We start from the raw sequence: 229,541 nt of genomic DNA on the forward strand, positions 1-229,541 counted from the left end.
CCCCGGCCGGCTCCCGCGCCTGCTCGAGCGCACCGCGTACCTCGGCAACGCCCTGCCCGGCATCGTCGTCGCCCTGGCACTGGTCATCGTCGCGATCCGGCTGGTGCCCGGGCTGTACCAGACGACGCCGCTGCTGATCACCGCGTACGCGATCCTGTTCATGCCCCTCGCGCTGGTGAACCTCCGTGCGGCGCTGGTGCGCCTGCCGCCGGAGCTCGAGGACGTCGCCCACGGGCTGGGCTCGCCGCCCGCCGCCGTGCTCGTCCGGGTCACCGCGCCGCTGCTCGCGCGCGGGGCCGGCGCGGCTGCGGCGCTGGTGTTCCTCGCCGTCTCCACCGAGCTCACCGCCACCCTGCTCCTCGCGCCCACCGGCACGACGACGCTCGCCACGGCGTTCTGGGGCAAGGCCACGGCGCTGGCCTATGGCGCCGCGGCGCCCTACGCGGCGACCATGGTGCTCATCTCCGTGCCCGCCGCCTTCCTGCTCACCCGTCACGTCCACGCCGGGGTGCGGACGTGACCGGGGTGGTGGTCGAGGACGTCACCAAGTCCTTCGGCGCGACCCCGGTGCTGCGCGGCGTCACGCTCACCGCCCCGCCGGGCACGCTGACGGCCGTCCTGGGCCGGTCGGGGTGCGGCAAGACGACCCTGCTGCGCATCGTCGCGGGCTTCGACCACCCCGACGCGGGCACGGTGGCGCTGCACGGGCGGACCGTCGCCGGCCCCGGACGCACGCTGCCCCCGGAGCGGCGCGGCATCGGCTACCTGACCCAGGAGGGTTCGCTCTTCCCGCACCTCACCGTCGCCGCGAACGTGCTGTTCGGCCTGCCGCGGCGCGAGCGCCGGCAGGGCGGCGCCCGGGTCGCGGCGCTGCTCGAGACCGTCGACCTCGCCCCGGAGCTGGCCGACCGCCACCCCCACGAGCTCTCGGGCGGCCAGCAGCAGCGCGTCGCCCTCGCCCGCGCCCTCGCCCCGGAGCCCGCGGTCATCCTGCTCGACGAGCCCTTCTCCTCGCTCGACGCCGGGCTGCGCGCCGACACCCAGCGGGCCGTGGCCAAGGCCCTCGCCGCCGCCGGGGCCACCGCGTTGCTCGTCACCCACGACCGGGCGGAGGCGCTCGCCCTGGCCGACCAGGTGGCGGTGATGCGGGACGGGGTGATCGCCCAGGTGGACGCCCCGGGCGCCATCTACCGCGACCCGGTCGACCCCGGCGTGGCGGCGCTCGTCGGCGACGCGGTCCTGCTCGACGGCCGGCGGGAGGGCGCCGGCCGCGTCGCCTGCGCGCTCGGGGTGCTGCCCCTGCGCAGCGACGTGCCCGACGCCGGGGCGGTGCGGGTGCTGGTCCGCCCCGAGCAGCTGGTGGTGGGTCGCGACGGGCCGGGCGTGCCGGCACGGGTCCGGACCCGGGAGTTCCGCGGGCCGGACCTCACGGTCGAGCTGGCCCTCGGGGGCGGGGTCGGCGACGGGGTCGACGGGGTCGACGGTGCCGTGGTCGTCGCGGCCCGGCTGCCCGGCGACGCCGACGTCGTGCCCGGCGACGACGTCACCGTGAGCGTGCGCGGTGCCGTCACGGCCTACCGGGTCTGACGGGACCGGTGGGCCCGGCGGCGACGCCCGGCCGGTCGTGACCGGTCGGGCCGTTCCACCAGCAACGACCGCGAGACGAGGCCCGGGACGACGACCGATCCGTACCGCCCGGCGATGCGCACGTCGTCCGCCCGGCGGTCGGCGCGGACGACCTCCACGGTCTCGCCGGGCAGGGCGCCGGCGTCCTCCAGCGCGGTGAGGAGCTCGCGGTCGGTCTGCAGGCGCTCGGGCACCCGGCGCAGCGTCACCCGCGCGGCCTCGTCGCCGGCCGCGTCGACGAGGGGGACCAGGGGCGGCCCGTCGTCGCCGGGGTGCTCGTGACCGGTGGCGCCCACCGGCGGGATCGGGGTGCCGAACGGCGTCCAGACCGGGTTCCCCAGCCGGACGGCGATCTTGCGCTCCGCGTCGGCGCCGATGACGTGCTGCCACCGCGACGCCTCGACGTGCGCGAGGTCCCACGGCAGCCCCACCACCTCGACGAGGAAGGCCTCCGCGAGCCGGTGCTTGCGGATCACCGCCGCCGCGTCCGCGCGACCCCGCGGGGTCAGGACGAGGTGCTTCTCCGGGGTCACCTCGACGAGCCCGTCGAGCACCAGCCGGTCGACCTGCTGCCACACGGTCGGCCGGCTCGCCCCGAGCCGTCGCCACAGCTCCTGGTGGCGGGCGGGCACGCCCTCCTCCTCGAGCTCGAAGAGGATGCGCAGGTACATCCGCCCGGCGTCGAGGAACATCCGACGCCGGTCGTGGTGGGACGGCTCCGGGGGGACCGTCCGCAGGCGCGCCGCGGTCGCCATCGCAGGACTCCGTCCCGGTCGTGACCGGCCACGGCGCCACCGGGACGGCGGCACCGGAGGGCGGCCCCAGGCGAGGCTAGCCTCATGACGACGGGCCGCGTCTCCCTACAATGAGGGGGTGCGCAGGGCGGAGCCGGATGCGCTCGCGGCCCGTCCGGCGGCCGCGAGGAGCGTCCTCGTGGTGGACGACCACCGCGTCTTCACCGACGCCCTCCGGCTCGGCCTCGAGCGCCAGGAGGACGTGCGGTCGGTGACGGTCGCCCATTCCGCGGGCGAGGCCCTGGCGCACGCACGGCGCGCCGACTTCGACGCCGCCATCGTCGACCTCGACCTGCCCGACGCGTCGGGGCTGGACGTGGTCGCCGCGCTGGCGGAGATCCGGCCCGGCGCACGGGTCGTCGTGCTGACGGCCCACGGCCGGCCCGACCTCGTCGAGCGCGCCGCCGCCGCGGGCGCGGACGCGTTCCTGACCAAGGAGGGCACGCTCGACCGGGTCATGCAGGCCCTCCGCGCGCCGGGCACGACGCGGCCGCCGGTCGACGCCGGGCACGCCGGGCGGGTCGAGCTGACCCACCGGGAGCAGGACGTCCTGCGGCTGCTCGGGCAGGGCCACGACCCCGCGGGCATCGCGGCGGAGCTGGGGATCTCGCTGCACACCGTCCGCGGGCACGTCAAGGCCGTGATGGCCAAGCTGGGCGCGCGCAGCCAGCTCGGCGCCGTGGTCGCCGCGCACCGCCGGGGACTCATCACCGTCGGCGCGAGGTACTGAGGTGGCGGGCGAGCGCGGGGTCCTCCGGTCGGCGCTGGTCCGCCACGCGGTCATCACGCTCGTCGTCGTCCTGGTCGCCGGCGTGGCCGTCACGTCCGGCGTCGCCCTGTTCGCCCGCGAGGACGCCTACCGGGAGGCCGAGGTCTCGGCGCGCCGGGTCGTCGCGGCGGTCGGCGGTGCGGTGTCCCGCCACGACCTGACGCGGCCCGTCGACGCCGAGACCCGCCAGGAGCTCGACGACGCCCTGCGGCCGTTCTTCGCGAGCGGGATGATGTCGCGCGCCAAGATCTGGTCCCTGCGCGACGGCACGGCGCGGATCGTCTACTCGGACGAGCCGCGGGTGGAGGGCGTCACCGTGCCGCTGGCGCAGTTCCACGACGGCGCCTCGCTCGTGCAGCCGGTGCCGGACGACCCCGAGCACCGGTTCGAGAGCTCCCGGACGCACGCGCTGCTCGAGGTCTTCACGTCCTTCCGCGACGCGACCGGCACCGAGGCGTCGCTCGAGCTCTACGTCACCGTCGACGAGGAGGCCGCGGTCTGGGAGGCCGCCCGGCCCGTGGTGGCGGTGACCGTCGCCGCCCTGCTCGTGCTGGCCCTGGCCACGCTGCCCGTCACGCTGGCGTCCGCCCGGCGGGCCGCGCGGCGGCGCGCCGACGAGCAGGCGGCCCGGGACTACGCGCTCGCCGCCGCCGAGACGGCGCGCCGCGAGATCGCCCAGCGCCTGCACGAGGGCGTCATCCCCGACCTCGCCGGCGTCGGCCTGCTCCTCGAGATCGCGCGGGCCGAGGACGGCGAGCCCCGCGAGCGGTCGTCGGTGATCGGGCACGCGCACGAGCTGCTCGCCGACGAGGTGGTGCGCCTGCGCGCGCTGCTCGACGACCTCGCCCGGCCCACGGTCGCGGCGCACGGGCTCGTCGCCTCGCTGCGCGAGCTCGCCACGGAGCTGTCCACCCCGGACTCCGCCGTCATCACCGTCGACGGGCCGGACGACCCCGGGCTGCCCGAGGACGTCGCGGTCGTGCTGTACCGGGTGGCCCACGAGCTGGTGCGCAACGCCGTCCGGCACGCCGGGGCGTCGCAGATCGCGGTCACGGTCGACGTCACGCCCGGCGAGGGGATCGCGCTGTCGGTGGTCGACGACGGCGAGGGGTTCGACGTCGCGTCCCCGGCCGGCCCGGGCCACGTCGGACTGCTGCTCGTGCGCGGCGTCCTCGCCGACCGCGGGGGCGAGCTGGAGCTCACCAGCGCGCCGGGCCGGGGGACGTCGGCCGTCGCGCGGCTGCCGCGGGCCGGCGCGCCCCGGCGCCCGCGGCGTCGGCTCGCCGGCGCCGCCGGGTCCTGACTCAGGCCGCCAGGCGGAACGTCCGCGCGAAGCGGCCGAGGAGCTCGCCGCGCCCGCGCAGCACCTCGACCGCGCCGGTCGCGATCGCGCGCTCGGGGGCGAGCTCGCCGGACAGGAGCCGGTGGATGCCCGGGCCCGCCGTGAAGGCGAGGTCGACGGGCCCGTCGCCACGGCTGACGTCCAGGCTGGGGCCGTCGACGCGGATGAGCAGCTCGTCGGCGTCGACGCGCGCGGCGTAGGCGGTCGCGGGCTGGGTCGCCGCGACCTGGGGTCGGAAGGCGGTGCGCAGCGCGATGGTCACCGAGTCGGGGGTGACGATCTGCCCGTCCCGCGGCTCGCCCATGGCCTTCGCGCCCCAGGCGCCCAGCGCGAGCACGAGGGGCTCGAGCTCGCGGCCGTAGTCGGTCAGCTCGTAGACGATCACGCGCGACCGCGGCGCCCGGCGCAGGATGCCGGCCTCCTGCAGCTCCTTGAGCCGCGCGGCGAGGATGTTGCTCGGGATGCGGGGCAGGCCCGCGGCGAGCTCGCCGTAGCGGCGGGGCCCGACGAGCAGGTCGCGGACGATGAGCAGCGCCCAGCGCTCGCCGACGAGCTCCAGGGCCCGCGTGACGCCGTCGTACTGCCCGTACTCCCGGGCGGGCACCGCGTCAGGCCTGCTGGCCCGCGACGGCCTCGGGGCCCTGCGAGGCGGCCTGCGGGTCCATCCACCCGAACTCCAGGTGGTTGCCGTCGGGGTCGGTGATCCCGCGCTGGTACATGAAGCCGTAGTCCGCGGCCGCACGTGGCTCCGACCCGCCCGCGGCCAGGCCGTTCTGGTCGGTGAAGAGCGGATTGATGGTGAACCCGAGCGCGGTGTAGAAGGCCTTCGCCCGCTCCAGGTCGGTCACCGGCAGGTTGACGAACATCATGGTCATCGGGGTCTCCCGCCCGTCGCTGTGGACGGCGCCACGCTTGCGAAAACAAGTGCGCCGTCAAGCCCGGGTCAGCACCTCCGGGCCGTGCTCGGTGACGGCGACGGTGTGCTCGGCGTGCGTGGTGCGCGACCCGTCGGCCGAGCGGATGGTCCAGCCGTCGGGGTCGTAGACGATCTTCCCGGTGGTGCGGGCGAACCACGGCTCGAGCGCGAGCGTCAGGCCCGGCCGCAGCGTCAGCCCCCGTCCGGCGCGCCCGTCGTTGGGGACGTGCGGGTCCTCGTGCATCGTGCGTCCCAGCCCGTGGCCGCCGAACTCGAGGTTGACCGGGTAGCCGTGCCGCGCGGCGACGGCCCCGATCGCGGCGGAGATGTCCCCGAGCCGGCCGCCGGGCTGCGCGGCGGCGATCGCGGCCTCGAGCGCCTCCTCGCCGGCGCGCACGAGGAGCCGGTCCTCCTCGGCGGCCTCACCGACGATGACCGTGCGCGCGGAGTCGGCGACCCAGCCGTCGATCCCCAGGGCGAGGTCCATGCTCAGCACGTCGCCGTCGCGCAGGACGTAGCGGTGCGGCAGTCCGTGCAGGACGGCGTCGTTGACCGACAGGCAGACGACGTTGCGGAAGGGGCCGCGGCCGAACGAGGGCGCGTAGTCCCAGTAGCACGACTCGGCGCCCCGCTCCCGGATCATCGTGCGGGCGTGCTGCTCCAGGTCGAGCAGGTCGACGCCCACCTGGGCGCGCTCGGCGAGCTCCGTGAGCACCTGGGCCACGAACCGTCCGGCGACCCGCATCCGCTCGATCTCGGCGGGGGTCTTGAGTTCGATCATCGGAGCACTCCTGGTCGGGATAGTTATACCGGTATTACTATCACGCTCATGGTGCGTGTGCCGCTGACCCCGGAGGAGCGCGAGCGCGGGCAGCGCCTCGGCGAGGTCCTGCGGGAGGCCCGGGGGCCGCGGAGCATGGCGTCGGTCGCGGCGGCGGCCGGGATGTCGGTGGAGACGCTGCGCAAGATCGAGTCCGGACGGGTCCCGACACCGGCCTTCTTCACCGTCGCCGCGCTGGCCGACGAGCTGGCCCTCCCGCTCGCCGAGCTCGCCGCGGCGTGCGTGCCCGCGAGCGCGGACGACCACCCGCGCACCGCCTGAGCGCCCTACAGCGGCGAGGAGCGGTCCGGCTCACCCAGCCGGCCCACGAGCCAGTCCGTGTGCGGCGCGATCCCGAGCCGGTCGAGCACCCGCCACGCCCCGCCCGGCCCCTCGCCCTGCAGCAGCAGGACGAGCAGGCGCCGGCGCACGAGGCTGCGTCCGCGGGGATCGGTGCTGCGGTCGGGCCGGACCCAGGTGGCGAGGGCCGGGTCGTCGCCCACCCGGGCGCGCAGGCGTTCGAGGGCCCGCGTCGCGCCGTCGCTGAGGGCCATCTCCTCGGGGCGGGGCAGCAGGCCCGCCGGCGCGCCGATGCCGGCGTGCACGGGCCGGCCGATCTCGGCCTGGACGACCCCGAAGTCGACGCCGGCCTCCGCGACCAGCCGCCGGGCCACGGGGTCGAGGAGGCTCGCCACCAGCAGGTGCTCGCTGCCGACCCGCCAGGACCCGACGCGCTCGGCCTCCTGCAGGGCGCCGACGCCGCGTGCCCAGGACGTGGGGTCGCCGCCGTCCGGCGCCCCGCCGCCGGTGACGCCGGGCGCGCCGGACGACACGTTCCCGGGCCCCGACAGCACGTGCTCAGCGTGCCATCGTCGATCCGCTCCGTACACGGCCGTGCAGGGAGCACCTCGACGCCACACCATTGAGTTGTGCACAATGGAATCTGATGGGACCTCAGGACGACGCGGTCGAGGCCGCTCGGGACGCGCTGCGGATGCTGGCCGTGGGTGATCACCCGGTCTGCGGGTCACGTGAGCTCCGGCCGGGCGAGGTCGCGGACCTCCTCGACGCCCTCGCGCTCGCCCTCGGCCACCTCGGCCGCGCGGCCGCGTTCGCCGCCCGCACCCCGCCCGGCCCGCGGCGGCCCGACGACCGGCCGCCGTCCGCCGACTGAGCCCTCCCCGTCGCCCCGCCGGGGCTCTACCGTGCAGCGATGGAGGTGCCCCGCCGGAGCGCGACCGAGCCGTCGGTGCCCGCGGTCCCGTGCTCGTGCTGCACCCCGGCGCCCGCCGACGCCGTCGACTCCGCCGACGACGCCCGGCGCGCGGTCCTCACCCGCCGGGTCCGGCTCCTCGTCGCCGCCACGATCACCTACAACGTCGTCGAGGCCGTCGTCGCGATCGCGGCCGGGACCGTCGCCTCGTCCGCCGCGCTCGTCGGCTTCGGGCTGGATTCGACGATCGAGGTGGCCTCGGCCACGGCCGTCGCCTGGCAGTTCTCCGCCCGCGACCCCGAGGCGCGGGAGCGGGTGACGCTGCGGATCATCGCCGTCTCGTTCTTCGCCCTGGCCGCCTACGTGACGGTCGAGGCGGTGCGCACGCTCCTGGGTGCGGGCGAGGCCGAGCCCTCGACCGTCGGGATCGTGCTCGCCGCCCTGAGCCTCGCGATCATGCCTGTGCTCTCGACGGCGCAGCGCCGCGCCGGTCGCGAGCTCGGGTCGAGCACGGCGGTCGCCGACTCGAAGCAGACGCTGCTGTGCACCTACCTCTCCGGCGTGCTGCTGCTCGGGCTCGTGCTCAACGCGCTGTTCGGGTGGAGCTGGGCGGACCCGGTGGTCGCGCTCGTCATCGCCGCGGTGGCGGTGAAGGAGGGCCGCACGGCCTGGCGCGGGGAGCACTGCTGCTGATCATCGACGTCACCGCAGGGCCGGCGCCGCGGCGACCGTCCAGGCCCCGTCGCGGAACGTGGACCGCTCGGTGACCACGGCGCTGAGCAGCTCCGCGGGCGTGACGTCGAAGGCCGGGTTGTAGACGGGCGTCCCGGCCGGCGCGGTCGGCGTGCCCGCGATCGTGCGGACCTCGTCGGCGGCGCGCTCCTCGATGGTGATGTCGGCGCCCGTGGGCGTGGCGTGGTCGACGGTCGACTCGGGCGCGACGACGACCACCGGCACGCCGTGGCGGATCGCGGCGCACGCGTGCGCGTAGGTGCCGATCTTGTTGGCGGCGTCGCCGTTGGCCGCGATGCGGTCGGCCCCGACCACCACGGCGTCCACGAGCCCTCGCGCGATCGCCGACGGGCCCGCCGCATCGACGCACAGGCGGTGGGCGACCCCCATCTCGCGCAGCTCCCACACGGTCAGGCGGGCGCCCTGGAGCAGGGGCCGGGTCTCGCAGGCGAGGACCTCCGCGACGCGCCCCCGCTCGGCGAGCTCGCGGACCGCGCCCAGCCCCGTGCCCCACGCGACGGTGGCCAGGGCGCCGCTGTTGCAGTGGGTCAGCAGGCGCAGCGGGCGGTCGCCGCAGAGCTCGGTGAGCAGGTCCGCGGTGCGTGCGGACAGGCGGCGGTTGGTGGCCTCGTCCTCGTCGAGCACGGCGCACGCCTCGGCGAGCACCGCGTCGGCGCCGTCGTCGAGACGCGCGAGCGCCCGCTCCACCCCGCGGCGCAGGTTCACCGCCGTGGGCCGGACGGCGGCGACGCGCTCGGCCTCCGCGCGCACGCGGCCCGGGTCGCGGGGGTGCCGGCGGGCGGCGAGCGCGACGCCGAGCGCGCCCGCGGCCCCGAGGGCCGGCGCGCCGCGGATCGTGAGGTCGCCGATGGCCGCGACCACCGCGTCGACCGTCGCGAGGCGCCGGATCCGGTACTCCGCCGGGAGCGCCCGCTGGTCGATCGCCGCGATCGCGTCGCCGTCCCAGTCCACGGTGCGCGCCACGACCACCACCTTCGCCGGGAGCCCGGCCCGGCGCCAGGCCCGTGTGGGGTGGACGGCGCTCGCTGATGTCCGGATCACCCGCTTCCTGCCAGGGTGGTGGCGGGCACAGCGCGGCGCCGGTGGCCGCGCGCGACGAGAGGACGGCGTGATGGCTGAGGTCAAGGTCGAGCACGAGGTGACGCTGTCGCGCGAGGAGGTCGCCGACTGGCTCGCCGACCTCGCCGACGCCATCCGCGAGGGCGGTTCGGCGGAGCTGTCGCTGTCCGGGCCGGTGCTCACGCTGCCCCTCGCCGACGACATCGAGGTCGAGATCGAGGTGGAGATCGACGGCGACGAGGTCGAGCTGGAGCTCGAGCTGTCCTGGTCGACCGGCCGGCGGGGCGGCAAGGGTTCGGCCGAGGACGCCGAGGACACCGAGGACACCGAGGACAGCGACGACCAGGGCGACGACGAGGGCGACGACGAGGGCGACGACGAGGGCGGCAGCGACGAGGAGAGCGGCGGCGACACGGGCGGCGCCGACACGAGCGCGGCGGCGACCTCGAGCGGTGCCGGCGCATCCTCGACGAGCCCGTCGTCCGGGACCTCCGAGGCGTCGTCCGGCTCGTCCGGCTCGTCGACCGGCTCGTCCGGAGGTGCCGACCCGGGCTCGCGCACCGCACCCGGGCGCTCGGTCGCGAAGGGCCCGGTGAAGGACACCTCGGCGACGCCGGCGAAGGCGCGGGTCAAGAGCGCGCCGAAGGCCGCCGCCAAGGGCAAGGGCACCTCGACCTCGTCCTCCGCGTCCGCCTCCGGGAACGGCGGGGCCAGCTAGCTCCTCTGCTCCGCGGCGGAGATGTTCACGAGCCAGCGCACGCCGAAGCGGTCGGTGCAGTCGCCGTAGAGGTCGCCCCACATCTGCTTCTCCAGCGGGGTGCCGACCGTCCCGCTCGCGGACAGCTGCTCGTACCACCCGCGCAGCGTCGGCTCGTCGTCACCGGACAGCGAGAGGGTGACGTCGTTGCCGCGCTCGCGGGTGGACCCGGGCGGCAGGTCGGAGAGCATCAAGGTGATGCCGTGCTCGGTCTCGAGCTGACCGTGCATGATCTTCTGCGCGTCCGGGCCCTCCATGCCCATCTGCCCGAAGGTCATGACGTCGGTGGTCGCGCCGAAGACGTCGGCGTAGAAGGCGACGGCGTCGGCCGCCTCGCCGTCGAAGTGCAGGTACGGGTTGAGGTGGACGCCCACGATGTGCTCCGGTGATCGACGAGTCGGGCCCCGACGGGAGCGGAAGCTAGACCCACCGTGGGGCGCGGGGAAGCCTCGTCAGCCGATCGCCGGGGCGCAGTCCTGCGGATGCGCCTCGCAGTGCGGCGTGGTGCCCGGGAAGGCGCCGCGGTGGTCGGCCACCCAGCGGTAGGCCCACTCCTGCACGCCGCCGGTGACCCGGTAGAGCAGCGACGGCAGCGGGGTCCCGGTGATCTCGGACAGCACGGCGTTGACGGCGTCCGCGCCGCTGCGCCGCACGCCGTCGTGGCCCCGCCACTGCACCGCCTCGCCGCACTGCTCCACCGTCGCGCCGACCGACGCCGGCACGCCCGCAGCCTGGTAGGGCTGCACGTCGACGCGCCCGTGCCGGTCGAGCAGGCGCAGCCAGTCGACGCAGCGCGTGCAGAAGCCGCACCGGCCGTCGAAGACGAGGCGGCCGGTCGTCGTGTCGGCGGGGCCCATGCACCCCACCCTGCCAGCGCAGCGCCGTCGGGACCGCGTCAGGAGCCGCCCGGGCGGTAGGTGCCGAAGCTCCACACGTTGTCCTCGCCGTCGACCGCGGCGTACTCGCGGGAGCCGTAGGGCTGGTCGGTGAGTCCCATGACCACGGTCGCGCCGGCGGCGACCGCCCGGTCGTGGTGGCCGTCGACGTCGTCGACCACGACGTAGACGACCGCGCGGCCGGTGGCGAACGCGTCGCCCTCGCGGCGGGGGCCGAGGAGGACCGCGCCCCCGCCGTGGGTGAGCTCGGCGTGCTCCACGGTGCCGGCCTCGCCGCGGTGCTCGGCGGCGACGGTGAAGCCGAAGGCGTCGCGCAGCAGCGCGATGGCCGCGTCGGGGTCCCGGTAGCGCAGGGTCGGGTGGATGCTCATGGCGACGACGCTAGGAGTCGACCGCCGCCGCGTCTTGGACGTCGGGGAACCCCGCCCGCCACTCCAGCACGTAGCGGCTGGGCGTGCAGCCGGCGAGGTCGCGGAACTCGCGGACGAGGTGGGAGTGGTCGGCGAACCCGCACGCGGCGGCGACGTCGGCGATGCGCGCGGCGGTCGGCCCGCGGGTGCCCGTCGGCCCGGGCACGAGCAGGCGCGCGGCCTCCCGGAAGCGCAGCACGCGCCCCGCCGTCGTCGGCGTGAGGCCGATCTGGTCGCGGAAGCGCGTGAGCAGGTGACGCCGGCTCCAGCCCGTCTCGCCGGCGAGCGTCGACACCGCGACCCGACCGCGCGCGCCGGCCAGCCGCGCCCAGGCGTGGGCCACCTCCGGGTCCGGGCGGGAACGTGACCGGTCGAGCAGCCCGCGCAGCACGGAGTCGACGACGGCGAGGCACTCCGCCGGCGGCGTGTGGGCGAGGCGCTCGGGCAGCCCGGCGAGCGCCGGCTGGGCGAGGGCGTCGAGCGGGACGACCCGGTTGGTCAGCGCGGACGTCGGCCGGTCGAGCAGGCGCAGGACGCCGAGCGGGGTGAGGTCGACCTGGACGCCCTGCTGGTGCCCGGCGAACGCGGTGACGACCGCGCCGTCGTGCATGCCCGCGAGGAACGCCGCGTGGCGGGCGCGGCCGCCGGGTCCGGCGAGCTCCAGTGGGTCGGCCCAGGCGAGGATCAGCGTGTACGCGCCGTGGGGCGCCTCGCGCCGCCGCAGCGGCGACGACGTCGCGACCTCGTCGTAGGGCGCGTAGCGCCGCACGACGCCGGCGAGCGCCGGGTGCGGACGTCGCCCGGTCGAGGTCACGTTGGCAGCCTGCCAGGAGCGGCGCGGAACGGATACCGTCCGGCCCCGTGACGGGACGCAACGGGACAGGGCGGGAGGCCTCGACGCGGGTCGTGGTCGTGGGCGCGGGCTTCGGCGGCATCGCGGCGGCGATCGAGCTGCGCGAGCACGGGATCACCGACGTGGTGATCCTCGACAGCGCCCCCGAGATCGGCGGGACCTGGTACTACAACAGCTACCCGGGCGCGGCCTGCGACGTGCCCAGCCACCTGTACTCGTTCTCGTTCGCCCAGCGCAGCGACTGGTCGCGGCTCTGCTCGCCCCAGCCGGAGATCCTCGAGTACCTCCAGGGCGTCGCCAAGGAGTACGGCCTCGGCGAGGTGTTCGTGCCGGACGTACGCGTGGACGCCGTCCGGCTCGACGAGGCGTCGATGACCTGGACCGTCGAGGCGCAGGACGGCCGGCGCTGGGAGGCCGACGCCGTCGTGCTGGCCACGGGCCAGCTCAACACCCCGGCCATCCCGCCCATCCCCGGCGCCGCCGACTTCGCCGGCCCGGCCATGCACTCCGCCCGCTGGGACCACGACGTCGACCTGCGGGGAAAGCGCGTCGCCGTCGTGGGCACGGGCGCGAGCGCGGTGCAGTTCGTGCCGGCCATCGCGCCCGAGGTCGGGTCGATGACCGTCTTCCAGCGCAGCGGCAACTGGTTCTTCCCGCGCAAGAACCGCCACTACCCGCCGGCGATGCGCCGGCTCTTCCGCCGCGTGCCGGGGATCATGCGCACGCGCCGGTTCCTGCTCAAGGGCTACCTCGAGTTCCTGACGATCATGATCCGGCACCCGAGCACGGTCGGGCGGCTCGGGCGCGTCTACTCGACGCTGTTCATGCGCCGCCAGCTGCGCGACCCGGAGGTGCGCCGCAAGGCCTGGCCGGACTACACGTTCGGGTGCAAGCGGATCCTCTTCAGCTCGCACTACCTGCCCGCGCTCGAGCGCGACAACGTCGAGCTCGTCACCGACCGGGTCACCGAGATCGTCCCCGACGGCGTGCGCACCGAGGACGGGCGTCACCACCCCGCCGACGTGCTCATCTGGGGCACGGGCTTCAAGAGCACCGACTTCATGTTCCCGATGGAGATCGTCGGACGCGGCGGGCGGACCCTGCAGGAGGAGTGGTCGCAGGGGGCGCACGCGCACCTGGGGATGACCGTGCCGGGCTTCCCGTCGCTGTTCGTGCTCTACGGGCCGAACACCAACACCTCGGGCGGCTCGATCATCGTGTTCCTCGAGGCGCAGGTCGCCTACGTGCGCCAGGCGCTCGAGGAGACCGAGCGCCGCCGCGCCGCCGCGCTCGAGGTGCGCCGCGACGTCGAGCAGGCCTTCGACGAGCGCCTGCAGGCCGAGTTCGAGGGCACGGCGTGGACGCAGTGCGACTCCTGGTACCGCGACGAGTCGGGGCGCATCGTCGCCAACTGGCCGCGCTACATGGAGGAGTACGTCCGGGCGGTGGCGAAGCTCGACCCGACCGACTACGAGTTCATCCCCCGCTGACGGTCCCGCCGCCGAGTTGTCCACAGGCGGTGTCCACACTGGGGACGAATGACAGCCGTGTCATTCCGGCCCCGGATCCGGGCCCTGTCTAGGGTCGGGGCATGTTGCGGCGTGCCGAGATCGAGCTGAAGACCTCCGGTGAGGTCGACGCCATGCGCGAGGCCGGTCGCGTCGTCGCCCGCTGCCTCGACGCGGTGCGCGCGGCGGCCGTGCCCGGCGTGACGCTGCAGGAGCTCGACCGCGTCGCCCACGACGTCATGGACGACGCCGGCGCCGTGCCCGCCTTCCTCGACTACCACCCGCGCTTCGCGCCGAGCCCGTTTCCCGGCGTCATCTGCGCGAGCGTCAACGACGCGGTCGTGCACGCCATCCCCGGCGCCCACCGGCTGGCCGACGGCGACCTGCTCAGCATCGACTGCGGTGCCTTCCTCGACGGCTGGTGCGGCGACGCCGCCTTCAGCACGGTCGTGGGCGCCGACGCCGACCCCGCGGACCTCGAGCTCATCGCCACCACCGAGCGCGCGCTGCAGGCCGGCATCGCCGCGGCGCGGCCGGGCGGGCGCCTCGGTGACATCGGCGCCGCGGTCAGCGCCGTCGCCCGCGAGGCCGGCTACGGGATGCTCGCCGACCACGGCGGGCACGGCATCGGGCGCGCGATGCACGAGTCGCCGCACGTCCCCAACGAGGGCCGCGCCGGGCGCGGGATGCGCCTGCGGCCCGGGCTCGTCATCGCCATCGAGCCGATGCTGCACGCGGGCGGCGAGGACGACTACGTCCACGACGACGACGGCTGGACCCTGCGCACCGCCGACGGCAGCCGTGCCGCGCACGCCGAGCACACGGTCGCGATCACCGCCGACGGTCCGCGCATCCTCACGCTGCCGTAGGGCCTACGACCGGCTGGCCGCCCGGTCCCCGTGGTGGTCGTCCTGCGGGGAGTCGCCCCGCGACGCCCCCTCGCGCGGCGCGTCCGCGCGCTCGCGGTGCGCCTGCTCCCAGGCGGAGTCGTCGCGCGCGGCGTCCTGCCCGCCGTCCTGCCCGTCCCGGGACGGCTTGCGGCGCACGGACCGGCGGTCGAGGCGGTGCAGCTGCCCGTTGCTGTCGCGGCCCCAGTGCGTGCCGTGCGAGTCGGTGAACCGCATCTCGGGCACGGCCGGCGCGGAGTACAGCTCGTCGCGGCTGACCTCGTCGGCGCCGAAGGGGAGGGACCGGATCTCGTCGCTCGCCGGCGGCAGCAGGGCCATCGACACGCTGTGCTGCTCGTCGCTCGACGGCAGGCTGAACAGGCAGCGGACCTGGAACACCGGGGACTCGCCGCCGTTGTGGACGACGATCACGTAGTCCTCGTCGCGATCGTGCCGCTTCCCCTCGTCGAGCCAGGCGGTGACGCCCTGGGCCTGCTGCTCCTGGCGGACCTCGACCTGGTCCTTGCGATTCAGCAGCATGATCCACACGTAGGCGGCGAACCCGAGCAGGGAGCCGGCGCTGCCGATCGCCGACACCCACTGCGCGGCGAGCTGGGACGTGCTCATCGACGGAGGTCACCTCGGGAGACGGAGCGGGTCGTGTGCGCACAGGTGCCCGCGCGCGAAGCCGTCTACGCTCCTGCTCGTGATCGCCCCGTGAGTGCCGAGCCCACGTCGTCGCCGCCCGCGGGCCGCCGGCCCGCGCCGGACCCGCCGCGCCCCACCCCGCCCGCCGGCGGGACGCCCGGCGCGCTCGTGCGGTGGTGCCTCGACGTGATCAACAGCCACGACGCCGCGTCGCTGCGCCAGGCCTACGCGCCCGGGGTCCGCGCGCGGTTCCCGATGCGCACCGTCCGCGGCGCCGACGAGCTCGTCGCCTGGTGGGCGAGCGTGTTCGCCGCCGTCCCCGACCTCACGATGACGATCGAGGGGATGGCCGAGCAGGGCGAGGGGCGCAGCGGCGAGGTCTTCCTGCGCTGGCGCCTGACCGGGCACCACACCGGCGGCGACTGGGAGGGCATCGCGCCCTCGGGTGCCCGGCTCGACCTCGACGGCATGGACCACTTCGTCGTCGAGGACGGCCACGTGGCCAGCAACTTCGTGGTCTTCGACCAGATGCAGTTCGCGCGCCAGATCGGCCTGCTGCCCGCGGACGGCTCACGCCTCGACGTCGGCCTCCGGACGGCGTTCAACGCGCTGACGCGCCGCCGGACGCGTCGGGGCTAGCTCGCGGACCTGGCGGTGCTCGCCGCGCCGTCCTTGCGACTGCGGCCCTGGGTGCCGCCGCGACCGCGGAACTCCACGCCGGCGTCGACGAGCAGGCGGCGGACCCGACCGATGCTGTAGCCGGTCTCGGCGCAGATCTCACGGATGCTGGCGCCCTTCTGGTACCGCTTGAGCAGCTCGTTGCCCAGTTTGGTGCGCTCCGTCCCCGTCACCCGCTGGTTGCGCGCCAGCTCCGGTGTCTTCGCCATGCGGGGAAGTATCACAGCGCGTGGCCGAATGTCGCCACTACCGGGGATTACCCCTGAGTCAAGCGGTCGGGGGCGTACTGCGAACGAGATCAAGGTCCGTCCGACGGCCGAGTGCCGTGACGGGCGGTGATCGAATCTGTTCGGCCGTGTACTACCTGTAGGCGGGGTACTGACGACCGCGCGGCGCGACGTCCTCGCCGGACTCGGCGCCCCAGCTCGTCCACCCCGGGCGGGCGTAGCGGGCGAACATCTCGAGGTAGGGCCCGGGCGAGCACGCCTCGATGAGGTCGTAGGCCTCGTCGGGCTTGCGGGAGTGCTCGCGCTTGCGGGTCTCGATCATGTTGACCTGCCGCCGGCCGGGCTCGAGCGTGCGTAGCGAGCCCCGCACGCCGAACAGGATCAGCTCGGTGACGTTGCGGAAGTAGAACCCCACACCACGCCCGTCGGGCCCGCCGTCCTTGCGCCGCTTGGCCCAGACGAGGTTGCTGACGTAGCGGAAGCCCCAGCCCTGCATCACCGCGAGGCCCTCGGGCAGCAGTGCGTTCGGCACCCACAGGTAGAGGTGCGCGTTCGCCGAGATGACGTCCGCCACCGGCAGCGCCGCGATCTCCGCCGCGGACATGGTGTCGTAGCGGTCGAGCCGCCGGTGCTCGGGCGCGACCTTGCCGGTGCGGTTGGTGAACCGCCACGGCGGGTCGGCGTAGACGCAGGACCAGCCGCCGGCCGTGCGGGGGAGCGCGACGCTCTCCAGCGGCGTCGCGTCCACGCGCAGGGGCGCCGCGCGGCGGGCGCGCGGGGACTCGGCCGCGGGCTCGTCGGTGGGGCCGGGCTCGCCGGGGCTGGCCTCTGCGTCGATCTCTGTCCTGATCTCCGGGCTGCCGGCGTCCGCCGCCAGGGTCATCGTCTCGGGCCTCCTCGCCGGGGTCGGGGCGGGCGGGACGCTAGCGCCGGGGTCCGACAGTGATCGGTCGTGCGCCGGGTCCGGGCTGCTCACCAGCTCACCCCGTCGGTGAGCATCCACGGCGTCTCGGCCTCGGGGCGCGCCGGCTCGCCGTCGGCGGGCACCCAGCAGCGCCGGGAGATGGCGACGGCGAGCAGGGGGCAGCCGCCGGCGTCGCCGCGCGTCATCCGCGACTCGAGCTTGCCGAGGTGGGTCGTCGTCGACGTCGAGAGGCGGCTGCGGACCTCGTCGTCGCTACGCCCCGCCGCGCGGGCCAGCTCGCGGGCGAGGTCGCGCAGGTCGTCGTGGGTGCGGGTGAGCAGGACCGCGCCGTCGATGAGGCCGGCGTCGTAGAGGGCGCGGTAGGCGGAGATGTCGCGGTCGAGGTTGCCGTCCTTGGCGTTCCACTCGACGTCGAGCGCCACCCGGCCCTTGACGTTGTCGACCTTGTAGCCCTCGTTGACGACCTCGCTCTCGCGCACGGTCACGCCGACCTCGCCTGCGGGCGCCCACGGCTGCACCTGCAGGCGCGAGGTGACGACGGTGTCGACGCGCCCCTCGCGCCACCCGCGCGCCCGGAAGGCGGTGTTGAGGCGGGCGGCCAGGCGGGACTCGTTGCCACCCGCCTCGACGAGGTCGGCGGTGGTCAGGGCGAAGTCGGCGAGCACGGCGCAGATCTCGGCGAACTCGTCCGGGCTCGTGGCCGCGAGGACGGCGGCGGCGTTGCGCGTCTCGCGGAGCTCGTAGCGATCCGCGATCCCCGGCGGCAGCGCGCCCGACCAACCCCGCGTGAGCTCCATCGCCGGACAGTCTGCCCTCCGTGCCCGGCCGCCCGTGCTCCGGCACGGCGCTGCGTGGGCGCCGGGCCACCGGCTACTCGTCCTCGCGGAGGACGACCTCGGGCAGGTAGCCGTGCTGGTAGAGCCGCTTCTCCCGGACCATCGGGGAGAACAGCGTGGCCATGAACAGCGTCGAGACCAGGACGAACAGCGGCAGGGCGACGCGCAGCCACGCCGGCCCGGGCAGCAGCGCCAGCAGCGCGGCCGGCGTGGCCTGCACCGCGGACCGGCCGAGGTGGCGCAGGAACCACGTCCGGCAGGTCAGGTCGTGCAGCACCCAGGGGGCGTACCGCACCGGCAGCCGCGCCCCGAACGCGTACCCGAGCCAGCGCAGCACGCCCGGCCTCATGAGCCCTTCGCGCCGGTGACCGCCTGCTCCCGCCTCAGGCCCAGCGCCGTCGCGGCGAGCTGGGCCAGGTGTACCGGCTCGTGGCCCGCGTTCTCGAGCTGGCGGATCTGGGTGCGGCACGAGAACCCGTCGGCGAGCACCGCGGTGTCCGGGTCGGCGGCGCGCACCGCCGGCATGAGGCCCCGCTCGGCGCACGCCGTCGAGACCTCGTAGTGCCCGTCCTCGAACCCGAAGTTGCCGGCGAGCCCGCAGCAGCCCTCGTCGAGCACCTGCGTGTCGATCCCCAGGGCGCCCAGCACCGCGCGGTCGGCGTCGAAGCCCATCGCCGCGTACTGGTGGCAGTGGATCTGGGCCACGGCCTTCTGGCCCGTGGCGACGACGCCGGCGCGCAGCTCGTCGACGTGGGCGGCGAGGACCTCGGCGAGCGTGCGCGTCGAGGCCTTGAGCCGGACCGCGTCCTCGTCGTCCTCGCCGAGCAGCTCCACGACGTCCTGGCGCAGCGCCGCCGTGCACGACGGCTCGAGCCCGACGACCGGCACGCCGTCGTCGAGCCACGGCTTGACGACGTCGAGGCTGCGCCGCACGACCTTGCGCGCCGTGCCGAGCTGGCCGGTGGTGTGCCAGGTCAGCCCGCAGCACACCCCGCGGTCGGGGAGCTCGACGCGGTAGCCGAGGTGCTCGAGCACGGCGATCGCGTCGAGCGCGAGGTCCGGGTCGAACGCCGAGGTGAACGTGTCGGGCCACAGCAGCACGCGCGGCCGCGGGCTGTCGTGCCGCGCCGGGTGCGGCCCGGCGAGGCGGCGCAGGGGCGTGGGCGCGAGCGTCGGGATGTCGCGCTGCGGGGCGATCCCGCCGAGGCGCTTGGCGATCGTCGCGAGCGCGGGGCGGCGGGCGAGCGCGTTGGCCAGCCGCGGCAGGCCCGGGACGGCGGTGGCGAGGCGCAGCCAGCGGGGCAGGTGGCCCATCGACCAGTGGCTGCGCGGGCGCTCCCGCGCGCGGCCCGCGTAGTGCTGGGCGAGGAACTCGGCCTTGTAGGTGGCCATGTCGACGCCGACGGGGCAGTCGCGCTGGCACGCCTTGCAGCTCAGGCACAGGTCGAGGGCGTCGCGGACCTCGGTGGAGCGCCAGCCGTCCGGCACGAGCTGGCCCGACGCCATCTCGAAGAGCATCCGCGCGCGCCCGCGCGTCGAGTGCATCTCCTCGCCGGTGACGCGGTAGCTCGGGCACATGTAGCCGCCCGAGTCGGTGATGCACTTGGCGACGCCGATGCAGCGCCGGCTCGCGCGGGTGAAGCTGCCGCGGTCGTCGGTGTAGTGCAGCTCGGTGCGCGGGCCGATGGTGGGCACGCCGACGAAGACCTTGAGGTCGTCGTCCATCCTGCGCGGCTCGACGACGCGACCGGGGTTCATGCGGCCCTCGGGGTCGAAGACGCCCTTGAACGCCCCGAACGCCTCGATGAGCTGCGGGGAGTAGGTCCGCTCGAGCAGCTCGGCGCGGGCCTGGCCGTCGCCGTGCTCTCCGGACACCGATCCGCCGTGCTCGGCGACGAGGTCGGCGGCGTCGAGCAGGAAGGCGCGGAAGTTGGCGAGGCCGGGGCGCGTGAGCAGGTCGAAGTCGATGCGCACGTGCAGGCAGCCGTCACCGAAGTGGCCGTAGTAGGCGCCCTGGCGCCCGTGGCGGCGCAGCAGGGCGTCGAACTCGCGCAGGTAGGCGCCCATCCGCGCCGGCGGGACCGCCGCGTCCTCCCACCCCGGCCACGCCTCGCCGCCGTCGGGGGAGCGGGTGACGATGCCTGACCCGTCCTCGCGGACCTTCCACAGCGCGCGCATCTGCTTCGGCTCGGAGACGACCTTGACGCTGGCCCCGTACCGGGCCATCTCCTTGCCGATGGCCGTCGCCTTCGCCTCGGCCTCGGCGCGGTCGGCGCCGCCGGTCTCGACGTAGAGCCAGCCCTTGCCCTCGGGCAGCTGCTCGTGGGTGCGGTCGTCGGGACGGCTCGCGCGCAGCGCGCCGATGACGCCGACGTCGACGCCCTCGATCGTGAGCGGGGCGTGCTCGCGGATCGGCATGACGTGGTCGGCGGCGGTGTAGGCGTCGGGGAACCCGAGCACGCACAGCGCCCGGACGGGCGGGGCCTCGACCAGCTCGACGGTGGCCTCGAGGATCGTCGCGCACGTGCCCTCGGTGCCGACCAGCGCGCGGGCGAGGTCGACGCCGGCGTCGTCGAGGAGCTGGTCGAGGTTGTAGCCGCTGACGCGCCGGGTCAGGCCGTCGACGACGAGCTCGTCGCGGATCGTCTTCTCGTAGCGGTCGCGCAGGCGCGTGAGCTCGCGGTAGACATCGCCCTCGCGGCCGGGCCGCTGCTGGGCCGCCGCGAGGTCGGGGGTGCGGCCGACGCTCATCCGCGTCCCGTCGGCGAGCAGCACGTCGAGCTCGCGGACGTTGTCGACGGTCTTGCCCCACGCCACCGAGTGCGACCCGCACGCGTTGTTGGCGATCATCCCGCCGAGCGTGCAGCGGTTGTGCGTCGACGGGTCGGGGCCGAACGTCAGGCCGTACGGGCGCGCGGCCTCGCGCAGGTCGTCGAGGACGACGCCGGGCTGGACGCGGGCGGTGCGCGTCGCGGGGTCGATCTCGAGCACGCGGTCGAGGTGGCGCGAGAAGTCGAGGATCAGCGCCTCGTTGACCGCCATCCCGCCGATGCTCGTGCTCGCGCCGCGCGGCAGGACCGGGACCTCGTGGCGGCGGGCGATGTCGACGGCCGCCTCGACGTCGTCGAGGTCGACGGGCTGCACGACACCGAGCGGCACGTGGCGGTAGTTCGAGGCGTCCGCGGACCACATGGCCCGGCTCGCGGTGTCGAAGCGCACCCGCCCCCGCACCGCCGAGCGCAGGTCCTCGGCCAGCAGGGACTCGGCGGACGATCGGCGCATGGTGGTCATCGGGAATCAGTCTGCGCCGGTGTCAACGCGGGCGCCGCTCGGGGTGTCGCAGCGAACGCGCTGTTCGCTGCCTCTAGGCGCGCGTAGTCCCCGTTCGCGCCGGCTCGAGGTCCGCGACGTGCGTGCGGGGCGCGCGGTCGAGCAGGCCGGTGGCGACGTCCGGGGCGTCGAGCAGGACGAGGTCGGCCCGCGCGCCCGGCACGACGTCGTGCGCGTCGTCACCCATCAGCGCCGCGGCGTCGCCGGTGACCATGTCGAGCAGGGTGTCGAGCTCCAGGCCCTGCATGTGGCCGAGGGTGAGGGCGGCGTCGAGCGGGTCGCCGGTGCCGAACGGGGTGAAGGCGTTGCGGACGTTGTTCGACGAGCACGCGACGCGCACGCCGGCGTCGCGCAGCTCCCGGACCGGGGCGGAAGCCCCGACGAGGTAGAGGTCGGTGGGCGGGAGGACCGCCACCCCGACGCCCGCGGCGGCCAGCGCGTCGGCCGTGCGGCGCCGACGGTCGGGGTCGAGGCCGGCGAGGGTCGTCACGTGGCCGAGGACGATGCGGCCGCCGAGCCCCGCCGCGTCCGTCATCGCCGCGATCTCGGCGGCGAGGTCGTGGCGCGGGTCGGGGACACCCCCACCCGCCCCGGCGGCGAAGTCGGCGTGGACGTCGACGGGGACCCCGTGCTGCTGGGCGAGGTCGAGGACGTCGCGGACGTGCTCGCGGCAGGCGTCGACGTCGTCCTCGGCGTAGCTGCAGGCCCCGAGGACGTCGGCGCCGCGGGCGAGGGCCTCGAGGAGCAGGTCGCGGGTGCCGGGACGGGCGGCGATGCCCTCCTGCGGGAAGGCGACGACCTGGAGCTCGACCGTCCCGCGCCACGCGTCGCGGAGCTCGAGGAGCACGTCGAGGCCGGTCAGACCGACGGTGGGGTCGACGTCGACGGGGGTGCGGACCCGGGTGACGCCGGCCGCGTGGGCGCGGGTGAGCAGGTCGGTGGCGCGGGTGCGGACGTCGTCGGCGGTGAAGGTCTGCTTGCGCTCGGTGGTGCGGGCGACGGCGTCGTCGAGCGAGCCGACGACCTCCGCGCCGAGCATCGCCTTGTCGAGGTGCAGGTGCGGCTCGACGAGCCCCGGCAGGACGATCTTCCCGCCGCCGTCGAGGACGTCCCGGCCGTCGTGCTCCAGCGCCGGGCCGACGGCGGCGATCCGGCCGTCGGTGACCGCGACGTCGACCGGTCGGTCGTGGCGACGGGTGCGGACGTCGGTCAGGAGGTAGGTGTCGCGAGCAGCCACGACAGGTCCGTACCCGCGGCGAGCTCCACCGGCTCGTGACCGCGGCGGAAGAGGCGGGCGGTGTGGCCGTCGAGGGTGAGGGCGTCCCGCTCTCGATGGTCCGGCTCCGCTTCGCTCCGTGTCCGGCGGAGGAGCCACGCGCCCTCGCGCAGACCGACGACGGCGACGGCGTTCTCCTGGTGGAACTCGCGGATGCGCTCCTCGCGGGTCTCGCCGCGGTGGGTGGAGTGCGGATCGGGGTCGAGGTAGTGGGGGTTGATCTGGACAGGGATCCGGCCGACGGCGTCGAGGCCCCCGGGACCGACGATCGGCATGTCGTTGGTGGTCATGATCGTGGGGCAGGCGAGGTTGGAGCCGGCGCTGGCGCCCGCGTAGCGCAGGTCGTCGCGCTCGCGCAGGGCGGCCAGGACGCCGTTGTCGCCGGTGCGCCGGCGCAGGCGGAAGGTGTTGCCGCCGCCGACGAAGACGGTCTCGCGGTCGGGGTCGGCGTCGCGGATGGTGGCCGCCGGGTCGGGCTCGCGGTGCAGGCCGCGGACGTCGACCGGCCCGAGGACGTTCGCCAGCGCGTCGGCGACCAGGCGCGTGTAGCCGTCGAGGTCGTCGCCGGCCCACGCCGCGAACCACAGGGTCCGGTCACCGAGGTGCGCGCGCAGCGGCTCGGCGGCGTGCGCGAACGGCACGTCGGCCCCGGGCGGGCGGGAGTTGGAGAACAGCAGCGCGTCGGCGGGCACGCCGCGATCCTGACCGTCTCGTGCGGGTGGCCGACGCACGGGGTGGTGTCAGCCTGGCGTCCATGCTGACACTGGACGTCAGTTTCTCCACCAGCTCGACCAGACAGTGATCGTGGGGACTTTCCTGACGTTGAGTGTCAGCGTGGACGCCACGCTGAGACACCCCGTGCCTCAGCCGCCGGCGACGGGGGTGCGGGGCGGGACGGTGGGGGTGCCGAGGGGGACCAGGCGCAGGGCGCCGGGGGCGTCGGCCGGGACGACCGGGGACCGGGGCGCCACGGGCTCCACCCGGCGGTACGCCGACCCGAGCGGCGGGCGGGGGTCCGCCTCGCCCTTGTTCGGCCAGAACGCCATGGCCCGCTCGGCCTGCGCGGTGATCGTCAGCGACGGGTTCACGCCCAGGTTCGCCGAGAGCGCCGAGCCGTCGACGACGTGCAGGCCGGGGTGCCCGTAGAGCCGCTGGTAGCCGTCGACCACGCCGGTCTCCGGGGACGCGCCGATCGGGCAGCCGCCGATGAAGTGCGCGGTCATCGGCATGTTCACCGCCTCGCCCCAGGTCCCGCCCGGATCGCCGTCGATCATCTCGGCCATCCGCCGGGTGGTCTCGTTCGCCGCCGGGATCCAGGTCGGGTTGGGCGTGCCGTGGCCCTGCCGGGACACGAGCCGCCCGAAGCGCCGGCGCACCGTGATCGAGTTGTCCAGCGACTGCATCACCAGCGCGATCACCGTGCGCTCCGACCAGCGCCGCTTGTCCAGCGAGCGGGCGAACGTGCGCGGGTGGCGGGCGATCGCGCCGAGCAGCTTGAGCACGCGCGGCACCCGCCCGCCGCCGTCGGTCATCAGCGTCGTCAGCAGGCCCATCGCGTTCGAGCCGTAGCCATAGCGGCAGGGCTCGATGTGGGTGTTCTCGTCCGGGTGCCACGACGACGTGATCGCGACGCCGCGGGTGAAGTCGCGGGGGCCGCCGCGCTCCGGCGCGCGGTGGGCCGTCGCGCCGACCAGCGCCTCGGAGTTGGTGCGGGTGAGCTCGCCGAGGCGTCGGGAGACGCGGGGGAGCACGCCGGTGTCGCGCAGCCGGTGCAGCAGCGACTGCGTGCCCCACGTGCCCGCGGCGAGCACGACCTGCTCGGCGGTGTAGATGGTCCGCCCCCGTCCGCGCGTGGCCCGCGTCTCGACCACGTACCCGTCCGCGGACGGCCGGACCGTGCGCACCGTCGTCTCCGGGTGCACGACCGCGCCCGCCCGCTCGGCGAGCGCCAGGTAGTTGGTCTCGAGGGTGTTCTTGGCGCCGTGGCGGCAGCCGGTCATGCACTCGCCGCACTCGAGGCAGCCCGTGCGCGCCGGCCCGGCGCCGCCGAAGAACGGGTCCGGCGACGTCACGCCCGGCCCCTCGCCGAAGTACACGCCGACCTGGGTCGGGGTGACGGTGTCGCCGCGCCCGCGCTCCTCGGCGACCTGCCGCATGACGACGTCCGACGGCGTCACCGACGGCTGCGTGACCACCCCGAGCATGCGGGTGGCCTGGTCGTAGAACGGGTCGAGCTCGTCGCGCCAGTCGGTGATCGACGCCCACTGCGGGTCGCGGTAGAAGGCGTCGTTCTTCGGGCGGTAGAGCGTGTTCGCGTAGTTCAGCGACCCGCCGCCCACGCCCGCGCCGGCGAGCACCACGACGTCGCGCAGCACGTGGATGCGCTGGATGCCGTAGCAGCCCAGCCGGGGCGCCCACAGGAAGTTCCGCAGGTCCCACGACGTCGACGGCAGCGTCTCGGGCGTGAACCGGCGCCCGGCCTCGAGGACCCCGACGCGGTAGCCCTTCTCCGCGAGCCGCAGCGCCGTGACGCTGCCCCCGAACCCGGATCCGACGACGAGCACGTCGTAGTGGCGTGGTGGCACCGCAGGAACCTAACCCGTGAGTAGCTGTGACGGAAGGTCACAGGTAGACGACGACACCCCCCGTGCGTGACGGGGAGCCGGCGCGGCGCGAGCAGCTCGTGGCGGCGGCCTTCGGGCTCGTGGCGGAGGTGGGCCGCTCGACGGTCGACGGTCCGCCACCACGTGGCGACGAAGACCGAGCTGGTCGAGGCGCTCGCCGAGCACGCCGCGGCCTGCTCGCCGACGGGTGAGCCCTCAGAGCACCACTCAGGGCACGACCACGACCTTGCCCACCGCCCCGTTCTCCACGGCCTCGTGCGCGGCGACGATGTCGTCGAGCGCGTAGCGGGTGACCGGAAGCGGCGAGAGCGCCCCGGCCGCGGTGGCGTCGGCGACCCAGGCCGTCGCCGCGGCCAGCTCGTCGGCCGGCACGCCGTAGAGCAGCACGTAGCTGATCGTGGTGTTGGCGACCATGAGGCGGCGGGTCGGGATCACCGGGTCGTCCGGCTCGTTGGCGTACACCGCGATCACCGTCCCGGCGCCGGCGACCGCGAGGTCCAGCTCGAGGTTCGCGCCGAGCGCCACCTCGACGACGCGGTCGGCCCGCGGGGCGAACTCGCGGATCCGGTCGAGGGCGCCGTCCTCGCGGTAGTTGACGACGAGGTCCGCGCCCGCCGACCGCGCGAGCTCGGCCTTCTCCTCCGAGCTCACGGTGGTGACGACCCGCGCGCCCGCGTGCTTGGCCAGCTCGATCGCGTAGTGCCCGACCGCCCCGGCGCCGCCCGCGACCAGCACGGTGCGGTCGCGCAGCGCGTCGAGGCCGTCCCCGCGCACCAGCAGGCAGTGCGCCGCGGTCACGGCCGGCACGCCGAGGCAGGCGCCGAGCTCGTCGGGCGCGTCGCCGGGCAGGGGCGTCACCCGCCCGACCGGCACGACCGCGTACTCGGCGGCCGTCCCGTAGCGGTTGCCGAACGCGGCGAGCTGGAGCCACACCCGCTGACCCGACAGCGCCGCGTCGACCCCGTCGCCGACCGTGTCGACCACCCCGACGCCGTCCTGGTGCGGGATCTGGAAGCCCTCGGGGTCCTGGCCGGTCAGCCCCGCGCGGGTCTTCCAGTCCGTGGGATTGACCCCGGACCCGGTGATGCGCACGCGGACCTGGCCGGGTCCGGGCTCGGGGGTCTCGACGTCCTCGACCGACAGGACCTCGGAGGCCGGACCGGTACGGCGGTAGAGCGCAGCCTTCATGGCGGCCCTGTGCCCGCGATCGGCCGTTCTCTATCCGGTCGCCTCCCGCAGCTCCCGGAACGCCGCCGCGAGCGTCGCCGGCGTCTGGTGGGCGTTGAGGCCGCTGGGGTTCGGCAGCACCCAGAGCCCGGTGTCCCCGAGCGTGCGCTCCTGGCGGCCGGCGGCGGCGCGGCGGTCGGCGAACGCCACGCGGTACGCCCCGATCCCGACGACGGCGAGCCACGCCGGGCGGACCTCGGCGACCAGCTCCCGCAGCCGCTCCCCACCCGCGACCAGCTCGGCGTCGTCGAGCTCGTCGGCCCGCGCGGTGGCCCGGGGGGCGACGTTGGTGATACCGAGGCCCAGCGACGGCAGGAGGTCCTGCTCGGCCGGGGAGAAGCGGCGCGGCGTGAACCCCGACGCGTGCAGGGCGGGCCAGAAGCGGTTCCCGGGCCGGGCGAAGTGGTGGCCGGTCAGCGCGGACACCAGGCCCGGGTTGATGCCGCAGAACAGCACGCGCAGCGGGGGGTCGTCGGGGCCGGGCAGGACGTCGGGCAGCAGGCGCGAGCGGGCGGCCTCGAGCTCCGCGGGCGTGGGCGTGGTGCGGACGGTCCTGCGGTCGGGGGACGGCACGCGCGCGAGTATCGCCGTCCCCAGGACGGCGGGCGCCGTCCCGATCCGCCGTTCGCGTCCCCAGCCCGGACGGGACCCGGGATCCGGGCCGGGTCGCGCCACGTCGAACGAGGTGTGGACGATCAGGACGGGCTCGGGGTGCGGCCCGCGGAGCTGCAGGCAGCGGGTGCGGTGTGCGTCGCCGCGGCCGAGGAGGCGTCGGCCGCGGGGCCGGCGGAGGCGGTGCGCGAGGTGGCGGTCCTGCCCGCGGGGCGGGCGGCGTCGGCGGCCGCGGCGCTGGCCGACCGGTGGGAGGCGGCGGTCGGTCGGTGGTGCGACGACCTCGCCGTGCACGGCGAGGCGCTCGACCTCGCCGCGGCCACCTACCGCGCCGGGGACGACGACGCGGCCGGCGTGCTCGGGGGCGGGACGCCGTGACCCCGGCCGTCGCCGCCGTCCGCCTGCTCGCGGCACGGGCCTCCCTGGCGCGGGCGGGGGAGGTCCTCGCCGGCGAGGTGCCGGGCTGGCGCGGCGCCGCGGCCCGGGATGCGCAGGAGGCGCGCGCGGCCCTGCGCCGGCGGCACGAGGACCTGCTCGCCGACCTCGACGGGGTGCTCGCCGCCCTCGGGGCCGCGACACTGGCGCTGGCCGGGGGCACCCCGCCGCCCGCGGTCGACGCGGCACTGGCGCTCGCCCTGGACGCCGCCGGCCGCGACGTCGACGCCGCGCCGCCGACCACCCCGACCGGCGCCCTCGACCCCGGCGGCGTGGCCCGGTGGTGGGCGGGCCTCGACCCCGGGGCGCGGGCGGCGCTCGAACGTGACCGCCCGGCCCTGGTCGGCGGCCTCGACGGCCTGCCCGCCACCGTCCGCGACCGCGCCAACCGCCGGCTCCTCGCCGTCGAGCAGGGCCGGGCGCTCGAGGAGGAGCGCGCCGTGCGCGAGCGTCTGGCCCGGGTGCGCGACCCCCTCGGGCTGGTGACCACCGCCTGGCGTCTGCGCGAGGTCCGGGCCCGCCTCGCCCGGTTGGGCGCGGTCGCCGCGGCCGTCGACCGGCCGGGACGCGCCCTGCTGGACCTCGAGGTCGACCCGCACCCGGAGGACGGCGAGGGCGTGCGCGCCGCCGTGGCGCAGGGTGACGTCGACACCGCCGCGCACGTCGGTGTGTTCACGCCCGGCTTCACCACCGGCGTCGACGAGCTCCCGCGACGCCTCGAGGAGCTCGACGCCCTCGCCGCCTCCGCCGGGCCGGGCACGGCGACGGTCGCCTGGTACGGCTACGACGCGCCCCAGGTGGACGAGGTGGCCGAGCCCGACCGGTCGGTGCTCGGCCGCGGCCCCGCGGAGGAGGGCGGGCGGCGGCTGGCGTCGTTCCTCGACGGGCTGGACGCCGCGCGCCCCGAGGGTCGGCCCGACGCGCACGTCACCGCGGTCGGGCACTCCTACGGCTCGGTGGTCACCGCGGCGGCGCTCGCTCCGGGCGGCGCGACGGGGGTCGACGACGTCATCCACCTCGGCAGCCCGGGCGTCGGGGCGGCGCCGGGGCGTCCCCCGGGCCACGCGTGGGTGGTCGAGGCGGCCGGCGACCCGGTGGCCGACACCGGCTGGTTCGGTCCGGACCCCAACCGGATGCCCGGCGTCACCGGGCTCTCGGCGCGCGAGGTCGCGTTGCCCGACGGGCGGGTGCTCGCCGCGTCCCGCGGCCACGTCGGCTACCTGACACCGGGGAGCACGAGCGCGACCAACGTCGGGGCGGTCGTCGGCGGGCGCCCGCAGGACACGGTGCTCGACCGGGGCGTCGGCGCCGGCGACCGGCTGCGCCGGGTCTTCGGACGATGAAGCGGCGACCGAGCGCCGACAGAGCGGTCGCCGGACGCGAACGGCCCGCTCCCGGTCCGTGGACCGGGAGCGGGCCGTGCCGACGAGGGTGGCGGGAGCGGACCTACTCCTTGCCGCCGGTGGCGGGCTTGTCGGAGGAGACCGCGCCGTTCGGGCTGGTGCCGGACACCGCGTCGGTGGACGTGCGGGTCGGGATCTCCTGGCTGCTGGCCTGGCCCGGCGCCACCGGGGCCTCGGTGGTCACCGGGCGCGGACGCGGCGCGGGCGGCGGCGGGGGCGGGAGCTCCGGCTCGCGCCGGGTGGCCACGACGGCGATGCCCGCCCCGAGCACCGCGAGCACCACGAGCCAGAGGCCCCAGCGGCGACGCTTCTTGGGCTCCTCGGGCTCGATGCGGGCCGCGAGGTCCTTGCGCACCGAGGTCAGCCCCTCCTCGAGCTGGCCGCGCACGGTCTCGCCGAGGTCGCGGAACTCGTCGGCGCTGGTGGGGACGGCCGACTGCTCGAGGCGCTTGCGGGCGTCCTTGGCGTACGCCTTGGCCTGCTTGCGGGCCTCCTTGGCGGCCTTGTTGGCGCGCTTGCGGGTCTCCTCGCGAGCCTCCTGGGCGCGCTTGCGGGCCTCGGCCTGCGCCTCCTCGGCGCGCTGCCGGGCCTCCGCGCGGGCGTCGAGGACGCGCTGGCGGGCCTCGTCGGCCGCCCTGCGGACGTCCTTGCGCACCTCGGCACGCTTCTTCTGGCCCTGCTTGCGGGCCTTGTCGCGCTCCTTGCGGGCCTGGTCGGCGGCCTTCTGCGCACGCTTCTCGGCCTGCTTGCGGGCCTTCTGGCCCTCCTTGCGCAGATCGTCCAGGTCCTCCCTGGCGCCGATCAGAGTCTTGCTGCTCAACGACTTCACCTCACTCGTCGGTGGGCGGCCATGATGCCCCCGGCCACTGGGGTGCAAGTGCCCGACCCGCCGGGACGCCACACCCGAGGGCGAGCGAAGCGACGGGGAATGTGACCGCTACTCCATTCGAAGGTCGTGTCGTGAGGGGTGGCACGATGGGCGGGTGACCACCGCCGACACGCCGACCGCCACGCTCCACACCTCCCAGGGGGACATCACCGTCCGGCTGTACCCCAACGAGGCGCCCAAGACCGTCGCGAACTTCGTCGGTCTGGCCACCGGAGAGCAGTCGTACAGCGAGCCGAACGCCAAGGGCGGCAGCAGCGGGCCGTTCTACGACGGCACGATCTTCCACCGCGTCATCGCGGGCTTCATGCTGCAGACCGGCGACCCGACGGGCACCGGCCGCGGCGGCCCCGGCTACCGGTTCGCCGACGAGTTCCACCCCGACCTGCGCTTCGACCGGCCCTACCTGCTCGCCATGGCCAACGCCGGGCCCGGCACCAACGGCTCGCAGTTCTTCATCACGGTCGCGCCGACCACCTGGCTCAACCGCAAGCACACGATCTTCGGTGAGGTCGCGGACCAGAGCTCCCGCGACGTCGTCGACGCCATCGCGGCCACCGCGACCGGCCCGGGCGACCGTCCGGTCCAGGACATCGTGATCAACTCCGTCGAGGTCTCCTCCTGAGGAGCGGCTCCACCATGAGGACGGCGTGACGGCCCCCGGACCCGGCCCGGTGGCGGGTCCGGACGCGGCCCCGTACTGCGTGCGGCACCCCGACCGGCCCACCGCGCTCGCCTGCACCCGCTGCGGGCGTCCCGCGTGCCCCGACTGCCTGCGCCCGGCCCCCGTCGGCGCGCACTGCGTCGACTGCATCGCCGAGGCCAACCGCGCCGGCGGGAACGTCCGCCGACCCCGGGCCGCGACCGGCGGCCGCCCGGGCGAGCGACCGGTCGTGACGACGACGCTGGTCGTGGTCAACGTCGTCGTCTTCCTGCTCACGGCCGTCTCGGCCGGCAGCGTCTGGGACAACGTCGCCTCCCCGCTCGCGCAGGCCACGTGGCTCGTGCCCGCCGACGTCGCGGCCGGCCAGTGGTGGCGGCTCGTCACCTCCGGGTTCCTGCACATCGGCCCGCTGCACATCGCGGTCAACATGTTCGCGCTGTGGGTGCTGGGCCGGGACCTCGAGCTCGTCCTCGGCCAGCTGCGGTTCGCGCTGCTCTACGCGGTGTCGCTGCTCGGCGGCTCGGCGGCCGTGGTGCTCCTCGGCGAGCCCCATCGGCCCGTCGCCGGCGCGTCGGGGGCCGTGTTCGGCCTGATGGGCGCTCTGCTCGTCGTGCTGCGCCGCCTGCAGCTCAACCAGGGCCCGGCGCTGCTGACCATCGGCATCAACGTCGTCCTGAGCTTCACCATCCCGGGCCTGTCGCTGCTCGGGCACCTCGGCGGCCTCGTCACCGGCGTGCTCGTCGCGACGGTCCTGGTGCACGGACCGGCGCGGTCACGCCCGAGCGCCGGGCTCCTCGCCGTCGGCGGGATCGCCGTCGTCCTGCTCGTCCTCGTCGCGGTCCGGGCCCTGACCCTCACCGGTTAGCCGCCGCCCCGCCCGCGCCCGGTGCTGCTGGAGGGCGTCGGCGACCTCGACCGGGTCGGCGCCGAGCTCGAGGCGCCCGAGCACGAGCAGCCGTCCGGGGTCGGGGCCCTCGTCGCGGACGTCCACCTCGAGGTACGACGCGGGCAGGCCCATCCGGCGCATCCGCACCGACCGCACCGCGTCGACGCGCGTCCACGGCCAGGCGTGCCGCCCGCCCACCCCGCGCAGCGCGAGCCCGTCGTCGTCGGCCCGCAGCCGCGGCCGGGCCAGCGCGCCGAACACCGCCGAGCCGGCCAGCGCGAGCGCGGCGAGGCCGGTGAGCAGGCGCCCCGGCGGGTCGGTGGCGGCCACCGCCCAGGCCCCGAGCCCGAGGGCGCCGACCAGCCCGAGGACGACCGCCGGCCAGGGCGCGGCCCACGCGGTCGGACGGTCCCCGCTCACCTGTCCACAGGGTTCATCCACAGCGGTGGACGAATGACATCGGTGTGGTTCAGCGCCACCGCATGGTCATCAGCAGCGAGACCACGATGAGCCCGAAGCCGATGAGGAAGTTCCACGCGCCGAGGTCCTGCATGAACGGGATCGACTCGGAGGCGAGGTAGTTGACCACCAGCCACGCGAGCCCGAGGAGCCCGACGCCGAGCATGATCCCGACGTAGAGGGGGTGCGACGGCCCGGCGGGCGCGGGCCCGGCCTTCGGGGGCGGGGTGTAGGCCGGCTTGCGGCGGACCTTGGACTTCGGCACGTCGGCTCCGATCGGCGAGGCTCTCGGCCGCAGTCTAGTGGACCCCGAACGATCACCGTCCCCGTACGCTGGACGGATGCGCGTCCTGGTCGTCGACAACTACGACAGCTTCGTCTACAACCTCGTCCAGTACCTCGCGCAGCTCGGTGCCGACCCGGTCGTGCGCCGCAACGACGTCGACGGCGTGGTCGACCTCGTCGACGAGGTCGACGGCGTGCTCGTCAGCCCGGGCCCGGGGACGCCCGAGGGCGCCGGCGCGAGCACGGAGGTCATCCGCCGCTGTGCCGCCGTCGGCCGCCCGATGCTCGGCGTGTGCCTCGGCCACCAGGCCCTCGGCGCCGCGTACGGCGGGGTCGTCGAGCGCGCGCCGGAGCTGCGTCACGGCAAGACCTCGCTGGTGCACCACGAGGGCGCCGGCGTGCTGGCCGGGCTGCGCACCCCGTTCACGGCGACCCGCTACCACTCGCTGACGGTGCTGCCCGACACGCTGCCCGCCGAGCTCGAGCCCACCGGATGGACCGACGACGGCGTGCTCATGGCCATGCGCCACCGCGAGCTGCCGCTGCACGGCGTCCAGTTCCACCCCGAGTCGGTGCTCACCGAGGACGGCCACCGGCTCCTCGCGACGTGGATGGACCTCAGCGGCCACCCGGTCGACGACGGCGTGGTCCGCGACCTCACCGAGGGCCTGCGGGCGCTGGCCGTCGCCGCCGCCCCGCCGGCCTGACGGTCAGTTCCCGCCGGGGAACAGCCCGCCGCCGTCGTCGCCCCCGGGCTGGTAGCGGCCGACGACGACCGCCACGCTCGACCCGGGATCGGCGGTCGAGCCGGCGGACGGGTTCTGGCTGAGGATCTTCCCGTCCTGGGACGGATCGTTGACCGCCTGCGAGGTCCGCTGCAGGTTCCCACCGCGGAATCCGGCGTTGACCAGCGTCTGCACCGCCTCGGAGGGCAGCTGCCCGACCAGCGACGGCACCTGCACCTGGCCCTCGCCGCCCCGCGACACCCGCAGCGTCACCGTCGAGTTGCGCGGGACGGTGGATCCGGAGCCCGGGTCGGACGCGACGACGGTGCCCGCGGCCCCGCTCCCGTCGACCTCGGTGACCTCGACCTGCAGCCCCACGCCCTCGAGGGTCGTCGTCGCGGTCTGGCGGTCCTGGCCGACGACGTCGGGCACGCGCAGCGTCTCGCGCTCGCGCCCGATCGTCAGCTGCACCGGCGTGCCCGGCGCCAGGAACTGGCCCGGCGCCGGCTCCTGGGCGAGCACGCGGCCGATCTGGCGCGAGTCGTCGACCTCGCGCTGCTGGGGGACCGGTGCCAGGGTCAGGCCGAGGCGCTGCACGCTCGCCTGCGCCTCGTTGGCCGTCTGCCCGGTGAGGTCGGGGACCTGGACGCGGTCGGGACCGCGCCCGACCCGCAGCTCGACGACGCTGCCCGGCGGCACCTCGAGCCCGCCGCTCGGGTTGGTCGTGACGACCTGGCCCACCTGCTCGGGCGTCGACGCCACGGGCACGACCGTCGGGCGCAGGCCCGCGGTCGACAGGGTCTGCAGCGCCGCGGCCTGCTGCTGGCCGACGACGGTCGGCACCGCGACGGTGTTGGCCCCCGGCGAGAACAGAAAGTACGCCCCGACCAGTGCCGCGAGCAGGACGAGCACGCCGACGAACCCGAACGCCCGCCGGCGGCCGCGCCGGCGGCGCGCCTCGGACTGCTCGGCCTGCCACGCGGTGAAGTCGTCGACCTCGTCGACGGGACCGGTGGCGCGGGCGACCGGCTGGCTGCCGGTCATGTACTCGGTGCGCTCCTGCTCGGTCATCACCATCGGCGCGCCCACCCGCTCGCCGGACAGGACGCGGTAGAAGTCCTCGCGCATCTCGTCGGCGGTCTGGTACCGGTTCGACGGGTTCTTGGCCAGCGACTTCAGCGTGATCGCGTCGAGCTCCGGGGGCACCCGCGGGTTGATCTCCGACGGCGCGGGCGGGTCCTCCCGCACGTGCTGGTAGGCGATCGCGACGGGCGAGTCCCCGGTGAAGGGCGGCCGCCCGGTGAGCAGCTCGAAGAGCACGCAGCCGGTGGCGTAGACGTCCGAGCGCGCGTCCACGGACTCACCGCGGGCCTGCTCGGGCGACAGGTACTGGGCGGTGCCGATCACCGCGGCGGTCTGGGTGACCGCGGGCTGGGCGTCGGACAGCGCGCGGGCGATGCCGAAGTCCATCACCTTCACCGCGCCGGCCGGCGTGATCATGATGTTGGCCGGCTTCACGTCGCGGTGGATGATCCCGTGACGGTGCGAGAAGTCGAGCGCCGCGCAGACGTCGGCGAGGACCTCGCAGACCCGGAAGGGCTCCATCGGCCCCTCGGTCTTGACGATGTCGCGCAGCGTCCGCCCCGCCACGTACTCCATGACGATGTAGGGCAGCGGCACGTCGTCGCTGGGCGCCTCGCCCGTGTCGTAGACGGCCACGATCGCGGGGTGGTTCAGCGCGGCGGCGTTCTGGGCCTCGCGGCGGAACCGGATCTGGAACTGCGGGTCGCGGGCCAGGTCGGCGCGCAGGACCTTGATGGCCACGTCCCGGCCGAGCCGGACGTCGCGGCCGCCGTGCACCTCGGACATCCCGCCGTAGCCGAGCGCGGGCCCGAGCTCGTAGCGGTCGGACAGGAGCCGTGGGGTCGTCATCCTCAGAACTCCTGACAGGTGACGGTCACGGTCTCCCCGCGCGGGACCTCGCCGGTCGGCGAGAGGTAGAGCACCCGGCAGCGCGACGGGTCCGACGGCTCGCCGCCGAGGATCGTCGCCACCTCGGGGTCGAGACCCGACTCGCGCAGGGCGGCCGAGGCCACCGAGGCGGGGCGCCCGACGTAGTCCACCGGGTTGACCGACACCCCGTTCGCAGCGGACGAGGACGTCGTCGTGCGTGAGCTCCGCGTGGTCGTCGGGCTCGGTGTCGTGGTGGTCGACGACGCCGTGGTGCTCGCGGCCGGGGGCGGCGGGCTCGACGTCTCGACCGAGTTCATCACCCAGATCACGCCGGCGATCAGCAGCAGCGCGACCAGGGCGAGCGCGGCGACCGTGCCCCACGGCCCGCGGCGCCGGGGCTCCTCGGGCCGCGACGCCCAGCGGTCGGGACGCTCGGCCCCGCGCGGCGGCGACGGCTCGCGCGACATGGCGGGCGCGACGCGCGTGGCCGGGTTGACGCGCTCGGTGGGCGCGTTGCCGCTGCCGGGCAGCGGGAGCGGCTCGCCCCGGCGGACCGCGCCGACGGCGTGCGCGAACTCGCCGCCGGTGGCGTAGCGCTGGCGCGGGTCCTTGGCGAGCGTCGCCTCGATGAGCTGGCGGACCACCGGCGGGACGTCGTTCGGCAGCGGGGGCAGCGGGTCGCGGATGTGCATCATCGCGACCGTGACGGCGTTCTCCGACAGGTACGGGCGCCGCCCCGCGAGGCACTCGTAGCCGACGACGCCCAGCGAGTAGACGTCGGACGCGGGACCCGCGTCGCCGCCGCCGGCCTGTTCCGGCGCGATGTAGTGCGCCGTGCCCATGACCATGCCCGAGCGCGTCACCGGCGCCGCGTCCACGGCCTTGGCGATGCCGAAGTCGGTGATCTTCACCTGGCCCGTCGGCATCACGAGGATGTTGCCGGGCTTGACGTCGCGGTGGACCAGCCCGCGCTCGTGCGCCGCCTCGAGCGCCCACCCGGACTGCTCGAGGATGTCGAGCGTGTAGTCGACGCCCAGGCGCCCGTGGACGGCCAGGATCTGGGCCAGCGGCTCGCCGCGCACCAGCTCCATGACGAGGTACGCGGTGGGCACCTGCACGGTGCCGTTGGCCGTCTGCCACTCCGTGGTGGTCTCGCCGTAGTCGTGCACCGCGGTGATGCCCGCGTTGTTCAGCGAGCCGGCGGTGCGGGCCTCGGTGCGGAAGCGGTGCAGGAACTCGGGGTCGCCGGTGAGCTCCGCCTTGAGGATCTTCACGGCGACGGTGCGCCCGAGCCGCGAGTCCTCGGCCTCCCAGACCTCGCCCATGCCGCCGACCGCGATGCGCCGGCCGAGCCGGTAGCGGTCGCCGATGAGCGAGCCGGTGGTGGGCGCCATCAGCCGTCGCCCCTCAGCGCCGCGGCGATGACCGCGCGGCCGATCGGCGAGGCCACCGAGCCACCGGTGGCCTCCTCACCCCGGTTGCCGCCCCGCTCGACGATCACCGAGACGGCGATCTGCGGGTTGGGCACCGGGCCGAAGGCGTCGTACCAGGTGTGCGGCGGGTTGGTCTTCGGGTTCGCGCCCCACTCGGCCGTGCCGGTCTTGGACGCGATCTGCACGCCGGGGATGCGGCCCTGGCCGGAGCCGTTGTTCTCCGACCCGATCATCAGCTGGGTCAACGTGTCCGCAGTGGCCCGGGAGAACGCGCGGCCCGTGCTGTCGGGCTCGGTCTGCTCCACCGTCGAGAGGTCCTGGCCCTGGATCTGGGCGACGGTGTGCGGGGCCGTCGTGACGCCGCCGTTCGCCACCGTCGCGGTGATCATCGCGTTCTGCAGCGGTGTCAGGCGCACGTCGCGCTGCCCGATGCCGGACTGGGCGAGGGAGGCGCCGTCGTCGAGGTCGCCGACCTCCGAGGCCTGGACCGGCATCGGGACCGTCAGCCCGGGGTTGCCGAAGCCGAGCGACGTCGCCATCTGCCGCAGGCGGTCGGCGCCCACCTGCACCGCGAGGTTCGCGAACGGCCCGTTGCAGGACTTCGCGAACGCCGTGGCGAACGGCACGGTGGCCCCGGGGCCGCACGGCTTGCCGTCGTAGTTCTCCAGCGTCGTCGTGCTGTCCGGCAGCGTGATCCGCGGCGCCGCGGTCACCGGGGCGTCGGGGGTGATGAGCCCGGCCTCGAGCGCGGCCGCCGTGTTGACGATCTTGAAGGTCGACCCGGGCGGGTAGGTCTCGCTGATCGCGCGGTTGGTCAGCGTCGGCGGGTCGTCCTCGGTGAGCTCGTTCCAGGCGTTCTGCTGCGTCGTGCCCGAGTGGCTGGCCAGCGGGTTCGGGTCGTACGACGGCGTCGACACCATCGCGACGATCTCGCCGGTCTGCGGCCGGATCGCGACGACCGAGCCCTGGTAGCCGCGGGAGGTCATCGCCTCGTACGCGGCGCGCTGCACGCGCGGATCGATCGAGAGCACCACGTTGCCGCCCGCCGGGTCGCGCCCGGTGACGGCGTCCGAGATGCGGCGCACGAACAGGCGGTCGTCGGTGCCGTTGAGCACCGGGTCCATCGCCCGCTCCATGCCGCCCGCGCCGTAGATCTGCGAGTAGTAGCCGGTCACCGGCGCGTAGAGCGGCCCGTCGGTGTACTGGCGCAGGTAGCGCAGCCGGTCACCCGGGTCGGGGCTCTGGACGCTCTGGGCGAGCACCTCGCCGCCGGCCGAGATCTGGCCGCGCTGGCGGGCGTACTCGTCCAGCAGGACGCGGGCGTTCCGGGGGTCCGCGCGGTACTCGTCGGCCTTGACGACCTGGATCCAGGTGGCCTGACCCAGCAGCAGCAGGATCAGCACCATGACCGCGAGGGAGACCCGTCGCAGCGGGGTGTTCACTCTCCTCGGGTCCTTCCTCGCGGGGCCGGGCCATGGGGGGTGGCGCCGTGGTGGCCGCCCGGTCCGGGACCGGCGTGACCGGCGTGACCGTGGCCGGCGTGACCGGGGGGTCCTGCCGCTCCGCCCTGTCCTGCCGCTCCGCCCTGTCCTGCGGGTCCTGCCGGGCCGGCGGTGGCCTCCTGGTGGCGCACGCCCTGTGGCGGGGTGCGCACCTGGTCGCGCGAGACCATCTCGGTGCTCGCCTCGGCCAGCGGCGCGAGCGGGCTCTGGGGGCCCGCCGGGGTGCCGGGGCGCTTCTCCTGCGCGGGCTGGCGCGCCGCGTTCGACACCCGCAGGACCAGCGCGACGAGAGCGTAGTTGGCGACGAGCGACGACCCGCCGTAGGACACGAACGGCGCCGTGATGCCGGTGTTCGGGATGAGGTTGATGACGCCGCCGACGACGACGAACACCTGCCAGGCGATCGCCCAGCCGAGGCCCGCGGCGAGCAGCTTGCCGAACGTGTCGCGCACGGCCAGCGCGCTGCGCATCGCCCGCGTGGCCAGCACGCAGTAGATGACCAGCAGGGCCGCGAGCCCGACGAGCCCGATCTCCTCGCCGAGCGAGGTGAAGATGAAGTCGGTGCTCGAGAAGGGCACGAGCTCGGGGCGCCCGGCGCCGAGCCCGGTGCCGCCCATCCCGCCCGTGGCCAGCCCGAACAGGCCCTGGCTGACCTGGAAGCCGCGGCCGTTGTAGTCGGCGAACGGGTCGAGCCACACCGAGACGCGGACCTGGACGCGCGAGACGAACGTCCACGCGGCGAAGGCGCCGGCGCCGAAGATCGTGAGGCCGATGATCACCCAGGAGATGCGCTCGGTCGCCACGTACAGCATCACGAGCACGATGCCGAAGAACATCAACGACGTGCCGAGGTCGGACTCGAAGACGAGGACGGCCATCGCGACGCCCCAGGCCACGAGCAGCGGCCCGAGGTCGCGGGGCCGGGGGAACGTCATCCCGAGGAAGTGCTTGCCGGCGCTGGTGAACAGGTCGCGCTTGACCACCAGGAACGACGCGAAGAAGACGACGAACAGGATCTTCGCGAACTCACCGGGCTGGATGCTCGCCGGGCCGACCCGGATCCAGATGCGCGCGCCGTTGACCTCGGAGAGCGAGGCGGGCAGCACCGCGGGCAGGGCCAGCAGGACCAGCCCGACGAAGCCCGCCGTGTAGCCGTAGCGGGCGAGCGTGCGGTGGTCGGGCACGAGCCAGAGCACGCCGACGAAGAAGACGAGCCCGATCGCGGTCCAGCCGACCTGGCGCACCGCCTCCTGGGCGGGCTCCTCGTTGCCGAGGCTCGCCGCGCGGGCGATCCGGGCCAGGTCGATCCGGTGGATCATCACCAGCCCGATGCCGTTGAGCAGCGCGGCCAGGGGCAGGACCAGCGGGTCGGCGTAGGGCGCGAACTTGCGCACGGCGAGGTGCGCCAGCGCGAGCAGCGCCAGGTACGCCGCGCCGAGGTAGAGCAGCGCCCAGGTGAGCTCCTGCTCCTGGTTGGCCTCGACGAGGACCAGCGCGCCGGTGGTGATGACGGCGGCGAACGCGAGCAGCGCGAGCTCGACCCCGCGGCGCGTGGAGACGGCGGCCGCGACGGCCGGCCGCATCGCCGTGCGGTCGGCCGGGCGCTCGATGCCGGGCACCCCGGGCGCGCCGGCACCGGGAGCGGTGGGGCGCGTCATCACGGGACCCGGCAGTCCCGGCCCGGGACCTGCGGCTCGGTCGGCGCGGGCGACGCGACGGGCGCCTGGCCGGCGGCACCCGGCGTGCCGGGCACGGCCGTCGGCGCGGCACCGGCGGCGGGGGGCACGGCACCCGGGACGGCGCCGGGCACCGGCGCGGGGACCACGGGCTCGCACGGCGGGAGCATCTGCTCGGTCCGCAGCCGGTCGACCGTCTGCTGGGCGCCCGGGAGGTCCTCGACGCGGATGCCGTCGCCGGCGAGCTGCTGGCGCGCGACGGGCGTCAGGTCGGCGACGCGCACGCCGGAGTCCTGGGCGACGCTCTGCAGCGAGACGCCGAGGAACGAGCCGGGCACGCCCTGGTAGATGACGACGGTGTCGTCGTCGCCGGCGACGTAGTACTGGCTCGAGACGTAGATGGTCGCGGCGAGCACGGCGATGCCGGCGAGCGCGACGACGGCCAGCGCGGCGAGGGCCAGGCGCAGGCGTGCGCGGCCGGGCCGGCGGCGCGGGGACTCGGAGGCGACGGGCGCGGGGCGCGGCTCGGGCTCGCTGCGGGTCAGCGTCGCCGCCGACGCGCGCGCGGCCGCGGAGTCGCCGGGCGGCGGGTCGGCGCGGCCGTCGCCGGCGGCGCCGCCGTAGATGGGGTCGTGCTCGCCGTAGTCGACGTCGACGACGTCGGCGACGATGCAGGTGACGTTGTCCGGGCCGCCGCCCTTGAGTGCGAGCTCGATGAGGCGGTCCGAGCAGTCCTGCGGGTCGGGGATCGTCAGCGCGTCGGCGAGCGTCTCGGCGCTGACCACGCCGGACAGGCCGTCGGAGCACAGCAGGTAGCGGTCGCCGGCGCGGGCCTCGCGCACGGTCAGGGCGGGCTCGACGTCGTGGCCGGTGAGCGCGCGCAGCAGCAGGGAGCGCTGGGGGTGGCTCGCGGCCTCGTCCTCGGTGATCCGGCCCTCGTCGATCAGCGACTGCACGAACGTGTCGTCGCGCGTGATCTGCGTGAGCACGCCGTCGCGGAAGAGGTAGGCCCGCGAGTCGCCGACGTGGACCATGCCCAGCCGGGTGCCGGCGAAGAGCACCGCGGTCAGCGTCGTGCCCATGCCGTCGAGGTCCGGCTCCTCGGCGACGAGCTCGGTGATGGCGTCGTTGCCCTGGGCGGTGGCCTCGGCGAGCTCGCCCAGGAGGTCGTCGCCGGGCTCGTCGTCGTCGAGCGGCACGAGCGCGGCGATGACCAGTTTCGAGGCCACCTCGCCGGCCGCGTGTCCGCCCATGCCGTCGGCGAGGGCGAGCAGGCGCGGGCCCGCGTAGACCGAGTCCTGGTTGTTCTGCCGCACCAGGCCCCGGTCACTGCGAGCGGAGTAGCGCAGCACCAGGGTCACGGGTCGATCCTGCACGGGAGGGGACAGGGCGTCGTCACCCGGGTCCGGATGGGGGGCCGACGGTGCGGCGAGCTGGTCATGAGCGGAGCTCGATGACCGTCTTGCCGATCCTGATCGGGGTGCCCGCGGGGACCCGGGTGGGTCCGGAGACCTTGTTGCGGTCGAGGTACGTGCCGTTGGTCGACCCGAGGTCCTCGACGTACCAGTCGTCGCCCGACTGGGAGATACGGGCGTGGCGGGTCGACGCGTAGTCGTCGTCGAGCACCAGCGTCGAGTCGTCCGCCCGCCCGATCATGATCGGACGGCCGTCCAGGGCGATGCGGGTGCCCGCGAGGGCGCCGGCGGTGACGATCAGGGCACGGGGCCCCGAGCGACCGCCGCCGCGGGCCGGCTTGGACGTTCCCCCACGTGTCGAGGGACGTCGGCCGCCGGGCGCCGCGGCCCGCAGACCCGAGGCCGCGTACAGGTCGCTGCGGACGACCCGCAACGCGGCGAGGACGAACAGCCACAACAGGGCCAGGAATCCGGCCCGCGTGATCTGGAGGACGAGTTCGGGCACGCCGACGGGCCTTCGGGCCTCAGCCCTGCGCGCGGAACAGCAGCGCGGAGTGCCCGACCCGGATGGTGTCGCCGTCGGCGAGCTGCCAGGTCTGCACCGGCGTGCCGTTGACCGTCGTGCCGTTGGTCGACCCGAGGTCGGACAGGGTGGCCTGCTGGCCGTCCCAGTTGATCTCGAGGTGGCGACGCGAGACACCCGTGTCGGCGAGGCGGAACTGGGCGTCCTGGCCGCGGCCGATGACGTTCGAGCCGTTGACCAGCTGGTAGGAGCGGTTCGAGCCGTCGTCGAGCGTCAGCGACGCGGTCATCTGGCGGGTCTGCACACCGCCGTAGCCGCCGCCCTGCTGGCCGTACTGGTCGTAGCCGCCCTGCTGGCCGTACGGGTCGTACCCGCCCTGGCCGTACTGGCCGCCGTAGCCGCCCTGCTGGCCGTAGGGGTCGTAGCCACCCTGCTGCGGGTAGCCGCCCTGCTGCGGGTAGCCCTGCGGCTGGCCGTACTGGTCGTAGCCGGGCTGGCCGTACCCCTGCTGCTGGTAGGGGTCGTAGCCGGGCTGCTGGCCGTAGCCCTGGGGCTGGCCGTACTGGTCGTAGCCCTGCTGGCCGTAGCCCTGCTGCCCGTACTGGTCGTAGCCCTGCTGGCCGTAACCCTGCTGGGGGTAACCGCCCTGCTGGCCGTAGGGGTCGTAGCCGCCCTGCTGCGGGTAGCCGCCCTGCTGGGGGTAGCCCTGCGGCTGGCCGTACTGGTCGTACCCGCCCTGCTGGCCGTAGCCCTGCTGCGGGTAGCCCCCCTGCTGCTGCGGGTAGCCGCCCTGCTGGCCGTAGGGGTCCTGCGGGTAGTTGCCGTCGCGACCCTGCTGGTCGTCCGGGTAGCGGCCGGGTGCCTGACTCATGGGCTGTTCTCCTGCGGATCGGGGGCTCGCGGCCCGTCGCCGCGACGCGTCGGGGTCAACGGACGACCTGGTGCGGAACTGTCCCGTGTGCAGCGCGTCGGAACGCTCCAGAGAGACTACGACCTCACCGTATGTCTCCCACCCGCCCTCTGTGAGGTGCTCCTCCACGACCTCGATGAGCGAGTGGGTGATGGTCTCCTCGTCGCCGGCCAAACGTTCGTGGTCTGCGGGACTGAGCACCACCGTGTACTGATTGGGCGCCAGGCGACGCCCACCTGCCAACTCTCGCACGCCGTCCTCCGCCTCGCGGCGAAGGCCCTGTGCGATCTCCTGCGGGACGACCTTGCCACCGAACACGCGTGCGAAGGCGTCACCCACCAGTCCTTCGAGCTTGCGCTCGAAGCGCTGTGCGCGCCCCACCGCGATCCCTCCTCGTCCGACGCTCGCGCGGTCGTCCCGTCCCTGCTGCCCCATCCGGAGTGTCGCCACACCGGCCTGGAGGCCTCGATGGTATCGGTCGCCTCCTCGCCGGTGCCGACCTCCTTCCGAGCGCGTCGGAGGGCCCGTGCTAGCGTCGTCGCCAGATCACTCCGGGCGAGTGGCGGAATGGCAGACGCGCACGGTTCAGGTCCGTGTATCCGGAAGGATGTGGGGGTTCAACTCCCCCCTCGCCCACCAGCACGCAGGGCCCCGGTCGTGACCCACGGCCGGGGCCCTTCGTCATCCCGGGCCCCGACACGCCGCCACCCGGAGAGGACCGACGCGATGCACGACGCACGCCTCCTGCTCGAGCTCGGTGACGAGGCGGTGCGCCGCCTCGATCGCCGGGGCTACAAGCTCGACCTCGCGGGGCTGGAGGCGATGTCGTCGCGGCGCGCGAGCGCGATCGGCAGGGTCGACGAGCTGCGCGCCGAGTCCAAGCGGGCGGCCGCCGAGGTCGGGAAGGCGGCGAAGTCCGGCGCGTCGTCCGAGGAGGTCGACGCGCTCAAGGAGCGGGCCCGCGAGCTCAAGGAGCGCATCCGCGAGGCCGAGGACGAGGTCGAGGCCGCCGAGGCGGCACTGCGCGACCTGCTGCTCGTCATCCCGAACCTGCCGGCCGACGACGCCCCCGACGGCGACTCCGAGGACGACGCCGTCGAGGTGCGCCGCGTCGGCGAGCCCCCGGCGTTCGGGTTCACCCCGCGCGACCACGTCGACCTCGGCGAGGCCATGGGCATCCTCGACTTCGGGCGGGCGGCGAAGCTGTCCGGCGCCCGGTTCTCGATCGCCCGCGGGCCGGGCGCGGCGCTGGAACGCGCGATCGCGTCCTTCTTCCTCGCCCTGCACACCGGGCGGCACGGCTACACCGAGTTCTCGCCGCCGTACCTCGTCACCGGGCAGACCATGACCGGCACCGGTCAGCTGCCCAAGTTCGAGGAGGACCTGTTCCGCACCGGCACGGGCGACCGGGACCTCTACCTCATCCCCACCGCCGAGGTGCCGCTGACGGCGCTGCACGCCGACGAGATCCTCCCGGCCGAGACGCTGCCGCTCGCCTACACGTCCTGGACGCCGTGCTTCCGCTCCGAGGCCGGCTCCTACGGCCGCGACACCCGCGGCATCCTGCGGCTGCACCAGTTCTCCAAGGTCGAGCTGGTGCGCATCTGCGCCGCGGAGGAGTCCCGCCGGGAGCTCGAGGTGATGCTCGGCCACGCCGAGACGTGCCTGCAGGAGCTGGGCCTGGCCTACCGCGTCATCCGCCTCGCCGCGGGCGACATGGGCTTCAACGCCCAGCTCACCTACGACATCGAGGTGTGGCTGCCCAGCCAGGACACCTACCGCGAGATCTCGTCCTGCTCGGACTGCGGCACGTTCCAGGCCCGACGCTCGGGCATCCGCAGCAAGGACGCCCACGGCGGGCGAGGCCAGGTGGCGACGCTCAACGGCTCGGGCCTGCCGATCGGGCGCACGATGGCCGCGATCCTCGAGCAGTGCCAGGAGCAGGACGGCTCGGTGACGCTGCCCGAGGTGCTCGCGCCGTACGCGGGCTTCCGGCGGATCCTCGCCGACGGCACCACGGAGTAGCGCTCCTACCGCCGGATCGCCGCCAGCTGGTGGGCGTGGCCGACCAGCCGTCCGGCGGGGTCCCAGACGCGGCACGACTCGTGCATGCGGTCGGCGCCGGCGTGCTCCACCCACTGCGTGACCCGCAGCGGGCCCGGCGCGGGATCGGCGACCACGTGCGCCGAGAGCGACATCGTCGGCGACCAGCCCAGCACGCCCATGTCGAACGTGGCCGGCGGCAGGACGTCGAGCACCACCAGCAGGCCCTCCGTCGTCCAGGGCTCGCCGGAGTCGAGCGCGGCCCAGCCCGAGATGCGGCCCTCGCCCGACGGCGCGCCCCGCAGGAAACCGGTGGTGCGCGGGTCGAGGCGGGTGTCGACGACGTCCATGATCGGCAGCGAGCCGCGGCCGTCGTCGGTGCTCGACGGGCTGCGCGGGCAGTCGTCGAACGGCGTGAGCTCGGGCGGCGCGGGCTCGACGTCGTGCGGTGACGGCGTCGCGGCCGGCCCGAGCACGCACGCGGCCTCGACGGCCGGCCCGCCCTGGTCGAGGCGCACACGCAGCTGCGAGGCCCCGCGCCCGAGCCGCAGCACCGTGACCTCGAGGGACGCCGGGCCCGGTTCGGGGGCCTGCAGGAACGTGCCGGTCACCGCCTGCGGGCAGGTGTGCTCCGGGCGCTGCACGGCGACGGCGTCGCGCGCGGCCCGGGCCAGCACGGCGAGCAGGTAGCCCCCGTGCAGCTTCGGGCCGATGCTCCACTGCTCGTCGAGGAGGACGGTGTAGCGCCCCGGCTCCTCGGTGGGCTCGGGACGGGTGGCCTTCTCGAACTCAGCCACGCGCGGCCCCGGTGGGTGTCGCCGGCCTCACGACTGCGGCGGGCGCGGCCAGTCGGCGGCTCCGCCGTCGGGGTCGCGCGGCGGGTGGGTGGGGCGGCCCGGGTCGGTCGGGGTGTCCGAGGGCGGGGGCCCGGAGCGTCCGGAGGTGGGCGGGCCGACGGGGCCCGTGGGCGGGTCGCCGACGCCGCCGGGGCCGGCCGTCGAGGCGCCCGGGCCGGCGGGCGCGCCCTCGGCGTGCGGCGGGGTCGGGTCGCCGGCGCCCGCGTCCGGCGCGCTGGGGGTCTGGGTGCCGGGCGGCTGGTTGCCCGAGGGCCGCGAGCCGGGGGTGCCGGCGGTGCCCGTCGGGCCGGCCGTGCCGGGGGTGCCGGGCGTCCCGGGCGTGCCGGAGGCCCCGTGCTCGGTGCCGTCGCCGGCCGCCGCGCCGGGGGCCTGCGGCTCGCCCGTGCCCTGCTTGGCCGCCCAGCCGACGCCCTCGCCGACCTTCGCCTCGGCCCGGCCGATCTGCTCGGAGTACTTCCCGCCGGTCTTCTGGTCGACCCAGCGTGCGGCCTTGCCGACGGCGCCGAGGATGCTCTGCTCGTTGTCGGCGACCTTCTTGCTGGCCGTCTCGCGCAGGTCGTTGGCGAACTGCTTGCCCTGCTGCACGTAGTCGTCGCGGCTCATCGGTCCTCCACGGGTCCGGTGGGGCTCTGGATCGGCACGGTACCCGCGGGATCGCCCACCCCACACCCTCGTGAGGGGGCCCGCGGCGGGGGCGGAGGTATCGCGGCGGGAGGGCGGTACGGCAGGGTGGCCGTCGGTCGCGGCGAGCGGCCAGGCACGATGGGTGGGTGGACCCGGAGGAACCGGGCCCCTGTGACTGACGACGAGCCGGCACGCCGCCGGGTGCAGGGAACGAGGAGGCGCGCGGGCGTGAGTTCGACGGAGGCGGGTCCGCCGCCCACCGTGGGCGGCGGCCGCTACACCCTCGGCGACCTCATCGGGCGCGGTGGTGCGGCCGAGGTGTTCCGCGCCCGCGACGAGCTGCTCGGGCGCGACGTCGCCGTCAAGCTCTTCCCCGCCGGGGTCGGCGAGGCCGACGAGTCCCGGCGCCAGCGCGAGGTCCAGACGCTCGCGGGGATGAACCACCCCGGCCTGGTGACGATCTACGACGTCGGCCAGGAGCGCGACCGCGCGTACTTCGTGATGCAGCTCATCGAGGGCGAGTCGCTCGCCGACCGCATCCGCGGCGGCCCGCTCGCGCTCGGCGACGTCGTCGCCCTCGGCGCGGCCCTCGGCGACGCGCTCACCTACGTGCACCGCCACGGCGTGGTCCACCGCGACATCAAGCCCGGCAACGTGCTGCTCGACATGGACGGGCGCCCGCACCTGTCGGACTTCGGCATCGCGGTGCTCGCCGACGCCACGAACATCACCGCCACCGGCATGGTCATCGGCACGGCGTCCTACCTGTCGCCGGAGCAGGTGCGCGGCCAGCAGGTGGGACCCGCGTCCGACGTCTATGCGCTGGGCCTCGTGCTGCTCGAGTGCATCACCGCCCGCCGCGAGTACCCGGGCAACGCGCTCGAGGCGGCCGTCGCCCGCCTGCACCGCGCGCCCGAGATCCCGCCGGACCTGCCGGCGCCGCTCGGCAACCTGCTCGCGGCGATGACCCTCGACGAGCCCATGGAGCGCCCCACCACCGAGCAGGTGGTCGGCGAGCTGCGCATGATGGCCCGCGAGGCCGGGATGGACGCCCAGACCGTGCTGGCCCCGGCGCCGGTCACCGGCAGCGGCGCCATGCGCACCACCGCCATGGGCCCGGGCACCGGCGCGACCGGCGCGACCGCGTACGCCCCGATGGGCGGGACCGCGAGCGGGCCGACCCGTGCCATGGGTACCCCGCCCGGCGGCTACGGCCCGGCCGGGGCCGCGGCGGGGGCCTACGGGGCCTACGGGGCCACCGGCGCCTACGGCGCGGCCGACCCGACCGCCCTCGTCGGCCCCGACGACCCGCGCACCGGCGGGGCCGCCGCCGCGCCGCGCCGTGGCCGGCGGGCCGCGGTCGTCGCGCTGCTGGCGCTGCTGCTCGCCGGCGGGGTCGGGGGCTACTTCCTGCTCTCGAACCAGGAGGAGGCGGCGCCGCCGGCGCTGCCCGTGCCCCCGCCCGTGCTGACCACGAGCAGCACGACCACCACCGAGCAGGAGACCACCACCCGCTCGCGGCGCACGACCACCCCGCCGCCGACCACGACGGTCGCGCCGCCGCCGGTGACCACCCGCCCGACCACCACCACGACCGCGCCCCAGGGTGGCGGGGGCGGCGGCGCGGGTGGCGGCGGTGGCGGTGGTGGCACCGACGGCACTCCCGGGACGGACGGCACCCCGGGCGGGACCGACGACACCACCGTCGACGGCGTCCCGCCGGTCGGCGGCTAGTTCACGACAAGCCGCCGAATTCCCCGGCGAGCACGCCGCGCCGGAACGCCACCCACTCGTCGTCGCGGAAGTGCAGCACCGCACCCGAGGCGGTCTCGTGCACGACGCGCGCGTCGTCCTCCCCGACCGTCACCTCGACGGCGCCGTTGGCCGAGGGAGCGTCGCGGGCGACCTCGTCGAGGAACGCCGACCACGCCCGGCGGTCGAGGTGCAGCACGGCACCCTCGCCGTGCTCCTTGGTGTCGCGGAGGTAGGTGTCGCCGTCGGCCTCGAGGACCTCGACGCAGCTCGCGCCGTTGGAGCTGAAGCTGGAGGTCCGCCATCCGCGGGTCATGGGCATGTCTCCTTACACGGGGGGAGCGAGGCGGCCGCGGTGCCGGTCCCGCCGCTCAGGGGGCCAGCGCCGCCCGCCGGGCGCGGATCACCTCGAGCGAGGCGTCCTCCGGCAGCGCCGCGGAGCGGAGTCTGGCAGCGGCCGTGCGGTACCCGCCAATCCGGTCGGGATCCTGGACGTAGACCGCCCCGTCCTGGAACTCGACGTAACCGATCGATCGCGCTGCGTCGAAGTCGAGGAGCGTGAACTCGCCGTCCAGCCCGTCGTGCACCGCGACGGCGAGCGGCATCACCCGGATGACCACGTTGTCCTGCTCCGAGAGGCGCAGGAGGTGGTCGAGCTGGTCGGCCATCACCGCCGGACCGCCGACGAGGCGGTCGAGGATGGTCTCCTCGATGACCGCCTCGTAGTGCAGCGGCCGGCCCCGGTCGTGCAGCCGCTGCTGGCGGGCGAGGCGCAGGCCCACCACGCGCTCGACGTCGACGACGGGCACGCGCAGCGCGTCCTCGAGCAGCGCGGTGGCGTACGCGCGGGTCTGCAGCAGGCCGTGGAGCAGCAGGGGCTCGTAGGCGAACGCGGCCGTGGCCAGGCCCTCGAGCCCGACGAAGGTGCGCAGCCAGTCGGGCACGACGTCGGCGAACGGCGCCCACCACGTGCCACGGTCGGCGTTCGAGGCCAGCGAGGCGAGCCGGCCGATGTCGCTCGTGGCCGCACCGTAGGACTGCAGGAGCCGCACCACCTCGTCGGGCCGCTGCTGGTTCTTCCCCTGCTCGAGGTAGTTGATCTTCGCGTGCGTGCAGTCGAGGACCCGCGCCGCGGCGGTCTGCGTGTGCCCCGCCTGCTCCCGCGCCGCGCGGAGCTCGTGGCCGATGAGCCAGCGCAGGGCGCTGGGGTCCGACCGGTCCGGCCCCCGCGGCGTGTCACCGCTGCTGGGTCCAGCTCCGCTGCGCTGCGTGTCCCGGTCGACGGGTCCAGCTCCGCTGCGCTGCGTGTCCCGGTCCACGGGTCCAGCTCCGCTGCGCTGCGTGTCCCGGTCCACGGGTCCAGCTCCGCTGCGCTGCGTGTCCCGGTCCACGGGTCCAGCTCCGCTGCGCTGCGTGTCCCCCTGCACGCGCCGAGTCCTCCCCAGCCCCCGTTCGGCGCCGCCGGTCGGCGCCGGTCGCCCGGAAGGGTAGCCATCTCCCACGACACGAACCGGTGAACTACTCTTCCCGCTACATGTAACAGCACCGGTTGCGCGTCGTGGAGGTCTCCGTGTCCGACCCGTCCGCTGCGCCCCGCGTGCCCCCGACGGCCCCCCCGACGGTTCCCGCCACGCCCGGCGAGGCGACCTGGATCCTCCCGGCCGAGCCCGCCTGCGGCACGACGACCACCACCGCCACGGGGCACCGCGCCACGCTGACCCACTGCCGCTGCGGGCTCCCGGTCGGCGGCGACGGCTACGACGTGTCCGTCGACCCCGAGCCCCCCGACGTCGTGTCGGTGACCGTGCTCGGCCAGGTCCCGGGCGTCGCCCGCTGGGACCGCGGCACCGACGGCCTCTGGTACCCGGCGCGCTCGCGCTACCAGGCGCCGACGCCGCCGGTGCCCTGGCGCGCGCTCGGAGTCTGCGCCGCGCGCCGGCGGCACCGCATCGTCCCGGTGCGCCGGGTGGGCTGACCGTCGGGATCGCCCTACGAGTGGCGGCGGAAGAGCGGCGCGCGTCCGGGCGGCTGCTCGACCTCGCCGACCGCCGGCGGGGGCGGCACGTCGAGGGTCACCGGCTCGTCGGTCGACACCGTGAACTCCTCGCCGTGGTGGGCGAGGTCGAGCTCGTCGCCCTTCTCGAGCGAGTAGGTCGCCCGCGAGCCCTCGATCGCCACGTGCACCGAGCGTCCCCGCCACTGGATGCGGAAGCGCAGGCCGGACAGCGCCGCGGGCAGGCGCGGCGCGAAGGTCAGCCGCCCGTCGTGGGTGCGCATCCCGCCGAGGCCCATGACGATCGAGGTCCACGCGCTGCCCAGCGCCGCGAGGTGGACGCCGTCGCGCACGTTGTGCTCGAGGTCGGCGAGGTCCATCTGCGCCGATTCGCACAGGTAGTCGTAGGCCAGGTCCATGTGGCCGGTCTCGGCGGCCATCACCGCGAGCGTGCCGGGGGACAGCGACGAGTCCCGGACGGTGATCCGCTCGTAGTAGACGAAGTTGTCGTACTTCTGCTGCGGGGTGAAGGCGTCCGGGCACTGGACCATCGCCAGCACCAGGTCGGGCTGCTTGACGACCTGCTTGCGGTACAGGTCGAAGTACGGGTAGTTGAGCAGCAGCGGGTAGTGGTCCTCCGGCGTGTGCTCGAAGTCCCACACGGCGTGGCGGGTGAAGCCCTCGCTCTGCTGGTGCACGCCCAGCGCCTCGTCGAACGGGATCACCATGGCGGTCGCGGCGGCCCGCCAGCTCGCGACCTCCTCCGGGCTGACGTGCAGCCGCTCGGCCTCGCGCGGCCAGCGCACCGCCACGTCGGCCGCCCCGCGCAGGTTCTTCTGCGCCATGAGGTTGGTGTAGACGTTGTTGTCGGCCACCGCGGAGTACTCGTCGGGGCCGGTGACGCCGTCGATGCGGAAGGCGCTGTCGCTGTCGTGGTGGCCCAGGGAGCGCCACAGCCGCGCGGTGGCCACGAGCAGGTCGACGCCGACGGTGCGCTCGAACTCGCGGTCGTCGGTGGCCGCGACGTAGCGCATGACGGCGTCGGCGATGTCGGCGTTGACGTGGAACGCCGCGGTGCCCGCCGGCCAGTAGCCCGAGCACTCCTCACCGTTGATCGTCCGCCAGGCGAACGCGGCGCCGTCGAGCCCGAGGTGGGCGGCGTGGGCGTAGGCGATGTCGAGCGTCGAGTGCCGCCAGCGCAGGGCGTCGGCGGCCGCTCGCGGCTGGGTGTACATGAACACCGGCAGGACGAACGTCTCGCCGTCCCAGAAGCTGTGGCCGTCGTACCCCTGGCCGGTCAGGCCCTTGGCGCCGATCGCCCGGTGCTCGGCCCGCGCCCCGGCCTGCAGCACCTGGAACAGGCAGAACCGCAGCGCCTGCTGCAGGCGCGGGTCGCCGTCGATCTCGAGGTCGGCCTTCTCCCAGAACGCGTCGAGGTACTCGCGCTGCGCCGCGAGCAGGCCGTCCCAGCCGGTGTAGACCGAGGCGTCGAGCGCGGCCTCGACCTGGTCGACGATCGCGGGCTGCGAGCGCTGGCTCGACCACCCGTAGGCCATGTACTTGACGACCCGCAGCGTCTGCCCGGGCTTCAGGCGGGTGATGACCGTCGTGCGTCCGACGTTGTTCGAGCAGGAGCTCGTCACCTGCGCGTCGTCCGGGCCGAAGACCTGGTGCTCCATGGCCGCGCCGACGCGCAGCTCGGACCGCCGGGTCTGGTGGGTCATACGCGCGCCGTGGCTGGAGTTCGAGTGGTGCTCGGGCACGAGCACGTCCTGCAGTGCAGCCGCCACGCGCGGGTCGCCCTCGATGACCGGCATCTGCTCGTTGGCGAAGAGCTCGGACTGGACGACGAGCAGCGCCTCCGAGCCCGCGTCCTCGGGGACCCCGACCTCGTAGGAGATCGCCGCGACCGCGCGCTGGGAGAAGGACACCAGGCGTGTCGAGGTCACCGTGACCCGCTGCCCGTTGGGCGAGGTCCAGTCGACGTGGCGGGTCAGGGTGCCGGCGCGCATGTCGAGGGTGCGGTGGTGCGCGTGCAGCTCCCCGTAGCGCACGTCGAGGGGCTCGTCGTCGACGAGCACCCGGATGAGCTTGCCGTTGGGGACGTTGACGAGAGTCTGCCCCTCGTCGGGGAAGCCGAAGCCGCCCTCGGCGTGCGGCAGCGGGCGGGACTCGAAGAACGAGTTGAGGTAGGTGCCGGGCATCGCGTGCGGCTCCCCCTCGTCGAGGTTGCCGCGCATCCCGACGTGCCCGTTGGCCAGCGCGAACAGCGACTCGGTCTGCGGGAGCGCGTCGAGGTCGACGCGCGGCTCGTGCACCGTCCACGGGTCGACCCGGAAGGCGTTGGTGATCACGGGAGCTCCTCGTCAACTCCGGACGCGCGCACCGCGCCCCTGGGCCCGCCGGAGGTCCTCTCCTCTCCCGCGGAGGTCGGCGGGAGCGTAGCCGCCGGTTGTTTCGTCCCTCGGGCCTACGGTGTCGGCATGGTGTCCCGCGTCCGCATCCCCCGCACCGACCTCGAGGTCCACCCGCTCTGCCTGGGCGGCAACGTGTTCGGGTGGACCGCCGACGCCGACACCTCCGCCGCCGTCCTCGACGCCTACCTCGACGCCGGCGGCGACTTCGTCGACACCGCCGACTCCTACACCTGGCGCGTCGAGGGCAACTCCGGCGGCGACTCCGAGCGGGTGCTCGGCGGCTGGATGGCGGCGCGCGGGGTCCGCGACCGCGTGGTCGTCGCGACCAAGGTGGGGTCGTGGCCCGAGCGCCCGGGCCTCTCGCCGGCGAACGTGCGCGCCGCGTGCGACGACTCGCTGCGCCGGCTCGGCACCGACCACATCGACCTCTACTACGCCCACCGCGACGACCCGGACACCCCGCTCGAGGACGCGCTGGGCGGGTTCGACGAGCTCGTGCGGGCCGGCAAGGTCCGCCACGTCGGGCTGTCGAACTTCTCGGCCGAGCGCGTGACCTCGGCGCTGACGATCGCCGACCGACACGGGCTCGCCCGGCCGGTCGCGCTGCAGCCGCACTACAACCTGGTGGAGCGGGCGGTCTACGAGGACGAGCTCGCCGACGTCGCCGCCTCCGCCGACCTCGGCGTCATGCCCTACTTCGCGCTGGCCAAGGGTTTCCTCACCGGGAAGTACCGCCCGGGTTCCCCGGCAGCGACGGCACCGGACACCAGTGGCCCGATGGCCTCGGCGCGCGCCGGCGGCGCGGTGGAGTACCTCGACGAGCGGGGCGTGCGGGTGCTCGGCGTGCTGGAGGAGGTCGCGGGCGCGCACGGAGTGCCGATGGCGTCGGTGGCGCTGGCGTGGCTGGCGGCCCAGCCGACCGTCACCGCCCCCATCGCGTCGGCCCGTACCGTCGACCAGCTGCGCACGATCCTGCCGATGGCCGACCTCGAGCTCGCCGACGACGAGGTCGCCGCCCTCACCGCGGCGTCGGAGGACACCCGCCTGGACGCCTGAGCCGCTCTCCGGTGGCAGGGCACGCGCCGCTCGGGTTCGCTGTGGTCCTGTGAGCGCGCTCTCCTCGGTGCACCGCGCCCTCCAGGTGCTGGAGGTCGTCGCGGCGGCGGGGGACGGCATCACGGCGAAGGCGGTGGCGCGTCGCCTCGAGTACAACCTGTCGACGACCTACCACCTGCTCGACAGCCTCGTCTCCGACGGCTACCTCGTGCGGCTGGAGGCCTCGCGCGGCTTCGGACTGGGGCCGAAGCTGCCGGCGCTTCACGACCGGCTCGTCGCCCAGCTGCCCGTGCCCCGCGGGCTCGGCGGGATCCTCGGCGAGGTGCACGGCACCGCCGGCGCGGGCGCGCTGTACGCGGCGTTCCGCGACGACGACGTGGTGGTGGTCGCGCACGACGACTGCGCCGAGCACCCGGTGCCCGTCATCTCGACGTGGCGCGGCGCGCTGCACGCGACGGCGGTCGGGAAGCTGTGGCTCGCCGAGTGCGGCGCGGCCGAGCGGCGCGCGGTGCTCGACCGCGACGGCCTGCCCGCCCACGCCTACCGCACGATGACCGACCCCGCCGAGCTCGAGCGCGAGCTCGACGCCGTGCGCCGCCGCGACCTCGCCGTGGACCGCGGTGAGCTGCGCGAACGCCTGGCGTGCATGGCGGCGCCGGTGCGCGTGCCGGGGGCCGACGGGCCGGTGCTCGTGGGCGCGGTGGCGGTGGCCGTGCCGGTCGTGCCCGCGGGCGGTCCGGGCAGCATCGCCGACCGCCGCGACCGTCTCGAGCGCGCGGTCCGGGAGGGCGCGCGCCGGCTGGCGGTGGCCCTGCAGGATCCCGTTTCCACTGGGTGGGACGACGGCGGGCCGGGCGCCGTGCGCCGCGGATAACCTCCTGCGCATGAGTGCCCGGACCAGCGCCCCGTTCCGCGCCGACCACGTCGGGAGCCTCCTGCGCCCGCCCGCCCTCAAGCAGGCCCGCGACGACCACGCCGCCGGCCGCATCGACGCCGACGCCCTGCGCGCCGCCGAGGACGAGGCGATCCGCGACGTCGTGAAGCTCCAGGAGGACGCCGGCCTGCAGGCCGCCACCGACGGCGAGCTGCGCCGCACGTCGTGGCACATGGACTTCCTCTACCAGCTCGACGGCGTCTCCTCGTCGAAGGACAGCTCGGTCGAGGTGGCGTTCCGCAACGCCTCGGGCGACATCACGTTCGCGGCCATGTCGCTGGTGATCGACCAGCGCATCGGGCTCTCGTCGACGATCTTCGGCGACGCCTTCTCGATGCTCGCCTCGACCGTGACGACGGCCGTGCCGAAGCTGACGATCCCCTCGCCGTCGATGCTGCACTACCGGCTCGGCGGCGCCCCGGTGCACGAGGGCTCGCCGTACACCGACGCGGACACGTTCTGGGCCGACCTCGCCGCGGCGTACCGCGAGGAGGTCTCGCGCCTCTACGACCTCGGCGTGCGCTACCTGCAGCTCGACGACACCTCGCTGGCCTACCTCAACGACCCGGCCCAGCGGGAGTCGATGGCCGCGCGCGGCGAGGACGCCGACCACATGCACGTGCGCTACGTCGACACGATCAACGAGGTGCTCCGCGACCGGCCGTCGGACCTGCGCGTCACCACGCACATGTGCCGCGGCAACTACCGCTCCTCCTGGGCGGCCGAGGGCGGCTACGACCACGTCGCCGAGACCGTCTTCGGCGGGCTGGACGTGGACGGCTTCTTCTGCGAGTACGACGACGCCCGCTCCGGCGACTTCTCGCCCCTGCGCTTCCTGCCCCGCGGCGACCAGCAGGTGGTCCTCGGCCTCGTGACCACCAAGACCGGCGAGCTCGAGGACCCCGACACGCTCAAGCGCCGCATCGAGGAGGCGACGAAGTACGTGCCGCTCGAGCAGCTCTGCCTCTCCCCGCAGTGCGGCTTCTCCTCGACGGTGGAGGGCAACGACCTCACCGCCGACCAGCAGCGCGCGAAGCTCGACCTCGTCGTGTCCGTGGCCCGCGACGTCTGGGGCTGACCCCCGCCGGCACACACGGCGGGGCGCGCCGGTCCGGGTCTGTGGCAGCGAACGCGCTGTTCGCTGCTTCTAGGCGCGCGAAGTCCCCGTTCGCGCGCTGACTCGGGTCGGCACACTCGCCCGCTGTGGCAACGAACGCGCTGTTCGCTGCTTCTACGCGCGGCGAACTCCACGTTCATGGACGGCCGGCCGCTGCTGCACGCGGCCGTCCCCATCGTCCGATGGCCTCCACAGGGTCGGAGGGCGTCGCTACCGCCGTCGGGTGCGGCGAGGTGACCCTCGACGCATGCCTCGTCGTTCCCGGGTCGATCCCGTCGCGATCGCCGCCGTCGGCCTCCACGGAGTCGCCGCGGTCGCGGACCTGACGGCGCTGGGCATGCCGTCGTCGACGATCGCGCGGCGGGTGCACGCAGGGCACGCGCGGCGGTTGCTGCGGGGCGTCGTGAAGGAGGGGCCGGACGAACCGACCGACGACCAGCGCGCAGCGGCTGCCCTCCTGTACGCGGGTGCGGGGTCCGTGATCAGCGGCGGTGAGGCGTTGCGTCGGCACGGTCTCACCGACCCGAACCCCGGACGGCGAATCCTGGTCCTCGTCGAGGCACAGAGGCAGCGCACCTCGTCGGCGTTCGTGGAGATCGAGCGGACGGAGCGCCTGCCGACCGCCACGATCACCGACGACCTGGCGATCGCTCCGCTCGACCGAACAGTGATCGACACCGCCCGGCGACAGGACCGGATCGACGTCGTGCGCGCCGTGCTCACCGAGGCGGTCCAGAAGGGCCGGACGACCGTGGCGCGACTCGCCGCCGAGCTGGCCGCGGGCTCGCAGCGTGGTTCGGCGCTCCCGCGTCGGGTGCTGCACGACGAGCTCGGGGCCGGCGTGCGGTCGGTCGCGGAGGCGTGGGCGCGCGAGCTCCACGCCGAGAGCGACCTGCCACGCGTCCTGTGGAATCCGCGCCTCTACGACCCCGCCGGCACCTACATCGCGCAGGCCGACGCCTTCTTCCCGGACGTCGGACTGGCGTGGGAGATCGACTCGGTCCGGCACCACTTCCTGCTGCCCGACTGGGACAAGACCCTGCGCCGACGTGCTCGGATGCAGGCCTTCGGCCTCGTCGTCGCCCACACCCGACCGAGTCGGACCCGTGCCGATCGGGCCGCGGTCATCGAGGAGCTGTGGGGCTCCTACCGCCTCGCGGCGTCGCGCCCGTGCCCGGACCTGCGCGTCGTCGTCGCGTCCTGACCCTCACGGCCCGCCGGCCGTGGTCGACGAGGGGGGACTTCGCACGCCGAGAAGCAGCGAACAGCGCGTTCGCGGCCGAAGGCGACCCCTCGCCGGCCCCGTGCCCGGAGCGAACGCGGAGTTCGTCCGCCTAGAAGCAACGAACAGCGCGTTCGCTCCGGGACAAGAAGCCCGCCGCGGACCTGCTCAGACCCCGTAGCGTGCCGCGAGCTGGCCGCGGCAGATGCTCGTGTTGGCGTCCACGCCCACCTGGTACGAGCGGGCCTTGCGCAGGTGCAGCGGCAGGGCCTCGACGCCGACGGTGGCGCCGGTGGGGTCGACGACGAGCGGGTCGCCGTCGTCCGCCGGGATACCGAGCTCGCGGCGGCGTTCCCGCAGCCGCCGGAGGTCGTCGGTCGCCGGGGCGTCGCCGAGCGTCATGGCCGCCACGTCCTCCGGCGTCGCACCGGCCCGCATGATCGGGCGGACGACGAGGTCCGTGCCCGCCATGAGCGCGCGCTCGGTGAACGTGCGCCGCAGGTCGTCGAGCTCGGAGACCGCCTCGCCGACCTCGGTGCCCGCCATCGACGAGACGAAGCCCGCCCGGGCGGCGACGCCGGCGTTGATGGCGTCGGACGCGAAGTGGTCGGCGAGGACGACGTCGGCCCGGGTCACCCCGGGCGCCGCCGACACCGCGTCGTGGGCGTCGGCGACCATGAGGAACGCGAAGTTCGGGGCGCAGAAGTAGGTGGGCAGGCGCAGCGACACGTGCGCGACCCCGTCGTCGGACACCGAGCACGACCCGACGAAGTCCAGCGAGACGACGTCGGTGTCGAGCTCGGGGTCGCGGACGGTCCGCAGCGCCTCCCACACCCGCGCCGTCGTGCCGGTCGCGGCGGCGGCCTCGGCCGCGTTCACCCCGCCCGAGCCGGCGACGGGGGTGGAGGAGGGCCCGTCCACGGAGCGCAGCGGAGCTGGACCCGTGGAGACCGTCATGCCTGGGCCACCGCCCCGTCGTCGACGAGCTCGGCGTCGTCGGCCGAGGCCGGCGCGCTGGTGTCCGAGGACAGCTGGCACTCGGCGGGCACCGGGATGTCGTAGAGCCGCGCGGCGTTGAGGCCGAGGATCTTCTTCTTGCCGTCGACGCCGAGGCGCGGGTAGTCGTCGTACTCGGCGCTCTCCGGGAAGTCCCAGTCGACCAGGCCCTCGACCTGCCACTTCGGCTCCCAGATGTTGTAGTCCGAGCCGAAGGTCATCTTGTCCTCGCCGACCCAGAACAGCAGCTCGCCCATCACCTTGGCGAAGAAGCGCGGGCGGGCGTGCATGAGGCCGCCGAGCACGACCGAGAGGCCGGCGTAGACGTTCGGCTCCTGGGTGGCCATGAAGCAGAAGTCCTCGATGCGCGGCAGACCCACGTGCTCGACGATGAAGTTCAGGCCCTGGAAGTCCGTGGCGGCGTGGTCGACGTCCGAGACGTCGAAGGCGTCCTTGTCCAGCGGCCAGATCGTCGGGCCCTTGTGGACGTGGATGTTCTTGATGCCCAACTCCTGGGCGCGCTCGAGGAAGCGGTAGCACTCGGGGTCGGAGAGCTTGAAGCCGCGCGAGTCGCCGTTCCACTCCGCGGTGTAGAGCTTGGCGCCGAGCGGCTGGTACTTCTCGACGTTCTTCTCGAACTCGCGCATGCCGGCGTCGCCGTCGCGCGGGTCGAAGCGCGTGTTGACCCGGAACTTCTCCGGGTGCTTCATCGCGAGCTCACCGTTGCGCTCGCTGGTGTTGAAGCCGTCCTTGTACCACTCGCGCAGGTAGGTCGACTGGAAGATGGCCACGTCGACGTGGCCCTCCTCGAAGACCTCGCGCATCAGCTGGTCCTCGGAGACCTTCTGGAACTCCTCGATCGGCTGGTGCGTCTCGGCCGGGCCGAGGGACTGGTAGGCGTGGAAGCACTCGATCCAGCCCTTGGCGTACTGCTCCGCACCCTGCACCCAGTTCTCGGGCGACGCGTCCCAGTAGTGCATGTGGGAGTCGACGACGAAGTACTTCTCACCGTTCTTCTCGTACACGGCGTTGGCCTCCCGGTGCGCGCGACGCCGCGCGCGGTCGTGGTGGTGGGTGGAGGGTTCGGACGGCCTCCGGGCGCCGGCGTGGTGGTGCGGACGCGGCCCACATCACACGTCGTCGTCGGCGCGTGGGCAAGACCACGGTTTCCACGGATCGCCGAAACGGACGAATCGGACATCGACGAGGTGGCCCGCGTACGGTCGGGCCCATGCGCATCGTCATCGCCGGCGGACACGGGAAGATCGCGCTGCGGCTGGAGCGGCAGGCCGCCGCGCAGGGTGACGCCACCGTCGCCCTGATCCGCGACCCCGCACAGGCCGACGACGTCCGCGAGGCCGGCGCGGAGCCGGTCGTCGCCGACCTCGAGGAGATCGGTTCCGGGGAGCTCGCCGCGCACCTGACCGGCGCCGACGCCGTCGTGTTCGCCGCCGGCGCGGGCCCGGGCAGCACGGCCGAGCGCAAGGGCACCGTCGACCGGGACGCCGCGCTGCTGCTCGCCGACGCCGCCGCGGCCGCCGGGGTGCGGCGCTACCTGCTCGTCTCGGCGATGAACATCGACAGCCCGCCCGCCCCCGAGGACGACGACTCGATCTGGGCGCACTACCTGCGCGCCAAGAAGGCCGCCGAGGACGCGCTGCGCGCCCGGCAGGACCTCGACCTCACGATCCTGCGTCCGGGACGCCTCACCGACGACCCGGGCACCGGGCTCGTGCGGCTCGGGGTCGTCGGCGGGCAGCCCCCGGTCGGCTACGGGGAGGTGACCCGCGACGACGTCGCCGCGGTCCTGCTCGCCCTGCTCCGCGCCCCCGAGACGACGGGTGCGGTGCTCGACCTGGTCGGCGGCACCGTGCCCCCGGCCCAGGCCGTGGCCGCGCTCGGCGGCGCCAACGCCCCCCGCTGACGCGGGTGGCTCCGCCTCGTGAGCAGAGAGGAGTGCTGGAGCACTCGGTTCTGCTCACCTGCGCATCAGGGCCAGCACGCCGATAGGGCACCTAGCCGATCAGCCCCTGCTCGCGCAGGAACGAGCGCGCGACCTCGTTGGGGTCGCGCCCGCCCGCGGAGACGCGCTCGTTGAGCTGGCGCATGACGGGCTCGGTGAGCGTCGGCGCGAGCATCCGGCCCACCAGCGCCAGGCGCGGCGCGCGGCTCACGACCTCGGTGCGGACGGTCAGCGCGGCGTTGTAGGGCAGGAAGTAGCCGCGGTCGTCGACGAGCGTGGACAGGCGCAGCGGGTTGAGCCGGCCGTCGGTGGCGAACACCTCGCCGAACGTGCAGGGGGTCGCCGCCGCGAGGGCGTCGTAGATCTGGTCGATGCCGCGGGTGTCGAGCGAGCGATCGTCGAGGGTCATCTCGTAGGTCGCGAGCAGGCCCTGCAGCCCGTCCTCGCGCCCGGTGAACTCCTGGTCGACGCACAGCGTCCCCTCCGGTGCGCCCGCCCGGACCAGCGCGGCGAAGTCGGAGATCGTGCGCACCCGCAGGCGCTGGGCGATGTCGGTGCGGACGCCGATGGCGTAGGTGTTGTTGAACGGGGTGGGGTCGAACCAGGTGACCTCGTTGCCGGCGTCGGCGGTGCGCACCGCGTCGAAGAGCACGCGGGGATCGGCGATCGTCGACTCCTGCGCGAGGTAGAGCCGCCAGGCCGTGCCGGTGTACTCCCAGTACATGTCGATCTGGCCGCTGGTCAGCGCGGCGCGCACGTTGGACGAGCCCTTGGTGTCACAGCGGTCGATGACGTTCGCGCCGGTCGACTGGAGCACGGCGATGGTCATCTTGCAGAGCACGAGCTGCTCGGCGAACTCCTTGCCGCCGACCGTCAGCGTCTGCCCGGTGAGGTCGACCTCGGCGGCGACGCTGCCCGGCGGGGTGAGCCGCGGGCTGTCCGAGCACGCCGCGAGGACCGTGGCGAGCGCGGTCACGGCGGCGACGAGCACGAGGATCGGGACCGGGGAGCGCCGGGATCGGGGCACGGGCGTGCTGCCTTCGTGTCGGATCGGTTGTGGACGTCTCGTCGCCGGGGACGACGACGGCCGGCCGGGATCCGAGGACCCCGACCGGCCGCCGCCGTCGTCATGCCGTCAGGACATCACCGCCCGGCTCACTGGCCGCCGATGAGTCCCTGCTGCTGCAGCCAGCGGGTCGCGACCTGCTGCGGGTCCTGGCCCTGCGAGGACACCTGCCCGTTCAGGTCCAGCATCACCTCGTTGGTCAGGCGCGGGGTGATCTCGTCGAACACGCGCTGGACGCTCGGGTTGCGGTCGAAGACCTCCTTGCGGATGGTCGGCGACGCGTTGTACTGCGGGAAGTAGTTCTTGTCGTCCTGCAGCGTCACCAGGTTCAGGCCGGGGATGCGGCCGTCGGTGGTGAAGACCTCGCCGAAGTTGCACGGGTTGCCGTTGGCGGTGGCCTGGTAGATGGCGCCCGTGTCCAGCGTGTTCAGCCCGGGCGGGCCGGCCGGCGGGTTGGTGACCCCGTAGGTCCGGAACAGCCCGGCGAGGCCGTCGTCACGACCGGCGAACTCGGCCTCGACGCAGAGCGTGGCGGCCGGGTTGCCGCTGTTGGTGAAGTTGCCCCAGTCGGTCAGCGTGCGCAGGTTGTTCTGCTCCGCGAACGGACGGGTCACCGCGAGGCCGTAGGTGTTGTTGAACGGCGACGGCGGGAGCCAGACGATGTTGTTCTGCGCCAGGTCGGCGTCCCGCGTCGCGATGTACTGCTGCTCGGAGCCCGGGATCGGCGAGGCGTTCTTGAGGTGGGTGATCCAGCCGGTGCCGGTGTACTCCCAGTACATGTCGATCTGGCCGCCGGTGAGGGCGGCGCGGGTCGACGCGGTACCGGTGATGTTGCAGCGGTCGTTGGCCGTGGCGCCCACCGACTGCAGGGCCGCGATGGTCATCTTGCAGAGCACGAGCTGCTCGTCGAACTCCTTGCCGCCGACCGTGTAGGTCTGCCCGGCGAGGTTGATGCCGCTCGCGGCCAGGCTGCCACCCTGGGCCTGCGGCTGGCCGCTGCCCGACAGGCCGCCGCAGCCGGCGGCCAGCAGCGCCGTGGCGGCGAGCGTGACCGCGCCCGCCCGCCAGCCGGAACGACGACCGGAGCGGCCGCCGCGGAAATTCCACCGCACAGTGTTCTCCTTATCTCCGGGGTTGGCCGGGCCTCGCGGGCGGGGCGGTCGGCCAGAGAAATCCTGGGGGCTCGGCGATCAGCCGGACCGGGCGACGACGACGCGCTCGGCCACGCCCGCGAGCCAGTCGATGAGCAGGGCGAGGGCGGCGATGACGCCGCCGGCGACCAGCAGCACGTTGATGCGGTTGAGGCGCAGGGCCTGCTGCACGAGCTCGCCGAGCCCGCCCGCACCGATGTAGCTGGCCAGCGTGGCCGTGCCGACGTTGAGGACGAGCGCGACGCGCAGGCCCGCGACGATGACCGGTACCGCGAGCGGGATCTCGACGCGGAACAGCGTCTGCCGGGACGTCATGCCCATGCCCCGCGCCGCCTCGATGAGCGACTGGTCGACCTGCTGCAGACCGACCACCGTGTTGCGGAGGACGGGCAGCAGGGCGGCCAGCGTCAGGCCGATGACGGCGGTCCAGAAGCCGAAGTTGAGCCAGAACGCCATGAGCAGCAGGACGCCGAAGGGGGGCAGGGCCTGGGCGAAGCCGCCGATCGCGAGCACCGGGCCCTGGGCGCGCCGCGCCCCGCGCCGGCTCAGCACGATGCCCAGGGGCACCGCGATGACGAGCACGAGGACGGTGGAGATCGCGGCGAGCCAGATGTGCTGCACGAGCAGGCCGCCGACGTTGTCGGCCGCGAGGACGCGCTCCTCGATTGTGTCGAGGTCCCGGCTCCCCACGTAGAGGAGCAGCAGCCCGAGGACGAGGACGATGATGAGCGGCAGGATGACCAGGTCGTAGTGCTGCATCCAGAGCGCGGCGAGCCGGCTCTGCTGCTTGCCCTCGACCTCCTCGACGGAGGCCTCGGCCTGGGTGTTGACCGTGCCCTGGGTCGCGGTGCTCATGCGTGGCCCTTCCGGGTGCGCAGCCCGCCGACGAGGTCGTTCCAGTGCAGCACGCCCTGGGCGCGCCCCTCCTCGTCGACGACGGCCACGAGCGACGCGCAGCCGTCGAGCATGACGTCGACGGCGTCGTAGACCGTGCCCGAGATGGGCACGGTGACCATGGCGGTGCCCGCGGCGTCCCCACCGGGGAGGTGGCGCCACGACACCGGCTTGCCCGACCCGTCGACCTCGACGACCGGGGTGCCGTTGCGGCTGCCCGCGGCCTTCTCGTCGGTCTCCACGGGGTGCAGCTCGAGGTGGGCGAGCTCGAGCAGGCTCAGGCGCCGGACCGCGGCCCCGCCGCCGACGAAGTCGGACACGAAGTCGTTCGCCGGCTGGGTGAGGACGGTGTCCGGGCTGTCGTACTGCTCCAGCCGACCGGTCGCGAACACGGCGATCTTGTCGCCGAGCTTCACGGCCTCCTGCAGGTCGTGGGTGACGAAGGCGATCGTCTTGCCGACCGTGCGCTGGATGTCGAGGAACTCGTCCTGGAGGCGGTCGCGGGTGATCGGGTCGATGGCGCCGAACGGCTCGTCCATGAGCATGACCGGCGGGTCCGCGGCGAGGGCGCGGGCGACACCGACGCGCTGCTGCTGGCCGCCGGAGAGCTGGCGCGGGTAGCGGTCGCGGAACGTCGAGGGCTCGAGGCCGACGAGGTGGAGCAGCTCGTCGGCGCGCTGCCGGATCCGCTGCTTGTCCCAGCCGAGCATCTTCGGGACCACGCCGATGTTGTCGGCGATGGAGAAGTGCGGGAAGAGGCCGCCCTGCTGGATGACGTAGCCGATCTCGCGGCGGAGCTGGTCGCCGTTGACGTGGGTGACGTCCTTGCCGTCGAGCAGGATGCGACCCGCGGTCGGTTCGATCAGCCGGTTGATCATCTTGAGCGTCGTCGTCTTGCCGCAGCCCGAGGGGCCGATGAGCATGACGATCTCGCCCTGCGGGATGGCCATGTCGAGCTGGCTCACCGCGGGCTGGGTGCTGCCCGGGTAGATCTTCTCGACGCCCTCCAGGACGATCATGTCGGGCTTGCCGGCGCCCTCTGGCGTCTCGACGACGGTCTGGTCTGTGGTCTCAGACACGGATCCCCCTGGGGATGGTCAGGCGCTGGACGATGGCGAAGAAGATCTCGAAGACGGCGGCGACGACCAGGCACAGCAGCGTGCCCGCGAGGACCTGGTAGAAGGAGTTCGCCGCGCCGATGCGGGAGATCCCGTTGAGGAGCAGGATGCCGAGGCCGGGCCCCTGGACGACGGCGCCGACCACGGCGATCGAGATCGAGATCAGCGTGGTGACGCGGATGCCGTTGAGGATGACCGGCCACGCGAGCGGCAACTGGATGGTGAGCAGGCGGCGCAGCCGGCCGTACCCGAGGCCGCGGGCGGATTCGAGGACCGCCCGGTCGACCGTCGTGAGGCCGGCGACGGTGTTCCGCAGCACCGTGTAGAGCGTGTAGATCGTCAGCACGACGACGGCCGTGGTGACACCGAGCCCGGTGAACGGCAGGAACAGCGCGAAGAGCGCCAGCGAGGGCACGGTGAGCAGCGCGGCGGTGAACACCAGGCCGCCCTCGCGGATGCCGGTCGCGAACCAGTCCCAGGAGAAGCGCCGTGGGTCGGGCTCGCCGGACGAGACCGCCAGTCCCAGCACGACGCTGATCGCCGAACCGATGCCGACGGCGATGAGCACCACCAGGAAGTGGGCCTGGGTCAGGAACAGGATCTGCTGGGAGTTGGTGACGAGGTAGTCCAGGAAGTTCACGACGCTCCTCTCTCGGGAGCAGGGGGGGTGGACAGGGCGGACACGTCGGTGCTCGGGGCGGGCGGTCCGGCGCGGGCGGTGGCACGGCCCGGCGAGCTCGCCGCCACCTCCGCCCCCAGGGACCGGGACAGGTCGGAGGCCGCCCGCAGCACCGCGGCGCGGACCTCGTCGAGGACGGGGTCGACGCGGGACTCGGGCCCGCTCACCCCGAGGGCGGCGACCACGGCGCCGCTGCTGTCGCGCACGGGGGCGCCGAGGGAGAGCAGGCCGCGGTCGGTCTCGTGACGGGCGAGCGCCCACCCCCGGCGGCGCTCGTCGGTGACCCGCGAGACGAGCTCGTCGAGCGAGCGCGGCGCGGCCGGGCCGGCCGGACCGAGGCCCTCGGGGACGATGATGCGCGCGATCGCGGCCGTGTCGAGGTCGAACAGGAGCGCACGACCGGTGGCGGTGCACGACAACGGCATCGTCCGGCCGACCCACCCGGCGGCGCGCAGCTCGCTGTCCGGCGCGGCCGTGCTGATGGTCATGACGGAGCCGCCGCTGCGGATGCCGACGTCGATCCGCTCGCCGAGCAGGACGGCCTCCCGCGCGACGGTGGCGTCGGCCTCGTCGCGCAGGCGGCGGTCGACGGCCGTCGCGCCGATCGCGAACAGGCGGGTGCCGATGCGGTAGCGCAACGACCCGGGCTCGCGGTCGACGTACCCGGCGTCGGCGAGGAGCTTGAGCAGGCGCGAGACCTGCGACTTGTCCCGTCCGAGCTGGCGCGCGATCTCGACGACGCCGAGCGAGGACGGCCCGCCGGGGGCACCGAGGAGGTCGAGCACGTCGAGCGCCCGGTGCACGGGGCCGCCGGCCTCGTCGCGGCTGCGGCGACCGCGCGGCGTCGGGGCGGTCGCCTCGGTGGTCCCGAGTGCGGCGGCGGGGGAGCGGGGTGCGGGCGTCTCGGGGCCACCGGTGCGCGCACGAGGGCTCACAGCCCGCCCTCCCCTCCGGTCTCCCCTCGCCCCGGATATTCCGCGGTGGGCGTCTGGGGCAACGGGCGTTGTCCCTGCGACAACGGCTGACGGGACAGTAGGCGGGTGACGCGAGGTTGTCATCCCGTTGGTCCGACATTCGAGCGATGTTCACCGCGCACAACCGATCGCGCTCGGTGGCCAAACGCGCTCCGTCAGGTCGGACAAGGAGGATCCGCGCAGCTCCGGGCCGCCGACGTGAGCCTGGTCACGTCCGGATGAGCGTCCTGGGTCACGGTTCGTGACGAGGAGCCCGTATCGAGATCGTGATGTGTGGGGAACACCCCGGTCGCCCGTTCGGGCCAACCGTCACGGGGAGCCGGGACGGATCAGGTCGGGTTGGCCGCGTCCCGGGAATCGATCGCGGTGCGCTGGCCGCCACCGAGACCCCACAGGCCGAGCAGGCGGTCCTCGATCCGCTCGAGCTCGCCCGCGATCGCGACGTGGGCACTGCGGCGGCGGCTCGACGGCATCTGGTCGGCCGCGCGGATCGCGGACTCCATGTCGGTGAGCCGCTGCTCGGCGTCCTCGACGAACGACCGGATCTCGCGCCCGCGGTCGTCGTTGCCGGTGCCGTGACGGTCGCGCAGGTCGTGCGCGGAGAGGGCGAGGTTGTGCACGCGGGCGTACAGGTGCGCGCCCCGTCCGGTGAACTCGGAGAGCTCGTCGGGGGCGATGCCGAGCTGGCGCGCGCGGTGGGCGTCCCAGCGGTCCCGCGCCACACCGACGGCCTGGTAGACGATCGGGGCCACGACCGGCACGACGACCCGCGCGATCCCGATGTAGCGCTTGACCTTCGCGCCGGTCCAGGGGTCGGCGGCGGTGCCCTCGAGGCCGTCGTCCGCCTCGAGCTCGGACTCGTCGGCCTTCCGCCGCTTCTTCGCGGCCTTGATGGCCTTCTTGTCGCCGAGGAGGGTCGCCTCCTGGGTCTCCGCGAGGTGGCGCGCGGCCAGTGCGGCCCGGCGCCGCTCCTTCTGTGCCTTGACGGCGAGGTCCGCGGCCTTGCGGCTGACGACGTAGACGTCCTCGCCGACCTGGGTCGCGTCCGCCTCCGTCGCGGGCCGTCCGCGGTGGCGCCGCAGCAGTCCCATGGACCCTCCCGTCGTCGTGCCCGTGGCGCGGCGCCCCGGACGGATCGCCCGCACCCTAGTGGCCCGGCGGACGCGCCGGACCGTGATCGTCCCGGCGCGCCGCCGCGCCCGGCGGTCACGGCCGGTCGGGGGCCGTATGCCCGGGTCCTCCCCGCGCCACACCCCGCCCCTGCCCGGACGGGGCCCGGGACGGCCGGAGCCCGTGACCAGCGGCCCTGTCGGGGTGCCGTGGGAAACTCGGTCCATGAGCACGACCACCGCGTACGAGGCCGGCGACGGGTGTCCGCCCGCCGCGCCCGCCCCGTCGCCGCGGCCGGTCCTGCTCGACGCCGCCGCGACCACGCGGTGCCGCCGCCGGGTCCACCTCGAGCACGTGCCGCCGGAGGACCTCGGTCCCGGGGGCGTGCCGGCCGGCGACGACGCCGATCCCGGGGTCGCGATGCGCCGCGCCGACGCGGCGGCGCACCGGGCCGTGCTGGCCGGGCGGTGGGCGGAGCTGCTGGGCTCGCGCTGGGCGGCGGTGCCGCCGGCGCCGACGGCCGCGGCCCGCGTCGTCGCGACGCGCGAGCTGCTGGCCGACGACGAGCGCCGCCCCGACGTCGTGGGCAACGCCGAGCTCCCGGCGGCCGAGGGACGCCGCGGCGGGGCGGAGGCGCTGGTGCGCGCGGTGCCCGGCGACCCGGCCTCGGGCTGGTGGCCGCTGATCGTCGTGCGTCACCGCGTGACCGACCCGGGGGAGGGCGCGCTCACCTCGCCGCTCGGGCAGCCCCACCCCGAGGCGGCGACCTGGGACGAGACGCGGCGGGTCCGCACGGTCACGCGCGACGTGCTGCGGCTGGCCCACCTGCACCGCATGCTGCGCGCGGCCGGCCTCGCGCCGCCCGAGGAGCCGGACGCGCCGGTGTGGGGCGGGGTCGTCGGCATGGACGCCGACGCCGTGGTGTGGATCGACCTCGCCGACGCCGGCGCCGGCGGGCGCAGCGCGCTCGAGACCTACGACCGGCGCCACGGCGACCGGCTGGCCGTCGCCGAGGCCGCCCGTTCGCGGGGGCCCGCGCTCGCGGAGCCGTCGCGGATCACCGAGTGCCGCCGCTGTCCCTGGTGGCCGACGTGCGAGGCGGCGCTGCGTGCGGTCGACGACGTCAGCCTCGTGGTGCGGGGTGACGCCGCGCTGCGCCTGCGCGGCCGGGGGGTCACGACGGTGCGCGAGCTCGCCGCGCTCGACCCGGCGGCGGGCCTGCCCGGGCCGGAGCCGGACCCGGAGGTGCCCGAGGCCGGCGAGGTGCCCGACCTCGTCGAGGCCGTCGCGCTCGCCCGTGCCTGGAGCCGCGACGTCCCGCTCGTGCGCCGCGTCGAGCGCCCCGCCGTGGCCCGCGGCGACGTCGAGGTGGACGTCGACATGGAGAGCCTCGGCGAGGACGGCGCCTACCTGTGGGGCGCGCTGCTCACCGGCGCGGACATCGGGCTCGAGCAGGGCTACCGGGCGTTCGTGACGTGGGACCCGCTGCCCACCCGCGACGAGGGGCGTTCGTTCGGCGAGTTCTGGACGTGGCTCGCCGACGTCCGCGCCCGCTGTGCCGCGCGCGGGCTCGTGCTGCGCGCCTACTGCTACAACGAGCAGGCCGAGAACCGCTGGCTACGGGCGTCGGCCGAGCGCTTCGCGGGCATGGCCGGCGTGCCCCCGGCCGAGGAGGTCGAGGAGTTCATCGCCTCCGAGGCGTGGATCGACCTGTTCCCCGCGGTCAGCGAGTCGTTCCTCTGCCCGCACGGCAAGGGACTCAAGCGGGTCGCGCCGTCGGCCGGGTTCGCGTGGCACGACCCGGAGGCCGGCGGCGAGAACTCCATGCGCTGGTACCGCGACGCGGTCGGGCTCGACGGTGGCGAGCCCGACCCCGCCCAGCGCGAACGCCTGCTGGTCTACAACGCCGACGACGTGCGGGCCACGTGGACGCTGCGCACGTGGATGACCTCGGAGCGCGTGCTCGAGGTGCCCCACCTCGCCGATCTCTAGCGGGGCTGCATCCGCAGGCCGCCGTCGAAGCGGATGACCTCGGCGTTGAGGTAGTCGTGCTCGATGATCTGGGCGACGAGCTGGGCGTACTCGTCGGGGCGCCCGAGACGCTGCGGGAACGGGATGCCGGCGGCGAGCTGCTCGCGGAACGACTCCTCCACCCCGGCGAGCATCGGGGTGTCGATGATCCCGGGCGCGATGGTCATGACGCGGATGCCGTACTGCGCGAGGTCGCGCGCGGCGGGCACCGTCATGCCGACCACGCCGCCCTTGGACGCCGAGTAGGCGATCTGCCCGATCTGGCCCTCGAACGCCGCGACCGACGCGGTGTTGACGACGACCCCGCGCGCGCCGTCGGCCAGCGGCTCGGTCTGCGCGATGGCCTCGGCGGCCAGGCGCATGACGTTGAACGTGCCGATCAGGTTCACGCCGATGACCTGGTTGAACACCGCGAGGTCGTGCGGCCCCTTCTTCGACAGCACGCGGCCGGCGGTGCCGATGCCCGCGCAGTTGACGACGACGCGCAGCGGCAGCCCGGTGGCCGTGGCCGCCTCGACCGCCGCGGACACCTGGTCCTCGTCGGTCACGTCGGCGCCGACGTACTCGACGCCGTCGAGCGCCTCGGCGTCGTCCACGGCCTTCGGCAGGTCGATCGCGACGACGCGCGCGCCGTCCTTCGCGAGCCGGCGGACGGTGGCCCCGCCGAGGCCGGAGGCCCCGCCGGTGACGATCGCGGCGACGTCGGTGGTGTCCATCTCTCTGCGGCGCTCCTCTGCGGCACGGTCACGACAGGGCGTCGTGTACCCGCGCGGAGGCTATCCCCGACACCGCGTGCCGGTCAGCGATGACTGTTCGTGAACGACGCCACGCCGGCGCTCAGGGACGGGCGATCCCGAGCTGGTAGTCGTCGAGGTACCCCGATGCGAACCCGGCCTCGGAGTAGGCGAGGTAGAAGTCCCACATCCGCACGAAGGTCTCGTCGAAGCCGAGCGCGCGGACCTCCGGCTCGCGCCCGAGGAACGTCGCCCGCCAGCGGTGCAGCGTCTCGGCGTAGTCGAGCCCGATCGAGCGCCGGTCGACCACCGCCATCGACGTGTGCCGCGCCAGCGTCCGGTCGATCGCCTCGAGGCTCGGGATCAGGCCGCCGGGGAAGACGTACTTGTGGATCCAGGTGTACGACGACTTGGTCGCCTCGAGGCGGTGGTGCGGCATCGTGATCGACTGCAGCCCGAAGCGGCCGCCCGGGGCGAGGAGACGGTCGACGGTGGCGAAGTACTCGGGCCAGAAGCGCTCGCCGACCGCCTCGACCATCTCGACGCTGACCACGGCGTCGTAGGTGCCGGTGGCCTCGCGGTAGTCGCGGACGTCGATCGTGATGCGGTCGGAGACCCCGGCGCTCTCGGCGCGGACGCGGGCGAGCTCGGCCTGCTCGACCGAGAGGGTCAGCGTGGTGACGCGCGCGCCGCGGCGGGCGGCGCGGATCGCCGTCTCGCCCCAGCCGGTGCCGATCTCGAGCACGTGCTGCCCGGCGCGCACGCCGGCGAGGTCGAGGATGCCGTCGATCTTGCGGTGCTGGGCGTCGACGAGGGGCTCGTCCGGGCGCTCCGGGTCGAACCAGGCGGCCGAGTACATCATCGACTCGTCGAGGAAGAGCGCGAACAGCTCGTTCGACAGGTCGTAGTGGCGGTGCACGTTCTCCTGGGACACGGCGGCGTCGGCCGCGACCTCCTCGTGCGGCTGCCCGCGGTCGTAGAGACGGCGCAGCCCGCGCAGCGGACGCGGGACGAGCTCCTCGACGTGGTCGGTCAGGGTGCGCAGGACGCCGACGAGGTCGTCGGAGTCCCAGTCGCCGACCATCCACGCCTCGCCGAAGCCGATCAGCCCCAGCCGGCCGAGACGGGTGAAGAACGCCTCGGGACGGATCAGCCGCAGCCCGGGGCCCTGCGGGTCGCCCTCGAGCGACCCGTCCGGCCACACCAGGTGCATCGGCAGCCGCTTCACCGCCGCCCGGACCAGACCCCGGGCCACCGTCATCCGCAGCTGGTTCTTGCCCGGGTCCCGCAGGCCCGGCCACACGCCCTCCGCGGGCCTCGGGACGACACGGCCGGTGACAGGGGCGGTACTGCGCGTGCTCGGCGACACAGGTGTCGTCCTCTCGTCCGCGGCCCTCGGGTTGGACCGCTGGGGGCGTCGTCCGTGGCGCACCCCGTGCACGCCACGTCGCCGCCTCCTTCGTGACGCGCCGCCGAGGTGTTCGCTGCTTTTCGTGGAGATCACGCCCGGAGCGCGTCCTCCGGTGATCACTCACGGACCGCTGTCGTGCGTTACCGTGCGGAACCTGCCCAGGTCGGACGCGGTCCGGCGGCGACCGTGGAGGAAGGTGCGATGGGCGTCCCCGAGCAGCTGCGACGGCTCGACGAGGACCTGGCGACCGGCCGGGTCGACGCCGAGTCGTACCGGCGCCGGCGGGACGCGCTCCTCGCCAGCCGCCTGCCCCCGCCGCCCGCCGCCCGCGACGACCTCGACGACAGCGAGCTCGACGCCGCCGAGCGGGAGCTGGGCTTCGATCCCGAGTTCGACGCCGGGTACGAGGCGCGGCGACCGGCGGGGGGAGGTGCGCCAGCGGGTCGTCCGGGGCCGCCGTCGGGTGGGGCCCCGACGGGGCGGCCGGCCGGACCGTCGGCCCCCGGGGCCCCGAACGGCCGGCCTCCCGCAGGCCCGCCACCCGGGCAACATCCCGGCCCGGCGGCCGGGCCCACGACCCGGCCCCCGGCCGGCCCCGGCGCTCCGGGGTCGGCCACCGGGTCGGCCACCAGGTCGGACGCCGCGCCCGGCGCTCCGCGGTCGGCGAGGGCGGTGGGAGCCGCGCCCGCGCGTCCGCCCGACGGGCGCGACGTCGGCGCGAGGGGCCGTGGCCCGACCGACGACTGCGGACGGTCCCGCAGCTCCAGCCGTGCCCGCCACCGACGCCGGGACGACCTCGCCCGCCGATGCCCCGCCGCCGACCAGCACGTCGACCCCGACACCCACCGCTCCGACCGCGGCTCCGGCCACCGAGGCAACTGCGGACACGTCCACCGACACCGCCGCCGAGCCCGCCCCGGCCGGGTCGGCTCCGGCGACGAGCAGCGCCGACCACCCCGACCAGGACGAGGCCGCGGCACCCCGCGGCATCCCCGTTCCCGCGACGCCCGCCGAGGCGCCGCCGCTGCCCGAGACACGGTCCTCGCCCGCCCTGCGGCCCCCGCCGCCGCCGGTCGAGGAGGACGACCCCGAGACCGACGAGCGGCCCCTGCCGGCCGACCCCTTCCCGCCACCGTTCCGGTGGTCGGCGGAGGACGCCGAGGAGGCGTCGCCCGACACGACGCAGGTCGTGCGGGGCGCGGCGGGACCGGCCGCCGACCGCACCCAGGTCGTGAGCCGCCAGGACCGGGAGCCGGTGCCGGAGGAGACGCAGGTCGTGCGCCGGCGTGGGGCCGCCGCGCCGCCGTGGCCGGCGCCGGAGCGCGGCACCGGCCGCTCCCCGTGGGCCGGGGGCCCCGCACGGCAGCCGCCCCCGGAGCGCACCCAGTTCGTGCCCGGCGCGGTGCCGGCCCACGCGGCGGGGGGCGGGGCCGTGCGCCCCGAGGACACCGCGCCGCCGTGGGCGAGCGCCGCCGCCCGTTCGGAGGGGCTGCAGGGCCGGGAGCTGTTCGCCCGCGGTCCGGGGCCGCGCGCGGGCGTCATCCTCGGGACCGTCGCCCTGCTGCTGCTCGTCGCGATCGTGCTGGTGGCGTCGATCGCGCTGGCCTGAGGCGTCGTCACTAGGCTCGCGGGCGTGGCGACCATGGTCACCTTCCACGCACACCCCGACGACGAGTGCATCGCCTGCGGCGGCGTCATGCGCGCCGCGGCCGACGCCGGCCACCGGGTGGTCCTGGTGGTCGCGACGCGCGGCGAGCACGGCGAGATCGTCCCCGGCGTCCTCACCGACGGCGAGTCGCTCGCCGAGCGACGGGTCAAGGAGACCCACGCGGCGGCCGACATCCTGGGCGTCGCGCGGGTCGAGTTCCTCGGCTACGTCGACTCCGGCATGGTCGACACCGAGACCAACGGCGCGCCCGGGTCGTTCTGGTCCGCGGACGTCGAGGAGGCGGCCGAGCGGCTCGCGGCGATCCTGCGGGAGGAGGACGCCGAGGTCCTCACCTGTTACGACCGCATCGGCGGCTACGGCCACCCCGACCACATCCAGGTCCACCGCGTGGGCCGGCGCGCCGGCGAGCTGGCCGGCACGCCGCGGGTCTACGAGTCGACGAGCAACCGCGACGAGTTCCGGCGCATGGCCGCGATGGCGCGCGAGGCCGGCGAGGAGATGCCCGACCTCGACCCCGACGGCTTCGGCTCGCCCGAGGCGGAGCTGACGACGCGCGTCGACGTGACGCCGTGGCTCGAGGCCAAGCGGGCGGCCATGCGGGCGCACCGCAGCCAGATCCCCGACGACTCCTTCTTCCTCGCCCTCCCCGAGGACCGCTTCGCGCTGGCCTTCGGCACCGAGTGGTTCATCCGGGTCGGCGGCGACCCCACGCAGCGCGAGGACACCCTCTTCCCCGCGTAGTCGCGACACCACGGGCCTCCTCGGAGGGGTCGTCGCGCGACGTGGTGATATGGGAGGCGACACCGACACTGCGGGACGGAGCCGGCGGATGCCGAACGAGATCGTCGTCGACCCGCGTCCCGAGGCGGGGGAGAGCTGACGTGGCGACCGGCCTCGACCCGGCGAGCGGATCGGTCCGCGACCTGCCCACCCTCGTCGACGACACCCCACCCACCGGCACCCGGCGGCGACCGTCGCCGGAGACGCTGCTCGCGGCCGCCGTCGGCGCGCTCATGGGCGGGCTGCTGTTCCTCGTGGCCTACCGGGGGATGCCGGACGACTCCTACATCACGCTCGACTACGCCCGGAACGTCGCCGAGCTCGGGCACTGGGGCCTGACCCCGTTCCGGGACGCGAACTCGGCCACCTCGCCGCTGAACGTCTGGCTGCTCGCCGGCGGCATCCTCGTCACCGGGCGCCCCGCGGTGTCCGCGGGCCTCGTGCTCGTCGCGACCACCGCGGTGATGGCCGTCTGGGCGGCGGGCCTGGCCGGCGAGCTCCGGCTGCGCCGGTTGCTGGTGGCGGCGCTGACGGTCGGGCTCGTCGTCACCTCGCCGATCTTCGCCGCCGTGGTCGGCATGGAGTCGTTCCTGGCGGCGGCCCTGCTCGTGGGCGTGGCCCGCTACGCCGCCGCGCGCCGGGCCGTCGCGACCGGTGTCGTCACCGGCTTCGCCGTGCTCACCCGCCCCGATCTCGTGCTGCCCGCCGTGGTCCTCGTGGTGGTGCTCTTCCTCGTCGCCGCGCCCCGCTCGTGGCGTCGGACGCTGGGCGCGCTGGGCGTCGGCGCGCTGGTGACGCTGCCGTGGCACGTGTGGTCGTGGTTCGTGCTCGGCAGCTTCGTGCCCGACAGCCTGATCATCAAGACGAGCGGGGCCTTCCCGGGCGGCGAGGTCTTCGGCAACGGCCCGTTGTTCATGGCCGAGCGCTGGCCGATCGCGATGCTCGTCGTCGGCGTGGTCGTCGGGGTCGGCGTGGTGTCGTTCGTGGTGTCGGCGGCCCGCTGGATCCGCGGGCGGGGACGGCTGCTCGACCGGGTCGTCGTCGCGTGCGGGCTGGCCGGCGCCGCGCACTACGCGGCGTACGCGGCGATGGGCGTCTCGTCCTACATCTGGTACTACTGCCCGTCGTTGGCGCTGCTGACCCTGTGCGCGGCCCTCGGCGCCGCCGACCTCAGCCTGCAGCGCACCGGCGCCGTCGTCACCGGCCTCGCGCTCGTCGCGGGCGTGAGCATCGGCCACCAGACCGGGCTCGGCATCCCGTGGCCCCACCCGGCGGTGTTCGGCAACTGGGCCAGCGCGGCCGACTACATCAACGCGGGCACCGGGCTCGGCCGCGAGCTCCCGCCGGGGCAGAGCGTCCTCGCGCCGGGCGAGATCGGCACCCTCGCCTTCGCGTGCCGCTGCGACATCGTCGACCAGTTCAGCGACCGCGCGCGGCTCATGTCGATCGTCGACTCGCGCCAGGCGACGGCGGGCCCGCTGGAGGGGTGGCTGCTGCGCGTCAACTTCCTGCACGCCGAGCGTGAGCCGGTCGAGCCGCCGGACCGCCAGCTGACCTACGAGACGGGCCCCGGCCCGGGCTGGCCGACCTACGTCATCGGCCGCGGCGCCGGCCACCTCGTGCTGCAGTAGAGCGGCACGGCCGCGGCGGGGCTCAGCCCTCGAGGATGTAGCCGCGCCCGCGGACGGTGCGGATGCGCTCCGCGCCGAGCTTGCGGCGCAGGTAGCCGATGTAGACCTCGACGATGTTCGACGTCGGCGGCCCGCCCCACACGCGCGTGACGAGCTGCTCCTGCGACATCGCCTGCCCGCGCGGGTGGCGGATGAGGGCGTCGACCACGGCGTACTCGGTGCGCGAGAGGCTCACCGGCTTGTTCTCGACGAAGACCTGCTCGAGCGCTGTGTCGACCGCCACTTCGCCGCGGCGCAGGAAGAGCTGCGCGGTGGGGCGGTCGTCGCCCAGGCGCAGCCGCAGGCGTGCCAGCAGCTCCTCCATGGGGAAGGGCGTGACCAGGTAGTCGTCCTGCGTCGCGCGCAGGGTCGAGACCGTGCGGTCGCGGGCCTCCGGGCTGGTCAGGGCGATGACGGGGGTGCGCGGGCTGTCGCGGTGGAGGTCCGCGAGGACCTCGACGGGCCGCAGCCCGGGCATCTCGACGTCGAGGACGACGGCGCGCGCGCCGCTCGCCCGGGCCGTGGCCCCGACGCTCCAGCTCTCACGGAGGAGTTGGGGTTCGAAGCCGTGGGACCGCAACGTCCCCACGAGGACGCTCGTTGTGCGGTGGGACGGGGCCACGCACAGCACGCGGCCCCGCTCTGCGCCCGCATAACGGTCAGGTCTCATCGCGGCCACTGTGGCCCGAGCTGCTCGCGGTTTCAATCGACGAGCGCCGAGCGGAGACGTGATGCTCGTCGGCGTCGCCGACCGGTGGTCACCTGAGAGCCGGGCGGTGCGAGCGGAGCACGGATTCATCCTTTCGGCGGCATCAGCCTGCCGATCGTCGCGCCGAGCGGGCCTGCGAGCGGTGTCCGGACACGGATTTTCTCAGCTCCGGTCTCAGTGAGCGGCCGTGTCCCTACCGTGACCTTTCGTCGGAGCCGGGCGGCGACGCTCCCCCTCAGTCCATGCCGCCGTCCGTGCTCCGCCGACACACCACCCGTGGACACCCGTGTCCCCGACGCCGACTCCCCGGACGAGCTCCCCACGTCCCGGCGCCGAGGGCACCCGTAGGAGGTTCCCGTGCCCCGACGCGGACGACATCGCGTATCACTCCCCAGGCGGCTGCTCGCGATCGTGGCGGCCCTGCTCATCACCGGCGGCATCGTCACCGTCGCCGGCTCGGCCTTCGCGGACTCCGAGGACGGGTCGAGCTCCGACTCCGGGATCCTCAGCGCCCTCACGGGCGACTCGTCCGAGGACGAGGGCGGATCCGGTGACGAGGAGTCCGGCGAGGACGGCTCGGACAACGGCTCCGACAACGGGTCCGACAACGGCTCCGACAACGGGTCCGAGGACCGTTCCGGTGACGGGTCCGACGACGGCCGGGGCGACGAGGGCCGGGGCGGCGACGAGGGCGACCAGGGCGACGACCAGCGCCGTGCCGACGAGAACAACGGGATGACCGAGGACGTCGGCGAGGTCGAGGCCGACAACGAGGGCGCCGACGTCGAGGCCGCCGAGGCCCGCGCCGCCCAGGAGGACCCCTTCCCGGGCCGTGACGAGGCCGCGGACGCCGACGAGGGCGACTACGTCGACATCAACGACGTCGAGCGCAACGGCAACATCGGCGAGGGCGGCGTGTTCAACGGCGCGTCCTACTCGGTGGACTGCGGCGTCAGCGACCACAACAACTCCGACAACTACATGGCTGCGCCGGGCAAGCGGAACGGTGCCCAGCACGTCCACGACTACGTCGGCAACCGCACGACCAACGCGAACTCGGACGACGACTCCCTCCAGGAGGCGGCGGACGCCGGTCAGACCTCCTGCCAGAACGGCGACGGGTCCACCTTCTTCTGGCCGGTGCTGCGCGACATCAACGGTGCGAGCCCCGACGAGGGCCGGGACGGCGGCAGCCTCGACGGCAACCGCGGCGCGATCCTCGAGCCGGCGTCCGTGGACCTCCGGTTCCACGGCCACGGTGACCGCGAGGTGCAGCCGATGCCCACCCACCTGATGATGATCATGGGCAACGCGAAGCAGGGCGCGCAGGACGGCAAGAACGTCAACGCGAAGTACACCTGCTCCGGGCAGGGCAACGAGGACCGGATCACCGCGCAGTACCCGATCTGCGGTGAGGGCGAGCAGCTCACGCGCATCCTCGACTACCCGAGCTGCTGGGACGGCGAGAACCTCGACTCGAAGGACTTCCGCTCCCACATCTTCTTCCCGGACGACCAGGGCAACTGCGAGTCCGACCAGACGCCGATCCCGGCGCTGCGGATCACGCTGAAGTACGACCAGCCCGAGGGTCGCTCGTTCCAGATCGACAGCTTCCCGAACGAGCAGCACGACCCGGCGACGGACCACTCCGACTACGAGAACGTCGCCACCGAGGCGCAGAACGAGGCCGGTGCCGAGTGCATCGCCGGCCGCATCCCCGCCGCGCAGTGCACGAACATCCCGCGTGAGGGGATCGACTCCTAGCAGGACCGCACGGACGCACGACCACGAGGGGCCGTCCACCGTGATCTCCGCGATCACGGCGGGCGGCCCCTCGCGTTCGTGCGCCCACCGACATACGGTCGGGGGCAGGCGCCGAGGCGGCGCTCACGGGAGTCCGGGCCAACCGGGCTGAGAGGGGACCACACCGCGGTCCCGACCGTCGGAACCTGATCCGGATCATGCCGGCGCAGGGAGGATGCGGATGAGCACGTCCACGCCCACGTCCGGGACCACCACGCCCGCCGAGGTGGCCCCCACCCTCGACGGGCCCGTCCCGCAGACGTTGGGGTTCCTCGACCAGGGCGCCTTCTGGGCCAACCTCGGCGTCAGCCTGCTGGGCTTCGCCGGGGTCCTCGCCGTCCTGCAGCCCGCCGGGGCGCCCGCGCTGACCGTCACCGCCGCCGTCGTCGCGACCGTGGTCGGCACCCTGATCGGCAGCGCGATGGTCGGGCTGTCGGCGATGCCCGGCGCCGCGACCGGGGCGCCGGCGATGGTGCTGCTGCGCGGCCTGTTCGGCGGGGTGCTGTCCTGGGTGCCGTCGGTGCTCAACGTCGTCCAGCTGATCGGGTGGGGGACGTTCGAGCTGGTCGTCATCGCGCAGGCGGGCACGCTCGCGCTCGGCGGCCCGACGTGGGCCTGGGTGCTCGGCGCCGGGGTGGTGACGACGCTGCTCACCCTGCGCCCGCTCGGGATGCTGCGGCTGCTGCGGCGGGTCGTGACGATCCTCGTCGCGATCTCCGTCGCCTACCTGGCCTGGTGGCTCTTCTCGCAGTTGTTGTCGGAGCCCGGCTCCGCAGGCCCCGCGGGTGGCTCCGAGCTGGACCTCGCCGCCGGCGGCGGCTCCTGGGCCGGGTTCTGGGCGGGCACCGACGCCGCGATCGCCGTCGCGGTCTCGTGGATCCCCGTCGCCTCGGACTTCTCCCGGCACTCCCGGCGCGTCTCCACCGCGTTCACCGCGGCCACGATCGGCTACGGCGTCACCCAGATCGTCTGCTTCGTCGTCGGCCTCGCCGCCCTCGCGCTGGTGGCGGGCAACGGCGACGCGGTGTTCGCGCCGATGCTCGCCGCGCCGCTCGGGCTCGTCGCGCTGCTCGTGCTCACGGCGCGCGAGACCGACCAGTCGTTCGCCAACGTCTACTCGACGGCGGTCTCGGTGCAGAACCTCGCGCCGCGCGCCGACCGTCGCGTGCTCTGCCTCGTCATCGGCGCGCTCATCACGGTGCTGGCGCTCGGCGTCACCATCGACGACTACGCGGTCTTCCTCGCCGTCATCGGGTCGGTGTTCGTGCCGCTGCTGGGCGTCGGGGTCGGGGACGCGCTCGTCCGCCGTGGCGCCGCGCCCGACCTGTCGCGCTGGGCGCCCTCCCGGCCGCTGATGGTCGTGGCCTGGGCGGTCGGGCTCGTCGTGTACCAGCTGGTCAACCCGGGTGGCGCCCCCGTCTGGTCGGACGCCTGGACCGCGGTGCGCGAGGCCCTCGGGTTCACGCCGCCCTCGTGGCTGTCGGCCTCGCTGCTGTCGTTCGTCGTCGCGACCGCAGTCGCGGCCGGGCTCGCCCTCGTGGAGCGCCGGCGCCGGACGTGACGTCCGCCTAGATGACGGGGACGGGGTGCGTCGGGTAGGGCTGGGAGGGACGTCCGCGCCGTCACCCGAGGAGGACCGTGGGCCGCCTCCGGGGCCGTGGCGCCCGAACCCTGGGCCGCGAGCTGCGCTCGCCGGTGACGCTGCTGCTCGTCGTCGTGTGCGTCGTCACCGGGGTGTGGGCGGCGCTGGTGCTCACCCCCGACCAGGACGTCGAGGCGTTCGGGCAGCAGATCAGCGTCGGGGCGCAGCCGCCGACCGCGACGCCGTCGGGGCCGCCGCGGATCGTGCAGATCGGCAACACCAGCTTCGACGTCCCCGACGTGACGATCTACGGGCCGCTGCGCCCGCAGCTCTCGATCGGCCCGGTGCAGCGCAACGAGACCGCCGGGCGCGCGGTGGAGTCCCTGGCGGAGGGCAGCAGCCCGGCCGACGCGCTCGCCGCGATCGTCGCGGGCTTCGAGCGGTGGTACGCCTGGGCGACGCTGGTCCTGGTCGCGGTCGTGCTGGGCGTGTGCGGGCTCGTCGGGTCGCTGCGCGTCCTCGCGGCCCTGCGGTCCACCGCGCGGCGGTCCGGGGCCGGGGCGCGGCCCGCCGTCATCGCCCGCCGGCTCTCCCGCACGCTCACGCGCTCGACGGTCGTCGCGCTGGCCGTCTCCCTCGTCGCGTGGGGGGTGTGCGGGGTGCTCGCCGTCGCCGGGGCCCAGGGACTGCGCGACGCGCGCTCGCTCACCGACCTCACCGGTGCCCACCACGTGACGCCCTCGCCGGTCGGCCCCGAGGTGTCGGGGGTGCGGGGCGTGGTGATCGGCGACTCCCGCGTCGCCCGGCTCGGTGGACCGCCGACGCCGGACGCCACGCCCGAGGACCTCGCCTGCGCCCGCAGCAGCGACTCGCTCGCGCGCCAGGTCGGCGCCGCGCTCGGCGACGAGGTGCTCAACCTCGCCTGCTCGGGCGCCCGGATCACCGCGGGCCTGCGCGCGCCACAGCAGGTCGGCGCGGTGCAGGTGCCGCCGCAGATCGGGCGGCTCAAGCAGGTCCAGGACCCGGCGTTCGTCGTCGTCGCGGTCGGCCCCAACGACCTGAACTGGACCGACCTCATCGGCTACTGCTACGCCGCCACCGACTGCGCCGACAACTTCACCGCCGGCGAGTTCCGCTACCGCCTCGCCGCCTTCGACCGCGACTACGCCGACCTCCTCGCCGACCTCGCCACCCTGCCCTCGCGGCCGCGGGTCGTCGTCGTCACCTCCTACGACGTGCTGCGCCCGGACGCGCGGTGCTCCACGGTGCGCGGGCCGCTGCAGTTCCCCGGGCTCACCCCGGACGAGATCGCCCTGCTCGCAGGCCGCAACGCGGAGCTCAACGGCGTGCTCACCGCCGGCGCCCGGCGCTACGGGTTCGACGTCGTCACCCCGCCGCTGCGCCCGCTGTGCACGCCCTCGCCCGACGGGCTGGGCCCGGACCTGCAGTCCCTCGAGGACCCGCACCCGTTCCACCCGACCGGGGTCGGGGTGCTGCGCCTCGCGATCCCCGTCGTCGACCGGATCGGCCTACCGTCCGGCGCACCGCCACCCGGCTGAGCGCGCCGCAGGCATCGATCGGGGGACGGGCGGCTACTCCCCGGCCGTGAGGATGCGGACGCTGGGACGGACCGGGATCAAGATCAGCCCCTACTGCCTGGGCGCGATGATGTTCGGCGCCTGGGGCAACACCGACCACGACGACTCCATCCGGATCATCCACCGCGCGCTGGACGCCGGGATCAACGTCGTCGACACCGCCGACGTGTACGCGCAGGGCGAGTCGGAGGAGATCGTCGGCAAGGCCCTGCAGCAACTCCCGCCCACCCGACGGGACGACGTCGTGCTCGCCACCAAGGCGCACGCGCCGATGGGCGACGACCCGAACCACCGCGGCAACTCGCGGCGCTGGCTCGTGCGCGAGGTCGAGGACTCGCTGCGGCGGCTGCAGACCGACCACATCGACCTCTACCAGATCCACCGCCCCGACCCCGAGACCGACGTCGAGGAGACCCTCTCCGCGCTCACCGACCTCGTGCGCAGCGGGAAGGTGCGGGCCATCGGGTCGTCGACGTTCCCGGCGTCGGAGATCGTCGAGGCGCAGTGGGTCGCCGAGCGCCGCGGGTACGAGCGCTTCCGCAGCGAGCAGCCGCCCTACTCGATCCTCAACCGCGGCATCGAGCGCGAGGTGCTCCCGGTCTGCCGTCGCTACGGCATGGGCACGCTCGTCTGGAGCCCGCTGGCGATGGGGATGCTCACCGGGAAGATCCGCAAGGGCCAGGAGGCCGGGACGCAGCGCGCGCAGCGCACCCCGGGCCGGTTCACCGACGAGCGCAAGCTCGACGCCGTCGAGGCCCTCATCCCGCTCGCGGAGAAGGCGGGCCTGTCGATGGTCCACATGGCGATGGCCTTCGCCGTGTCCCACCCGGCCGTGACCTCGGCGATCATCGGGCCGCGGACGATGGAGCAGCTCGAGGACGTGCTCGCCGGCGCGGAGGTCACGCTCGACGACGAGGTCCTCGACCGCATCGACGAGATCGTCCCGCCCGGCGTCGACGCCAACCCCGGCGACGTCTCGTACGAGCCACCCGCCATCGGTCAGGTGGCCCAGCGCCGTCGTCCGCGTGAGGAGCGGGCCGCAGCAGGGAATTAATTCCCCCGAAACGGTCGGATGGCGGCTGGAAGCCGGGCATCCCCTCGTCAACGCTGATCACCCAGTCCCACGTCCGGAAGGGGTCCCGAGATGGGCACCGTCGCCGTCGTGATCATCATCGTGGTGGTGCTGCTGGCCGTGGGCGGTGTCGCCGCACTCGTGCTCGCCCGACGACGGCGGCAGCAACAGCTGCAGCAGGAGTTCGGCCCCGAGTACGAGCGCCGCGTCTCCGAGACCGGCGACCGCAAGGAGGCCGAGCGGGAGCTGCGCGAGCGCAAGGAGCGCCACGACCAGCACGACCTCCGGCCCCTGCAGCCCGACGAGCGCCAGCGGTTCCACGCCGACTGGCAGCAGGTGCAGCGCGGCTTCGTCGACGACCCGGGCGGCGCGGTCGAGCACGCCGACGCGCTGCTGGTGACGATCATGCGCGCGCGTGGTTACCCCGTCGAGGGCGGGGAGCGGCGCACCGACGACCTGTCGGTCGCCCAGCCCCACCTCGTCGAGGACTACCGCGAGGCCCAGCGGGTCGTGACGGCCCACCGGCAGGGCTCGGCGACCACCGAGGACCTGCGCGCCGCGTTCACGTCGTTCCGCACGCTGGTCGAGGCGATGCTGGACGACGGCGCCCACGGCGGGCAGCAGCAGGGCGGTCCGCACGGCTACGGCCAGGACGGTCACGGCGGTCAGCCGGGCGGACCGGGAGGTCACGGCGGACCCGGCGGGCAGCCGGGCGGCCACGGCGGACCCGCCGGTCCCGGCGGGCCCCAGGGCGGCACCGAGCGCATCCCGGGTGCGCCCGGTGGTGGGCAGGGCCAGCAGGTCGGACACACAGCAGGAGCCACGGAGCGGATCGGGCCCCCGCCCGGGGGTGGGCCCGGGCAGGGCGCACCCCCCGCGGCCCCGGCCGGTCCGGGCCGGCCACCGTCGGCGCCCCCGGCGACCGGCGGACCCGACGGACACCAGGAGCGCAGGCGATGAGTCATCCCGAGCAGAGCCGTCCCGCCGGTCACCTCGACGAGCAGGCGGGCCACCAACGCCCGGGCGGGTACGACGAGGACCCGCGGCAGGACGACGGCGCGCCGGGCCGCGGCGCCGACGACCCGTACGGCCGCCAGGCCGCCGGGCAGTTCGGCGACCAGCAGGGCCAGCAGCACGCCGACCCGTACGGCGACCCGTACGTCGGGGCGCAGCAGCAGCACGGCCAGCCGCAGGGCCAGCAGTACGGCGGCCAGTACGGCCGGCCGCAGGGCGGGGCGTACGGCCAGCAGGCCGGCGCGCACGGCGGTGGCCAGCACCTCGGCGGCGGTCAGGACGACCAGCCCGGGGCGCAGCCGGGTCAGCACGGCGGCGGCGGGCAGTTCGACCAGCCCGGCCAGTACGGCGGCGGCCAGTACGACCAGGCCGGTGTGCAGCCGGGTCAGCACGGTGGCGGCGGGCAGTTCGACCAGGCGGGCCAGTACGGCGGGGGTCGGTACGACCAGGCCGGCCAGTACGGCGGCGGCCAGTACGACCAGCCCGGTGCCCAGCCCGGCCAGCACGCGGGCGGGCAGTACGGCCAGCAGTTCGACCAGCAGGGCCAGCACGCGCCCGGCCAGCAGCAGTACGCCGGGCAGGACTCCGGCGTGCCGACGGGCGCCGGCCCGGGCGGCCCCGGTGCCGCCGGCGCGTCCGGGATGGGCGGACAGCCGGGGGCCTACCCCGGCCCGCCCGACCACGCGGGAGGCGCGCCCGGCGAGCCGACCGACGGCCGTGACGGCCGCGGTGGGACCGGTGGCCCGGGCGAGCCGGCGTCGGACACCGGCCGGGGCGGCAGCGGTGCCGGCCCCGACCACGACACGATCATCGACCCGGAGCGGGCGGCCCAGTGGCGCACCCAGTGGGAGGAGGTCCGCATGACGTTCGTGGACCGCCCCCGCGACGCCGCGTCCCGCGCGGACGGCCTGGTCGGCGAGGTGCTCGAGGAGCTCTCGCGCACCTTCGCCCAGCAGCGCAGCGCGCTCGACCCGAACGCGCTGGACGGCGACCCGTCCACCGAGGAGCTGCGCCGCGCGGTGCAGCGCTACCGGGAGTTCTTCGACCGGCTGCTCACGCTGTAGCCCGCGCTACCCGCCGGTACGGTCCGGCCGTGGTCTCCACCCAGGACTTCGGCCGTGCCCTCGACCGCCTCGCCCCCGTGGTCGGGGCGGTCACGAGGGCGCACATCGCGCTCTACCGCCGTACCGGCGGGCGCCTCGGGCACACGCTCCCGGGGCTGCCGACGATGCTGCTGCTCGACCACGTCGGCGCGCGCAGCGGGCGACCGCGCACCACGCCCCTGCTCTACTTCACCCACCCCGACGAACCCGGACGACCTCGTCGTCGTCGCGTCCTACGGCGGCCACCCGCGCCACCCGGCGTGGTTCCACAACCTGAAGGCCCACCCGGACACGACCGTGCAGGTGCGCGACGAGGTCCGCCCGGTGCACGCCCGGATCGCCGACGACGCCGAGCGCGAGCAGCTCTGGCCGGCGGCGATCGCGACGTACGGGCCCTTCCGCGGCTACCAGCGCCGCGCGCAGGAGGTCGGGCGCACGATCCCGTTCGTCGTGCTCACCCGCCGGCGGTAGCGCCTACCCCCGCAGCCGGACGTGGTCGGGGGTCAGGTCCGCGACCCGCGTGACGCCCAGCAGCGCCATCGTCCGGCGGATCTCGGCGGTGAGGATCGTGCCGAGCCGCTCGACCCCGCACTCGCCGCCGGCCATGAGGGCGTAGAGGTAGGCCCGCCCGACCAGGCACCCCGAGGCCCCGAGCGCGACGGCGGCGACGATGTCCGCGCCCGACATGATGCCGGTGTCGAGCAGCACCTCCGCGTCGCCGCCGACCTCGTCGACCACCGCCGGCAGCGTCTCCAGCGGCACGGGCGCGCGGTCGAGCTGGCGGCCGCCGTGGTTGGACACGACGACCGCGTCGGCGCCGGCGTCGACCACCCGGCGCGCGTCCGCCGCGGTCTGGACGCCCTTGACGACGAGCGTCCCGTTCCACGTGGATCGGAGCCAGGTGAGGTCGTCGAGGGTCAGGTGCGGGTCGAACATCGTGTCGATGAGCTCGGCGACGGTGCCGCCCCACGAGGACAGGGCGGCGAACTCGAGCGGCTCGGTGGTCAGGACGTTCGCCCACCAGTGCGGGTGGCGGGCCATGTCCAGCAGCGTCCGGGCGGTGAGCGCCGGCGGGATGGTCAGGCCGTTGCGGGCGTCGCGCAGGCGCGCCCCGCCGACCGGGGTGTCGACGGTGAGCATCAGGGCCTCGTTGCCCGCCGCCTTGGCCCGCTCGACGATCGCGGCGCTCGCCTCCCGGTCGCGCCACAGGTAGAGCTGGAACCAGCGGCGCGTCTCCGGCGCGGCGAGGGCGAGGTCCTCGGGCGAGGTGGTGCCCATGGTCGAGAGCGTGTGCGGCACCCCGAGCCGGGCGGCCACGCGGGCCACGGCCGGTTCGCCCTCGTGGTGCATCATGCGCGTGAACCCGGTCGGCGCGAAGGCGAACGGGAGCGCCGAGGGCCCGCCGAGCAGCGTGGTCGACATGTCGATCGTCGAGACGTCCCGCAGCACCGACGGCCGGAACTCCAGCGACGCGAACGCCTCCCGCGCCCGGCGCAGCGAGTGCTCGGCCTCGGCGGCGCCGTCGGTGTAGTCGAAGACGGCCCGGGGCGTGCGCCGGCGCGCGATCTCGCGGAGGTCGGCGACGGTGTGGGCGCGGGCGAGGCGCCGCCGCGTCGGGTCGAGCTCGGGGCGGGCGACGCGCAGGAGCGGGCGCAGCTCCGACGGCCGCGGCAGCCGGCGCGCCGTGCGGCCGGTGATCGGGTGCTGCTGCGGGGTCGTCATCGGCCACGCTCCTCTCGCGACGGCGGGACCTCCCACCGAACGGGGCGCGGCGCGGGACGTCAAGGCGGGGACGACGCGGGGCGGAGCCCGGCCGTGCCGGGGCAGGCACGAGGAGGGGATGGTCCCCCCGTGGCGACCTGGTCTGCGGTACAACCGACCGTGACGGGGCCGACCACCGACGGTCCGGGGGAGAGGACGAGGTCGTGAGCTACCCGCAGCGCTCGTGGGACGACGGCGACGTGGAGGTCCTGGGCAAGAGGCTCTGGGCCGGCGGGGTCGCCACCGCCATCGTCGCCGCGGGCATCGCGATCGTCGGCGTGCTGATCATCTCGAACGTCTTCGAGCTCGGCATCCAGACCGCCGAGCGCAGCGGCGCGCTGGTCGACAACGCGATGACGATCATCCCGGTGTGCGCGGTCATCGCCGCCCTCGCCGGCACCGCGCTGCTGCACCTGCTGCTGCTCACCACGCCCCGGCCGGCGACCTTCTTCTCGGCCATCGTGCTGCTGGTGCTCGTGGTGCTGCTGCTGCAGGTCTTCCTCGCGCGCGGCGGGATCATCGACCACATCGCGACGGCGGTGCTCTACGCGGCGATCGGGCTCGCGATCATCTCGATGCTCTCGGGCGTCTCGCGCACCGCCGTGCGCCCGGTCTCGGCGGGCGGCTGGGGCGGGCGCCAGTACGACGGGCGCTACGACCAGCGCTACGGCAGCTACGAGCAGCCGCGTGACCCGTACGCCGGCCCCTACGGCCAGGACGAGCGCACCACCCGTTACGACCCCCGGGGGCAGCAGGGCGGCCGCTGGGGGTGATCGGCCGGGCCGTCACCGTGACGTTGATTCTATTGACGCCCCTTCCCTTGACCCTCCGTGCGACGCCTGACGACGATCGAGGCGCGCGATGCTCCACGCGGGCGATCACACCTGTCCGCGTCCAGCTCCGTCGCCCCCGGTGGGCGACACCGGGAGGAGAGGTCAGCGATGGCACCCACGGCGGTGAACGGCACGAGCGGCCGCGAGCACGAGGTCGTCCGACAGGCACCGGCGCCGGGAGAGGCCTCGGGCACGACGCCCCACCACCCCGTCGACCTCGAGGCGGCCCGCCAGGCGATCCGCCTCGCGCTGCCCGAGCCGGGCAGCAAGTTCAGCCAGGACGACGAGTTCTGCGTCGTCGCCCAGCCCGACGGCACCTGGGGCGAGTTCCGGTTCCACGACTACGACCGCATCTTCCAGGTGCCGGGGCTCTACGAGAAGATCTTCTACGACGTCCTGGGCTGCGACTCGCCGCGGTTCATGGTCGGGCTCCTCGACGACGCGCTCGCCTCGTCGGGGGTGTCGGCGTCCTCGTTGCGGGTCCTTGACCTCGGCGCGGGCAACGGGATCATGGCCGAGGAGCTCGCGGCGGTCGGCGTCGAGCACTCCGTCGGCGTCGACATCCTCACCGAGGCCCGTGACGCCGCGCTGCGCGACCGTCCGGGTCTCTACGCCGACTACCAGGTCGCGGACCTCACCAAGCTCCCCGCCCCGGCCCGCGAGGCGCTCGCCGGCCACGAGCTGAACACGCTGACCGTGGTCGCGGCCCTGGGCTTCGGCGACATCCCGCCCGTGGCGTTCCGCACCGCCTACGACCTCATCGCCCCCGACGGCTGGGTCGTCCTGACCATCAAGGACGCCTTCCTCGAGGCCACCGACACCTCGGGCTTCGGCGGCATGATCGGCGAGTCGATCCGGTCCGGTGCGCTCGAGGTCGTCCGGCGCGAGCGCTTCCAGCACCGCCTCGCCACCGACCGCAGCCCGCTGCTCTACGAGGGCATCGTCGCGCGCAAGCGGGGGCCGCTCGCCGGCTGACCCCTCGGGTCGGCGACGTGAGGACGACCTCGGACTCGTCGGTAACCGTGTGACCCACGTCCCAGCGGGGCACACTCGTCCACGGGGCGTGTCAGGTGTGGCACGCCCGGTGAGTCGACGTGGAGGTCGCCGACATGACCGTGGACCAGGCCCGGACCGGACCGCAGCGGAGCCCGGCCGTCCCGACGTTCCCCACCGTGGACGTCGCCCGTTCCCTGGAGTCGGTGGTTCCCGCCGACCTCCTGGCCGAGGTCGACCCGGCGCTGTGGGGGCGCACGGTGGTGCAGGTCGCCCAGGGCCTGGCGACCCACCCGGCCGACGTCGGACGGGTGGTCGCCGGGCACGCGGCGCTGGCCGCCCGCATCGGCACGGCCACCGTCGCCCGGGTCTTCGGGTCCAGCGCGGACGGCCCCGTGCCGATCGAGAAGGACGGCCGGTTCAAGGACCCGACCTGGGAGGAGAACCCGGTCTACTGGGGGCTGCGCCAGCAGTACCTCGCGCTCACGGCGACGCTGCACGACCTCGTCGACGCCGCCGGCCTCGATCCGTCGTCGCGCGAGCGCGCGTCGTTGCTCGCCGACGTGCTGAGCAGCGTGCTCTCGCCGACCAACCTGCTGCCGGGCAACCCGGCGGCGCTGAAGCGGGCGTTCGAGACCGGCGGGTCGAGCGTGGTCTCGGGCTTCCGGCAGATGCTCGACGACCTCGCCACCAACCAGGGCCGGCCGCGCCAGGTCGACCGCTCGCAGCTGCGCGTCGGCAAGGAGCTGGCCGCGACGCCGGGCAAGGTCGTCTACCGCAACCGGCTCATGGAGCTCATCCAGTTCGAGCCGCAGACCGACGAGGTCCACGAGATCCCGATCCTCGTGAGCCCGCCGTGGATCAACAAGTACTACATCATGGATCTCTCGCCGGGCCGCAGCCTGCTCGAATGGGCGGTGCAGCACGGGCACACGGTGTTCGTCATCAGCTATCGCGACCCCGACGAGTCGATGGCCGACGTGGGGCTCGACGACTACCTCGAGCTCGGCAACCTGGCGGCGCTCGACGTGGTCCAGGACATCACCGGGGCCGAGAAGGTGAACCTCGTCGGGCTGTGCCTCGGCGGCCTCATGGCCACCATCGCCGCCGCGATGCTCCACGCCCGCGGCCAGGAGCACCGCCTCAACTCGCTGACCCTGACGAACACCCTGCTCGACTACTCCGACCCGGGCCCGGTGTCGAGCTTCGTCGACCCCGAGATCGTCGAGCGCCTCGAGCGCAAGATGGCGAAGACGGGCTACCTGCCCGCGGAGTCGATGGCGGGCACGTTCGACCTGCTGCGCGCCAACGACCTGATCTTCAACTACGTCGGGCCGAACTGGCTGGAGGGCAAGGCCCCGCCGGCCTTCGACATCCTGGCCTGGAACGCGGACTCGACGCGCATGCCCGCCAAGATGCACGCGTTCTACCTGCGGCACTTCTACCTGCAGAACGAGCTCGCGCGCGGCGAGCTCGAGCTGCTCGGCGAGCACCTGTCCCTGAAGTCGATCACCAACGACACGTTCATCGTGGCCGCGATCAACGACCACATCGCGCCGTGGCGCACGTCGTTCCAGTCGACCACCCTGCTCGGCGGCGACGTCACCTTCACGCTGTCCAACGGCGGCCACATCGCCGGCGTGGTCAACCCGCCCGGCAAGAAGGCCAAGTACTGGATCGGCACCGTCGGCGGCGACTCCGCGCCGGACGCGGACACCTGGATGCAGCGGGCGACGGAGGTGGCCGCTTCCTGGTGGGAGCCGTGGCGCGACTGGATGGCCGAGCGCGGCGGGGAGATGCGCCAGCCGCCGCCGACGGGCTCCGAGGCGTACCCGCCGCTCGAGGACGCCCCGGGCAGTTACGTGCTCGGGACGGGGTGACCCGCACCGCAGGGCCATGACGCCGGCGTGACCCTGCGTAACAGCGGGAGGTCGGCGGCCGATCGACGGTTGACGGGCCCGTCCCGGGTCGTCACCGTGTTGCTCACGACGCACCAACCCTGCGTCCCCGGCAACCGGCCGCCAGCCTTCACCTCCGAGGGTGTTGCCCGTGAACCGCCACGCCTCCGTCGCCCTGCGTCGCAAGGTCGACGACGCCGTCGGTCCCGCGTACGACCAGGTGTTCCTGCGCCTGGACCTCCTCCTGGCGACCCGCGAGGGGCGGTGCGGGTGCGACGCCTGCGTCGCGAAGGTCGCCGGGTGGCGCGATCGGCTGGTGGGGACGCTGCCGCCCCTCTAGACGTACGGTGACCAGTGGCGGCACGAACGGTGGTCCCGCGACGACCCGACGTGACCGGTGCCACCGCACCGCCGCGCCGGGACCCGTGTGCTTGATAAACTGAGCACTCGTCACCGACGACGGAGGGACTCCTCATGGCAACGCCGACCGCGCCGAAGGCCGACCCGGACCTCGACCAGCTCCGCGACCGGGCCGTCGACACGATCGCGCAGGTGCAGGAGGCCGGCCTGCGTCTCGCGGGCTCCGTCGCCGAGAGCTGGGCCTCGGCCCTGCGCGGACTCCCCGGGCTCCCGGGCCTGTCCGGCGTCCCGGGCCTTGCCCAGGGGGTCGACCACGGTGTGGCCGGCCTGCCGCGCACGCCCGCCGAGGTCGTCGACCGGGTCTACGACACCGGGGTGCAGATCCTCGAGGCGCAGCGCTCGGTGGCCCACCAGGTGCTCGAGGCGGTCGCCCCGGCGCTCCCGTCCGCCCGCGCGACGTCGCCGCTCCGCTGACGTCCTGGGCTGACGCCGTGGCCGGCCCGGGCGGGCCGTGGGAGGACCACCGCCGCGCCCTGGGCGGGTTCATCCGCAGCCAGCGCAAGCTCGCGCGCCTGTCGCTGCGGCAGCTCTCCGCCCTGAGCAACATCTCGAACCCGTACCTGAGCCAGATCGAACGAGGGCTGCACGAGCCGTCGGTCCGCGTGCTGCACGCGATCGCGGAGGCCCTCGACATCTCGGCCGAGAGCCTGCTCCTGCAGGCCGGCCTGGTGCGCGAACAGGCCGGGGGTTCGCCGGCGGACGCCGGCGAGCGCGGGGACTCGTCCACGGAACGGGCGATCCGCGCCGACCGCCGGCTCTCCGACGCGCAGAAGGAGGCCCTGATCTCCGTGTACCGCAGTTACACGGCGGGCTCGCCGACCGGGGGCGCGTCGTGAGCGCGCTCTCGGTCCCCGAGCCCGCGTCCGCGCCCCGCGACGAATGGATCGGCCACGTCGTCGTCGCCGGCCACCGGCTCCACGTCGCCCACCGCCCCGGCGCGCCGGCGCGCGTGCCGCTGGTGCTGGTCAACGGCATCGGCGCGAGCCTCGAGCTGTTCGAGCCCCTCATGGGCGCGCTCGACCCCGACCGTCCCGTCGTGCGCTTCGACGTGCCCGGGATCGGGGGGTCGCCGCTGCCGTGGGTGCCGCTGCCGATGGCCGGGCTCGCCGCGCTGCTCTCGGGACTCCTCGACGAGCTCGGGTACGCCCGCGCCGACGTGCTCGGACTGTCATGGGGCGGGGGCATCGCGCAGCAGTTCGCGCTGCAGCACCCCGACCGCACCGCGCGCCTCGCCCTGGTGAGCACCGGGACCGGCGCGATGATGGTCCCCGCCCGCTTCAGCGTGCTGGCGAAGATGCTCACCCCGCGGCGCTACAACGACCGCGCCTACCGTCGCGAGGAGGGCGCGGAGATCTACCAGGGCGAGTCGCAGGCGGACGTCGACGCGGTGTTCTCCCGCGCGCACCCGGTGAAGTTCCGCGGCTACCTCTTCCAGCTCATGGCGCTCATGAGCTGGACGAGCCTGCCGGTGCTGCCGTTCATCGGCGTGCCGACGCTGGTGCTCGCCGGTCGTCGGGACCCGGTCATCCCGATCGTGAACGCGCACATCATGGGCTCGCTCATGCCGCGCGCGACCGTGCACCTGCACCACGGCGGGCACCTCGGTCTGCTCACGCGGCCCGACGAGCTGGGCCGGGTCCTCGAGGACTTCCTGGACAACTGACAGCCTGCCAATAAGGTTCACCACCATGACGGTGGTGGACTGGCGGACCTGGGTGCCCGAGCGGCTCACGTATCCGGAGGTGCCCGTCGGGGCCCTGCTCGACGGCGCCGCGCGGCGCTACGGCGAGCGCACGGCGTTCCGCCACCACGACCGGGAGCTGAGCTTCACCGGCCTGTGGCGGGCGGCCAGCGGTCTGGCGCACCACCTGCAGGCGCGTGGCGTCGTCCCCGGCGACGTCGTCGGCGTGCACCTGCCCAACGTGCTGTCGTTCCCGATCGCCTACTACGGGATCCTGCTGGCCGGGGCGACGTTCACGCCGGTCAGCCCGCAGCTGCCGCCCGAGGGCGTGGCGGCGCAGCTCGCGGACGCCGGGGCCGTGGCCGTCGTGGGCCTGCAGGACACCGGGTCGGGGGTGCCGCTGATCCCGACGGACGGGGTCACCGTCGCCGACGGCGCGGAGGCCGACCACCCGCCGGTGGTCGACCTCGACCCCACCGTCGCCCGGGCCCACCTGGCCTACACCGGCGGCACCACCGGCAGCCCCAAGGGCGTGGTGCTCACCCACGCCAACGTCGTCACCAACGTCCTGCAGTACGCGTGCCACGGCAGCGGTTCGCGGCCCGTGCTCGGCGTCGGCGGGGAGGTGGGCCTCGAGCAGCTCGGCCCGGCCGAGGAGTGGCCCGTGCGCCTGGGCGAGGGCTCGGGGATCGCCGTCGCCCCGTGGTTCCACGCGATGGGCACGATCGGCGGGATCGGCGTCGCGGTCGTCTCCGGGGCGACGAGCATCGTCCACGAGCGCTTCGACCCGGTCCGCCTGCTCACCGACGTCGAGACCCACCGCGTCACGACGATCTCGGGCGCCCCGCCGCTGTTCCACGCGCTGCTCGCGCACCCCGAGGCGGCCGGCCGCGACCTGACCTCGGTGCGCACCGTGACCTCCGGCGCCGCGCCGATGCCGGTCGCGCTCGCCCAGCGGATCGCCGCGCGGATGCCCGAGGCGGTCATCGTCGAGGGCTACGGCATGACCGAGGCGACGATGGGCCTGACGATGGGGGCCACCGCACGCTCGGCGCACCGGCGCATCGGCACGGTGGGCGTCCCGGTGCCCGACACCGAGATCCGGGTCGGTCCGTCGCCCGCGGAGCCGGCCGCCGTCGGCGAGGCGGGCGAGGTGTGGGCGCGGGGACCGCAGGTGATGGTCGGCTACCTCGACCGCCCCGAGGCCACCGCGGAGACGCTGGTCGACGGGTGGCTGCGCACCGGCGACATCGGCGTGGTCGGCGAGGACGGGCAGCTCGAGATCGTCGACCGCGCCAAGGACATGCTGCTCTACAAGGGCTACAACGTGTACCCGCGCGAGCTCGAGGAGCTGCTCGTCGCGCGCCCCGAGGTCGCGTCGGCGGCCGTCGTCGGGCGCGCGGACGTCGCCGTCGGCGAGGAGCCGGTGGCGGTGCTCGTGCTGGCGCCCGGGCAGGAGGCCTCCGCGGAGCTCGCGGCGGGCGTCGTCGCGGCGCTCGACGAGCACGTCGCGCCCTACAAGCGCCTGCGTGCGGTCCACGTCGTCGACGCGCTGCCGGTGTCCGCGGCGGGCAAGGTGCTCAAGCGGGAACTGCGCGACCAGGTCCGCGACGCGGGCCCGCTCGGACCACCCGTCTGGCGGCGTGAGCAGGGCTAGAGTGACCGCATGGCCCGGATCCGCATCGTGCGCGCCGCCGACGGACGGCAGTGGATGGTGCGCCAGAAGCTCGAGTGGATCGACCCCGCCACGGGGGAGGACTTCGAGCACGACATGCAGGGTGGCCGGCTCGCGGCCATCGGCATCGTCTCGATCATGGGCCTGCTCTGGGTCGCGCTCCTGGCCTGGTGGTTCACGGGCAGCCAGGGCGTGGTCGTGCCGGTCTGGGTCTGGCTGATCCTGCTCGCGATCGCGCTGTTCTTCCCCGGTCGCTGGGTGCTGCGCCGGCCGCGCACGCTCGTCGCCGAGACGCCCGGCGGTGCCGACGGCTCGGCGCCCGAGCGCTGGGTGGGCTGGGTGCGGGGCACCGCGGCCGCGCGCGAGGAGATGATGCAGACGGTCCGCAGCCTCGAGACGCGCGCGACGCCCGCCTACGCCGACAGCCCGCTGCAGCCGGTGAGCTGACGGGTCGGTGAGCTGATGCCGGAGCTGCCCGAGGTCGAGGCCCTCGCCGAGCACCTGCGCACCCACGCGCTGGCCCGGCCGGTGGCGCGCGTCGACCTCGCGAGCATGACCGTGCTCAAGACGTTCGACCCGCCGCTCTCGGCGCTCACCGGCCGTCTGGTCACCGGCGCGGCCCGGCACGGCAAGTTCCTGGACGTGGAGCTGGAGGACACGCAGCGCAGCGGAGCTGGACCATCAACTCCACTCCACCTCGTGATCCACCTGTCGCGCGCGGGCTGGCTGCGCTGGCACGACCAGGCGTCGACGACCCCGCCGAAGCCGGGCAAGGGGCCGCTCGAGCTGCGCGTGCACCTCGAGACGGTCGGCGGGCCCGGGTTCGACCTCACCGAGGCGGGCACGCAGAAGCGGCTCGCGGTCTACCTCGTCGAGGACCCGCAGCAGGTCCCGGGCATCGCCAAGCTCGGGCCGGACGCGCTGACGCTCGGGCGCGCGGAGTTCGGCGAGCTGCTCGCCGGTCGCGGGGACACGAAGCGCAGCGGAGCCGGACCGGTCGGGTCGGCGCGGCTCAAGACGCTGCTCGTCGACCAGCAGGTCCTCGCCGGCATCGGCAACGCCTACTCCGACGAGATCCTGCACGTCGCGAAGCTGTCGCCGTTCGCCGCCGCCGGCAAGCTCGACGCCGAGGCCGTCGACCGTCTGCACCAGGCGATGATCGGCGTGCTCTCCGAGGCCGTCGACCGCGCCGTCGGCCAGGACGCCGCCCGGCTCAAGGGCGAGAAGCGCTCGGGGATGCGGGTGCACGCGCGCACCGGCCTGCCGTGCCCGGTGTGCGGGGACACGGTGCGCGAGGTCTCGTACGCCGAACGGTCGTTCCAGTACTGCCCCACGTGCCAGACACAGGGTCGGGCGTTGGCGGACCGGCGGCTGTCGCGTCTGGTCAAATAGGTGCCGTGCCCAGCTGGTTGACCGATCCGCGCGTGCTCGCCGCCGTCGGTGTGGCGATCGCGCTGGTGGTCGCCGTGCTGGTCTACCGGCGGGTCAAGCGGCGCAACGAGTTCGCGTCCCCGCTGGAGCGCGCGACGTTCTCGACGCTGCACACCGTCTCGCTGGCCGCGCCGGCGCTGCGCGAAGGGCTCTCCGAGGGGTCGGCGCAGTTTGCGGTGCCCTACCTGCGCACGCTGCTCGACACCGAGGCCCTGTCGATGACGGGGTCGGACTGCGTGCCGCTGGCCTGGGACGGCGAGGCCGAGCACCACAGCCTCGACGTGCGCCAGTACGCCGAGAAGGTCATGCGCACCGGTCGCCAGCAGGTGGCCAGCCGCAAGGACATCGAGTGCGGCTCGCAGGACTGCCCGGTGCGTGGCATCGTCGTCGTCCCGCTCGAGGTCGACGGCAACGTCGCCGGCACCCTGGCCGCGGTCAGCGCCGACACCCCGGGGCCGGTGCTGCTGCGCGCGTCCGCGGAGGTCGCGCGGTACGTCTCGAGCCAGCTCGAGCTCGCCGACCTCGACGAGTCGCGCGCCCGGCTCAACCGCGCCGAGGTCCGGGCGCTGCGCGCGCAGATCTCCCCGCACTTCATCTACAACGCGCTCAACACCGTCGCCTCGTTCATCCGCACCGACCCGGAACGGGCCCGCGAACTCCTCATGGAGTTCGCGGACTTCACGCGCTACTCGTTCCGCCAGGCCGGCGAGTACACGACGCTGGCCGACGAGCTCAAGAACATCGACCGCTACCTGGCCCTCGAGCACGCCCGCTTCGGCGCGCGGCTGACGGTGAAGGTGCAGGTGGCGCCCGAGGTGCTCTCGGTCGTATTGCCGTTCCTGGCGCTGCAGCCGCTGGTGGAGAACGCGGTGCGCCACGGCCTGTCGGGCAAGCCCGGCGGCGGCACGGTGACGCTGACGGCCGAGGACTCCGGCGCCGAGTGCACGATCATCGTCGAGGACGACGGCGTCGGCATGGACCCGAAGGCGCTCAAGGAGGAGAACCGCGACGCGCACCTGTCGGGCGCGCACGTCGGCCTCGGCAACGTCGACGACCGCATGCGCTCGGCGTTCGGGCCCGACTACGGGCTCGTGGTGGAGACCGAGCGCGGCGCCGGCACGAAGATCATCCTGCGCGTGCCGAAGTTCCGCGCGGGCGTCCGCGTCTAGCTGATCACCGTCTGACCGTCGGGTCACCCGGGTGGCGGCTAGCGTGGGTGACATGAGCTCGCGCCTCGGTTCTGCCCTGTCGTCCGTCCTGCCCGGTCCGCTCGCGGCGGCCACGGGCCAGCGCACGGTGAGCGTCGTCCGGCTCCAGGGCGTGATCGCCGCGAACAGCGCGCCGGTGCCCCGGGCGGTCATCAACATCACCGCGGTGGAGGACGCGCTGCGCCGCGCGTTCACCGCCGACCGCGTCCAGGCCGTGGCGCTGATGATCAACTCGCCGGGTGGGTCGGCCACCCAGTCCGCGCTGGTCGCCGACCGCATCCGCGGCCTCGCCGAGGAGCACGAGGTCCCGGTGCTGGCGTTCTGCGAGGACGTGGCCGCCTCCGGCGGGTACTGGCTGGCGTGCGCCGCCGACGAGATCTACGCGCACCCCACCTCGCTCGTCGGCTCGATCGGCGTCGTCTCCGGCGGGTTCGGGCTCCAGGGGCTCATCGAGCGCTACGGCATCGAGCGCCGCCTGCACACGGCCGGGCAGAACAAGGCCCGCCTGGACCCGTTCCAGCCCGAGAAGGCCGAGGACGTGGAGTGGCTGCTCGGGATGCAGGGCGAGCTGCACGAGATGTTCATCCAGTGGGTCCGCACCCGGCGCGGCGACGCGCTGCAGGAGCGGGAGACCCAGCGGAGCGGAGCTCGACCCGACGAGACCGACGACCTGTTCACCGGCGAGGTGTGGACCGGCAAGCGGGCGCGGGAGCTGGGCCTGATCGACGACCTCGGCACGGCGCGCGAGGTCCTCAGGCGCCGCTTCCCGGACGCCGAGCCGGTCACCGTCGAGCCGCGGCGCCCGCTGCTCGCGCGCCTCGGGCTGGGCGGGGTGCTGGCGCCCCTGGCGCCGCTCGCGGGGGCGGGCATCGACCCGGTCGGCTCGGCGCTCGAGTGGGTCGAGCACCGGGCGCTGTGGAGCCGTTTCGGGCTCTGAGGGCGCTGCGCGTCGCGCATTCGTCACCCACCGTCGCACGCACGGACCTAGGCTCCCGGGGTCAGGGCGAGCCCGTGCGGGAGGTGGTGGACCGTGCCGGTCCCCGACGTCCCGTGGGGCGGTCGCGACACGTCCGTCCTGAGCCACGAGCTCATCCACCGCTGGGTCAACGAGGGCGCCGACCCCGCCGCGATCGACTCGGCCCGCCGGCGCCACGCCGCGCGCGGCGACGAGCTCCGGGCCGCGGCCCAGCGCCTCGAGCGCGCCCACGTGCAGCTGGGGGCCTCCTGGCGCGGTCGTGACGCCGACGCGGCGGCGGCGCACGTGCGCACGCTCGTGGCGCGCATGAGCCGGCTCGGCGACGCCGTGACCGGGCAGGCGGGCAGCCTGCAGGGGGTCCGTGACGCGCTGGCGCGCGTGCAGTCCCTGGTCGGGCCGCCGCGCGCGCCCGCGCTGCCCGTCCTCGGGCGCACACCCGCCACCCCGGGCCTCGCCGGGGCGCTGGCCGCCGGGGGCCCGGCCGACGGGTTCGGGGCCTTCCAGGCCGCGCAGGCCGAGGAGCGCGCGGCCCAGGGCGCCTACCGGGCGTATCTCGAGCAGACCGGGCTCGCCGCACGCGGTGCCCCGTCCGCGGTCGACCGTCTCGCCGGACGCTCCCCGCTCGGCGCCGCGCCCGAGGTCGGCGGCACCGCCCGCGGCACCATGGCCTCGCCGCCGGGTCCCGGCGCGGGCGGCGGGGCCTCGGCACGCGGCGGTGTCCTGGCGCGGGCGGCCGGGCCGGCGCGCGGACCCGGGGTGCCGGGAGCGCCGGGGGTCGGCGGAGCGCCCGTGGGTGGCGCCCCGGTCGGCGGGGCTGCGGGTGGCCGTGCCGCGGTGCCGCCGGGGAGCGGGGTCGCGGGCGTCCCGCCCGGCGCGGGCCGACCGGACGCGGCACGGCCCGGCGCGGTCGGGCGGTTCGTGACGAGGCTGCTCGGCGGCACCCCGCCGGCCGCCGGCGAGGCGCCGGGACGCCCGTCGGTGCCCGGCGCGGGTGGGGCGAGCGCCGGTCCGGGTGGCCGGGGCGGCGGTGGCGTGCCGCCCGGCGTGACGGGCGGCGGCAGCGCCTCCGCGCGCGGTCCCGGCACGCCGGTGGGTCCCACGGCGGCCGACCGCCTCGCGGGTGGCGGGGCGCCGGTGCGCGGCGGGCCGCCCGAGCGGCGGCCGGACGAGCGCCGGCCGTCCGGTGCGCGGCGCGCCGGTGGTGGCGGCGGGCCCGGTGCGGGCGGCGCAGCCGGTGGGTCCGGTGGGTCCGGTGGCGCCGGAGTGGGCGGTGTCGGCGGGCCGGGTACCGGCTCGCCCGGCGGGTCCTGGCCCGAGAGCGCCTCGCCCGCGGGCAGCGGGTCGTCCCCGGGGTCCTCACCCGGGGGGCCCGGCCGGCCGGGCTCTCCCGGGTCGTCGGCGGCTCCCGGGACGTCCCCAGGGGCCTCGCCGGCCGGGGCGTCGGGGTGGCTCCCACCGGACGGACCCACCCACCCGGCCTCCGGGTCGGGTCCCACGAGCACGCCCGGCCCCGCGGGCACGTCCCCGGCGCTGGGCTCGGGTGCGGCCGTGGGTGCCTCCGGCGCGCCTCCGACGGACAGCGGCGGGGGCTGGACGGGGTCCGGGCCACCGCCGACGGCGTCTCCCGGCCCGGCGGCGCCGGGCGTCCCGCTCGTCCCGCCGGTCGCGGGCGCCGCGAGCTCGACCGGGCCCACCGGCGCGTCCGGCATCCGCCACCCCGAGTACCTCGTCGACGCCGACCCCTGGCGCGACCCCACCGACGACCCCGACGAGCGCCGCCTGGTGACCCCACCCGTGATCGGGGAGCAGGACGACCGGTGACCGGCGTCGTGCTCGACCGTCACGAGCTGCTCTGGGTGCTCGAGCAGTGCGGCGCCGGGTGGCCGTACCCGCTGCGCCCGGTGCACTGGTCCGCCGAGACCGACGAGGAGGTCCGCCGGCACCGCACCGCCACCGAGCAGGCGCTGCGGGCGCGCGGCCTGCTCGAGCCCGCGCCCGCGCGGCTGCTCCTCGACGCCGGACAGGCGGTCGCCGGCTGGGTGGTCGCCGTCGACCTGGTCCGGAGGGACGCGAGTGCGCCGCTCGCGGCCGTCGCGCTCACCGATGGCCGCAGCGCGGCGGTGCTCGCGTCGCCCGAGCACGCCGCGGCGCCCGTCCGCGTGTCGCCGTGCCCGCCCGACGGGTTGGCCGAGGCCCTGTTCGCGCTGGTCCCGCCCGTGCCGCCCGGCGAGGGCCCGGCCGTGCCGGTGCCGTCCGGCACCACCCCCACCGACCTGCCGATCACCCAGCGGACCGCCCGGTCGCGGGACTTCGCCGAGGACCTCCTCGCGACCGTCACCGCCGTCACGCAGGTCGGGGTGGCCGACCGGCACGACGGCGTGCCCCGCCGCGTCGCCCCGCCCCTGTGCTGGCTCGACGGCCCGCGGGGGCGGCACGTCCTGCGCGTGCCCCCGGCACGCCCGCCCCTGCTGGTTCCCGCGACCGGCGGACAACTGCTCACCGACGTCCGTACCGTGCTGACCGACGCGGCCGTGCCGCGCCCGTCCGGAAGGAGCACCGCATGAGCGCGCCGGAGCCGCCGAGGGAGGCAGCGGGCTCGGCCGGTGGCGAGGCCGCCATGAGCCCGGACGAGGCGCGCGCGTTCGCCGGGAAGGTCGACGCGCTCGAGCTGGGCGTCACGGAGGCGCAGGCGGCGCTCGACGGGCTCGGGGCGGAGTCGCTGGCGGTCGGGTCGGGCGAGGACAACGCGGCGATCGCCGCCTGGTACCGCGAGCTGGTGATGTCGGACACGGTGCCCGCGGCACGGTCGCTCGCCGCGGAGCTGGCCGAGCTGCGTCAGGCCGTGCGCGAGAGCGCCGCGGTGTGGGAGCAGGCGGACGCCGACGCGGCCGCATCGGTGCGGCTGGAGCCCGGGCAGGACTGAGGGGGGCCGTCGGCGTCGATCGGGTGGACCAACGCCGTCCCCCCGAACGGGTGGTCCGTGCTCGCCACGCCCCCATCGGGTGACGGCACGCCGGGCGTGGACGACGGGGCACGGCAGGGTGGCGAGCCGATCGGGTCCTATCGTGGACGTGCGAACCTCGGCTGGGCAGGATGGCGTGGCAGTGAACACGAACGAGAACGACGGACTCGTAGTACTCGCCGTCGACGATGAAGAACCGGCGCTCATGGAGCTCGCCTACCTGCTCGAGCAGGACCAGCGGGTGGGCACCGTGCTGCGGGCCTCCGACTCGATCTCCGCCCTGCGGATCCTCACCGGTGGTGACCGGGTGGACCTCGGTGGCTTCTCCGGGGGAACACCACCCGCGGGCCTGCCGGCGCCCGCGAAGCAGTCCGACGTGGACGTCCTGTTCCTGGACATCCGCATGCCCGGCCTCGACGGCCTGGAGCTCGCGAACGTCCTGTCGCGGTACGTCATCCCGCCGTCGGTCGTCTTCGTGACGGCGCACGACGACCGCGCGGTCGAGGCGTTCGACGTCGGCGCGGTCGACTACCTGCTCAAGCCGCTGCGGCCCGAGCGCCTCTACGCGTCCCTGTCGCGGATCCTGTCCTCGCGCGGCACCACGGTGCCCGTCGAGCCCGCCGCCGACGAGGAGGGCGACGACGAGGTGATCCCGGTTGAGCTCGCCGGCACCACGAAGCTGGTGCAGCGCTCGACGGTGCGGTGGGTCGAGGCGCAGGGCGACTACGCGCGCCTGCACACCACCGAGGGCAGCCACCTCGTGCGCATCCCGCTCTCGGTGCTCGAGGAGCGCTGGTCGGACGCCGGGTTCGTGCGGATCCACCGCTCGTACCTCGTCGCGCTGCCGCTCATCACCGAGCTGCGCCTGGCCGGCTCCGGGTACGTCGTCCGGCTGGGCAGCGGCGGCGACGTCGCCGAGCTGCCCGTCAGCCGCCGGCACACCCGTGAGCTCAAGGACCGTCTCGTCCGCTCGACGAAGCAGGCCTGGGGCCGACGATGACCTCCCCCGGCGGTCCGGCGCGGGCCTCGGGGCCCGTCCCGGAGACCGCCGGGACGGACGGGGTCGACGGTCCCGCCCGAGGCTCCGCCGCCGGTGCCACGGCCTCCAGCGACGGGGCGGGCGACGGCGCCGGCGACGGCGCCGCCGAGCCGGCCCGGCCGGCGACGGCCGCCGAGAGCCTGCGCCCGGTGCCCGCCCCCGAGCGGTCCCCCGACGGCGACGCCCGGGAGACCGGGCCCGCCGACGGCACCCCGGACGGCCGGGCGGGGGAGACGTCGGAGGGGTGGGACGGCCAGGGCCCCGACACGGGCACGGTGCGCCGGTCCCGTCCCTCGCGCTCGCCGCGCAGCAGCGGGGTGCCGACGCCGCCGAGCCCCATGAACGCGACGCCGACGACGGGCACGACGGGCACGCCGGGCACGCCGGGCACGCCGGGCACGCCGGGCACCGCGAGCCCGCCCTCCGGCACGGCGGCGCCCGCGGGAGCGTCCCCGGGATCCCCGGGACCCACCGGCCGCGCCCCGGTCGCCGTGCCCGACCCGCCGCGACGTCCCGTGCCGCCGACGTTCGCCTCGCCCGGCCAGCCCCCGCCCGGCGTGGCCCGCCGCCACGGCCGGCACGCGCGCCCGGAGCAGCCCGGCGCGGTCCACACCCCGCCGAGCGGCTACCGCCCCCGCCACGCCGCCCCCGACGCGGAGACCGAGCAGTTCGCGGCGACGCCGGTGACGGGCCCGGGCGGCGTCGGACCGATGCCCCTCGCGGCGTCCACGGCCGCGCCGTCCGCGGGCGGCGCGCCGGTCGACGGCACCGCCGTCACCGCCGACACCCCGCTGGCGTCCGCACCCGGGGGCACGTTCCTGCACACCGGCCCCGGCGTCGTCGTCCCGCCCGTGTCCGACGGGCTGGACACCGGGTCGGAGCGCGTGCGGGTCGTGCTCGCCGAGCGCCGGGTGCCGACACGGGCGGTGCGCACCGTCGCCGAGATCGAGCAGCAGACCGAGACCGGCGAGCTGCTGCTGCGCAACCTCCTGCGCGCGCAGCTCGCGCTCGGGATGCGCCTCGGGCTGGTCGCGGTGTTCGTGCTGGGCGCGCTGCCCGTGCTCTTCCTCGTGCTGCCGCGGTTCGGGTCCTTCGAGGTCGCGGGCGTGACGCTGCCGTGGCTGGTCCTGGGCCTCGCGCCGTACCCGTTCATGCTGGCCCTGGCCTGGCTCTACGTCCGCACCGCCGAGCGCAACGAGCTCGACTTCGCCGACAACGTCGAGGACTGAGCGCGTGGACCTCGCGGGCATCGTCGCGCTCGTCGCCGTCGTCGTGGTCGGCGTCGTCACCATCGTCATCGGCTCGCTGGGCGTGCGGGTCGCACGCACCACCGACGACTTCCTCGCCGCCTCGCGCACCGTCGGCACCCGCGCCAACGCCGCCGCGATCTCCGGGCAGTACCTCTCGGCGGCGTCGTTCCTCGGTGTCGCGGGCATCGTGCTCAAGGACGGGGTCGACGGGCTCTGGTACCCGGTCGGCTTCACCGCGGGCTACCTCGCGCTGCTGTTCTTCGTCGCCGCGCCCCTGCGCCGCTCCGGGGCCTACACCGTGCCCGACTTCGCCGAGGTGCGGCTGGACTCGTCACTGCTGCGCACGGTCACGACGTGGTTCGTCGTGCTCATCGGCTGGCTCTACCTGCTCCCGCAGCTCCAGGCCGCGGGGCTCGCGCTCACCGTCATCACGACCTGGCCGACGTGGGTCGGGGTGGTGGCGGTCGGCCTCGTCGTCACCGCGAGCGTGACCTTCGGCGGCATGCGCTCGATGACCTTCGTGCAGGCCTTCCAGTACTGGCTCAAGCTCACCGCGCTCGCCGTACCGGTGCTCGTGCTCGTCGGGGTGTTCACGTTCGGACCGGACCGCGGTGGCGTGCCCCCGCCGCCCTCCTTCGACGAGGCCACCACCGTCGATGTGAGCACCCCGGTGACGCTGCAGGTCACGACGCCGGTGGAGATCGGGGTCCGCGGCGAGGTCGACGGCCGGACGATCAACGGGCCGGTGTCCTGGGGTCCCGGCCTGCACACCGTCGACGCGGGCACCGAGCTGCGCTTCCCGGCGGGCTCGGCGGTCCCGGTGGTCGCGGACGCGGACCCGGACGCCGCGTCCTGGTCGGCGCCGCTGACAGGGTTCGCCGAGGACGGCCACTCGCTGCTGGCGACGTACTCGCTGATCGTCGCCCTGCTGCTCGGCACCATGGGCCTGCCGCACGTGCTCGTGCGCTTCTACACCAACCCCGACGGCCGGGCGGCCCGCCGCACCACGGTGGTCGTGCTCGCCATGCTGGGCGGGTTCTACCTGCTCCCGGTCGTGCTGGGCGTGCTCTCGCGGCTGTACGTGCCGCAGCTGCTCGTCACCGGACAGACCGACGCGGCGGTGCTCCTGCTGCCCACCGCGGCCCTACCGGGGTGGGCGGGCATCGCCCTGGCGGCGCTCGTCGCGGCCGGCGCCTTCGCGGCGTTCCTGTCGACGTCGTCGGGCCTGTTGCTCTCCGTCGCCGGCGTGCTGTCGACGGACCTGCTGCCCCGCCGACTGGGTGACTTCCGCATCGCCGCCCATGTGGGCGGCGTGGTGCCGATCGTCGCGGCGCTGGGCGCCACGCGCCTCGACTTCTCACTCACGGTGTCCCTGGCGTTCGCGCTCGCCGCCTCCACCTTCTGCCCCCTGCTGGTGCTCGGCATCTGGTGGAAGGGCCTGACCGACCGCGGCGCGGTGATCGGCATGCTCGTCGGCGGCGGGGTGGCGGTCGCCGCGGTCGGCTCGACCCTCGCGGGCGTCGCGCCCGAGGGCGCGGCGGGCGTGCTGCTCGCCCGGCCCGCCCTCGTCACCGTGCCGCTGACGTTCCTGGTCATGGTGCTCGTCAGCAGGTCGACGCCGCACCGCGTCCCCACCAACGTGGGGCGCACCCTGCTGCGCCTGCACGCCCCCGAGCGACTCGGCCTCGGCGACGCCCGGCGTGGCGCGCGGCCGACGGCCTGATCCACACCCGCGCATCACGTAATCTTCCCGCGACGCTGCGTGAGCACATGCCACGCGGCGTGATGCCCCGGACCGATCCGGACGAACGGGAGGATCAGGATGGCTGGTCCCCGGGTAGGCCGAGTGAGATCGCTGTGAGTAGTCACACGAATGGGCTAAGAGATGTGACGCACGGCGGTCTATGGTTCGGCGCGATCGCGACGACGACGGACGACCACGTGGAGACCTCGTGAGTGCCACCGACGACAACCCAGGTGGGCCGAGCGCGTCCTCGGCCGCCACGTCAGACACCCCGACCGCGTACCAGGAGGTGCAGCGCTCGCCGGAGTTCGTGTCGCTCCGACGTCGCTGGCGCGGCTTCATCTTCACCATGAGCGCGGTCTTCCTGGGCTGGTTCCTGGTCTACGTGCTGCTGTCCGACTTCGCCCACGGCGTGGTCGACACCCGCCTGGGCAGCACGAACTTCACCGTCGGACTGCTGCTGGGCCTGCTGCAGTTCGTGTCCACGTTCCTCATCGCGACGCTCTACGTGCGCTTCGCCAACCGGAACCTCGACGACGACGCCGAGGCGCTGCGCCTGCGCGTGGAGGAGAAGCTGTGAGCACCCAGGTCGGGAGCCCCGCGCTCAACATCGGGATCTTCGCCCTCTTCGTCGTCGTGACGCTGCTGATCGTCTACCGGGTCAGCCGCGCGTCGAACACGGCCTCGGACTACTACGCCGCCGGCAGCTCGTTCACCGGGCCGCAGAACGGCATCGCGATCTCCGGCGACTACCTGTCGGCCGCGTCGTTCCTCGGCATCGCCGGCGCGATCGCCGTCAACGGCTACGACGGCTTCCTCTACTCCATCGGCTTCCTCGTCGCCTGGCTCACGGCGCTGCTGCTCGTCGCCGAGCTCCTGCGCAACGTCGGCCGCTTCACCATGGGCGACGTCCTGAGCTTCCGGATGCGCCAGCGGCCGATCCGCGCCGCCGCGGCCGTGTCGACGCTGCTGGTGTCGTTCTTCTACCTGCTGGCCCAGATGGCCGGCGCCGGCGGCCTGATCTCGCTGCTGCTCGGCGTGAAGAACACCCCCGGCACCCCGTTCGACGGCCAGTCCCTGGTCATCGCGGTGGTCGGCATCCTCATGGTCATCTACGTGCTCTACGGCGGCATGCGCGGCACCACCTGGGTGCAGATCATCAAGGCCGCGCTGCTGGTCGTCGGCGCCGCGGTGATCACCGTCTGGGTGCTCGGCCTCTACGGCTTCAACCTGTCGAGCCTGCTCGGCGCCGCCGTCGAGAACACCGGCAAGCCGCTGCTCGACGCCGGCAACCAGTACGGCAAGACGCTGACGACGCAGCTCGACTTCCTGTCGCTGGCCCTCGCGCTGGTCCTCGGCACCGCAGGCCTGCCGCACATCCTCATGCGGTTCTACACGGTGCCCACGGCCAAGGAGGCCCGCCGCTCGGTCCAGTGGGCGATCTGGATCATCGGCATCTTCTACCTGTTCACGCTGGTCATCGGCTACGGCGCCGCGGCGCTGCTGCCCCGGGGCACCCTGACCTCGGCCAACGTCAACGACGCGGCCCCGCTGCTCGCCTTCCAGGTCGGCGGCACGCTGCTGCTCGGCATCATCGCCGCGATCGCGTTCGCGACGATCCTCGCCGTCGTCGCCGGTCTGACGATCACCGCCGCGGCCTCGTTCGCGCACGACATCTACGCGAACGTGATCAAGGACGGGAACCCGGAGCCGGGCATGGAGGTCAAGGTGGCCCGGCGGACGGCACTCGTCGTCGGCATCGTGGCCATCGTCGGCGGCATCCTCGCCAACGGCCAGAACATCGCCTTCCTCGTGGCCCTCGCCTTCGCGGTGGCCGCGTCGGCGAACCTCCCCACGCTGCTGTACTCGCTGTTCTGGCGGAGGTTCAACACCACGGGGGCGCTGTTCAGCATCTACGGCGGCCTGGCGATCTGCATCCTGCTGATCATCTTCTCGCCGGTGGTGTCGGGCGGACCGACGTCGATCTTCGGTGAGAGCGTCGACTTCGCGTTCTTCCCGCTCCAGAACCCGGGCCTCGTCTCGATCCCGCTGTCCTTCCTGCTCGGCGTGATCGGCACGATGATCGGCTCCCGTGAGCCGGTCAACGAGGTCAAGTTCGCCGAGATGGAGGTCCGGTCGATGACCGGCGCGGGCGCGTCCCGCGAAGCGGTCGACCACTAGTCCCGCACGCGCCGGAGCCCGTCCGTCCCCATCGGGGCCGGGCGGGCTCCGTCGTGTCGGCCGGGGTGGGTGTGCGCTCACGGCCGCCTCGCCGGACCTGTGATGGGATGGGCACCGTGAGCCACCCCGGACCCCCCTCGGTCGGACCCGGCGAGATCCCGCCCGGCGCCACGCTGCTCGACGTGCGCGAGGACGACGAGTGGGCGGCCGGGCACGCGCCGGACGCGGTGCACCTGCCGATGTCGCAGATCACCGGGCGGCTCGACGAGATCCCGGACGGCCCGCTGGCCGTGGTGTGCAAGGTCGGGGGCCGGTCGGCGCAGGTCACCGCGTTCCTCGTCCAGCGCGGGCACAAGGCGGTCAACGTCAGCGGCGGCATGCTGGCCTGGGAGGCCGAGGGGCGGCCGATGACCGCCGAGGGCCCCGGGCCGGCGGCGGTGATCTGAGGGCCGCGCCGTGACCTGTCCGCGGTGCGGGCGGCCCCAGCCGCCCCCGGACGCGCCGGGGGCGCCGCGCGCGGGCGCGACGCGGTACTGCGTGCACTGCGGTCGGGTCCTCGCGGGCGTGCGCTGGGTGGCGCTGCCGCCGGACGCGCTGCGCCCCCGCGAACCACGGGCCCCCCGCCGCCCGTACACCGGGCCCCCGCGCTACCGCGCGACCCCGCGCTGGAGCCTGCGCAGCTGGATGCCCGCGCCCGAGCCCGGCGCCGAGGGTGCGCTGCCGGCCCCGCCGCCGCGCGAGCCCGACGAGGTCCTGCGCCGCCGGGGCGGGCTGCTCGTCCGGGTGGCGACGGTGACCGCGGTGCTCGCCGGGCTCGGGGCGCTCGCCGAGGCCGTGCGCTACGGGCTGCTCGTCGCGAGCCGCAGCACGGCGCTCCCGTCCGGGCCGGTCACCGCCTCCGACGCGCTGGTCGCCCTGCTCGGCGTGCTCGCCCCGGCGGCGGCGCTGGCGACCGGCGTGCTGTTCCTGTGGTGGCTGCACCTGGCCCGCGGGATCACGGCGACCTTCTCGGGCACGCGCCCGGCGCGGCGGTTCCGGGCCGTCGTCGTCGGCAGCGTGCTGCCCGGCCCCAACCTCACCGTGCCCGGGTCGGCGCTCACCGAGCTCGAGCACGCCGCCTCCGGGCTGCCGCGCGACGAGCGCCCGCGCCCGTCGACGCCGGTGCGCCGCTGGTGGGTGGCGTGGGACGCGAGCGTGGTGCTCGGGGTCGCGGCCGTGCTGCGCGGGCTGGGGGCGAGCACCCAGGCGCTGGCGGACTCGGTGCTCCTGCACGCCATCGCCGACGTCGCGGCGGCCGTGGCGGCGCTCGCGACCGTCCGGGTCGTCACCCACCTCACCGAGCTGATCGCCCCGCAGCTGCGGCCCGCGGGGCGGGAGGCGGTGCTGGGGGTGGGGCCGGCCCGGTCCGCCGGCGGGGCGGCGTCAGCCGGTGCTGCCGAGGACGGCGATGCCGCCGGCGGCGGGCGGGGCCGTGGGGTCGGTGCCGAGGTCGGGTGACATCTCGCGGGCGACGAAGTCCTCGACGTGGAAGAGGTTGTCGCCGGCGCGGCGCACGATGCGCAGGAGCGTGGTCATCGAGGCGACCTCCTCGACCTGCTCCTTGAGGTACCACTGCATGAACTGCTCGCCGAGGTAGTCGCCCTCGTCGCGCGCGGTGCGGGCCAGCGTCGCGATCTGGTCGGTGACCGTGCGCTCCTGGGCGAGCACGAGCTCGACGACCTGCTCCACCGAGTCGAAGTCGGCGCGCACGTCGTCGATGCCCGGGATGGACACGGGCAGGTCGTTGTCGAGGAGGAACTGCACGATGCCCATCGCGTGGTTCCGCTCCTCCAGTGCCTGGGCGTAGAAGTGCGCGGCCAGCTGGGGGAGGTCCTGGTCGTCGCAGTACACGGCCACCGCGGTGTACTGCTGCGAGGCCGTGAACTCGTTGCGGATCTGCGCCCGGAGCAGCTCGTGGAACGTCGCGGCGGACATGCGCCCGAGTCTAGGTGTTCCGCCCGGTCCTCAGGTGCGCGCCGAGCGCCGCCCGTGCTTGCCGCCCGACCGCGGCGCCGGGACCTCGGTGCTCGTGCGCCCCGCCGCCCCGTCGGCGACCGGGATCGCGCCCGACCAGCCGAACTGCTCGGTGTGGATGCGCGCCGGTGGGACGCCGAGCTGGTCGAGGGCGGCGAGCGACCCGGCGGTGACCGACGGCGAGCCGCACACGAAGTAGTCGAGGTCGTGGCGCGCGGCGAGGTCGTCGGGCAGGACCTCGTCGAGCAGCTCGGCGTCGATCCGGCGGCCCTCGGTGCGCGTGACCCGCAGGTCGAGGCGCCGGGCGAGGGCGGTGAGCTCGTCGGCGAACAGTGGCTCGGTGCCGCGCTCGGCGAGGACGAGGCGGTGGGTACGGGTGTCACCGCCGTCGGCGAGGGTGCGCAGCATGCTCATCATCGGCGTGATCCCGACGCCGCCCGCGAGCAGCACGAGGCCCGCCGACCCGGGCGCCGCCGCGTCGGTGAACGAGCCGTGCGGGCCGTCGAGCCAGACCTTGCTGCCGGTGCGCAGCGTCGAGAGCAGGCCGGAGAAGTCGCCCTGGTCGCGGACGGTGAGCTCGAGGCGGCCGGTGACCCGCGCGCTCGACGCGATCGTGAACGGGTGCTCCTCGGTCCCGACCACCGCGCGGCGCAGGCGCAGCCAGACGAACTGTCCGGGCGAGAAGCGCAGGCCACCGCGGCGCAGGTGCACGGGGGCGAGCACGAGCGTCGAGACCGTCGGGCTCTCGCGGCGCACCCCGTAGACGACGTAGGCGCCCTGGCGGGAGAACAGCGGGCGCCACACCCAGCGGTGCGCGAGCACCCCGAGCAGCACCAGCACCAGCGCCGAGAGCACGACGCGCATGACCGGGTCGGTGACGAGGTTGCCCAGCCAGAACACGTGCAGGCCGGCGAGGACGAGCGCCGCGGCGGCGAGCAGGACGTGCAGGCGCGCCCAGATCTCGTAGCGTGCGCCGGGCCGCCGGCCCCGGACCGCGACCAGCCCGACCAGCAGGAGCGCGACGACCGACGTCCACCCGGCCTTCGCCGCCTCCGTCGCCCGGAACGGGTTGAGCAGGATCGGGTGGTTGGCGACGGCCACGGCGAGGTGCAGGCCGACCAGGAGGATCGCCAGCGTCCCGAGCCAGCGGTGCAGGCCGATCACCTTCTCGACCCCGAACGCCCGCGTCAGCGAGCGCACGCGGCTCGGCACGACGACGACCACGATCAGCAGGCTCAGGGCGAGCAGACCGAGCCCGACCGACAGCATCCCGAGCACCGAGGTCCCGCCGGCGCGAGCGGCCATGAGGGCGACGGGGAGCACCACGAGGGCGGCGAGCCCCGCCCCCCACAGCACACGGGTCAGCTTCAACGGCACGGCGCGGAACGGTAGGCAGTGTCGATCAGTCGCCCCGGCGCGTCTGAGAACCGCGGGTGGTGTGACGCGACGACGGGCGCCCAGGGCGCGCCCACCCGCCCAAGCTTCCCCCGATCGGGGCAACCGGTGCTCCGTCTGCGGCTCGGGGTTCTCAGGTTCGTCAGGTCGTGTCCTCGGGGTGGACGGCGCACGGGGTGGTGCCAGCGTGGCGTCCATGCTGACACCCAACGTCAGGAAATCCCCCAGCTCGGACCGCCGCGCGCAGGTCCGGTCCACCGTGCAGGATGCACCGCGTGATCCCGTCCTCGAGCACGTCCCGGTCGCAGCGGCGTCGACGGACCGCCGCGGTCCTCGCCCTCACGGCGGCGACCGCCGCGCTCGTCCCGCCGGTGCTGCGGTCCCTGCGGGGCGCGCCGCGGTTCGACCGCGCAGCTGCGGCGGCCGGGGTGTCGTCGCAGTTCGACCAGGACGCCGCGTCGTACGACCGCCTCGTCGGCGCCAACCCCGGCTACCACGAGCACCTGCGCCTCTCGGCCCGTCGCCTCGACCTCCCCGACCGCGGCGCCGGCGCCGTGCTGCTCGACGTCGGCTGCGGCACCGGGCTCTCGACGGCGGCGCTGCTCGAGACCTATCCCGAGGCCCGGATCGTCGCGGTCGACGCGTCGGCGGAGATGCTCGCCAAGGCCCGCGAGAAGGCGTGGCCGGACACCGTGCGCTTCGTCCACGCGCGGGCCGAGGACATGACCGCCGCCCTGGCCGGCGAGGGCCCGTTCGACGGCCTGCTCGCCGCCTACCTCGTGCGCAACCTCCCCGACCGCGACGCCGGCGTCGCCGTGCTCGTCGACCACCTCAAGCCCGGCGCCCCGATCGCGGTGCACGAGTACTCGGTCGCCGACTCCGGCTACGCCCGCGCCGTGTGGACCGCCGTCTGCTGGGCCGTGATCATCCCGCTCGGCCGGCGCGTCACCGGCGACGCCTCGCTCTACCGCTACCTGTGGCGCAGCGTCCTCGCCTTCGACGGCCTCGCGCGCCTCGAGCAGCGGCTGCGCGACGCGGGGCTGCGCGAGGTGCACACCCGGCCCGTCGACGGCTGGCAGCGCGGGATCGTGCACACGGTGCTCGGTCGCCGCTGATCGGCGTCGTCGCAGCGAACGTGCTGTTCGCTGCCTCTACGCGGAGGAACTCCCCGTTCGCGTCCGCGGGGCAGCGGCTCGCCGAGTGATCAACGGGGACTTCGCGCGCCTAGAAGCAACGAGATACCCGTTCGCTCCGACAAACGCCGCGAGCCTCAGCCCCGGCGGCGGGCGGCGCGGACGGCGTAGGTCCGCTCGGCGTACTCGATGTCGTCGGTCCAGAGGCGCTTGGCCGCCCACTCCATCGCCGGCCGTACCAGCGCCTGGACCCGCCGGGCCTTCGCGAACCCCGGACGCGGGGAGTGGGCGATCGTCGCCTCGACGACCGCGGTGCGGGGGCGGCCGTCGGGGTGGGGTGCCAGCGGCGTCGCGTGGGTCTCGACGACGCTGCCCGCGCCCTCGCCGTCGGTGATGTGCATGACGATCGTGCGCGGCTCCGGGCACGTGAACCGCGCGCGCACCGGCACGCCCCAGTTCCTCGTCAGCCGGAACGCGACGCGCAGGTCGAAGTGGTCGTCGGCCTCGGCGGCGTCGCGACCGGGCGCGCGCTCCACCCGCAGGTCGGCGAACGAGTGCGGGTGGAACCAGGCGCCGTGCCAGGGGTCGAGCCGGTTGGCGATGACGTCGGCGGGCTCGCACGTGCCGACCATCGACGCGACGGCCACGAGGCTCTCGGCCACCGGCGGGCGGGCGGGCAGGATCGGCGCGTCGGTCGGCTCCTCGCGCCCCACGGCGTCCAGACGCACCCAGGCCAGCGCCCCGTCGTCGTGGGCGGGCAGCGTGCGCCAGCCGGCGCGTCCCGACGGGCCGAGTGCGAGGCCGTGCCAGCGGCAGATCAGCTCGCAGCCCGACTGCACCGCCGTCGACATGTCCGCCCCGAGGTGCGGGCACGCGCCGGGCCCGGCGTGCAGCATCCCCTCGGGCGAGCGCCACAGCACGAGCTCGACGCCCGCGACGGTCGTGCCGAACGGGGTGCCGGTGCGGATGTCGCGGCTCGCGCCGACGACGTACCAGTTGCCCGACGGCCGCGCCTGGGCGCGCGCCAGCGCGGCGTCGATGATCCCGACCTTGGCCTCGCGCCAGGTCGGCTCCATCGCCGCCCACTCCTGCCCGGACAGCCGCCGCAGCGGGTGGACCGGTTCGCGCCGTCGCGCCCTCAGCACGCGCCGCACGCTAGGCCGGGCGCCGTAGTGCCGCAGTGGGGAGACGCGGCCTGTGGCCGGACGCACGTGCTGCTGCGCCGAACGTGCGGCGTCAAGCGGTCAGACGAGCGGAGCCCGCTCCCACGGGCACGACAGGCAGCGGGGCCCGCCGCGCCCCGAACCGAGCTCGAAGCCCTCGATGGTCAGCACCTCGATCCCGGCCGCGGCGAGCTTCGCGTTCGTCGTCGTGTTCCGCTCGTAGGCGACGACGCGCCCCGGCGACAGGGCGAGGGTGTTGTTGCCGTCGTCCCACTGCTCGCGCTCGGCGGCGATGGACTCCAGGCCGGTGTCGACGGCCCGCAGCGTGTCGATGCCCATGGCGCGCGCCGCCGCCGGGCGGAACGGCTCGGGGCCGGTGATGTGCAGGTGCTCGGCGCCGTCGGGCCGGATCGTCCACGCCTCGAGCCGGTCGAGCACGCCCGGGTAGATCACCATCGTGTCGACGTCGACCATCGTCGCCACCGTGTCGAGGTGCATCGTCGCCCGCCGCTGGGCGATGGGGACGGCGAGCACGGTGTGGGCGAGGCCGTCGGCGAACATCGCCCGGGCGAACGACTCGGCCCCCGCCGCGCTCGTGCGCTCGCCCACCCCGACCGCGAGCACGCCGGGCGCGAGCAGCAGCACGTCGCCGCCCTCGACCGCCGACGGGTCGCGCGGCGCGGTCGGGGCCACCACGCCCAGCTCGGGGTGGTGACGCTGCGCCAGCGCGACCAGCGACGCCTCCCGCCGCCGCGCGGGCATGCCCATCGACGAGGCCACGACGCGCGGCCCGACGCGCACCGACGAGTCGCGGGTGAACATGAGGTTGGGCAGCGGGTCGACGGCGAAGTCGTGCGGGCCCGCCATCGCGCGCACGAGCGAGCTGCCCGTCACCGCGAGCTCGGCGAAGGTCCGCCCGCCCACCAGCACGTCCGCGAGCGCGGCGTCGTCGAGCTCGGCGAGCTCCGCGCGCACCGCCCCGCCCAGCTCGCGACCCAGGGTCCGCTCGTCGACGGCGTCGGCGATGCCCTGGTCCCGTGCGGCCGGGACCGCGGCGAGCGCCTCGGCCAGCACGTCGGCGAGCAGCAGCACCCGCACGCCCTCGCGACGCAGCAGGTCGGCGAAGGCGTCGTGCTCGAGCTGCGCGCGCTCGACCCACGGGATGCCGTCGAACAGCAGCCGGTCGGCGTTGCGGGGCGTCAGCCGCTCGAGCTCGGGGCCCGGGCGGTGGAGCACGACCGTGCGCAGGTCGCCGACCTCGGAGTCCACGTGTGGCACGTCCACGGTCGGCGACCCTAGGGCGGCCGCTCTACTGTGCGCGCCATGGGACTGCTCGAGGACAAGGTGGTCGTGGTCACCGGTGCCGGGCGCGGCATCGGCCGCGGTGAGGCGATGGAGTGCGCACGGCAGGGGGCGGCGGTCGTCGTCGCGGAGTTCGACGCGGAGGCCGGCGAGGAGGTGGCGAAGGAGATCACCGCGGCCGGCGGCCGGGCGATCTCGGTACCCGGCGACGTCGCGGACGCCGACGTGGCCGACGGGCTGGTGACCACCGCGGTGGAGCAGTTCGGCGCGCTCGACGCCGTCGTCAACAACGCCGGCATCCTGCGCGACCGGACGCTGGTCAAGATGTCGGACGCCGAGTGGGACGACGTCATCCGCGTGCACCTGCGCGGGCACTTCGCCCCCACGCGCGCCGCGTGCCGCTACTGGCGGGAGAGCGAGCGGCCCGGGCACCTCGTCCACACCGCGTCGACCTCGGGCATCCTCGGCAACTTCGGCCAGTCCAACTACGGCGCGGCCAAGGCGGGCATCGCGGCGTTCTCGACGATCGTGGCGATGGAGATGGCCCGCTACAACGTCACCTCGAACGCCATCGCCCCCTCGGCGCTGACCCGCATGACCGAGGCGCTGCTGCCCCCGGACGTGCGCGAGGACCGGCGGGCGAGCCTCGAGCGCGGCGAGTTCGACTTCTTCGACCCCGACAACGTCGCGCCCTTCGTCGCCTACCTGGCCTCGGACCACAGCAGCCACATCAGCGGCAAGGTCTTCGGCGTGCAGGGCGACTCGGTGGAGCTCTACCAGCCGTTCACGTCGGTGGCCGAGATCCGCGGCGACGGGCACCGCTGGGACCCCGAGGCCATCCCCGGGCGCATGGCGGAGCTCTTCGAGCAGGCCGGCATCGACCCGGCGCCGGAGAACATGATGGCCCGCTCCCGGCACCGCATCGTCGGTTAGGCGGGCAGGAACGGCAGCGCACCGCGCAGCAGCGCCGAGCCGACGAAGGCGACGACGTCGAGCAGCGCGTGGGCGCCGACCAGCGGCCACAGCCGCCCGGTGCGCTGCCAGTACCGCCCGAACACCAGGCCCATGAGCAGGTTGCCGAGCCCGCCGCCGAAGCCCTGGTAGAGGTGGTACGACCCGCGCAGCACCGCCGAGATCGCCAGCGCCCGGTTCTCCGAGACGCCGAGGCGGCGCAGGCCGTGCAGCAGGTAGCCGACGACGAGCACCTCCTCGGCCCAGGCGTTGGCGCACGCGGAGACGATCAGCACGGGGACCGTCCACCACTGCTCGCCGAGCAGCGAGGGGATGACCGTGGTGTTGAGGCCCACCGCGCGGGTGGCGAGGTAGAGCCCGAGGCCCGGGATGCCGATGAGGGCCGCGAGCCCGACCGCGGCGAGCGCGTCGCGTCCCGGTCGCCGCCCGTCGAGCCCGACGGCGCGCGGGCCCGCCCCGGCCCGGACCAGCAGGTAGAGGCCCAGCGCCCCCCACGCCACCAGCGCGAACGAGCTCGCGAGCTGCGCGGCGAGGTCGGCCCACGGGTTGCGGGCGAGGCTCTCGTCGATGGCCACCCGGCGCTCGTCGAGCCGCACGGGCGAGGCCAGCGCGTCGAGCAGCGAGACGAGGCTCCGCACGCCCGAGAGCCCGAGCGTCACGGCGAAGACGACGACCAGCTCGGTGCGCAACAGCCGGCGCTCGCGCGGGACGAGGGGGGCGACGACCGGGCCGACGGGGCGCGTCCACCCGCGCCACAGGTCCCGCGCCGCCGCCACCGCGCCCAAGGTAGGGGAGCCGCGCGGCGGGTGCCCGCCACGGTTGGCCCAGCACGCCGGGGGCATCCCGCTCCCGTGACGCGCCACGCCCTGATCTCCGGGGCCAGCATCGCCGGCCCCGCGCTCGCCCACCAGCTCGCCGCTCGGGGCTGGCGCACGACGGTCGTGGAGCGGGCGCCGCGCCTGCGCGACGAGGGCCAGAACATCGACGTCCGTGGCGCCGGGCGCGAGGTCCTGCGCCGGATGGGTCTCGAGGACGCCGCCCTGGCCGCCGGGACGGGCGAGGTCGGCCTGCGGTTCGTCGACGACGACGGCGCCGCGGTGGCCGAGTTCCCGGCCGGGCAGGGCGACACGGCCGGCGGGACCGCCGAGATGGAGATCCTGCGCGGCGAGCTCTCGCGCCTCATCCACGAGCGCACGCAGGACACGACGGCGTACCGGTTCGGCGAGCAGATCCGCGACCTCGACGACCACGGCGACGGCGTCACGGTCCGGCTCGCCGGGGGCGAGGAGATCGAGGCCGACCTCGTCGTCGTCGCGGAGGGCACGCGATCGCGGACTCGGGACCTGGTGCTCCCCGACGCCGAGGTCACCGAGCTCGGCCTGCAGATCGCCTACCTGACGATCCCGCGCACCGCCGACGACGACCGCTGGTGGCGCTGGCACTCCGCGCCGGGCTCGCGCAGCACCAGCCTGCGTCCCGACAACCGGGGCACCACCCGGGCGATGCTCGCGTTCCTGGCCGACGTCCGCGGGCTCGGCGAGCTCGACCGGGACGCCCAGGTGACCGTCCTGCGCCGCACCTACGCCGACGTCGGCTGGGAGGCGCCGCGCGTGCTGGCGGCGCTGGACGACGCCTCGATGTACTTCGACGCCGTCGCCCAGATCCGGCTGCCGCGCTGGAGCACCGGGCGCACCGCGGTGCTCGGCGACGCCGCCTGGGCCACGGGCCCGTTCGGCACCGGGACGACGCTGGCGCTGGTCGGGGCGTACATCCTGGCCGGCGAGCTGGGGGACACCACCGACGTCACCACCGCGCTCGCCCGCTACGAGCAGCGGATGCGGCCCTTCGTCGCCCAGGCCCAGGACGTCAAGCCGGCCGCCCTGCGCGCGATGAACCCGCGGTCGGCGGCGGGCCTGGCGGTGCAGCGCCGGGTGCTCGGCCTCGCCGGGTCGCTCTCGTCGGTGTTCGGCGGGCTGGTCGAGAAGCTCGCGAGCCCGCCGGCGGACGCCGTCGAGCTCCCCGACTACCGGTTGACGGCCTGACCACCCGCCGGATCGATGCGGCAGCTCCGCGGGCTGCCGGCCGACGTCGGTAACCTCGATGGCGTGCTGCGCCTGCTCGCGACCCCCCGGTGGATCGGGTGGACGCTGTTCGCGCTGGCCGCCGTGCTCGTCTGCGGTGCGATGGCCTGGTGGCAGGTCGTGCGCGCCGAGTCCCCCGGCGGGTCGCTGCTGAACGCCGGCTACGCGTTCCAGTGGCCGCTGTTCGGTCTCTTCTTCGCCGCGCTGTGGTGGCGCATGCTGCGCGCCGAGGCGAGGGCGCTCGACGAGGTACAGGCGCAGCGCCGGGTGCGGGACGCCCCGACGCCCGTGCGCGCCGCCCCCGCCCACTCCCCGTTCGGGCCGCGGCCGGCGGGGGTCCGCCCCGGCGGGATGGACGCCGGGACGGGCGACGCGCCGGCGCCGGAGCGGGCGCGCTGGAACGCCATGTACGCCGCGCTGGCCGCCGGCGAGGAGCGTCGCGAGACCCCGGAGGAGAGACCGTCGTGACCACCAGCAGTCCCCCCGACGCACCGCCCACCCCGGAGGTCGTCGCGGCGCTGCGGCGCTACCGCGTCGGCGCGTGGGTGGTCGGCGTCGGGCTGCTCGTCCTCGTCCTGGTCGGGATGCCGCTGAAGTACCTGGGCGGGGACGGCACCGTGGTCGCGATCGTCGGGCCGATCCACGGCTTCCTCTACATGGGCTACCTGCTGCTCACCGCGGACCTCGCCTACCGCGACCGCTGGGCGGTCGGCAAGGCGGTCCTGGTGGCGCTGGCCGGGACGATCCCCTTCGTGTCGTTCGTGGCCGAACGGAAGATCACGCGCCCGCTGCGCGACGCGAGGTAGCGCGCAGGCCGGGCGCCTCGTCCGCGCCGCCGATGAGGGCGCGGACGGCCTCGCCGAGCTGACCGGGGCACGACAGCGGTGCGGCGAACGGCAGGCGCACGTCGTGGTCGTCACCCTCGCTCTCGACGCGCAGTCGCAGGCCGAACCGGTCGACGCCGAGCGGCGCGAGCCGGTGCCCGGGGCGGCGCAGGTGCACCGGCAGCCGCGGGACCAGCGCGGACAGCGTGCCGGCGTGGGCGGCGGCGAGGTGCGCGAGCCACGGGTCGCCGGTGGCCGCGACGGGGTCGGGCGGCGCGGCGGCCATCGCGGTCGGGGCGAGTGCCTCGGTGCCCTCGGCGTCGGAGAGCACGACCATCGCCGGCTCCAGGCGCAGCAGCGTCTCGCCGTGGCCGACGTCGAGCAGGCGCTCGTCGGGCAGCTCGGCGGCGATGCGCAGCGCGGCGCGGCGCGCGACCCGCAGCGGCAGCACCCGCAGCCGCCCGCTGACCCAGAGCAGGCCGCGCACCGGGCGCCGCACCGTCACCGGGGCGACGTCGGCGAGCTCCAGCATCACCGGCAGCAGGGCCTCGCCGCGCTCGCGCACCCGCAGCACCAGCGGGTGGTCCTCGGGGAACTGCAGGGTCGCCGCGCCCGTCGACGGCACGTGGTGCAGCGTCGGGGTGGCGCGCAGCTCGCCGTCGCCCTCCCCGGACTCCCCGAGCTCCCCGACGGCCTCCCCGATCACCGCCGCGTGCCGGGCGCGGCCGGCGAGTGTCCGGGCCCGCTCCGCGGGCGGCGGGACGGGCGGCGCGGGCGGTCGGCTCCTGGCCATCGGACTCCCTCGGTGCGACGAACTAAGGGGAGCCTAATCAAACTTCTGCGACCGGCGCGAGACCCTCTCGCGGGCGCGTCCTCAGGTCACGGTGGATGTCCCACGCTTCGCCCGGGCCGGTGCCCGGACCGCTGCGGGCCGACCGCTACCGTGCCGGGCGTGTCCACCGTCCCCCAGGCCGGCGGGGCACCGGTCGACGGTGTGCCCCCGCTGCTCCGCGCGATCGTCGACGACGCGACGCTCGTGGCCGAGGGACCGCGACCGGACATGGCGACCGTCGTCGACGAGCACTTCGCGGCCCGCGCCGCGGACGCCGGCGGGCTGCTCGGCTCGCTGGTCGTCCCCGTCTCGCGGCTGTCCGAGCTGGTGTCGGTGCTGGTCAAGCGCCGCCCGTCGGCACCGGTGCCGGTGGCCCTGTCGGTCGACACCGGCCTCGGCGGCGTGCCCAAGGCCCTGTCGCTGACCTCGTCGCGCTCGGCCCTGCTGGACCCGCGCACGGTCGAGATGCCGGCGCCGCACGACGTCGACACGGTCTGGCTCGAGCGGGTCACGGAGTTCGTCCCCGACGACGTCGTCGCCGTCGTCGAGCCGCGCCGTCCCGACGCCGAGGGCTCGGCGGACTGGCTCGACGGGGTGCGCCGGGTCGTCGACCACGGCTGCCGCCCCAAGCTGCGCTGCGGCGGCGGGCGCGCCGGCGCCTTCCCCGGCATCGGCGACGTCGCGGGCTTCCTGGCCCTGGCCGTCACCGCCGGACGGTCGTTCACGGCGAGCATCGGGCTGCGGTCGGCCGTGCGGCACACCGATCCCGCCACCGGCTTCACCCACCACGGCTGGCTGAACCTCCTCGTCGCCACCGTCCGCGGGCTCGGACCGGGAACCGACGCGCCGGTCGAGGAGCGCATCGGCGAGGCCCTGCTCGTCACCGACGGCGACGCCCTGGCCGGCGAGCTCGCCGACGTCGGGCCCGAGGCCGCCGTGCGGGTGCGCTCGTTGTTCTCCTCGTTCGGCTCCACGGCGGTCGCGCAGCCCGGCCCGGAGCTCGCGCGCCTCGGCCTGCTCTGAGCTGCGATGCACCCGGCCCGTAGTCTCGGGTGACGTGACCGGTCAGCGCGGGGGAGACGCAGCGCAGCGGAGCTCGACCCGTCGGACGGGAGACGCAGCGCAGCGGAGCTCGACCCGGCGGACGGGAGACGCAGCGCAGCGGAGCTCGGATCGTCGAGTCGCGTTCCTCGGCCCGCACGGCACCTTCTGCGAGCAGGCGCTGCGCACCCTGACCCCCGACGTGCTCGGCGAGGCCCTCGGCGACCCCGAGCCGTCGCTGCACCCGCTGGCGAGCACCACCGCCGCCCTCGACGCGGTGCGGGACGGGCTCGCGGACGCGGCGTGCGTGCCGGTGGAGAACTCGGTCGAGGGCGGGGTGCCCGCCACCATGGACGGGCTGGTGGCGGAGCCGCCGCTGGTCATCGTGCGCGAGATCCTCCTGCCGGTCCGGTTCTCGGTGCTGGTGCGCCCCGGCACCACGAGCGCCGATGTCGCGTCCGTCGCCTCCCACCCGCACGGCGAGGCCCAGACGCGCCGGTGGATCGCCGAGCACCTGCCCGCGGCCGAGGTGCGCCTGACGTCGTCGACGGCCGCGGCTGCCGCGCAGGTCGCCGCGGGCGAGGTCGACGCCGCGGTGTGCGCGCCGGTCGCGGCGGCACACCACGGCCTCGTCGAGCTCGCGTCGGGCGTGCACGACTCGGGGGACGCGGTGACGCGGTTCGTGCTGGTCCGCCCGCCCGGCCCGCCCGGGCTGCCCGCGCCCACCGGCGCCGACCGGACCTCGATCGCCGCGACGACGGTGAACCGCCCGGGCGCGCTGCTCGCCGTGCTCACCGAGATCGCCGTGCGGGGCGTGGACCTCACCCGCATCGAGTCCCGCCCGCTCAAGGACCGCCGCGGCGAGTACTGGTTCTTCCTCGACGGCACCGGGCACGTCGCCGAGCCGGCGATGGGGGAGGCGCTGGCGGCGCTGCGACGTCGCTGCACCGACGTGCGGTTCCTCGGCTCCTACCCGCGTGCGACGGTGCCCGGCGACGACGCCCCCGACGCGCGCCTCGCCGACCCGGGCCCCGGGCAGACCGTGAAGGACTACACCGAGGCGGCGTCCTGGCTGGCCTCCCTGCGCGAAGGGACCGGCGCATGAGCGACCTGCGGCTCGTCCTCGCCCGGCACGGGCAGACGCAGTCCAACATCGACCGGATCCTCGACACGGTGCTGCCCGGCCCCCCGCTCACCGACCTCGGCCGCGCGCAGGCGAGCGCGCTGGGCCGGGAGCTCGCCGAGGGCGCCGAGGGCACGGTGACCGGCCTCTACCACTCGCCGGCGCGGCGGGCGGCGGAGACCGCGGGCCTGGTCGCCGAGCACCTCGGGCTGACGCCGGTGGAGGTCAGCGGCGTGCACGAGGTGCAGGTCGGCGAGCTCGAGGGCCGCAACGACGAGCGTTCGATCACCGAGTTCCGCCGGGTGGTCGAGCGCTGGCAGACCGGCGAGCTCGACGTCGCCCACCCCGGCGGCGAGACCGGCCGCGACCTGCTCGCCCGCTACCTGCCCGTCGTCGCCGACCTGCGCGACCGCCACCCCGACGGCGGCACGGTCGTGCTGGTCAGCCACGGCGCGGCGCTGCGGCTCGCGGCGGTGGAGCTCGTCGAGCGCGTCGGCACCCCGCCGCTGGACGAGGAGCACGTCGCCAACTGCGGGCGGATCGTCCTGCGCCCGCGCGGCAGCGGCTGGGAGCTCGTGGCCTGGCGCAGCGCCGTCCCCGGCGGCCTGCCCGCCAGCACCGACGACCCGACGGGCTAGGTGCGCTTCGCGCAGGTGAGCAGAAAGGAGTGCTCCAGCACTTCTTTCTGCTCACCTGCCGGAGGCACTAGCCCCAGCCCAGGCGGTGCAGGGTCTCCTCGTCGATGCCGAAGTGGTGCGCGACCTCGTGCACGACGGTGACGGCGACCTCCTCGCGCAGCTCGTCCTCGTCCTCGCACGCATCGGCGAGCGCCGCGCGGTAGAGCGTGATCCGGTCGGGCAGGAAGCCGCCGTAGTCGCTGTAGCGCTCGGTCAGCGCGACGCCCTCGTAGAGCCCGAGCAGGTCCGGCTCCTCGGGGTGGCGCTCCTCGACGAGCACGACGACGTTGTCCATCGCGCGGGTCAGGGGCGGTGGCAGCTCGTCGAGGGCGTCGGCGACGAGCTCCTCGAACCGCTCGGGGCCGACCTCCACCGCCGCGAGGCTAGTTGCCCAGACCCGGCACGGGCAGCGACGACGGCAGCGGCAGCGGCGCGCCGCCCTCCTGTCTCGCCTGCCCGGCGCCGGCCTCGCCCGCCGTGCCGCCGGTGGCCGTGCCGCCCTCGGGCGCGGGGGCGGTGCTCGAGCCCGGGACCGACGCCGGAGCGCCGGGGCGCAGGCTTGGGGCCGTCGACGCGGGCGCCTCGCCGCCGATCGTCACGCCCTCGGCGGCCTTGCCCGTCAGCGGGGCGAAGCCGGAGCTGTCGGGCAGCAGCGAGCCGAGGTTGCAGCTCACCCGGCGGGTGCCGGCCGTCCAGGACTCCTCGGCAAGGTTGGTCCAGTAGACGGTGAGCTTGGAGTCGGTGAGCTTCTGCGCCGAGCCGACGTACTGCTCGGCGATCCGCTGGCAGGTCGGCTGCAGGTAGTTGTCCTGGTCGTCGACCGACGGGAAGCCCTGGCGGAACTGGGTGCCGAGGTCGACCGTCCCCGCGACCTCGGCGGCGTGCGCCTCGGCGCATGAGGTCGGGTCGGCGACCTCCTTGCCGGCGAGCCCGAGGCACGTGCCCGGGTCGAACACGACGGCCTGGTCGGCGTCGGTCACCCGCCCGGTCGAGGCGAAGAGCGCGCCGGTGCGCCCGGGCGCCTGCAGCCCGCAGCGCACCGTGCGGTCGCCGGCCTCCCACGCCGCCTGGGTGGGCTTGAGCGCGCCCGGCTTGTAGCGCCCGGCGGGGTCGAGCCGGCCCTGGAGGTAGTTCCGGGCCTGCGGCGTGCACTGGTCGGTGACGAGCTGCTGCCACGCCGGGTCGGCCGGGAACGGCGCGCCGGGCGGCTGCGCGGCGGTCACCGCGCCGACGCTCTCGAACAGGTGGGACTGCGCGCAGTCGACCTCCGCGACGTCACCGGCGTCGTCGCGGCTCCACGTCAGGCAGCGACCGGGCTCGGTGGTCAGCGGGGGCGCCTCCTCGTCGTCGGCCGCGGGCGCGGCCCCGCCGGCGCTCGAGCCGCCGCCGTTCGCGAGGCCCAGCACGTCGGGCCCCGACCCGGTGACGGCCAGGGCCGTGGCCGCGACGAGCATGACCAGCGCACCCGCCAGGATCCCGACCACGCCCCGGCGCATCGCGCGGCGGCGCGGGTCGCGGCCGTCGTCGGCGCCGAGGACGCGGTCGAGCCAGCGATCGACGCCCCGCCCGCCAGGACCATGCTCGTCACCGTCGGGGCGGCCCTCGCCGGACGGCCCGGACTGTCGTTCCCGCAGCAGCATCGCCCTGTCATCATGCCGCCCTCGGGATTCCCCGAGCCGGGTGACCCGGTGTCGGGCAGGATCGGTGGTGACCGTCGCGCGCCGGGCGGTGCCGACGGACGGTTGGGCGGAGGGGGCCATGACGGGTCGAGACGACGAGCGGGAGCTGCCGTCGGAGCGCCGGACGGAGAAGGTCGACGTCAGCGGGCTCTCCGACGACGCCGCGCGTCCCACCGAGGAGGTCGACACGTCGGCCGTGTCGGGCTCGTCGGGCTCGTCGGGCTCGTCGAGCGGGCGCCACCGCGGTCCCGAGGGCGGCCGCGACGCCGACGACGCCGCCACCCCGCCCTCCGGCGTGCCCGCCGCGACCGGGGGCTCGGGCAGCGGTGCGCTCGCGGCCGTCGGCGCCGACACCGGCGCGCAGGGCGAGGGGAGCACGCGGCGCCAGGGCCGCGTGCGCTACCAGGACCCGGCGACGACCACGCCGCGCGAGCCCACGGTCGCCGAGCAGCGCGCCCGCCGGGAGGCCCAGCGCCGCGAGCGGGCGCAGCGCGACGCGGCGGCCGCGGCGGAGGAGCGCAAGAAGAAGATCCGCAAGCGGGTGCTGGTCGGTGGCGGGGTCGCGGTCGGCGTCGTGGCGCTCGTCGCCGTCGTGTACGCGGCGAGCCAGCCCGACGAGGTCACCGCCCAGTGCGTCGACCCGGCGGGCGTCGTCGTCCCCGACGAGAACTGCGCGGGCACGCAGCAGGGTGGCTACTACGACTCCGGCGGCCACTTCGTGCCGATCTTCATCGGCGGCTTCGGCAACCAGTACCACTACAACTACGGCTCGAACGCCCCGGTGGGGACGGTCGCGCGGGGCGGCTCCACGGCACCGCCGCCGAGCGGTACCACCGTCCGCAGCGGGACCACCGGCGGCACGATCGGCACCAGCAACGGCAGCAGCGGCACCGTGAGCCGCGGCGGCCTGGGCGTCGGCGGCAGCAGCTCGAGCGGCACGAGCGGTCGCAGCGGCGGCTCGAGCAGCAGCGGGGGCAGCAGCTCCAGCGGCAGCTGACCGCTGCGGTACGGCAGGATCACCGACGTGCAGCGCGCGACCGGTAGGCCCCGACCCGACTGGCAGTCGAAGATCGAGGAGCAGGGGCTCGTCTTCGGCACCCCGGCGATGGGCATGAACGGCGCCCGGCCGTACTGGGACGAGTCGGTGCACTACGTCTTCGACATGGCCGAGATCCTCTCGCTCGAGGCCGACGTCGAGCTCCTGCACTCGATGTGTCTCGAGGCCGTCGACCACGTCGTCACCACCGAGCGGTTCCGCGACTTCGCGCTGCCCGAGTGGAGCTGGGAGGCCGTCGCCGCGTCGTGGCGCCGGGGCGACCCGCACCTCTACGGCCGCTTCGACCTGCGCTACGACGGCGCGGGGCCGGCGAAGCTCATGGAGTACAACGCCGACACCCCCACCTCGCTGCTCGAGGCGTCGATCTGCCAGTGGTACTGGCTCAAGGACGTCCACCCCGACGACGACCAGTGGAACTCGCTGCACGAGAAGCTCGTCGAGCGCTGGGGCGAGATCGCCGCGAAGCTGCCCCGCAACGAGGTGCACTTCTGCTGGTCGCAGGCCGACCCCACCGGCGAGGACCACGTCACCGTCGCCTACCTGCAGGAGTGCGCGGCCGAGTCCGGCCTCGACACGGTGGGCCTCGCGATCGAGCAGCTCGGCTGGGACTCCGCGCTCGACCGGTTCGTCGACCTCGAGGAGTCGCCGATCGCGGTCGTCGACAAGCTCTACCCCTGGGAGTGGGTGCTGGGCGACGACTTCGGCAAGCACGTCACGCGAAGCCTGCCCGAGACGGCGTGGATCGAGCCGCTGTGGAAGACGCTGCTGTCGAACAAGGCGCTGCTCGCGGTGCTCTGGGAGATGTACCCGGGGCACCCGAACCTGCTCCCGGCGTCGCTCGGTGACCCCGGGATGCTCACCGAGTACGTCCGCAAGCCGCTGCTGGGCCGCGAGGGCGCCAACATCGCCGTCGTCGCGCCCGGCTACGAGACCGAGACCGGCGGGGTCTACGGCGAGGAGGGCTACGTCTACCAGCTCTTCGACCCGCTGCCGGAGTTCGACGGCTACCGCCCCGCGCTCGGCGCCTGGATCGTCGGCGACACCGCCGCGGGCCTGGGCATCCGCGAGACCACGGGCCTGATCACCGACAACGGCGCGGCGTTCGTGCCGCACCGGATCCCGGACTGATCCCGCGAGACGGAGCGGAGCCGGGACTCGACCCGATCGGCGGTGCCCTAGTCTGGCGCCCCGTTCGTCCGGATGGAGGGCCTCACACGTGCTCGCTCCCGATTTCTGGCCCACCGTGGGCGTGAACATCGGCCTCATCGCGGCCTACGCGGTGATCGGCGCCGTGCTGATGTACGTCGGCTACTTCGCGATCGACCTGACGACACCGGGCGACCTGCGGGGCCTGGTCCGGGAGGGCCGGCCCAACGCCGTCGTCGTGGCCGCGGCGGGGCTCGTGTCGATGGCGTTCATCGTCATCACCGCCATCTACATCTCCGGCGGCGGCTTCCTCGCCGGCATCCTCAACACCTCGATCTACGGCCTGGTGGGGATCATCGCCCAGGTCCTGGCGGTGCGGGGGCTCGAGGCGGTCTCGCGGCTCGACGTCGACGCCTGCCTGCACGACGACCGGCTGACCGCCGACTCGTTCGTCATCGCCGCCATGCACGTCGCGCTCGGGCTGGTCGTCGCGGTCGCCATCATCTGACGGGTCGACGCGATCGACACGCGTCCACCCCAGCCGGTCCACGGGGACCTCACGACCTACGCTTTCCCGTGGTGCCCACACTCGTGCTCGACGCCTCCCCGACCGCTCGCCACCGGGACGCCCGGTGACGACGCTGGTGCGCGCCGACCACCCCGCATCGCCGCAGGACGACGAGCCCGACCGGGCCCCGCGGCTGAGCGGACGGTCGCTGCTCGTCTGGGCCCTGCTGACGATCGTGCTGGGCCTCGCGGTGCCGCTGGCCCCGGTGACCGCGCAGGACACGACCGTCACGTGGCCCGACCCGGCGGCCGCCCCCGGCGCCCCGGTCTCCACCCAGCTCGCGCTCAACCCCCCGCGGCCGCTGGGGTTCTTCGCGACCGTGCCCTGCGCCGCGCTGCGCGCCGTTGGGGACGTGCTGCGCACCCTGCCCGGCAACCCGACGGCCGGCGGTCTCGTGCTCGCCTCGACCGGCGCCGACGCGAGCCTCACGGTGTCGGGGCGGACCGTGGCCGCCGGGCCGGTCCCGACGGGCGACTGCGTCCTCGCCATCGAGGCCGACACCACGGGCCTGCGGGTCACGCAGGACGGCGCGCCCCTGCCGCTCGCGTGCGGCGACTGCGCCGACGTCCTCCCGCCGATCATCGCCCAGCTGACCACCAGCACCGACGGCACGCCCGCGGCCGCGGGGCTCGGGGTCTCGGTGCGCACCGACGACCGGTACGCCTCGACCCCCGGCGTGCTGAAGACGGTCCTGCTCGTCGCGCACCTCGCCGCGCTCACGGTGCTGTTGGTGCTCGCGTACCGCCAGGGCCGCTGGCGGCGGGTGGGGGGCTGGGTCGCGCCGCGCACGTGGCCCGGGCGGCTGCGTCGCCACCTGTCGTGGGCCGACGGCCTGGTGCTCGCGATCTCCGCGGGCTGGGTGCTCGTCGCGCCGATGAACTTCGACGACAGCTGGTACCCGCTGATGGCGCGCGACGCCGGCGAGGCGGGCTACATCGGCAACGCCGTCTACATGTTCAACGTCACCGAGAACCCCTTCGTGGCCTCGCAGTACGCGATGCAGGCCTGGGGGGCGATCGGTGGCTGGGGGATCGTCTGGCAGCGCTGCCTGCCGCTGCTCTACGGCCTGCTGACCTGGGCGCTCCTCCGCACGTTCTTCGTGCTCATCTCGCGGCGCACCAACGTCCGCCGGGCGTGGGTGCCGTGGGCGCTGCTGACCGCGCACCTGCTCTGGTGGCTGCCGTTCGGGCTGACGCTGCGTCCCGAGCCGCTGATCGTGCTGCTCTCGGTGGTCGTGCTGCTGCTCGTCGAGCTGGCCCGCGACCGCGGCACCCCGTTCCTCTACGTCGGCGCGGTCGTGGCGGCGGCGCTCGCGCTCGCGTGCTCACCGACCGGTCTCGTCGCCGTGGCCCCGCTGCTCGTGGAGATCCCGCGGGCCTGGCCGCACATGGTCGCCGCGCCGCGGCGCCAGCAGGTCACGCTGCTGCTCGTGCTGGCCGCCGCGTCGTCGGTCGCGGTGCCGGTGGCGTTCGCCGACGCGTCGCTGGGCGACGTCGTCGAGGCGTCGGCGGTGCACGCGTACTACTACGACACCGTCCCCTGGTACGACGAGCTCGTCCACTACCAGACCCTGCTCGGGCCGGGCCGGACGCCGTGGGCCGCGCGGGCGCCGATCATCATCACGCTGGGGCTGACGCTGCTGGTCGCGGCGGGCAGCGGGCTGCGCGGGCCGGAGGACGACGCCCTGCGCCGCGTGCTGCTGCACTCCGCGGCCACCACCGCGTGCGCCTTCGTGCTCGTCGCCGCCAGCCCGACGAAGTGGGTGCTGCACTTCCCGGTGATCGCCGCGTCGGGCACCGTGCTCGTCGCGCTCGCGCTGCTGCGCGGTCCGATGCCGCGCCACGACCGGGCGCTCGCCACGGTCGGCGGGGTCGCGGTGCTCGTGCTCGCCACGTCGGTGAGCTACGCGGGCTGGAACCTGTGGCGGCCCTACACCGACCGTGGCCAGTTCTTCGGCGACCACGCCGACCCCTACCCGACGCCCCTGAGCCAGAACCTGCTCGCCCCGCACTTCGGGCCGATCTTCCTGCGCAACCCGCTCGTGTGGGTCGGCGTCGCCGTGCTCGCCGCGGTGTGGGCGCGCTGGTCGCTGCGCCGCTGGCCGGACCGCTGGCTGCCCCGCCCGGAGCCCGACCGCGCGCTGCTCGCCGTCGCGTGCGGGAGCGTGGTGATCGGGCTGATCGCGGTCATGGTGCTCGCGCCGCTGCGGCAGTACCCGGGGTGGACGGTGGCGCTCGGCAACGCCAAGGACGTCGTGCGGCAGGGCTGCGGGCTCGAGGACAACGTCAGCGTCCTGCGCCCGACCCCGGCCGCGCTCGGGCCGCCCGTGAACCCGGCGGTGACCACCGGCGACATGGTCGACGACACCGTCGCGCCCGTCCCCGAACCCGTCCCGGGGCTCGGGCGGGTGTGGCACGACGTCACCGACGACTCCAGCGGCCGCGGGACGCTGGTCACCGGCTGGTACCCCGTACCGGCGGACTCCGGCGCCACGGACGTCGTGGTGCCGCTGCTCGAGGACGGCCCGCCCGACGAGCGGGTGTCGGTGGAGTTCGCCGACGGCCCCGCCGCCGCCCCGCGGGTGCTCGGGCGCACCGGCATCGACTACCTCCCCCAGGCCGACGAGCGCACCTGGCAGCAGCGGCCGGTGTCGCTGGTCGACGCGCCCGGCGACCCGACCTTCGTGCGGGTGGTCGTGGACTCGACCGGCGAGCGCGGCTCCGACCGCCTCGCCGTCGCCCAGCCCTTCCTGGCGCGCCCGGAGCCGATCGCCCCGCTGCTCGCAGGGCAGCCGGTGCTGGTCGACCAGATGTCGACGGTGCTGTGGCCGTGCGTCGACCAGGTCGCGGTCCACGACGGCATCGCCCCGCCGTCGACCATCCGCATCCACGCCGACGAGGACCTGACCTCCGCGTACTACGGGCTCCAGGACAACCGCCTGCGCGGCGGCGTGTGGCGCTTCGACACCGTCGGCGTCACGTACGTGCGGCTCGCGACGGCCGTGGCGCCGGGCTCGCAGCCCGCCAAGCCCTGGGGCCGGGTCGACCTCGTCGTCCGCGACCTGCCGACCGGCCGCTACGGCGTCACGACCACGGAGCGCTCGAAGCCGGGCTGGGAGCGCGGCCCGACCCTGGCGCGCGAGGAGTACGTCGACGTGCCGTACCAGGGCGCGGTCGGCTAGCTCCCCGCGACGTGCTCGCGCACCTCGTCGTCGCGGTCGGCGCGCACGAGGGCGGCGGCGAGGCGGGCGAGGTCGTCGCCCTCCACCTGCTCCGCCAGTTCCGCGGCGTCGGTCGGCAGGCCGAGCCTCTCGGCGCCGGCGAGGGCCTTCTCGTCGAGGTGCGGGCGGTACTCCGGCCAGACGGCCTGGACCTCGCGCACGAAGATGTCGGCGCCGACCGGGCCGAGGCGCGGGAACGCCGTGAGGTGCTCGCGCAGGGTCGCGACGTCGCCGTCGGCGGCCCTGCGCATCCGACGCAGGTCGCCGCCCCACTCGTCGAGGACGCGCTGCGCGCCCTCCTGCAGCGCGGTGGTGGTCTGCTCGGTGCCGGTGTACTTCGCGCGCCCCAGCGTGGCGACGACGTCCTCCCACGAGGCGTCGCGCACGCGCTCCGGCGTGCCGTAGCCGGCGTCGACGAGCTCGCGGCAGGCCCGCGTCCCGAGCTTCGCCTGCACGCGGCGGGAGAGCAGCACGCTCAGCACGAGCAGGCGGTAGAGCGGCGCGGGCTCGTCGCGCAGCGTGATGCCGGCCTCGTCGGCGAACGTCCGCCCGGCCTCGTCGAGCAGCGAGTCGATGGTGCTCACCGGGGCGGATACCCGGGCCGGCAGGTCGTAGTCAGGACATAGTCTCGGTGGCGTGCAGAGACCGCGGATGGTCGCGACCGACGTCGACGGGACGCTCCTCGGCGGTGCGGAGGAGCCCTCGCCGCGCACCCGGGCCGTCGTCGCGCGCATGGTCGAGGGCGGCGTGCCGCTCGTCCTCGCGACCGGGCGCCCGCCGCGGTGGGTCCCGCGGGTGTGCGAGGCGCTCGGGGTGCACGCGCTGACGGTGGCCGCGAACGGCGCGGTGCTCTACGACACCGCGACCGACCGGGTCGTGGCCGCCGAGACGCTCGACGTCGACACCCTGGCCGTCGTGGCCGAGGGCCTGCGGGCGGCGGTCCCGGGCTGCGGGCTGGCCGTGGAGCGGGTCGGCACCGGCGCGTTCGACCGCCGCGAGGACCAGTTCGTCTCCGAGGCGGCGTACGTCCACGCGTGGCCGCACCCCGACCACCGCCACGTGGCGTCGGGCGACCTGCTGGCCGAGCCGGTGGTCAAGGTGCTCGCGCGCCACCCCACGCGGACCAGCGAGGACATGGCGCAGGCGGCACGGCGCGCGGTCGGGCACCTCGTCGACGTCACGTACTCGGCGGGCGGCGGGCTACTCGAGTGCGCGGTCCGCGGGGTGACCAAGGCGACGGGGCTCGCGTGGGCCGCGGCGCACCACGGTGTCGGCGCCGGGGAGGTCGTCGCGTTCGGTGACATGCCCAACGACCTCGCCATGCTCCGGTGGGCCGGCCACGGTGTCGCCGTCGCGAACGCTCACCCGGATGTGCTCCACGTCGCGGACGAGGTCACCGCGAGCAACCTCGACGACGGTGTGGCGTCTGTCCTGGAGAGGTGGTTCTGACGCCCGTCGACGGGGAGCCACCGCCCGGCGTGGCGACTGGACCACTGCGGGGTCACTTGTCAAGGCCCGCGTAGCATCCGTGTCGAGGCCGGACGTCCGCACGCCTGCACCGGGAGGACCACGACGTGCTCGATCGAGCCGAGGCCGGCGTCACCGTCGGGCCGGTCCGGGGGGAGGTCGCCGTCCTGCGGGCCGTGCAGCAGCGTCTCGCCACCCCGCCCGTGGTCGGCGCCGCCCGCGCGATGTCCCTGTTCGGGGAGCACGCCGCCGGGTGGATCGCGCTGGGGGCCGTCGGTGCCGCGCTCGACGCCCCGCGCCGTCGCCAGTGGGCCACGGCGGTCGCCGGTGTCGTCGCCGCGCACGGGGCCTCGATCGCCGTCAAGCGCGTGGTGCGCCGCCGCCGGCCCCACGACCCGCGGGTGGCCGTGCACGTCGGCACGCCGAGCCGCCTGAGCTTCCCGTCGTCGCACGCCTCGTCCACCACCGCCGCCGCCCTGCTCTACGCCGGCCTCGCCGGCGGAGCGGGTGCGGGCGCGGCGTCCCTCGTCGTCCCCGGCATGGCGCTCTCACGCCTGGTGCTGGGCGTCCACTACCCGACCGACGTGCTGGCGGGCTCGGTGCTCGGCGCGGCGTTCGCCTTCGGCGCGCGCCGGCTCGTGCGACAGGGCTCGGTCGGCCGCTGGAGGACCGCATGACCCCCCTCACGCCGCCCAGCTCCGCGCGCGAGCAGGAGAGCCCGAGCGATCCCGGGGCCGAGCGCACCGCCGAGGCCGTCTCGGACCAGGTCGCCGAGGACAAGGCCCGCCCCGCCGACGCCACCGCCGCCCGCCCGCGGCCGGTGGCCGTGCCGCTGGGCCTGCTCAAGGCGATGCGCCCGCGGCAGTGGGTGAAGAACGTCCTCGTGCTCGCCGCGCCGTTCGCCGCGGGCCGGCTGCTCGACCTCACGGTCCTGCCCGACGTCGCGCTGGCGTTCATCGCGTTCTCGCTGGCGGCGTCCGGTGTCTACCTCGTCAACGACACCAAGGACGTCGAGGCCGACCGCGCGCACCCGAAGAAGCGCCACCGGCCCATCGCGGCGGGCATCGTGCCGCCGACGCTGGCGGTGGTCACCGGCATCGTGCTGTTCGCCGGGGCGATCGCCATCAGCCTCGTCGCGGACCCGGACCTCGCCCTGGTCACCGGCATCTACATCGCCGTGCAGCTGGCGTACTGCCTGTGGCTCAAGCACGAGCCCGTCATCGACATCTGCATCGTGTCGTCGGGCTTCCTCATGCGTGCGATCGCCGGTGGTGCCGCCGCCGGGCTCTACCTGTCGCCGTGGTTCCTGCTGACGATGGCGTTCGGCTCGCTGTTCATGGCGTCGGGCAAGCGCTACGCCGAGATGCGTCTGTCCGAGCGCACCGGCGCCAAGATCCGCAAGTCGCTGGAGCGCTACTCGGCGTCCTACCTGCGCTTCGTCTGGTCGCTCTCGGCCACCGTCGTGATCATGGCCTACGGGCTGTGGGCGTTCGGCATCGGTGTGACGGCGATGCCCGGGCGCCTGCCGTCCGCGCCCTCGACCTGGGCGATCGTGTCCATCGTCCCGTTCGTGGTGGCGGTGCTGCGCTACGCGGTCGACGTCGACGGCGGCAACGGCGGTGAGCCCGAGGAGATCGTGCTCGGTGACCGGGTGCTGCAGGTGCTCGGCCTCGTCTGGGTCGTGCTGATCGGGCTCGCGGTCTACACGGCGATGGCCTGACCGTGACCCCGCGGGCGCGCGGGCTCCTCGGCGGGCTCGTGCGCTACGGCCTCGTGGGGGTGGCCAACGCCGCCACCTACTACGGCGTCTACCTGCTCGCGCACCGGCACGCGGGCTACCTCGTCGCGCACGTCGTCGGGCTGGGCGTGGCGATGGTCGTGTCGTTCCTGCTCAACTGCCGCTTCACGTTCCGGGTCCGCCCGACGTGGACGCGGCTGCTGCTCTACCCGGCGTCGCAGGCGGTCAACATCGTCGCGACGACGGTCGGCGTGGTCGCGCTCGTGCACCTCGGGGTGGGCGAGCGCCTCGCCCCGCTGCTGGCCGCGGCGCTGGCGGTGCCGGTGAGCTTCCTGGCGGCACGGTTCGTCATCACGCGCGCGCCGGACGGCCCCACGCCGCCGGTGCTCGCGCCGGACGCCCCGACCGGCCCGATCCCGCTGGGCGGGCGCTGACGCGGTCGGTGGGTTTCAGCGCCGGTCGACGGTCAGCGTGGTCCAGGCGCCGACGTGGATGCGGTCGCCGGGGCGCAGCGCCACCGGGGTGTCCGGGGTCAGCGGCTCCTCGCCGTAGTTCAGGGTCGTGCCGTTCGTCGACCCCGCGTCGATGACGACCCACCGGTCGGGCGGCAGGGCGAGGAGCACGGCGTGCAGCTTCGAGACGCCGGGATCGCGCGGGGGCCCGGTGAGGTCGATCTCCGGCGCGTCCGAGCCGGACCGGTCGCCGGCGCGTCCGATGCGCACCTCGTCCCCGGTCAGCCGGATCTCGCGGGGCGGCAGGTCGCCCGGGAACTCGCCGGGGAGCTCGTCGGTGTCGTCGGCGCGGCGCCGGGCGCGCACGAGCTCGTGGTGGTCGCGGTCGGCCCAGACGGTGACGACCCAGGTGCCGACGGCCGGGCCGACGTCGGGGGTGTCGCTCACCGGTCGACCACCCCCGGCCCGTCGAGCGGGATGGGACCGGTGCGCTCGTCGGGGCCGCGCGCGTCGACGGTGACCGAGGGACGGTCGGCGTCGGCGGGCGGCACGACCGGCACGAGCGCGAGCGTCGCGTTGTCGGACCCGCCGTCGTCGAGCGCCGCGGCGAGCAGGGCGGCCGCGGCGGCGAGCGCCGGGTGGTCCGGGACGCCCTCCTCGGCCGGCGGCGGGCCCTCGAGCGCCGGGGCGGCGAGACGGGCGAGGACGTCGGGGTCGGGCAGGTGGTTCCACAGCCCGTCGCTGCACAGCAGCAGCAGGCCCGGCGTCCCGAGGCGCACGCGGCGGGCGTGGGCGGGGCCGCTCGGGGCGTCGCGCCCGAGCCAGCGGGTCAGGACGTGCGCCCGGCGGTCGCGGGCCGCCTCCTCGCGCGACATGATCCCGGCGTTGGCGATCTCCTCGGCCCACGAGTCGTCGGTGCTCAGCACGCGGGAGGACCCGTCGGCGGCGAGCCAGTAGGCGCGGCTGTCGCCGATCCACGACACGACCGCGTCCCCGCCGCGCACGACCGCGCCGACGTAGGTGCAGGCGGGCGCGTCGCCGCCGCCGCGCCCGAGGTCCGCCGCGGCGGTGGCGGCGGCGGCCGAGGCGGCGGTCGCGAGCGCGTCGAGCTCGCCGCTCACCCCCGTGCCGGCCCGGCCGGCGGGCGCCTCCGCGGGCTCGACGGGGATGGGGCCGGTGTCGCTCGCCGAGATCGCCGGGAAGCCGGTGGGCGGGGTGGCGGGCGCGGCCGCGGTCTCGAGCGCGGCACCCACCGCGGCGCCGACGGCCGCGAGCGAGGCCTCGTCGCCGCGCCGGGCCGACGCGACGCCGTCGCAGACGACGGCCACCCACGTCTCGACGCCGCCCTCGACCCGGCGGCCGAGCTCGACGGCGTCCTCGTTGCGGCGGCGGCGCAGGCCCCGGTCGGTGATCGCCGCGGCGTCGCCGAGGACCAGCTCTACGTGGTCGCGCAGGGCCGGGCGGTGCGCCCCGCACGTCGGGCACGAGCCGTCGGACGCCGGCGGCTCCTCCTCGCCGCACTGCGGGCACGGCGGCGGGGTGCCCTCGGCGAGCTCGGCGCGCAGGTCGGTGCGCTCGACCAGGGGTCCGCCACCGGTCCCGGTCGCTCCCGCGTCCCCGGCGCTCCTGCGGGGCCCGTGCTCGCCGGGCAGCGGGGAGGTCCCGGCCATCTCCATCACGGGATCGCTGCTCCTCGGGCGTCACGGGGGTCGCGGGCGGCGCCGACCGGACGGCCCCCGCCACCTCGGGTGGGTCCATCCTCCGGGTCCGCCCCGGCGCCGACGCCGACCCCCACGCCGCAGTCGCCCGGTCGGGCGGTGTAGCGGTCGATGTCGTGTCCGCTCCCCGGTCCGGCCCGGGATCCCTCGTACCGCGCCCGGACCCGGCGGGCCTCCTCCGCGAACGCCTCCACGCTGCGGTGGCGGCGGGCGGGGTCGGCGTCGGTGGCGCGGACGAGCAGGGCCACGAGGTCGGGGTCGTCGCGCAGCACGGGGACCGCGGCCGGGTCGGGCAGGCGCAGGGCGTGGTTGCGCAGGTGGTCGAACTCGGCGACGAGCACCGCGACCGTGCGCCCCAGCGCGAAGACCTCGGAGGCCACCGACGGCCCGGGGCCGCCGGGATGGATCTCGGGTGCGACGAAGCCGGTGGTGGCCCAGACGTCGCTGTGGCGGTCCTCGACGCGACGCACGCTGCCCAGGTCGAGCACCGTGATCCCGCCGGGCCCGCGCAGCAGGTTGCTCGGGTTGAGGTCGGCGTGGAGCAGGCCGTGCCGGTGCAGCGCGGCGACGGGGGCCACCGCGCCCAGCACGGCGTCGAGGGCCTCGGCCGGTGGGCAAGGTCGGTGGGCGGACAGCGGCTCGCCGGGCACGTGGTCGAGCACGAGCAGGCGCACGGGCCCGTCGCGACCGTCGGCGCGCACCACGTCGCGGGCGTGCACGAGGCCCGGCACGTCGAGGGCCAGCAGGACCTCGGTCTCCTCCACCGCCAGCGCACCGGCGGCCGGGCCGTCGGGACCCTCGAGCCGCCCGAGCACGACGAGCGCCCCGTCGGAGGTCCGCGTCGCCGTGTACGACCAGCCGCGCGCGCCGCGGGCGAGCGGGGCGCGCACCCGGTAGCGCTCACCGGTACGTCCGGCCACCAGCGCGTCGACGGCGAGGTCCGGCCGGACGTCGTACGCCGCGCCGCACCACGGGCACGTGCCGCGCTCCGGACCCGGGCGCCCGCCACGGCCCCGGCCCACGGGCCCGTCGCAGCGCGCGCAGAAGCGCGCCTGCTCGGGGACCGGGGGACCGGTGGTCCCCGGACCGGGTCCGCCCATGCTCCGTCCGTCCTGCCCGCTGCGCCGCCCGCAGCCGTCGTGCGCGGTCTCCACGCCATCGTGTCATCGCCGGACGGGGCGCCGCGCTCCGCCGTCGGGCGTGATCACCCGCCGCCCGCAGGGAGGTTCCTCCGTCCGGGTGGCGAGGGACGTCCGCTCAGCTCAGGGACCTCCGGATCGCGGCGGCACGACGGCGTCCGCGGGGAGGGTGCCGAGGCCGAACGGGTCGTCGCCTGCCATGCTGTCGCGGCACCGAAGCCGATCGGGGGGTTGGTGCCGCGCCCTGCGGGGTCCGGCGCGCGGCCACCCGTGCCGAGAGTCCGGAGGTCGTGCCGTGAGCGCAGCCGACGACGTCGACCGTCCCGTCGCAACCGACGACCCGACCGGGGACCGGTCCGCCCAGCACCGCCGTCCCGACGGTCCGGAGAGCCCCCTGGGCGACGCCCTCACCGACGGGATGAGCATGCCCGCCCCGGGCACGGGTTCGCCCGCCGCCACGCCGGGCGAGCGTGATTCCGGCTCGTCGGTCGCCGACGCGGCCGCGGAGGCCGAGCGGGCGCTGGCGCAGGCCGCGCGCGACGCCGAGCAGGCGGTGCGCGACGCGCACTCCGACGGCTCCCAGGCCGTGCAGAAGGGCTACGCGGACGCCCAGCGGGCGACGGAGCGCGCCTACGAGGAGGCCTCGGCGAAGAACGACCGGCTGGCGTGACGCGATGGTGACGGGACCTCGCCCGGCTCCCGGGCCCCGTCCGCCGGCTCGCCCGTCCGTCACGTCCCCACGGGGCGGGTGAGACATGGCGGTCCAGATCCGCGTCACCGCCGACGGGGTCGTGGTGCGCTTCACCGGCACCGACCGCGTGTGGGCGTGCCGGCGCGGGGTCTACCTGCCGCTGAGCCGCGTGCTGCTGGCGCGCCCCATGGCCCGGCGCGACGCGGTCTCGGCGAGCCCGCGCGTCCACCTGCCCGGGGTGAGCGTGCCGAAGGTGCTGCGCGCCGGCTCGTACGGCGTCGGCGAGCGACGCCAGCTGTGGATGGTCCGCCGCGCGCAGAGCCTGCTGGCGATCTACCTGCGCGGGGACCCGTACCACCGCATCGTCATCGAGGTCCCCGACCCCGAGGCCACCAGCCGGACCATCAACGAGGCGCTGCCGCCGCGGCGCCTGCCGGCGTAGGCACGACCTACAGCGCGTCCGCCACCAGCGGCGCCAGCAGCAGGTCCGGGTTGTTCTGCGCGACGGCCTGCAGACGCCACTTGTGCGGGAACAGCGCGAGCATCTGCCCGTCGAGCCGCCGCGTGAGCACCTCGATGCCGACCGCGCCCTTGAGCGTCTCCGCGCCGGCGGCGTCGGTGGCGCGCGCGAGCTGGTAGTCGAGGCGGTCGAGCTTCACGGGCGCACCGAACTCGTCGGCGAGCCGGGCCGAGACGACCTCGAACTGCAGGGGCCCGACCGCCGCGAGCACCGGCGCCTGGTCGCCGCGCAGGTCCGAGGACAGCACCTGGATGACGCCCTCGGAGTCGAGCTGGTCGATGCCCTTGCGGAACTGCTTGGTCTTGGACATGTCCGCGACCCGGCAGACCGCGAAGTGCTCGGGGGCGAAGCTCGGGATGGTCGGGAACGTGACCGGCTGCTCGGCCCACAGCGTGTCCCCGGGGCGCAGGGCGGTGGCGTTGACCAGCCCGACGATGTCGCCGGGGAACGCCTCCTCGATCGTCGACCGATCGCGCCCGAACATCGCCTGCGCGTACTTGGTGGCGAACGGTCGGCCGGTGGCGTCGTGCGTGAGCACCATGCCGCGCTCGAAGCGCCCCGAGCAGACGCGCACGAAGGCGACGCGGTCGCGGTGCGACTTGTCCATCGAGGCCTGCACCTTGAACACCAGCCCGGAGAACGGGGCGTCCACCGGCCGCGCCTCGCCCTTCGCGTCGGGGCGCGGTCCGGGCGGCGGCGCGAGCTCGACCAGGGCGTCGAGCAGGCGCGCGACGCCGATGTTCGACAGCGCCGACCCGAACATCACCGGCGTCGCGGTGCCCGCCTGGAAGGCCTCCTCGTCGTAGCCGGCACCGATCTCGTCGAGCAGCGCCAGCTCCTCGGTCGCGCGCTCCCAGTCCGGGCCCTCCTCGGCCGCGGCCCGGTCGGCGTCGAGGACCTCCGAGGCCGCCTTGGACGCGCCGTGGGCGGTGCGCGTGAAGCGGTGCATCGTGCCGTCGGCGCGCTCGACGAGCCCGCGCAGGTCGCCGGCGATGCCGACGGGCCAGGTGATCGGCATGGGGCGCAGCCCGATCGTCTGCTCCACCTCGTCGACCAGCTCGAGCGGCTCGCGCCCCGGACGGTCCCACTTGTTGACGAACGTCAGCACCGGCACCCCGCGGTCGCGGCAGACGTCGAAGAGCTTGAGGGTCTGCGGCTCGAGGCCCTTGGCCGCGTCGAGCAGCATCACCGCGGCGTCCACGGCGGCGAGCACGCGGTAGGTGTCCTCGGAGAAGTCGCCGTGACCGGGGGTGTCGAGGAGGTTGATGACCTGGTCGCGGTAGGAGAACTGGAGCACCGCGGAGGTCACCGAGATGCCCCGCTCGCGCTCCATGTCCATCCAGTCGGACGTGACGCCCTTGCGCCCGCCCTTGCCGTGCACCGCACCCGCCGCCGAGATGACCTCGGCGTGCAGGGCGAGGGCCTCGGTCAGCGTGGACTTGCCCGCGTCGGGGTGGCTGATGACCGCGAAGGTGCGCCGCCGTCGGGCCTGCGTCCCGGGGTCGTGGGCCGACCCTTCCGACGTGACCTCCATGGGCACCGCGGTCATCGTTCTCCTCCCTCGGGCCGCTGGACACGGGTCGAGCCCCGCTGCGCCGGGTCTTCCCCCGGGCACGGCCCGTACCCGAGGGTACGACCGCGGTCAGGAGGAGGGGCGCAGCGCCCGCAGCGGCTCGGCGAGCTCCTTGGCGAAGTGGTCGAAGAAGCCGTCGACGTCCGTGCCGGCGTTGATCAGCGCGAGGTGGTCGTAGCCGCCGTCGACGAACTGCTGGGCCACCGAGAGCTGCTTGTCGGTGTCCGGGCCGCAGGCGAACGCTTCGCGCATGTGGTCGGCGGTGATGGTGGCCGTCGCCGCGTCGAAGTTGACGGGGTTCGGCAGCTCGGCCTGGACCTTCCAGCCGGTGATCCCGAACCGGAAGAGCCGGCGGGCCTCCTCGGCGGCCTCGTCCTCGGTGGCGCCGTACGCCATGGGGACCTCGGTGTAGCGGGGGCCGTCGCCGCCGGCGTCGGTGAACGCCTGGATGAGGTCGGCGCGCGGCTCGGTGGTGAACAGCCCGTCGCCGAGCTCGGCGGCGAGCTTCGAGGCCTGCGGCCCCCCGCTCGCCACGATGATCTTCGGCAGCGTCTCGGGCAGGTCGAACACCTGCGCGTCCTCGAGCGTGAGGTGCTTGCCCTCGTAGCTCTGGTAGCCGCCCCGCCACAGCAGCCGGATGATCTCCAGCGACTCGCGGAACATCTGGTGGCGCACGCTGACGCTCGGCCAGCCGCGCCCGACCACGTGCTCACTGAGCCGCTCGCCGGAGCCGACACCCAGCGTGAAGCGCCCGTCGGAGAGTAGCTGGGTGGTCGCCGCCGCCTGGGCGATGATCGCCGGGTGGTAGCGGATGAACGGGCACGTCACGCCGGTGGCCAGCTCGATCCGCTCGGTCTTCGCGGCCATCGCCGCGAGCATCGACCAGGCGAACCCGGAGTGCTGCTGCTCGGAGACCCACGGGTGGTAGTGGTCGGAGATCTCGACGAAGTCGAAGCCGGCCTCCTCGGCGCGCACGCACTGGCGCACCATCTCGGTGGGCGAGTAGGCCTCGGCGATCAACTTGTAACCGATCTTCACGGACGGACACCTCCGGTCGCTGGCGTCCGCCGGGTGTTCCCGATCGTCGGGTGCGCACACGCGTAACGCCGCCCCGTCCGCGGACGACACCCCGGTCGGCTCCGGGGGTCGTCGGACCCCCGACCCGACGATCCCCGGAGCCGCCTAGTTCGCGCCGGCGCCGTCGAGCGGCTTGTCGGGCTGCACGCGCGGCATGTTGCCGCCGCCACCCCCGCCCCCGCCGCCGGAGTCGGGCTCGACCCAGATCGTCACGGCCTCACCGGCCGGCACGCGCGTCCCCGGCTCGGGCTGCTGGGCGGTCACCGTGCCCTCGACCGTGGGCGGGGTGTCCGGATCGGGGTCGACGGCCACCACCCGGGCCGTCATGGCGACCTCGTGCGCCTGGGCCGCGGGCAGCCCCACCAGCGCGGGCACGAGCACCAGCTCGGGTGTCCTCATGCACCACGACGGTAGTCAGCCGACGGTGGCCGGTGCCACCACAGGCGCAGCCGGGTGCCGTCGTCGACCCGGCTGAGCTCGTGGCCGTCGGTCAGGCGCGACACCAGCAGCAGCCCCCGGCCCCGGTGACCGGGATCGGGGGGCGCCGGGCGCCATCCGCCGTGGTCGGCCACGACGATCTCGAGCCACGGCTGCTCCGGACCGCCCGCGGTGGCGAGCCGGGCGCTGACGTCCACGGGCCCCGCACCCTCCGGGTAGGCGTGGTCGACGACGTTGGCCAGCGCCTCGTAGAACGCCGTGGCGACGTCCTCGAGGCGGTCGGCCAGCGCCTCGTCGTCGGGCAGCCCGGCGGTCGCGCGCACCCACGCCACGAGGTCCGTGCGCAGGGCACGGAGGTCCTCGACGCGCACCGTGGAGTGGGCGACCTCGTGCACGACGCGGCGCGCCTCCGTGCCCGGTCGACCCTCCACACCTGGTGGGTCGACGGTGACGGGCACGCGGCAAACCCGCCGGGGCGGGGGAAGCGGGTCACGCAGCGTGACGGCGGTCGCGGTCCGGGCGCGGTCCGGAGCCCCGCGGGAGTGCGGCGAGCGGGCGGGCATGATGGGCCGCCCGGCGCACCCCGGCGGCCGGGGGACGGCAGGAGTGGACATGGCGCAGGAGCACCCCCGGTCGGCCCCGCGCGTCCCGGGACGCCGGTCCGCCCGCGGCCTGCTCGTCGTCGCCGCCGCGGCGCTCGCCCTCGTCGGGTGCGCGCGCGGTCCCGAGCCCGGGGTGCCCCCGATCCCGATGTCGTCGTCGGCACCCGTCGCCGCCGCGCCGGTCCCGGGGCCGCCCGGCGGGCCCCGGTTCGCGCCGTGCCGCGGCGGTCTCGAGTGCGCGTCCGTGCCGGTCCCGGTCGACTACGCGGACCCCACCGGGCCGACGCTGCCGATCGCCATCGCCCGCCGTCCCGCGACGAACCCGGCGGCCAAGGTGGGCGTGCTGCTCGTCAACCCGGGCGGCCCGGGCGGGTCCGGCATCGAGCTCGTGCAGGCCGGCGTGCTGCCGCCGGAGATCACCGACCGCTTCGACGTCATCGGCTTCGACCCGCGCGGGGTCGGCGACAGCATGGGCCTGCAGTGCCCGCTCGGCCCCGACACCCCGTACCGCGGCGACCCCGACCCCGGCGATCCCGCCGACGAGGCGGCGACGAACGACGCCGTCGACCGCTACGACCTCGCCTGCGGGCAGCGCTACCCCGACCTGCTGCCCCACCTCGGCACGCGCAACGTCGCCCGCGACATGGACCGCATCCGCGAGGCCCTGGGCGAGGAGCGCATCAGCTACCTCGGCTTCTCGTACGGGACGTCGATCGGCCAGGCCTACGCCCAGCTCTTCCCGACGCGGCTGCGCTCGATCGTGCTCGACGGCGTGGTCGACGTCAGCAAGCCCGGGCTGGACTCCGCGCAGGCCGAGAGCTTCGAGAACTCGCTGCGCCAGTTCGACGCCGACTGCCGCGCCGACCCGGTGTGCCCGGTGCGCGCCGACCCGATCGGCACCCTCGACCGGGTCCGCGCCCGCGTCACGGCGGCGCCGCTGCCGGTGGCCGGCACGAGCCCGTTGTCGGCGGGGCTGCTCGAGATCGGCGTCGTCTACCCGCTCTACAGCACGGCGAGCTGGCCGCAGCTCGCCCAGGCCCTCGCCGCGGCCGACGCCGGCGACGGCGCCCCGATGCGCGCGCTCGCGACCGCCTACTTCCGGGGCAGCAACTCCGACACCTACAACGCCGTCACCTGCCTCGACAACGCCTGGCCCACCGAGGACGAGCAGGTGTTCGCGGCCGCGCGCGCCACCGAGGCGCGCGCCCCGCACTTCTCGGGCAACGTGCTGGTCAGCGGCCTGACCTGCGCGGACTGGCCGGCGCCCCAGCAGCCGCTGACGCCGATCGAGGGGTACACCGGCCCGCCGATGCTCATCCTCGGGACGACCAACGACCCGGCCACGCCGTACCAGAACAGCGTGGCGCTGCGGGACCGTCTGCCCGGCTCGGTGCTGCTGACCTACCGGGGTGACGGCCACACCGTCTACACCAACGGCGTCCCGTGCGTCGACGACGCGGTCAACCGCTATCTCCTCGACGGCACCCTGCCGCCCCCGAACACGACCTGTTAGCGGCTGGGTGTCAGCGAAGTGCCGTCACGGGCGTTGAGTGTCCGTAACGCCACTTCGCTGACACCGCCGGGACCGGGGCCGGTGACGTAGGGTCTTCGCCGGTGCGCCGGGAAGTCTGGTCGGCAGTCCCTGACGCCTGCCCGCCGGAGGATCACCCGTGACGCGGTCGACGCCCCGCCTCTTCGCCCGCCGCTCGTGGCCGGAGACCGCGCGCATCACCGACATCCTGCGCCGCGAGACGGTCGGCGGGATCCTGCTCGTCTCCGCGGCGGCGGTGGCGCTGCTCTGGGCCAACTCCCCGTGGCGCGCGGCGTACACGACGCTCTCGGAGCTGCGGATCGGTCCGGCGTCGCTGCACCTCGACCTGACCCTCGCGACGTGGGCGGCCGACGGCCTGCTCGCGATCTTCTTCTTCGTCGCGGGCCTCGAGCTCAAGCGCGAGTTCGTCGCCGGCGACCTGCGGCAACCGTCACGGGCCCTGCTCCCGGTGGCCGCCGCGGTCGGCGGCATGATCGCGCCGGCGATCATCTACACCGCGCTCAACGTCGGCGGGGACGGCCTCGCGGGGTGGGCCATCCCGACGGCCACCGACATCGCGTTCGCGCTCTCGGTGCTCGCGCTCATCGGCTCCTGCCTGCCCGACGCGCTGCGGACGTTCCTGCTCACGCTCGCGGTCGTCGACGACCTCCTCGCGATCTCGATCATCGCGTTCTTCTACACCGACCAGCTGCAGTTCGTCCCGCTGCTGCTCGCGCTCCTGCCGCTGGCGGCCTTCACGGTCCTCGTCCAGCGGCGCGTCCGCTCGTGGTGGCTGCTGCTGCCGCTCGCGGCGCTCACGTGGGTGCTCGTGCACGAGTCCGGGGTGCACGCGACGGTGGCCGGCGTCCTGCTGGGCTTCGCGGTGCCCGTGGTCCGCCGCAAGGAGGGACCCGGTCCCGGGCTCGCCGAGCACTTCGAGCACCGGTGGCGCCCGCTCTCGGCGGGCGTGGCGGTCCCGATCTTCGCGTTCTTCGCCTCGGGCGTCACCGTCGTCGGCGGGGGTCTGGGCGCCGCGTTCACCGACCGCATCACCCTCGGGATCATCGCGGGCCTGGTCGTGGGCAAGGTGGTCGGCATCCTCGGCGCGACGTGGCTCGTGCAGCGGCTGACGCGGGCGGAGCTCTCCGAGGACCTGGCGTGGAGCGACGTGCTCGGCCTGTCCCTGCTGGCCGGCATCGGGTTCACGGTCTCGCTGCTGATCGGCGAGCTGGCGTTCGGCACCGGCAGCGCCGCCGACGACCACGTCAAGATCGGGGTGCTGACGGCGTCGCTGCTGGCCGCCCTGCTGGCGACGATCGTGCTGCGCTACCGCAACGCCGTGCACCGGCGGATCCACGAGCGCGAGCGGGTCGACCTCGACCACGACGACGTCCCCGACGTCTACGAGCAGGAGGCCCGCGAGCACGGCTCGTGACCCTCCGCGCCGGGCGGCGCAACGGGTTGGCCCGCGGGCGGACCGTCCGTGCCACCGCGGGCGAGGGGTCCTGCGGCCGGGCGGATGAAAGCGTCACCGGGTCCGGGTGTCGGCCTTGCCGGGGCGGGGGCCGGGCCGCACCCTCGCCGCATGACCGGACCGGCGGGCCGCGCCGCCCGCACCGCCACCGGCCGGCGACGAGGGACCCGCGCCGACCGGCCGGTCGAACCGGTGCCCCCACCGGATCCTGCTCCGGGCCCCGTGGACGCCGTCGAGCCCGTCGCGCCCGTGGAGCCCGTCGACCCCGTCGAGGACCCGCCCGACGGCGTCGACCGCGACGCGCTCACCCGGACGATCGCGATGGTCAACGACAAGGGCGGGGTCGGGAAGACGTCGATCGTCGCGAACCTCGCGGGGCAGTTCGCCGCCGCCGGGTACCGCTGCCTGCTCGTCGACCTCAACCGGCAGGCGAACCTCGCCGACGACCTCGGCTTCCGCGACGGCCCCGCCGACGACCGCGGCGCGGGGCTGCTCGTGTCGGTCGTCGCCGGCACCCCGCTGCGGCCCGTCGAGGGCGTCCGGCCGGGGCTCGACGTCGTCGCGGGCGGGGCGCGGCTGGTCGATCTCGTGCCGCTCATGGTGTCGCGGGTCCAGGAGCAGGGCCGCGCCGCGTTCCTGGCGCTGGCCGAGGTGCTCGCGCCCGTCGCGGGCGACTACGACCTCGTGTTCATCGACTGCCCGCCCGAGACCACGATCCTCACCGACCTCGCCCTCGCCGCCGCCCGCTGGGTGCTCATGCCGACCAAGTCCGACGGCGGCGGCCTGGTCGGGATGCGCCTGGTCGGCGAGCGCTTCGCCCTGGCCCGCGAGCTCAACCCGGACCTCGGGCTGCTCGGCGCCGTGCTCTTCGCGACCGGCTCGCGCTCGCGCGTCGTGCACGCCGAGGTCCGCGAGGCCGTCGAGCGCGCGTTCGGCGGGCACTCGCCGCTGTTCACGACGTCGATCCGGCACGCCGAGCGCACGGCCCAGGACGCGCGGCGCCTGGGTCGGCTGGCGCACGAGCTCGAGCAGGAGGTGGCGGCCCAGCCTGCCTGGTGGGCGGCGCTGCGGGAGGGTGGGGCGAGCGCGACCGCCCGGCGGCTCTCGCCGACCGCGGCGAGCGTCGCCGGTGACTACCGCGACCTCGGCGTCGAGCTCCTGACGCTCCTGCGCACCGCTGAGGAGAGCCCGACCGCCGACGCCCGACCCGAGCAGGAGGCCACGTCGTGACCGCCGAGACCAGCACCTCCGCCGAGGGGCCCGACCTCAGCTCCGCCTTCGGGCGGCCGGCGGCGGCGAGCCTGCGCGGCCTGCTGCCGCCGCGTCCCCGGCGCAGCGTCGAGCAGGACGACCGGGCGGACGAGGTCGACCGGGACGAGGCAGCCGCCGACGGGACGGTCGACGGGACGGTCGACGGGATGGTCGACGAAGCCCTGGTGGACGAGCCCGACGACGAGATGGTCGACGAGCCCCTGGCGGAGGAGCCCGACGACGAGCCGGCCGACGAGGCGCCGGCGGCCGCGGTCCCCGCGCCGCGGGACCGGCGGGACCGGACGACCCGGCCGGACCGTCGGAGCACTGCGGGGCGCGGCGGCGCGACGGCCGCCGTCCCGGCGCCGCGCAGCGCCGGCACCGCGAACCACCGGTGGGGTTCGGTGCGGATGGCGTCGCGGGAGCACGTCGAGCTCGTGGTGCTCGTGGCGTTGCGCCGGGGTCCGGCGAGCGGCCGCGAGCTCGCGGAGCGCCTGCGCGAGGACAGCGGCGGTGGCCTCGCCCCGCCCCCGACGACGGTCCAGCGGACCCTGCACCAGCTCGCGCGCCACGGACTCGTCCAGCGCGACGAGGACACCGTTCGACGGCGATACCGACTCACCGCGCTGGGCACCCGCATCACTCGGGCCCGTGTCCGTGCGTGGCGGGCGATGCGCCGAGCGGTGGACGCCGTCGTGCTCGCCGCCGACGAGGACTGAGAGGCCCGACTACTTTTTCGTCCGCCTCGGGAGCCCTCGGGGCCGTTGTTCGGCATTGCGCCGAACCGACCACCCGTGATGCGGTAGGTCGGCAGGTCCGTGAGGCCCGGGTGAAGCACGCTGCGGACCGACGTCCGGCACGGCGCGGTGACCCCGCTCCGTCACCGGACAATCGCAGGAAGTGCTCGCGTCGAGCGTTCGGTCTAGAGAACCCCCGCGTCCTGCGCAAGCACAATTCGGCGAACGGTCGCCATGTTTTGGGCATTCGTTCGGCGCCCGAACGCGTGACCCTGCTTCGTGCCCTCGTGATCGAGAATTGGGGCGAACGGTCCATGAAGAATTTGATCTTCTCGGTCTAGCGCTTTCCGGGAGGACGCGCTGTAATGTCCGGCTCTGCAAGCGGCGGGCTGTGGTCCACCGCACAGGGGGACCAATCCGTTCGGAGGTGCACGGTGCCGGGAACCGGCCTGAAATTGGCCCTCGCGGTCATCGGCGGCTATCTGTTGGGCCGCACGAAGAAGATGAAGCTCGCCATCATGCTGGGCGGAGCGCTCGCCGGGAAGAAGATCACCACTGACCCCACGCAGCTGCTGGGCATGGTGACGAAGCTCGTGTCCGCCTCGCCGGAGCTCCAGAAGCTCGACTCGGCCGTCCGCGGCCGGCTGCTCGAGGCGGGCAAGGACGCCGCGCTCGCGGTCGCCAGCTCGCGCATGGAGGCGCTGACCGACAGCCTGGTCAACCGCGTCGAGAACTTCGGCAAGCCCGCCGCCGACGCGGCCGGTACCGCCGGGCAGGCGGTCGGCGACACCGCCGGTGCCGCGGGCGACGCCGCCGGCCAGGCCGGCGGCGCGGTCGGCGACGCCGCCTCCTCGACGGGCAAGGCCGTCGGGGGCGCCGTCGGTGGCGCGGGCAGCGCCGTCGGCGGGGCGGCGCGCGGTCTGTCCGGCCGCGGCCGACGCAAGAAGCAGGCCGAGGAGCCCTCGGAGGAGGGCGTCGACGTCGCCGAGGAGATCGAGGACGCCGACGAGACCGAGGACGTCGACGAGGTCGACGAGACCGGTGCCGACGAGACCGATGCCGACGAGACCGGTGCCGACGACACCGGTGCCGAGGAGACCGGTGGCGACGAGCCCCAGGAGAGCGAGGAGCCGGAGCCGGCCCGCGCCTCGTCGGGGTCGTCCGGGTCGTCGGGCCGTCGTCGCTCGACGAAGTCCTCCTCCGGCGGGTCGAGCAGCTCCGGCAGCTCCTCCTCCGGCGAGCGGCGCCGCCGCTCGAGCTCCTCGGAGGACGGCTCGTCCTCGACGCGCTCGGCGAGCAACGGCGCGTCGCGCCGGTCGGGCTCGAGCGGCCGGTCGCGGTCGTCCTCGTCCTCCACGTCCTCCACCGAGGGCAGCTCCCGCAGCCGGGCGACCGCCGGGTCGGGCTCGCGACGGACGGCGGCGAAGCGCGATGACTGAGGCAGCCACGGACGCCGCGACCAACGGGCACCGGCCCGACTCGGACGCCGGGTCCGGATCGCTCACCGACATGCTGCCGACCGACCGGCTCAAGCAGGCCGCGCAGTCGCTGCTCAAGGCCGCCACCGACAGGGCGGTCAACGCGGCGCTCGACCAGGTCGAGGGCCTGACGGGCAAGCTCACCGACGTCGCCGGGGACCCGGGCAGCCTCGGTTCCGTGTTCGGTGGTGGCTCGTCGGACGATGGCGACGACTCGTCGGGCGGCGGCATCGGAGGCGCGCTGAAGAGCGGTCTCTCGACGGTGAAGGACAAGGCGCTGGGAGCGGTCGGCCTCGGTGGCGGCGACGACGACGGCGACAGCGACGAGGACGGCAGCGGCGGCGGGGGCGGCAGCTCCGGCAGTGGCCGCGGCAAGTTCAAGTTCATGAACATCTACGAGGCCCAGGACGTCGGGGTGCCGCTGCGCGTCGCCTACGACCAGTGGACCCAGATGGCCGACTTCCCGAGCTTCATGAAGAAGGTCGAGACGGTCAACCAGGAGTCCGACGAGAAGGTCACCTGGACGGCGAAGGTGTTCTGGTCGCGTCGCTCGTGGGAGACCACGATCCGCGAGCAGGTGCCCGACAGCCACATCCTGTGGGTCTCGTCGGGGGCCAAGGGCCACGCGGACGGCATCGTCACGTTCTCGGAGCTCGCGCCGAACCTGACGAAGATCGTCCTGATCATGGAGTACTACCCGCAGGGCTTCATGGAGAAGACCGGCAACCTCTGGCGGGCGGTCGGCCGGCGGGCGCGGCTGGAGTTCAAGCACTTCTGCCGCCACGTCATGATGGACACGCTGATCAACCGCGAGGAGCTCGAGGGCTGGCGCGGCGAGATCCGTGACAGCGAGGTCGTCAAGACCCACGAGGAAGCCCTCGAGGAGGAGCAGCGCGCGGCCGAGGAGGACCGCGAGGACGTCGAGGACGAGTACGGCGACGAGGACGAGTACGCCGACGACGACCTCGCCGCGGAGGACGAGGACGACCTCGCTGCCGAGGACGAGGACGACCTGGCCGCCGAGGACGAGGACGCCGAGGACCTCGAGGACGAGTACGACGACGAGGACCTCGTGGACCTCGAGGACACCGACGACGAGCTCGCGGACGAGGAGCTCGCCGACGACGAGCTCGAGGACGCCGAGGACGCCGAGGACGAGGCTCCTGAGGACGACGACGCCGGCGACGACGCCGAGCGCCCGCGCCGACGCTCCCGCCGGCAGCGCACCCCGGCCTGAACGCGCGTCCCGGTTGAGACCACAGCCGGGCCGAACGTCACACCCGACCGCGGCGCCGGCTGATCGCCGGCGCCGTCCCCGACGCACTGGAAGGGGGCACGGTGACCGTCAGCCAACGGCAAGGCGGAGGCGTGCAGAAGGACCCGCAGGGCGGACTCGCCGAGGTCCTCGACCTGATCCTCGACAAGGGTCTGGTCATCGACGCGTTCGTGAAGGTGTCGCTGGTCGGGATCGAGATCCTCACCATCGACGCCCGCATCGTGGTGGCCAGCGTGGACACCTACCTCCGGTTCGCGGAGGCCACCAACCGACTCGATCTGCACGCCAAGGGCGGCAAGGACCTCAGCGAGGTCGTCGGCGGCATGACCGAGGGCGCGACGGAGGGCGGCGCCAAGGGCAAGACCAAGGGCATGCTCGACGCCGGCAAGGAGAAGTGGGACGAAGTGCGCGGCGAGCGCCAGAACCGCCGCGAGAAGGCCTGAGGGGGCGGACGTGACCACGACGGAGGACACGAAGGGCTCTCAGGAGACCCGTCGCGGCTCCTACATCTACGGCATCGTGCCGGCCGGGGTGCGGATCCCCGACGGCCTCGACCCCATTCCCTACGGTGACCAGGACGGCGAGCTCGGCCTGGTCACCGAGGGGCGGTTGGCGGCGGTCGTCAGCGACGTCGCCGCCGACCGGGCGCTCGGCACCCGGCGGGACCTCATGGCCCACGAGGCCGTGCTCAACGCCATCGCGCAGGACACCCCGGTGCTGCCGATGCGCTTCGGCGCGGTCGTCACCGACGACGACGCCGTCGCCGAGGAGCTCCTGGCCCCGCACCAGGACTACTTCGTCCGGGCGCTCGAGCAGCTCGAGGGCCACCTCGAGTTCCGCCTGCGCGGCGACTACGACCAGGACGCGGTCCTCGGTCGCATCCTCGAGGCCGACCCCCGGATCCAGCAGATGCGGGAGAAGATCGCCGGGGTCGACGAGGACGCCAGCTACTACGACCGCATCCGACTCGGCGAGGCCATCTCGCAGGCCATGGACAAGCTCCGCGAGGAGGACGCGCAGGCGTGCGTCGACGCCCTCGCGAAGTTCGCCGTCGCCACCGAGGTCAAGGAGGTCGGCGGGGAGAACGGTGCCGTGCACCTGGCCTTCCTCGTCCGCACCGATCACCGCAGCGACTTCGAGCGGGCCGTCGACGACCTCGGCGACTCCTGGTCGGGCCGGGTCGAGCTGCGGCTCATCGGTCCCACCGCGGCGTTCGACTTCCTGCCCGAGTTCGACGCACCCGACGAAGCGCAGGCCTGAGGACGACGTGGGTTTCTTCACCGAGCTGCTCCTGCTGCCCCTCGCCCCGGTCCGCGGGGTGGCGTGGGTGGGCGAGAAGATCGCGGACCAGGTCGACCACCAGATGAACGACCCCGCGGTCATCCGGGCGCAGATCGACGAGCTCGACGCTGCCTTCGAGCGCGGCGAGATCACCGAGGAAGAGCGTGACGAGCAGCAGGAGGTCCTGTTGCAGCGTCTCGTGGGCGGCGGAGGTGGGGCGTGACCCGCTCCGCCGACACCCCGCCCCTGACCGACCAGGAACGTCCCCGCCGCCGGCGCCGCACCAGCGGCGACGGCGGCGAGGGCGGCGGCGACCAGGGGGAGGCCCCGGCCTCCCGCGAGTCCCGCTCCGACGGGAACGGCACCGCCCCCGACGACGAGCGTCCGCGCCGGCGGCGGAAGTCCGACGACGCGGCGGAGCCCGAGCGGCCCCGCCGTCGGCGCCGGTCCGCCGAGTCCGGGGAGACCCCCGCCGAGGACCGGCCCCGTCGCAAGCGCCGTCCCGCTGAGGAGTCGGGCGACGGGGCGGAGCCGCAGCGGCCGCGGCGGAAGCGCCGCCCGGCCGAGGACGAGGCGGCTGGGGAGGACCGGGCCCGCCGCAAGCGCCGTCCCGCCGACGACGCGTCGGGCGAGGAGGCGGAGCCGGAGCGGCCGCGCCGCAAGCGCCGCCCGGCCGAGGACGACACGGGTGGGGAGGACCGACCCCGCCGCAAGCGCCGTCCCGCCGACGACGCGTCGGGCGAGGGGGCGGAGCCGGAGCGGCCGCGCCGCAAGCGCCGCCCGGCCGAGGACGACACCGGCGGGGAGGACCGACCCCGCCGACCCCGGCGTCCCCAGGGCGACGGCGGCGAGGAGGAGCGCCCCCGTCGCCGACGCACGGCGGCAGCCGGGTCCGCCGGCGACGGCACCGACGGGTCCGGGGAGCAGGACCGCCCGCGGCGTCGGCGTCGTGCCGCCGAGGACGCGTCGGACCAGGACCGCCCTCGACGTCGTCGCCGGCCGGAGCCCGAACCGGAGCCGGAGCCGGAGGCCGTGGACGACCAGCCGGAGGAGCTCGACGACGACGTCGAGGAGCCGGCGGACGAGGCCGACGAGCAGCCCGAGGACCGTGACGCCGAGGTTGACGAGCCGGAGGAGGCCGAGGCCGAGGCCGACGAGGACCTGGACGACGAGGTCGACGAGGACCTGGACGACGAGGCCGACGAGGACCTGGACGACGAGGCCGACGAGGACCTGGACGACGAGGCCGACGAGGACCTCGATGACGAGGCCGACGAGGACCTCGACGACGAGGCCGACCTGGACGACGAGGACGAGGCGGAGGACGAGATCGCCGAGCCGGAACCCGAGCCGGAACCCGAGCCGGAGCCCGAGCCCCGGCCGAAGAAGATCCCCGCTCGCAAGATCGCTCGCTGGGCCGCGCAGCAGGTCCAGGAGATGAGCGGCAAGGAGAGCGAGGCCATCACCTCGGTGCGCAAGACCGAGGACGGGTACGTCGTCGGTCTCGAGGTGGTCGAGGCTCGCAAGATCCCCGAGACCAGTGACATCCTCGCCAGCTACGAGGCCGAGATGGACTCCGACGGCGAGCTGATCAGCTACCACCGGGTGAAGCGCTACACCCGGGGTCGCGGCGACGACGACTGACCATCGGCCACCGGGGGACACGAGAAGGAGAGACCATGAGTGACCCGGTGCGCTGGACCGGGCAGATGCCGTCGACCTCCAACCAGGGCGGTGGCCGGCAGCCGGCCCGCCAGGGCGGCGGGGACGGCACGAACCTGGCCGACATCCTCGAGCGGGTCCTCGACAAGGGCATCGTCATCGCGGGCGACGTCCAGATCAACCTGCTCGACATCGAGCTGCTGACGATCAAGCTGCGGCTGATCGTGGCGTCGGTGGACCGGGCGAAGGAGATGGGCATCGACTGGTGGGAGCGCGACCCCACCCTCTCCTCGGGCCACCAGCAGCTCGAGGAGGAGAACCGCCGCCTGCGCGAGCGACTCGAGGCCCTCGAGGGGCGCAACGGCCACGCTCCGTCGCTGGACCGCGCCGACGACAGCGACGACGACACCGATGAGGACACCGACGACGACGTCGAGGACGCCGACGTGGTGGACGGCGAGGAGATCGGCGACGAGGTCGACGACGAGGTCGACGACGAGGTCGAGGAGGGCGGGCCCGACGACGTCGAGGACGCCGAGGTCGTCGACGACCCCGCGCCGGAACCGGAGCCCGCCCCCGCGCGCCGCCGGAAGACCGAGCGGGGAGTGGGCCAGGAGCGGTCGGGTCGTCGACGCTCCACGCGTCGGCAGGAGGACGACCGGTGAGCGACACGCTGACCTACGTCTACGCGATCGCTCGGGACGTCGGCGCCGTGAGCGGGCTCCGGGGGGTGGGCGGTGGCCCCGTCCGCACGCTCGAGGTCGACGGCGTCACGGCGGTGGTGAGCGACGTCGACCGCGGCGAGTTCGAGGAGCGGGCGCTGGAGGAGCGGCTCGAGGACCTGGAGTGGCTCGCCTCGACGGCGCGGGCGCACCACCACGTCGTCGACACCCTCGGGCGTGACCACCTCGTCGCCCCGCTCGCGCTCGCGACCGTGTACTTCGACGACGACCGGGTCCGCGCGGTCCTGGCCGAGGGGCGGGAGACGTTCGCGGCGGTGCTCGACCGGCTCGCGGGCCACGCCGAGTGGGGCGTCAAGATCTACGCCCGCAAGGGCGGAGGGAGTGCGCCGACCGAGGAGGCCAGGCCGCGCTCGGGCGCCGAGTACCTGCGCGCGCGACGGAAGGCCCTGCGCGACACCGACTCCGCGCTCGACGACGCCCGCGAGGCCGCGGGCGAGGTCGACGACGCGGTCACCGCGCTCGCGACCGCGACCCGCGCCCACCGCCTGCAGGACGCGCAGCTGTCGGGGGAGACCGACCCGATGGTCCTCAACCAGGCCTACCTCCTGCCGATCGAGCGGGTCGACGAGCTCCGCGCGCTCGTCGCGTCCTACGCCGAGCACCCGCGCATCCGGGTCGAGCTCACCGGACCCTGGGTGCCCTACTCCTTCGCGCAGGCGGCGCAGGGCGCGTCGTGACCGGGCCCGGCTCGGGCGAGCTCGAGCCCCGGGCGACGTCGCTGTTCGGGGACGAGGAGGTCGCGCTCGTCGACCTGCTGGACCGTCTCCTCGCGGGCGGCGTGGTGCTCGTGGGCGACGTGACGATCTCGCTCGCCGGCGTCGACCTCGTGCGCATCTCGCTGCGCGCCCTCATCACGTCGATCAGTCCGGTCGAGCGGCCCGGGACGCTGGCGGCTCGGGCCGAGCGCGCCGACGAGCGGGAGCTGGAGGCCGGGCGTGGCTGACGAGCAGGAGGAGCCCCGGTACGCCCGGACCAACCGTGTCGAGATCGACAAGGACGCGGTGCGCCGCGACCTCATGAAGCTCGTGCTGACGATCGTGGAGCTCCTGCGCCAGCTCATGGAGCGGCAGGCGATCCGGCGGGTGGAGCAGGGCGACCTCACCGAGCAGGAGGAGGAGGACCTCGGCACGTCGCTGATGCACCTCGCGGACGCGATGGACGAGCTCACCGAGCAGTTCGGGCTCACGCCGGCGGATCTGAACATCGACCTCGGCCCGCTCGGCCCCCTGCTGCCGCGCGACCGCTGACCGACGCCGATCGGACGGACTCCGCTGGCGCACTCCGGGGTATCTGGACCCCATGACCAGCGCTCAGCGTCCGAGCAGCACCCCGTCCAGCCCCACCCCGACGGCGACCTCCGTCCCCGGCGCCGCCGGCGACCCGACCACGATCGAGGGCACCACCGAGGTGCTGCCGTCGGTGGTGCAGAAGGTGACGGCGTTCTCGGCGCGCGAGATCCCCGGGGTCGTCGCGCTGGGCGGCAGTACCTCGCGGGCGGTCGGCGCGGTGCGCCAGACGCTGACCGGCAACACCGAGAACACCGCCGGCGTGCGCGTCGAGCTGGCGGACCAGCAGGCGCACATCGGCCTCGACGTCGAGATCGAGTACGGCGTGGGCGCCCGCGAGCTGGTCCGCGCGTTGCGCCGTCACGTGCCCAAGGCGGTCGAGGAGATCGCCGGCGTGGCCGTCGTCGAGCTCAACATCGTCATCACCGACGTCCACCTGCCCGGCGCGGACGTCGACGCCGACGCCGACCCGGTGGCGCCGCCGGCCGCGACCATCTGAGGGTCAGGCCCGCAGCTCGGCCACCCGCGCGCGGCACGCCTCGATCGTCGGCAGCGCGCCGGCGGCCCGCGCGGTGGCGAGCGTCGGGGCGGCGCGGTCCTTGTCCGACAGCACGAGGTCCGCGGCGTCGACGTGGTCGGTCCACGGCAGCCCGAGGGCAGGGTCGAGCGGGTCGACGCCGTGCTCGGCGGACGGGTCGTAGGGCGTGGAGCAGAGGTAGCTCGTCACGGTGCCGTCCTCGAGGGCGAGGAACGCGTGCCCGAGGCCCTCGGACAGGTAGACCGCGGCCATCGACCCCGGGTCCAGGCGGGCGGCGTCCCACCGCCCGTAGGTCGGTGAGCCGACGCGGATGTCGACGACCACGTCGAGCACGGCGCCCGCGACGCAGTGGACGTACTTCGCCTGCCCCGGCGGGACGTCGGCGTAGTGGATCCCGCGCAGCACCCCGCGGCGGGACACGCTGGTGTTCGCCTGCGCCACGGTGAGCGGGTGCCCCACCGCCGCCGTGAACGGCCCGCCCTGGAACGGCGCCGCGAACGCACCCCGGGCGTCCGGGAACACCGGTGGGGTGAACCGCCACGCCCCGGGCACCGCCAGCTCCTCGGCCTCCACGTCGGGGGAGCCTAGGAGCGTGCGTGGGAGCATCGTCGGCACGCCCCGTCGAGGGAGACCAGCCGAGGGAGACGATGAGTACGGTTCTGGTGACGGGTGCCGCGGGGTTCATCGGGTCGAACTTCGTGCGGTACTGGCGCGCGGAGCACCCGGGGGATCGGGTGGTGGCGCTGGACGCGCTGACCTACGCGGGGGTCCGGGAGAACGTCGAAGGACTCGACGGCGTGGAGTTCGTGCACGGGTCGATCGGCAACACGGAGCTGGTGGAGCACCTGCTGCGTGCCCACGGGGTGGACGTGGTGGTGAACTTCGCCGCCGAATCGCACAACAGCCTGGCGATCCTGCGCCCGGGCGACTTCTTCGCCACCAACGTCATGGGCACCCAGGGGCTGCTGGAGGCCGTGCGTCGGGTCGGTGTCGGGCGGTTCCACCACATCTCGACCTGCGAGGTCTACGGCGACCTCCCGCTCGACGTGGACGGTCCCGGCGCAGCGTTCACCGAGGACTCGCCGTACCGGCCACGGACCCCGTACAACGCGGCGAAGGCCGGCGGTGACCACGTGGTGCGGGCCTACGGGCTGACCTACGACGTGCCGGTGACCATCACCAACTGCGCCAACAACTACGGGCCCTTCCAGTTCCCGGAGAAGGTCATCCCGCTGTTCACCACCCGGGCGCTGGCCGGCGAGGCGCTGCCGCTGTACGCGTCGACGAAGAACCGCCGCGAGTGGCTGCACGTCGACGACCACGCCCGCGCCATCGACGCCGTGCTGCACCACGGCACCGTGGGGGAGACCTACAACGTCGGCTCCGGGGTGGAGGTCGACGTCGAGGGCGTCGCCGACACCATCTTGGGGGCGCTGGGGCTGGGCCCCGAGCTGAAGACGATCGTGCCGGACCGGCCGTCGCACGACCGGCGCTACCTGCTCGACGCGACCAAGCTGCGCAGCGAGCTCGGGTGGGCCCCACAGGTCGAGTGGACCGAGGGGATCGCCGCCACCGTCGGCTGGTACCGGGCGAACGAGGCGTGGTGGCGCCCGCTGATCGGGCGCAGCCCCGTCGTCGAGGGTGCCGACCAGAGCTGGGGTGGCGCGCGGTGAAGGGGATCGTGCTCGCCGGCGGGTCGGGCAGCCGGCTGCACCCGGTGACCCGCGCGGTGTCCAAGCAGCTGCTGCCGGTCTACGACAAGCCGATGATCTACTACCCGATCTCGGTGCTGATGCTGGCCGGGATCCGCGACATCCTGGTCATCTCCACCCCGGTCGACCTGCCCGCGTTCCGGCGGCTGCTGGGTGACGGCAGCGAGCTCGGGGTGTCGTTCTCCTACGCCGAGCAGGCCGCGCCGAACGGGCTGGCCGAGGCCTTCCTCATCGGCGCCGACCACGTCGGCGACGACACCGCCGCGCTGGTGCTGGGCGACAACATCTTCCACGGCCAGGGCTTCGCGTCGATCCTCGCGCAGCAGGTGGCGCGGCTGGAGGCCGAGAAGGGCTGCGTGCTGTTCGGCTACCCGGTGCGCGACCCGGGTCGTTACGGCGTCGGCGAGGCCGACGAGGACGGACTGCTGCTCTCCATCGAAGAAAAACCGGCGAAGCCGAAGTCCAACCGGGCCATCACCGGTCTGTACTTCTACGACAACGACGTCCTCGACATCGCCGGCACCCTCACGCCCTCGGCGCGCGGCGAGCTCGAGATCACCGACGTCAACCGCGCCTATCTCGAGCGCGGCGACGCCCGCCTGTTCGACCTCGGGCGCGGGTTCGCCTGGCTCGACACCGGCACCCACGAATCGCTCATCGAGGCCAGCCAGTACGTCCAGGTCCTCGAGCACCGCCAGGGCGTGCGCTTCGCCTGCCTCGAGGAGATCGCGCTGGTCAAGCACTGGATCACCCCGGAGCAGGCCCTCGCCCTCGGCGAGCGGCAGGCCAGCTCCGGCTACGGCGACTACGTCGTCGACGTCGCCCGCCGCGCCGGAGCCGCCGATCGCTAGTGCTTCTGGACGGGCTCGGTGCCGAGGAAGTCCTGGTAGTCCGTCGGGAGCTGGCTGGTGAAGTTCTGCCACTCGCCGCCGGAGAGCGCCGTCTCGAGGCCCTTGGCGATCGCCCGCGCGTGCTGGCGGGCCTGGGCGACGGTCACGTCGTCGCCCTCCTGGTCGGCGATGCGCCGGTAGAAGGTGTCGACGTCGAACCGCTCGCCGCCGCCCTCAGACGGCAGCGCGTCGGACAGGCCGTCCGGCAGCTGCGAGGCCAGGTCCTTGGCCTCGCCGCCCTCGAGCCGCTGCCCGAGGACGGTGAGCGTCGCCCGCACCGCACGCTCGGCGGTCGCGTTGTCCGGCAGGCCGAGGCTCTCCTTGACCGCGCTGACGAACTCGTGCTCCTGCATCGTTCTCCTCTCGCGCTCGGTGACCCGTCGGTCGGGACGGTGAGTGCGGGTGCCCGGGACGACGCGGGCGTCACACGTCGCAGGGGCCCGGAGGAGCCTCAGACGAGGGCGCGGAAGAACTCCACGATCTGCTCGGCGAAGCCGATGAGGATGGCGAGGATCGCGGTGACCGTCGCGGCGGCACTCTCGGGCGAGCTGATGATCCAGAACAGCACGAGGGCCAGGACGAGGAGCCCTACCACACGTTGCATGCGGCACAGCGTAACGCCAGTGATCGTGTCCGTCACGTCGAGGAGATCGAATTGCTCCCGGGGGAGCACGCCCGACCGCCGGTCGGGCTCAGCTGTCGTCGAGTCGTGCGCTGAGCCCGCGGTTCAATTCGGACACCTCGAGCGTCCGCGGACCCTCCGAGAACGTCGCCGACGCGATGACGCCGTAGTTCACGAGCACGGCCTGGTTGTCGGTGAACGCGTACCGGTGGACCTCGCCGTCACGGACCAGCTGCTGGAACCGCGTCACGACCGCGTCGAGGTCCTCCTCGAATTTCAGGGTCAGCGGGATTTGGGGCAGTGACACGTAGACCGTCACGATTTCCTCCGCTCGATCCGTCCGGCCCTCGGCCATTCGGCCGGTCGCCACACAAAATGCTCCGAGTGCCGCGCGTGGGGGGAACGGCGGCCACCGATCCTAGATCGCGGCCCGCGGACGCGGGCCGCGACGGGGAGGGCGGGTGCCATGGAGATCGACGGTGTCGAGGTCTTCGAAGAGGCGGAGGACTACGGCTATTCGTGGCACTGGGACGACCCGCGCGGTTTCCAGTCGGAGATTCTCTGGCAGCGCGAGGTCGGTCACCTCAGCCTCGGCACCCGGCAGCTCCCGGGCGGCTGGGTGCACAACCGGCTCGACCCGACCGCGTGGGGGACCGCGCGGACGATCTACGAGGCGCGCCAGATCGTCGAGGCCTACGTGACCCAGGCAGCCGCCAAGCCCGGCTGAGACGGGTGCAACATCAGCCACCGGACGGGGTACCCGTGGCGTCACCGCCGCACGATCCCTCCGGGAGGCACCCATGCCGCACGGCGTCGCCCACCAGCTGATCGCGTCCCACCTGGTCGACGGGGAGATGACGCCGGGCGAGGAGATCGCCCTGCGCATCGATCAGACCCTGACCCAGGACGCGACGGGCACGCTCGTCATGCAGGAGCTCGAGTCGCTCGGGCTGGACCGTGTCCAGACCGAGGTCTCGGTGCAGTACGTCGACCACAACCTGCTGCAGGCCGACGAGAAGAATGCCGAGGACCACGCCTACCTGCGCTCGGCGTCCCGTCGCTTCGGCCTCTGGTACTCGAAGCCGGGCAACGGCGTCTCGCACCCGACCCACATGCAGCGCTTCGGCAAGCCCGGCAAGACGATGATCGGCTCGGACTCCCACACCCCGGCGTGCGGCTCGCTGGGGATGCTCGCCATCGGCGTCGGCGGCCTCGAGGTGGCGCTGGCGATCACCGGCAAGCCGCTGAGCATCCGGATGCCCGAGATCTGGGGCGTCGAGCTGACCGGCGAGCTCCCCCCGTGGTGCTCGGCGAAGGACGTCATCCTCGAGATGCTGCGCCGCCACGGCACCAAGGGCGCCACCAACCGCATCATCGAGTACCACGGGTCCGGCCTCGCGGGGCTCACGGCGATGGACCGGCACGTCATCACCAACATGGGCGCCGAGCTCGGGGCGACGACGAGCGTCTTCCCCGCCGACGACGAGGTCCGCCGCTTCCTCGCCGGCGAGGGCCGCGAGGACGACTTCACCGAGCTGCTCGCCGAGGAGGGCACGGAGTACGACGTCACCGAGCACATCGAGCTCTCCGAGCTCGAGCCGCTCATCGCCCAGCCGTCGTCGCCGGGCAACGTGGTCCCGGTCCGCGAGGTCGTGGGCACGCCGGTCGGCCAGGTGGTCATCGGGTCGTCGGCCAACCCCGGCCTGCGCGACTTCGCGATCGCGGCGCGCATCGTCGACGGCCGCCAGACCCACCCCGGCGTCAGCTTCGACATCAACCCGACCTCGCGCCCGATCCTCGCCGACCTGACCCGCTGGGGCGGCACGACCTCGCTCATCGCGGCGGGCGCGCGCATCCACCAGTCGGGCTGCCTGGGCTGCATCGGCATGGGCCAGGCCCCGGCGCCCGGGACGAACTCGCTGCGCACCTTCCCCCGCAACTTCCCCGGACGCTCCGGCGGCGGCGCCGACGACCAGGTCTGGCTGTGCTCGCCCGAGACCGCGGCGGCGAGCGCCCTGCGCGGCGAGATCACCGACCCGCGCGCGCTGGCCGAGGAGCTGGGCCTGACCTGGGGCGACCTCGACCTGCCCGAGCCCACCGTCATCCCCGGCATGCTCGAGGAGCCCCCGCCCGTCGAGCAGGCCCGCGAGGAGGAGCTGGTCAAGGGCCCGAACATCTCCGGGCTGCCGGAGTTCGAGCCGTTCCCCGACGCCTTCGAGGTGCCGGTGCTGCTCGCCGTCGGCGACGACATCTCGACCGACGACATCTCGCCGGCGGGGGCCGAGGCGCTGCCCTTCCGGTCCAACATCCCGGCGCTGGCGCGCTTCGCGTTCACCCGGATCGACCCCGACTACCCGGCGAACGCCGAGGAGATCATGGACTCGACGGGCCACGCCATCGTCGGCGGCGCGAACTACGGCCAGGGCTCGTCGCGCGAGCACGCGGCGATCTGCCCGCGCTGGCTCGGCCTGCGGGTGGTGATCGCCGAGTCGTTCGCGCGCATCCACTGGCAGAACCTGGCGAACTTCGGGATCCTCGCGCTCGAGTTCACCGGCGAGGGCGACCGGGACAAGATCCCGCAGGGCAGCACGCTGTCCTTCTCCGACCTGCACGACCAGCTGCAGAAGGGCAGCGAGGTCGTCGGCCAGGTGGACGGCACCGAGATGACCTTCCGCCACCAGCTCTCCGACCGGCAGGTCCGGATGGTCCTCGCCGGCGGGCTCATCCGGCAGCTGGCGGAGGGGGAGGAGACCTGATGCGGGCGCTTCCCGGCGGCCGGGACGTGCCCGGATAGTCTGGCCGCATCGGGATCACCAGCGAGCAGCAGCGCACCGACCGACGGGGCCCGGGCCGTCCGAGCGCGCGCCGCCTCGTCGGGGCCGCGGGCCTGGGGGTCGTCGCCTCCGCGCTGATCGTCAACGTCTACCTCGCGGTGGTCGCGCGCGCCCTGCCGCCGGCGGAGTACGCGACGTTCGGGGCGTTCTGGGCGCTCGCCATGGTCCTCGGGTTCGGGGCGTTCCTCCCGCTCGAGCAGGAGCTCGCGCGCCGGTTCCCGCAGACCGCCGACCGCCGGGCCCTCCTGCGGGGGGCGGCCGGGAGCGCGGGAGTGCTGACGGCCGTGGCGCTCGTCGTGCTCCTGCTCGGGACGCCCGTGGTCCTGCGGTCCTTCGACGGCCACGTCTCGTCGCTGCTCGCGCTCGTGGCGCTGTGCGTGGTGTCGGCGGGCCAGTTCCTGGTCCGCGGCACGCTCATCGGGACCGATCGGCTCGTCCGCCACGCCGGGCTGATGGTGCTCGACGCGGTGCTGCGGCTGGGGCTCGCGGTGGCGATCTTCGTGGCCGGCGGCGCCGACAGCGCCGCGTTCTGCTGGGCGCTGGTGGCGGCGATCGCACTCGCGCACCTCCCGCAGCTGCCCGCGGTGTGGCGCCGCGCGGTCGCCGGCACCCCGCCCGCGATCCCGTCCGACGACGAGCGCGTCACCACCCGGCGCGTCACCGCCAGCTGCCTGCCCCTGCTGCTCGGATCGGTCTGCGCGCAGCTGCTGCAGAGCGGGCTGCCGGTGCTGGTCGTCGCCGGTGCCCCGGAGAGCGCCGAGGCCGCGGCGGGCGCGTTCGTCGCGGCGTTCACCCTGGTCAAGGCGCCGCTGGCGATGGTCGTGCCGCTGCAGTCGGCCGTGGTCCCGACGCTGACCCGGCTCATGGCGGCGGGTCGTCGCCACGAGGTGATGGTGCTGCTCGCGAAGGGCGGCACGGCGCTGGTGGCGCTGATCGTCGCGGTCGTGCCCGTCGCGCTGTGGCTGGGCCCGCCGACCATCACCCTGGTGTTCGGCGACGACTACGCGGTCGGAGGCGTCGACCTCGCCCTCATGGCCGCGGGCGTCCTCGCCCACGTCGGACTGGTCGTGGTCACGCAGGTGCACGTGGCGCGGGGCCGGCAGCGGGTGGTGGCGCTGAGCTGGGCGTCGGCGCTGGCCGCGGCCGGGGTCGCGTACCTGCTGCTCCCCGGCCCGGTGCTCGGCGCCGCGGTCGGCTTCCTGGCCGGCTCCGTCGCCGGTGCCCTCGTCAGCGCCGCCGCCCTGCTGACCTCGCGTCGTCCCGAGAGGAGCCTCCCCTGAACCCCGACCACACCACCTACGACGAGGCGTACTACCGGTTCAACGGGCAGGCCGAGGACCGCCCCGCCCTGCGCTGGTACACCCGCCTCGTCCGCCGCTACGCCACCGGCGGCCCGTACCTCGACTTCGGGTGCGGCACCGGGCACCTCGTGCGGCGCCTGTCCGCGCTCGGGCCGGCGGCCGGCTTCGAGGTGTCCGCGTGGTCCGCGGAGCGGGCGCGGCAGAACGCGCCGGGGTGCGCGGTGCACACCGACCCCGCCGCGATGGCGACGGCGTCGTTCGGGGCCCTGACCGCCATCCACGTGCTCGAGCACCTCACCGACGAGGTCGCCGCCGAGACGCTGACGACGTGGCACCGGATCCTGCGCCCCGGGGGCCACGCCCTGGTCGTCATGCCCGACCCGGCGGGGCGCGGGCGGCACCTGGCCGGGGAACGGTGGATGGGGTTCGCCGACCCGACGCACATCAACCTCAAGCCGCACGACGCCTGGCGCGCTGTGCTCGTCGACCACGGCTACACCGTCGTGCGTGAGGGCAGCGACGGGCTCTGGGACGTCCCCTACTCGCGGCTGCCCAAGCTCGTCGACGCCGGGGTGCACGCCGTGCCGGCGTTCGTGCAGTTCCTGGCGGGACGGATGATGCTGCGCCCCGGCAGCGGCGAGTCGTCGGTGTTCCTGCTGCGCCGCGACTAGCGGTCACGGCAGGCCGGGCACCGTCGTCCGGTCCCGGAGGAGCTCGTAGCCGTCGGTCGGGTAGGGCTGGGTGTACCGCCAGACGTGCACGTCGTCGATGTCCTCCCCGACGTCGCGGACCCGCGTCGTCAACAGGGTGACCTCGGCCTCGCGCTGGGCGTGGCCGAGGAGCCCCCCGCGGTCCGGGTTGAACGTCCAGTCGGCGAGGGCCGCCTCGGGGTCCTCGCCGTAGCCGATCGCGCCGACGGCCGGTTCGGTGATGCCGTCCTGCTGGCGCGGCTGGCGGATGCAGGGGAAGAGCGACTGGATCTGCCACGCGACGCCCACCGCGCCGCCGGGCGGCAGGTACGCCGGGAGCGGCACCCACGTCCGCTCGACGGGCGCGCTGAACGCCAGCCAGCCGCCGATCGAGGTGCTCGTGTCGTCGGCGACGAGCCGGACGACGTCGGCGTCGGGGGGCGGCGCCGCGATCCCGAGCAGCGGGACCGTCCGCCACTCCACGGAGTTCCCGTCCTCGCCGACCGCCGCGCCCCCGGTGGGCAGGAATCCCGCCGGGGTCTCGCGCCCGTACTCGACGCGCAGGGTGACGTCGTCGTCGAGACGGCCCGAGACCGCCACGGCGAGGCCGGCGTCGGGTGCGCCCCGGTCGAGTCGGTACCAGTCGGTGGTCAGGGAGCCCGTGCGGGCGTCGGCGGTCGCCCCGGCCTCGGGCACGAGGAAGCTGCCGAACACCGGCGTGTCCGGGGGCAGGTCCGCGGGCGGCGGGCTCCCCGGGAAGACCGCGCCGGGCAGGAAGGGCTCGGTCCGCGTCTCCGGGTCCGGGGCGTCGGGCGCGTCGACGGCGAGCGGCGGCACGGGCGGCTCGCCGCCGGGCAGGACCGCCGGCGGGAGCGCCCGCTGGCCGCGGGTGTCGAGGACGTCGATCTGCCCGCCGAGGGCGCAGCCGGCGCTCGTGGGGTCACGCCAGGCGTCGACCTGCGGGGACCACGACGTCGACGTCCGGTCGGCGGCGCGGACGAAGTCGCCGACGGTCCAGGTGCTCACCAGGAGGAGCCCGACGCACACGAGGACCGGGACCGCGCCCGCGAGGGCGAGCCGCTGCCGTCGCGGCGCCAGCAGCCGGGCGACGACCGCCAGCACGACCGCCGTGACGGTGAGTCCGAGCGTCCACCACAGCGGCTGGTCGAGCTCGTAGCCGCGGATCGAGGGGTAGTCGCCGTAGGCCGGTTGCCCGAGGCCCCAGCCGTAGGGCCACATGGCGCGCCCGTGGAAGCCCAGGGCGAGGACGAGGACGGTGGCGAGGCCGGCGGCCAGGAGCGCGGGGCGGGGGACCCGGCGGTCCTCGTCGAGATCCGCGAGCAGGCGCGGGCCGACCACCAGCACGAGGGCGAGGAAGACGGCGCCGAGGCCCGCGAAGGCGCCGAAGTGGTGCGTCGGCTTGCTCGGCGTCGGGAGCAGCAGCACGAGCGACAGCAGCATCGACCACCCGGCGAGCGGGAGCCGCCGGGGCACGACGAGGTCGCGGGCGCGGGCCGCGACGACCAGCACGAGGAACCAGACGAGGGCGAGCAGGCAGAGCAGGACCGCGGTGCGCCGGGCGTAGGAGCCGAACCACCCGCCCGGATCGAGGAGGGCCGCCCAGCGCGCGAACTCCTGGTACCACGTCTGCGCGCGCTGGATCGGGGCGAAGATGGCCTGTGCGCGGACGAAGTCGCGGTACGCGCCGTCGGCGAACCCGAGCAGGCTGCCGACCGCGCCCGGCGCCAGCACCACGACCCAGCGGCCGGCCACCGCGAACCAGCTCGTCGAGCCGTCGCGGATCAGCCGCCACGTCGCGGGCGCCGCGACCAGCAGCGGGGCGAGCGCGATGAAGCCGGTGGGGGCGGCCATGAGCCCGCAGGTCGCCAGCCCGACGCCGAGGCCGAGGAGGGCGAGCCGGCGCCGCTCCAGCCCCTCGGCGACCGCCGCGAGCGTCGCGACGGTGAAGAAGCCGACGACCGGCTCGGGGCGCAGGCCCATGTCGTAGGGCAGCCACCAGGCGAGGAAGGCCGCGGCGAGCACCGTTCGCGCCGCGACGTGCGCCCACCGCTCGGCGCGCTCGCCCCGGCCCCACAGGGGGGTGCGCGCGACGAAGACCCGCGCGGCCGCCCACGTCGCGATCCCCAGGACCAGCGCCGGGATGCGCTGGACGACCGGGCCGAACCCGGCGGTCGTCTGCCACCAGGACAGGACGTAGTAGGGCCACGCGAAGGGCGTGAAGCCCTGGTTGTAGAGCTGGTAGAAGTTCGTGACGTAGCCCGAGAACGGCACGTTGGCCGCCATCGCGCCGTAGTAGCCGTCGTCGTCGGTCATCGGGGCGAGGAACAGCCAGGCGAGCAGGACCAGCGGCACGACGACGTCCCAGAGCCGCGGCACCACTGCCCACCGCGGCGCGCGGAACGACCGCACCCAGGCGGCCACGCGGGCGGTGGGCGGTCCGCGCTCGGTCCCCGGGCGGCTTGCGCGCCGACCGAGCAGGAGGAGGCCGGCCATCGCGGCCCCGCCGACCACCAGGGCCACGACGATCGCCGTGATCAGCGCCGTCTTCAGCGCGCTCGGGGTGTGGGCGAAGGCGTCGTCGACGGTGAGGCGCACGGACAGGTCGTCGGCCGTCGCGTCGGGCGTCCCCGGCACCGAGGTGCGCAGGGCGTCGACCTCGGGCAGCGGCGTGAGGACCTCGATGTCCGGCTCCGTCTCGGGCAGCGGCTCCTCGCGATCCTCCTCGGCGAACTCCTGCGGGGTGAGCGGCGCGGGCAGGCGGCTCGCCGAGGTCGCCACCACCGCGCCGTCGACGACGACCCGCATCGCCGTGGCGTCGCCGGCGACGACGACGGCGCAGTCGCCGGCGGGGAGCGCGCCCGCGAACAGGTCCTCGCCGCTGCTGCGGACCACCACGCCGTCGCCCTGGGCGCGGATCACCAGTGCGTCCTCGTCGATGTCGCGCGAGGACGGCGCCATCGTGGCGAGCACGACGCCGTCCGGGGTCGCCGCCGCGGCGCGCGCGGCCCGGCAGCTGAACCGGACCTCGAGGCCGACGGGCTCGTAGGCCGTGAGCATCAGCATCGTCGGCGCCGGGTCACGCGGGTCGACCGGCCAGCGGACCTCGGGCGTGCTGACGTCGACCGGCGCGAAGGGCAGGACCAGGGCACCGACGATCGCGACCAGCCCGGCGACCACCGCGACCGTCCGCCCGATCACCCGGAGGCGTCCCACGGGCCACCGCGCGACGTCGCCGGCGACGGCCTCCTCCCGGGGCCGGGTGTCCGTGCTCACGCCTCTCCCACCTGGTCGCCGAGGACCTCACGCTAACCGCCCGATGCGCCGTCGCCGTGACGCCCCCCGTACGGTCGGACCGGCACGATGAGGACGGTTCGGACGTCAGGCCCCGGGAGGTCGAGCGGTGCAGGAGGGGTCTCCCCCCGTCGTGAACGACGTCGTCATCGTCCTGACCTACTACTCGCCCTACGTCTCCGGTCTCACCAACGTCGCCCGGGACGTCGCGGAGGGTCTCGCCGCCCGCGGGTGGCGCGTCTGCGTCGTCACCAGCAAGCACGACCCGGCGCTGCCGACCCACGACGAGCGGAACGGGGTGCGGATCGTGCGGGCACCGGTGCTCGCCCGGGTCGGCAAGGGGACGATCGGGGTCAACCTGACGCGGATGGCGCTGCGCGAGATGCGGCGCGCGCGGGTGGCCAACCTCCACCTGCCGCTCATCGAGGGCGGGCTGCTGAGCCGGCTGGCGTCGGTGCCGGTGGTCGCGACCTACCACTGCGACGTCACGCTCCCGCCCGGCGCGATCAACGACCTGCAGCGCCGGGCCATCGACCGGGCCAGCTCGGGGGCGCTGCGCCGGTCGGCGGCAGCGGTCGTGAGCAGCGAGGACTACGCCCGGCACAGCCGGATGTGGCCCGCGATCCGGCCGACGATGGTCGCGATCCCGCCGCCCTGCCCGCCACGGAGTGCGGGCCGCCCGACCTACCGCGACGGCGACGGCTTCCACGTCGGGTTCCTGGGGCGCCTGGTGGAGGAGAAGGGGGTCGAGCACCTCGTCGACGCCTTCCGCGCCCTCGACGACCCCGACTCCCGGCTCCTCATCGGCGGTGACCACCTGCACGTCGCCGGCGGGAGCGTCGTCGACCGGATCCGCCGGCACGCGGGTGACGACCCGCGGATCACGCTCCTGGGCTTCGTGCCCGACGAGCAGCTCGACGACTTCTACGCCTCGATCGACGCGTTCGCGCTGCCGTCGGTGAACGCGTTCGAGGCGTTCGGGATCGTGCAGGTCGTGGCGATGCGCGCCGGGGTCCCGGCGCTGGTCAGCGACCTGCCCGGGGTGCGCACGGTCGTCGGGACGACGGGGTTCGGCGAGGTCGTGCCGCCCGGCGACGTCCCGGAACTGACGGCGTCCCTCCGGCGGCTGCGCGACGACCCGCCGGACGCGGCCGCCGGTCGTGCCGCGGCCGACGAGCACTACGACGTCGAGGCGGTCCTCGACGCCTACGAGGCCGTCCTCACCAAGGCCGCCGACCGGTGAGCAGGGGAGAGGAGCGAGCGGTGGGCATCGACGAGGTCTCGCGGACCTGGACCCGGCTCGGTGAGGAGGACCCGATGTGGGCCGTCCTCACCGACGCCGACAAGGCCGGCGGGAAGTGGCGGGCCGAGGACTTCCTCGCCACCGGGGCGGCGGAGATCGCGACCGTGCTCGCCCGTCTCGACGAGCTCGGTGTCGCCCCGGGGCGCAGCACGGCCCTCGACTTCGGGTGCGGCGCCGGCCGCCTGTCCCACGGGCTCGCGGCCGCCGGGTTCGGCGACGTCCTGGGCCTCGACATCTCGCCGACGATGCTCGCGGCCGCCCGCCGCACCGTCACCGCGCCGGCCTGCCGGTTCGAGCAGGTCCACGGCGCCGACCTCGCCGGGGTGCCGAGCGACTCGGTCGACCTCGTCTACTCCTGCCGCGTGCTCCAGCACGTCCCGCCGGCCCTGGCGCACGGCTACGTCCGCGAGTTCCACCGCGTGGTCCGCCCCGGCGGCGTCGTCGTCTTCCAACTGCCGACGGCCCCCGCCCGCACGGCCGCCGGGCTCGCGCTGCGCGTCCTGCCGGAGCCGGTCGCGGTCCGCCTGCGCCGCGGCATGGAGATGCACGGGACGCCCGAGCGCCGGGTGCGCGAGCTCGTCGCGTCGCTCGGGGCGCGGGTCGTCACGGCCGACCCGGACACCAGCGCCGGCCCGCGCTGGCAGAGCCGCCTCTACGTGACGACGACCGACCGCTGAGGGCTCACGGCGTGGGCGGTGGCACCGGGTCCAGCACCAGGTACTGCTCGCCGCGCCAGGTCGTCGGGACCGGCCACACGCCCTCCGGCGAGCCCGGGTCCGCCCGGAACGACAGCTTCCAGGCGGGCTGCAGCGGCGCCACCCGCTCGCGGTGGGTGAAGTTGAGCTCGAGGAGCCGGCGGGTCCAGGGGCCCGACTCCGCGACCCGCCGGTCGATGAACACCTGGGCGCGCCCCTGGTCGGAGAACTCGTCGACCAGCGTGCACCGCGTGTCGCAGGCCCAGGACAGCGCGCCGATCTCCCCGGGCGAGTTGACGACGAGCCCGTCGGGCAGGTCGGCCGCTGCGGCCTCGTACTGCGGGGCCGTGCCCCAGTTCGGCATGAACGGCGCCTCCGCCCACGGCGCCGGGCGCCAGGCGAGCACCACCGCCATGGCCAGGACCAGCGCGGACACGACCAGACGCGGCCAGAGCCGGGTGACGGCCGCGGCCCCCAGGACGGCCAGCACGCTCAGCGGGACGAGGATGGTCCCGAAGTACCAGTGGCTGCCCGGGGTGGAGAGCAGCCACAGCGCGACCCAGTAGGCCACCGGCCCGCCGGCGAGGACGGCGACGAGCCGGGTCCGGGCCCCACCGCGCAGCGCCCACCCCGCGGCGACCACGACGCCGACCGCGGCGAGCGGGACCACCGCCACGGTCTCCACCGGCCAGAACCGCCAGTACATCGCGGGGGCGTTGGCCCACAGGTAGAGGTGGAACCAGCCGTCGGTGGCCCCGGTCTTGATGAAGAAGGTGTCGGGGATGGCCGACCCGAGCAGCAGCCACGACAGCACGTGCCACGGCAGGGCCACCGCGATCGTCACGAGGGCCGCCAGCCAGGACCGCCGCCCGCAGCAGGCCCAGCCGATGAGGGCGAACAGGGCGAGGTCGGGCCGGCACAGGACGAGCAGCCCGCCGACGACGCCGGCCGCGACCGGGCCGCGGTTCGTCACCGCCCACGCCAGCGCGATGACCAGGGCCACGGCGGGGGCGGTGTCGAGGCCGATCGTCGAGGCCATCAGCGGCGACGCCGCGAACGAGACCCCCGCGACGGGCCCGGCCCACGCCGCCGACCAGCGCTGCGCGCGGGCGATCGCCGCGGTGAACCCGCCGACGGCCACCGCGCTCGCCGTCCACACCACCCCGGCGGCGACCAGCGCCGACCCGGTGGGCAGCGCGAGCGCGGCGACGAGCAGGACGTTCAGCGGGCTCGTCTGGGTGTTGGACGGGATGCCGGGCACCAGGCCCCACTCGCCGTGCTCGGCGAGGGTCCGGGCGTAGCTCAGGGTGATGTAGGCGTCGTCGATCAGCGACTGGCGGGCCGCGAGGAACACCAGGACGGCGACGAGGACCGGGAGCCACGCCCAGGCCGAGCTGCCCACCGCCGCACCCGCCGCCGCGGCGCTCGCCGCCGGCGTCCGCGTCGTCGGGCCCGGCGCCGCGACCTCGTCCCTCACCGCCACGCCGCCCAGAGTGCCCCGATCGTCGGGTTCCCAAGGCTCGCCGCGGCCGTGATCTCGCCGGACGTGATCGTGTCGTGACACAGCGCCAGAACCGGGCCGCGGGCGCGCCGGAGCGGGGTCGCGGTCCGGGCGTCGGTGGGTGCACTAGCCTCGGTGCCAACCGTCCACTGGGGGCACGACATGACCTCTCCGTATCGGGGTACGGAGGACGCCTGGGTGATCATCCCGGTCTTCAACGAGGCGAGTGTCGTCGCCGGTGTCGTCGAGGAGGTCCTCCAGACGTTCCCCCACGTGGTCTGCGTGGACGACGGCAGCAGCGACCACTCGGTGCCGGAGATCCTCAAGACCGACGCGCACCTGGTCCGGCACCCCGTGAACCTCGGGCAGGGCGCCGCCCTGCAGACCGGGCTCGCCTACGCGCTGCGTCGCCCCGGGGCGCAGTTCTTCGTCACCTTCGACTCCGACGGCCAGCACCGCGTCGAGGACGCCCGCGCGATGCTGGACGTCGCGCGCGACGGGGACGCCGACGTCGTGCTCGGGTCCCGCTTCCTCGACCACGCCCGCGACGTGCCCGCCCTCAAGCGCCTCGTGCTCCGCACGGTGATGGCCTTCAGCGTCGCCGGGCGCCGGCTCAAGCTCACCGACGCGCACAACGGGCTGCGGGTGTTCACCCGCGCGCCGGCCCAGGACCTCCGGATCACGATGAACGGGATGGCCCACGCCTCCGAGATCGTCGCCTACCTGGCGCGGCGCCGGTGGAAGGTCGTCGAGGTGCCCGTGAGCATCCGGTACACGGACTACTCGCGGGCCAAGGGGCAGTCCCTGCTCAACGGGGTGAACATCCTGTTCGACCTCTCGATGCGGCAGCGTGGAGCCTGACGTGCTGGTCAAACTCATCCTCATCGCGGCCGTCCTCGGCCTGTTCGTCGCGTTCCTGCGCAGCAAGCCGGGCGTGCGGATCCAGGCCGGCAAGCGGGTCGCCGTCGTTCTGTTCGCCGCCGTCAACATCTACGCGATCGTGCGGCCCGGCGACGTCAGCGCGGTCGCGAACCTCATCGGCGTCGGCCGCGGCGCGGACCTCGTCCTCTACGCGCTGGTCATCGCGTTCCTCATGGGGATGCTGAACTTCTACGTGCGCTTCAAGGCCGTGGACCAGCGGTTCACCGCGCTCGCCCGGGCCGTCGCGCTGCGCGAGGCGGAGGTCGTCAACCGGGAGCGCTTCCCGGACGACGAGCCACACGGCGCGCTGGCGGCCTCGGGGTCGGGGTCACGACCAGGTGATCCCGAGGGCTCCTAGCCGTGTCCGGACCGCGCGGGGTCCGGCACCGCGGGAGCCGGTCGTGAGCGCGGTGCGGCCGGCGAGCCCCTCCGCGGCGGTCGACGAGCGCCGCCACGACGACCCCCGGCCCGGCCAGGCACCCGACATCCCCGGTCCCTCCGCCACGACGACCCTGCTCCGCCTCGGCGGCTCGGTGGTCGTGGCGGTCCTCGGCGCGGGCCTCACGAGCCTGGTGGTCCAGCTCGCCGTCGGACGGCTGACCATCCCGCGACCCTCGTTCGTGCCCACCGCACTGACCGCGATCTCGGTGCTGCTCACGGCCGGACTGCTCGCGCTCGTGCACGCGCGGGCGTCCCCGCGCCTGGTGGCCGCGGCCGGCGTCGTCCTGCCGGCCGCGATCACGACCGCCGCCCTGTCGTCCCTGCTGGCGGGGACCCGCTTCTACCTGTTCGGCACCGACGGCGACCAGGCCTTCCGCATGCAGTACCTGGGCCGGTTCGCGGCCTCGGCGGCGCTGGCCGACGGCAACTACGCGGACCTGCCGTCGTTCTACCCGCCCGCGTGGTTCTGGCTCGGCGGCCGCCTCGCCGACCTCACCGGCCTGCCGGCGTGGGTGGTGTACAAGCCGTACTCGATCGCGACGATGGCGGTCGCGGCGTCGCTCGCGGTGGTGCTGTGGCGCCGTGTGGTCGACGGGCGGACGGCCCTGGTGCTCGGCACCACCACGGCGGTCGTCGGCCTGCTGGTCGGCGCCTACGAGCCCTACGGCTGGATCGTCGCGGCGTGCATCCCGCCGCTGGTCGTCCTCGGGTGGCGGCTGTTCACGGAGCACGGGGCACCGCGCCCCGAGCGCGTCGCGGCGGTCGTCCTGCTCGGCGTCGTGGGCGGCGTCGCGGCGATCACCTACACGCTCTTCGCCGGCTTCTTCTTCCTCGCGCTCGGCCTGGCGGCGGTCGCGGCCGCCGCCGTCGGGGGCGGCGGGTGGCGCGCAGCTCGGGTGGTCGGCGGGCGCCTGGTCCTCGTGGTCGCGCTCACGGTCGTGCTGGCGCTGCCGGTGTGGGCCCCGTTCCTCGTCGCGGCGCTCGGCGACGGCACGGCGGGCAACGGTTCGGCGCTCTACCTGCCCGAGGTGGGCGCGATCGTCGGGACCCCGATGTTCGAGGCGTCGGTCGTCGGCGTCCTGTGCCTGGTCGGCGCGGTGTGGATCGCGGTCCGGGCCCGGCACCGGGCGGAGGCGGCGGGGCTCGCGATGGTGGCGGTGGCCGCGTACGTCTACGCCGCGCTGTCGCTCCTCGCCCTCGCGGTCGGCACGACCCTGCTGTCCTTCAAGCTCGAGTTCGTGCTGACGCTGGCGCTCGCCTGCGCCGGGGTCCTTGCCCTCGGCGAGGCCGTCGGGGTGGCGGGCCGGCGCCTCGGCGCCCGCGGCGGGCGGGACCTGCGCCGCGGCGTGGCGGTCCTCGCCGTCCTCGCGTGCGTCCACCTGGTGCAGACGCCGTCCGAGGACGTCGCGCCGCTGCTCGAGGGCGCCTTCACCGCGCGCGACGACCAGGGCGTGTCCGCCGTGGACCCCGCGCCCCGACCCGACGACCCGGGCAGCCTGCACCCGAAGCTCGCCGCGGCGATCGGCGCGCTGACGGGGCGCCCGCCGCAGGACCTCGTGGTCCTCACCGACCACTGGCCGATCATGGTCTTCGCGCCCTACCGGGGCTACCAGACGGTCAAGCAGGAGTACGCGAACCCGCTCGCGCACTACCCGCAGCGCGACGCGGAGATCACGCGGTGGGCAGGCGCGCCGGACGCGGGCGCGCTCCGGCGGATGCTGGACGAGGGCCCGTTCCGGGCACCGGACGTCCTCGTGCTCCGGCGTGAGGACCGGGGCCTCGTCGTGACCCTCGCCGAGAACGTGTTCCCCCTCAGCGCGGGGAGCCGCTACCGGGACGTCGTCTTCGCGCCCCGGCTCTTCGACGCCCCGGGGTTCCGGCGCGCGGACGTCGGCCCGTTCACCGTCATCGCGCGGGTGTCACCGTGACGCGCGCGTCGGCCCGGGGCCGGGGCGTGGCCGCGGGCTCGCCGCCGCCCTCCGGGCGCAACTCCTGGCTGAGCTCGGGCCTGTCGCTGGCGGTCGGGCTGGGGCTGGTGGGCCTCGCCGGGTACGCCTTCGTCGCCGTCGTCGGGCGCACCTTCGCCGCCGACCCTGCCGACGTCACCGCCCTGACCTCGGTCTACCTGCTCACCAACATCGTCGGGCCCGGCGTGTTCGTCGCCCTCGAGCAGGAGGTCAGCCGCGCGGTCTCGGAGCGGCTGGCCACCGGGCGCTCGATCGTCGCGGTGGCGCGACGCGGCGCCGTGCTGGGCGTCGGCCTGTCGGTGATCGCCGCGGCCGTCCTCGTCGCGCTGTGGTGGCCGGCGCTGGACCGCGTGCTCAACGGCCGGCCCGGGCTCCTCGCGGCGGTCGTGGTCGCCGTCGCGGGCGCGGGCGTCGTCTACTGGTGCCGCGGGGTCTTCTCCGGCCAGCAGCGCTTCGTCGCCTACGCCGGCACGCTGCACCTCGAGGGCGGCACCCGGCTCCTCGGCATCGCGCTCCTGCTGGTGCTGGCGGCGTCGTCGCCGGTGTCCTACGCCATGGTGTTCGCGGTCGGCGCCGGGCTCGCGGGCCTGCTCATGGCGCCCGCCCTGCGGCTCGGTGAGCGTCCGGCCGTGCCCGACCCACCCGGTCCGATGGCGCGCTCGCTCGTGCTGCTCGTGAGCTCGACGCTGCTGATGCAGCTGGTCGCCAACCTCGGGCCCGTGGTCGTCGCCTACCGGATGCCCGAGCAGGCCGCGGTCGCGGGCGCGTTCGCGGCGACGTTCGTGCTCGCGCGGATCCCGCTCTTCCTCTTCGCGCCGGTCCAGGCGATGCTGCTGCCGTCGCTGACCCGCGCGCTCACCCACGGCGACACCGCGGCGTTCCGCCGCCGGATCACCAGCACCCTGCTCGTCATCGCGGTCTTCGGCGCGGGCGGCGCGCTGCTCGGCGGCACCGTGGGCCCCTGGGCGGTGCGGGTCCTGCTCGGCGTGCCCGTCCCGCCGAGCGCGCTGGTGATCGTCGCCCTCGCCGGGGCGACGAGCCTCATGATGGCCTGCCAGATGCTCCAGCCCGCCCTCGTCGCGGCCGGGCGTCAGCGCCGGGTGGTCGTGGCGTGGTCGGTGGGCACTCTGGTGTTCCTCGGGTTCCTCGTCGCCCCGATGGACCCGATCGCGGGCGCGGTCGTGGCCCAGCTCGTGGGCCCGGCCGTCACGGCGGCGATCGCCGGGAGCGCCCTGGTCGGGATCGCCCGCCGCCGCGACCCGCTGCCCGACGGGCCGGTGGGTCCCGAGCCCCCCACGCCGCCGGGCCCGTGAGCGCCGGTACCGTCCGGCCGATGCCGCCCCCGGGGGAGTGCCAGCGCCGATGACCGTCCACTTCGTCATCCCGTTCTACGGCCGCCCCGCGCTGCTCGTCGAGACGATCACCAGCATCTGCGCGCTGACGAACCCCGACTGGCGGCTGACGGTCATCGACGACGGCTGGCCCACGACGGAGATCCCCGACCACATCGGGGAGCTGGCGGACCCCCGCATCACCTACCGCCGCAACGCGGAGCGCCAGGGCACCGCGGGCAACCTCTACCGCTGCCTCCAGGTCGCCGCCGAGGGGGACGCGGAGATCGTCAACTTCCTCGGCGCGGACGACCTGGTCGAGCCCGTCTACGTCGACGTCGTCGAGCAGGCCTTCGCGCGCCATCCCGACGCGGTCATGGTGCAGCCGGGCGTCACGGTGATCGACGAGGAGGGCCGCCCCGTCATGCCGCTCGGGGATCGCATCAAGCGGCTCAGCGGCCGATCGGCGCGTCGGCGCGGCGTCACGAGCGGCGAGGAGGCGGTCACCCGCCTCATGCACGGCAACTGGCTCTACTGGCCGAGCGTGGCGCTGCGCCGCGAGGCGCTGTCGCGGACGGGGCCGTGGGTCGACGTCGACGGCATCAGCGACTTCGCGCACGCCGTCGATGTCCTGCTCGGCGGCGGGACGCTCGTCGTCGACCCGACGCCTGCGTTCCGCTACCGCCGGCACGCATCGAACGACTCCTCGACGCGGGCCGCGAGCGGCGTGCGCTGGGAGCAGGAGGACCGGTACTTCCGCCAGATCGCGGCGACGCTGCGCGACCGCGGCTGGCGACGGGCGGCACGGGCCGCCGAGCTCCACCTCAGCTCGCGGCTGCACCAGTCGCTGGTGCGGGCGAGTGCGGTGGCGGCGCGGGCGCGGAGCGCGGGGGCACGGCCCCTCGACCGAGGGAGGACGGCATGACCTCGTCAGCCGGGTCGTCGGAGCCGGCGGGGACGCCGGAGCTGCCGGAGTACGAGCGGCAGACCCTGCGGATGGCCGAGCGCGAGGCCCTGGCCGCGGGCTTCGTGCAGCAGATCGAGCTCACGGTGGGTCCCCTGCTCGCACGGCCGATGGCCGAGTGCGCGGTGCTCGACATCGGGTGTGGCTACGGGCACAGCCTCGTGGAGTGGTCGGGGCGGGCCCGGTCGGCGGTGGGCATCGAACCGAGCCCGGGGCTCGCGCAGTACGCCCGCGAGCTCGTCGCCGAGCGCGGCGCGGACAACGTGACCGTGCGCGAGGGCCCGGTCGGCGAGCTCGAGGACGTCGAGGCCTTCGACGTCGCCGTCCTGGACAACGTGCTCGAGCACATCGACGACCAGCCCGACGCCCTGCACCGCCTCGGCCGGGCCCTGCGCGTCGGGGGCGTCGCCTACATCCTCGTGCCGAACCGGCTCTGGCCGATCGAGGCCCACTACGGCCTGCCGTTCCTGAGCTACCTGCCCGTCCCGCTGGCCGACCGCTACCTGCAGCTGACGGGGCGCGGGACGAGCTACCAGGACGCGAGCTACGCGCCCACCGTCGGGCGCCTGCGGAAGCTCTTCGCCGCACGTCCCGAGCTCGAGTGGCGGCTGACGCTGCCCGGGGACGTCTCGCTGGCCGAGGGCGGGGACAGCCCGCTCTACCGCTACGGGGTGGCGGCGCTGCGGCGCTTCCCCGCGCTGTGGTGGATCTCGAAGTCGCTGCTGGTGGTCGTCGAGAAGCGCGCGACGACCTGACGGGCGGCGCGTCCGGGCAGACACGCTGTGTCGCACCCCTGACCGGATCGTCACCGCGCGCGAACTAGCATTGTCCGGTATGCGCGGTCGCCTGGAACGAGCTCTGCAGCGTCACCCGGCCGTGATGGAGCGCCTCCGCCGGCTCCTGGTGGAGAACCAGACGTTCGCCGACGTGATGTGGGTGGTTCGCGGTCGCCAGGTGGCGGTGCTGGACTACCCGGTCCGGCAGCGGCCGCGCTACGTGCAGGGCGCGGCGCCGCACCCCGGGCTCCACGCGCTCATCAGCCGCAACGACGAGGCGTACGCGGACCTCCTGGACCGGGGCCGCAAGTACCACGAGGCGCTCGCCGCGATCCCGGTGCGCTCCCCCGAGGTCACCAGCGGCCCGACCTGGATCAACGGTTGGCTGCCGCCGATGGACATGGTCGTCAACTACACGCTGCTCGCCGAGGAGCGGCCGGCGCGGTACGTCGAGATCGGTTCCGGTGAGTCGACGAAGCTCGCGCGCCGCGCCATCACCGACGGCGGGCTGCGCACGGAGCTGACCTCGATCGACCCGCACCCGCGCGCCGAGGTCGACCCGCTGTGCGACCGCGTCGTGCGCACGACGCTCGAGGACTCCGACCTCTCGATCTTCGACGAGGTCGGGGCGGGCGACGTCGTGTTCTTCGACGGGTCGCACCGCAGCTTCATGAACTCCGACGTCACGGTGTTCTTCCTGGAGGTCCTGCCCAACCTGCCCCGCGGCGTGACCGTCGGCCTGCACGACATCGAGCTCCCGTGGGACTACCCCGCGTCCTGGGCTCAGCGCTTCTACAACGAGCAGTACCTGCTCGCCGTCCACCTGCTCACCCGCGACGACCCGGCGTCGATCGTCCTGCCGGTCCGCTACGTCGCGGACACGCCGGCCCTGGCCGAGATCACCAGGGACCTGTGGCGCGATCCGCGCCTGGCCGAGCTCCCCAGGCCCGTCGGCGGCGGCTTCTGGTTCCGGACCTGACGGGTCCTGCCCCACGGTCCTGCTCAGCCGGCGCGCTCCAGCCGGTAGATGGCGAAGTCCGGGTTCGTGTAGACGACCTGCAGCTCCCGGACCCGCGCCAGGTCGTCCAGCCCGGGCTGGCGCGAGGCGTCCTCGCGCAGGAAGCCACGGCCCAGCACCACCCAGCGCACGTCGAGCCGGGAGACCGCCGCCTGCACCGCGGGGTCGGTGTCGTAGTCGTCGAACCGAGCCGCGAGCAGGCGCGCGTCCGGATCGACGAGCGACTGGTTGTAGTGGCCCGCCACCGGCAGCGCGCCACCGAGGGCGTACATCCAGACCGAGCCGTCGCCCTGGTCGTTCATGACCCGCTCACCGGGCCGGACCAGGCCGCCGAGCACCCGCAGGCCCTCGACCTCGGCCGACGAGAGCGCCGGGCCCTCGCCGGTGTTCTTGGCCATCAGGGCCTGGTTGCGGGCCAGGTAGTCGCCGCCGGTGAGCCCCACCAGCGCGACGAGGAGCAGGCCTGCCACCGACGCCCCGATGACGACGTCGTACCGGCGCGCGGCCAGTCCGGGGACCAGCCGGTGCGCGAGGCCGATCCCGGCGTCGTGGACCTGCTGCAGCCCGTGCCCCGCGAGCATCGCGAGCGGGATGGTGGCGATGCCGATGAGCCGGAAGCTGTCGTTCCACCACGGCCGCGTGACGGCCTCGACGACGGGCGCGTCGCTGGCGAAGGCGGCCACGAACAGGCCCACGAACAGCAGTCCGGGCAGGACGATCCAGCGCAGGGCGTCGAGCCGCAGCCAGCACAGCGCGCCGAGCAGGAGCAGCAGCACGAACCACACCTGGACGGTGTCGGAGGCGTGGCTGAACAGCAGCGCCTCGCCGAGGCCGGTGGCCGCCGACCCCGCGGCGGGCCAGTCGGTGGACGCCTCGCCGACGCTGCGCAGCGAGCGCAGGAGGTGCGGCAGGAGCGCCACCACGGCGACGACCGCGGCGATGGCCAGGGAGGCGAGGTCGGCGGGGACGCGGCGCGGTGCGCGCAGCCAGGAGGACGCGAGCATCGCCGCGGCGAACAGCGCGGCCGCGATGAACGCGCCGGGGTGCAGCGCGTAGAGACCACACGCGCCGAGGGCGAGCGGCACGAGCGTCGGCAGTCGCCGCGGCACCCGGGGCGCGGCGAGGTACTCGGTCAGCACGACGAGCAGCGCGGGGATGAGCGCCACGCCCACCGCGAAGGGCAGGAGCGGCCCCCGCCAGAGCATGTCGTAGAACGAGGAGATGCCGACGGCGATCACGGCCGACGCGGCCGCGAGCAGGCCCCGCGAGCCGAGCCGGTGGCACAGCGCGGCGATCGAGAGCGCCAGGATGCCGGGGATCAGCAGGGTGTGGGCGTTGAGGATCGACGGGACGTCGCGGCCGGTGAGGTCGCTGATCGTCGCGCCGATCAGGTGGTAGGCGTTCGGGTAGTACTGGGGCGGCGCGCTGCCGTACCAGTTGATCTGGCTCATCCCCGTCAGGCCGCCGTCGCCGGTGCGGGCGATCCAGGCGACGCCGTTGGCGTGGAAGGCGGCGTCCCAGTCCTGGGGGATGGTGGTCATCCGGCCGAAACCGCCGAGGACCGCACCGGCGCCGAAGAGGGCGGCGAACGCGACGGCCAGCCCGACGCCGATCGTCGTCACGCGTGACCAGGCGGAGCGCACGACGTCGTCGGGGTCGGCCCAGCGTCGGGTGAGGCGCCGGACGCCGAAGCCGAGCAGCGCGGCGAGCACGGCGGCCACGACCAGGCTCAGCGGGCTCCACGGCAGACCGAGTCCCGAGCCGACCGGCCCGGCGACGCCCGCGATGCCGTAGGTGGCGAGCGGTGCGACGGCCAGCGCGGTCCAGCCGCGGCTGCCCGAGGCGAGCAGCGCGCCGAGACCGGGGAGCCACAGCACGACGACGTAGAGGAGGACGAGACCGACGTCCCCCCACGTCACCAGGGGAAACGTCATCGTTCCTCCTCGGGCTCCGGGCTGCGGCCAGCGTAGGAGAACCGCGGGCGCACCTGGCCTACCACCCCATGAGGCGCGCGACCTCCGGGCCGACCACCGGCGACATCGACCGCGCGTAGGTGGCCGTCAGGTGGTTGTTGTCGAGGTAGACGAACACGCCGCCGATCACGGGCGGGCACTCGCTCGCGGTGCACACGAAGTGGCTCGTGTCGAGGAAGGAGACGTTGCCCGGGAGCTCCCCGGCGCGCTCGTAGGACGGGACCTCCGGGTAGAGGTCCGTCCGGGCCGGCGTGCAGGGGAAGTCCGGCGGGAGCTGGCCCTCGACACAGGCGGCCGGCGCGTAGTCGAAGCGCGGGTTGTCGCGCACCCCGACCACCGGGACGCCCAGCGCGTCGAGCGCCTTCCAGCCCTCGACGTACGACGGGGGTGTGTTCTCCGTCTGCCCGGTGCGCACCTCGCGCGACGCGATGGTGACGACGGCGTCGGGGCGCAGATCGCGGATCTCCTCGAGCGCCTGCTGGTTCCACTCCCCGCACCCGGCGGCCTCGCCGTCGGCGGGCGGACCGAGACCGAACGGGCAGGCGCCCTTGAGGATCGTGGTGACCTGCCAGCGCCGGCTCTCCGCGTACGGGAGCAGGGCGGCCGTGAACTGCTGGATGTGGGAGTCGCCGACGAGGACCAGGCGCTTGACGGGCTCCCCCTCGACCGGCGAGGAGCAGACCTGCATCGTCGGCTCGTACGCCGAGAGGCGGCATTGCGGGGGCGCGGGCTCCCAGTCGGCGCTGAGGGCCGTGTACGAGGGGATCGGCGTCGTGTCGTCGCCCTGCCCGCCGTCGACCAGCGCCAGGGCGCCCTGGTGGCGGGCCTGGTCGGCGCCGACGGGGGCGCGCTGGTCGAGGCTGACCAGGCCCTGCCACCCGAGCGCGACGACGAGGACGGGCACGAGCAGCAGCAGCGCGACCCGGTGGTTGCCCCAGCGCGGCGACCGTCCGAGCGACAGGGCGCCGAGCGGGACCTCCACGAGGTGGCGCGTGAGCACCGCGAGCAGGACCGACAGGGTGATGACGACCAGCCCGCCCTCGAGCCCGAGCTCCGGGTGGCGGGTGATCGCGAGCGCGAAGAGCAGCACCGGCCAGTGCCACAGGTAGAGCGGGAAGCTGATGTTGCCGAGGTACTGCATCACCGGCGAGGACAGGACGCGGTCGGCGCCGAGGCGGTGGTGGGTCTCGCCCGCGACGAGGATCGCGAGCGCGCACAGCACCGGCCACAGGGCGAGGAAGCCCGGGAAGCCGCCCTGGACGTCCAGCACGAGACCGCACGCCACGAGTCCGAGGACGCCGAGCCAGCCGAGGAGGGTGGCGGCCCAGCGCGGCAGGGTCAGCCCCGTGCCCGCGACGGCCAGCAGGCCGCCGAGCGTGAACTCCCAGAGCCGCGTCGCCGAGTGGAAGTAGGCCAGCTGCTGCGCGGTCGCGGTCAGCACGATCGAGTAGGCCAGGGACGCCACGGACAGGGCGACCAGGGCGATCGTCACGGCCCGCCGGACGTCGGCGCCGGCCCGCCGCGCGACGAGGGCGACGACCACCACCACCAGCGGGAACAGCAGGTAGAACTGGCCCTGGATCGACAGCGACCACAGGTGCTGCACCACGCTCGCCGTGTTGTGGGCGGCGTAGTAGTCGACGGAGTCGGCCGCCAGTTGCCAGTTCTGGAAGAACAGCGCCGACGCGACGACCTCGCGCAGGGTCTGCGGCCAGCGCGAGTGCGGCAGGATCGCGAGCGAGGCCAGCACGACCCCGATCAGCACGATCGACGTCGGCGCGAGCAGGCGCTTGGCGGTCTTGCCCCAGTAGCCGAGGACGTCGATGCGCCCACGCTCGGCCGCCCGCGTCATCTGCCCGGCGAGCAGGAAGCCGGAGATGACGAAGAAGACGTCCACGCCGCCGGAGACCCGGCCGATCCACACGTGGTAGACGACGACCAGCGCCACCGCGAGCGCCCGCAGGCCCTGGAGCTCGGGGCGGAACCGGCGAGCGGCGGGGGCCTCCTGACGGTGGCGGCCGGCGGCGGTCCCCGAGGTCAGCGGCGTCGTGGCACCGGTGGCGTCGGCGGCGGGCATCGGCGACGTGGCCCCGCTCGCTGTCATCCGGCTCCCCACGGTGTCGGTCCGTTCACCTGACGTTACGACGGCCCGGGGGCCGTGGCGCCAGCGGGTGTGGTGCACAACTGATCGGTCAGTACCCCGGCGGCCGCCGTTCCATCGCCGTGAGCAGGGCGGGTGCGACGACCGGCGCCGCCGTGCCGGTGAACGTGGCGCTCACATGGTTGGCGTCCAGGTAGACCAGCACGTTGCCCACGACGGCGGGGCACACGGTGGCCGTGCAGTAGGTGTCGGCGAGGTCCAGGACGGTGACGCTGCCGGGTAGCGGGCCCGCGCGGGTCCACGGCGGCGTCGCGGCCAGCAGCGCGGCGCGCGGGACCGTGCAGGTCTCGGCGGGCTGCCGGTCGATGCACGGGCCCGGCGAGGCGGGCAGCCGAGGGTTGTCCCGGATGGCGAGCACCGGGATCCCGACGCGCTCGAGCGACCGCCAGGCGTCGACGAACCCGGCCGGCGTCTCCTCGGTCGCGGGCGAGCGGGCGTCGCGGGACGCGAGGGTCACGACGAGGTCCGGACGCATCGCGGTGATCTCGCCCAGCGCAGCCCGGTTCCAGGACGCGCAGCCCGCGTCGTCCGGCACCGTGTCCGAGGTCGTGGAGAACGGGCAGGCGCCGCGCAGCATCGTGACGACCTCGCCGTGACGCTCGGCGACGATCGGGCGGACGGCGGGCAGCAGCTGCTCGACGTGCGAGTCGCCGACCACGACCACCCGGAACCGCGCGTCGGGCACCGGGTCGCGGCAGGTGCGCAGCTCCGCGGCGAGCGCCGAGGTGGTGCAGGTCCTCCCGCCCGGCGCCCAGTCGGCACCCCGGGCCGCGGGGCCGGGGACGACCGGGGCCGGCGGGACCGCGCCGTACCCGGCCAGCCGGACGGCGGCGCCGGGGTGGGCGGGGTCGGCGACCGTGACGACCGCCCCCGGACGCCACGCCGTCACGGCCGCCCACGCGCCGGCCACCAGCAGCAGGGTGACCGCGGCGACGACCACCGGCACGACGCCGCGGACGCGCGGGACCCGGCCCGCCGCCACGGTCGCCGCGGCCAGCACGACCGTGACCGCGAGGACCACCGCGCCGCCACGCAGCCCGAGCTCGGGCCGCTCGCGCCAGGCGAGGTAGAAGGCCGCGACCAGCCCGGACCACAGGTACAGGGAGAGCGCGAGGGCACCGAGCACGCGCAGCGGGGCGGCGGCGAGGACCCGGCCGACGGATCGCGACGACCGGGCGCCCACGACGGCGAGCAGGCCCCCGGCCGCGAACGCCCACGCCTGCGCGCCCGTGTCGAGGGCGACCACGGCGGCCGGCTCGCCCGCCCGCGTCCACGCGTACGTCGCCGACGTGACGCCGGCGACGGCGAGCAGGACGGCGAGCACCCGCCCGGCCCGCCGACGCCCGGTGCGGGCGGCGAGGCCCGCGAGCAGGGCGGCCCCGAGGAGGAGCTGCCCGAGCACGGCGACGGCGCCGAGGTGCGCGAACGGCCCGGCGAGCGCACCCCCGGGCGCGGCCGCCGGCGTCTCGAGGGCGAGGTACGCGTTCTGGACGAGCAGCAGCGAGGCGAGCGCCTCGGCCTGGACCTGCGGCCACCACGACGACGGCAGCGTGACCGCCGTCGCGACGCACCCGGCCGCCACCACCACGGCCAGCGGGGCCAGCAGGCCCCGGGCGCCGCGGGCGACGTCGCGGCGCAAGGAGCCGCCTGGACCGACGGCGTCGAGCAGGGCCCGCACCGCGACGAGCCCGGCGACGGCGAGCAGCGCGACGAGGACCGGCGCGGGGAGCGCCGGGCTCACCCCTCGTCGAGGCCGAAGAGGCGCCGCCAGCTCGCGGCGTCGGTGAGCGCGCCCTGCGCGTCACGCCACCGCTGCGCGGCCGCCGACCCCTCGCGGGCGAAGCGCCACAGCACCCGCACGCTCTCGCGCGTCAGGGCTGTGAGGTGCTCGGGGTCGCGCCGGCGCAGTCGCACCCCGTTCTCACCGGCGTCGACGACGGCGACGCGGTCGAACAGCGACACGTGCCACCAGTGCGCCTCACCGGAGCCGACGAGCCCGCCGCGGTGCGGCACGCGCCCCGTCGCCTGCTGGACGGCCCGCTTGAGCTTGACCAGGGCGGGCCGCGAGGGCTCGTAGCCGGCGCGCACGATCGGCATCTCGACGCTCGACAAGCCCGGCACGTCGTGGACGTCGTGCAGCGTCGTCTCGCTGTAGCGCCGCCGCTCCTCCTGGACGGTGAACGCTGCGCTCACCCCGCCGTCGGCGAGCACCTCGGGGCCGGCGAGGAAGTCGTCGACGGCCTTGACGAGCGTCGCCGCGAGGCCGTAGTTCATGCCGAGCAGGTAGCGGGCGAAATGGTCGCGCAGCGTCTTGTGGATCCCGCGCACCGGGAAGTCGGAGTGCAGCGCCGCGGTGATCATCGCGTTGCGGTGGTTGAAGTAGCGGCGCCAGTCGTCCCAGTCCTTCCACTGGAAGTCGGCGTGCCACAGGCCTGCACCGGGCAGCGTCACCGTCGGGAACCCGTGCGCCCGCGCCCGGTACCCGTACTCGACGTCGTCCCACTGGAAGAAGAACGGCAGCGGGTAGCCGATCCGCCGCACGACCTCGGCGGGGATGAGGCACGCCCACCAGCCGTTGTAGTCGGCGTCGACGCGGCGGTCCTGGACGTTCTTGGTGCCGTCGGGGAAGTAGCCGGTGACGTCCGACTCGCCGACCGCGCCCTCGGGCCGGCGGCCGCAGGCGAGCTCGACGAAGTCGGCCTTCTCGGCCCCGGCGATGACCTGCGTCGGGTGCAGGAGGTTGAGCATCTGGGCGCCGACGATCGTCGGGACCGCGGTGTGGCGGGCGAACCCGGCCAGGCGCACGACCACCTCGGGCTCGCAGCGGACGTCGTCGTCCATGAGCAGCACGTCGGTGTGCGGGTCGGCGGCGTCCTCGACGAGCTCGTAGAGGCCGCGGGTGAAGCCGCCCGCCCCGCCCAGGTTGCCCTGCAGCAGGTAGCTCAGGCGGCTCCCGAAGGCCTCGGCGACCTCGGCCCAGCGCGGTTGGTCGGCCACGCGGTCGGAGCCCTGGTCGACCACGACGACGCGGTCGAGCACGCCGAGGGCGTCGGCGTCGTCGAGGATGGCGCGCAGGGTCGTCAGGCAGTCGACCGGGCGGTTGTGGGTGCAGACGACGAGCGAGGTGCGGCGGTCGGTGGCCGGGGCCGCGACCGTCCAGCGGGTGTCGGAGAGCACCAGCTCCTCGTCGTCGGTGAGCACCTCCACCCACAGCCCGCCGCCGTCGAGGAAGCGGTCGAGGGTGGCCGAGAGCGCGACGTCCTCGCTGTCGACGTCGTGGACCGCCAGCGTGCGCGGCACCCCGTTGGTGTCCGAGGCGCGCAGCAGGATGCGTCCGGTGCCGCGGATGCGGCCCTCGAAGCGCACCTCGCCGGCGGTCGCCCAGCGCTGCCAGTAGCTGGCGGAGAAGCGGCCGAAGTAGGTGTTGGTGCTGACGTGGCTGAACGCGCCGACGCGCACGTGGTGGCGCCGCCGCTCGGCCCGCCCGCGGCGGACCTCGGCGTAGAGGTCGTCCGGGGTGTCGGACGTCGGTCCCGCGAAGAGGCCGCGGGCGACCACGGCCCGTGCCGCTCCCGTGCCCGCTTCGGCGGTGCGGACGGCCTGGACGTCGGTCATGTGTGCGTGCTCCCCCGCGATCCGGCTCGGGTGCTCTCACCGTGCCCTCGACCGCCAGGGTAGGAGACGTGGCACCGCTCCCCGGGGGACGGGCGCCCCCGTGTCGGGTCAACCGACGCGCTGGTCGGCCGTTGGACGGTGCTGCTCGGGGACGACGGCCTGCTCGGACGGCGGCGTCGACCGGACCACCACGACGACCTGCTCGTGGTCGTGGGTGAAGGCCTCGTAGGTGAAGTCAAGCCCGGTGCGCGCGACGTACTCGGTCCACGCGCGGTGCTCGCCGTCCTCCCACCCGGGGTGGTTGAGGTACTCGTCGAACACGATCACCGAGCCGGGTCGCAGGCGGGGCCCGACGTGCTCGAGCACCGTGGCCGTCGAGGAGTGGAGGTCGGCGTCGAGGTGCAGGAGGTCGACCGGCTCGGGGTGCTCGGCGAGGAACGCCGGCAGCGTGTCGGCGAACCAGCCGACGACGAGCTCGGCGCCCGGGACCTCGGGCGGCTCGCCGACGGCGAACGTCCCGGCGCCGAACCCCGCGCGCCAGTCCTCGGGCAGGCCCTGGAACGAGTCGAACCCGTAGACCTCGCCATCGCCGCGCGCTGCGGCGATCGCGCGCAGCGTGGTGCCGGAGAAGACGCCGAACTCGAGGGCGAGCCCGCCACGCCGGGGTGCGATCTCCAGCGCGTGGGCGAGCGTCGCCGCCGGGTTCGGGAAGGGGCGCGCCCCGGGCATCGCCTGCTCGACGAAGCGGGCGCTGCTCACCACGGCCTCGCGCTCCCCGGCCGCGAACATGTCGCGGCGGTCGCGGATCTCGCGCGCCACGAGCTCCGCACGCAGGCCGTCGATCTCGCCCCGGGCCGCGTCGAGCGCGGCGGCCTGCTCCCGCGCCCGCACCTCGAGGGCGTCCAGCCGCGGCAGCACCCGGTCCTCGACGACCGTCGCGACCCCGCGCTCGACGGCGCGGACCAGGCGGACGTTCAGGGCGTGCCGGAGGCGGCGCAGGCGGGAGGACACCCCAGCCATGGAAACGGACACGGGCGCTTCCGTCGAGGTGGTGTCGCGGACCGGTCGGCGGCGGCCGACGAGGGGTCGCTACGGGGCCGCCGCAGCCAGGTCCCCGGCCGACGTCGGCGCGCGCGGCGCCGGGCGGGTCGCCGCCACCACGAGCAGCGTGTGCCCGATCGCGAGCATGACCATCGTCGCGACGCCGAACGGCCAGTAGATGTGGCTGGTCAGGAACGACCACGCCCCGACGACCGCGAACACCGCCCCGAGCCCGGCCAGCAGGCGCCAGGCCCCCGGTGCGCGGACCAGCGCGAGCACCGCGGCGAGCACGCTCGCCGCGAGGTAGGCGTAGGCGCCCTGGATGCCGAGGGCGTCGGCGATCTCGAACAGCGCCGCGACCCACGGCCCCGGGCCGAGGCGCATGGTCTCGTGTCCCCCGCCGATCCCGGCGAGCGCGTCGAGCGCGCCGTAGAAGGCGGCGTAGACGAGGCCCAGCACGATCGCGAGCCCCTCGAGCACCCAGCCGAGCGGGCCGGCGGGACGCGCGGCGCGCACGACGGCCCAGGGCCCGAGCGCGAGGAGCGGGAAGAGCACGAGCCCGATGACGTGCAGGTCGCGCCACCACGGGGCCGACTCGGGGGTGAGCACCGCGGGGTGGGAGCTGCCGAGGACCGCGAGCGCCAGGGCGGGCAGTGCGGTGGCGGCGACCGCGGCGGGGAGACGCATCCGCCGCATCCTCGCAAACCGCCCGCGCCCGCGGTGGCGCGACTCCCGGGTGCTCATCGGTCCAGCGCGGCCGGGAGCAGCAGCGACACGACCGGGGCGAGACTCCGCGCGTAGGACGCCGACAGGTGGTTGTCGTCGAGGTAGACCATGACGTTGCCGATCTCGGGCGGACAAACGGCCTCGGTGCAGAGGTGGTCGGTGAGGTCGAGGAAGCCGACGTTGCCGGGGACGTCCATCGAGGCGTACGGCGGCTCGGCGTAGAGCTCGTCGCGCGGCAGCTCGCACTCCGGGGCGCCGCGGCCGTGCGTTTCCACGCATTCCGCGGGCCACCAGTCGAAGCGCGGGTTGTCGCGCAGGGCGACGACCGGGACAGCGCCCGTGTCGAGACGCCGCCAGGCCTCGACGAAGCCCAGCGGGGTTTCCTCCGTGCGCCCCGCGCGCACGTCACGGGTCGCGCCGACGAGCACCGCGTCGGGCGGCTCAGCAAGGATGTGCTCGATCGCCGCGGCGTTCCACTCCAGACACGGGACCTCGCCGATGTTGGCGTCCGAGCCGGTGGAGAACGGGCACCCGGGCCGGATCAGTGTCCGGATCTCCCAGTTGCGCTCGCGGGCCAGCGGCTCGAGCGCGGGCAGGAACTGCTGCATGTGGGAGTCGCCGACCACGGTGATCACGCGGTCGGGGGTCTCGGCGGGCACGTAGGTGCAGAGCTCGAGGTTCGGGCGCTCGGGTGGGACGACGCAGTCCTGCTGGTACTCCACCCAGTCGTCGACCACTGCCAGCGTCGACGGTCGCAGCGGGGCGCCGGGCGCGCCGCCGTAGACGAAGCCGGGCAGCCGGGCCACCGCCCCGGGGTGGTCGGGGTCGCGGAGGTCGACGTAGGCCCCCGCCCGCTGGTCGCTCGCCGCGCGCCAGGCCAGGCAAACGAACAGGACCGGGGCGAGCGTCGCAGCCACCAGCGCGACGGGCCGCCACCGCGGCGGTCCCCCGGGCTGGACGTCCCGGGCGGGCCGCTCAAGCAGGTGGTGGCTGGTGACGGCCAGCGCGACCGACAGCCCGACCACGCCCAGCCCGCCGACGAGGCCGACCTCGGCGCGCTCGCGGTAGGACAGGTAGAGGATGAGGACCGGCCAGTGCCACAGGTAGAGGGGGTAGCTGATGTCCCCCAGGTACCGGCCGGCGCGGGAGGCCAGCAGGCGGTCGACGCCGCCACGGCCGGTGCTCCCGGCGACGACGACCGCCGCCGCGGCCGCGACCGGCCACAGTGCCAGGTAGCCGGGAAAGCCCGCCCCGACGTCGAGGACCACCCCGCACGCCACCAGCGCCAGCACCCCGACCCAGCCCAGCAGCACCCGCAGGCGCCGGGTGAGCCGGATGCGGTCGATCGTCAGTCCGAGGACGCCGCCGATCGCGAACTCCCAGGCCCGCGCCAGGGAGTCGAAGTACGCGAAGGGCTGGTCGACGGCGGTGGTGATCACCGAGTACGTCAGCGACGCCGCGGCGACCGCGACGAGGACGACGAGCAGGACCCGGCGCACGTCCGCGCGGAGCCGTCGCGCGACGACCGCGACGAGCAGCACCAGCAACGGGGCCACCACGTAGAACTGCCCCTGCACCGACAGCGACCAGAAGTGCTGGGCGACGCTGGCGGCGTCGTTGTCCGCGTAGTAGTCGACGGCGTCGGCGGCCAGCCGCCAGTTCTCGACGAAGAACGCGGAGGCGACGATCTCGGCGATGTTCTGGGGCCAGCGCAGCGGCGACATCAACGTCGCGGCCGCCACGGCGCTGACCAGCAGCACGAGACCCGCCGTCGGGAGCAGCCGCCAGAACAGCCGCAGCCACGTGGCCGCGACCCGCAGCCCGCCGCGCTCGACGCTGCGCACGAGCATCCCGACGACGAGGAAGCCGGACAGCAGGAAGAAGACGTCGACGCCGCCGGAGACCCGACCGACCCAGACGTGGTAGATCACCACGAGGACCGCCGCGAGGCCGCGCAGCCCCTCGATCTCGGGCCGGAAGCGCGAGCGGCGTGCTCCCGGGTCCTCCGGGCGCGCCGCGGGCGCCGGCGACGTCGGACGGTCGTCGAGCGGGCCGGCGCTGGGCATGTCGAGCCGGTCCTCCCGTCGGTGACGTCCCTGGACCCGGACGTCGCCTCCGGGCCACGGAACCGTACTCGCGGTCCTGTCGGGTCCCGGTGGGATGCCGGGCCACCCTGCGCCCGTGCCACTCGGTGTCACCGTCCGGTGTGATGATCGGACACTACTCACCCGATCGGGTGGCTACGGCGAGATCCTGTCGCGTTGCGTGGTCAGTCGGTGCTGCACTGACCGGGTGATTGCGGTCGGCCGGGCGGCGAGGTGACGCTCCTCGCGGGCGCGCTCGCGGTGCTGGCCGCCCTCCTCTTCGCCATCGCGTCCGTGGCCCAGCGCGGCGCCGCCGCCGCGGTGCCCGACGACGAGGCGCGCGGCGGCCGGCTGATCGCCCGCCTCGTCCGCTCGCCGCGCTGGTGGGCGGGCACGATCGGCGACACCGGCGGCTTCGTCGTGCAGGCCGCGGCGCTCGGCGTCGGCGCGCTGCTGCTGGTCCAGCCGCTGCTCGTGACCACCGTGCTGTTCGCGCTCCCGCTCGAGGCGCGGCTGACCGGACGGCGGATCGGGCGCCCGGAGCTGTGGTGGGCCCTCGTGCTCGTCGCCGCGCTCGCCCTGTTCGTCGTGGTCGGGGAGCCGACCGCGGGCGTCGACCAGGCGCCGGTCCGTGTCTGGTTCCCGGCGCTCGCCGCCCTGCTCGTGGCCCTCGTCGTCGCCGTCGTGGCGGCCGGCCGGCGGCGCGGGCCGCGCCGCGCGGCGATGCTCGCGGTCGCCACGGGGCTCGCGTACGGCCTGGTCGCGGCCCTGACGAAGTCCGTCGTCGACCTGCTGGGCGACGGCCCGATCGCCCTGCTCACCGCGTGGGAGACGTGGGCGCTGGTCGCGGCCGCGGTCGGCGGCACCCTGCTGCAGCAGGCGGCCTTCGGGGCCGGCCCGCTCGCGGCGTCGCTGCCCGCGGTGACGGTCGGCGAGCCCGTCGTCGCGGCGGTGCTCGGCGTCGTCGTGCTGGGCGAGCAGGTCCGCGCCGACGGCCTCGAGTGGGTCCTCATCGGCGTCTGCGTCGTCCTCATGGTCGCGGCCACCGCGGCGCTGTCGCGGTCGTCGGCCGCGTCCACCACCCGAGAGCCCGAGCCCGTGGGGGCGCCGTGAGCCTGACCATCGACTTCGAAGCGCGCGCCGCGGCGGCCTGGATGTTCGGGTCGTTCGTCGTCGTCTTCCTCGCCACGCGCGTCGTCGTGCGGCTGATCCGGGCGGGGAAGGGCCCGTTCCGCAACCAGTCGATCGGCGGCGTGCACCTGCACCACCTGGTGTGGGGCATCTTCCTCATGCTCGTGGCGGGCGTCGCCGAGTTCACGTACTCGCCCGAGCCGCCCTGGCGCTACGTGCTCGCGGCCGCGTTCGGCGCCGGCGCGGCCCTCGCCCTCGACGAGTTCGCGCTCTGGCTGCACCTCTCCGACGTCTACTGGGAGCGCGAGGGACGGGTCTCGGTCGACGCGGTGTTCGTCGTCGGCGCGCTGATGGCCCTGCTCGTCCTCGGCTTCAACCCGTTCGACCCGGACACCGCGGACGGCATCACGGTGGTCATCGGGACGATCGTGGTCAACGGCCTGCTCTGCGTGCTCGCGCTGGCCAAGGGGCGCCCGCTGCTCGGTCTGCTCGGCTTCCTCGTCCCCGTGCTCGCGCTGGTGGGCGCCGTGCGCCTGGCCCGGCCCACCTCGCCCTGGGCGCGCTGGCGCTACCCCGAGGGCTCGAGCAAGCGGCTGCGCAGCCTGCGCCGCTTCCCCGAGCGCGAGCGGCGGCGGTGGAACGCGTTCGTCGACGCCGTGGCCGGGGCGCCGAACGCGCCAGCGGAGCCGACCGCATCGGACACCTCGGCGGTGCCGGACGCGCCGACGGCGCCCGCAGCGCCGGCCGCGCCGACCTCGCAGGCGATCCCGACCGAGTCGCGGGAACAGGAGGGAGCACGCTGAGCATGGACGCCCCCACGGACGCCCACCCCGGGGCCGACGGGCCCGGCCCGGACGAGGACACGCACGCCGGCGACCACCCCGACCACCCCGACCACGGCGTGCACCTCGGCCAGCAGGACATCCGCAGCGCGAAGCTCGCCGCCCGCCGTGCCGCGGGAGAGACCGAGCCCTACCGCTGGCCCGTCGACCACTCCCTGGCCGACATCCGCACCGCCCACGCCGACCTCGCCCCCGACACCGTCACCGACGAGGAGGTCTGCGTCGCCGGCCGCCTCACCGGCTTGCGCCGCCAGGGCGGGCTGAGCTTCGGGACGCTGCGCGACCGCACCGGCGCCCTGCAGCTCTTCGTCGACACCGCGGTGGTCGGCCACGACGCGCACGTCGCGATCGACGACCTCGACCGCGGCGACTGGGTCGGCGTCCGCGGCCGCGTCATGACGACCCGGCGCGGCGAGCTCTCGATCCGCGTCGAGGAGTGCGCGCTGCTGGCCAAGGCCCTGCGCCCGCCGGCCGGCGGCCACCACGGCCTGGCCGACGTCGAGACCCGCTACCGCCAGCGCTACGCCGACCTGCAGGTCAACGAGCGCACCCGCGAGATCTTCCGCATCCGCCACGCCGCCGTCCGCGCGATCCGGACCCACCTCGCCGACCAGGGCTTCACCGAGGTCGAGGGCCCGGTGCTGCAGAGCATCCAGGGCGGGGCGTCGGCGCGGCCGTTCGTGACGCACCACAACGCGCTCGACCTCGACATGTACCTGCGCATCGCCCTCGAGCTGCACCTCAAGCGGCTCATCGTCGGCGGCATGGAGCGGGTGTTCGAGCTCGGCCGGGTGTTCCGCAACGAGGGCGTCGACACCCGCCACAACCCCGAGTTCACGATGCTCGAGGCCTACCAGGCCTTCGCCGACTACCACGACATGATGGACCTGACCGAGGGGATGGTCGTGGCCGCCGCGCAGGCCGCCCTCGGGGACGACATCACCGTCCACTACCAGGGCCAGGCCATCGACCTGCGCCCGCCGTGGCCCCGGCAGCGGTTCGCGGACATGATCACCGAGAAGACCGGCGCGGTGATGCACCCGGACATGCCGCTCGACGAGGCGCGGACGATCCTCGACGGGCTCGGCATCGCCTGGGAGCAGGGCTGGGGTGCCGGTCGGCTGATGAAGGAGGTCTACGACGAGCGTGTCCAGCACGACGTCGTGGGCCCGGTCTTCTGCATCGACTACCCGCGCGAGGTCTCGCCGCTGGCCCGCGCCCACCGCGAGGACCCGGCGTACAGCGAGCGCTTCGAGCTGATCGTCGCCGGCTTCGAGCTGTGCAACGCCTACTCCGAGCAGAACGACCCCGCCGAGCAGATGGCGGCGTTCGAGGAGGAGGCGCAGGCCAAGCGCAACGGCGACCCCGAGGCCGGCGACATCGACCTCGACTACGTCCGCGCCCTCGAGTACGGGATGCCGCCCACCGGCGGGCTCGGCATCGGCATCGACCGGCTCGTCATGCTCCTGGCCAGCGTCGACTCGATCCGCGAGGTCATCCTCTTCCCGACCCTGCGCCCCGAGTTCGCGCCGCCGCCCGGCGGCGGTCCCGGCGGCGCCCACCGCCCGGTGCTGCCGCCGACCCCGATGCCGGCCGCTGCGCTCACCGCCGCGGCGCCGCAGACGCCGGTCGCGGTGGCGAGCGCGGTGGGCGCGGTGGGCGCGACACGGCCGCCCGAGACCCCGCGCCGACCGTGGACGGTCACCCTCATCGCCGGGCTGACCGCGCTCGCCGGCCTGCTGCACCTGCTCGTGCACATGCCGGTCGTCCACCAGCGCCTCGGGGAGCGGGTCGAGGTCGACCTCGTCCCGCCGTGGTTCGCCGTCACCGGCCACGTGCTCTCGGCCGCGATCGGCCTGCTCCTGCTGCTGCTCGCCGACCAGCTCGCCAAGCGCAAGCAGGCCGCCTGGCGGGTGGCGGTGGTGCTGTCCGCGGTGGCGGTCGTCGCGCACGTGCTCAAGGGGCCGCACCAGGTGGGCCTCGGGATCAGCGTCGCGCTGCTCGTGCTGCTGATCGTCGCGCGGGGGCAGTTCCGGGCGCCCGCCGATCCGCCGTCGCTGCTGCGGCTGCTGCGCTTCGTGCCGATCTACCTGGCCGCGGTGCTCGCGTTCGGGTTCGTCTCGCTGGGCCTGCAGAGCGGGCGGATGACGCCGGAGCTGACGTTCCCCGGCGGCCTGGAGACGATCTTCGGCGGCCTCGTCGGGCTCGACGGGCCCTACGTCTTCGAGCGCCGGGTGTTCGCCGAGACGTTCCCGTACGCGCTGCTCGCGCTGGGGATCGTCGGGCTGGTCGTGTTCCTCGTGCTGCTCTTCCGGCCGCTCACCGCCCGCGACCCGCACACCCGCGACGACTGGACCCGCGCCGAGACGCTCGTGCACACCTACGGCTGGGACACGCTCGCGGCGTTCGCCCTGCGCGACGACAAGAGCTTCTTCTTCGGCTCCGACGGCCGGGCGATGATCGCCTACACCTACCTCGGCGGGTACGCGCTCGTCGCCGGTGACCCGATCGGCGACGAGGCCTCGCTGCCCGCGGTCGTCGACGAGTTCCTCGCGATGTGCGCCCAGCGCGCCTGGACCCCGGCGTTCCTCGCCGCCCGCGAGGAGGACACCCGCGAGGGCGGGCTGCTCGCCTCGCGGGGCTTCCGGTCGTTCTACCTGGGCGACGAGGCGATCATCGACTGCCCGTCGTTCACGCTCGAGGGCCGCGAGCGCAAGAGCGTGCGGGCGGCGGTCCGGCGCGTCGAGCGCACCCACCGGTTCCAGCTCATCGCGGAGTCGGCGGCGTCGCCGACGCTGGTGGACGCGCTGAACGCGATCTCGGAGAAGTGGCGCGGGAAGAACCCCGAGCGCGGCTTCACGATGTCGCTGTCGCAGGACATCACCGGCTCGGCGGCCAACAGCGACTTCCTGCTCTGCGTCGCGCTCGACGCCGACGGCGTGCCCGGCGGCTTCCTGCGCCTGGTGCCGGCCTACGGCGGCCCGGCCACCGGGACGACGTTCGGCTACACGCTCGACCTCATGCGCCACGACCCCGGCGCGCCCAACGGCATGACCGAGTTCCTCATCGCGAAGAGCGCCCTGGCGCTGGCCGAGCGGGGCGTCGTGCGGCTGTCGATGAACTTCGCGATGTGGGGGCGCCTGTTCGCCGAGGACGTGCCCTTCACGGCGACACAGAAGCTCGCGCGGCGCGCGGTCGGCGTGCTCAACCCGTTCTTCCAGGTCCGCTCGCTGCACGACTTCAACGCGAAGTTCGGGCCGCAATGGCTGCCGCGGGTGCTCGCCTACCGCAGCCCCGCCGACCTGCCGCGCGTCGGCCTGCTCTACGCCGGCGCCGAGGGCTTCCTCGCCGTGCCCGGGCTCGGCCCGATGTTCGTGCCCGCCGCCGTCGGGGGCGCGCCCTCGCCGTCGGGCACGGCGCCGGACGGCACCACCGCGGCCGCGGCATGAAGCGCAGCGGAACTGCGGCCGGGAGGACCGCCGCATGAAGCGCAGCGGAACTGCGGCCAGGAGCACAGGATGAGCGTCATCGAGCGCCACCCGCGTCGCACGCGGGGCAACGGGTTCGGCGACGTCGCCCTCGTGGTGGTGCTCGTCGCCATGGCGCTGGCGGTCGTCGTGGCGGTCGTGGTCCTCGCCGACGCCACCAGCAGGAAGACACCGCAGGGTCCGCGCGGGGCGGGCGCGCTGGACGCGCTGCAGGCCGACCTCACCGCCGCGGGGCTGGTCGTCTGCCAGCGCACCGACGTCACCGACCCGCGGGCCACCGACGCGGTCGCCGCCCGGACGCTGGTCGTCGCCGTGGAGTGCCGCGAGGGCCAGACCGCCACCGTGCAGGCCGATGCCTTCGCCGACGACGCCGACCGCGACGCGGCGGCGCGCAGCATCTCGGGGGCGGTTCGCCCGCGGGCCTCGTCCACCGTGCGCACCTACGGCGACCTCGTCGTGGTGGTCCAGGGCGGCGCCGAGGACGTGGTGGCCGACCGGATCGACGCGGTGCTGCTCGCGAAGGGCGCGGTGTGAACGCGAAGCTGGGCGTGCTGGCCCTGGCGATGATCAACATCGCGGCGATCGTCAGCGTCCGCAACCTGCCGGTGATGGCGGAGTACGGCTGGTCGATGCTGGCGCTCTTCGCCCTGTCGATCGTCGTGTTCCTCGTGCCGATCGCCATGGTCGCCGCGGAGCTCGGTACCGGCTGGCCCCGCGACGGCGGCGTCTACGCCTGGGTCAAGGAGGCGTTCGGCGAGCGCGCGGGCTTCCTCGCGGTCTGGTGCGACTACGCCGAGAACGTCGCCTGGTTCCCCACGGTGCTCTCGTTCATGGCCGCGAGCCTCGCCTACGCGCTGGACCCGTCGCTCGCCACCGACAAGGTCTTCCTCGTCGTCGTCATGCTCGCGTTCTTCTGGGCGACGACGATCGTGAGCCTGCGCGGGGTCGGGACGTCGTCGTGGATCGGCTCGGTCGGCACGGTGGCCGGCTCGATCGTGCCGGCGATCGGCGTCGTCGTGCTCGCGGCCGCCTACCTCGCCCAGGGCAACCCGACGCAGATCCCGTTCTCGGCCGGCGCGCTGGTGCCCGACGTCCAGCTGAACAACCTGGCGTTCCTCGGCGGGATCATCCTGCTGTTCACCGGCATGGAGATGGCCGGCTTCCACGCGCGGGACACGAAGGACCCGGGCCGCACGGTGCCGCGCGCCATCGCCCTGTGCGTCGGGGTCGTCGTCGTCTTCTCGGTGGTCGGCTCGCTCTTCCTCGCCATGGTCGTGCCGGCGAGCGAGATCAGCCTGGTCAGCGGGACGATGGAGCTCTTCTCCCGGGTGCTCGAGCGCCTGGGTCTGGGATGGGTCGTCGCCCCGCTGGCGCTCGTCGTGGCGTTCGGCGGTATCGCGCACCTCGCGCCGTGGATCCTCGGGCCCGCCGACGGCGTGGCGGCGGTGGCGGCGCAGGGGTCGGTGCCCCCGCGGCTGGGCCGGCGGAACGCCCACGGCGTGCCGGTGACCCTGCTCCTGCTGCAGGGCGCGGCCGGGACCGTGTTCACGCTGCTGTTCCTGCTGGTCCCGAGCGTGAGCACCTCGTACTGGATGCTCTCCGCGGTCACCGCGCAGATCGTCATCGTCATGTACGCGCTGATGTTCGCGGCGGTCGTGCGGCTGCGGCACACGCGCCCCGACGTGCCGCGGCCCTACCGCATCCCGGGCGGCCTGCCGGGCGTGTACCTCGTCGGCGGGGTCGGCCTGCTCGGGCTCGCGGTCGCGTTCGTGCTCGGCTTCGTGCCGCCCGGCCAACTCGCGACGGGCAGCACGGTGACCTACGTGGGCCTGCTGGCGGTCGCCGTCGTCGTGCTCTCCGCGCCGCCGTTCGTGTTCGCGGCGATCGCCCGTCGCCGGGCGCGGCGCGACGCCGGCTCCGACGACGGGGTCCCGGTGCCGGCGTGAGCGTGCACGGCATCGCCGAGATCGACATCACGACCGACTCCTTCCTCGGAGCCCTGGCCCTGCTGGCGCTCGGCGTCGTGGTGCTGCTCGTGCTCGTCCTGCGCACGCGCCTCGGGCGCTTCACCCGGCTCGGCCGGACGATCGTGGTGCTCGTGACCTCGGCGCTCCTGCTGGTCGCGGCGGGCGCGGGGGTCAACGCGCACTTCGACTACTTCCGCACCCTCGGCGACGTCCTGGGCCTGCCGCCCTCGGACGAGGTCGAGCTGGCCGCCCTGCTCGCGCGCAGCGACCGGCCGGCACAGGGGGTCGTGACGACGACGGAGCTGCCCGGCAGGACCTCGGGGTTCGTGACGCGGCCGGGCACGATCTACGTGCCGCCGGCGTGGTTCGCCCGCCCGCGCCCGGACCTGCCCGTGGTGGTGCTGCTGCACGGCACGCCCGGCACCCCGCAGGACTGGCTGGACGGGGGCCAGGCCGCGGCCACCGCCGACGCCTACGCGGCGTCGCACGGCGGGTCGGCGCCGATCCTCGTCATGCCCGACGTCAACGGCACGCTCGACGCCGACACCGAGTGCGTCGACGGCCCCGCCGGGAAGGCCGAGACCTACCTGACCGTCGACGTGCCCGCCTTCGTCCAGCAGGTGTTCCACACCGCGGCGCCCGGCCGGGGCTGGGCGGTGGCGGGCCTGTCGGAGGGCGGGTCCTGCGCGCTGGTGCTCGCCCTGCGCCATCCCGGGGTGTTCAGCACGTTCGGCGACTACGCCGGGCTCGCAGGGCCGCGGGCGGGCGACACCAACGCCGACACCGCCTCGGCGGTCGCCCAGCTCTTCGGCGGCTCGCCGCAGGCCTTCGCGGCCCACGAGCCGGCCGACATCCTCGCCACCGGCCGGTTCCCGCAGCTCGGCGGCTGGTTCGAGGTGGGTGACGCCGACCCCGAGCCGTACGCCGCCCTCGACACGGTGGTGCCCGCGGCGCGGCGGGCGGGGATCGCGACCTGCGAGGTCGTCGTGCCCGGCGGTGGCCACACCTTCGACGTGTTCTCGCAGGCGTTCTCCGACTCGCTGCCCTGGATCGCGGGCCGCATCGGCGCCGGACCGCCGGTGCCCAGCTGCCCGCAGGGGTCCTAGGCGACGAGCAGTCCCCACCGCGCGGCGCGGCGGGCGGCCGCCACCCGGTTGCGCGCCCCGGTCTTGGCCAGCACGTGCTCGACGTGCGTGGCCACGGTGCGCGGGCTGATCCCCAGCCGCGCGCCGATCTCGGGGTTGGAGAGGCCGTGGGCGACGCCGTCGAGCACCTCCAGCTCGCGCACCGTCAGCCCGGCGGGCGGGGCCACCGCCCGGTGCAGCACGAGCACCCCCGACGCGGTGGCGTGCAGCTCGACGCCGACGACCTCGCCCGCCGCCGTCACGAGGAGCACCGGACCGGGCACCGGCGCGCCCGCCAGGACGTCCGCGACGACCCCGGCGAGCGGCGACGGCGGTGTGACGAGGTCGGGCCGCGCGCCCGCCGACAGCACCGCCACGCGGTCCGCGCGCTCGACCAGCAGCCCGTCCGTGCCGTCGTCCCCGAGCCCGGCCGTCCGCGGCGCCGGCACGGGGACCGGGTCGAGCGCGGCGGCCAGGTCGGGGGCGAGCAGCTCGAGCAGGGCGACGGTGTCGTCGTCGGGATGCCGGGCGTCGAGCATGCTGGCGTTGACCATGCCCACGTAGCGGTCGTCGGCGGCGAAGAGGCAGAGCGTGAGGCCGTCGCGGAAGCCCTGCGGGACGATGATCCGCTCGAAGATCTCGCCGCGCCGCCGGGCCGGCGCCAGGTCCCGCACCCGCACGGCGTGCCGGCCCGCGCGGACGGCGGTGAACAGGCGGTCGGTGTGCATCCGGGTGTCGACGATGACGTCGACGGCGGCGGGGTAGGACGATGCGAGCGTCCGGTGCCCGCCGGTCGCCGGGTCGTGGACGGCGAGCGAGACGCAGTCGGCGGGGACGACCTCGCCCAGGCCGGCGAGCACGGCGCGGGCGGCGCCCGGGGAACGGCTCCCGTGGCGCCGGAGGAACGACCGCAGCTCGCGGGCGGCCGCGACCGCGGACATGCTCGGAAGCTACGCGGGACCGCACCGCCCGACCAGGGCCGACGGGCGCATCCGTCAACCGACCGATGTCCCGGCAGGCCACGCGGCCCAGCATCGGCGCATGACACCCGACGAGTACGCCGAGCTCGACGCCACGGGCCTCGCCGAGCTCCTGAGCAAGGGCGAGGTCAGCAGCGACGAGGCGCGTGCGGCCGCCGTCGCCGCGCTGGACGCCGCCGCGCCGCTGAACGCGCTGGTCGGCGAGCGTTTCGACGCGCCGCTGGAGTACGCCGCCGACGGGCCGTTCGCGGGCGTCCCCTTCGCCATCAAGGACCTCATCGTGCACGCCGCGGGCGTCCCCCAGCGGGCCGGCACGCGCCTGCTCGGCGACGGCGTCCCGATGCCGGCCGACACCCACCTCATGACCCGCTTCCGCCGCGCCGGGCTCGCGACCCTCGCCCTGACGGCCACCCCGGAGCTGGGGTTCAACGCGACGACCGAGTCGGTCGCGACCGGCGCCGTCCACAACCCGTGGGACACCTCCCGCAGCCCCGGCGGGTCGTCCGGCGGCTCGGCGGCCCTCGTCGCGGCGCGGGCACTGCCGGTCGCGCACGCCAACGACGGGGGCGGCTCCATCCGCATCCCCGCCGCGGCCTGCGGCCTGGTGGGCCTCAAGCCGAGCCAGGGACGCACCTCGCCGGGCCCCGACTACGCCGACCCCCTGCTCGGCATGGGCGTCGAGTTCGCCGTCACCCGCACCGTGCGCGACACCGCCGGGCTGCTCGACGCGGTGCACGGGTACGAGCCCGGCGACCGCTACCTGCTGCCCGACCCGCCGCGGCCCTACGCCGACGAGGTGGCCGCGGGGAGCCGGCGGCTGCGGGTGGCGCTGTGGACCACCCCGTTCTCCGGGCACGGCTCGGTCGACCCGCGGTGCACCGCGGCGACGGAGGCGGCCGCGCGGACCCTCGAGGGCCTGGGCCACGCGGTGGAGGTCGCCGGCCCGGAGCTCGACGCGGAGGCGTTCGACGCCGCGAACCTCGTCGCCTGGACCAGCTTCCTCGCCGACGGCGTCGACGTGCTCGCCGGCGCCCTCGGCGTGACGCCCGGACCGGAGCACCTCGAGGCGGCGACCCTGGCGTGCGCCGAGCACGGCCGGACCCTCGGCGCGAAGGACCTGTACGCCGCGGACCGCGTCTTCAACGCGACCCGGCGGGCGGTCGCGGCGTTCCACCAGCAGTACGACGTGGTCCTGACGCCGACGATGAACGTCCCGAACACGCCGCTCGGGTACCTGGACCAGGACGACGCCTCGCGGGACGCCCGCGGTTGGTACGACCACATCTTCTCGACGGCCGGCTTCACGGCGCTGTCGAACGTCACCGGCAACCCGGCGATCTCGCTGCCGCTCGGGCGCACCGAGGAGGGCTGGCCGGTCGGGGTGCAGGTCGTCGCGCCGTACGGCGACGAGTCGACGCTGATCGCGCTGGCCGCCGACCTCGAGCGCGCGACGCCCTGGATCGCGCACCGGCCGCCGGGTGGCTCCGCCACGTGCGCGGAGCGCACCTAGACCGGCAGCCGCCCGAGGACGTCCTGGAGCGACCGCTCCGCGTCGTCGCCCAGGCGTCCGAGGGCGGGGGAGACCACCGGCGTGGCGACCTTCGCGGCGCCCTTCAGCGTGAGGTCGGCGCGGTAGGTCACGACCGTCCCCGACCCGTCGGCGACCATCGTGATGTCGTCCTGGCTGGTGACGGTCTCGTTCTCGCCGCGGATGCGCAGGTGCCCGGGCTCGTCGACCTCGAGGGTGTAGACGAGCTCGGTGCGCTTGCCGCGGAACTCGGAGACGTTGCGCCACTGCTTGCCCACCGCGATCGGCGCCGACGGGTCCAGCGGCTCGCAGGAGATCGTCGGGGCGTCCCACTCCTCGGTGTTGGCGACGTCGCGCAGGTAGGCCTGCACGGTCGCGACGGGGGCGGGCGAGTGCACGGTGCGCTCGATGGTGGGCATGGCGGCGGATACCCGCGCCGGGTGCGGGCCACGACGACGGCTACCGTCGGTGGCATGGGTGCGGATCCGGACCTCGACGTCAGCCCCGATCTCGTGGTGGTCGGCTCGGGCTTCTTCGGGCTGACCGTGGCCGAGCGGGCCGCGACCGAGCTCGACAAGCGCGTCCTGGTGGTCGAGCGGCGCTCCCACCTCGGCGGCAACGCCTACTCCGAGCCGGACCCCGAGACCGGCATCGAGGTGCACCGCTACGGAGCGCACCTGTTCCACACGTCGAACAAGCGTGTCTGGGACTACGTCAACCGGTTCACCGACTTCACCGGCTACCAGCACCGCGTCTTCACGATCTACCAGGGGCGCGTCTACCCGCTGCCGGTCAACCTGGCGACGATCTGCGAGTTCGCCGGGAAGGCGATGACGCCCGACGAGGCGCGCGCCTGGGTCGCCGAGCACGCGGCCGAGATCGACGTGCACGACGCGCAGAACTTCGAGGAGAAGGGCGTCGCGCTCGTCGGCCGTCCGCTCTACGAGGCGTTCTTCGAGGGCTACACCGCCAAGCAGTGGCAGACCGACCCGAAGAACCTGCCGGCGTCGATCGTCAGCCGCCTGCCGGTGCGCTACACGTTCGACAACCGGTACTTCAGCGACACGTACGAGGGCCTGCCGGTCGACGGCTACACGGCCTGGCTCGAGCGGATGGCCGACCACCCGAACATCGAGGTCCTGCTCGACACGGACTGGTTCGACCTGCGCGATCAGCTGTCGGAGGACGTCCCGACGGTCTACACCGGCCCGCTGGACCGCTACTTCGACTACAGCGAGGGCGAGCTCGGCTGGCGCACGCTGGACTTCGAGCCCGAGGTCGTCACGACGACGGGCGACTTCCAGGGCACGCCGGTCATGAACTACGCCGACCGGGACGTCGCGTTCACGCGCATCCACGAGTTCCGGCACTTCCACCCCGAGCGGACGACCTACCCCAAGGACAAGACGGTCATCGTCCGCGAGTACTCGCGCTTCGCCGAGCACGGGGACGAGCCCTACTACCCGATCAACACGCCCGAGGACCGCGCCAAGCTCGAGCGCTACCGCGAGCTCGCGCGCAAGGAGGCGACGAACCGCCGGGTGCTCTTCGGGGGCCGCCTCGGGACGTACAAGTACCTGGACATGCACATGGCGATCGGCTCGGCGCTGACGCTCTTCGACAACCGCATCGCCCCGTGGTTCACCGAGGGTGCATCGTTCGACGACGCCGACCTGGCCGAGGTCTGATCCGATCACTCGTCCGGACGCTTCGAGGGCGCTCGTGATTGCGTAGCGTCACCACGTCAGTGGTGATCATCGCCCGGAGGCCCGCGTGTCCGCTCCCCCCATCACCGCCCGCCGGCGCGCCGCCGCGGGTGTCCTCGCCGCGCTGTCCTGCGCCGCGGTGCTCGCCCTGTCCGCCTGCGACACGAGCAGCGAGTCGGCGCCCTCGACATCCTCGGGCGGCGAGCACCGCGAGGGCGGGCACACGGCGCCGCACAGCGGCACCCACCCGACCACGCACCACACCTCGGCGCCGTCGGGCCCGACCGGCGAGTTCGACCCGCGGAACTGCCCCGCCGGCCTCGTCTGCTGACCGACACCACGCACGAGGAGGTCCCCGAGCGGGTACCGCCAGGCGGTGACCTCCTCCGCGCCGGGCGCCCTCGTGTTCACCGTCTCCGGCGAGCGGCCGGGCTACCTCGCCGAGGTCGTCGCCTCCTGGCGGCGGGTGCGCGGCGTCGAGGCCTGGCCGGTGACGTTCCTGGTGGAGCCGGGCACCCGCGTGCCGGAGTGCCGGACGGTGATCACGGATGCCTTCCCGGACGCCACCGTCGTCGTGCACCCCGAGCGCCAGGGCGTGCGCGCCAACCCCCACCGCGCCCTCGCGACGGCCTTCGACGGCGGCGCGGGGTTCGCCGTGCTCGCCGAGGAGGACATCGTCGTCGGCGACGACGTGCTCGAGTACCTCGGGCACGGCGCCGCGGCCCACCGTGACGACCCGTCGGTCCTCGCCCTCTGCGCCTTCTCGCCGCTCCCGGCCCCGCAGCCCGAGGACGCGGTCGGCACGGGCGGCTTCACCGCCTGGGTGTGGGGCACCTGGGTCGACCGCTGGCGGGAGCTCCTCGAGCCACACTGGTTCGACGCGGCCGTCGGCCCGGAGCCCGGCGTCGAGGAGGGCTTCGACTTCGGCATCGACCGGATGCGCCAGGCGACGGCCCGGCGCATCCTCATGCCCCTGGCCAGCCGCTCGGACAACATCGGGCAGTACGGCGGCGTGCACGCCCTGCCCGAGGAGTTCGAGGAGAGCCGCGCCGCCACGTTCGCCGCGCACCGGCCGCCGCAGCGGTTCCGCGAGGTCCCCGTCGGGGTGGCCCCCGCCCTCGCCCGGCGGGGTGCTCCCGGGCACGCGGGCTCCTCGCCGTTACCGTCGTGGACGTGACGAGCACGGTCGGCAGGACACGGCGCGGCAGCGCCGCCGGGACGGTGGAGATGACGGCACGCCCCGCGGGGACTGCGCTCCTGCAGCGCGTCATCCTGCCCCGCCCCGCCGACCCCACGTCGGTGCGCGCGCTCTACCTCGACGAGGGCACGGCCACCTCGGTCCAGAGCGCGGCGCCCACCGCCTACCGGCCGGGCACCTACGACGACTCCGTCGAGGAGTTCGTGCTGCACGTGCGGCGCTCCGGCGAGCGGGTCGCCGACGTCACCTCGCGCACGAGCGTGCGCCTGCCCGAGCGCAGCGAGGTCTCCTTCGCCGCGTACTTCAACGCCTTCCCGGCCGCCTACTGGCGACGCTGGTCGGTGCTCGACGCCGTGACGCTGCGCCTGCGGGTGCGCGGGCGCGGCCGCGTCGACGTGTACCGGTCGACGGCCAAGGGCGTGCCGGTCCACCTCGCGGGCGAGGTGGTCGACACGACGGCCGACGGCGGGCACGACGCCGAGCACGAGGTCGTCGTCCCGGTGTCGCTGACGCCGTTCGCCGACGGCGGCTGGACGTGGTTCGACCTGGCCAGCGAGCACGACGGCCTCGAGCTCGTGGCCGGCGGCTGGTTCGCCGACCGCGAGGCGCCCGGACGCGCCGCGGTCACCGTCGGGATGCCGACGTTCAACCGCCCCTCGGACTGTGTGGCGACCCTGCGCGCGCTCGGCGACGACCCGCTGGTCCGCGACACGCTGACCGCGGTGATCATCCCGGACCAGGGGTCGTCGAAGGTGCGCGACCAGCCCGGGTTCGAGGAGGCCGCGGCCGTCCTCGGCGACCGGCTGCGGATCGTCGACCAGCCCAACCTCGGCGGCTCCGGCGGCTACGCGCGGATCATGTACGAGGCGCTCGAGAACACCGACTGCGAGCAGATCCTGTTCATGGACGACGACGTCGTCCTCGAGCCGGACTCCGTGCTGCGCGCGCTGGCGTTCTCGCGCTTCGCCCGCGACGAGATGCTGGTCGGGGGCCAGATGCTCTCGCTGCAGGCGCGCTCGCACCTGCACGCGATGGGCGAGGTCGTCGACCGCGGGCGCTTCTTCTGGCAGATCGCCCCGCACACCGAGGACGACCACGACTTCGCCGTCCACCCGCTGCGCGAGACGGCGTGGATGCACCGGCGCACCGACGTCGACTACAACGCCTGGTGGATGTGCCTGATCCCGCGCTCGGTCGCCGAGCGGATCGGGCTGCCGCTGCCGCTGTTCATCAAGTGGGACGACTGCGAGTACGGCCTGCGTGCCGGCAGCCACGGCATCCCCACCGCGACCGTCCCCGGCGTGGCGATCTGGCACATGTCGTTCGTCGAGAAGGACGACACGTCGGACTGGCAGGCCTACTTCCACGTCCGCAACCGCCTCGTCGTCGCCGCGCTGCACGGCCCGGACAACCCGCGCGCGATGCTCGCCGACTCGCTCAAGCGGACCCTGCGCCACCTGTTCCTGCTCGAGTACTCGACGATCGCGCTGCACCACATGGCGATGCGCGACTTCCTGTCCGGGCCGCGCGCGCTGTTCGGGGCGCTGCCGACCGCGCTCGGGGCGGTGCGCGCCACCCGCGCGGAGTTCCCCGACGGCACCGTGCACCGCGGCGCCGACGACCTGCCGCGCCCGGCGATCGGCGCCCGCGACGCGCAGCTGTGGCCGAAGCCGCCGGTGGGCAAGGTCGCGCAGGTCGCCGCCCTGGCCCGGGGCCTGCGCCACCAGCTGCGTGCCGTCGACCCGGCCGCGCACGAACGCCCGCAGCGCGACGTGCCCGCCGAGCACAGCCAGTGGTTCATGCTCTCGCGCCTCGACGGCGCGGCGGTGACGACCTCGGACGGCTCGGGCGTGACCTTCCGCAAGCGCGACCGGGAGATGTTCTGGGCGATGCTGCGCGAGTCGGTGCGCCTGCACGCCGAGGTCGGCAAGGCGTGGCCGGCGCTGCGCCGGCGCTACCGGGAGGCGATGGGCGAGCTGGTCAGCCGCGAGGCCTGGCGCGAGCAGGTGTTCGACCGCTTCCGCTGACACCTTTCCTGCGCACGGCGGGAGGAGGACCGGACCTGTCCGCCTCCCTCCGTAGCTTTCCTCTCGTCAGGGACGACGAGGAAGGTAGGGCCCCGATGACCACCATCGCCGCGCAGGAGACCTCGATGACCACCACCGACGCCGACGAGCGTGCCGACCTCCTCGCCGAGCTGGCCCAGGCCCGCCACTGGCTCGTGTACGCCACCCGCGACCTCACCGACGAGCAGGCCGCGTCCCGCCCCACCGTCTCCCAGCTCAGCCTCGGTGGGCTGATCAAGCACGTGGCGGCCACCGAGGCGCACTGGATGGGTTTCGCGGTGAACGGTGCGTCGCCGGAGGACGACTTCGAGCTGCCCGAGGGCATGACGCTCGACGACTTCGAGGCCTACATCGCGGGCCTCGACGAGAAGCCGGAGTGGCTGGTCGAGCGCGAGAACGCCTTCAGGCTCCTCCCGGGCGAGACCCTCGCCGGCGTGGTCGCGGAGTACCACGAGGTCGCCGCTCGGACCGAGGCGACGCTGGCCACGCTCCCGGACCTCAACGTCAAGCACCCGCTGCCGAAGGCCCCGTGGCAGGAGCCGGGGGTGTCGTGGTCGGTGCGCCGGGTGCTCATCCACATCATCGCCGAGACCACGCAGCACGCGGGCCACGCCGACATCCTGCGCGAGAGCATCGACGGCGCCACCTCCATGTGAGTGTCCCGCTTCGCTCCGTCACGGGGTCGGTGCCAAGATGCCGGGCGTGACGGAGCAGGCGGGCGCGCAGCGCACCGAGGGCGGGACCGACACCGACGACACGGACGCGGGGACGACCTCGGGTGAGTCGTCGGGGGCGGCGGCCGGGTCGTCCTCCGGCGAGGGCCAGCAGCCGGCGGCGGAGTCGAGCAGCGCGGCGGGGGGCTCCGGGAGCAGTACCGACAGCGCCTCGGACAGCGCCTCGGACAGCGCCTCGGACAGCGCCTCGGACAGCGCCTCGGACAGCAGCTCCGACGGCGGTTCCCGAGGCGGCTCCGACCGCGGGTCGAGCAGCAGCTCCGACGATGGGTCGACGGGGAGCTCGGGTGGGAGCTCGGGTGGGTCCTCGGACGACCCGCCGCCGTCGGAGGCGCCGACGACGCAGACGCGGACGCCGGTCCGGGAGGACCACGACGAGCCGCGCGGCCGCACCCGGCGCGCACCGGTGAACGTCGGCGAGCTGGTCTGGGAGGTCGCCGCGGTCCTCGCGTCGGTCGTGCGGGTGATCGGCTACGTCATCGCGGTCGTCCTCGCCGCGTACGTCCTGCTGACGCTCGTCGGGGTGAACCCGCAGAACGCGGTCGCGCAGGTGATCGGCGGGATCGCCGACGCCACGGTGTTGTCGTTCCGGGACCTGTTCCTGCTCGCCGACCCGACGTTCGCGGTGGTCGTCAACTACGGGCTGGCCGCGGTCTTCTGGGTGCTCGTCGCGGAGTTCGGGTCGCGCGTCATCCGCTGGCTGGGCGCTCGGCTGTCCTGACCGTCAGACGCGGACCGCGGCCTGCCCGGCCGCGGCCGCGCCGGGCACCGCCCGGATCGGGATGAGGGTGGCGAGCCCGAGCAGCAGCACGAGCCCGATGCCGAGGATGCCCCAGCGCTGCGCACCGAACAGGGCGATGAACAGCGCGAACAGGGCCGGCGCGAGGAAGCTGACCGCGCGGCCGGTCGTCGCGTACAGGCCGAAGAGCTCGCCCTCGCGGCCCGGCGGGACGATGCGCGCGAGGTAGCTGCGCGAGCAGGCCTGGGCGGGGCCGACGAACAGCGACAGGAACGTCCCGCCGATCCAGAACGCGGTCGGGCCGGAGGCGAACAGCATCCCGCCCGCGGTGACGACGAGCGCCGCGAGGCAGACGATGATCACGATCTTCGGGCCGACCCGGTCGTCGAGCCAGCCGCCCAGCACGGCGCCGAGCGCGGAGACCACGTTCGCGACGATGGCGAAGACGATGACGTCGCCGGGCGTCAGGCCGAAGGTGCCGGCGGCGAGCACGCCGCCGAAGGTGAAGACGGCGGTCAGCCCGTCGCGGTAGATCGCGCTCGAGACGAGGAAGCCGAGCAGGTGGCGGTCCTCGTGGTAGAGCCGCACGAGGCGCCGGACGAGCAGCTTGTACGACGCGAGCCACCCGACGGCGGCCTCGGTGTCGCCGGGTGGCGGCGGGAACGGGAAGCGCATCCGCAGCACCGGGATCGTCGACACGGCGAACCACACCGCGGCGATGAGCACGACGACCCGTACCGCGGTGCCCTCGCCCTCGAACGCGATGACGGGGGTGTCGGCGAGGAAGAGGACGAAGCAGAGCAGCAGCAGCACGATCCCGCCGACGTAGCCGGCCGCCCACCCGATGCCCGAGACGCGCCCGGTCCGCCCGGGCGGCGCGAGGCGGTAGATCATCGCGTTGTACTCGACCTGCGCGAGCTCGTAGGCGAACGTGCCGATGCCCAGCATCAGCAGTCCCCACCACAGGTACGACGGCGCCGGGGCGACGAAGGCCATGAGCGCGGTGCACAGGATGACCACCGCGGTCAGCCAGCCCAGTCGCCGCTGCCGGCCGACCTCGGCGCCCGCGGCGTCGCTGCGCTGCCCGTACACCGGGGCCACGAGCGCGACGAGCACGCCGGAGACGCTGATCGCGGTGGCCAGCGCGGACGAGCCGGACGCCTCGTCGGCGGCCACCGAGCCGGTCAGGTAGACGGTGAAGACGAACGTCGTGACGACGTGGTTGAACGCGGCGGAGCCCCAGTCCCACGCGGCCCAGGCCGCGAGCGGGCGCCCGATGCGGGTCGTCGGGGTGGGCGACGCGGTCGAGGACGACACGCGCGAACGGTAGCGAGCCCGGCGCCCCGGTGCGCGCCCCCGGACGGGCGGGCGGCCGGTCCGAGCGGGTGGCGCGCGTGGCACGGCGCGCCATCCGGCGCCCCCATCGGACCGTTCGGCGTTCGCCCACTTGGCCGCAGGTCGCCGTGGGAGATGACGCTCCGTCGCACCGTGCACCACTCTGTCGTGGGCGACCGCCCGGTCGGTTCCCACAGCGCGTCGATCTTTGATGCCCAGCCTGTCTAATGATCACCTCCTGGGGCGCATTTCGGATCTCCCCGAGCGAGTGATCATGGCTCTGACGTGCTGCTTCGCGACCGTCCGAACGCTGTGCAACCGGCCGCTACTGTCCGTCGCGCGGCATCCCGGTGCCGCTGACCGAGCTCCCCGCTGTCACTCGGCACGGGGAGAACCGTGCGAAAGGACAGCTCTGTGGGATTCCTCCGTAAGTCGATGCTGGCGACCACGCTCATCGCCGCGGGCCTGACCAGCACGACCGGCGCGGCCTTCGCGCAGGACGGCGACAGCCAGGTCGGGCTCGGCAACGTCGACGACACCCAGACGATCGCGCCGGTGAACGCCTGCAACAACGACGTCCCCGTGAACGTGCTCGGCGTGCAGGTCCCCGTGCAGGACGTCGCCGGCACCATCCCGGTGCTCAGCCCGGCCGAGCACGGCAGCGAGCAGGCCGCGGGCATCTCCAAGAACTGCGGCAACAAGGTCGCCGCCGACAACGACTGACCCTCTCCGGTCCGGTGACGGGTGGGCACGCAGTCTGCTCGCCGCGACCGGTCCGCTCCCCACGATCGCGTCGAGCCGTCGGGTCGACCATCTCTCACACGAGGAGAACTGCTGTGAACCTACTGCGTCGTTCCCTGACCGCGACCGCTCTGATCGGCACCGGCCTGGCCTGCACCACGGGTGCGGCCTTCGCCGGTGAGGGCCACCACGGTGAGCGCACCGAGCAGACCGGTCTGGTCAACGTCAGCGACACCCAGACGATCCTCCCCACCAACGTCTGCGGCAACAACGTGCCGGTCAACGTGCTCGGGGTGCAGGTCCCGGTGCAGGACGTCGCCGGCACCGTCCCGATCCTCAGCTCGGCCGAGAAGGGCAGCGAGCAGGGCGCGGGCATCAGCGAGAGCTGCGCCAACGCCGTCGAGGCCGACAACTAGGACGTCGGCCCGGGCGCGTCGACCCCGAAGCGACGCCGCCCGACCCGTCCCACGAGCACACCTCGTCCCCGGGGGCCGCACGCAACGGAGCCCTCGGCGTCGAGCCGGGGTGCTCCCTGCGTGACGGGTGGACGCAGGGCCCTGGTGCGAGACCCGCCGTCGGGGAGGGGCTCGCACCGGGCCCGGCCACCCGCCGAGGCCGGCCGGCGGGACGACCGCCGGCCGGCCCCGCCACTCGGGCCCCGGTCCTCCCCGAGAGGACCGGGGCCCGCGTGTGCGCCCGGGATGCCCCTCCGGTGCCCCTATCCTCGGCGCCGCATCGATTCGCGAGCCGGAGGAAACGGAACGTGCTCAAGGGCTTCAAGGATTTCCTGCTGCGCGGGAACGTCGTCGACCTCGCGGTCGCGGTCGTCATCGGCGCCGCGTTCACCGCCGTGGTCACGGCGTTCACGAACGCATTCCTCAAGCCGCTGATCCAGCTCTTCTCCGGCGGCGGCGAGTTCGCCGGATCCTTCGTCGTCAACGGCGTGGTCTTCGACTACGCGAGCTTCGTCAACGCGATCATCACGTTCCTCATCACCGCAGCGGTCATCTACTTCCTCGTGGTCACGCCGCTGCGCGTCGTCGAGGAGCGCCGGCGCCGCGGCGAGGAGGTGGGTTCGGCCGACCCCACGGACGTCGAGCTCCTCGCCGAGATCCGCGACCTCCTGCGCGAGCAGGCCACACGCACCGGCGACGGACGCGGTCCGGCCGGCCCCGGCGGCCCGACCGGCCCCACCGGCCGCATCCCCCAGCAGGACCGCTGACCCCCGGGCGGGCGGTGCGGCATCGCCGGCGCCCGCCGCCCGGGTCGCCACATCCTCGCCCGGCCGACACGCCGAGGGCTCGCGACGCACGGGGTGTGTCAGCCTGGCGTCCACGCTGACGCTCAACGCCAGGAAATCCGCCCGCTCGCTCGACGGCCGGGCCGCCCCTGGCGAGCGGGGAGTTCGCGCGCTCGACGGCCGGGCGGCGCCTGGCGAGCGGGGAGTTCGCGCGCATAGAAGCAGCGAACAGCGCGTTCGCTGCGACGACCTCAGCCGCGCAGGCCCGCGGGGTCGAGCTCGAAGTGGACGGTGGACCAGGGGTCGGGGCGCGCGTCGTGCACGAGCACCGCGCCGGGGAAGCTCGTCCAGAAGGCGAGCGCGCCGGGCACCGCGGCGTTGGTGTGCAGGCAGACCGGGTCGTAGCCCGCGTCGAAGGCCCAGCGCGCCGCCTCGACCGCGAGCCGGCGCCCGACCCCGAGGCGCCGCTGCGCCGGGTCGACCCACACCCGGCAGATCTGGCCGACGCGCCGGCCGTCGTACCGCGCGGTGAGCCAGGACGGCACGAAGCGCGGCTTCGGCCCGCCCACGCGCACCGAGGCGGTGCCGGCGAGCACCGGGCCGTCGGGTCCCTCGACGGTGCACACGAACAGCCGCGTGCCCGCCGTGCCGAGGTAGGTCCCGGCGAGGTCGTCGATGTCCGCGTGCAGCCGCGGGTCGTAGCCCCCGAGCTCGCGCTCGAGCATCCCGCGCATGTGCACCGCGACCGCGGGGAGGTCCTCGCGACGCGCGGCACGGACGACGGGCGGCGCGATCGCGAGCGTCATGGACGGCACTGTTGCACAACAGTGGCAACGGAGAAACACCCGGTACGGCCGGACTCTCCGATCGGGCAGGTCCTGGCGGCAACGACGACCGCGGTCCGCGGCGACAGGGCCCGGCGCCGCCCTCGCGGCGCCGACCCTCGACCCGGTGTCACCGCCACCCGCCGGTGACTGCTCCGATCGGGCAGCCATGACGCAGAGCGATCGCACAGCGAGTGGCCGACCCCGGATCGAAGTGTGCCCCACCCCAATCCACCGATCGGAGTATCAAAGGACGGCCACTCGGCGCCGTTGACCGGATCGAGGGTTGGCACGAGCCGATCCGGTCGGGGACGTCGGGGAGGCGCGGTGCGGACGGTGGTGGGGCAGGGCCACGACGGGCCGGGCGAGCACGACGACCGCGGCGAGGCCGCCACGTCGGACACCCTGATCCCGGCGCCGCGCTTCACCGCCGTCACGGTCCGCCCGGCCGCGCCGGTCGGCCCGCCGTCGATCCCGGCGCCGCTCGCGAGCCCCTTCTCCGGCCCGACGCCGCGACAGGCCCCGGCGCCGACACCCACCCCGACCCCGACCCCGACCCCGGCCCCGGCGCCGCTGCCGACCCCGACACCCACCCCCACGCGCCCCGCCCCGCGCCCGGCGACGGTGGAGATCCCCGCCCTCACCGGCCTGCGGGCCGTGGCGGCGGTGTGGGTGCTGGTCCACCACCTGAGCTTCCTGCCGGTCAGCGGCTACGCCGGGTGGTTCGAGCCGGTCGCCCCGCTGATCGCGGCGGGGCCCCTGGGCGTGGACCTGTTCTTCGCCCTGTCCGGTTTCCTGCTCGCCCGCTCCTACCTCGACCGGTGGCGGGGAGCGCCCGGTCCGCGGCAGGCGCTGGGCTTCGTGTGGGCCCGTGTGGCCCGCGTCTGGCCGCTCTACGCGGTCGTCGTGGTCCTGGCCGGGCTGTGGTGCGCCGCGCGCGCCGTCCTGGGGAGCGACGGTGTGATCACGTGGCAGGGCGCCCAGCCCGGCCTGGACCCGCTGAGCTGGCTGCGGCAGCTCACGATGACGCAGATGTGGGACACGGGCGGCATCGACGGCGTCTCCTTCGTCCTGCCGGCGTGGTCGATCAGCGCCGAGTGGGCCGCCTACCTCGCGTTCCCGCTGCTCGCCGGCGGGGCGTGGTTCCTGCGGGGCCGGCCGCGCCCGGTGCTGGCGGTCCTCGCGGTGCTGGCCGCCACGCCGACCGCCGGTGTCGCCGTCCTCAACGCGGTCGAGGGCTCGTGGGGCGGGTTCTGGGCGGTGCGCCTGGCCGCCGGCTTCACCGCGGGCATGCTGACGTGGCTGGTCGTGCGCCGGGTCCCGCGGACCCGCACCGTCTCCCGCTGGGCCCACCGCCTGCTGCTGCTCGCGCTCGCCGAGGTCGCCGTCGTCGTCTACTGGGCCGCCACCGCGCCCGCGACGGCCACGCTGAGCGCCGATGCTCGGGTGTTCCTCGCCGCGCCGCTGATGCCGGTCGTGATCGGGGCGCTGGCGCTGACCGACGGCCCGGTGGCCCGTGCCCTCGGGACGCGTCCCCTGCGCCACGGCGGGCGCATCTCCTACGCGCTCTACCTCGTGCACTTCCTGCTCATCGAGATGGCGCTCGTCGCCATGACCCGCATCCCCGCCCTCGCCCCGGACACGGCGGCGGCCGCCCTCCTGGTGCCGCACCTCGTCGTGGTCTCGGTGGCGCTCGCGCACCTCGCGTACCGCTTCGTCGAGGAGCCCGCCCAGGTCTGGATGCGGGACAGGGACCCGTCGCGGCGCCGGGTCAGCGCGCGCCGCGACGTCGTGGTGACCCGACGAGCGGAGGCCACCCTGCCCTCCGGTCGCCGGGCGGTCGGGCGGCGTGGGGGCCGTCACGCCGCCCGACCGGCAGCCGCGGCGGCCTGAGCCGCTCCGGTCACGCGACGAGCTCGGCCTGCCGGCGCGCGAGGTAGCGCCGTTCGACGGGGTTCGTCGTCAGCACCAGCGCCACCCCGTACGCCGCCGCCGCCTCGTCGGTGCGCCCGAGCCGGGCGAGGACGTCGGCGCGCGCGGCCGGGAGGTAGGGGTAGCCGGCCAGGTCGGGCGCGAGGGCGTCGATCTCCCGCAGCACCGCCTCGAGGTCCGCGCCGGGCACCTGGCTCCGGGCCGCGGCGCGGTTGAGGGCGACGACCGGCGACGGCCAGCTCGCGAGCAGGGCGTCGTAGGTGGTGACGATCTGCGCCCAGTCGGTCTCCGCCCAGCTCGGGGCGACCGCGTGCAGGCCGGCGACGGCCGCCTGCCACGCGAAGCGTCCGCGGCGCGGGTGTCGGACGGCGGTCGTGGCCCGGGCGAGGCCCTCCCGGATCAGCGCGCGGTCCCAGCGCGACCGGTCCTGGGCGGGGAGGAGGACCAGGTCGCCGTCGGGGTCGGTCCGGGTCGGCCCGCGGGCCTCGGTGAGCAGGACGAGCGCGAGCAGCGCCTGCGGTTCGGGCTCGTCGGGCAGGAGCCCGACGAGCAGCCGGGCGAGCTCCGTCGCCCGGCCCGTGAGCCGCGCGTCGCGCAGCGGCCCCCGGACGGTCACGTGGCCGGCGGTGTAGGCGAGGTGCACGACGGTGAGCACGGCGTCCAGCCGCGCCGGGAGCTCGTCGTCGGGCGGGACCCGGAACGGGATGCGCGCCGCGGCGATCTTCTGCTTCGCGCGGGTGATCCGGCGGGCGACGGCGGCCTCACCGGTCAGGAGGACGGCGGCGATCGCCGCGACGTCCACCCCGCACACCAGGCGCAGCGTCAGCGCCACCTGCGACGCCCGCGCCAGCGCCGGGTGCGCGCACGTGAAGACGAGGCGCAGCGGGTCGGTCGGTGCCGGGTCGCCGTCGTCACCCGCCGGCTCCACGAGCAGCGGGAGCTTGCGCTGCAGGACCGTGTCGCGACGGAGGCGGTCCAGCGCGATCCGGCGCGCGGTCGTGGTCAGCCACCCCGTCCCGTTCTCCGGCGGGGTGGCCGGCCACGTCCGCAGCGCCCGCTCGACCGCCTCCTGCGCGCAGTCCTCGGCCAGGTCGAGGTCGCGGGTCAGCCGCACCGTGGCGGCGACGACCACGGGCCACGCGCCGCGGAAGACGTCCTCCACCGCGGGCATCAGGCGGTGTCGGGCATCTCCATCACCGGGCGCACCTCGACGTTCCCCGCCGGGCACGCCCGCGCGAGGCGCAGCGCGACGTCGAGGTCCGGCGCCTCGATGACGTAGAAGCCGCCGAGGGCCTCCTTGGTGTCGGCGAACGGCCCGTCGGTGACCAGCGGTTCGCTGCCGCCGCCCCGCACCGTGGTCGCCGCCGACGAGCGCTCGAGCGCCTCCCCGCCGACCACCTCGGCGCCGGCCGCCGCCACCGCGGCCATGAACTCCTCGTGCAGCCGGAACTCGTCGGCGACGCCCTGCTCGTCGGCGGTGTCGTACCAGTCCTCGCTGTCGTACATCAGGAACACGTAGCGGGCCACGGCCGCGCTCCTCCCTGTCGTCCGGGTGTCGTCACCACCCTGACGAACGAGCCAGGGCCGATCGGACACCCGGCGCGGGCGAACCTAGAGCGGGAGGCGGCGGAAGATCGGGCGCGGGACGTGGCGCAGCGCCGACATGACGAACCGCAGTGGCGCGGGTGCCCAGGCCTGCTCCCGGCCGCGGGCCACCGCCGAGACGATGACGTCGGCGACGGCCTCGGGCGTGGTCGAGAGCGGCGCGGGGGACATGCCCTCGGTCATCTTCGTGTGCACGAAGCCGGGGCGGACGACGGTGACGCCGATGCCCTCGCCGCGCAGGGCCTCGGTCAGTCCGGTGTAGAAGGCGTCGAGTCCCGCCTTCGTCGAGCCGTAGACGAAGTTGGAGCGCCGGGCCCGCTCGGCGGCGACGGACGACAGGGCGACGAGGTGCCCGTGGCCCTGGCGGCGGAACTCCGCGGCCAGCGCGACGCCCACCGACACGGCGGCGACGTAGTTGACCTCGGCGAGCTCGACGGCGGCGTCGATGTCCTGCCAGGCCTTCTCCTGGTCGCCGAGCACGCCGAACGCCACGAGCGCGACGTCGATGTCGCCGCCGGCGAACGCCTTGCGGACGGCCTCGGTGTGCACGGCGGCGTCGCGGGCGTCGAACTCGACGGTCTCGACGGTCGCCCCCGCGCGGGTGAGGCGGGCGGCGGCGTCGGCGAGCCGCGGTGACTGGCGCCCGGCGAGCACCACCCGCACCGGGCCGCCCTCGAGGTACTTCTCCGCGGTCGCGAGGCCGATCTCGGACGTCCCGCCGAGCAGCAGCAGCGACGTCGGGTGGCCGACGGCGTCGATCATGGTTCTCCTCAGGAGGTGAGCCGGAGGCGGCGCGACATGTCCGACGCGAACACCCCGTCGGGGTCGGCGGCGTCGCGGATCTTGCGCCACTCGTCCAGCCGCGGGTACATGGCGGCGAACGTCTCGGGGTCGGTGCGCGAGTCCTTCGCGGTGTAGAGGCGCCCGCCCATGGCCAGCACGCGCTCGTCGAGCGAGCGGCAGAAGGCCCCGAGACCGTCGACGATCGGGAAGTCGACGCAGATGTTCCAGCCCGGCATCGGGAACGACAGCGGCGCGCGGTTGCCCTCGCCGAACTTCTTGAAGACGTTGAGGAACGACACGTGCCCGGACTCCGCGATGTCGCGGATGATCGCCCGGAACTCGGCCTCGGCGTCGAGCGGGACGATGAACTGGTACTGCAGGAAGCCCTTCGAGCCGTAGGCCCGGTTCCAGTCCCCGAACAGGTCCAGCGGGTGGTAGAAGGCGGTCAGGTTCTGGATCTGGCCGCGCTTGTTCTTCGTCTTGCGGTAGTACAGCTCGCCGATCGCCGAGAACGTCAGCTTGTTGGCGAGGCCGTTCGGGAAGACGTCGGGCAGGTCGAGCAGCGTCGGGGCGTCGAACTTCAGCGGGTCGCGACGCAGCTTCGCGGGCAGCTCGTCGAGCCGCGCGAGCGAGCCCCGGCCGAGCGCCGCCCGGCCGAGCTTCGACCCGGTGGAGATCGAGTCAAACCAGGCCGAGGAGTAGTCGTAGGCCTCGTCGGAGCCGTCGGAGAAGCGCTCGATGGTCTCGTCGAGGTTCGCCGTGCGCTCGGTGTCGGCGACGAAGTACGCCGTCTCGGTGGGCGTCATCCGGATGGTCGCGCGCAGGATGATCCCGGTCAGGCCGATGCCGCCGACCGTCGCCCAGAACAGCTCGGACTCCGGGCCGTCGGGCTCGAGGCGGCGGACCTCGCCCGACGCGAGCAGCAGGTCCATCGACACCACGTGGTCGCCGAAGCTGCCCGCGGTGTGGTGGTTCTTGCCGTGGATGTCGTTGGCGATCGCGCCACCGATGGTCACCTGGCGGGTCCCCGGCAGCACCGGCACCCACAGCCCGAACGGCAGGGCCACGCGCATGAGGCGGTCGAGCGAGACGCCCGCGTCGAGGTCGACGAGCCCCGTCGAGGCGTCGACCGCGTGGATCCGGTCCCGCGCGGTCATGTCGACGACGAGCCCACCGGCGTTCTGCGCGGTGTCGCCGTAGGAGCGGCCGAGACCGCGAGCGATGACGCCCCGCTCGCCGGCGGTGGCGACGGCCTCGCTCAGCGCCTCGGTGGAGGCGACGTCGTCGCCGGTGAGCACGGTGGCCCGACTCGGGGCCGTACGGGCCCACCCGGCGAGCGTCATCTGGGAGCGCGGCATCCCGGGCGAGTCTAGGGGGTGTCCAGGACGGGGACGCCCGCGCGTCCCGCCCGCGCCCACCCGGCCACCGTCTCCTCGCCGACCTGCGGCGACAGCGTCGACAGCGGCAGGCGCGGGACCCACCGCGCGAGCCCGACCGCGTCGCGGGTCGGGTCGCCGTCGAGGTAGACGGGCAGGCGGACCTCGTCGACGAGCAGGCGCGGGGTGAGGAACGGGCCGCCGGTGGTCGGCGACACCGCGATCTCGCCGGCGTCGGTGAGCCCGGGCGGGGTGACACGCCAGGGCGGGATGCCGGCGGTGCCACCGGTCAGCGGCGGCGGGGTCAGGCACCCGAACACGAACGCCACCGGCCAGTCGACGAGCGCGGTGCTGCCGGGCGGGACGAGGTCGTCGAACGGGACGGTGCGCGGGACCCGGGGCACGCTGACGGCGAGCGGGAGGTCCGGGGAGACGCCGCTCGGCGTGGCCGTGCGCGCGTCCTGCGCGTCGCGGGCCGCGCTCGTCGCCCGTACGCGCACGAGCGTCGCGCCCTCCGGCGCGAGCGCGCGCAGGTCGCGGGGCGCGGTGCCGGCGCGCGGCCCGGCCGGCACCTGGCCGATCGGCGCGTCGCCGGGGGAGGCCGCGAACTCCAGCGTGACGTCGCCCCGGGCGAGGGACCCGCTCGCGGCCACGACCACCGGCGCCCGCTGCTCGCGCGCCTCCTCCGGCAGCGTGTACCAGTCGGTGACCAGCTGCGCGGGCCCGCGATCCACCCCGGCCGGCGCGGCCCACCCCGGCAGCTCGACCCCGCCGACCGTCAACGGCACCGCCGGTGGCGCGCCGGGCACGAACCGCGGTGCCAGCCTGGCGTCCACGCTGGCGTCAGACGTCAGGAAAGCCCCCACGTCGACGGGCGTCAGCAGCCCTGCGCGGGGATCGGTCTCCACCGCCAGGTCCGACGCCATCCCGCACGGGTCCCCGCGCAGGGCCGCGAGCGCGTCGGAGCCGTAGCTGAAGGTCCCGAGACGGTCGGCGGTGACCTTGAGGAACGACCCGCCCTGCAGCGCCACCACGACGACGACCAGCACCAGCGCGAGCGCCCCCGGCGCCAGCATCCGCGCGAGCCGGCGCGGCGCCGCCCCCCGCACGGCCACGAGCACCGCCAGCACGAGCGTGCCCACGATCGTCACCGGCAGCGCCACGTTCCCGAGCGGCACCCGCAGGATCTGCGGCGGGATGTCGTTCCAGAACACGCCCCACGCCGAGGCGTAGGCCCACTGGTTGTAGCCGATCAGCACGAGGGTGGTGACCAGCCCGAACCCGCCGAGGACGACGACGAGCGCAGGCCCCCGCAGGCGCCGCCGAGCGTCGGGGGCCGCCACGACCCGCGGCGACCACAGCAGCACGAACAGGGTCAGCACCGCGGTCCCGACGCCCGCGAGCTCGCCGAAGTGCAGCGTCCACTTCGTCGGGCTGACGATCAGCAGCACCGGCGCGAGCGCCACGACGGCGAGCAGCCGCCGCGCCGGCGCACGGGCCACCCCGGGACGCGCAGCCCGCCCCAGCGCCCACCACACCGCCGGCACGGCCAGCAGCGTCAGCAGCACCGCCAGCCGCGCCCCGAGCCCGCCCTGCACGTCGCCGGGCGTGAGCAGCACCGTGTAGCGGGCGAGCTCCTGCCACCACGGCTGCCCGCCGCCGATGAGCTGCCGCACGCGCGTGGCCTCGAGCAGGCCCGCGAGCGACTGGTCGGCGGCCATCGGCAGCACCGCTACCGCGAGCCCCGCGACGACGACCAGCACCCGCAGCCGGCCGTCACGAGGACGCGCCCGCGCCAGCGCCGGCAGCGCCACCAGCAGCGGCGCCAGCCCGAGCAGCGCGCCGGGCGTCAGCGCGACCGTGAACCCGGCGAGCACCGCCCCCGCGAGCAGGGGCAGCAGCGCGCGGGTCGCGATCGCCCGCTCCGCGCACACCCACACCGCGAGCACGCCCAGCGCGAGCCACGGCTCCGGGCGCAGCGAGAGCCCGAACGGCGCCCACCACGCGAGGAAGACCGCGGCCGCCACCCAGGTCGCCGCCGGCCGTCGCAGCGCCGGACCGAGGCGGGGCAGGGCGTGGCGGCGCAGGAGCACCCAGAGCAGGACGCCCAGCACGGTCGCGGGCACGCGCAGCCACAGCACCGACGCCGCCGGCCCCGGCGCCAGCGACGCCCACGCGCGCGTGACCTCGTAGAACCAGCTGAACGGCGCCTCGGGCGCGTTGAGCCAGCGGTAGACGTTGCCCGTGAAGCCGCTCTCGCCGCGGTTGCGCAGGATGCCGGCGATGTAGCCGTCGTCGACGGTCGCGGGCCCCACCACCGCCCACCCGGCGAGCGCGAGCGTCACGACGGCGTCGACCGGTCGCGGACGCGGGGGACGCGGCCGCCGGAACGCCCGTCCGTCCCGCCGCCACACCGCGACGACCATCCCCGCGAGCCCCAGCAGCACCCCGACCCCGAGCAGCGTCTTCACCGCGCTCGGCGTCGTCTGGAACCGCGTGTCGGTCTGCAGCGACAGCGACAGGCCGTCCGTCCCCGGCGCGCCCGTGACCACCGCGGCCACCACCGGCCGCACGTCGCCCTCCCGGACCGCGACGACCCGCCCGTCGAGGGCCACCGACGTGCGCTCCGGGGTCGACGCGACGGTCAGGGTGCACGGGCCGGCGGGCAGGGGGACGAGCGCGAGCGTCTCGCCGTCGCTGGTCACCACCGTGCCGCCGGGCACCGGGCGCACCGTCAGCCCCCCGACCGGCGCGGGCGGGGTGCCCGGCGGGGTCGTGGCGAGCGTCGCCTGCCCGGGCGGCGTCGCGGTCAGCGCCGCGCAGCTCACCGACGCGTCCAGGGCCACCGGCTCGTAGGGCATGAGCGGCAGCGCCGCAGAGCTTGATGTGGTCGCCGGCCCCTGCGGCCAGGTGAAGGTGACGACGGGCGCGACCACGGGCGCGAGCGGGAACGCGATCGCGCAGAGCAGCGTCAGGACCGCGGAGGCCAGCAGCAGGGTGGGGCGCGGCGGTCGGTCCGGCTCAGCCGAGGTACTCACGCCCGGAGTACGCCTCCGACGCCAGCGTCGCGAACCGCTCCAGCCCGCCGCGGGTGACCTGGTCGACGCGCAGGTCGTAGCCGTCGGTCGGGTGGTCGTAGACGATCCGGTCGACCGTGCCCCACTGCAGCGCGGGCACGCCGCCGTCGGGCAGGGACGAGAACGGCCGCACGGTGGCCCAGGTCCGCTCCGACTGCACCATCGTGCCGCCCCACGACTCGTAGGTCGGGTTGGTCAGGATGAACTCCGGCGTGTTCTCGGCGGCGTTGAGGCGCAGCGTCGGGGTGGGCGCGATGCCCTGCTTGACGGCGACCTGGTCGACGCACGGCCAGAGCACGGCCGAGAGCTGGTCGGCGAACGCCCCGCCCGCCACCTGCTCGGGCGGGCGGTCCTCGGCGGTCGCGAGGTTCATCACCGGCTGCATCCGCGCGAGGTGCGGCGCGGCCACGGCGAGCGAGCTGTCCGGACCCGCGACGCGGTCCTCGACGAGCAGGCGCACCGCGGTCGGGCGGCTGCCCGGCAGCTGCACCGGGATCTCCTGCCACTGCCGCGCGGTGAAGCCGGCTCCCGGCGTCACGGCGACCGACTCGGCCTCGACCGGCGCGCGCGGGTCGCCCGACCCGAACTGCACGACGATCCGCTGGCGGTCCGGCTCGTTCCCGGCGACGGGCACGGTGAGGTGGGTCGGCGCGTCGGGGGCGGCCGGGTCGATCGCGGGCAGCGGGTACCAGCCGGTGCTCAGCGACCCGAGGCCGGTGACGCCCGACGGCGAGGTGGTCGGGTCGGCGCCCGGCGGGAGCTCGACCTCGTCGTGCCACACCGCGCCCGGGCCCGGTGGCGGCACGGGCGCCGGATCGTCGGCGGCGAGGGCGAAGTCGCCGGTCGCGGCGTCGGGGGTCGTGGGGTTCCCGACGTCCTGCGGGGTGCGGGCCATGACCGTCGCCGCCTCGCCGAGGCCGCAGCCCCGGCCCGTGAGGGCCTGCGCCTGGCTGCCGGCGACCGTCCACCCGCTGCCCTGGTAGAGCGGCGCGGCCACCATGACGCCGAGCATCAGCACGACGAGCACCGTCGTCGCCGTCACCAGGACCGCCCGCTCGGGGGTGACGCCGAACGTCCGCCGCCCCGCGCGCCGCCGCCACGCCACCCACACCGCGGCGAGCGCGGCGAGGATCAGCCACCACCACACGTCGCGCAGGTAGAAGTCGTGCCAGTGCGGGGCGAACGACTCCAGGTCGAGCATGGAGATCTCGGTGTCGAGGTGGTCCCCGAACGGCTGGCCGCGGTCGCTGTAGGGCTTCCAGGTGTTGGGCCCGGCGAATCCGAGCACGGCCGCGCCGCTGATCAGGGCCACGGACGCGCCGGTCACGAGCGCTCCGGAGCGTCGCGGCAGCGGCGAGTGCAGCAGGGTCAGCGCGAGCAGCAGGGTGGCCGGGGCCGCGATCGCCCCGAAGTGGTTGACCCACTTCGTCGGCCCGAGCGCGAGCAACCCGAGCGCGACGGCGGTGGTGACGGCCATGGCGAGCGTCGCGTCCCGCAGCCGGCCGCTGATCGGGCCGCGCCGGCCGCTGCCGATCGACACGACGACCAGCAGCACCACCGTCAGCAGCACCGGCAGGCGCCGTCCCCACGTGCCGGTCTCGATGAGCGTCCGGTAGTGCGCCCACTCCTCGTACCAGGGGAAGGTCAGGTAGTACCAGCTGTGGACGTCGGTGGCCTCGATGACGTCGCCGAGGGTCGCGTCGCCGAAGCCGACGGGGATGGCGATCGTGCCGGCTGCGATCACCGCGCCGGCCGCGCCGAGCCGCGAGCGCCAGCCGCGCGCGACGAGCCAGCGCCACAGCCACGGCAGGGCGACGACGACGGGCGCGGCGGCGACGAGCCCGGACGGCGAGACGCTGACGGCCAGCGCGGCGAGCGCGGTCGCCGGCACCAGCGGGCCCACCGCCTCCCGTCGCCGGGCGACCTCCGCGAGCACCAGCACCCCGGCCGCCAGCGGGACGATGACGACCTCGGGCCGCAGCGCCATCCCGTACGGCAGCCACCAGGCGAGGTGGGCGAGCAGCAGCGCCCACGCCACCCCGGGCAGGCGCCCACCGCGCCCGAGGATCGTCGTCAGCAGGACCCGCAGCAGCCACCACGTCACGAGCCCCAGCAGCAGCGGGAGCACGCGCATCCACAGCAGACCCCAGCCGGGCAGGCCGATCGCCTCGCCCAGGTGCCCCCACACGGCCATGAGGTACTGCGACAGCACGAACGGGTTCTCCGTCGTGTTGAACATGTAGATCTGGTTGCCGATGTAGCCCGTCGGGCCGGCGTTGCGGGCCATCAGCAGGTACCACGAGTCGTCGTTCTGCAGCGGCCCGAGCACCACCCAGGCCGCCGAGACGACCAGGACCACCGCGTCGGCGGGGTGGAACCGCGGCCACTCGAGGCCCGGCCCGCGGCCCCGCCAGCGCCGCATCGCCATCCAGACGGTCGCCGCCAGCGCGAGCGCGTGGAGCACCAGCAGCGTCGTCTTCAGCCCGCTCGGGACCGAGGAGTAGCGGTCGTCGGTGTGCACCGTGGCCGCGAGCCCTGGCGTGCCCGGTGCGTCGGTGGCGAGCTCGGCGACCTGCGGGACCAGCGCCCCCGGCCGGTCGACGAGCACCTGCCCGTCGCGCTCCACCCGCGTGCCCTGCTGGTCGGCGACGACGCGGTAGGTGCAGTCGCCCAGCGGGAGCAGCTCGTTGACCAGCGTGTCACCGGAGCTCGTGACGACGACCCGCCCGCCGCTCGTGGTCAGCGTGAGGCCGCGACCGGGCGTGCCCGCCGACGGCGGCTGCGTGCGCAGGGCGTCCCCGCCCGGGCGCAGGGCCGCGCAGGGCACGTCGGCGGACAGCGCGAGCGGGCGGTAGGGGGTCAGCGGCAGGCTCGTCGACGTCGCCGGCTGGCCGGCCTTCGGCCAGGTCACGACGGGGTCGTCGGCGAGGACCGGCGCCAGCGGGATCGCGAGCCCCAGCAGCACCGTGATCGCGGCCAGGGCGGCGAGCCACCACCCCGCGGCCCGGCTGCCGCCACGCCACGGCGGCCCGGCCGACTCGTCGCGGGGCTCCGCACCGGGAGCCGGGTCGGCCCGGCCCTCCTGCGCTGCCACCACGGCCATGGGTGTCGACGATATCGACGCGCCCGCGCGCCACCCCGACGTGGTCACCGTCCCGGGGCTCGTACCCTCGACGCATGACCGTGACCGGCCCGGACACCGGCGAGCGACCCGCGCCGCTCGGACTCAAGGCGCAGATCGTGCGCTTCGTCGCGATCGGCGCCGTCGCCGCGGCCGTCGACCTCGGGGTCTACGCCGGGCTCCTCGCGCTGAGCACCTGGGCGCCGCTGGCCAAGGCGGTGTCGTTCATCCTCGGCACGACGACGGCCTACCTGCTCAACCGCCGCTTCACCTTCGCCTCCTCCTCGGGCGGCGCGGGGAAGTTCCTCGGGTTCGTGGTGCTCTACGGCTCGACCTTCGCGGTCAACGTCGGCGTCGCCGCGCTCGTCCTGCACCTCATGGACGCGCCCTCGATCGACCCCGGCCCACTGGCCGGCTTCCTCTCGTGGTTCATCGCCCAGGCGTGCGCCACGACCATCAACTTCGTCGTCATGCGCACGGTCATCTTCCGCGACTGAGGTCCCCGGACCGCAGCGAACGGGCGGTCCGCTGCTTCTACGCGCCGGAACTCCCCGTTCGCTCGCCACACGAGGGCTCCGTGTCGCCTGCGAGTGGGGAGTTCGCGCGCCTTGAGGCAGCGAACAGGGCGTTCGCTCCAACCCCCCGGCGCGCGGACCTCACCGCGACGGCGAGGGCGTCCCGGGCGGCGGGTCGCCGATGGGCCCGGGGGTGTAGGTCCCCCACACCTCACGCTGGCCGCGGGTGACGGTCGGCGCCACCGCGTCCGGGGTGTACGGGTCGAGGCGCTCGACGATGCCCCAGTCGCGTTGGGGCTGGCCCTCGAGGTAGGTCGGCAGCTCGGTGCGCCGCTCGAGGACCTCGATCCACCCCAGGGGCCCGCCGGCGTTGGCCGACGACCAGTTCACGCCACCGGGACGGAGCTGGCTCGCGTCGGCGATGAGCCGGTAGCGCGCGACCTCGGCGATCCCGTCGCGCACGTCGAACGGCCGCAGGCAGGGGCTCGCGAACTGCACGGGCCACTCGAGGTAGCCGGGGTTCTCGGGGCCGAGGATCTCGGTCAGCGGAACGAGCTGGGGCCCGCGCATCGGGGCGATCGCGAGCCACCCGTCGGGACCCAGCGCGCGGTCCTGGGCGATGAGGCGCACCTCGTCGGCCTGCGCGCCGCGCCCCGCCGCCAGGTTGAGCCGGATCTCGCGCCATCCGGGCTCGCCGAAGCGGCCGTCGTCGATCGGGTCCTGCCCGAGGATGCGGACGCGGCCGTCGGGCAGGCGGTCGGCGTACTGCAGCGTCAGGAAGTTCCCGCCGTTGAGCCGCCCGGCGACGGTGAGGACGAGCGGCGTGGTGCCCGCGCGCAGCTCGTCGTCGAGCGAGTACCAGTCGGTGCGCAGGACCCCGGTGCCCGTACCCGCGTCGTCGTACGACCCGAGCGCCTCGTCGGCGAGCCCGTTGCGCAGCGAGTACTCGTAGCCCGACACGCCGGTGCCGCCGCCCACCGGCGGGCTGGCGCCGGCGAGGGAGAAGCCGGAGTTCGCCGGCCCCGGCTCGACGAACTGGGCCTCGGGGGCCGAGGCCGGGATGGTGTTGGCCGGCAGCGGCGCCGGGGTGGGCGTGGCCGAGGTCGTGGCCCCGGGTGTCGTGGACGTGGCGGGCGGGGTGGTGGTCGTGGTGCCGCCGCCGTCGGTGCCGCTGCTCGTGTCGCTGCCCGCCGACGAGGAGGTGCCGTCGGTGCCCGGCGTCGCGGTCGTCGTCGGGGTCGGCGGGGCGACGGTCGGCAGCACGCCGGGCGCGGACGGGGCGAGCCCGGTCGGCGCGGGCGCCGCGGGCAGGACGCCGGCGAGGGTGGACCCCTCGACGCGGACGCGGTCGGCGAGGCCGCAGCTGTCGCCGAAGGGGTGGTCGAGGACGTCGCCACCGAGGGAGAAGCTGCCGGCCTGGGCCTCGATGCCGTCGGTCATCGACACCATCTCGAACGCGAGCAGCGCCGCGCAGACCAGGGCGATCGGCGCCGAGCCCACCCGCAGCGCCCGGGCCCGCCGCTCCACGGTCGAGCCACCGCGCGTGCGGCGCAGCTTGCCCAGCGCCTCGCGCGGCGGGGCCAGCACCGCGCCGACCGCGGACGCCGCCGCCGACGGCTTGCCCGGCTCCTCGGGCTGGACGGGCGGGTCGGGTCGCGGCACGCCCCGGATGTGCTCGATCCCCGCGATGATCAGCAGGATCACCGAGACGCCCAGGCACAGCGTGTAGACCGGCCAGGGTTCGGTGAGGCCGTAGCCGAAGGGCCAGCCGTCCCAGATCGGCGGACCGCCGGCGAACGGCACGCCCCAGTTGTTCGTGTACCACCAGGTGTTCGGGCCGGTGAACGTCAGTGCCAGCACGGCGAACAGGGCCGCGAGGAACAGCATGCGGTTGCGCCGCGAGCGCAGGACGTCCGACGAGGTGGCCAGGGCGGTGAGCGCGGCCATTCCGGCGCCGAGGGCGGCGAACGCGCCGAAGTGGTGGGTCCACTTCGTCGGGGTCAGCGCGAGGACGGCGAACGCGATGACCGACGACCCGATGAGCCGCTGCGACGGCCCCAGCGCGGCGCCGGAGATCTTGTCGCGGCGCAGCAGGACGACCATGCACACCGCGATGGCGAGCATCAGCAGCAGCACCGGGAAGCGGCGCGCGAGCGAGCCGTCGGCCGCCGTGCCGAACAGCGACTGGTAGCGCACGACCTCCTGGAACCAGCTCCAGTTCGGCCCCAGCAGCGTGCGCAGGCGGGTGGCCTCCCACACCGCCGACCAGGTCTGGTCGGAGTAGATCGCGACGAGCACGAGCAGGCCGGACGCCGTCACCGGCGCGAGCACGGGCAGCCAGCCACCGAAGCGCACCCGCTCGATCACGAGCTTCCACAACGGTCGCGCCGCGGCGAGGAACGGGGCGACGGCGATGAACCCCGTCGGGGTCGCGGCGACCGCGAACGCCGCCGCGAGCAGGCCGAGCGCGACGGGGGCGAGGCGGCGGGTGGCGACCCCGCGCTCCACCGCGCAGAACGCGAGCAGGGCGGAGATGACGACGACGGGCTCGGGGCGCAGGCCGTTGTTGTAGGGCAGCCAGAACGCGAGGAAGACCATCGCCGCGGCCCACGCCGCGGCCTTCGACCGGCGGACCTGCTGGCCCAGGCGCGGCAGCATCTCGCGGCTGATGAGGATCCAGGACACGATCCCCATCGCCACCGACGGCACGCGCAGCCACAGCACCGAGTCGTCGATGCGGATCCACTGCGCGTAGAGCTCGTAGAACCAGCCGAACGGCGCCTCGGGGACGTTGAACCAGCGGTAGTAGTTGCCGATGTAGCCGGCCGACTCGCGGGCGCGCGCGATGCCGAGGATGTAGCCGTCGTCGGAGGTCTGGCTGCCGATGACGGCCCAGACGCCGAGCACGGCGGTCACCACGACGTCGCGCCCGGTCGGCCACCACCAGCCCTTCGGCGCCAGGCGCGGCGCCCGCCGGCCGGCGCGCACGTCGAGGGCGTGCAGCGCCCACACCCCGCCCGCGACCGCGAGGACGGCGAGCACGCCGGCGAGCACCTTGAGCGTGGTCGGCGACGTCTCGAACCGCGTGTCCGGCGTGATCGACACCGAGACGCCCGCGACGTCGTCCTGCGCGTCGTCGAGGTCGGAGTAGATGCCGACGACCTGCGGCCGGGCGTCGAACGGCAGCCGGATCTCCTGCCCGATGCCGAGGTCGATGAGGGTGGAGCCGGCGTCGGAGACGATCCGCACCGTGCAGTCCCCGGGCGGCACGGCGGCGTTCGCCATCTGCTGGCCGCGGTCGTTGAGGACGAGCTGGCCGTCGTCGACCGTCAGGCGCATGCCCACCTGCGCGCCGGGATCGGACAGCACCGGGTAGGTCGACACGACCGTCGCCGCCCCGCTGACCCGCGCGTCGAGCTCCTGGACCGCGCGGCACGGCACCGTGACGCTCATCGTCTCGGGCCGGTAGGCCACCAACGGAGCGTCGACCGGACGGGTGCCGGTGGTCGCGCTGGGCCACGTGATCGTCGCGGTGTCCTGGACCACGGGCAGGAACGGGAACAGCAGTGCCAGGCCGGTGCCGAGCAGGCCCAACCCGACCGCGAGCAGCCGCAACCACCACGGACCCCGGGTCGGACGCCCCCCGTCCGGGGTCTCGGACACGCCCGTGCCCGGGTGCCCCGGGCTGACGGTCTGTTCCGAGGTCAGCACGCTGCGAGGCTAGTCCGGGGGTCGGTGGGCCCCGTGAGGTGGACCTCCCCGTGGGGCACGTGTGGGTGATCGGTGAGACGGGTGTGACCTCAGCGCCGCAGGAAGCGTTCGCGCCGGCCGAGGCGGACCAGCGCGAGCCATTCGCGCAGCGCGGCCGGGTCGCGCCGAGAGACGAGGAAGTACCAGGCGAAGCGCAGGTGCTCGATCGCGCCGAACCGGCGCAGCCCGGGCTGGGCGAGCAGGTAGCCGCGGTTGCGGTAGGTGTAGTACCGCTTCGTGGCGTCGCCCGGGTCCTGGGCGTGCAGGCGCCCGCCGAGCATCGGCTTGAACTCCGCCGAGCCGTCGGGGTGGACGTACGCCGTGGTCAGGCACGTCCCGTACGGCAGGCCCGACCGCGCCAGGCGCCGGTGCACCTCGACCTCGTCGCCCCGCACGAACAGCCGCAGGTCGGGGACGCCGACGACGTCGAGTGTCGACGCGCGGAACAGCGCGCCGTTGAACAGGTGCGCGATGCCGGGCATGAGCTCGTCCCCGTCCGGCTCCGCGTAGGCGGCGAGCTCGCTGCGCCGGCGCATCCAGCGCAGGCCCTGGCGCAGGGGGAACGCGAGCCGGTCGGGGTCGGCGATGTCGGCGATCACCGGCGAGACCTCCGCGAGCCCCCGCCGGCGCGCGACGTCGAGCAGCGTCGCGAGCACGTGCTCGTCGACCGGCCGGCCGTCGTCGTCGGCGAGCCAGAGCCAGTCGGTGCCGCGGGCGAGCGCGGTGAGCATGCCCAGCGCGTAGCCGCCGGCGCCGCCGAGGTTGTGGTGCGACGGCAGGTAGGTGACCGGCAGCCCGCAGCTCTCGACGACCGCGCGGGTGTCCTCGTCGGGGCCGTTGTCGACGACGACGAGGTGGTCGGGCCGGCGGGTCTGCTTCGCGATCACCGCGAGGCCGTCGACCAGCAGGTCCGCCCGCTGCCGGGTGACGACGACGGCGGTGACGGTCTCGGTGTCGGTGCTGCTCACCCGGAGGAGCCCGCCCGCTCGAGGCGCTCGAGGGTCTCCGCACTGAGGTTCTCGAAGACGTCGCGGCCCTTGTAGTGGCTCACGACCTCGCGCAGCGGGCCCTGCTCGCGGATGACGCCGCCGTCCATCCAGATCGCGGTGTCGCAGAGCTCGACGAGGAACTCGTCGGAGTGCGAGGCGAACACGAGCATCCCGGAGCGCCCGACGAGGTCGCGCAGCCGGTCGCGGGCCTTCTCGAGGAACGCCGCGTCGACCGCGCCGATGCCCTCGTCGAGGATGAGGATCTCGGGGTCGATCGAGGTGACGACGCCCAGCGCGAGCCGCACGCGCATGCCGGTGGAGTAGGTGCGCAGCGGCATGCCGAGGTAGTCGCCGAGCTCGGTGAACTCGGCGATCTCGTCGACGCGGCGCTCCATCTCGCGGCGTGTCATGCCGAGGAAGAGGCCGCGGATGAGGATGTTCTCGTAGCCGGAGATCTCGGGGTCCATCCCGACGGCGAGGTCGAACACCGGCGCCACCCGGCCGCGGATGCTCGCCCGCCCGCGCGTCGGCTCGTAGATGCCGGCGAGCAGGCGCAGCAGCGTCGACTTGCCCGCGCCGTTGTGCCCGACGAGCCCGACGCGGTCGCCCTGGCCGAGGGTCAGGTCGACGTCGCGCAGCGCCTCGACCACCGGGACCTTCTGCGCGCTGATCCGCCCGCCGGCCCGGCCCAGGACGGACTTCTTGAGCGACCGGTTCTTGGCGTCGAAGATCGGGAACTCGACGCTGGCCCCACGGACCTCGATGCTGACCATCGTGCTCACACCCAGTACGCGACGCGGGAGCGGTAGTTGCGCAGCGCGATCAGCGCGAGCGTCCACCCGACGACCGTGATCCCACCGGCGACGGCCCAGTGGGTCCAGCTCTGCATCTGGCCCACGAGCGGCGCCCGGAAGATCTCGATGAAGTGGTAGAAGGGGTTCAGCTTCGCCAGCTGCTCGATGATCGCCTTGATGCTGCCCGGCTCGCCGCCGCGCAGCAGGTCGGTGGTCCAGATGATCGGCGTCATCGTGAAGAACAGCTGCATGAAGCTGCCGACCACCGGCGGGATGTCGCGGAAGCGCGCCGAGATGATGCCGAACAGCAGCGTCACCCACATGCCGTTGATGACGATGAGCACGAACGCCGGGATCGCGAGCAGCGCCCACCAGCTCAGGCCCGGGTGCAGGACGCCGGGCAGGTCCGCGGTGCCCGGCACGATGTTGACCATGCGGTAGGGCTCGTCGAGCTGGCGGAAGAAGATCGCGAGCACCACGACGTAGACGACGACGTTGTGCGCGAAGAAGAGGATCTGCCGCCACACCGTGCGGAAGACGTAGATCATCAGCGGCGCCGGCAGGAAGCGGATGAGGCCCTCGTTGGCGATGAAGGTCTCGGTGCCCTCCAGCACGCAGGCGCTGATGAAGTACCAGATCATGAAGCCGACGGTCACGTACGGCATGAACGTGCCGATGGGCTGGCCGAACAGCTGCGAGTAGAGCCCGCCGAGCGCGGCGGCGGTGACCGCCATGCTGATCGTGATCCACAGCGGCCCGATCACCGAGCGGCGGTAGCGCTGCTTGATGTCCTGCCAGCCGAGGTGGCCCCACAGCTCGCGCTGCGCGACCGCGGCCCGGATGTCCCCGAACGCACGTCCCCAGCTGCGCGGGGACGGCGCGTGCTCCACGGGCGCCGAGTCGTCGGCGTCCTGGCGCGCGAGTGCGGGGACGGCCACGAGGCGTGAGCGTACCTGCGCGGGTGGCCGGTCCCGGTGGACCGGCTCCCGCAGTGGCCCGCCTCTCGTTCCCTCGCCCGTCAGAGGTACTGGCCCGTGGCCTGGCCGCCTGCCGCGCCGGCACCGGACCCGGCGGGCAGCCCGCGGCGCATCTGCTCGAGCTGCACCTTCGCCGCCATCTGCTGGGCGACGAGCGCGGTCTGGATGCCGTGGAACAGGCCCTCGAGCCAGCCGACGAGCTGGGCCTGGGCGATGCGCAGCTCGCCGGCCGACGGGGGCTCCTCGGCGGAGAACGGCTCGATGAGGCGGCCGAGCTCCTCGCGCAGCTCCGGGGCGAGCGCGGACTCGAGCTCGCGCAGCGACGAGGCGTGGATCTCCCGCAAGCGCCCGCGGCTCGCGTCGTCGAGGTCGGCCTCGCGGACCTCCTCGAGCAGCTGCTTGATCATCATGCCGATGCGCATGACCTTCGCGGGCTCCTCGACGGCCTCCGAGAGGTCCTCGCGCCGCTCGGCCGGCGCCTCACCCTCGTGACCGCCGGCGTCGTCGGCCCCCGCGCCGGCCGCGTGGCCGTCGTCGGGGACCCGCACGGTACCGACCGGCTGCCCGTCCGGGCCGACGACCATGACCTGGTCGCCGCGGGTGGGCGCGGAGGGACGGTTCCCGGGTGCCTCGCTCATGCCTCCATCCTCCACACAGCGGCGTGTGGCGCCCGCCCGGCGCCCGCCCACCGCCTGCTGCCGTCAGCTGAGCTGACCGCCGTCGTCGGCCCGCACGGCGCTCCGTACCCTCCGAAGGCATGACGTTCGACGTCGCTCGGGTCCGTGGGCTGGTGCCTGCGCTGGGTGACGGATGGGTGCACCTGGACGGCCCGACGGGCATGCAGGTCCCCGAACAGGTGGCGACGGCCGTCTCCTCGGCACTCCGCGCACCCGTCTCCCGGCCCGGCGGGGTCTTCCCGGCCTCGCAGCGCGGCGGCGCCATCGTCGAGGCCGCCCGGCGCGCGGTCGCGGACCTCGTGGGCGCCGACCCCAAGGGCGTCGTCCTCGGGCCCGGGCCCGCGCCGCTGCTCGAGCGGCTCGCCGACGCCCTGGGCGCCGACTGGGACCTCGGCGACGAGGTCGTCGTCTCCCGCCTCGACGACGCCGCGAACGTCGCGCCGTGGGAGCGGGCGGCGCAGCGCGCGGGCGGGCGGCTGCGCACCGCCGAGATCGACGTCGAGACCTGCGAGCTGCCGAGCTGGCAGTTCGACGAGCTCCTGGGCGAGCGCACCCGGGTCGTCGCGATCACCGCGGCGGATCCCGCGATCGGCACGCGCACCGAGGTCGCCGCGATCGCGCGCAAGGTCCACGCCCTGCCGCACCGCGGCGCCGGGGTCGAGCCCCTGATGGTCGTCGACGCGAGCGCGGCCGCGCCGTTCCTGCCGCTGGACCTCGACACGATGGGCGCCGACGTCATGGTGCTCTCGGCCGCGGCGTGGGGCGGGCCGCCGGTCGGCGCGCTGGTGTTCCGCAACCCCGACCTGCTCGACCGCCTGCCCGCGGCCTCGCTCGACTCCTCCGCCAAGGGCCCCGAGCGCCTCGAGGTCGGCGACGCGCCGTACGCCCTGCTCGCCGGGCTCGTCGCGTCGATCGACTACCTCGCCGACCTCGACGACCACGCCGCCGGCCCCCGCCGCGACCGCGTGCTGACGTCGATGAGCTCCGTGCGCAGCCACCAGGACGAGCTGACCGCCTACCTGGTCTCCGAGCTGCGCTTCCTGCCCGGCGTCATGGTCATCGGCGAGCCCCCGCGCCGCATCCCGGTCGTCGCCTTCACCGTGGCCGGGCGCACGGCCCGCGAGGTCGCCGAGCGCGTCGCCGAGCACGGCGTCTGCGTGCTCACCGACACCGGCGACGCCGGCGCGCTGGAGGTGCTGGGCGGGGCGGAGGTCGGCGGCGTCGTGCGCGTCGGCCTCGCGCACTACACCACCCGCGCCGAGATCGACACGCTCGTCAGCGCCCTCGCCCGCCTCTGACCGGGACTCAGCCGCCCAGCACCCCGTCCTCGTCCTGCACGACGAGCACGAGCTTGCCGACGACCCCGCCCGCGTCGAGCGCCTCGTGGGCCCGGGACGCCTCGGCGACGGGGAGGTACTCGTGGATCACCGGGCGGATGCGGCCCTGGCCCACCAGCGGCCAGAGGTCGTCGCGCGTGGCGGCGACGATCGCGCCCTTGCCGTCGGGGCCCTCGACGGGCCGGCCGCGCAGGGTCGTGGTGCTGATCGAGAGCCGCCGACCGAGCATGGCGCCGAGGTTGATCTCGGTCTTCGCGCCGCCCATGAGCCCGATGATCACGAGACGCCCGCCGGTCGCCAGCGAGGCGAGGTTCGCCTTGAGCATCGAGGCGCCCATGTTGTCGAGGATGACGTCGACGCCGCGGTCGTCGGTGGCCTTGTCGACCTCGGTCTTCAGGTCGTCGTGGTAGTCGATCGCGAGATCGGCGCCGAGGTCCAGGCAGGTCTGCAGGCGCTCCGGCGAGCCCGCCGTCGCGATCACCCGGGCGCCGAGCGCCTTGCCGACCTGGATCGCGTGGGTACCGATGCCACCCGACCCGCCGTGCACGAGCAGCGTCTCGCCCTCGCGCAGGTGCCCGGTCATGGCGAGGTTCGACCACACCGTGCAGGCGACCTCGGGCAGCCCGCCCGCGTCGGTCAGCGACACGCCGTCGGGCACCGGGAGCAGCTGGACCGCCGGGACCGCGACCTTCTCGGCGTAGCCGCCGCCGGCCAGCAGCGCGCAGACCTCGTCGCCCACCGACCAGCCCGTCACCCCGGCGCCCAGCGCCGAGATCCGGCCCGAGCACTCCAGGCCCGGGATCTCCGACGCGCCGGGCGGCGGCGGGTAGTTGCCCTGGCGCTGCATGACGTCGG

217 protein-coding genes, 1 tRNA gene, 3 pseudogenes and 1 riboswitch (2 of these 222 cut by a window edge) are annotated in these 229,541 nt (G+C 74.9%); of the genes and pseudogenes, 126 read left to right on the forward strand and 95 right to left on the reverse strand.

All coding sequences use genetic code 11. The features are described 5' to 3' along the window. Together PGB27_RS12675 and PGB27_RS12680 are read left to right on the forward strand one after the other, a co-directional pair. A protein-coding gene (locus PGB27_RS12675) for an ABC transporter permease (protein ID WP_274200723.1) crosses the window boundary here: on the forward strand, nt 1–520 show its 3' end. 995 nt of this gene lie to the left of the window's left edge; the window shows 520 of its 1,515 coding nt (coding positions 996–1,515); its start codon lies off the left edge, out of view; its stop codon occupies nt 518–520. After that, nucleotides 517–1,587, forward strand: a complete 1,071-nt coding sequence (locus tag PGB27_RS12680) for an ABC transporter ATP-binding protein (RefSeq protein WP_274200724.1) — start codon at nt 517–519, stop codon at nt 1,585–1,587. The genes PGB27_RS12675 and PGB27_RS12680 overlap by 4 nt, the downstream gene beginning before the upstream one ends. Here PGB27_RS12680 and PGB27_RS12685 read toward each other — a convergent pair. After that, on the reverse strand, nt 1,575–2,381 hold the full coding sequence (locus PGB27_RS12685; protein ID WP_274200725.1) for a metal-dependent transcriptional regulator: 807 nt from the start codon (nt 2,379–2,381) through the stop codon (nt 1,575–1,577). The two genes, PGB27_RS12680 and PGB27_RS12685, sit on opposite strands and share 13 nt — an antisense overlap. 118 nt (nt 2,382–2,499) lie before the next feature. Between PGB27_RS12685 and PGB27_RS12690 the strand changes: the two genes are divergently transcribed. After that, a complete protein-coding gene (locus PGB27_RS12690) occupies nt 2,500–3,150 on the forward strand; it encodes a response regulator transcription factor (RefSeq protein ID WP_274200726.1) in 651 nt (216 codons plus the stop codon). 1 nt (nt 3,151) lies between these two features. Further along, complete coding sequence (locus PGB27_RS12695; RefSeq protein WP_274200727.1) at nt 3,152–4,492, forward strand: sensor histidine kinase; 1,341 nt, start codon at nt 3,152–3,154, stop codon at nt 4,490–4,492. A gap of 1 nt (nt 4,493) precedes the next feature. On the opposite strand, the gene PGB27_RS12700 is transcribed toward PGB27_RS12695, so the two are convergent. The 3 genes from PGB27_RS12700 to map (PGB27_RS12710) are packed head-to-tail and all read right to left on the reverse strand — an operon-like array spanning nt 4,494 to nt 6,228. Next, nucleotides 4,494–5,135 (reverse strand): winged helix-turn-helix transcriptional regulator, encoded by a 642-nt coding sequence (locus PGB27_RS12700; RefSeq protein WP_274200728.1) that lies wholly within the window; start codon nt 5,133–5,135, stop codon nt 4,494–4,496. A 4-nt stretch (nt 5,136–5,139) separates the two neighbouring features. Further along, nucleotides 5,140–5,406: a VOC family protein gene (locus PGB27_RS12705; RefSeq protein ID WP_274200729.1), complete on the reverse strand. Its 267-nt coding sequence runs from the start codon at nt 5,404–5,406 to the stop codon at nt 5,140–5,142. A gap of 57 nt (nt 5,407–5,463) precedes the next feature. Next, complete coding sequence (map, locus tag PGB27_RS12710; protein WP_274200730.1) at nt 5,464–6,228, reverse strand: type I methionyl aminopeptidase; 765 nt, start codon at nt 6,226–6,228, stop codon at nt 5,464–5,466. Nucleotides 6,229–6,276: 48 nt separating this feature from the next. Between map (PGB27_RS12710) and PGB27_RS12715 the strand changes: the two genes are divergently transcribed. Next, nucleotides 6,277–6,549 (forward strand): helix-turn-helix domain-containing protein, encoded by a 273-nt coding sequence (locus PGB27_RS12715; RefSeq protein ID WP_274200731.1) that lies wholly within the window; start codon nt 6,277–6,279, stop codon nt 6,547–6,549. Between the two features lie 5 nt (nt 6,550–6,554). On the opposite strand, the gene PGB27_RS12720 is transcribed toward PGB27_RS12715, so the two are convergent. Continuing rightward, nucleotides 6,555–7,121: a Clp protease N-terminal domain-containing protein gene (locus PGB27_RS12720; protein ID WP_274200732.1), complete on the reverse strand. Its 567-nt coding sequence runs from the start codon at nt 7,119–7,121 to the stop codon at nt 6,555–6,557. Between the two features lie 92 nt (nt 7,122–7,213). Here PGB27_RS12720 and PGB27_RS12725 point away from each other — a divergent pair, with 92 nt between their 5' ends. Together PGB27_RS12725 and PGB27_RS12730 are read left to right on the forward strand one after the other, a co-directional pair. Continuing rightward, nucleotides 7,214–7,441 carry a hypothetical protein gene (locus PGB27_RS12725; RefSeq protein ID WP_274200733.1) on the forward strand — a complete coding sequence of 76 codons (228 nt, stop codon included), beginning with the start codon at nt 7,214–7,216 and terminating at the stop codon, nt 7,439–7,441. 39 nt (nt 7,442–7,480) lie between these two features. Then, complete coding sequence (locus tag PGB27_RS12730; RefSeq protein WP_274200734.1) at nt 7,481–8,173, forward strand: cation transporter; 693 nt, start codon at nt 7,481–7,483, stop codon at nt 8,171–8,173. Nucleotides 8,174–8,182: 9 nt separating this feature from the next. Here PGB27_RS12730 and mtnA read toward each other — a convergent pair whose 3' ends face one another. After that, nucleotides 8,183–9,196 (reverse strand): S-methyl-5-thioribose-1-phosphate isomerase, encoded by a 1,014-nt coding sequence (gene mtnA / locus PGB27_RS12735; RefSeq protein ID WP_274200735.1) that lies wholly within the window; start codon nt 9,194–9,196, stop codon nt 8,183–8,185. Nucleotides 9,197–9,344: 148 nt separating this feature from the next. On the opposite strand from mtnA, the gene PGB27_RS12740 reads away from it, so the two are divergent. Further along, nucleotides 9,345–10,010, forward strand: coding sequence for an amphi-Trp domain-containing protein (locus PGB27_RS12740; RefSeq protein WP_274200736.1), 666 nt, complete (start codon nt 9,345–9,347; stop codon nt 10,008–10,010). On the opposite strand, the gene PGB27_RS12745 is transcribed toward PGB27_RS12740, so the two are convergent. From PGB27_RS12745 to PGB27_RS12760, 4 genes are all read right to left on the reverse strand, one after another. Beyond that, a complete protein-coding gene (locus PGB27_RS12745) occupies nt 10,007–10,423 on the reverse strand; it encodes a VOC family protein (RefSeq protein WP_274200737.1) in 417 nt (138 codons plus the stop codon). The two genes, PGB27_RS12740 and PGB27_RS12745, sit on opposite strands and share 4 nt — an antisense overlap. Before the next feature lie 78 nt (nt 10,424–10,501). Further along, on the reverse strand, nt 10,502–10,906 hold the full coding sequence (locus tag PGB27_RS12750; RefSeq protein ID WP_274200738.1) for a thiol-disulfide oxidoreductase DCC family protein: 405 nt from the start codon (nt 10,904–10,906) through the stop codon (nt 10,502–10,504). Between the two features lie 38 nt (nt 10,907–10,944). After that, complete coding sequence (locus PGB27_RS12755) at nt 10,945–11,316, reverse strand: VOC family protein (RefSeq protein ID WP_274200739.1); 372 nt, start codon at nt 11,314–11,316, stop codon at nt 10,945–10,947. 10 nt (nt 11,317–11,326) lie between these two features. Continuing rightward, a complete protein-coding gene (locus PGB27_RS12760; protein ID WP_274200740.1) occupies nt 11,327–12,169 on the reverse strand; it encodes a helix-turn-helix domain-containing protein in 843 nt (280 codons plus the stop codon). 47 nt (nt 12,170–12,216) lie between these two features. Between PGB27_RS12760 and PGB27_RS12765 the strand changes: the two genes are divergently transcribed. Beyond that, a complete protein-coding gene (locus tag PGB27_RS12765) occupies nt 12,217–13,698 on the forward strand; it encodes a flavin-containing monooxygenase (protein ID WP_274200741.1) in 1,482 nt (493 codons plus the stop codon). Between the two features lie 101 nt (nt 13,699–13,799). Next, nucleotides 13,800–14,585, forward strand: coding sequence for a type I methionyl aminopeptidase (gene map, locus PGB27_RS12770; protein ID WP_274200742.1), 786 nt, complete (start codon nt 13,800–13,802; stop codon nt 14,583–14,585). A 3-nt stretch (nt 14,586–14,588) separates the two neighbouring features. Here the strand turns inward: map (PGB27_RS12770) and PGB27_RS12775 are convergent, their stop codons facing one another. After that, a complete protein-coding gene (locus tag PGB27_RS12775; RefSeq protein ID WP_274200743.1) occupies nt 14,589–15,230 on the reverse strand; it encodes a hypothetical protein in 642 nt (213 codons plus the stop codon). A 90-nt stretch (nt 15,231–15,320) separates the two neighbouring features. Between PGB27_RS12775 and PGB27_RS12780 the strand changes: the two genes are divergently transcribed. After that, complete coding sequence (locus PGB27_RS12780; protein ID WP_274200744.1) at nt 15,321–15,890, forward strand: ester cyclase; 570 nt, start codon at nt 15,321–15,323, stop codon at nt 15,888–15,890. Here PGB27_RS12780 and PGB27_RS12785 read toward each other — a convergent pair. The 10 genes from PGB27_RS12785 to mug all read right to left on the reverse strand — a co-directional run bounded on the left by PGB27_RS12785 (nt 15,887) and on the right by mug (nt 26,947). Beyond that, complete coding sequence (locus PGB27_RS12785; RefSeq protein WP_274200745.1) at nt 15,887–16,138, reverse strand: helix-turn-helix domain-containing protein; 252 nt, start codon at nt 16,136–16,138, stop codon at nt 15,887–15,889. The two genes, PGB27_RS12780 and PGB27_RS12785, sit on opposite strands and share 4 nt — an antisense overlap. A gap of 151 nt (nt 16,139–16,289) precedes the next feature. Then, nucleotides 16,290–17,039: an MT-A70 family methyltransferase gene (locus PGB27_RS12790; protein ID WP_274200746.1), complete on the reverse strand. Its 750-nt coding sequence runs from the start codon at nt 17,037–17,039 to the stop codon at nt 16,290–16,292. Between the two features lie 89 nt (nt 17,040–17,128). After that, nucleotides 17,129–17,878 (reverse strand): BglII/BstYI family type II restriction endonuclease, encoded by a 750-nt coding sequence (locus tag PGB27_RS12795; protein ID WP_274200747.1) that lies wholly within the window; start codon nt 17,876–17,878, stop codon nt 17,129–17,131. A gap of 73 nt (nt 17,879–17,951) precedes the next feature. Further along, a complete protein-coding gene (locus PGB27_RS12800) occupies nt 17,952–18,266 on the reverse strand; it encodes a DUF5313 family protein (RefSeq protein WP_274200748.1) in 315 nt (104 codons plus the stop codon). Next, entirely contained in the window at nt 18,263–21,208 is a 2,946-nt protein-coding gene (locus tag PGB27_RS12805) for an FAD-binding and (Fe-S)-binding domain-containing protein (RefSeq protein ID WP_274200749.1), read from the reverse strand. The genes PGB27_RS12800 and PGB27_RS12805 overlap by 4 nt, the downstream gene beginning before the upstream one ends. 73 nt (nt 21,209–21,281) lie before the next feature. Continuing rightward, nucleotides 21,282–22,484, reverse strand: coding sequence for an amidohydrolase family protein (locus PGB27_RS12810; protein WP_274200750.1), 1,203 nt, complete (start codon nt 22,482–22,484; stop codon nt 21,282–21,284). Then, nucleotides 22,457–23,215, reverse strand: a complete 759-nt coding sequence (pepE, locus tag PGB27_RS12815; protein ID WP_274200751.1) for a dipeptidase PepE — start codon at nt 23,213–23,215, stop codon at nt 22,457–22,459. The genes PGB27_RS12810 and pepE overlap by 28 nt, the downstream gene beginning before the upstream one ends. A gap of 171 nt (nt 23,216–23,386) precedes the next feature. After that, nucleotides 23,387–25,108 carry a GMC oxidoreductase gene (locus PGB27_RS12820; protein WP_274200752.1) on the reverse strand — a complete coding sequence of 574 codons (1,722 nt, stop codon included), beginning with the start codon at nt 25,106–25,108 and terminating at the stop codon, nt 23,387–23,389. 246 nt (nt 25,109–25,354) lie between these two features. Next, the gene (locus tag PGB27_RS12825) at nt 25,355–26,335 is read right to left on the reverse strand and encodes an NADPH:quinone reductase (protein WP_274200753.1); all 981 of its coding nucleotides are present in this window, start codon (nt 26,333–26,335) and stop codon (nt 25,355–25,357) included. Nucleotides 26,336–26,365: 30 nt separating this feature from the next. Beyond that, the gene (mug, locus tag PGB27_RS12830) at nt 26,366–26,947 is read right to left on the reverse strand and encodes a G/U mismatch-specific DNA glycosylase (RefSeq protein ID WP_408630055.1); all 582 of its coding nucleotides are present in this window, start codon (nt 26,945–26,947) and stop codon (nt 26,366–26,368) included. A gap of 114 nt (nt 26,948–27,061) precedes the next feature. Here mug and PGB27_RS12835 point away from each other — a divergent pair, with 114 nt between their 5' ends. Together PGB27_RS12835 and PGB27_RS12840 are read left to right on the forward strand one after the other, a co-directional pair. Then, nucleotides 27,062–27,364, forward strand: a complete 303-nt coding sequence (locus tag PGB27_RS12835) for a hypothetical protein (protein ID WP_274200754.1) — start codon at nt 27,062–27,064, stop codon at nt 27,362–27,364. Beyond that, on the forward strand, nt 27,361–28,764 hold the full coding sequence (locus tag PGB27_RS12840; protein ID WP_274200755.1) for an alpha/beta hydrolase: 1,404 nt from the start codon (nt 27,361–27,363) through the stop codon (nt 28,762–28,764). The genes PGB27_RS12835 and PGB27_RS12840 overlap by 4 nt, the downstream gene beginning before the upstream one ends. Before the next feature lie 103 nt (nt 28,765–28,867). On the opposite strand, the gene PGB27_RS12845 is transcribed toward PGB27_RS12840, so the two are convergent. Then, entirely contained in the window at nt 28,868–29,644 is a 777-nt protein-coding gene (locus tag PGB27_RS12845; protein WP_274200756.1) for a hypothetical protein, read from the reverse strand. Nucleotides 29,645–29,807: 163 nt separating this feature from the next. Here PGB27_RS12845 and PGB27_RS12850 point away from each other — a divergent pair, with 163 nt between their 5' ends. Both PGB27_RS12850 and PGB27_RS12855 read left to right on the forward strand, forming a co-directional pair. Continuing rightward, entirely contained in the window at nt 29,808–30,335 is a 528-nt protein-coding gene (locus tag PGB27_RS12850; RefSeq protein WP_274200757.1) for a peptidylprolyl isomerase, read from the forward strand. A 25-nt stretch (nt 30,336–30,360) separates the two neighbouring features. Then, complete coding sequence (locus tag PGB27_RS12855) at nt 30,361–31,239, forward strand: rhomboid family intramembrane serine protease (protein WP_274200758.1); 879 nt, start codon at nt 30,361–30,363, stop codon at nt 31,237–31,239. On the opposite strand, the gene PGB27_RS12860 is transcribed toward PGB27_RS12855, so the two are convergent. Together PGB27_RS12860 and crgA are read right to left on the reverse strand one after the other, a co-directional pair. Then, entirely contained in the window at nt 31,147–31,680 is a 534-nt protein-coding gene (locus PGB27_RS12860; RefSeq protein ID WP_274200759.1) for a PH domain-containing protein, read from the reverse strand. The two genes, PGB27_RS12855 and PGB27_RS12860, sit on opposite strands and share 93 nt — an antisense overlap. Nucleotides 31,681–31,729: 49 nt before the next feature. After that, complete coding sequence (gene crgA, locus PGB27_RS12865; protein ID WP_274200760.1) at nt 31,730–31,984, reverse strand: cell division protein CrgA; 255 nt, start codon at nt 31,982–31,984, stop codon at nt 31,730–31,732. A gap of 76 nt (nt 31,985–32,060) precedes the next feature. Between crgA and PGB27_RS12870 the strand changes: the two genes are divergently transcribed. Beyond that, nucleotides 32,061–32,711: an aminodeoxychorismate/anthranilate synthase component II gene (locus PGB27_RS12870; protein ID WP_274200761.1), complete on the forward strand. Its 651-nt coding sequence runs from the start codon at nt 32,061–32,063 to the stop codon at nt 32,709–32,711. A gap of 3 nt (nt 32,712–32,714) precedes the next feature. Here the strand turns inward: PGB27_RS12870 and pknB are convergent, their stop codons facing one another. The 7 genes from pknB to PGB27_RS12905 all read right to left on the reverse strand — a co-directional run bounded on the left by pknB (nt 32,715) and on the right by PGB27_RS12905 (nt 42,522). After that, nucleotides 32,715–34,661, reverse strand: a complete 1,947-nt coding sequence (gene pknB, locus PGB27_RS12875) for a Stk1 family PASTA domain-containing Ser/Thr kinase (RefSeq protein WP_274200762.1) — start codon at nt 34,659–34,661, stop codon at nt 32,715–32,717. Between the two features lie 2 nt (nt 34,662–34,663). Further along, nucleotides 34,664–36,076, reverse strand: coding sequence for a protein kinase domain-containing protein (locus PGB27_RS12880; protein ID WP_274200763.1), 1,413 nt, complete (start codon nt 36,074–36,076; stop codon nt 34,664–34,666). Beyond that, complete coding sequence (locus tag PGB27_RS12885) at nt 36,076–37,557, reverse strand: peptidoglycan D,D-transpeptidase FtsI family protein (RefSeq protein ID WP_274200764.1); 1,482 nt, start codon at nt 37,555–37,557, stop codon at nt 36,076–36,078. Before PGB27_RS12885 ends, PGB27_RS12880 begins: the two co-directional genes overlap by 1 nt. Further along, nucleotides 37,554–39,200: an FtsW/RodA/SpoVE family cell cycle protein gene (locus PGB27_RS12890; protein WP_274201088.1), complete on the reverse strand. Its 1,647-nt coding sequence runs from the start codon at nt 39,198–39,200 to the stop codon at nt 37,554–37,556. The genes PGB27_RS12885 and PGB27_RS12890 overlap by 4 nt, the downstream gene beginning before the upstream one ends. A 74-nt stretch (nt 39,201–39,274) precedes the next feature. Continuing rightward, on the reverse strand, nt 39,275–40,654 hold the full coding sequence (locus PGB27_RS12895) for a PP2C family protein-serine/threonine phosphatase (protein ID WP_274200765.1): 1,380 nt from the start codon (nt 40,652–40,654) through the stop codon (nt 39,275–39,277). 76 nt (nt 40,655–40,730) lie between these two features. Beyond that, nucleotides 40,731–41,213, reverse strand: coding sequence for an FHA domain-containing protein FhaB/FipA (locus PGB27_RS12900; protein WP_274200766.1), 483 nt, complete (start codon nt 41,211–41,213; stop codon nt 40,731–40,733). Nucleotides 41,214–41,232: 19 nt separating this feature from the next. Next, complete coding sequence (locus PGB27_RS12905) at nt 41,233–42,522, reverse strand: DUF3662 and FHA domain-containing protein (protein ID WP_274200767.1); 1,290 nt, start codon at nt 42,520–42,522, stop codon at nt 41,233–41,235. 172 nt (nt 42,523–42,694) lie between these two features. Between PGB27_RS12905 and PGB27_RS12910 the strand changes: the two genes are divergently transcribed. Together PGB27_RS12910 and serS are read left to right on the forward strand one after the other, a co-directional pair. After that, nucleotides 42,695–42,780 (forward strand) — tRNA-Leu (locus PGB27_RS12910). Nucleotides 42,781–42,867: 87 nt separating this feature from the next. Further along, complete coding sequence (serS, locus tag PGB27_RS12915) at nt 42,868–44,166, forward strand: serine--tRNA ligase (protein ID WP_274200768.1); 1,299 nt, start codon at nt 42,868–42,870, stop codon at nt 44,164–44,166. A gap of 5 nt (nt 44,167–44,171) precedes the next feature. Here serS and PGB27_RS12920 read toward each other — a convergent pair whose 3' ends face one another. Next, nucleotides 44,172–44,981, reverse strand: coding sequence for a thioesterase family protein (locus PGB27_RS12920; RefSeq protein ID WP_274200769.1), 810 nt, complete (start codon nt 44,979–44,981; stop codon nt 44,172–44,174). Nucleotides 44,982–45,008: 27 nt separating this feature from the next. After that, nucleotides 45,009–45,644, reverse strand: a complete 636-nt coding sequence (locus PGB27_RS12925) for an antitoxin (protein WP_274200770.1) — start codon at nt 45,642–45,644, stop codon at nt 45,009–45,011. 249 nt (nt 45,645–45,893) lie between these two features. Here PGB27_RS12925 and PGB27_RS12930 point away from each other — a divergent pair, with 249 nt between their 5' ends. Next, nucleotides 45,894–47,399, forward strand: a complete 1,506-nt coding sequence (locus tag PGB27_RS12930) for a serine/threonine-protein kinase (protein ID WP_274200771.1) — start codon at nt 45,894–45,896, stop codon at nt 47,397–47,399. A gap of 1 nt (nt 47,400) precedes the next feature. Here the strand turns inward: PGB27_RS12930 and PGB27_RS12935 are convergent, their stop codons facing one another. Together PGB27_RS12935 and PGB27_RS12940 are read right to left on the reverse strand one after the other, a co-directional pair. Then, nucleotides 47,401–47,733 carry a DUF397 domain-containing protein gene (locus PGB27_RS12935; RefSeq protein ID WP_274200772.1) on the reverse strand — a complete coding sequence of 111 codons (333 nt, stop codon included), beginning with the start codon at nt 47,731–47,733 and terminating at the stop codon, nt 47,401–47,403. A 55-nt stretch (nt 47,734–47,788) separates the two neighbouring features. Beyond that, nucleotides 47,789–48,844, reverse strand: coding sequence for a helix-turn-helix domain-containing protein (locus tag PGB27_RS12940; protein WP_274200773.1), 1,056 nt, complete (start codon nt 48,842–48,844; stop codon nt 47,789–47,791). A 143-nt stretch (nt 48,845–48,987) separates the two neighbouring features. Between PGB27_RS12940 and PGB27_RS12945 the strand changes: the two genes are divergently transcribed. Next, on the forward strand, nt 48,988–49,392 hold the full coding sequence (locus PGB27_RS12945; protein WP_274200774.1) for a hypothetical protein: 405 nt from the start codon (nt 48,988–48,990) through the stop codon (nt 49,390–49,392). Between the two features lie 14 nt (nt 49,393–49,406). On the opposite strand, the gene PGB27_RS12950 is transcribed toward PGB27_RS12945, so the two are convergent. Next, nucleotides 49,407–51,764 carry a glycoside hydrolase family 65 protein gene (locus PGB27_RS12950; RefSeq protein ID WP_274200775.1) on the reverse strand — a complete coding sequence of 786 codons (2,358 nt, stop codon included), beginning with the start codon at nt 51,762–51,764 and terminating at the stop codon, nt 49,407–49,409. Nucleotides 51,765–51,893: 129 nt separating this feature from the next. Between PGB27_RS12950 and PGB27_RS12955 the strand changes: the two genes are divergently transcribed. The 4 genes from PGB27_RS12955 to PGB27_RS12970 all read left to right on the forward strand — a co-directional run bounded on the left by PGB27_RS12955 (nt 51,894) and on the right by PGB27_RS12970 (nt 56,138). Beyond that, nucleotides 51,894–52,883 carry an aldo/keto reductase gene (locus PGB27_RS12955; RefSeq protein ID WP_274200776.1) on the forward strand — a complete coding sequence of 330 codons (990 nt, stop codon included), beginning with the start codon at nt 51,894–51,896 and terminating at the stop codon, nt 52,881–52,883. Nucleotides 52,884–52,932: 49 nt separating this feature from the next. Then, on the forward strand, nt 52,933–53,757 hold the full coding sequence (locus PGB27_RS12960; RefSeq protein WP_274200777.1) for an IclR family transcriptional regulator: 825 nt from the start codon (nt 52,933–52,935) through the stop codon (nt 53,755–53,757). A 10-nt stretch (nt 53,758–53,767) separates the two neighbouring features. Beyond that, on the forward strand, nt 53,768–54,895 hold the full coding sequence (locus tag PGB27_RS12965; protein ID WP_274200778.1) for a 5-methyltetrahydropteroyltriglutamate--homocysteine S-methyltransferase: 1,128 nt from the start codon (nt 53,768–53,770) through the stop codon (nt 54,893–54,895). A 286-nt stretch (nt 54,896–55,181) separates the two neighbouring features. Beyond that, on the forward strand, nt 55,182–56,138 hold the full coding sequence (locus tag PGB27_RS12970; RefSeq protein ID WP_274200779.1) for a hypothetical protein: 957 nt from the start codon (nt 55,182–55,184) through the stop codon (nt 56,136–56,138). Between the two features lie 186 nt (nt 56,139–56,324). On the opposite strand, the gene PGB27_RS12975 is transcribed toward PGB27_RS12970, so the two are convergent. Together PGB27_RS12975 and PGB27_RS12980 are read right to left on the reverse strand one after the other, a co-directional pair. Continuing rightward, on the reverse strand, nt 56,325–57,035 hold the full coding sequence (locus PGB27_RS12975) for a metal-sulfur cluster assembly factor (protein WP_274201089.1): 711 nt from the start codon (nt 57,033–57,035) through the stop codon (nt 56,325–56,327). 74 nt (nt 57,036–57,109) lie between these two features. Then, a complete protein-coding gene (locus PGB27_RS12980) occupies nt 57,110–58,177 on the reverse strand; it encodes an amidohydrolase family protein (RefSeq protein ID WP_274200780.1) in 1,068 nt (355 codons plus the stop codon). Between the two features lie 206 nt (nt 58,178–58,383). On the opposite strand from PGB27_RS12980, the gene PGB27_RS12985 reads away from it, so the two are divergent. Further along, entirely contained in the window at nt 58,384–59,076 is a 693-nt protein-coding gene (locus PGB27_RS12985) for an NAD(P)H-binding protein (protein WP_274200781.1), read from the forward strand. Between the two features lie 91 nt (nt 59,077–59,167). On the opposite strand, the gene PGB27_RS12990 is transcribed toward PGB27_RS12985, so the two are convergent. The 7 genes from PGB27_RS12990 to PGB27_RS13020 all read right to left on the reverse strand — a co-directional run bounded on the left by PGB27_RS12990 (nt 59,168) and on the right by PGB27_RS13020 (nt 66,088). Further along, on the reverse strand, nt 59,168–60,142 hold the full coding sequence (locus PGB27_RS12990) for a glycine betaine ABC transporter substrate-binding protein (protein ID WP_274200782.1): 975 nt from the start codon (nt 60,140–60,142) through the stop codon (nt 59,168–59,170). A gap of 128 nt (nt 60,143–60,270) precedes the next feature. Next, nucleotides 60,271–61,293: a glycine betaine ABC transporter substrate-binding protein gene (locus tag PGB27_RS12995; protein ID WP_274200783.1), complete on the reverse strand. Its 1,023-nt coding sequence runs from the start codon at nt 61,291–61,293 to the stop codon at nt 60,271–60,273. Nucleotides 61,294–61,371: 78 nt separating this feature from the next. Then, nucleotides 61,372–62,187: an ABC transporter permease gene (locus tag PGB27_RS13000; protein ID WP_274200784.1), complete on the reverse strand. Its 816-nt coding sequence runs from the start codon at nt 62,185–62,187 to the stop codon at nt 61,372–61,374. Beyond that, nucleotides 62,184–63,245 (reverse strand): ABC transporter ATP-binding protein, encoded by a 1,062-nt coding sequence (locus PGB27_RS13005; protein ID WP_274201090.1) that lies wholly within the window; start codon nt 63,243–63,245, stop codon nt 62,184–62,186. The genes PGB27_RS13000 and PGB27_RS13005 overlap by 4 nt, the downstream gene beginning before the upstream one ends. Before the next feature lie 52 nt (nt 63,246–63,297). Continuing rightward, nucleotides 63,298–63,984, reverse strand: a complete 687-nt coding sequence (locus PGB27_RS13010; protein WP_274200785.1) for an ABC transporter permease — start codon at nt 63,982–63,984, stop codon at nt 63,298–63,300. Next, nucleotides 63,981–64,958: an IclR family transcriptional regulator gene (locus tag PGB27_RS13015; RefSeq protein ID WP_274200786.1), complete on the reverse strand. Its 978-nt coding sequence runs from the start codon at nt 64,956–64,958 to the stop codon at nt 63,981–63,983. Before PGB27_RS13015 ends, PGB27_RS13010 begins: the two co-directional genes overlap by 4 nt. A gap of 368 nt (nt 64,959–65,326) precedes the next feature. After that, nucleotides 65,327–66,088: a DUF6474 family protein gene (locus PGB27_RS13020; RefSeq protein WP_274200787.1), complete on the reverse strand. Its 762-nt coding sequence runs from the start codon at nt 66,086–66,088 to the stop codon at nt 65,327–65,329. 244 nt (nt 66,089–66,332) lie between these two features. On the opposite strand from PGB27_RS13020, the gene PGB27_RS13025 reads away from it, so the two are divergent. Then, nucleotides 66,333–68,099, forward strand: coding sequence for a TM0106 family RecB-like putative nuclease (locus PGB27_RS13025; protein WP_274200788.1), 1,767 nt, complete (start codon nt 66,333–66,335; stop codon nt 68,097–68,099). Here the strand turns inward: PGB27_RS13025 and PGB27_RS13030 are convergent. After that, the gene (locus tag PGB27_RS13030) at nt 68,096–68,854 is read right to left on the reverse strand and encodes an SDR family NAD(P)-dependent oxidoreductase (RefSeq protein ID WP_274200789.1); all 759 of its coding nucleotides are present in this window, start codon (nt 68,852–68,854) and stop codon (nt 68,096–68,098) included. The two genes, PGB27_RS13025 and PGB27_RS13030, sit on opposite strands and share 4 nt — an antisense overlap. A gap of 121 nt (nt 68,855–68,975) precedes the next feature. After that, nucleotides 68,976–70,175: an SAM-dependent methyltransferase gene (locus PGB27_RS13035; protein ID WP_274200790.1), complete on the reverse strand. Its 1,200-nt coding sequence runs from the start codon at nt 70,173–70,175 to the stop codon at nt 68,976–68,978. 877 nt (nt 70,176–71,052) lie between these two features. On the opposite strand from PGB27_RS13035, the gene PGB27_RS13040 reads away from it, so the two are divergent. The 3 genes from PGB27_RS13040 to PGB27_RS13050 all read left to right on the forward strand — a co-directional run bounded on the left by PGB27_RS13040 (nt 71,053) and on the right by PGB27_RS13050 (nt 74,363). Beyond that, nucleotides 71,053–71,892 (forward strand): hypothetical protein, encoded by an 840-nt coding sequence (locus PGB27_RS13040; protein ID WP_274200791.1) that lies wholly within the window; start codon nt 71,053–71,055, stop codon nt 71,890–71,892. A 24-nt stretch (nt 71,893–71,916) separates the two neighbouring features. Next, the gene (locus PGB27_RS13045; RefSeq protein WP_274200792.1) at nt 71,917–72,693 is read left to right on the forward strand and encodes a PIG-L family deacetylase; all 777 of its coding nucleotides are present in this window, start codon (nt 71,917–71,919) and stop codon (nt 72,691–72,693) included. 140 nt (nt 72,694–72,833) lie between these two features. Next, nucleotides 72,834–74,363, forward strand: a complete 1,530-nt coding sequence (locus tag PGB27_RS13050) for a hypothetical protein (RefSeq protein WP_274200793.1) — start codon at nt 72,834–72,836, stop codon at nt 74,361–74,363. 22 nt (nt 74,364–74,385) lie between these two features. On the opposite strand, the gene PGB27_RS13055 is transcribed toward PGB27_RS13050, so the two are convergent. Further along, nucleotides 74,386–74,991 carry a response regulator transcription factor gene (locus PGB27_RS13055; RefSeq protein ID WP_274200794.1) on the reverse strand — a complete coding sequence of 202 codons (606 nt, stop codon included), beginning with the start codon at nt 74,989–74,991 and terminating at the stop codon, nt 74,386–74,388. A gap of 531 nt (nt 74,992–75,522) precedes the next feature. On the opposite strand from PGB27_RS13055, the gene PGB27_RS13060 reads away from it, so the two are divergent. The 8 genes and pseudogenes from PGB27_RS13060 to PGB27_RS13095 all read left to right on the forward strand — a co-directional run. Then, nucleotides 75,523–76,875: a DUF1996 domain-containing protein gene (locus tag PGB27_RS13060; protein WP_274200795.1), complete on the forward strand. Its 1,353-nt coding sequence runs from the start codon at nt 75,523–75,525 to the stop codon at nt 76,873–76,875. A gap of 115 nt (nt 76,876–76,990) precedes the next feature. Beyond that, nucleotides 76,991–77,104: riboswitch (TPP riboswitch) on the forward strand. Continuing rightward, nucleotides 77,096–78,475 (forward strand): purine-cytosine permease family protein, encoded by a 1,380-nt coding sequence (locus PGB27_RS13065; RefSeq protein WP_274200796.1) that lies wholly within the window; start codon nt 77,096–77,098, stop codon nt 78,473–78,475. Its footprint overlaps the riboswitch before it by 9 nt. Before the next feature lie 77 nt (nt 78,476–78,552). Beyond that, on the forward strand, nt 78,553–80,055 hold the full coding sequence (locus PGB27_RS13070) for a GDSL-type esterase/lipase family protein (protein ID WP_274200797.1): 1,503 nt from the start codon (nt 78,553–78,555) through the stop codon (nt 80,053–80,055). Between the two features lie 46 nt (nt 80,056–80,101). Further along, a complete protein-coding gene (locus tag PGB27_RS13075) occupies nt 80,102–81,148 on the forward strand; it encodes an aldo/keto reductase (RefSeq protein ID WP_274200798.1) in 1,047 nt (348 codons plus the stop codon). A gap of 90 nt (nt 81,149–81,238) precedes the next feature. Then, nucleotides 81,239–82,126: a hypothetical protein gene (locus PGB27_RS13080; protein WP_274200799.1), complete on the forward strand. Its 888-nt coding sequence runs from the start codon at nt 81,239–81,241 to the stop codon at nt 82,124–82,126. Further along, nucleotides 82,123–83,244 (forward strand): hypothetical protein, encoded by a 1,122-nt coding sequence (locus PGB27_RS13085; protein WP_274200800.1) that lies wholly within the window; start codon nt 82,123–82,125, stop codon nt 83,242–83,244. The genes PGB27_RS13080 and PGB27_RS13085 overlap by 4 nt, the downstream gene beginning before the upstream one ends. A gap of 77 nt (nt 83,245–83,321) precedes the next feature. Further along, nucleotides 83,322–83,417: pseudogene (locus PGB27_RS13090) on the forward strand (nitroreductase family deazaflavin-dependent oxidoreductase); the annotation flags it as partial. Nucleotides 83,418–83,547: 130 nt separating this feature from the next. Next, nucleotides 83,548–83,754, forward strand: a pseudogene (locus PGB27_RS13095) (nitroreductase/quinone reductase family protein); the annotation flags it as partial. A gap of 3 nt (nt 83,755–83,757) precedes the next feature. Here the strand turns inward: PGB27_RS13095 and PGB27_RS13100 are convergent. Continuing rightward, nucleotides 83,758–85,005 (reverse strand): alpha-hydroxy acid oxidase, encoded by a 1,248-nt coding sequence (locus PGB27_RS13100; RefSeq protein WP_274200801.1) that lies wholly within the window; start codon nt 85,003–85,005, stop codon nt 83,758–83,760. 203 nt (nt 85,006–85,208) lie between these two features. On the opposite strand from PGB27_RS13100, the gene PGB27_RS13105 reads away from it, so the two are divergent. The 22 genes from PGB27_RS13105 (at nt 85,209) to PGB27_RS13210 (ending at nt 106,832) form a co-directional block, all read left to right on the forward strand. After that, nucleotides 85,209–85,817 carry a hypothetical protein gene (locus PGB27_RS13105; RefSeq protein ID WP_274200802.1) on the forward strand — a complete coding sequence of 203 codons (609 nt, stop codon included), beginning with the start codon at nt 85,209–85,211 and terminating at the stop codon, nt 85,815–85,817. A gap of 168 nt (nt 85,818–85,985) precedes the next feature. Next, entirely contained in the window at nt 85,986–86,852 is an 867-nt protein-coding gene (locus PGB27_RS13110) for a methyltransferase domain-containing protein (RefSeq protein ID WP_274200803.1), read from the forward strand. 134 nt (nt 86,853–86,986) lie between these two features. Further along, on the forward strand, nt 86,987–88,750 hold the full coding sequence (locus tag PGB27_RS13115; RefSeq protein ID WP_274200804.1) for a PHA/PHB synthase family protein: 1,764 nt from the start codon (nt 86,987–86,989) through the stop codon (nt 88,748–88,750). Between the two features lie 169 nt (nt 88,751–88,919). Next, nucleotides 88,920–89,108, forward strand: a complete 189-nt coding sequence (locus PGB27_RS13120) for a hypothetical protein (RefSeq protein ID WP_274200805.1) — start codon at nt 88,920–88,922, stop codon at nt 89,106–89,108. 134 nt (nt 89,109–89,242) lie between these two features. Further along, nucleotides 89,243–89,602, forward strand: coding sequence for a hypothetical protein (locus PGB27_RS13125; protein ID WP_274200806.1), 360 nt, complete (start codon nt 89,243–89,245; stop codon nt 89,600–89,602). A 17-nt stretch (nt 89,603–89,619) separates the two neighbouring features. Next, nucleotides 89,620–90,024 (forward strand): helix-turn-helix domain-containing protein, encoded by a 405-nt coding sequence (locus PGB27_RS13130; protein WP_274200807.1) that lies wholly within the window; start codon nt 89,620–89,622, stop codon nt 90,022–90,024. Continuing rightward, nucleotides 90,021–90,851 (forward strand): alpha/beta fold hydrolase, encoded by an 831-nt coding sequence (locus tag PGB27_RS13135; protein WP_274200808.1) that lies wholly within the window; start codon nt 90,021–90,023, stop codon nt 90,849–90,851. Before PGB27_RS13130 ends, PGB27_RS13135 begins: the two co-directional genes overlap by 4 nt. Before the next feature lie 25 nt (nt 90,852–90,876). Continuing rightward, on the forward strand, nt 90,877–92,526 hold the full coding sequence (locus PGB27_RS13140; protein WP_274200809.1) for a class I adenylate-forming enzyme family protein: 1,650 nt from the start codon (nt 90,877–90,879) through the stop codon (nt 92,524–92,526). A 9-nt stretch (nt 92,527–92,535) separates the two neighbouring features. Beyond that, nucleotides 92,536–92,991, forward strand: a complete 456-nt coding sequence (locus PGB27_RS13145; RefSeq protein ID WP_274200810.1) for a hypothetical protein — start codon at nt 92,536–92,538, stop codon at nt 92,989–92,991. Between the two features lie 15 nt (nt 92,992–93,006). Beyond that, nucleotides 93,007–93,936 carry an Fpg/Nei family DNA glycosylase gene (locus PGB27_RS13150; protein WP_274200811.1) on the forward strand — a complete coding sequence of 310 codons (930 nt, stop codon included), beginning with the start codon at nt 93,007–93,009 and terminating at the stop codon, nt 93,934–93,936. Between the two features lie 5 nt (nt 93,937–93,941). Next, nucleotides 93,942–95,144 carry a histidine kinase gene (locus PGB27_RS13155; RefSeq protein WP_274200812.1) on the forward strand — a complete coding sequence of 401 codons (1,203 nt, stop codon included), beginning with the start codon at nt 93,942–93,944 and terminating at the stop codon, nt 95,142–95,144. A gap of 52 nt (nt 95,145–95,196) precedes the next feature. After that, complete coding sequence (locus tag PGB27_RS13160) at nt 95,197–96,120, forward strand: S49 family peptidase (protein ID WP_274200813.1); 924 nt, start codon at nt 95,197–95,199, stop codon at nt 96,118–96,120. A 93-nt stretch (nt 96,121–96,213) separates the two neighbouring features. Beyond that, the gene (locus PGB27_RS13165; protein ID WP_274200814.1) at nt 96,214–97,980 is read left to right on the forward strand and encodes a hypothetical protein; all 1,767 of its coding nucleotides are present in this window, start codon (nt 96,214–96,216) and stop codon (nt 97,978–97,980) included. After that, the gene (locus PGB27_RS13170) at nt 97,977–98,723 is read left to right on the forward strand and encodes an ESX secretion-associated protein EspG (RefSeq protein WP_274200815.1); all 747 of its coding nucleotides are present in this window, start codon (nt 97,977–97,979) and stop codon (nt 98,721–98,723) included. Before PGB27_RS13165 ends, PGB27_RS13170 begins: the two co-directional genes overlap by 4 nt. Then, nucleotides 98,720–99,082 (forward strand): hypothetical protein, encoded by a 363-nt coding sequence (locus PGB27_RS13175; protein WP_274200816.1) that lies wholly within the window; start codon nt 98,720–98,722, stop codon nt 99,080–99,082. The genes PGB27_RS13170 and PGB27_RS13175 overlap by 4 nt, the downstream gene beginning before the upstream one ends. Nucleotides 99,083–99,263: 181 nt before the next feature. After that, nucleotides 99,264–100,121, forward strand: a complete 858-nt coding sequence (locus tag PGB27_RS13180) for a LytR/AlgR family response regulator transcription factor (protein WP_274201091.1) — start codon at nt 99,264–99,266, stop codon at nt 100,119–100,121. Continuing rightward, nucleotides 100,118–101,389, forward strand: a complete 1,272-nt coding sequence (locus PGB27_RS13185; protein WP_274200817.1) for a hypothetical protein — start codon at nt 100,118–100,120, stop codon at nt 101,387–101,389. The genes PGB27_RS13180 and PGB27_RS13185 overlap by 4 nt, the downstream gene beginning before the upstream one ends. Nucleotides 101,390–101,393: 4 nt before the next feature. Then, the gene (locus PGB27_RS13190; RefSeq protein WP_274200818.1) at nt 101,394–103,133 is read left to right on the forward strand and encodes a sodium/solute symporter; all 1,740 of its coding nucleotides are present in this window, start codon (nt 101,394–101,396) and stop codon (nt 103,131–103,133) included. Between the two features lie 229 nt (nt 103,134–103,362). After that, entirely contained in the window at nt 103,363–103,734 is a 372-nt protein-coding gene (locus PGB27_RS13195) for a DUF485 domain-containing protein (protein ID WP_274200819.1), read from the forward strand. Continuing rightward, nucleotides 103,731–105,335 carry a solute symporter family protein gene (locus PGB27_RS13200; RefSeq protein WP_274200820.1) on the forward strand — a complete coding sequence of 535 codons (1,605 nt, stop codon included), beginning with the start codon at nt 103,731–103,733 and terminating at the stop codon, nt 105,333–105,335. Before PGB27_RS13195 ends, PGB27_RS13200 begins: the two co-directional genes overlap by 4 nt. A 107-nt stretch (nt 105,336–105,442) precedes the next feature. After that, entirely contained in the window at nt 105,443–105,781 is a 339-nt protein-coding gene (locus PGB27_RS13205) for a rhodanese-like domain-containing protein (RefSeq protein ID WP_408630056.1), read from the forward strand. A 10-nt stretch (nt 105,782–105,791) separates the two neighbouring features. After that, nucleotides 105,792–106,832: a DUF4328 domain-containing protein gene (locus PGB27_RS13210; protein WP_274200822.1), complete on the forward strand. Its 1,041-nt coding sequence runs from the start codon at nt 105,792–105,794 to the stop codon at nt 106,830–106,832. Here PGB27_RS13210 and PGB27_RS13215 read toward each other — a convergent pair. Continuing rightward, on the reverse strand, nt 106,758–107,309 hold the full coding sequence (locus PGB27_RS13215; RefSeq protein ID WP_274200823.1) for a ferritin: 552 nt from the start codon (nt 107,307–107,309) through the stop codon (nt 106,758–106,760). The two genes, PGB27_RS13210 and PGB27_RS13215, sit on opposite strands and share 75 nt — an antisense overlap. 30 nt (nt 107,310–107,339) lie before the next feature. Beyond that, nucleotides 107,340–108,725, reverse strand: coding sequence for a ferric reductase-like transmembrane domain-containing protein (locus PGB27_RS13220; RefSeq protein ID WP_274200824.1), 1,386 nt, complete (start codon nt 108,723–108,725; stop codon nt 107,340–107,342). Nucleotides 108,726–109,126: 401 nt separating this feature from the next. Here PGB27_RS13220 and PGB27_RS13225 point away from each other — a divergent pair, with 401 nt between their 5' ends. Next, complete coding sequence (locus PGB27_RS13225; protein ID WP_408630068.1) at nt 109,127–109,858, forward strand: class I SAM-dependent methyltransferase; 732 nt, start codon at nt 109,127–109,129, stop codon at nt 109,856–109,858. Nucleotides 109,859–110,013: 155 nt separating this feature from the next. Here the strand turns inward: PGB27_RS13225 and PGB27_RS13230 are convergent, their stop codons facing one another. After that, complete coding sequence (locus tag PGB27_RS13230; RefSeq protein WP_274201093.1) at nt 110,014–110,952, reverse strand: DUF5914 domain-containing protein; 939 nt, start codon at nt 110,950–110,952, stop codon at nt 110,014–110,016. Nucleotides 110,953–111,120: 168 nt separating this feature from the next. Further along, complete coding sequence (locus PGB27_RS13235) at nt 111,121–112,308, reverse strand: arginine deiminase (RefSeq protein ID WP_274201094.1); 1,188 nt, start codon at nt 112,306–112,308, stop codon at nt 111,121–111,123. 54 nt (nt 112,309–112,362) lie between these two features. Between PGB27_RS13235 and PGB27_RS13240 the strand changes: the two genes are divergently transcribed. Next, nucleotides 112,363–113,274, forward strand: coding sequence for an SDR family NAD(P)-dependent oxidoreductase (locus PGB27_RS13240; RefSeq protein ID WP_274200825.1), 912 nt, complete (start codon nt 112,363–112,365; stop codon nt 113,272–113,274). Here the strand turns inward: PGB27_RS13240 and PGB27_RS13245 are convergent. Further along, nucleotides 113,271–114,089, reverse strand: coding sequence for a CPBP family intramembrane glutamic endopeptidase (locus PGB27_RS13245; RefSeq protein WP_408630057.1), 819 nt, complete (start codon nt 114,087–114,089; stop codon nt 113,271–113,273). The genes PGB27_RS13240 and PGB27_RS13245 overlap by 4 nt on opposite strands. A gap of 75 nt (nt 114,090–114,164) precedes the next feature. On the opposite strand from PGB27_RS13245, the gene PGB27_RS13250 reads away from it, so the two are divergent. From PGB27_RS13250 to PGB27_RS13260, 3 genes are read left to right on the forward strand one after another with little or no spacing between them, the layout of a single operon-like run. Next, nucleotides 114,165–115,355: an FAD-dependent monooxygenase gene (locus PGB27_RS13250; protein WP_274200826.1), complete on the forward strand. Its 1,191-nt coding sequence runs from the start codon at nt 114,165–114,167 to the stop codon at nt 115,353–115,355. Between the two features lie 15 nt (nt 115,356–115,370). Next, a complete protein-coding gene (locus tag PGB27_RS13255; protein ID WP_274200827.1) occupies nt 115,371–115,862 on the forward strand; it encodes a hypothetical protein in 492 nt (163 codons plus the stop codon). Beyond that, a complete protein-coding gene (locus tag PGB27_RS13260) occupies nt 115,859–116,200 on the forward strand; it encodes a DUF3817 domain-containing protein (protein WP_274200828.1) in 342 nt (113 codons plus the stop codon). Before PGB27_RS13255 ends, PGB27_RS13260 begins: the two co-directional genes overlap by 4 nt. On the opposite strand, the gene PGB27_RS13265 is transcribed toward PGB27_RS13260, so the two are convergent. Further along, complete coding sequence (locus PGB27_RS13265; protein ID WP_274200829.1) at nt 116,172–117,011, reverse strand: DUF2470 domain-containing protein; 840 nt, start codon at nt 117,009–117,011, stop codon at nt 116,172–116,174. The two genes, PGB27_RS13260 and PGB27_RS13265, sit on opposite strands and share 29 nt — an antisense overlap. Nucleotides 117,012–117,170: 159 nt before the next feature. On the opposite strand from PGB27_RS13265, the gene PGB27_RS13270 reads away from it, so the two are divergent. The 3 genes and pseudogenes from PGB27_RS13270 (at nt 117,171) to PGB27_RS13280 (ending at nt 119,852) form a co-directional block, all read left to right on the forward strand. After that, on the forward strand, nt 117,171–118,073 hold the full coding sequence (locus tag PGB27_RS13270) for a hypothetical protein (protein ID WP_274200830.1): 903 nt from the start codon (nt 117,171–117,173) through the stop codon (nt 118,071–118,073). A gap of 154 nt (nt 118,074–118,227) precedes the next feature. Beyond that, nucleotides 118,228–119,196, forward strand: a pseudogene (gene pheA, locus PGB27_RS13275) (prephenate dehydratase); the annotation flags it as partial. Beyond that, nucleotides 119,193–119,852, forward strand: a complete 660-nt coding sequence (locus tag PGB27_RS13280) for a histidine phosphatase family protein (protein ID WP_274200831.1) — start codon at nt 119,193–119,195, stop codon at nt 119,850–119,852. The pseudogene pheA and the gene PGB27_RS13280, both read left to right, overlap by 4 nt. A 67-nt stretch (nt 119,853–119,919) precedes the next feature. Here the strand turns inward: PGB27_RS13280 and PGB27_RS13285 are convergent, their stop codons facing one another. Continuing rightward, entirely contained in the window at nt 119,920–120,264 is a 345-nt protein-coding gene (locus PGB27_RS13285) for a metallopeptidase family protein (protein ID WP_274200832.1), read from the reverse strand. Between the two features lie 10 nt (nt 120,265–120,274). Continuing rightward, complete coding sequence (locus PGB27_RS13290) at nt 120,275–121,531, reverse strand: septum formation family protein (protein WP_274200833.1); 1,257 nt, start codon at nt 121,529–121,531, stop codon at nt 120,275–120,277. Between the two features lie 118 nt (nt 121,532–121,649). On the opposite strand from PGB27_RS13290, the gene PGB27_RS13295 reads away from it, so the two are divergent. The 4 genes from PGB27_RS13295 to PGB27_RS13310 all read left to right on the forward strand — a co-directional run bounded on the left by PGB27_RS13295 (nt 121,650) and on the right by PGB27_RS13310 (nt 127,522). Beyond that, nucleotides 121,650–122,567: a hypothetical protein gene (locus PGB27_RS13295; RefSeq protein WP_274200834.1), complete on the forward strand. Its 918-nt coding sequence runs from the start codon at nt 121,650–121,652 to the stop codon at nt 122,565–122,567. Between the two features lie 27 nt (nt 122,568–122,594). Next, nucleotides 122,595–123,755: a glutathionylspermidine synthase family protein gene (locus tag PGB27_RS13300; protein WP_274200835.1), complete on the forward strand. Its 1,161-nt coding sequence runs from the start codon at nt 122,595–122,597 to the stop codon at nt 123,753–123,755. An 88-nt stretch (nt 123,756–123,843) separates the two neighbouring features. Beyond that, the gene (locus PGB27_RS13305) at nt 123,844–124,281 is read left to right on the forward strand and encodes a DUF350 domain-containing protein (RefSeq protein WP_274200836.1); all 438 of its coding nucleotides are present in this window, start codon (nt 123,844–123,846) and stop codon (nt 124,279–124,281) included. A gap of 124 nt (nt 124,282–124,405) precedes the next feature. After that, entirely contained in the window at nt 124,406–127,522 is a 3,117-nt protein-coding gene (locus PGB27_RS13310; RefSeq protein WP_274200837.1) for an arabinosyltransferase domain-containing protein, read from the forward strand. Here the strand turns inward: PGB27_RS13310 and PGB27_RS13315 are convergent. Then, a complete protein-coding gene (locus PGB27_RS13315; RefSeq protein WP_274200838.1) occupies nt 127,519–128,145 on the reverse strand; it encodes an endonuclease in 627 nt (208 codons plus the stop codon). The two genes, PGB27_RS13310 and PGB27_RS13315, sit on opposite strands and share 4 nt — an antisense overlap. A gap of 52 nt (nt 128,146–128,197) precedes the next feature. On the opposite strand from PGB27_RS13315, the gene PGB27_RS13320 reads away from it, so the two are divergent. The 4 genes from PGB27_RS13320 (at nt 128,198) to PGB27_RS13335 (ending at nt 131,200) form a co-directional block, all read left to right on the forward strand. Next, nucleotides 128,198–129,010: an HAD family hydrolase gene (locus tag PGB27_RS13320; RefSeq protein ID WP_274200839.1), complete on the forward strand. Its 813-nt coding sequence runs from the start codon at nt 128,198–128,200 to the stop codon at nt 129,008–129,010. A 125-nt stretch (nt 129,011–129,135) separates the two neighbouring features. Beyond that, a complete protein-coding gene (locus PGB27_RS13325; RefSeq protein ID WP_274200840.1) occupies nt 129,136–129,705 on the forward strand; it encodes a phosphatase PAP2 family protein in 570 nt (189 codons plus the stop codon). Then, a complete protein-coding gene (locus PGB27_RS13330; protein WP_274200841.1) occupies nt 129,702–130,748 on the forward strand; it encodes a decaprenyl-phosphate phosphoribosyltransferase in 1,047 nt (348 codons plus the stop codon). The genes PGB27_RS13325 and PGB27_RS13330 overlap by 4 nt, the downstream gene beginning before the upstream one ends. Nucleotides 130,749–130,750: 2 nt before the next feature. Then, nucleotides 130,751–131,200, forward strand: a complete 450-nt coding sequence (locus PGB27_RS13335; RefSeq protein ID WP_274200842.1) for a GtrA family protein — start codon at nt 130,751–130,753, stop codon at nt 131,198–131,200. Between the two features lie 15 nt (nt 131,201–131,215). Here PGB27_RS13335 and PGB27_RS13340 read toward each other — a convergent pair whose 3' ends face one another. The 3 genes from PGB27_RS13340 to PGB27_RS13350 are packed head-to-tail and all read right to left on the reverse strand — an operon-like array spanning nt 131,216 to nt 134,090. Beyond that, a complete protein-coding gene (locus PGB27_RS13340; RefSeq protein ID WP_274200843.1) occupies nt 131,216–131,665 on the reverse strand; it encodes an FHA domain-containing protein in 450 nt (149 codons plus the stop codon). Further along, nucleotides 131,662–132,888 carry a PP2C family protein-serine/threonine phosphatase gene (locus PGB27_RS13345; protein WP_274200844.1) on the reverse strand — a complete coding sequence of 409 codons (1,227 nt, stop codon included), beginning with the start codon at nt 132,886–132,888 and terminating at the stop codon, nt 131,662–131,664. Before PGB27_RS13345 ends, PGB27_RS13340 begins: the two co-directional genes overlap by 4 nt. A gap of 5 nt (nt 132,889–132,893) precedes the next feature. Further along, nucleotides 132,894–134,090, reverse strand: coding sequence for a serine/threonine protein kinase (locus PGB27_RS13350; protein WP_274200845.1), 1,197 nt, complete (start codon nt 134,088–134,090; stop codon nt 132,894–132,896). A 280-nt stretch (nt 134,091–134,370) separates the two neighbouring features. On the opposite strand from PGB27_RS13350, the gene PGB27_RS13355 reads away from it, so the two are divergent. Together PGB27_RS13355 and PGB27_RS13360 are read left to right on the forward strand one after the other, a co-directional pair. Then, on the forward strand, nt 134,371–134,745 hold the full coding sequence (locus PGB27_RS13355) for a hypothetical protein (protein WP_274200846.1): 375 nt from the start codon (nt 134,371–134,373) through the stop codon (nt 134,743–134,745). Between the two features lie 85 nt (nt 134,746–134,830). Further along, the gene (locus tag PGB27_RS13360; RefSeq protein WP_274200847.1) at nt 134,831–135,208 is read left to right on the forward strand and encodes a hypothetical protein; all 378 of its coding nucleotides are present in this window, start codon (nt 134,831–134,833) and stop codon (nt 135,206–135,208) included. A 7-nt stretch (nt 135,209–135,215) separates the two neighbouring features. Here PGB27_RS13360 and PGB27_RS13365 read toward each other — a convergent pair whose 3' ends face one another. The 4 genes from PGB27_RS13365 to PGB27_RS13380 all read right to left on the reverse strand — a co-directional run bounded on the left by PGB27_RS13365 (nt 135,216) and on the right by PGB27_RS13380 (nt 138,832). After that, nucleotides 135,216–136,835, reverse strand: a complete 1,620-nt coding sequence (locus PGB27_RS13365; RefSeq protein ID WP_274200848.1) for a peptide chain release factor 3 — start codon at nt 136,833–136,835, stop codon at nt 135,216–135,218. Between the two features lie 93 nt (nt 136,836–136,928). Continuing rightward, complete coding sequence (locus tag PGB27_RS13370; RefSeq protein WP_274200849.1) at nt 136,929–137,897, reverse strand: TIGR03557 family F420-dependent LLM class oxidoreductase; 969 nt, start codon at nt 137,895–137,897, stop codon at nt 136,929–136,931. A 144-nt stretch (nt 137,898–138,041) separates the two neighbouring features. Beyond that, nucleotides 138,042–138,335, reverse strand: coding sequence for a PASTA domain-containing protein (locus tag PGB27_RS13375; protein WP_274200850.1), 294 nt, complete (start codon nt 138,333–138,335; stop codon nt 138,042–138,044). Then, nucleotides 138,332–138,832, reverse strand: a complete 501-nt coding sequence (locus tag PGB27_RS13380; protein WP_274200851.1) for an ATP-binding protein — start codon at nt 138,830–138,832, stop codon at nt 138,332–138,334. Before PGB27_RS13380 ends, PGB27_RS13375 begins: the two co-directional genes overlap by 4 nt. A 154-nt stretch (nt 138,833–138,986) precedes the next feature. Here PGB27_RS13380 and PGB27_RS13385 point away from each other — a divergent pair, with 154 nt between their 5' ends. The 15 genes from PGB27_RS13385 to PGB27_RS13455 all read left to right on the forward strand — a co-directional run bounded on the left by PGB27_RS13385 (nt 138,987) and on the right by PGB27_RS13455 (nt 152,194). Continuing rightward, nucleotides 138,987–140,489, forward strand: coding sequence for an alpha/beta hydrolase (locus PGB27_RS13385; RefSeq protein ID WP_274200852.1), 1,503 nt, complete (start codon nt 138,987–138,989; stop codon nt 140,487–140,489). 157 nt (nt 140,490–140,646) lie between these two features. Beyond that, nucleotides 140,647–141,942 carry a Na+/H+ antiporter NhaA gene (gene nhaA, locus PGB27_RS13390; protein WP_274200853.1) on the forward strand — a complete coding sequence of 432 codons (1,296 nt, stop codon included), beginning with the start codon at nt 140,647–140,649 and terminating at the stop codon, nt 141,940–141,942. Nucleotides 141,943–142,092: 150 nt separating this feature from the next. Then, nucleotides 142,093–143,211: a ParA family protein gene (locus PGB27_RS13395; RefSeq protein ID WP_274200854.1), complete on the forward strand. Its 1,119-nt coding sequence runs from the start codon at nt 142,093–142,095 to the stop codon at nt 143,209–143,211. Continuing rightward, nucleotides 143,208–143,951 (forward strand): PadR family transcriptional regulator, encoded by a 744-nt coding sequence (locus PGB27_RS13400; protein WP_274200855.1) that lies wholly within the window; start codon nt 143,208–143,210, stop codon nt 143,949–143,951. The genes PGB27_RS13395 and PGB27_RS13400 overlap by 4 nt, the downstream gene beginning before the upstream one ends. Before the next feature lie 452 nt (nt 143,952–144,403). Beyond that, complete coding sequence (locus tag PGB27_RS13405) at nt 144,404–145,408, forward strand: hypothetical protein (protein WP_274200856.1); 1,005 nt, start codon at nt 144,404–144,406, stop codon at nt 145,406–145,408. Beyond that, entirely contained in the window at nt 145,401–146,684 is a 1,284-nt protein-coding gene (locus tag PGB27_RS13410; RefSeq protein WP_274200857.1) for an SRPBCC family protein, read from the forward strand. The genes PGB27_RS13405 and PGB27_RS13410 overlap by 8 nt, the downstream gene beginning before the upstream one ends. 101 nt (nt 146,685–146,785) lie before the next feature. Continuing rightward, complete coding sequence (gene gvpJ, locus PGB27_RS13415; protein WP_408630058.1) at nt 146,786–147,166, forward strand: gas vesicle protein GvpJ; 381 nt, start codon at nt 146,786–146,788, stop codon at nt 147,164–147,166. Nucleotides 147,167–147,176: 10 nt separating this feature from the next. Beyond that, entirely contained in the window at nt 147,177–147,983 is an 807-nt protein-coding gene (locus PGB27_RS13420) for a GvpL/GvpF family gas vesicle protein (protein WP_274200859.1), read from the forward strand. 7 nt (nt 147,984–147,990) lie between these two features. After that, complete coding sequence (locus tag PGB27_RS13425) at nt 147,991–148,227, forward strand: gas vesicle protein GvpG (protein WP_274200860.1); 237 nt, start codon at nt 147,991–147,993, stop codon at nt 148,225–148,227. Next, complete coding sequence (gene gvpO / locus PGB27_RS13430; protein ID WP_274200861.1) at nt 148,224–149,648, forward strand: gas vesicle protein GvpO; 1,425 nt, start codon at nt 148,224–148,226, stop codon at nt 149,646–149,648. The genes PGB27_RS13425 and gvpO overlap by 4 nt, the downstream gene beginning before the upstream one ends. A 35-nt stretch (nt 149,649–149,683) precedes the next feature. Beyond that, nucleotides 149,684–150,331, forward strand: a complete 648-nt coding sequence (locus tag PGB27_RS29435; RefSeq protein ID WP_408630059.1) for a gas vesicle protein — start codon at nt 149,684–149,686, stop codon at nt 150,329–150,331. After that, nucleotides 150,328–151,086 carry a GvpL/GvpF family gas vesicle protein gene (locus tag PGB27_RS13440; RefSeq protein ID WP_274200862.1) on the forward strand — a complete coding sequence of 253 codons (759 nt, stop codon included), beginning with the start codon at nt 150,328–150,330 and terminating at the stop codon, nt 151,084–151,086. The genes PGB27_RS29435 and PGB27_RS13440 overlap by 4 nt, the downstream gene beginning before the upstream one ends. Nucleotides 151,087–151,127: 41 nt before the next feature. Then, nucleotides 151,128–151,352, forward strand: coding sequence for a gas vesicle protein (locus PGB27_RS13445; protein ID WP_274201096.1), 225 nt, complete (start codon nt 151,128–151,130; stop codon nt 151,350–151,352). A gap of 73 nt (nt 151,353–151,425) precedes the next feature. After that, entirely contained in the window at nt 151,426–151,656 is a 231-nt protein-coding gene (locus tag PGB27_RS13450) for a gas vesicle protein K (protein WP_408630069.1), read from the forward strand. 52 nt (nt 151,657–151,708) lie between these two features. Beyond that, a complete protein-coding gene (locus PGB27_RS13455) occupies nt 151,709–152,194 on the forward strand; it encodes an Asp23/Gls24 family envelope stress response protein (RefSeq protein WP_274200864.1) in 486 nt (161 codons plus the stop codon). A 3-nt stretch (nt 152,195–152,197) separates the two neighbouring features. Here the strand turns inward: PGB27_RS13455 and PGB27_RS13460 are convergent, their stop codons facing one another. Beyond that, nucleotides 152,198–152,806, reverse strand: a complete 609-nt coding sequence (locus PGB27_RS13460) for a dTDP-4-dehydrorhamnose 3,5-epimerase family protein (RefSeq protein ID WP_274200865.1) — start codon at nt 152,804–152,806, stop codon at nt 152,198–152,200. 74 nt (nt 152,807–152,880) lie between these two features. Here PGB27_RS13460 and rfbB point away from each other — a divergent pair, with 74 nt between their 5' ends. Both rfbB and rfbA read left to right on the forward strand, forming a co-directional pair. Further along, nucleotides 152,881–153,906, forward strand: a complete 1,026-nt coding sequence (gene rfbB / locus PGB27_RS13465; RefSeq protein ID WP_274200866.1) for a dTDP-glucose 4,6-dehydratase — start codon at nt 152,881–152,883, stop codon at nt 153,904–153,906. After that, the gene (gene rfbA, locus PGB27_RS13470) at nt 153,903–154,796 is read left to right on the forward strand and encodes a glucose-1-phosphate thymidylyltransferase RfbA (protein ID WP_274200867.1); all 894 of its coding nucleotides are present in this window, start codon (nt 153,903–153,905) and stop codon (nt 154,794–154,796) included. Before rfbB ends, rfbA begins: the two co-directional genes overlap by 4 nt. Here rfbA and PGB27_RS13475 read toward each other — a convergent pair. From PGB27_RS13475 to PGB27_RS13485, 3 genes are all read right to left on the reverse strand, one after another. Next, the gene (locus tag PGB27_RS13475) at nt 154,793–155,188 is read right to left on the reverse strand and encodes a DUF2267 domain-containing protein (RefSeq protein ID WP_274200868.1); all 396 of its coding nucleotides are present in this window, start codon (nt 155,186–155,188) and stop codon (nt 154,793–154,795) included. The genes rfbA and PGB27_RS13475 overlap by 4 nt on opposite strands. A gap of 98 nt (nt 155,189–155,286) precedes the next feature. Further along, nucleotides 155,287–155,439: a hypothetical protein gene (locus PGB27_RS13480; RefSeq protein WP_274200869.1), complete on the reverse strand. Its 153-nt coding sequence runs from the start codon at nt 155,437–155,439 to the stop codon at nt 155,287–155,289. 88 nt (nt 155,440–155,527) lie between these two features. Then, nucleotides 155,528–155,776: a hypothetical protein gene (locus PGB27_RS13485; protein ID WP_274200870.1), complete on the reverse strand. Its 249-nt coding sequence runs from the start codon at nt 155,774–155,776 to the stop codon at nt 155,528–155,530. A gap of 147 nt (nt 155,777–155,923) precedes the next feature. On the opposite strand from PGB27_RS13485, the gene PGB27_RS13490 reads away from it, so the two are divergent. The 4 genes from PGB27_RS13490 to PGB27_RS13505 all read left to right on the forward strand — a co-directional run bounded on the left by PGB27_RS13490 (nt 155,924) and on the right by PGB27_RS13505 (nt 160,263). Continuing rightward, nucleotides 155,924–156,184, forward strand: coding sequence for a hypothetical protein (locus PGB27_RS13490; protein WP_274200871.1), 261 nt, complete (start codon nt 155,924–155,926; stop codon nt 156,182–156,184). Nucleotides 156,185–156,257: 73 nt separating this feature from the next. Continuing rightward, a complete protein-coding gene (locus PGB27_RS13495) occupies nt 156,258–158,213 on the forward strand; it encodes an aconitate hydratase (RefSeq protein ID WP_274200872.1) in 1,956 nt (651 codons plus the stop codon). 176 nt (nt 158,214–158,389) lie between these two features. Beyond that, nucleotides 158,390–159,571 carry a lipopolysaccharide biosynthesis protein gene (locus PGB27_RS13500; protein ID WP_274200873.1) on the forward strand — a complete coding sequence of 394 codons (1,182 nt, stop codon included), beginning with the start codon at nt 158,390–158,392 and terminating at the stop codon, nt 159,569–159,571. A 68-nt stretch (nt 159,572–159,639) separates the two neighbouring features. Further along, entirely contained in the window at nt 159,640–160,263 is a 624-nt protein-coding gene (locus PGB27_RS13505) for a class I SAM-dependent methyltransferase (RefSeq protein ID WP_274201097.1), read from the forward strand. Nucleotides 160,264–160,266: 3 nt separating this feature from the next. On the opposite strand, the gene PGB27_RS13510 is transcribed toward PGB27_RS13505, so the two are convergent. Next, a complete protein-coding gene (locus PGB27_RS13510; protein WP_274200874.1) occupies nt 160,267–163,575 on the reverse strand; it encodes an arabinosyltransferase domain-containing protein in 3,309 nt (1,102 codons plus the stop codon). Nucleotides 163,576–163,726: 151 nt separating this feature from the next. Between PGB27_RS13510 and PGB27_RS13515 the strand changes: the two genes are divergently transcribed. Both PGB27_RS13515 and PGB27_RS13520 read left to right on the forward strand, forming a co-directional pair. Further along, on the forward strand, nt 163,727–164,836 hold the full coding sequence (locus PGB27_RS13515) for a glycosyltransferase family 4 protein (protein WP_274200875.1): 1,110 nt from the start codon (nt 163,727–163,729) through the stop codon (nt 164,834–164,836). Nucleotides 164,837–164,856: 20 nt separating this feature from the next. Beyond that, on the forward strand, nt 164,857–165,573 hold the full coding sequence (locus tag PGB27_RS13520) for a class I SAM-dependent methyltransferase (RefSeq protein ID WP_274200876.1): 717 nt from the start codon (nt 164,857–164,859) through the stop codon (nt 165,571–165,573). Nucleotides 165,574–165,577: 4 nt separating this feature from the next. Here the strand turns inward: PGB27_RS13520 and PGB27_RS13525 are convergent, their stop codons facing one another. After that, nucleotides 165,578–167,074 carry a hypothetical protein gene (locus tag PGB27_RS13525; RefSeq protein WP_274200877.1) on the reverse strand — a complete coding sequence of 499 codons (1,497 nt, stop codon included), beginning with the start codon at nt 167,072–167,074 and terminating at the stop codon, nt 165,578–165,580. A gap of 216 nt (nt 167,075–167,290) precedes the next feature. On the opposite strand from PGB27_RS13525, the gene PGB27_RS13530 reads away from it, so the two are divergent. From PGB27_RS13530 to PGB27_RS13560, 7 genes are all read left to right on the forward strand, one after another. After that, nucleotides 167,291–167,953: a glycosyltransferase family 2 protein gene (locus tag PGB27_RS13530; RefSeq protein ID WP_274200878.1), complete on the forward strand. Its 663-nt coding sequence runs from the start codon at nt 167,291–167,293 to the stop codon at nt 167,951–167,953. Between the two features lies 1 nt (nt 167,954). Next, the gene (locus tag PGB27_RS13535; protein ID WP_274200879.1) at nt 167,955–168,371 is read left to right on the forward strand and encodes a DUF2304 domain-containing protein; all 417 of its coding nucleotides are present in this window, start codon (nt 167,955–167,957) and stop codon (nt 168,369–168,371) included. A gap of 43 nt (nt 168,372–168,414) precedes the next feature. Continuing rightward, on the forward strand, nt 168,415–170,382 hold the full coding sequence (locus tag PGB27_RS13540) for an arabinofuranosyltransferase (protein ID WP_274200880.1): 1,968 nt from the start codon (nt 168,415–168,417) through the stop codon (nt 170,380–170,382). After that, nucleotides 170,379–171,734 (forward strand): lipopolysaccharide biosynthesis protein, encoded by a 1,356-nt coding sequence (locus PGB27_RS13545; protein ID WP_274200881.1) that lies wholly within the window; start codon nt 170,379–170,381, stop codon nt 171,732–171,734. The genes PGB27_RS13540 and PGB27_RS13545 overlap by 4 nt, the downstream gene beginning before the upstream one ends. A 49-nt stretch (nt 171,735–171,783) precedes the next feature. Then, a complete protein-coding gene (locus tag PGB27_RS13550) occupies nt 171,784–172,677 on the forward strand; it encodes a glycosyltransferase family 2 protein (RefSeq protein ID WP_274200882.1) in 894 nt (297 codons plus the stop codon). Then, the gene (locus PGB27_RS13555) at nt 172,674–173,471 is read left to right on the forward strand and encodes a class I SAM-dependent methyltransferase (protein WP_274200883.1); all 798 of its coding nucleotides are present in this window, start codon (nt 172,674–172,676) and stop codon (nt 173,469–173,471) included. The genes PGB27_RS13550 and PGB27_RS13555 overlap by 4 nt, the downstream gene beginning before the upstream one ends. A 79-nt stretch (nt 173,472–173,550) precedes the next feature. Beyond that, nucleotides 173,551–174,471 (forward strand): class I SAM-dependent methyltransferase, encoded by a 921-nt coding sequence (locus PGB27_RS13560; protein WP_274200884.1) that lies wholly within the window; start codon nt 173,551–173,553, stop codon nt 174,469–174,471. 23 nt (nt 174,472–174,494) lie between these two features. Here PGB27_RS13560 and PGB27_RS13565 read toward each other — a convergent pair whose 3' ends face one another. From PGB27_RS13565 to PGB27_RS13595, 7 genes are all read right to left on the reverse strand, one after another. Next, nucleotides 174,495–176,444, reverse strand: a complete 1,950-nt coding sequence (locus PGB27_RS13565; RefSeq protein ID WP_274200885.1) for a DUF6541 family protein — start codon at nt 176,442–176,444, stop codon at nt 174,495–174,497. A gap of 58 nt (nt 176,445–176,502) precedes the next feature. After that, nucleotides 176,503–178,587: an acyltransferase family protein gene (locus PGB27_RS13570; protein ID WP_274200886.1), complete on the reverse strand. Its 2,085-nt coding sequence runs from the start codon at nt 178,585–178,587 to the stop codon at nt 176,503–176,505. Nucleotides 178,588–178,675: 88 nt separating this feature from the next. Further along, nucleotides 178,676–180,385 (reverse strand): SGNH hydrolase domain-containing protein, encoded by a 1,710-nt coding sequence (locus PGB27_RS13575; protein ID WP_274200887.1) that lies wholly within the window; start codon nt 180,383–180,385, stop codon nt 178,676–178,678. After that, entirely contained in the window at nt 180,382–182,259 is a 1,878-nt protein-coding gene (locus PGB27_RS13580) for a glycosyltransferase (RefSeq protein WP_274200888.1), read from the reverse strand. The genes PGB27_RS13575 and PGB27_RS13580 overlap by 4 nt, the downstream gene beginning before the upstream one ends. Nucleotides 182,260–182,367: 108 nt before the next feature. Next, nucleotides 182,368–183,279, reverse strand: a complete 912-nt coding sequence (locus PGB27_RS13585) for a class I SAM-dependent methyltransferase (protein ID WP_408630060.1) — start codon at nt 183,277–183,279, stop codon at nt 182,368–182,370. 69 nt (nt 183,280–183,348) lie between these two features. Beyond that, complete coding sequence (locus tag PGB27_RS13590) at nt 183,349–183,987, reverse strand: hypothetical protein (RefSeq protein ID WP_274200890.1); 639 nt, start codon at nt 183,985–183,987, stop codon at nt 183,349–183,351. Nucleotides 183,988–184,040: 53 nt separating this feature from the next. Then, on the reverse strand, nt 184,041–186,092 hold the full coding sequence (locus tag PGB27_RS13595; protein WP_274200891.1) for an acyltransferase family protein: 2,052 nt from the start codon (nt 186,090–186,092) through the stop codon (nt 184,041–184,043). A 252-nt stretch (nt 186,093–186,344) separates the two neighbouring features. Here PGB27_RS13595 and PGB27_RS13600 point away from each other — a divergent pair, with 252 nt between their 5' ends. The 6 genes from PGB27_RS13600 to PGB27_RS13625 all read left to right on the forward strand — a co-directional run bounded on the left by PGB27_RS13600 (nt 186,345) and on the right by PGB27_RS13625 (nt 194,644). After that, nucleotides 186,345–187,223 (forward strand): DMT family transporter, encoded by an 879-nt coding sequence (locus PGB27_RS13600; protein ID WP_274200892.1) that lies wholly within the window; start codon nt 186,345–186,347, stop codon nt 187,221–187,223. Further along, nucleotides 187,220–188,044: a hypothetical protein gene (locus tag PGB27_RS13605; protein ID WP_274200893.1), complete on the forward strand. Its 825-nt coding sequence runs from the start codon at nt 187,220–187,222 to the stop codon at nt 188,042–188,044. Before PGB27_RS13600 ends, PGB27_RS13605 begins: the two co-directional genes overlap by 4 nt. Before the next feature lie 2 nt (nt 188,045–188,046). Continuing rightward, nucleotides 188,047–191,532: a lysine--tRNA ligase gene (gene lysS / locus PGB27_RS13610; protein WP_274200894.1), complete on the forward strand. Its 3,486-nt coding sequence runs from the start codon at nt 188,047–188,049 to the stop codon at nt 191,530–191,532. A gap of 69 nt (nt 191,533–191,601) precedes the next feature. Next, nucleotides 191,602–192,105, forward strand: a complete 504-nt coding sequence (locus PGB27_RS13615; protein ID WP_274200895.1) for a hypothetical protein — start codon at nt 191,602–191,604, stop codon at nt 192,103–192,105. After that, nucleotides 192,102–193,517, forward strand: coding sequence for an APC family permease (locus tag PGB27_RS13620; protein ID WP_274200896.1), 1,416 nt, complete (start codon nt 192,102–192,104; stop codon nt 193,515–193,517). Before PGB27_RS13615 ends, PGB27_RS13620 begins: the two co-directional genes overlap by 4 nt. Then, on the forward strand, nt 193,514–194,644 hold the full coding sequence (locus PGB27_RS13625) for an alpha/beta hydrolase (RefSeq protein ID WP_274200897.1): 1,131 nt from the start codon (nt 193,514–193,516) through the stop codon (nt 194,642–194,644). Before PGB27_RS13620 ends, PGB27_RS13625 begins: the two co-directional genes overlap by 4 nt. Here PGB27_RS13625 and PGB27_RS13630 read toward each other — a convergent pair. Next, nucleotides 194,641–195,603, reverse strand: a complete 963-nt coding sequence (locus PGB27_RS13630) for a helix-turn-helix transcriptional regulator (RefSeq protein WP_274200898.1) — start codon at nt 195,601–195,603, stop codon at nt 194,641–194,643. The genes PGB27_RS13625 and PGB27_RS13630 overlap by 4 nt on opposite strands. Before the next feature lie 100 nt (nt 195,604–195,703). On the opposite strand from PGB27_RS13630, the gene PGB27_RS13635 reads away from it, so the two are divergent. Further along, nucleotides 195,704–197,152 (forward strand): amidase, encoded by a 1,449-nt coding sequence (locus tag PGB27_RS13635; protein ID WP_274200899.1) that lies wholly within the window; start codon nt 195,704–195,706, stop codon nt 197,150–197,152. Here the strand turns inward: PGB27_RS13635 and PGB27_RS13640 are convergent. Continuing rightward, nucleotides 197,149–197,589, reverse strand: a complete 441-nt coding sequence (locus tag PGB27_RS13640) for an SRPBCC family protein (protein WP_274200900.1) — start codon at nt 197,587–197,589, stop codon at nt 197,149–197,151. The genes PGB27_RS13635 and PGB27_RS13640 overlap by 4 nt on opposite strands. Nucleotides 197,590–197,643: 54 nt before the next feature. Here PGB27_RS13640 and glf point away from each other — a divergent pair, with 54 nt between their 5' ends. From glf to PGB27_RS13665, 5 genes are all read left to right on the forward strand, one after another. Then, nucleotides 197,644–198,858 carry a UDP-galactopyranose mutase gene (gene glf, locus PGB27_RS13645; RefSeq protein ID WP_274200901.1) on the forward strand — a complete coding sequence of 405 codons (1,215 nt, stop codon included), beginning with the start codon at nt 197,644–197,646 and terminating at the stop codon, nt 198,856–198,858. Between the two features lie 85 nt (nt 198,859–198,943). Beyond that, nucleotides 198,944–199,207 carry a hypothetical protein gene (locus tag PGB27_RS13650; protein WP_274200902.1) on the forward strand — a complete coding sequence of 88 codons (264 nt, stop codon included), beginning with the start codon at nt 198,944–198,946 and terminating at the stop codon, nt 199,205–199,207. A 45-nt stretch (nt 199,208–199,252) separates the two neighbouring features. Then, nucleotides 199,253–200,053 (forward strand): hypothetical protein, encoded by an 801-nt coding sequence (locus PGB27_RS13655; RefSeq protein ID WP_274200903.1) that lies wholly within the window; start codon nt 199,253–199,255, stop codon nt 200,051–200,053. After that, entirely contained in the window at nt 200,050–202,101 is a 2,052-nt protein-coding gene (locus PGB27_RS13660; RefSeq protein ID WP_274200904.1) for a glycosyltransferase, read from the forward strand. Before PGB27_RS13655 ends, PGB27_RS13660 begins: the two co-directional genes overlap by 4 nt. 95 nt (nt 202,102–202,196) lie before the next feature. After that, on the forward strand, nt 202,197–202,796 hold the full coding sequence (locus tag PGB27_RS13665; RefSeq protein WP_408630061.1) for a DinB family protein: 600 nt from the start codon (nt 202,197–202,199) through the stop codon (nt 202,794–202,796). Nucleotides 202,797–202,814: 18 nt separating this feature from the next. Here PGB27_RS13665 and PGB27_RS13670 read toward each other — a convergent pair whose 3' ends face one another. After that, entirely contained in the window at nt 202,815–203,267 is a 453-nt protein-coding gene (locus tag PGB27_RS13670; protein WP_274200905.1) for a hypothetical protein, read from the reverse strand. 13 nt (nt 203,268–203,280) lie between these two features. On the opposite strand from PGB27_RS13670, the gene PGB27_RS13675 reads away from it, so the two are divergent. Continuing rightward, on the forward strand, nt 203,281–203,595 hold the full coding sequence (locus PGB27_RS13675; protein ID WP_274200906.1) for a hypothetical protein: 315 nt from the start codon (nt 203,281–203,283) through the stop codon (nt 203,593–203,595). A gap of 3 nt (nt 203,596–203,598) precedes the next feature. Here the strand turns inward: PGB27_RS13675 and PGB27_RS13680 are convergent, their stop codons facing one another. Continuing rightward, nucleotides 203,599–205,143: an MFS transporter gene (locus PGB27_RS13680; RefSeq protein WP_332843799.1), complete on the reverse strand. Its 1,545-nt coding sequence runs from the start codon at nt 205,141–205,143 to the stop codon at nt 203,599–203,601. Nucleotides 205,144–205,362: 219 nt separating this feature from the next. On the opposite strand from PGB27_RS13680, the gene PGB27_RS13685 reads away from it, so the two are divergent. From PGB27_RS13685 to mscL, 3 genes are all read left to right on the forward strand, one after another. Next, nucleotides 205,363–205,671, forward strand: a complete 309-nt coding sequence (locus tag PGB27_RS13685; protein WP_274200908.1) for a hypothetical protein — start codon at nt 205,363–205,365, stop codon at nt 205,669–205,671. Nucleotides 205,672–205,784: 113 nt separating this feature from the next. Then, nucleotides 205,785–206,105 carry a hypothetical protein gene (locus PGB27_RS13690; protein ID WP_274200909.1) on the forward strand — a complete coding sequence of 107 codons (321 nt, stop codon included), beginning with the start codon at nt 205,785–205,787 and terminating at the stop codon, nt 206,103–206,105. Nucleotides 206,106–206,452: 347 nt separating this feature from the next. Then, nucleotides 206,453–206,911 carry a large conductance mechanosensitive channel protein MscL gene (mscL, locus tag PGB27_RS13695; protein ID WP_274200910.1) on the forward strand — a complete coding sequence of 153 codons (459 nt, stop codon included), beginning with the start codon at nt 206,453–206,455 and terminating at the stop codon, nt 206,909–206,911. A gap of 269 nt (nt 206,912–207,180) precedes the next feature. Here mscL and PGB27_RS13700 read toward each other — a convergent pair whose 3' ends face one another. Beyond that, a complete protein-coding gene (locus PGB27_RS13700; protein ID WP_274200911.1) occupies nt 207,181–207,735 on the reverse strand; it encodes a GNAT family N-acetyltransferase in 555 nt (184 codons plus the stop codon). A 345-nt stretch (nt 207,736–208,080) separates the two neighbouring features. Here PGB27_RS13700 and PGB27_RS13705 point away from each other — a divergent pair, with 345 nt between their 5' ends. Next, complete coding sequence (locus PGB27_RS13705; protein ID WP_274200912.1) at nt 208,081–209,646, forward strand: acyltransferase family protein; 1,566 nt, start codon at nt 208,081–208,083, stop codon at nt 209,644–209,646. A gap of 10 nt (nt 209,647–209,656) precedes the next feature. Here the strand turns inward: PGB27_RS13705 and PGB27_RS13710 are convergent, their stop codons facing one another. The 6 genes from PGB27_RS13710 to PGB27_RS13735 form a co-directional block, all read right to left on the reverse strand. After that, nucleotides 209,657–210,856, reverse strand: a complete 1,200-nt coding sequence (locus PGB27_RS13710; RefSeq protein ID WP_274200913.1) for an RNA polymerase sigma factor — start codon at nt 210,854–210,856, stop codon at nt 209,657–209,659. Next, nucleotides 210,856–211,212, reverse strand: coding sequence for a YciI family protein (locus tag PGB27_RS13715; protein ID WP_274200914.1), 357 nt, complete (start codon nt 211,210–211,212; stop codon nt 210,856–210,858). Before PGB27_RS13715 ends, PGB27_RS13710 begins: the two co-directional genes overlap by 1 nt. Nucleotides 211,213–211,296: 84 nt before the next feature. After that, nucleotides 211,297–212,052: a decaprenylphospho-beta-D-erythro-pentofuranosid-2-ulose 2-reductase gene (locus PGB27_RS13720; protein WP_274200915.1), complete on the reverse strand. Its 756-nt coding sequence runs from the start codon at nt 212,050–212,052 to the stop codon at nt 211,297–211,299. 8 nt (nt 212,053–212,060) lie between these two features. Then, nucleotides 212,061–213,431, reverse strand: a complete 1,371-nt coding sequence (locus tag PGB27_RS13725) for an FAD-binding protein (protein WP_274200916.1) — start codon at nt 213,429–213,431, stop codon at nt 212,061–212,063. Between the two features lie 11 nt (nt 213,432–213,442). Beyond that, the gene (locus PGB27_RS13730) at nt 213,443–216,487 is read right to left on the reverse strand and encodes an arabinosyltransferase domain-containing protein (protein ID WP_274200917.1); all 3,045 of its coding nucleotides are present in this window, start codon (nt 216,485–216,487) and stop codon (nt 213,443–213,445) included. Next, nucleotides 216,471–219,629, reverse strand: coding sequence for an arabinosyltransferase domain-containing protein (locus tag PGB27_RS13735; protein WP_274200918.1), 3,159 nt, complete (start codon nt 219,627–219,629; stop codon nt 216,471–216,473). Before PGB27_RS13735 ends, PGB27_RS13730 begins: the two co-directional genes overlap by 17 nt. A gap of 74 nt (nt 219,630–219,703) precedes the next feature. On the opposite strand from PGB27_RS13735, the gene PGB27_RS13740 reads away from it, so the two are divergent. Next, on the forward strand, nt 219,704–220,144 hold the full coding sequence (locus PGB27_RS13740) for a GtrA family protein (protein ID WP_274200919.1): 441 nt from the start codon (nt 219,704–219,706) through the stop codon (nt 220,142–220,144). A gap of 159 nt (nt 220,145–220,303) precedes the next feature. On the opposite strand, the gene PGB27_RS13745 is transcribed toward PGB27_RS13740, so the two are convergent. The 5 genes from PGB27_RS13745 to PGB27_RS13765 all read right to left on the reverse strand — a co-directional run bounded on the left by PGB27_RS13745 (nt 220,304) and on the right by PGB27_RS13765 (nt 227,310). Continuing rightward, nucleotides 220,304–223,873, reverse strand: coding sequence for an arabinosyltransferase domain-containing protein (locus PGB27_RS13745; protein ID WP_274200920.1), 3,570 nt, complete (start codon nt 223,871–223,873; stop codon nt 220,304–220,306). An 89-nt stretch (nt 223,874–223,962) separates the two neighbouring features. Next, nucleotides 223,963–224,880: a galactofuranosyltransferase GlfT1 gene (gene glfT1, locus PGB27_RS13750; RefSeq protein ID WP_274200921.1), complete on the reverse strand. Its 918-nt coding sequence runs from the start codon at nt 224,878–224,880 to the stop codon at nt 223,963–223,965. Continuing rightward, entirely contained in the window at nt 224,877–225,674 is a 798-nt protein-coding gene (wzt, locus tag PGB27_RS13755; RefSeq protein WP_274201099.1) for a galactan export ABC transporter ATP-binding subunit Wzt/RfbE, read from the reverse strand. Before wzt ends, glfT1 begins: the two co-directional genes overlap by 4 nt. 5 nt (nt 225,675–225,679) lie before the next feature. Then, nucleotides 225,680–226,633 (reverse strand): galactan export ABC transporter permease subunit Wzm/RfbD, encoded by a 954-nt coding sequence (gene wzm / locus PGB27_RS13760; RefSeq protein ID WP_274200922.1) that lies wholly within the window; start codon nt 226,631–226,633, stop codon nt 225,680–225,682. Between the two features lie 80 nt (nt 226,634–226,713). Next, entirely contained in the window at nt 226,714–227,310 is a 597-nt protein-coding gene (locus PGB27_RS13765) for a bacterial proteasome activator family protein (RefSeq protein WP_274200923.1), read from the reverse strand. A gap of 119 nt (nt 227,311–227,429) precedes the next feature. Between PGB27_RS13765 and PGB27_RS13770 the strand changes: the two genes are divergently transcribed. Then, the gene (locus tag PGB27_RS13770; protein ID WP_274200924.1) at nt 227,430–228,647 is read left to right on the forward strand and encodes a cysteine desulfurase-like protein; all 1,218 of its coding nucleotides are present in this window, start codon (nt 227,430–227,432) and stop codon (nt 228,645–228,647) included. A 7-nt stretch (nt 228,648–228,654) separates the two neighbouring features. Here PGB27_RS13770 and PGB27_RS13775 read toward each other — a convergent pair whose 3' ends face one another. Further along, nucleotides 228,655–229,541, reverse strand: partial view of an NAD(P)H-quinone oxidoreductase gene (locus tag PGB27_RS13775; RefSeq protein WP_274200925.1) — the 3' portion only. The gene runs 124 nt beyond the window's last position; the window shows 887 of its 1,011 coding nt (coding positions 125–1,011); its start codon lies off the right edge, out of view — the gene reads right to left on this strand; it ends in the stop codon at nt 228,655–228,657.

Source organism: Actinomycetospora lemnae, assembly GCF_028737315.1.
Lineage (GTDB): Bacteria > Actinomycetota > Actinomycetes > Mycobacteriales > Pseudonocardiaceae > Actinomycetospora > Actinomycetospora lemnae.

Coding starts and splice junctions, on each gene's coding strand:
- PGB27_RS13205 (WP_408630056.1), top strand. CDS start 105,443: ATGGGCACCGTGAGCCACCCCGGACCCCCCTCGGTCGGACCCGGCGAG.
- serS (WP_274200768.1), top strand. CDS start 42,868: ATGCACGACGCACGCCTCCTGCTCGAGCTCGGTGACGAGGCGGTGCGC.
- PGB27_RS13630 (WP_274200898.1), bottom strand. CDS start 195,603: ATGTCCGCGGTCGCGGCCGCCCGCGAGCTGCGGTCGTTCCTCCGGCGC.
- PGB27_RS13365 (WP_274200848.1), bottom strand. CDS start 136,835: ATGACCGCGGTGCCCATGGAGGTCACGTCGGAAGGGTCGGCCCACGAC.
- PGB27_RS13710 (WP_274200913.1), bottom strand. CDS start 210,856: ATGCCCGCGGTGGAGGACGTCTTCCGCGGCGCGTGGCCCGTGGTCGTC.
- PGB27_RS13450 (WP_408630069.1), top strand. CDS start 151,426: ATGAAGCTCGTGCTGACGATCGTGGAGCTCCTGCGCCAGCTCATGGAG.
- PGB27_RS13255 (WP_274200827.1), top strand. CDS start 115,371: ATGCGGCAGCTCCGCGGGCTGCCGGCCGACGTCGGTAACCTCGATGGC.
- PGB27_RS13565 (WP_274200885.1), bottom strand. CDS start 176,444: ATGACGTTTCCCCTGGTGACGTGGGGGGACGTCGGTCTCGTCCTCCTC.
- PGB27_RS12955 (WP_274200776.1), top strand. CDS start 51,894: ATGGTGTCCCGCGTCCGCATCCCCCGCACCGACCTCGAGGTCCACCCG.
- PGB27_RS13065 (WP_274200796.1), top strand. CDS start 77,096: ATGAGCACGTCCACGCCCACGTCCGGGACCACCACGCCCGCCGAGGTG.
- map (WP_274200742.1), top strand. CDS start 13,800: ATGTTGCGGCGTGCCGAGATCGAGCTGAAGACCTCCGGTGAGGTCGAC.
- PGB27_RS13080 (WP_274200799.1), top strand. CDS start 81,239: ATGGGCACCGTCGCCGTCGTGATCATCATCGTGGTGGTGCTGCTGGCC.
- PGB27_RS13145 (WP_274200810.1), top strand. CDS start 92,536: ATGGCCCGGATCCGCATCGTGCGCGCCGCCGACGGACGGCAGTGGATG.
- PGB27_RS12795 (WP_274200747.1), bottom strand. CDS start 17,878: ATGGAGCTCACGCGGGGTTGGTCGGGCGCGCTGCCGCCGGGGATCGCG.
- PGB27_RS13740 (WP_274200919.1), top strand. CDS start 219,704: ATGACCGTGACCGGCCCGGACACCGGCGAGCGACCCGCGCCGCTCGGA.
- map (WP_274200730.1), bottom strand. CDS start 6,228: ATGATCGAACTCAAGACCCCCGCCGAGATCGAGCGGATGCGGGTCGCC.
- PGB27_RS12740 (WP_274200736.1), top strand. CDS start 9,345: ATGGCTGAGGTCAAGGTCGAGCACGAGGTGACGCTGTCGCGCGAGGAG.
- PGB27_RS13115 (WP_274200804.1), top strand. CDS start 86,987: ATGACCGTGGACCAGGCCCGGACCGGACCGCAGCGGAGCCCGGCCGTC.
- PGB27_RS13150 (WP_274200811.1), top strand. CDS start 93,007: ATGCCGGAGCTGCCCGAGGTCGAGGCCCTCGCCGAGCACCTGCGCACC.
- PGB27_RS13480 (WP_274200869.1), bottom strand. CDS start 155,439: ATGCAACGTGTGGTAGGGCTCCTCGTCCTGGCCCTCGTGCTGTTCTGG.
- PGB27_RS12970 (WP_274200779.1), top strand. CDS start 55,182: ATGCCTCGTCGTTCCCGGGTCGATCCCGTCGCGATCGCCGCCGTCGGC.
- PGB27_RS13560 (WP_274200884.1), top strand. CDS start 173,551: ATGCGCGGTCGCCTGGAACGAGCTCTGCAGCGTCACCCGGCCGTGATG.
- PGB27_RS13635 (WP_274200899.1), top strand. CDS start 195,704: ATGACACCCGACGAGTACGCCGAGCTCGACGCCACGGGCCTCGCCGAG.
- PGB27_RS13085 (WP_274200800.1), top strand. CDS start 82,123: ATGAGTCATCCCGAGCAGAGCCGTCCCGCCGGTCACCTCGACGAGCAG.
- PGB27_RS13360 (WP_274200847.1), top strand. CDS start 134,831: ATGGCGGTCCAGATCCGCGTCACCGCCGACGGGGTCGTGGTGCGCTTC.
- PGB27_RS13345 (WP_274200844.1), bottom strand. CDS start 132,888: ATGGCCGGGACCTCCCCGCTGCCCGGCGAGCACGGGCCCCGCAGGAGC.
- PGB27_RS13765 (WP_274200923.1), bottom strand. CDS start 227,310: ATGAGCGAGGCACCCGGGAACCGTCCCTCCGCGCCCACCCGCGGCGAC.
- PGB27_RS13280 (WP_274200831.1), top strand. CDS start 119,193: ATGAGCGACCTGCGGCTCGTCCTCGCCCGGCACGGGCAGACGCAGTCC.
- PGB27_RS12685 (WP_274200725.1), bottom strand. CDS start 2,381: ATGGCGACCGCGGCGCGCCTGCGGACGGTCCCCCCGGAGCCGTCCCAC.
- PGB27_RS13025 (WP_274200788.1), top strand. CDS start 66,333: ATGAGCACGACCACCGCGTACGAGGCCGGCGACGGGTGTCCGCCCGCC.
- PGB27_RS12925 (WP_274200770.1), bottom strand. CDS start 45,644: ATGAGCCGCGACGACTACGTGCAGCAGGGCAAGCAGTTCGCCAACGAC.
- glf (WP_274200901.1), top strand. CDS start 197,644: ATGGGTGCGGATCCGGACCTCGACGTCAGCCCCGATCTCGTGGTGGTC.
- PGB27_RS13550 (WP_274200882.1), top strand. CDS start 171,784: ATGACCGTCCACTTCGTCATCCCGTTCTACGGCCGCCCCGCGCTGCTC.
- PGB27_RS13395 (WP_274200854.1), top strand. CDS start 142,093: ATGACCGGACCGGCGGGCCGCGCCGCCCGCACCGCCACCGGCCGGCGA.
- rfbB (WP_274200866.1), top strand. CDS start 152,881: ATGAGTACGGTTCTGGTGACGGGTGCCGCGGGGTTCATCGGGTCGAAC.
- PGB27_RS29435 (WP_408630059.1), top strand. CDS start 149,684: ATGAGTGACCCGGTGCGCTGGACCGGGCAGATGCCGTCGACCTCCAAC.
- PGB27_RS13175 (WP_274200816.1), top strand. CDS start 98,720: ATGAGCGCGCCGGAGCCGCCGAGGGAGGCAGCGGGCTCGGCCGGTGGC.
- PGB27_RS13700 (WP_274200911.1), bottom strand. CDS start 207,735: ATGACGCTCGCGATCGCGCCGCCCGTCGTCCGTGCCGCGCGTCGCGAG.
- PGB27_RS12985 (WP_274200781.1), top strand. CDS start 58,384: ATGCGCATCGTCATCGCCGGCGGACACGGGAAGATCGCGCTGCGGCTG.
- PGB27_RS13215 (WP_274200823.1), bottom strand. CDS start 107,309: ATGTCCGCCGCGACGTTCCACGAGCTGCTCCGGGCGCAGATCCGCAAC.
- PGB27_RS13385 (WP_274200852.1), top strand. CDS start 138,987: ATGGCGCAGGAGCACCCCCGGTCGGCCCCGCGCGTCCCGGGACGCCGG.
- pknB (WP_274200762.1), bottom strand. CDS start 34,661: ATGACGACCCCACGGCTCCTGTCCGACCGCTACGAGCTCGGGCCCGCG.
- PGB27_RS13720 (WP_274200915.1), bottom strand. CDS start 212,052: ATGATCGACGCCGTCGGCCACCCGACGTCGCTGCTGCTGCTCGGCGGG.
- PGB27_RS12805 (WP_274200749.1), bottom strand. CDS start 21,208: ATGACCACCATGCGCCGATCGTCCGCCGAGTCCCTGCTGGCCGAGGAC.
- PGB27_RS12715 (WP_274200731.1), top strand. CDS start 6,277: ATGGTGCGTGTGCCGCTGACCCCGGAGGAGCGCGAGCGCGGGCAGCGC.
- PGB27_RS13265 (WP_274200829.1), bottom strand. CDS start 117,011: ATGGCCAGGAGCCGACCGCCCGCGCCGCCCGTCCCGCCGCCCGCGGAG.
- PGB27_RS13770 (WP_274200924.1), top strand. CDS start 227,430: ATGACGTTCGACGTCGCTCGGGTCCGTGGGCTGGTGCCTGCGCTGGGT.
- PGB27_RS12750 (WP_274200738.1), bottom strand. CDS start 10,906: ATGGGCCCCGCCGACACGACGACCGGCCGCCTCGTCTTCGACGGCCGG.
- PGB27_RS13185 (WP_274200817.1), top strand. CDS start 100,118: ATGACCTCCCCCGGCGGTCCGGCGCGGGCCTCGGGGCCCGTCCCGGAG.
- PGB27_RS13640 (WP_274200900.1), bottom strand. CDS start 197,589: ATGCCCACCATCGAGCGCACCGTGCACTCGCCCGCCCCCGTCGCGACC.
- PGB27_RS13495 (WP_274200872.1), top strand. CDS start 156,258: ATGCCGCACGGCGTCGCCCACCAGCTGATCGCGTCCCACCTGGTCGAC.
- PGB27_RS13490 (WP_274200871.1), top strand. CDS start 155,924: ATGGAGATCGACGGTGTCGAGGTCTTCGAAGAGGCGGAGGACTACGGC.
- PGB27_RS12870 (WP_274200761.1), top strand. CDS start 32,061: ATGCGCGTCCTGGTCGTCGACAACTACGACAGCTTCGTCTACAACCTC.
- PGB27_RS13140 (WP_274200809.1), top strand. CDS start 90,877: ATGACGGTGGTGGACTGGCGGACCTGGGTGCCCGAGCGGCTCACGTAT.
- PGB27_RS13580 (WP_274200888.1), bottom strand. CDS start 182,259: ATGACCGACGTCCAGGCCGTCCGCACCGCCGAAGCGGGCACGGGAGCG.
- PGB27_RS12725 (WP_274200733.1), top strand. CDS start 7,214: ATGGGACCTCAGGACGACGCGGTCGAGGCCGCTCGGGACGCGCTGCGG.
- PGB27_RS13585 (WP_408630060.1), bottom strand. CDS start 183,279: ATGGCTGGGGTGTCCTCCCGCCTGCGCCGCCTCCGGCACGCCCTGAAC.
- PGB27_RS12730 (WP_274200734.1), top strand. CDS start 7,481: ATGGAGGTGCCCCGCCGGAGCGCGACCGAGCCGTCGGTGCCCGCGGTC.
- PGB27_RS12880 (WP_274200763.1), bottom strand. CDS start 36,076: ATGGCGCCCACCACCGGCTCGCTCATCGGCGACCGCTACCGGCTCGGC.
- PGB27_RS13375 (WP_274200850.1), bottom strand. CDS start 138,335: ATGAGGACACCCGAGCTGGTGCTCGTGCCCGCGCTGGTGGGGCTGCCC.
- PGB27_RS13725 (WP_274200916.1), bottom strand. CDS start 213,431: ATGCCGCGCTCCCAGATGACGCTCGCCGGGTGGGCCCGTACGGCCCCG.
- PGB27_RS12755 (WP_274200739.1), bottom strand. CDS start 11,316: ATGAGCATCCACCCGACCCTGCGCTACCGGGACCCCGACGCGGCCATC.
- lysS (WP_274200894.1), top strand. CDS start 188,047: ATGGACGCCCCCACGGACGCCCACCCCGGGGCCGACGGGCCCGGCCCG.
- PGB27_RS13110 (WP_274200803.1), top strand. CDS start 85,986: ATGGCACCCACGGCGGTGAACGGCACGAGCGGCCGCGAGCACGAGGTC.
- PGB27_RS12965 (WP_274200778.1), top strand. CDS start 53,768: ATGAGTGCCCGGACCAGCGCCCCGTTCCGCGCCGACCACGTCGGGAGC.
- PGB27_RS13160 (WP_274200813.1), top strand. CDS start 95,197: ATGAGCTCGCGCCTCGGTTCTGCCCTGTCGTCCGTCCTGCCCGGTCCG.
- PGB27_RS12890 (WP_274201088.1), bottom strand. CDS start 39,200: ATGCGGCCGGCCGTCGCGGCCGCCGTCTCCACGCGCCGCGGGGTCGAG.
- PGB27_RS13000 (WP_274200784.1), bottom strand. CDS start 62,187: ATGAGCACCGCGACCCAGGGCACGGTCAACACCCAGGCCGAGGCCTCC.
- PGB27_RS12800 (WP_274200748.1), bottom strand. CDS start 18,266: ATGAGGCCGGGCGTGCTGCGCTGGCTCGGGTACGCGTTCGGGGCGCGG.
- PGB27_RS13240 (WP_274200825.1), top strand. CDS start 112,363: ATGGGACTGCTCGAGGACAAGGTGGTCGTGGTCACCGGTGCCGGGCGC.
- PGB27_RS13330 (WP_274200841.1), top strand. CDS start 129,702: ATGACCCCCCTCACGCCGCCCAGCTCCGCGCGCGAGCAGGAGAGCCCG.
- PGB27_RS13005 (WP_274201090.1), bottom strand. CDS start 63,245: ATGATCGTCCTGGAGGGCGTCGAGAAGATCTACCCGGGCAGCACCCAG.
- PGB27_RS13665 (WP_408630061.1), top strand. CDS start 202,197: ATGACCACCATCGCCGCGCAGGAGACCTCGATGACCACCACCGACGCC.
- wzt (WP_274201099.1), bottom strand. CDS start 225,674: ATGGTCAGCATCGAGGTCCGTGGGGCCAGCGTCGAGTTCCCGATCTTC.
- PGB27_RS13030 (WP_274200789.1), bottom strand. CDS start 68,854: ATGGACACCACCGACGTCGCCGCGATCGTCACCGGCGGGGCCTCCGGC.
- PGB27_RS12785 (WP_274200745.1), bottom strand. CDS start 16,138: ATGGCGAAGACACCGGAGCTGGCGCGCAACCAGCGGGTGACGGGGACG.
- PGB27_RS13100 (WP_274200801.1), bottom strand. CDS start 85,005: ATGACGACCCCGCAGCAGCACCCGATCACCGGCCGCACGGCGCGCCGG.
- PGB27_RS13595 (WP_274200891.1), bottom strand. CDS start 186,092: ATGCCCAGCGCCGGCCCGCTCGACGACCGTCCGACGTCGCCGGCGCCC.
- PGB27_RS13615 (WP_274200895.1), top strand. CDS start 191,602: ATGAGCGTCATCGAGCGCCACCCGCGTCGCACGCGGGGCAACGGGTTC.
- PGB27_RS12705 (WP_274200729.1), bottom strand. CDS start 5,406: ATGACCATGATGTTCGTCAACCTGCCGGTGACCGACCTGGAGCGGGCG.
- PGB27_RS13295 (WP_274200834.1), top strand. CDS start 121,650: ATGACGGGTCGAGACGACGAGCGGGAGCTGCCGTCGGAGCGCCGGACG.
- PGB27_RS12790 (WP_274200746.1), bottom strand. CDS start 17,039: ATGACCCTGGCGGCGGACGCCGGCAGCCCGGAGATCAGGACAGAGATC.
- PGB27_RS13735 (WP_274200918.1), bottom strand. CDS start 219,629: ATGGCCGTGGTGGCAGCGCAGGAGGGCCGGGCCGACCCGGCTCCCGGT.
- PGB27_RS13570 (WP_274200886.1), bottom strand. CDS start 178,587: ATGACAGCGAGCGGGGCCACGTCGCCGATGCCCGCCGCCGACGCCACC.
- PGB27_RS13410 (WP_274200857.1), top strand. CDS start 145,401: ATGACTGAGGCAGCCACGGACGCCGCGACCAACGGGCACCGGCCCGAC.
- PGB27_RS12775 (WP_274200743.1), bottom strand. CDS start 15,230: ATGAGCACGTCCCAGCTCGCCGCGCAGTGGGTGTCGGCGATCGGCAGC.
- PGB27_RS13125 (WP_274200806.1), top strand. CDS start 89,243: ATGGCAACGCCGACCGCGCCGAAGGCCGACCCGGACCTCGACCAGCTC.
- PGB27_RS13290 (WP_274200833.1), bottom strand. CDS start 121,531: ATGCTGCTGCGGGAACGACAGTCCGGGCCGTCCGGCGAGGGCCGCCCC.
- PGB27_RS13590 (WP_274200890.1), bottom strand. CDS start 183,987: ATGCGTCTCCCCGCCGCGGTCGCCGCCACCGCACTGCCCGCCCTGGCG.
- PGB27_RS13555 (WP_274200883.1), top strand. CDS start 172,674: ATGACCTCGTCAGCCGGGTCGTCGGAGCCGGCGGGGACGCCGGAGCTG.
- PGB27_RS13020 (WP_274200787.1), bottom strand. CDS start 66,088: ATGGGACTGCTGCGGCGCCACCGCGGACGGCCCGCGACGGAGGCGGAC.
- PGB27_RS12825 (WP_274200753.1), bottom strand. CDS start 26,335: ATGAAGGCTGCGCTCTACCGCCGTACCGGTCCGGCCTCCGAGGTCCTG.
- PGB27_RS13475 (WP_274200868.1), bottom strand. CDS start 155,188: ATGCAGGAGCACGAGTTCGTCAGCGCGGTCAAGGAGAGCCTCGGCCTG.
- PGB27_RS13230 (WP_274201093.1), bottom strand. CDS start 110,952: ATGGAGCCGACCTGGCGCGAGGCCAAGGTCGGGATCATCGACGCCGCG.
- PGB27_RS12935 (WP_274200772.1), bottom strand. CDS start 47,733: ATGACCCGCGGATGGCGGACCTCCAGCTTCAGCTCCAACGGCGCGAGC.
- PGB27_RS13455 (WP_274200864.1), top strand. CDS start 151,709: ATGACCAGCGCTCAGCGTCCGAGCAGCACCCCGTCCAGCCCCACCCCG.